The organism is Kribbella sp. NPDC104218, from assembly GCF_055584105.1.
In genome coordinates this window covers 56196-282982 of the sequence record NZ_JBVJMQ010000003.1, presented here as the reverse complement: position 1 = coordinate 282982, position 226787 = coordinate 56196, and the positions used below count along the sequence as shown (strand labels likewise).

Here is a 226787-nt window from a genome sequence, read left to right as displayed (position 1 = left end):
GCTCGTCGCGGGCTACGGCTCGAGCATGCTGGCTTACGCCTGGCCGGCGCCACTCAAGTCGTCGCCGACCGGGACCGTCCCAGCTGCGCCCGGCAGCACGCAGGCCACGCTACTGGCGGCCTGCGAAGCCATCCTGCGGTAGCTGGACGCCGACGGGCAGGGGTGCCCGGATCTCCTCCTGCAGCACCCTTGCCTGTTCGGCGGCCGCCGCGGCGGCAGCACGTCGTCCGGCACTCTGCTCCGCCGCTGCGAGCGCAGCCAGGGCCTGGGCTTCGCGCAACCGCAGCCCGGTGGCGCGGGCGAGCTCGGTCGCCGCGCGCGCCGCCGTACTCGCGCCCTTCGCTCGGCTGCGGGACAGGCCGATCAGCGCGGTGATCTCGCCCTGGGGGTAGCCGATACTCCGGGCCAGCGACAGTGCGGCGGTGTGTTCCTCGACTGCTTTCGAACGCTCGTCGACGCCGGAGTGCGCCGTCGCCAGCGTGTTGAGCGAGTCGACCTCGAACCGCCGGTTGCGGGTCTGCCGTGCCAGGTCGAGTGCGTCGGTCGCGTAGTCGACGGCGGCCGCGAGCTGACCGTTGTCGCGGTGCAGGGCCGCCAGGTTCTGCAACACCTCGGCCTCGTCGTGGCGAGATCCCAGGCGCTGGTAGCGGTCCAGCGCCTCCTGGTGCCGGCGCGCGGCCGCGTCGTACTCCCCCAGCCTGAGGTGCAGCGCGCCGAGCGTGTTCAGCGCGGTCGCCTCGGTGTGGAGCAGGCCCAACCGCCGGCTGGTCGCCAGAGCGGCTTCGAGCTGCAGCTTCGCGGGAGCGAGCCGACCGGCCTCCAGGAGCGCCATTCCGAGCCGAACGGACGCGACCGCCGCCGGAAGCTCCGGGCTGCCCTCTAGCGCTTCAGTGAAGCTCTGAATGGCGGACGCCGTTTGCCCACGTTCCAGGTGGACGACGCCGAGGTTGATCATCGCGACCGCGCGTCCGGCCGCATCCTCGAACAGCTCCAGGGCCTGCTCCAGCTGGACGACGGCGTCGTCGTACTCGGCGGCACTCCAGCGCAGGACGCCGAGCGCGTTGCGTAGCGTCGCCTCGGCCTGCCGTTCGCCGTACGCGCGTGCCGTCGCCAGAGCGATGGTTGCCGTTGTCAACAAATCGTGGTCGTGCCGGTTGGTGTGCAGGTATCCGGCCAGCGCGTCGGCCAGGTACCAGCTCATCGGCGCGAGCTCCGGGTCCGACGCCGCCGTCTCCACTGCGGCCACCAGACCGGCGCGTTCGCGGCCCAGCCACTCGACGGCGGCCTGGTGGTCGATCGGCGTTCTGGCCGACAGCCACTCCGGTCTGGGGAGTCTTGGCAGCGTTGCGTCCAGCCGATCCGCAGCGGCGTCCGCAGCGCTCAGGTAGAAGCTGTAGAGCCTGGTGAGCGCGGCCGTCCGTTCTGCTGCGCTGTCCTCGGTCTGGGCCCGGTCGCGGGCGTAGAGCCGCAGCAGGTCGTGGAACTGGTACCGACCGCGGTCGTGCTGCTGCACGAGGCTCGCGGCGGTCAGCCGGTCCAACAGCGCGAACGCCTGCACCTGGTCCAGATCGGCCAGTGCGGCGGCGGCCTCGACGGAGAAGTCCGGCCCGGGGACGAGCCCGAGCAGGCGGAAGAAGCGGGCCGCGTCAGCTTCGAGCGGTTCGTACGACAGGCTGAACGCCGTCCGGACGGCGGCCTGGTCGTCGTCCTCGATCGCCAGCGCAGACAGGCGATTCGCGTCCCGGAGCTCCTCGACGTACTCCGTCAGCCGTGTGCCCCGGCGGCTGAACAGATTGGCCGCAGCGATCCGGACGGCGAGCGGCAGCCGGCCGCAGAGGCGCAGCAACTCGGCACCGGCTTCGGGGTCGGTCGCGAGCAGCTCGTCACCGGCGATCTCGGTCAGCAGTGCGCGGGCGTCGGCGTCCGAGAGCGGCTCGAGTGCGACGCGTCGGGCGCCTTGCAGGGCGATCAGACCGCGCAGCTCGTTCCGGCTGGTGACGAGCACCGCGCAACCGGGCTCAGCGGGGAGGATCTGGCGGACCTGCTCAGCGCTGGCCGCGTTGTCCAGGACGACGAGGAGCCGACGGTTGGCGAGTAGGGACTGATAGAGGTCGACCTGCTCATCCGGATGCGCCGGTAGCTGGGCGGGCTGCGTCCCGAGCGCGCGGAGCAGTTGGGTGAGCGTCCGACCAGGGGCGGCTGGTGCGCCAGTCGCGTAGCCGCGGAGGTCGACGTACAGCTGGCCGTCGGGGAAGTCGTCGGCGAGCCGATGCGCGACGTGGACTGCCAGCGCGGTTTTGCCGACGCCGGGCGGTCCGGAGATGACGACGAGGCGGAGGCCACGGCTGCCGGAGCGCCGGGCAAGGAGCCTGGTCAGCTCGGTGGTCTCGTCGTCACGGCCGACGAAGTCCAGAATGCCGGCCGGCAACGACCGCGGCGTCCGGCCGACTGAGCTGAGCGGCCGCAGTACAGGGTCGTCGCTCTGGATGGCCAGCTGCAGACGGTGCAGGTCCCGGCTCGGCACCGATCCGAGCTCTGTGGAGAGGACGGCGGTCAATCGGTCGTAGGCATCGAGCGCGTCGAGCGGCCGGTTCGCTCGGTGCAGCGCGAGCATCAGCTGGCCCCAGAACGCCTCCCGGAACGGGTGCTCCGACGTGAGCGAGCGGAGCTCGGGGATGACCTGCTGGTGCCGGCCTAGATCGAGGTCCAGCTGCAGGCGACGCTCCAACGCCTGGAAGCGCAGCTCCTCCAGCCGCGGCAGCTCGTCACGATGCAGGAGGTCGGACGGGACGTCGGCCAGCGGACGGCCGCGCCACATGGCCAGAGCCTCCTGCAGTCGGGCCGCTTCGGTCGCCGGGTCCTGCCGGCGTCCGACTTCTTCCGCCTTGCTTAGCGCCTCGTGGAAGCGGAGGAGGTCGAGCTGCTCCGGAGCCACCGTCAGCCGGTAGCCGCCTGACTCGGTGCTGATGTGGCCGTCGTCGCCGAGGATGCGACGCAACCGCATCACGTACGCCTGCGCCGTCCCGCGCGCGTTCGGCGGCATGTCGGACTGCCAGAGCCGGTCGATCAGCTCCTCGACGGCGACCACCTGGTTGGCGCGCAGCAGCAACGTCGCCAGCACCACGCGCTGTTTGGCCGCGGGCACCACGACCGGCCGGCCCGCTCGCAGAATCTCGAGCGGGCCGAGGATCCGGAACTCCAGGCCGTCGATCATGATGGCCCGTATTCAACCTCCGGCGGAGGTCTCCGAGCGGTCAGCGAGCCGGCTCGGCCTCCGCGATGAGCTGCTGGTCCTCGTCGCGGTGCTTGCGGTACTGCTGCACGGAGTACCCGATCGCGGCTGCCCAGACCAGGTAGATCACGGCGTAGAAGGCGTAGCGGACGCCGTCCGGCGCGTCGATCCAGTCGCTGCGCAGCAGGGTGCGGGTGTTGGTCAGGATGATGACGCCGCCGACGGCCGAGCCGAGCACCCGCGGCGGGATGTGCCGGACCAGCCAGGCCGCGATCGGCGCCGCGATGATGCCGCCGAGCAGCAGCGCGAGCACCCAGGCGTAGTTCACGCCCTCGGAGCCGATACCGATGATGAAGCCGACACTCGCGGCGACCGCGACCAGGAACTCGCTGGTGTCGATCGAGCCGATCGTCTTCCGCGGTTCGAGCCGCCCGCTGGCCAGGATCGCCGGCGTCCCGACCGGCCCCCAGCCACCGCCGCCGGTGGAGTCGACGAAACCGGCGACCAGCCCGAGCGGACCGAGGAACCGCTTGCGCAGCGGCTTGCCGAGCCGGCCCTTCGGCAGGCCGAAGGTGGTGAACCGGATCAGCACGTACAGGCCGAGCGCGAGCAGGATGATCGACATCAGCGGCGCGGCCGTGTCGGTCGACAGATTCGACAGGAACGTCGCGCCCGCGAAGGCCCCGACCGCCCCCGGGATGCCGATCTTCGCGACCACCTTCCAGTCGACGTTCCCGAACCGCCAGTGCGAAGCGCCGGACACCAGCGTCGTGCCGATCTCCGCGAGGTGGACCGTAGCGGACGCCGCCGCCGGGTTCGTGCCGATCGCCAGCAGCAGCGTCGTCGACGTGACGCCGTAGGCCATGCCCAGGCTCCCGTCGACCAGCTGAGCGCCCAGACCGACCAGGGCGAGAAGGAGCAGTTTGCGCATGAGAGCCACCAGTTCACCGGGATGCGGGCCAAGACCTGTATTTCAATGCGATTGCTAGAGATTAAGCCCCCACCACCCCCTCCCAGCCCGCTGCTCACAATGCGGGACGACATTATGCTGAACGACTATGCAGGAAAATAACCCGGAAGTTCGCGTGGTCACCGCCATCTCCGCCCCCGCCGCGGCGGTGTGGCGGGTGCTGACCGAGATGGACCGGTTCACCGAGTGGCATCCGACCTTGTCCGTCGATCAGCCGGTGGAGTTGCGCGCTGGGGCCGTGCTGTCGTTGCGGCTCAGTGGCGGCGCGGCCGGCGAGCAGCAGTTCTCGGTCGAGGTCACGCAGCTGGAGCCCGAGCGGCTGCTGGCGTGGGAAGGGGGTACGCCGGAGGTGTTCTTCGGAGCGCACTCGTTCGAGCTGACCGAGCTGGCCGGTGGGGTGCAGCTCGTGGATACCGAGCGCTTCACGGGCTCGATGGCCGGGGCGGTGATCGAGGAGAATCGCGCCGCGCTGGAGCACGAGTACCGGCAGGTCGGATTGGCGCTGAAGGAGTTCGCCGAGCGGCAGCAGTTAGGCTGACCGCCATCGCTGGAGTCAAGGGGCAGGTGCAGCAACGCGGCGTCGATCGGCGCCGCGCGATCCTGGACGCCGCCGGCGAGCTGTTCGGCCGCCAGGGGTACCGCGGGACCGGGCTGGCCGCGATCGCCGCGGACGCTGGTATTACCGCGTCGGCCGTCGTCCACCACTTCGGCAGCAAGGAGGGCCTGCTGCAGGCCGTCCTCGACGATTACGACGAGCGCGCTGCGGCCCGCCTGGGTCAGTACGTCGGCCAGGGCGTGGGCGGCCTGCTCGACGCGATGCTCGACAACGCCGGGCACATGACGCACAACGTCCATCTCGCGACCTTGCACACCACGCTGCAGGCCGAGCATCTGGAGGCCGCCGCCGACCACCCGGTCCGGCAGCGGTTCCTGGACCGCAATCGCCTGCTGCGTAAGGCGATCGCGGACATCTTCCGGACGGCGGACGCGGCCGGTGAGCTCAGTTGCCCCGATCCCGAGGCCGTCGCCGCCGAGATCCTCGCCTTCCAGGAAGGCGCGCTCGTCCTGTGGCGGCTCGATCCGGACGTGGACCTGCAGGGCTTGTACGCCGGTTACTTCCGGCGGCTTCTGGCCTGACTTGCGAGTTTTAGTCGTTGCCGAACAGCGACAGCGTGCGCCAGGTACCGAAGGCGACTTCGGCGGCGCGGTCGGCGTCGCCTTCGGCGCACAGGCGGATCAGCTCGTCGTGGCGGGCGATGGAGGCGCGTCCGCCCTGGGAGGAGAAGCGCAGGCGCTCGGCCCGGCGGACTACGGGCGAGAACTGCTCGAGGACGGTCCGCAACGCCCGGTTGCCCGCCACTCGAACCGGCACGTCGTGCAGGTCTTCGTCGGCGCGCAGCGCGGCTTCGATGTCGCCTGCGTCGAGCGCCGCGCGAAAGCGGTCGTTGGCCTGACGCATGGCCGCCAGGTCGACCTCGGTGAGATTGCCGACCGCGGCCCGGACGGCCAGTTGGTGCATCGAGGCCACGACCTCGCAGGCCTCGCGCAGGTCCCGCGCGTTGAGCGCGCTGACCGTCGTCGACCGGCCCGGCTGGGCATGAACCAGCCCCGCCTCGCCGAGCCGCAGCAGCGCCTCCCGGACGGGCGTCCGGCTCACCCCGAGCCACTCGGCCAGCTCGACGTCGCGCAGTTGCTCCCCCGGCGTCAGGCTCCCGTCGACGATCGCGTCGCGGAGCCGCCGGTAGACGTCGTCCCGCAGCAAGCGCCGGTCGATCGAAGGAGACTCGCGTGGGATGGGCATGCAATATATTGACGCGCCGAACCTGCCGATGGCAAATCTCCGCCAGCTTTGACAGCGTCTGCAATATATTGCATTCTGCTGCTCCAAGAACCCGCCGAGAAGGAGCCCGTCATGAGCAACGCAGAGATCAAGAACGTCGTCCTGGTGCACGGCGCGTTCGCCGACGGGTCCGGCTGGCGCGGGGTCCACGAGCGGCTGACGGCGCGCGGCTACCGGGTGACGATCGTCCAGAACCCGCTCACCTCACTGGACGACGACGTCGCCGCGACGACGCGGATCCTGGACCAGCAGAACGGCCCGACCATCCTGGTCGGACACTCCTGGGGCGGCACCGTCATCACCGAAGCCGGCGTCCACCCGAACGTCGCCGGACTCGTCTACGTCTCGGCCCTCGCACCCGACGCCGGCGAGACCACGAGCCAGCAGTACGAGGGCTTCGCCGCCACCCCGGACTTCGTCATCGACGTCACCGAAGACGGCTACGGCTTCCTCAACCACGACAAGTTCAAGGCCGGCTTCGCCCACGACGCGACCGACGCGGACGCCGCCTTCCTGCGCGACAGCCAGGTGCCGATCAACATGTCGGTGTTCGCGACGCCGGTGAAGCACGCCGCGTGGCGCGAGAAGCCGTCCTGGGCCGTGATCGCGACCGAGGACCGGGCCTTCGACCAGGCGATGCTGCAGCACATGGCCGCCCGGGCCGGCGCCAAGATCACCAACGTCTCCGCCAGCCACGCCCTGTTCCTGACCCAGGCCGCCGTCGTCGCCGACACCATCGACGAAGCCGCCCTGACCGCCGCGCGCTGACCCCCGACGGTCGGCCCAGCCACGCTCCCCGAGGACGACATGCCGATCACGCCGTTCCAGGTCACACTCTGGATCGAACTCCTCGCCGCCGGCCTCGGCGGCCTGCAAGGCGCGCTCTTCGCCGCCGGGCTGCGCAGCCGCCGCATCGACATCCTCGGCGTCATCGCGATCGGCCTGGCCGTCGCACTCGGCGGCAGCCTGCTGCGCGACGTCGTCCTCAACCGGCCGCCGGTGGTGATCTGGAGCAACTGGTACCTGCTCGTCGCCGGGGGCTCGGCCGCCCTCGGCATGGCGCTCGCCCCGCTGGTGGCCCGCGGCACCTGGCTGATCACCGGGCTGGACGCCGTCGTCATGGGCCTGTTCGGCGCCATCGGCGCCTCGAAAGCGCTCTCACTGGGCGTCGGGGTGGCCGGCGCGCTGGTGGTCGGCGTGATCGGCGCCATCGGCGGCGGCATGCTGCGCGACGTCATGCTCGGGCTGCCGTTCTCGTTCCTGCACGTCGGCACCCTGTACGCCGTCGCCGCCGGAGCGGGCGCCGGGGCGTTCATCCTGCTCGCCGGGCTCGGGGTCGCCGTCCCGGTCGCGGGGCTGGTCTGCGTCGTGGTGACGACGGTCCTGCGGGTGGCCGCCGTCCGGTTCCGGTGGACGTTCCCGGAGCAGTTCGCACTGCGCCGTCGTCCTGACAAACCTTGACATCAGCATCGAAACTTGCCTACGTAACGCAGCGTGACAAACGCGGTCCGTCACGGTTGCGCTGAAACGGTTTCACGGAAGAATCACGATTCGGCTACTACCTTCTTTACCCATGGCGTCCCACAGTGCGAGATACATAAGGTTCCCCGAAACTCAGGTGGACGAATTCACGGCTGGGGGCTGCAATCTCCACGAGGATGGGTGAGGAATGACGCTGGGGGTATCCGAGGCACCGTCGCCGGACGACGGGCTGCCGGCCGAACATCTCGCGGAGACCGCGGAGGCCAAACAGATCGAAGGGCGGTCGCTCGGCAAGATCGCCTTCGCGCGACTGCGCCGGGACAAGATCGCGATCATCAGCGCGGTGGTGATCCTGCTGATCATCGCGGTGGCGCTACTGGCGCCCTTGATCGTCAAACTGAACGGTTTCCCGCCGGATCAGTTCAACAAACTCGACGCTGACGGGAACCCGCTGCTGAACACGCGGGACGGCGGTATCCCGATCGGCGGGCTCTTCGGCAGCGGCTCCAGCGCCGAGCACTGGCTCGGTGTCGAGCCGCAGAACGGCCGCGACGTGTTCTCCCGGCTGGTCTACGGCACCCGGGTCTCGCTGCTGGTCGCGCTCGGCGGCACCATCATCGCCGTCGTCCTGGGCACCGTCATCGGGATGGTCGCGGGCTACTTCGGCGGCTGGGTCGACACCCTGCTGAGCCGGCTGATGGACATCATGCTGAGCTTCCCGTCGCTGCTGTTCGTGATGGCGCTGACGCCGGTGATCGCATCCCGCGGTCAGGACCTGCTCGGCATCCCGGACGACAACAAACTCCGGATGGGCGTGCTGATGTTCGTCCTCGGGTTCTTCGGCTGGGCCTATCTGGCCCGGATCGTCCGCGGCCAGACCCTGTCGCTGCGCGAACGCGAGTTCGTCGAGGCGGCCCGGTCGCTCGGCGCGGGCCCGGGGTACGTGATCTTCAAACAACTGCTGCCCAACCTGCTGCCGACGCTGCTCGTCTACACGACGCTGCTGATCCCGGGCAACATCACCGCGGAGGCCGCGCTGTCCTTCCTGGGTGTCGGCATCAAGGAACCCACCGCGTCCTGGGGCCGGATGATCTCCGACGCGTCCGACTGGATCGAGAGCAACCCGTTGTACCTCTTCTTCCCCGGCATGGCGTTGTTCATCACCGTGCTGGCCTTCAACCTGCTCGGGGACTCCGTCCGCGACGCTCTCGACCCGCGCGCCGGAAGGGGCTGACCGATGGGACGCTATCTGATCCGCCGGTTGCTCCAGGCGGCGCTCGTACTCGCGGTCATCAGCGCGATCACGTTCTTCCTGTTCTGGGCGACGCCGGCCAACCCGGCGCTGCTGATCTGCGGCAAGAACTGCGACACCGAGACCGTGGCGCAGGTGAACGCGACCTACGGCTTCGACGACCCGCTGATCGTGCAGTACGGCAACTACATGGAAGGCCTCGTCAGCCCGGCCGGCCGGACGATCGGCTCCGAGGGCAACGAGCGCGAGTGCGCCTGGCCGTGCTTCGGTGAGTCGTACCAGAACGGCATCCCGGTCTGGGACTCGATCTCCGACGCGTTCCCGTCGACGCTCTGGCTGGCTGTCGGCGCCGCCGTCCTCTGGCTGGTGTCCGGCGTCATGCTCGGGCTGATCGCCGCCCTGCGCAAGGGCAAGTTCATCGACAAGTTCAGCGTCGGGCTGTCGCTGTTCGGCGTCTCGTTCCCGACCATCGTGTTCGGGTACCTGCTGCTGTTCCTGTTCATCGTGAAGCTGCAGTGGATCCCGTTCCCGGACACCGCGAACGCCGCGCTGTTCACCGTCGGTCCGGTGAAGTGGCTGCAGTTCTACATCCTGCCGTGGATCACGCTCGCGCTGGTCTTCGCGGCGCTGTACACCCGGCTCACCCGGGCGAACATGATCGACACGATGAACGAGGACTACATCCGCACGGCCCGGGCCAAGGGCCTGGACGAGCGGACGGTCGTCTTCAAGCACGGACTCCGCTCGGCGCTGACGCCGATCATCACGATCTTCGGTCTGGACGTCGGCGGCCTGCTCGGCGGCGCGGTGATCACCGAGCAGATCTACAGCATCACGGGTCTGGGTAAGTTCTCGATCGACTCCGTGCTGGCCAACGATCTGCCGGCCATCATGGGCGTCGTGCTGTTCGCGGCCATCTTCGTGGTCGTCGCGAACATCATCGTCGACGTGCTGTACGCCGTCATCGACCCGCGGGTGCGGTTGTCGTGAACAGTAAAGGTGACGCGGTGAGCGAATCGGCGAAGAGCCGGCCCTTCCTGGAGGTCAAGGACCTGCAGGTACATTTCCCGACCGACGACGGCCTGGTGAAGGCCGTGAACGGTCTGTCCTTCAGTCTGGAGCGCGGGCAGACGCTCGGCATCGTCGGCGAGTCCGGCTCCGGCAAGAGCGTGTCCAGCCTGGCGATCATGGGTCTGCACAAGGGCAGCCGGGCCAAGGTCACCGGTGAGATCTGGCTGGACGGCGCCGAGCTGGTGGGGATGTCCGTCCCGGAGATCCGCCGGATGCGCGGCCGCCAGATGGCGATGATCTTCCAGGACCCGCTGTCGGCGATGCACCCCTTCTACCGGATCGGCGACCAGCTGGTCGAGGCCTACCTGGTGCACAACGACGCCCCGAAGGCGGTCGCCCGCAAGCGCGCGGTGGAGCTGCTCGACCGGGTCGGCATCCCGTCGCCGGACAAGCGGTTCAGCGACTACCCGCACCAGTTCTCCGGCGGTATGCGGCAGCGCGCGATGATCGCGATGGCGTTGATGTGCGACCCGTCGCTGCTGATCGCGGACGAGCCGACGACGGCGCTCGACGTCACGGTGCAGGCCCAGATCCTGGACCTGATGCAGGATCTGCAGAAGGAGTTCAACTCCGCGATCATCATGATCACCCACGATCTCGGCGTGGTCGCGCAGATGACCGAGAACGTCGTCGTGATGTACGGCGGCCGCGTGGTCGAGACCGGCGCCGTCCGGGACATCTTCTACCGGCCCGAGATGCCGTACACCTGGGGTCTGCTCGGCTCGATCCCGCGGGTGAACAAGACCGGCTCCGCACGGCTCAAGTCGATCCGGGGCACTCCGCCGTCGCTGATCAACCTGCCCAAGGGCTGCCCGTTCCAGCCGCGCTGCGACCAGCAGGCCCATGTCGAGGGCCGGTCGTGTGTGAACGAGCTGCCGGAGCTGCTGCAGATCGGGCAGGACGGGCACAGCGTGCGCTGTCACATCGACACCGGACAGCGCAAACGCCTGTTCGCCGAAGAGATCAAGCCGAACCTGTGATGGCCGAGGAGCGCCGGTGAGTACGACGACATCCGCCGAACAGGCGACCCCGGTCAAGCCGCGAGGGGAACTGCTCCTCGAGGCGACCGGCCTGCAACGTCATTTCCCGATCACCCAGGGAATCGTCTTCCAGCACCAGACCGGAGCGGTGAAAGCCGTCGACGGCGTCGACCTGTCCATCCACGCCGGCGAGACGCTCGGCGTGGTGGGCGAGTCCGGGTGCGGTAAGACCACCACCGGGAGGCTCGTCACGCGACTCGACGAGCCGACCGGCGGCACGCTGAAGTTCCTGGGCAACGACATCACGCACCTGAACCGGACGAAGATGCGTCCGTACCGGCGTGACATCCAGATGATCTTCCAGGACCCGTTCTCGTCGCTGAACCCGCGGCAGACGGTCGGGGCGATCATCTCGGCGCCGTTCGACATCCAGAAGGTGAAGTCGGACGGCGGCACCAAGAAGGCCGTCCAGGCGCTGATGGAGCGGGTCGGGCTGAACCCCGAGCACTACAACCGGTACCCGCACGAGTTCTCCGGTGGGCAGCGGCAGCGGATCGGCGTGGCCCGCGCGCTCGCGCTGAACCCGCGGCTGATCGTCTGCGACGAGCCGGTCTCGGCGCTGGACGTGTCGATCCAGGCCCAGATCGTGAACCTGCTCGAGGACCTGCAGGCCGAGTTCGGTCTGGCGTACCTGTTCATCGCCCACGACCTGTCGGTCATCCGGCACATCTCCGACCGGGTCGCCGTGATGTACCTCGGCAAGGTGGTCGAGACGGCCGGCCGCGACGAGCTCTACAACCACGCCCGGCACCCGTACACCCACGCCCTGCTTTCGGCGGTCCCCGAGGCCGACCCGGACGCCGAGAGCCACCGGGACCGGATTCGCCTCACCGGCGACGTGCCGAGCCCCTTGAACCCGCCGTCGGGATGCCGGTTCCGCACCCGATGCTGGAAGGCGCAGGAGATCTGCGCCGATCAGGAGCCACCCCTGGTCCAGATCGGCGCTCCTGATCATCAGGTGGCCTGCCATTTCCCAGAGGAACGGGATGTCATCTGACCTTTACCTGCACGTTTCCACCCGCCGTGACCCGGCGGAGCACGTCATGACAAGAGAGGAACACTGACCATGGATCACGTCAAGCGCACCGGGATGGCGATCGCCACCGCGGTGACACTGACCCTGACCGCGGTCGCCTGCGGCGGGGACGACACCGGCGGGGCGAGCGGCGGGCAGAGCACGGGCGCCGGCGCCAAGGGCGGAACGGTGACCGTCTACGCGGTCAACGATCCCGAGCACCTGGACCCGGCCCGGAACTTCGTCACCGACTCCGGCATGATCGGCAAGCTGATCACCCGGACCCTGACGGACTACCGCTACGACGCCAAGTCGAAGAAGATCGTCCTGGAGAAGGACCTCGCCGAGAGCTACGAGTCCACCCCGGACTTCAAGACCTGGACCTTCAAGCTGAAGGACGGGCTGAAGTACGAGGACGGCACGCCGATCGTCGCGGCCGACATCAAGTACAACCTGGAGCGCTCGTTCGCGGCCGACATGGCCGAGGGCGCGCCGTACGCCAAGACGTACATGGACTGCGCGGGCTACAAGGGCCCCTACGTCGGCGACAACAACGGCGGCAAGGGCTGCACCGCGATCGAGGCGACGGACGAGAAGACGCTCGTCTTCAAGCTGAACCGCGCGGTCCCGTCCTTCGACGGCACCACGACGATGAAGATCTTCGCGCCGGTCCCGAAGGCCAAGGACACCAAGACGCAGTACGACAACAAGCCGGTGTCCTCGGGCCCGTACAAGATCGAGACCTACACCCGGAAGAAGCAGCTGGTGCTGGTTCGCAACACCGAGTGGGACGCGAAGACCGACCCGGTGCGCACCGCGCTGCCGGACAAGTTCATCTTCAAGTTCGGTGACGCCGAGGCCACGGTCGACCAGCGGCTGATCGCCGACGGCGCCGCGGACCAGAGCTCGCTGAGCTTCGCCGGCGTGCAGCCGGAGAACATCGCCAAGACCAACCAGGCGAACGTCAAGGACCGGCTCGTCGAGAGCACCGACATCTGCCGCCGCTACATCGCCTTCAACCAGCAGAAGCCGCTGCTGAAGAACCAGAAGCTGCGCGAGGCGCTGTACTACGGCCTCGACCGGACGAGCTACCGTGACGGTCGCGGTGGCGAGCGTCTGGCCGCCGTCGTCGACTCGATCATCCCGCAGGACATGCAGGGCTACCAGCCGGAGGAGACCTTCAAGGCTCCGCCGGAAGGCGACCCGGCGAAGGCCAAGGCGCTGCTGGCCGAGGCCGGCTACAAGGGTGAGAAGCTGACCCTGGCCACGGCCGACTCCGGTCTGGCCACCAAGGCCGCCGAGGCCGCGCAGGCGTCCTGGAAGAACGTCGGCATCAACGTCGAGATCCAGAAGGTTCCCGGCGACAACTACTACTCGACGCAGCAGCAGGACTCCGCTGCGGCCGACCTGATCACCGCCGGCTGGTGCTACGACTGGGCCAGCCTGACCACGATCGTTCCGTCGGTCTTCGGTCCGGACGCGACCGCTCCGGGCAAGGCCGCGCAGAACAACTACGGCCGTAGCCAGGCCGGCTGGGACAAGATGGCGGAGATCGCCAAGGAGTCCGACAAGGAGAAGGTGGAGCAGGGTCTGGCCGACCTGTACACCGAGATCATGAAGACGGCGCCGGTCGTGCCGACCCTTCAGGACCTCAACGTCTACGTCGTGGGCTCGAACCTCGACGGCGTGGTCGCCGACCCGAACAGCGGCGGTCTTCCGGACCTGACGCAGATCGGCGTCAAGAAGGTCAGCTGATCGTCAGCTAGCTGATGATCAGCCGGGAGAGCCACGGCACCCGCCGTGGCTCTCCCGCTCTGTTCCAGAGGTAAAGGAGGCGTCAGTTGCCGACGAGCACCGCATCCGGTCGTCGCTACGACTCGTCCGGACGTAAGGACCAAGCGCGGATCCGGCGCGCCGCCGCCCTCGATGCCTGCCTGGCCCTGTTCCTCGAACGCGGCTTCGCGGCAACCACCATGAACGCCGTCGCCGAGCGCGCCGGCGTCTCGCCCGAGCTGCTCTACAAGGCGATCGGCCCCAAGGCCGCCCTCGCGAAAGCGGTCTGGGACGCCACCCGCACCGGCGACGACGAGCCGCTCACCGAGCGCTTCGTCCCCCGCGAGATCTCCGCCGCGGCCGGTATCCAGGCCAAGCTGGCCGCCTACGCGGCCCTCGTCACCTCGGTCAACGAACGCCTCGCGCCGCTCGCCGCCGTCCTGCTGGAAGGCGGCGCCGACGCCGCCCAGGTCGTCGCCGAGACCGACGCCGACCGCCTCACCGGCCTGCGCACCTTCGCCTGCCACCTGGCCGCCGAAGGCCTCCTCTCCCCCGACGCCGATCCCCTCACGGTCGCCGACGCCTGGTGGGCTCTCACCGGCCCCCACCTCTTCGCCCGCCTCACCCACGACCGCGGCTGGCCGGTCCCCCAGTACCAGCAGTGGCTCGCCACCGTCCTCGAACTCTCCGCCAAATAGGGCGGCCCCAATAGTTTCAAGTTACAGATTTTGACATCTGTAACCCACCGGCCGTACCGTGGCCGTCATGAGCGTGCGGCGAGCCCTGGACCCCGAAGCGATCCTCGCGGCCACCGAGCAGATCCTGCGCCGGCACGGGCCGGACAAGGCGACGGTCGTCGACGTCGCCCGGGCGCTCGGGGTCAGCCATGCCGCGGTCTACAAGCACTTCGCCTCCAAGCAGGCGCTGCGTGAGGCCGTCACCCGGCGCTGGCTCGCAGCGAACCGGGACGCGCTGGCGGCCGTGGCCGCTGATGGCGAGACGGCTCCGGCGGATCGGCTGCGCGGCTGGCTGCATGCCGTCCTGGCGGTGAAACAGGCCAAGCTGCGCGAGGATCCGGAGCTGTTCGCCGCCTATGTGCTGCTCGCGACGACCCATGCCGAGGTGGCCGTCGAGCATGTCGTCGACCTTCTCGGCCAGCTGACCGCGATCGTCGCGGCCGGTATCGCGGACGGTTCGTTCCGGGACGCCGACGCGGCCGCCACCGCGCGCACCCTCTTCCACGCCACGACCCGGTTCACCCATGTCGCGCTCGCCGACGAGTGGCTGAACGCCGGGATCACGGCCGAGCTCGACGCCGTTTGCAGCGTGCTGCTCGACGGTCTCCGCACCCCCTGACAGGCAGGAGCGACCCACCATGGTCCAGTCCATCGGAGTGACCGAACCGGGCGGCGCGGACGCGCTCGCCGTCCTCGATCTCGAGCCCGAGCCGCTCGGGCCCGGGCAGGTCCGGATCCGGGTCACGCACGCCACGGTGAACCCGGTCGACGCGATGATGCGCTCGCGTCCCCGGCAGAGCGCGACGGACGCCGTCCGCGTCCCTGGGATGGAGGTCGCCGGCGTCGTCGCGGAGATCGGGCCGGACGCCGACCGGCAGCTCGCGGTAGGCGACGCCGTACTGGCGATCGTGGTGCCGTCCGGTGCGCACGGCGGCTATCGCGCGGACGTCGTCGTCCCGGCGGGCTCGGCGACGAAGATTCCGGCCGGCCTCTCCCCCGCCCAGGCGGCGACGCTCCCGATGAACGGGCTCACCGCGCAGCTCGCCCTCGACACACTCGCGCTTCCGGCCGGTTCGACGGTCGCGGTCACCGGCGCCGCGGGCACGGTCGGCGGGTACTTCGTCCAGCTGGCCAAGCGGGCCGGGCTGATCGTCATCGCGGACGCCGCCCCGGCGGACGAGGCGTTCGTCCAGGCCTGCGGCGCCGACACGATCGTGGCCCGCGGCAACGACTTCGCCGCCGCCGTCCGGGAGCAGCACCCCGGCGGCGCCGACGGCCTGCTCGACACGGCCGGGCTGGGCGCCGCTGTCCTCGGCGCGGTCCGGGACGGCGGCGCCTTCGTCACCCTCAACGGCTATCAGGGCGACGGCGGCGAGCGGGTCCAGGTCGTCCCGATCTTCGTCTTCCGGTACGCCGAACAACCCGCGGCCCTCGACCGGATCGCCCGCCTGGCCGCCGCCGGCGTCCTGACCACGCGGGTCGCCGGCGAACTGCCGGCCGCGAAGGCCGCCGAGGCGCACCACGCCCTGGACCAGCGCGGGCTCCGCGGCCGCTACGTCCTGCGCTTCGACTGATCGCGATGAGCTTCCGCCGGCTGACCGCCTACCTCGACGACTGCGTCACGACCGGCCGGGCGCCGGGCTCGATCGTGATCGTCACGCAGCGCGGCGAGATCGTCCACCAGTCCACCCACGGCGCTCGCGACGCGGACGGCGTCCACCCGGTCACCGAAGACACCGTCTGGCGGCTCTACTCGATGACCAAGCCGATCACGTCGGTCGCCGTCCTCATCGCCTGGGAAGCCGGGCTGCTCGACCTGGCGGATCCGGTCGAGCGCTTTCTGCCCGCCTTCGCCCGCCCCGGCGAACCGATCCGCATCCACCACCTGCTCACCCATACCGCCGGTCTGACCGTCACCGGCCTGGCGAGCAATCCGGTCGACGACGCCTACCGGGCCGCGGGGATCGCCCCGCTCGGCGCGCCCGACACCTACCCACTCGCGGAGCTCTGTGACCGGCTTGCCGAGCTGCCGTTGCTGTTCGAGCCGGGGACGGCGTGGAACTACTCCCGCGCGACCGATGTGCTGGCCCGCATCGTCGAGGTCGCGAGCGGTACGCCGTTCGACGTGTTCCTGGCCGACCGGATCTTCGCCCCGCTCGGTATGACCGCCACCGGCTACCGCAGACCACCGGCCGACCAGCTGGCCGCCCTGTACCGGCAGGACCCGCACAGCGGCCGGGCCGAGCTCCTGGACGATCAGCCAGGGCTGGTCGCGGGCGGCCACGGGCTCTACTCCACGGCCGCCGACTATCAGCGCTTCGTCCGGATGCTCGCCGACGCCGGGCAGGGATTGCTTGCCCCCGGCACCGTTCGGTTGATGACCGCGAACCACTTGCCCGGCGGCGCGACCCTGCGCGCGTTCAGCCACCCGCCCGGGAACACCAACGACAGCCACGCCGGGCGCGGCTTCGGGTACGGCGTCGCCCCGCTGCTCGACCCCACCGCCGCCGGTTCGCCGGCGGGCCGCGGTGAGTACGGCTGGGGCGGGGCCGCCGGCACCAACTTCTGGATCGACCCGGCGAACGACCTGACCGTGCTGTTCATGATGCAGGTCCTGCCGCCGCCGGCCGATCTCTGGCTCGCCGTCCGCCGGCTGGTGGGCTAGCTAGTCGTCGTCGGTGATGGTGGCGGTTCGGCTGGTGGGGAGGGGGAGGTCGGCGCGTTCGGCGTCGGTGAGGTTGAGGGTGAAGGTCTCGGTCGGTTCGGGGGTGGAGTCGTCGGTGAGCTCGAGGGTGAGGCCGGTGGTGGTTTGGCCGGGCTGGAAGAGGGCGAAGACGAAGCGGAGGGGCGGGCCGGTGCCGGGGTCGCCGGGGACGGTGTAGTCCTGGCGGATGGTGGCGGTGCCGTCGTCGACGGTGCCCGAGGCGTAGACGTAGACGTCGCTGGGGGCGGAGAGGGTGGCCGGGAAGGTGAGGACGCCGTCGCTCTCGGCGGCGGTGGCGGAGCCGATCGTCATCGTCGGGGTGGGGTCGTCGTCGGCGACTTTGACCTTGCCGAACGAGTCGGCGAGCTGGGCTTCCCGCGGGGCGGCGAGGACGAGGCTGACGAAGAAGTGGTCGTAGCTGTCGCGGGGATTGCCGGTCACGGTCAGCGGGAGCTGTTTGCGGGTCTCGCCGGGCGCGAAGGTGAGGTCGGCGACGGTCTTCGCGGTGTCGCCGGTGGACTCGGCGTGCACGGTCACCGGCCGGGCGCTCGGCCGCGACAGGGTGACCGCGACGTTGACGGTCTGTGTGCCCTCGTCGCCTTCCTGGATGGTGCCGCGGACACTGGACGCCGACAGCTCGGGCAGGCTGGTCGGGGCTGACCTGCCGAGACTCGGCGTCGAGAAGCTCAAGTCGGACAGGAAGACCGCGCCGGAGTCGAGCCGGTCGGTGCGCAACTCGATCGACCGGATGTCCCGCAGATCGACCGCCTTCAACGAGGCGGTCGGGATCCGGACCGTGCGGAGCAGGTTCTTCGGCAGACCCGTCCCCGGCGCGCCCGGCAGCCGCAGCAGCGCGTCACTGACCGCGGAGACCGCGACGGACGCCGAGCGCCCCCGGCCATCCACGACGCGCACGGTCAGATCGGACTTCGGCGCTCCGGCCGGGTCCGGAGCGGCGCGGAACGACAGCGCGGCGTACTTGCGGACGTCGCGCTGAGCCGCGGGTACGCCGACCTTGAGCGCCCCGCTGCGACCCGTCCAGCTCAGCTTCGTGACAGCCGTCGTCCGCGCCTCGGGCACGAACGCCGCGCCGACCCAATGCGGTGAGTTCCACGGCTCGTCGGTCGTCACACAACCACCCGGGCCGCTCGTCCCGGCGCAGACTCGCGCGGACGCCGCACCGGTCACGGCGCCGGCCGGCAGCTCCTGGTCGAAGCGCTCCACGTCGCGGCGAGTCGCCGCGGCGGCCTGCGCGACCACCCGGATGACGGCCTTACCGGCCGACTTCGGGTGGCTGTTGGTGCCGTCCAGCAACGGCAGCAGCGCGGTCTCGCGCCCGAGCTGCAACCGGAAGAACCCGGCGACGTACGCCGTCCCGACCGCCTGCTGCTCGACCGCGGTCAACCGGCTCGCGGACTTCGGCGAGCACGGGCCCGAGCCGGTGTCGAACCAGTCGTCGGACGACGGCGCCTCGGACTGCCCCGGCGTCCATTCGGTGTTGAAGAAGTTGTGGTTGGCGCCGAGCACGGTGACGGTCGACCGCGGCGCGGCGTCGCCGGTGACCGAGTATCGCGTGTCGTCGAAGAACTTCTGGCCCTGCAGGTCGGAGACGTCGCCGTCGCAGTACGGCAGGATCACGCTCATCGCGACGCCGGGAACGGTCGCGCGGGCGAAGTCGGTCGGCGCGAGCGGCAGGACCGCGCGAATCCCGTACTTGCCGCCGCGGTCCGCGTTCAGTGCGGCGGCGCGCGCGACGCCCTCGCCACCGCGCGAGTGCCCCATCAGGCCGATCGTGGTCAGGTCGACCTTCCCGACGTAGGCGCGGCCGAACGGGCCGCCGCCGGTCGTCGACCACCGCTGCCACAGGCCGAGGTGGTGCAGGATCAGCTCGGCGCGCGCCTGGGCGCCCGCGTCGTACGTCGCGGCGTCGGCCGCGTTCACCGCGTTGGCACTGATCGAGACGACCTGGTAGCCGTGGCTCGCGAGCGCCTTGGCCGGGGCGTCGTACCCGCGGTAGCTCGGGATCGGCTTCTCCCCCGCGGCGCACGGCCAGGGCCGGATCCCCAGCACCAGCCGGCCGCCGTAACAGACCTGATGCCGGCCGTGCAGGAAGAGCACCAGCGGCCGCTTACCGCGCGCGCCGACCGGCGTGTAGACCTTGCCGAGTACCTCGGCCTTGCGCTCCAGCCCGGACAGGTAGACGGCCTCCTCGCCCAGGTCGTACTCCGCCGTCCGGACGCCGTACGCACCCGGCGCACCGGGATCGACCGCCAGCGGCGGCCCCTGCGGCGCCTTCAGCCACTCCGCGTCGGTGTTGTCACCGACGGCCTGCCGCGCCGTCGTCCGGCCCGGCTGGACGAGCTCGATCTTCGTTGCCTTCAGCAACCCTTTGTCGGGGCTGATCAGCGAGAGCATCCGCTGGTCCGGCGACTGCCGGGCGACGCCGATCGGCACGCCGTCGGCCGCGAGGATCGGCAGCGCGTCGCGAACCGGTAGCGGCTCGTCCAGCACCAGCGTCACCCGGGCGCCCTCGGGCACCGCCTGAACTCGCCATCCCTTGCCTTGGGCAACTACTGGCTCGGGTGGCGCGGCCTGCGCGACCGGCGCCCCCAGCAGACCACCCAGCAACACGAGCACCGGTACTGAACGTCGCAACAGCCTCACAGCGCGTTCCCTTCAGCAAACAAGCAGACGCCGCAACTCTGCCGCAAACCACCGACAGAACCGAGCCGCTGGCAAGAACGTGCAATCCAGCCTGGTCAGTTGGCTGTCCGAGTGGCGTGTAACGAGGCGAGCAGGCGGAGACGGTCGGCGTCCGGGCTGTCGGGTTCGGCGGTGAAGACGAGCATGACGGGGCCGGGGTTGCCGGGCAGCGGGTAGGTGTCCCAGTCGAGGGTGATCTCGCCGACCTCGGCGGTCCGGAAGGTTCGGGTGCCACTGGTGGCGGTGGCGACGTCGTGCAGCGCCCAGAGGCGACGGAAGTCGGCGCTCTGGATCGAGAGCTCGCCGACGAGCGCGGTGGCGCGCGGATGGGTCGGGTCGGCGGCGACCGCGCTGCGCATCATGCCGATGTATTGCAGCGCTTGGTTCTCCCAGTCCGGGCAGCGCCACTCACTCGCCTGTTGCTCGTCGAACATCAGCAGCAGGAGGTTGAGCCGTTCGGGTGCGAAGGCGTCGAGATCGCCGAGCAGCGCCTCGGCCATCGGGTTCCAGTCCAGGACGTCGAGGTGCCGCCCGAGGACGACGACCGGGACGTCCATCGCCGGTAGCAGCCGCCGGGTGCTGTCCGGCACCCACTCCGGCGCCCGCTCGACCGGGGCGGACGCCGGGCGGCGCGCGGCGTACGCGAGCGTGAAGAGATGCCGGCGCTCCTCGGCGTCCAGACCGAGCGCTTCGGCGATCGCACCGAGGACCTCGTCGGACGGGCGGACGTCGCGGCCCTGCTCCATCCGCTGGTAGTAGTCGGTGCTCAGCCCGGCCAGCAGCGCCAGCTCCTCGCGGCGCAGCCCGGTCACCTTCCGCCGGCCGCCGGGCTCCAGACCGACGTCCTGCGGCCGCAGCCGGCTGCGGCGGGCGCGCAGGAAGTCACCGAGTTCGCGAGCGTACGGATGAGCCATGTCCCCAGTGTGCAGACTCCGCGGCTCAGCTCACTAGGTCTGTCAGTCCCACGGAATCTTGCCAATTCGGCAACAGAGTTTGTCAAACCCGGTGCGAACGCCGACGCTGGGAACATGACGACAGCAGAAGCACACTGGGACGAGCGGTACGCCGAGAGCACCCGGATCTGGAGCGGGAAGCCGAACGCGGCGCTGGTGGCCGAGCTGGCCGGGACGGCCCCCGGCCGGGCGCTCGATCTGGGCAGCGGCGAGGGCGGGGACGCGATCTGGCTGGCGCAGCAGGGCTGGCAGGTGACGGCGGCCGACGTGTCGCCGATCGCACTCGGGCGGGCCGCCGAGCACGCGCGCGAGGCCGGGGTTGCCGATCGGATCGAGTGGCAGCACCACGAGCTCGGCAAGACGTTCCCGGCGGGCACGTTCGACCTGGTCTCGGCGCAGTTCCTGCACTCGACGATCGAGCTGCCGCGGGTGGAGATCCTGCGCGCGGCGGCCGCCGCGGTGGCGGTCGGCGGCATCCTGCTGATCGAGGGCCATCTGGGGTTCCCGGACAAGTCGCGGCAGCACGACCACGCCGAGGTGCATTTCCCGACGCCGGCCGAGGTCGTCGCGGACGTCGGCCTCGACGACGGCCGGTGGGAGATCCTGACCCAGGCCGCGCACGACAGCGTCAAGGTGATCGACGGCAAGGAGCTGCATTACCAAGATGGCACCGTGAAGGCGCGCCGGCTGTCCTAGGGCGTCGGCGTCTCGGTCGGCGTCGGGGTGTCCGAGGGTGTCGGGGTCGGCGTCGGCGTGGGAGTCGGCGTCGGGCTCGCGGACGGCGTCCGGGACGGGGTCGGCGTCGGAGTCGGTGTGGGGGTCGGAGTCGGCGTGGGCGTCGGGGTAGGAGTCGGCGTGGGGGTGGGCGTCGGCGTCGGGGTGGGCGTCGGTCCCTCGGTCGGCTGCGTGGGCTGCGACGTCTCCGTCGGCTCCGGAACGATCGGCGTACTGACGTTGGAGCTCGGCCGCGGGCCGATGTCGACCGTCGGCGGGACGTCGTCGTTCTTCGGCAGCAGGACGGCGGCCGTCGCGGCGGCCGCGATCAGCAGCACGCTGGCGGCTGCGATCAACCACGTCGTACTCGCCCGCGGCTGCTTCTTCTTCGGCGCGACGACCGGCGCCGGGGTCAGCGGCTCGGTCGGCTGGCTGGCAACCGGCGTCGTCACCGCGGACGCCCAGCGGCCGGTGGCCAGCTGCTCGGCAGTCGGGCGCGCCTCCGGGTCCTTGGCGAGCATCTGCATCAGCACGCTCTCCAGCGGCGAGACCGGCTCGTTGCGCAGCTCGCTCGGCGGCACCGGCTCGGCGTCCACGTGCTGATAGAGGACGGCGGTGGGGTGCTCGCCGGTGAACGGCGGCCGCCCGGTGACCAGCTCGTAGAGAACGCAGCCCAGCGCGTAGACGTCGGCCGCCGGACCAGCCGGCCGGCCCTGCGCCCGCTCCGGCGACAGGTAGTACGGACTGCCCAGCACCTGGCCGGTGACTGTCAGCTCGTGCGTCTCCGCGCCCGGGACCTGCGCGATCCCGAAGTCCGCGACCTTGATCCGCCCGTCGGCGGCGGTCAGTAGGTTGCTCGGCTTGATGTCGCGATGGACGACGTCCTGCGCGTGCGCGGCCGCAAGCCCGAACGCGGCCTGCCGGACGATCCGGATCGCGCGCTCCCAGGGCATCGGGCCGCCGTCCGCCAGCTCGGCGGCGACCGAGCGGCCCTCCACCAGCTCCATCACCAGATACCAGGCGTCGTCGTGCTGGCCGAAGTCGTAGACCGCCACGATGTGCGGATCGCTCAGCCGCGCGGCCGCCTGCGCCTCCCGGCGGAACCGCTCGGCCGCCGAAGCGTCGGTCCCGGAGCGCAGCATCGTCTTCACCGCGACCACCCGGCCCAGGGCCTCGTCAGTGGCCCGGTGCACCTCTCCCATTCCGCCACGGCCGAGCGACTCGCCCAGCCGGTACCGCCCTGCGATCAACATCCGTTCCCCGTACCCACCCGTCCACGCGGCTACCCGCTCGTCCGGGCGCCAACGACGAAACTACTCGATCTGTGCAACTTCTACTGACAAAGATGCATCAGTGGACGGATAAGTTGTCTCAACCGGCAGCGGGCGGCTCGACCCCCAGCTCGCGCAGGGCCGCTGCGTACCGCTCGATGTTGCGCAGTTTGACGGTCTCGTAGCCGCGAACCAGGTCCGGCAGCTCCGCGAGCTGGACGGCGCGCTCGTACGACGCCGCGGTCAGCTCGGCAGCCAAGGTGCCGACCAGCGCGCGGTAGTGGTCGCGCAGCGCACGCTCCACCTTACGGAGGTGGGCGTAGCCGAAGAGGTCCGCGCGGGTGCCGCGTAGCGGCTTCAGGCGGGCCAGGATGCGGAGCGCGCCGTGCGACTTCGGCCCGAAGGAGATCTTCTTCTCCCGGCCCATCGCGCGGAGCACCGGCGGGTGCAGCTTGAACGAGATGACGCCGTCCGGGAAGGACTCCCCCGTCGAGGCGAGGAACTCCGGGTCGGTGAGCAGCCGGGCGACCTCGTACTCGTCCTTGTAGGCGGTGAGCTTGAAGAGGTTCCGGGCGACGGCCTCGCTGAAGCGGGTCTCCGTCGTGACGGCCCGCTCGGCGGCGGCGACCTTGGCGATCGCGTCGACGTACGCGTCGGCGAGTTTGACGCTCTGGAAGCCGACCAGATCCGTCGCGCGGCGGCTCACCAAGCGCAGCAGCTCGCCGTCGAGACCGGCGGCCGCGACCGAGGCCGGGACTTCGCGGACGACCGGCCGAGCGGACGTCGCACCGGCGGCGCGGAAGGCTGCGGGGTCGGTGACGGCGACGCGGCCCCAGCGGAAGGCGCCGATATTCGCGGCGACCGCCGTCCCGTTGATCGTGATCGCCTCCTCGATGGCCGCGGCGGGCAGCCGGAGCGCGCCGGTCTGGTAGGCGGCGCCGACCAGGAGGAAGTTCGCGGCGATCGTGTTGCCGAAGAGCCGGTCCGCGGCCTCGAGCGCGTCGAAGTCGAAGACGTCGGCGCCGGCGGTCCGGACGCGGGCCAGCAGGCCCGCCTCGTCCGGGTGCTGGACGGCCGGGTCGTAGACCATCGCACCGGTCGCCGTCCGGCTGGTCGAGACCACGACGCGGGTCGCGGCACTGTTGCCGTAGGCAAGGTTCCGGTCCTCGGCGAGCGTCAGCAGGTCGAAGCCGAGCAGGCAGTCGGCCGCACCGGGCGTGAGCCGGTTGGCCGGCTCCAGCGTGCCCTCGGCGAACCGCAGGTGCCCGGTGACCGGGCCGGCCTTCTGGCTCAAGCCGGTCTGGTCGAGCGACTCGGCGGCGTACCCGGCCCGCAGCGCGGCCGTCGCGAGCACCTGGTTGACCGTGACGATGCCGGTGCCGCCGATTCCGGCCATGAAGACGTTCTGGGTGCCAACGACGCGGTCCTCGGCACTGCTCGGCGCAACCGGCGGCGGGGTCGGGAAACCCTTCCGGGCCTTGGGTTTCGCCTTCCCGCCCGGCGCGGTCTCGACGGTGACGAACGACGGGCAATCGCCGTCCAGGCAGCTGTAGTCGGTGTTGCACGACGTCTGCTCGATGCGAGTCTTGCGCCCGTACTCGGTCTCGACCGGCTGCACGGACAGGCAGTTGCTCTTCACGCCGCAGTCGCCGCAGCCCTCGCAGACGGCCTCGTTGATCACGACGCGCTGTGTGCGGGCGGGCAGGGTGCCGCGCTTACGCTGCCGGCGCGCGTCCGCGGCGCAGTGCTGGTCGTAGATCAGGACCGTGACGCCGGGGACGTCGCGCAGCATCCGCTGGGCCTCGTCGAGGCGGTCGCGGTCCCACAGCAGGGTGCCGGGGGCGAGGTCGCGACGGCGGTGCCGGCCCGGCTCGTCCGCGCAGACGACGATCTTCCGGACGCCTTCGGTGTGCAGCTTGCGGGTCAGCTGCGGGACGGTCAGCGCGCCCTCGGCGTCCTGGGCGCCGGTCATCGCGACGACGTCGTTGTAGAGCACCTTGTAGGTGATGTTCACCCCGGCGGCGATACAGGCCTGGACGGCGAGCTGGCCGGAGTGGAAGAACGTGCCGTCGCCGACGTTCTGGAAGATGTGCCCGGCGTCGGTGAACCAGGCCTGACCGATCCACTGCGCGCCCTCGCCGCCCATCTGGGTGACGCCGGTGACAGCACTGTCGTCGCGGTCGGAGATGGTGACCATCGCGTGGCAGCCGATGCCGCCGCCGCCCATCGAACCCTCAGGCAACGCGGTCGACCGGTTGTGCGGGCAGCCACTGCAGAAGTACGCCGAGCGGCTCGTCGAGAGCATCGGCAGCGGGGTGCGCTTGGCGGCCGGCGGTGTGATCGCAACCAGGCCGGTCAGCAGGTGCCGCAGCGGGGCGAGCAGGCGGCCCGACGTCAGCTCGCCGTCGGCGGGGATCAGCGCGCGGCCGGCGGCGTCCCGTTTGCCGAGGATCTGCGGGGCGTTCGGCGTCCCGTAGAGGAGGTCGCGGATCTGGGTCTCGACGAACGACGTCTTGTCCTCGACGACGACGATCCGGTCCAGGCCGGCGGCGAACTTCTCGATACTGCCGGCGGCGACCGGGCTCATCAGGCCGAGCCGGAGTACCCGGATCCCGGCCTGAGAGAGCGCTTCCTCGGTGACGCCGAGATCCGTCATCGCCTGCCGCATCGAGTCGTAGCAGCTCCCCGAGGCGACGAAGCCGACGGTCGCGTGGGCCGGGTCGACATCGGTCACGTCGAGCCCGTTGGCAACGGCGTACGCGCGGACGAGCTCCGTGCGCGGGCCGACCAGATCGGCCTCGGCGCCGACGATCGCATCCGGGCGCAGGACCATCGGGCGCTGGGCGTAGGTGTACGGCTTGCCGTTCCACTCGATCGTGGGAACGACCGGGAGAACGCTCTCTGGGCCGACCGCCCAGGCGCCGTCGGCGACATCCGCGACGATCTTGAGCGCGACGACGCAACCCGTCGTCCGGGACATCTCGATCGCGTGCAGGCCGAGCGTGACGATCTCGGCCGCGTTCCGCGGGAACAGGACCGGGATTCCCAGCGCGGCCAGCGACCGCTCGCTCACCGCCGGCACGGTCGACGACTTGGACGCCGGGTCGTCGCCGACCAGCAGCACGGCGCCGCCGCGCGGATTGACGCCGTACATGTTGGCGTGCCGCAGCGCATCGGTCGCGCGGTCCACGCCGGGGCCCTTGCCGTACCAGAAGCCGGTGACGCCGTCGTGCGTGCCGCTACCGCGCGGCAGCTCGATCTGGCTGCCCCAGACTGAGGTCGCGGCCAGCTCCTCGTTGAGACCGGGGACGAACCGGACGTCGTTCTCGGTCATCACGGACTGCAGGTCGGCGAGCAGCTTGTCGAGGCCGCCGAGCGGGCTGCCCTGGTAACCGGACACGAAGGTCGCCGTCCGCAGGCCGCGGCGCCGGTCCAGCGCGCGATGCTCGACGAGCAGCCGCGCGATCGCCTGGACGCCGGTCAGCAGCGTCGAGGGCCCGGACGGACGGAAGCGGTCGTCGAGGTCGTACGGCGGCGGGGTCAGCCGCTCGACGGTGATCTCGGCGGGGGCGATGGCGGTCATCGGCTCTCCAGGGGTCCGCGCGGCAGTTCCGACGAGCCTGCGGTCTGGGTGGGCCGGATCACAAGAGTCGCCGCCGAGTTTGGCGACGATCCGCAACCCCTACGACGGCCTGACCGCTGTGAGCGCAACAAACCTCCTGCTCCGGGTAGAGTCTGTTGCGTGCCCGAACCTGCGACTCTTGACGCCACCGACCGCGAGATCCTCGGCCTGCTGCAGGAGAACGCGCGCCGGCCGCTGCGCGAGATCGCGACCGCGGTCGGCCTCACCGTCGCCCCCGTCCAGCGCCGGATCGCCCGGCTGGAGAAGCTCGGCGTGATCGAGCGCTACACGGTTCAGATCAACCACGGCCGGATCGCCACCGGTATCGAGGCGATGACCGAGCTGCACTTCGCCGACGATCTCGACCTCGCGCAGATCATGGAGTTCGTCGCCCAGATCCCCGAGGTCAAAGAGGTCCTGACCCTGGCCGGCGACCCCGACGCCCTGGTCCGCATCCAGGTCGAAGGCGTCGAAGACCTCCGCCGCGTCGTCAGCTCCCTCCGCTCCGCCGAAGCCATCGCGAGCACCAAGACCCTCGTCGTCCTAGAACAATGGACCCGCCGCGGCTGACCCTCAGCGCGTCGCCGCAGCGATCACCTTGGTCAGCCGGGCCTGGATATCCATCAGCTCACCGACGTCCATCCCCAACCGCTCGACGATCGCCGGCGGCACCTCAAGCGCCTGCTCGCGCAACCTGCGCCCCTCCGGAGTGAGCGCGACGGCCAGCGAGCGCTCATCGGCCGTGGAGCGATTGCGCTCCAGCAACCCCGCGGCCTCGAGGCGTTTCAGCAACGGCGACAACGTGGCCGGCTCGAGCTGCAGCAGGCCAGAGAGCTCCTTCACCGAAACCGGCTCCTGCTCCCAGAGCGCCAGCATCACCAGATACTGAGGATGCGTCAGCCCCATCGGCTCCAGCACCGGCCGATACAGCGCAATCACCGTCCGCGCGGCCACCGCGAGCGCAAAACAGACCTGATGCTCGAGCGCCAACGGGTTCGGGCCCGGAGTGATGTCCGCCATGTGGTGAGTGTACCAATCTTCTGTAGACTAACAATTAGTCCACTAAGTAACGAGGAGCCACGATGGAGCAGGTACGCCGCCGGCGACAGCCCCGCCCGATGAACGTCGAAACCGTCCAGCGCTGGGTCGCCTCCGCCATCCTCTTCCACGTCGGCAGCGTCCCCGCCGTCACCCTCGCCGTCTACAGCATCGGCATCGCCGCCGACGACTTCGGCCGCGGCGTAGGCCTCTGGCTCATGTCCGGCGTCATCGGCCTACTCACCGTCGCCGGCATCCTCGCCATCTTCCGCCGCACCCCCCTCTCCCCCTGGCTCCTGGCCGGCATCTCCCCCACCATCGCAACCGGCTTCTTCATCTTTTGACCTACGGCGTTCAGACCAGCGCGCTGGGAGGCAGCGCGCCGGTGTCGAGCATGGCGGCGACCCTGACGACGTGGCGGCTGAGCCGGGCGCAGTCCGCGGCTGACAGCTCGGTACGGCTGATCATCATCGCGCCGGCCGACGGAAGGCCGCGAAGGTCGAGGGCGACGTAGACGCCGACGGTGCGATCGAGCGGATCCAGGAACTGGTCGAACAGATACCAGGTCAGACGTTCGTGTGAGTCCGGATTCTTCAAGGTCACATAGCGGACCATTCCGGCGCGGTCGGACAGCTGGCCTTCGTAGTACAACCGGCTCATCGTATCCGAGCCTGGAGCCCGGACGGTTCGGACGTTCAGCCGCCCGGTGAACAGCGAGTACGTGACCTCGAGCTTACGCATCCGGATCTCACCGGAGCCCGTCGTACTCCGGTGGTAGGCGTACCAGGTGCCGAGGTACTTGTGGCGGCCGGGTTGGCGCCTGAAGCGGATGAACAGCCAGAGCGGACGGCCGAACAGCGGGGTGAGGCCGAGCAGGAAGCCCGCGAACACCTCGACCCAGTTCACGTTCTGCATGAGCCACCTCCGGAAGGAGCGTCGGCTGATGTCAACGATCTCAGAATGTGCCTGAACGCAGCCGGCCAGGATTCACCTGCCGGCCGCTGTCACTTCGGCATCTCGGCCCCACGGACGCGGTTCCTGTGGTATGTCAGCGACACCTGGCCGATGATTGAGTGATGGCCGATCGCAGCCGGAGCGGGAGCAGACCAGCTGCTCTGCGCGATCGAACGCCGCTCAATGCCCGCTCCGTCGATACGCGGGTGCGAGCAGCCTGGATGCTTCGGGCGCACCGGACGGCGGCCGGGCTGAGCCGCGCTCAGCTCGTCGATCGCCTCCGGCAACTCGACGCGGTGACGAGCTCTCGCCGATTGGCGGAAATCGAGGGCGGACGGCGTCGATCCGCCCGGCTCACCAGCTGGTACGAACTGGCTCTACAGCTCCCACCTGGCTTGATGGCAGCCCCCATCGACATCCTGTACCGCAGTTTCGCGGCCAGTCCACCCGAGCTCGATCCGCTACCCAGCCCGGCCGATCCGGCTCAACGCCTCGCGATCTTGGACGCGGTCGACACCGAGCCCGTCACCGGCAGCGATTGGTGGCAGTGGGCGCACCTCATCCATGACGTGCCCGTCGCCAGCCGCGAACTGCTCGGGCGCACGCAGCGATTGATCAGCGAGCTCGGTCGGAGCGTGGGAACCGGGTATCCCCTGCGCTACGAGGCACTGTCCCAGTTGCGGTCCGGACCGCAGGGCGCCGTCGTCCTCGAGGCAGCGAGCCGGGCGATCGCTCATCCGCACGTCCAGGCCATCTCCGACCTGGCCAGCGCAGTGGCCGAGAAGGCCGACGCGCAGGGGTGGGCCTGGGCCGTGGCACGACTCGGCGACCAGCGACGCAACGTCGTCCATGCCGGCGTTCTCGCGATCGAGAACATGTCCAGCCTGCGCGGTTTCGACCCCGATCTGTGGTTCGAGCTGACCGAGCCGTTCGTCGACGCCTACAACGCGGCGCCGCTGTCCTCACGGAGCTCGCTGTCGCAGCTGTTCCATCTTCTCCCGCCCGTGCACGCAGCGGGTATCCGGCGATATCTGGACCAACCGCCCCATCCCCGGACCGAGCTACCGCAACTCAGCGAGACCCGCGTCAACACCCACTGGTCGCAATGTCAGCTCCACGCACAGGCGTTGTCGGCGAGGCTCGGGCTTCCCGACGAGGATCTGCTGGCGCGGCTGATGTTCGATGCGCTGTTCGGATCGGCGGAGACCACGGCGGTCACCAGCGGGATGATGCTGACCAACGCGCCGTACGCCGACGAGATCAGCGCGGCTTTGGCCGACACCGCCGCGCGCACCGCGGAACCGCAGCTTCGCGAACGCGCCTGGTGGCGCCTGGTCGGCATGAACAGCGGGCACGCGCCGCCGACGGCACGGAACATCGTCGATCTGGTACTGCGCGCACAGGCCGGCCGCGAACCGGATCCGCTCGCGTTGCAACAAGCCCTGGCCGCGCAGCCCATCCACAGTGAGCGAATCTGCTATGCCGCCGGAATGGCCGCCAGCTCCGTTCTGGACCGCTGGCAGCGCGCCGCCGATCCAGTTCTTGCGGGCACCGCGAGCTGGTGGATCGCCGAGGGCCCCCGCATCTGCGACGACTAGTTGGCGCGATTTTTTAGTACGATCGTGAGATAACGACCCCCTGGGCGTGGCAGCATCGCGGGATGGCACAGATACATCCGACGGCGGTGGTGGGCGCGGCGGCCGAGTTGGCTGCGAATGTGGTGATCGGGGCGTACGCGGTGGTGCATGACGGGGTGCGGTTGGGGGCTGGGGTTTGGGTGGATGCGCATGCGGTGGTGGGGGGTGCGCCGCAGGATTTGGGGTTTCGGGGTGGGGGGACGTTTGTGGAGGTGGGGGCGGGGACGGCGATCCGGGAGGGGGCGATCGTGCATCGGTCGACGGATGTGGAGCGGCCGACGCGGATCGGGGCGGGGTGTTTGATCATGGGGCAGACGCATGTGGGGCACGACTGTCAGGTGGGTGATGGGGTGGTGATCACGCAGCAGGCGGCGCTCGGGGGGCATGTGAGTGTGGGTGATGGGGCTGTGGTGGGTGGGATGACCGCGGTGCATCAGCGGGTGCGGATCGGGGCTCGGGCAATGGTCGGGGCTCTGGCGAAGGTGACGCGGGATGTGTTGCCGTTCAGTTCGGTCGATGGGAATCCGGCTACGCATCGGGCGTTGAACGTGGTCGGGTTGCGGCGGTCGGGAGTGACGGACGAGGACGTCCAGGTGCTGCGGATGGCGTTCGGGCAGTTGCGAGCTGGGGGCGAGGTCAGTGGGGAGCATGTGCTGGTGCGGGAGTTGGCGGGGTTCCTGCAGGCCGACTCGGCGCGCGGGATCGCGCCGTTTGCCCGGCAACGGGCGGCGTGATGGAGTGGTCGCTGGGCGAGTTGGCCGAGTTGCTTCAGGTGTCGGTGGGTCGTTCGCCGGAGTACGTCGTCCGCCGACCGGTTCCAGCTGATTCGGACGACCCCGAGGGCATCACCTTCGCCGGGGACGCCAAGTACTTGCGCGTCGTCGCGGCGCACGGCGCGGGTGCGGTGATCGTTCCGGCCGGGACGACGATCGATCGGCCGCATCTGGTGGCCGCGGATCCGCGCGCCGCGTTCGAAGCGCTGCTCGCGATGTGCCGCCGCCCGCTGCCTACGCGGGCGGGCGTCCATCCGACCGCGGTCGTCGATCCGGGCGCCGACGTCCACGGCACGGCGTCGGTCGGGCCGTTCGTCGTGATCGAGCGTGGTGCGCGGATCGGCGCCGGGGTGCAGATTCTTGCCCATGGCTACATCGGCCCGGACTGCGTGATCGGCGCCGACACCGTCGTCCATCCGCAGGTTGTGCTCTACCAGGACGTCCAGGTGGGGGCGCGCTGTGTGGTGCACGCGCAGGCTGTGCTGGGCGCCGACGGCTTCGGGTTCCGGTGGGATGGTCAGGTGCAGCGCAAGGTCGAGCAGGTCGGTGGCGTGGTCATCGGGGACGACGTGGAGATCGGCGCGGGCAGCGCCGTGGACCGGGCTACCGCCGGGGCGACCGTGGTCGGGGACGGCGTAAAGCTCGACAACCAGGTGCAGATCGGGCACAACGCCCGGATCGGCGCGCACAGCGTCATCTGCGGGCAGTCCGCGGTCGGCGGCAGCGCCGTCCTGGGCGAGCGGGTGACGATGGGCGGTCAGAGCGGCGTCGGTGACCACGTCCGGATCGCCGACGGCGCGACCCTGGCCGCGAACACCGCAACGGTCCGCGACCTGCCCGAGGCCCAGGTGTACTACGGGACGCCGGCCCGTCCGCTCGCCGAGGGACTCCGGATCGCGGCCCGCCTCCCGCGGCTGGTGCGCGACGCATGAGACAGACGCTGTCGGACGCCGTCCGCATCGACGGCCACGGACTGCACACCGGACGGCCCGTGCGGGTCGTCATCCACCCCGGCGACGACGGCATCGCATTCCGGTACGACGGCACGCGTGTCCAGGCGACACCGGACGCCGTCACCAGCACCGACCGCAGCACCGCCCTCGGCGGGATCGCCACCGTCGAGCATCTGATGAGCGCGCTGGCCGGTCTGGAAATCACCGACGCGGAGATCGAGCTGTCCGCGCCGGAGCTTCCGGCACTCGACGGCAGCGCCGCCGATTTCGTTACCTGCTTGACGAATCGGCAGCCGCTGGAGCCGGCCGAGATCGCCGTCCCCCGCGAGCTGTTCCTCCAGGACGGCGATGCGTGGATCCAGGTGCGGCCGGGCAGCGGCCGGTGGTCGTACACCTTCGACACCCAGACCTTCGCCTGCACGCTCCCCACCGACTACGTCGCCGAGGTCGCCCGCGCCCGGACGATCGCGCTCACCCACGAGGTCGCCGCCCTGCGCGCCCGCGGGCTCGGTCAGGGCCTCGACCTCGGCTCCGTCGTCCTGATCGACTCCGAGACCGGTGCCTACGGCAACGAGCCGCGCTATCCGGACGAGCCGGCCCGGCACAAGCTCCTGGACCTGATCGGCGATCTGGCCCTGTCCGGCGTCTCGGCCCGGCGCCTCGACGTGACGGCGTACCGGACCGGGCACCGGGTCGCCACCCGGATGGCCGCGCTGCTCAGACCCTGGCCAGCGCGCGGCGCAGCGGATCGAGGCCGAGCGAGCCGAGGTTGAGCGCGTCGCGGTGGAAGCTGCGCAGATCGAAGTCCGCGCCCTTGCGCTGCTCGGCCTCGGCGCGTGCCTGCAGCCAGATCCGCTCGCCGATCTTGTACGACGGCGCCTGGCCCGGCCAGCCGAGGTAGCGGTTCAGCTCGGCCTTCAGGAACGCGGTCTCCAGCCGTGAGTGCGCGCGCAGGAACTCGAAGCCGAGGTCAGCGTTCCAGCGCTCCCCCGGCCGCCAGCCGAACGGGTTGTCCTTCGGGATCTCCAGCTCCAGGTGCATCCCGATGTCGACGACGACCCGCGCGGCGCGGAAGCCCTGCGCGTCCAGCATCCCGAAGCGGACGCCGGGCTCGTCCAGGTAACCCAGCTCCTCCATCAGGCGCTCGGCGTACAGGCCCCAGCCCTCGCCGTGCCCGGAGACCCAGCAGCCGACGCGCTGCCAGCGGTTCAGCAGATCGGCGCGCAGCATCGTCTGGCCGACCTGGAGGTGATGGCCGGGAACGCCTTCGTGGTAGACGGTCGTGACCTCGCGCCAGGTGGCGAAGTCCTCGATCCCGGCCGGCACGGCCCACCACATCTGGCCCGGCCGCGTCTTCAGGTCCTCGCTCGGCGGCGTGTAGTAGATGACGCCCTCGGACGTCGCCGCGATCTTGCACTCGATCCGCGCGATCTCGTCCGGGATGTCGAAGTGCTTCCCGCCCAGCTCGCGGACGGCGCCGTCCGCGAGCTCCTGCATCCAGTCGCGGAACGCCTCCTTGCCGTGGATCTTGCGGGCCGGGTCGGCGTCCAGGATGGCGGCCAGCGCCGGGATGCTCCGATCGCCGTCGTTCAGCGCGGCGGCGATGGTCTGCATCTCGCCCTCGATCCGGGCCAGCTCCTGCCAGCCCCAGGCGTACGCCTCGTCGAGATCGAGGGTGGCGCCGATGTGGTCGCGGGAGGCGAGCTGGTAGACCTCGCGGCCGACGGCGTCCCGGCTCGGCGCGTGCGGCAGCAGCTCGGTGGTCAGCCACTGGCCGAACTGCCCGAAGGCCTTGCTCGCCTCGATCGCGGCCGCGTCGACCCGCGCCTTGACCGGTGAGTCGGGCGCGTTCGCGGTCAGGCCGCGGAAGTAGTCGTTGCCCTCGGCACCGGTCCACTCGGCGATCCGGTCGGCCAGCACCTGGATCTGGCGGGCCGCCGACACCCGGCCGGCCGCGGCCTGCTGGCGCAGCGTCTCGCGGTAGCCGTCCAGGGTCGCGCCGACCTGACCGAGCCGGTTGCCGACGTTCTCCCAGTCCTCGTCGGTGGCGGTCGGCATCAGGTCGAACACCAGCCGCAGCTCGACCGGGACGCAGGAGATCCCGTTCAGCTCGTACTGCGGGACGCCGGCGTCCAGCCGCTCGGCGGTCAGCTCGATCCGCTCCAGCAGCGCGTCCTTGGCGGTCTCCTCCCGGAACGACGACACCTCGACGGCCTTCGCCGCCGCGATCGTCGTCCGGTGCAGGTCGATCAGGGCCGCGAACCCGTCCGGCGAGCGGTCCGGGAGGCGGTCGTCGTACCCCTGCATCCCCATGATCGTGGCCGCGGCCGGCGACAGCTCGGCATGGGCGGCGAGGAAGCGCTCGGAGAGCTCGTCGATCGGGCTGCTTGGTGTCATCGAGTGACCGTACAACCGCGACCGGACCGACCGGAATGCCTTGCTGCGCAGGTTTTCCCGCACCTTTCGGAGGGTTTTCGGGACGGTCGAATTCAAACCAGCGTTGGCATCAAACGACCGCCGGAAATGGGGTCCGGACTCCATGGTTCGCCGCCCCGCGGCTGACCAGACTTGACCGCACGTCAGCCGCTGCGGCGGAGGTGGTCAGGAGGTCGAGGTGTCTGGTGCCGGAGTTCTTCGAGTGGCTGGACGGAGTCGGTCGTTGCGCGCCGCGGACATAGCGGCCGGGCTGCCGACGGTGACGATGTTCGACCCGGTCGTCCGGGCCGTGCAGCTGATGGCCGTCGGACGGATGCCGGGGCTGGTCGTCGTCGATGACGGCGGCCGGCCGCTGGCCGTGCTGCCCGGCTCGCAGGTGCTGAAACTGAGCATCCCGGTCGCGTTCCAGGAGGACCCGATGCTGGTCCGCGCCGTCGACGAGCCGTCGGCGGACGTCTTCTGGCGCCAGCTCGGCGGGATGACGGTCGGCGACTGCCTGCCACGCCCGGTGGCCAGGCCGCTGGTGGTCACCGCGGACGCGACGCTGCTCGAGGTCGCCGCGCTGATGGCGCGCGCCCGCAGCCCGCTGGTCGCGGTCGTGGACGCCGACCTGGCGCTGACCGGCGTGATCACCCTCGACCGGCTGCTGACCAGCCTCGCGGTCGCGGGCCTCGGCGACCCGCCGGGTGACGTGTGAGGCAGTTCGTCGCGCTCGGCATCTTCATGGTGGCGTTCTTCTTCATCGCCACCGAGAAGGCGAACAAGGTCAAGGTCGTCCTGATCGGCGCCGCCGTGATGCTGGTCCTCGGCCTCGCGCCGGGGACCGAGGTGTTCTTCTCCGAACACGAGGGCATCGACTGGAACGTCATCTTCCTGCTGCTCGGGATGATGATCGTGATCGGCGTCGTCAAACAGACCGGGCTGTTCGACTACCTCGGCATCTGGGCGGCGAAGCGGTCGCAGGGCCGGCCGTACCGGCTGATGGTGCTGCTGATGGCGCTGACCGCCGTCGCGTCGCCGTTCCTGGACAACGTCACCACGATCATGCTCGTCGCGCCGGTGACGATCGTGGTCTGCGAACGGCTCCGGATCGCGCCGCAGCCGTACCTGATCGCCGAGGTGCTGGCGTCGAACATCGGCGGCGCGGCGACGCTGATCGGCGATCCGCCCAACATCATCATCGGCAGCCGGGCCGGCCTGACCTTCAACGACTTCCTGGTGCACATGGCGCCGATCGTGATCGTCGTCTTCGCGGTGTTCGTGCTGATGTCGCGGGTACTGTTCCGCAAGAGCCTGCGCTACAACCCCGAGAACGTGGCCGCCGTCCTCGCGCTGCAGGAGCGGCGCGCGATCCGCGATCCGCGGCTGCTGGCCCGCTGCCTGGCGGTGCTCGCGGTGATGATCGCCGGCTTCTCGCTGCACTCGGTCCTGCACATCGAGCCCGCGCTGGTCGCACTGATCGGCGCCGGGGTGATGGTGCTGGTCGCGCGGGTGGAGGTGTCCGACGTCCTGCGTGAGGTGGAGTGGCCGACGCTGGTCTTCTTCATGGGGCTGTTCGTGATGGTCTCCGGTCTGACCCACACCGGGCTGATCGCGACCATCGGCGACTGGGCCGTGGCGGCGATCGGCGACCGGTACCTGCTGGCGGCGACCGCGCTGCTGTTCGGCTCCGGCGTCCTGGGCGCGTTCTTCGACAACATCCCGTACGTCGCCACGATGACGCCGGTCGTCGAGGGCGTCGTCCAGGAGGCGCCGGACCCGAAGACCGGCCAGGCGCTGTGGTGGGCCTTCGCGCTCGGCGCGGACTTCGGCGGCAACGGGACGGCGGTCGCCGCGAGCGCCAATGTGGTTGCCCTGGGCATCGCCACCCGGAGCGGGCACCACATCACCTTCTGGCAGTTCACTCGGTACGGCATCGTCGTCACGGCGTTCAGCATCGCGATGGCTTGGGGGTACGTGTGGCTGCGCTACTTCACCTGATCGGCGACCGCCCGCAGGACCCAGGGCGTCAGCTCGACCTCGGCGGTGTCGATCCGCGGCGTCCCGATCAGGACGCCGGGCGCCGCGCAGCCGACGTCCAGCGCGGCGCCGGTGAAGTCCGCGACGCTGCTGGCGGCGATCAGCTCGCCGAGCGTCCGTTCGACCTGGTCGACGGCCAGCTGGATCGGATCCACGGAGTCGGCCGCGGCCTGCCACGGATCGACGACCTGGACGTCGACCTCACCGGCCAGCCGAAGGTCGACGCCGTCCGCCGTCCGGCCCGCCACGAAGAACTGCTGCCGGGTCGGTGCCGTCGGCAACCACAGGTAACGCTCGAGCAGCGGCAGCCGGAGAACCAGCCCCGAGCGCACCACCCGCCGCGGCTGTCCGGCCCGCAGGACGACGGCCAGGCGGCCCTTCCCGGCGACGCGCGGCTCAGCAGCCGCGACGACTCCGAGCAGCAGCAGGATCATCAGTACCGCCCACGGATGCGCACCGGGCGGGTCGAACACGGTCGTTGCGAGATTCATCATGGTCGCTCCTGTTCGCTCTACCTCCAGTCTTGCGGCGCGGCGGCGCGCGCAACATCCGTGCCGCCACCCACTTCCGGCCGGTCGGATGGACAGCCCGGGAGCCGCTGATGGAGTCTGGAGTGGTGCACACGGGAAGCGGAATGCCTTTGTACTGGCGGGTCTGCCTGATCAACGGACTGGTGTTCGTGGTCGGGACGGTCGCCCTCGCGCTGGCCCCGATCACGGTGTCGGCGACCGTGCTCGTCTCGGAGCTGGTCGTGCTGGTGTTCGGGCTGATCGGCATCGTCGTGCTCAACTCGATCCTGCTGCGGACCAGCCTGGCGCCGCTCGATCGGCTGATCCGGCTGATGGACACCGTCGATCTACAACGGCCCGGCCAGCGGCTGCCCGTCGCCGGCAGTGGCGCGGTCGGTCAGTTGCTGCGCGGGTTCAACGCGATGCTCGAACGGCTGGAGACCGAGCGCAGTACCAGCAACGCCAAGGCGCTGGCGGCTCAGGAGGCCGAGCGGCAACGGATCGCCCGCGAGTTGCACGACGAGATCGGGCAGGGGCTGACCGCCGTCCTGCTCGGGCTCAAGCAGCTCTCAGGCCGGGTGCCGGCCGAGGCGCAGACGGATCTGCACGACGTCCAGGAGACAGCTCGCGCGACGCTGGACGAGGTGCGCAGCGTGGCCCGCCGCCTGCGGCCCGGCGTCCTGGAGGATCTTGGCCTGCACAGCGCGCTCGCGGCGCTCGCGACCGAGTTCTCGGCGCATGGTCTGCGGGTTCGCCGCGCCACCTCCCCCGGCCTGCCCGACCTCGGCGCCGAGCGCGACCTCGTCGTCTACCGGGTCGCCCAGGAGGCCCTGACGAACGTCGCCCGGCATGCCGACGCTCGCACGGTTCGCCTGGCGCTGCACCGTCAGGGCCCGGCCGTCGTGCTCACCGTGGACGACGACGGCCGCGGGCTGCGGGGAGCCGCCGAGAACACCGGTATCCGCGGGATGCGGGAGCGCGCGCTACTGGTCGGCGCCGAGCTGACCGTCGGCGCGAGCGAGCTGGGCGGTACGGCGGTCCGCCTCGAAGTCCCGGGGGCGGACCGATGATCCGCATCCTGCTGGCCGACGACCACGCGCTGGTCCGCCGCGGCGTCCGCCTCATCCTCGACAACGAGCCCGACCTCCAGGTCGTCGCCGAAGCCGGCGACGGCGTCGAAGCGCTCGCCGCGGTCCGCGAGACCGAGATCGACCTCGCCGTCCTGGACGTCGCGATGCCGCGGATGACCGGCCTCCAGGTCGCGCGCGAGCTGTCCCGCCGGCGCGAGCCGCCGCCGATCCTGATGCTGTCCATGTACGACAACGAGCAGTACTTCTTCGCCGCGCTCAAGGCCGGCGCCTGCGGCTACGTCCTCAAGTCCGTCGCCGACCGCGACCTCGTCGACGCCTGCCGCGCCGCCGGCCGCGGCGAGTCCTTCCTCTACCCCGGCGTCATGAGCACCCTCGTCCGCGACTACCTGGACCGCGTCCGCCGCGGTGACCGCGTCCCCGGCCAGGTCCTCACCGACCGCGAGGACGAGGTCGTCAAACTCATTGCCGAGGGCCACGCCTCCAAGGAGATCGCCCAGCTCCTCACCATCAGCATCAAGACCGTCGAGCGCCACCGCGCCAACATCCTCCAGAAACTCGGCATGCGCGATCGCACCGAACTCACCCGCTACGCCATCCGAGCCGGCCTCATCGAGCCCTGATCGCGCGCGGATAGGGTTCGGGTATGGCGAACAGCGTGTATGTGGCGTCGGTGGAGGGGGCTACCGGGAAGTCGACGGTGGCTCTGGGGGTGCTGCAGCAGTTGTCGCGGCGGGCGGAGCGGGTGGCGGTCTTCCGGCCGGTGGTGCGGCCGGGAATGCGGCATGCGGGGCGGGATTATGTGCTCGAGCTGCTGACGGCGCATGACGCGGTGGAGCTGACGTACGAGGAGTGCGTGGGGGTTTCGTACGAGCAGGTGCACGCGGATCCGGATGCCGCGCTCGGGCTGATCGTGCAGCGGTACCACGAGGTCGCCGAGCGGGCGGACGCCGTGCTGGTGGTCGGGAGCGACTACACCGATGTGGGGACGCCGACCGAGTTCTCGTTCAACGCGAAGATCGCGGCGAACCTGGGGACGCCGGTGCTGCTCGTGCTGAACGGTTTTCGCCGGACGCCGTCCGATCTGCGGGCGATCGCGGAGATGGCGGCCGGTGAGTTGCGGGCGAACCACGGCACGCTCGCGGCGGTCGTCGCGAACCGGGTGACGGGTGAGTTGCCGGAGGCGGTGGGCGCGTTGTCCGGTATCGGCGTCCCGGCGTTCGCGCTGCCGGAGGAGCCGGTGCTGTCGCAGCCGATGGTGTCCGACCTGCTGCCCGCGGTGGAGGGCCGGCTGCTCAGTGGTGATCCGGCGTTGCTGAGCCGGGAGGTGACCGGGCTGGTCGTGGCCGGGATGACCATGCCGAACGTGCTCGACCGGCTCTCGGACGGCGCCGCGGTGGTGACTGCCGGCGACCGGCCGGAGGTGGTGCTCGGCGTCCTGATGGCGCATGCGTCGCTCAACTTTCCGCAGATCTCGGCGGTCTTCCTGAACGGCGGGTTCGAGCTGCCGCCCCAGGTGCAGCGGCTGATCGACGGGCTCGGCGTCACGCTGCCGATCGTCGACACCACGCTCGACACCCAGGCCACGTCGGCGGCGCTGACCGCCGTCCGCGGCCGGCTGGCGAAGGACTCGCCGCGCAAGATCGAGGCCGCGCTGACCCTGTTCGAGCGCAACGTCGACAGCAACGCGCTGCTCGACCAGCTCGAAGTGGTGCGCAGCAGCGCGGTCACGCCGCTGATGTTCGAGCACCAGCTGATCGACGAAGCGGTTGCCCACCGCAAGAACATCGTCCTGCCCGAGGGCGAGGAGGAGCGGATCCTGCGCGCGGCCGACACGCTGCTGCGCCGCGGAGTCGCCGACCTCACCCTGCTCGGCAATCCGGTCGCGATCAGCGCGAAGGCCGCGGCCCTCGGCGTCGACGTGACCGCGGCCCGGCTGATCGACCCCGAGCACGACCCGCTCGCCGAGGAGCTGGCCGTCGAGCTGCAGCGCCTGCGCGCACACCGCGGCGTCGATCTCGAGCGGGCCCGCGAGCTGGTCCGCGACGTGTCGTACTTCGGCACGATGATGGTCCAGCTCGGCCACGCCGACGGGATGGTCTCCGGCGCCGTCCACACCACCGCGCACACCATCCGGCCGGCGCTCGAACTGGTGAAGACCGTGCCCGGCGTCTCGGTGGTCTCCTCGGTGTTCTTCATGTGCCTGCAGAACCAGGTGCTCGTGTACGGCGACTGCGCGGTCAACCCGGATCCGTCGGCCGAACAGCTCGCCGACATCGCGCTCTCCTCGGCCGCGACCGCCGTTGCCTTCGGCATCGAGCCGCGGGTCGCGATGCTGTCCTACTCGACCGGCGCCTCCGGCTCCGGCGACGAGGTCGAGAAGGTGCTGAAGGCAACGAGCATTGTCCGGGACCGGGCGCCGGAGCTGCTGGTCGAGGGCCCGATCCAGTACGACGCCGCGATCGACGCCGCCGTCGCCAGGACCAAGCTGCCCGGCTCGCCGGTGGCCGGCCGGGCGACCGTGTTCGTCTTCCCCGATCTGAACACCGGCAACAACACCTACAAGGCGGTCCAGCGGTCCGCGAACGCCGTGGCGGTCGGCCCGGTCCTGCAGGGGCTGCGCAAACCCGTCAACGACCTGTCCCGCGGCGCGACCGTCCGCGACATCGTCAACACGGTCGCCATCACGGCCGTCCAGGCCGAGCAGGGAGCCCGCGGTGAGTGACCACGTCCTGGTGATCAACGCCGGCTCGTCGTCGGTGAAGTACAGCCTGATCGACGGGCGGACCGGCGAAGCCGCGGCGTCCGGTCTGGTCGAGCGGATCGGTGAGAGCCAGGGCCGGCACGTCCATCACGGACCGAGCGGCGACACGGAGACCGAGCGCGCGATCGCCGACCACGAGGACGCGCTCCAGGGCGCGCTGGACGCGTTCGAGGAGCACGGGCCGTCGCTCGACGGCCTCGACCTCGCGGCCGTCGGTCATCGCGTCGTCCACGGCGGCGCGCGGTTCGGCGCGCCGGCGCTGATCGACGACGAGCTGGTCGCCGCGGTCACCGAGCTCGTCCCGCTCGCGCCGCTGCACAACCCGGCGAACCTCGAAGGGATCGCGGTCGCCCGGCGGCTCTTCCCCGACCTCCCGCAGGTCGCGGTGTTCGACACCGCGTTCCATCAGACGCTGCCCGAGCCCGCCTACACGTACGCCGTCCCGCTCACCTGGCGCGACGACCACGGCGTCCGGCGCTACGGCTTCCACGGCACCTCCCACGCGTTCGTCTCCCACGAGGCCGCCCGCCTGCTCGGCCGGGACGTCGCCGACGTCAACCTGATCGTCCTGCACCTCGGCAACGGCTGCTCGGCCTCCGCCGTCCGCGGCGGCCGGTCGGTCGAGACCTCGATGGGCCTCACCCCACTGGAGGGTCTCGTGATGGGCACCCGGTCCGGCGACCTCGACCCCGCCGTCCCGGCGTACCTCACCCGCGAGCTCGGGCTGACCGTCGACGAGGTCGACCGGCAGCTCAACTCGGCCTCCGGGCTCAAGGGCCTGGCCGGCGCGAACGACTTCCGTGAGGTGCTCAGGCTGCGCGCGGACGGCGACGCCGGCGCCGCCCTCGCCTTCGACGTCTACTGCCACCGCCTGCGCAAGTACGTCGGCGCCTACTACGCCGTCCTCGGCACGGTCGACGCGATCGTCTTCACCGCCGGCGTCGGCGAACACTCCCCCGCCGTCCGCGCCGCCGCCCTGTCCGGCCTCGAACGCCTCGGCATCACCGTCGACGACGCCCGCAACGACTCCGGCGACACCCGCGTCTCCCCCGACGACAGCCCCGTCGCCGTTCTCGTCGTCCCGACCAACGAGGAGTGGCAGATCGCCCGCGAAGCCCTGGACGTCGTCCGTCAGGACAACGCGGCGAGGTAGCCGCGCAGCAGGTCGTCGAGGTTGTGGTGCGTGCGGTCGACCTCGACGATGTGCCAGCGGACGGCGGGGTTCGCGTGGACGACGGCGGACAGGTCCAGGACGCCGTCGCCGAACGGAACGAGGTAGTCGTCCATGCCTTGCGCCGGGCCGTCTTTGAGGTGGAGGTACTCCACGCGGCCGCCGAGGCGCGCGGCGAGCGCCGCGGGGTCAACGCCGGCGGTTCGGGCCCAGTAAGTGTCGAGTTCGAGGACGACGGACGGGTCGAGGTCGGCCAGGAGCAGGTCGTAAGCGTCGCGGCCGTCGAAGGTGTTGCGGAACTCGGCGAAGTGGTTGTGATAGCCGATGCGGATGCCGTACGCGGCGGCGTTGGCCACGGCCGCGTTGATCCGGGCCGCTCCCCGGCGGACGCCGTCCAGCGTCGTGAACTCGTCGGGTTCGAGGCTCCAGATCAGGGTGTCGGCGCCGAGTTCGGCGTACCGGTCGAGGATGGCGGTGGCGTCGGGTCCGTGTGGGAAGGGCGCGTGCGCACTGCAGAGTTCGAGGCCGAGGGCGTCCAGACGGGCGCGGACGGCGGCCGGCGGGTGGCCGTAGAGCTCGTAGGTCTCGACGGCGGTGAAGCCGAGGTCCGCGACCCGTTGGAGGGTGCCGAGCAGGTCCTGCTGGGCAGCTGAGTGCAACGACCACATCTGCAAGGCGATGGACACAAGCGCAGTTTAGGTGTGCTGGTCCTGTTCGAAGAGGTGGGCCAGGCGGCTGCGGAGGCGTTGGGTGGCCGAGATGCGGAAGCCCTGGGGCGGGAGCGCGGTGTGGGTCCGGGTGGGCGCGCCGAGACTCCAGCGGCGGTAAGGGTCGAGGGCACGGTGGTCCTCGACGTACTCGCCGCTCGGCAGCCGGACGACGCGGCCGGTCTCCATCCCGTGCGTCGCGAGCTCGACGTCCGCGGCTTGCAGGCCGAGGCAGATCCGCCGGGTGACGTAGAGCGCGAGCGGTGGGCCCACGATCAGCAGTACCTGGAAGAAGTGGATCAGCGCGTTGACCGAGAGGTGGAACGTCAGGGCCATCGTGTCGGCCGCCGCCGCTGCCCACAGGACGCCGTAGAAGACGATCCCGGCGACGCCGATCCCGGTCCGGAGCGGGTTGTTCCGCGGTCGCTCGAGCAGGTTGTGATCGGTCCGGTCGCCGACGATCCAGTCCTCGACGAACGGGTAGACCGAGACCAGACCGAGGAACACCGTGCAGACCAGCACCGGGGCCAGGATCGCCATGGTGAGGGTCCGGCCGAACCAGACGACCTCCCAGCCCGGCGCCAGCCGCAGAGCGCCGTCCAGGAACGCCAGGTACCAGGCGGGGCCGATCCCCGCCGAGGCGTTCGCCGCGTCGGCCGGACCGTACATCCAGATCGGATTGATCGTGGCGGTGGCGCCCATCAGGAACGCGAGGCCGACGACGAAGCAGAACAGGCCGACAGCCTTCACGACGGCGATCTTCAGCGGCCGCCCGACGATGTTGTCGTTCGTCCGCCCGGGCCCGGGGAACTGCGCGGGCCGGTGCTTCAGCGCGAGGTACCCGGCCACGACGAACAGCAGCACCAGGACGGCGGGCAGCACGTAGACGTGCAGCGGATAGAACAGCTTGAGGACGTCGCCCGGGAACTGCCCGGCGAACAGCAGGGCCGAGATGTCGGCGCCGACGAACGGGATGGACTTCACGACGCCGTCGATGACCGCCAGGCTCGTCCCCGACAGCATGTCGTCCGGCAGCGACGTACCGGTCAGCGCGGCGCCAAGCATGGCGGTGAACAGGCCGAACACGACCAGCCAGCTCAGCCGGCGCGGCCGGCGGAAGCCGCCGGTGAAGAACAGCCGGAGCAGATGCAGCATGATCGCCGCCACCATCAGCAGCGTTCCCCAGTGGTGCATCTGGCGGATCAGCAGCCCGCCGCGCAGCTCGAAGCTGATCTCCAGCGTCGAGTCCAGCGCCCGCGACATCGTCACTCCGCGCAGCGGCACGTACGGCCCGTCGTACACGACGTGCTCCAGTGACGGGTCGTACGGAATCATCAGGATCACACCAGTGATCATCACCACAACGAAGCTGTAGAACGCGATCTGACCGAACAGCAGCGACCAGTGGTCGGGGAAAACCCTCCCCCGCAGGCCCTTCAACGAGCGGTGCATCAGCGCGGTCCTCTCTCACGCGAGCCGACACCTTGATGACCCCGCGGCGGGCCGATTTGTGACGTCGTGCGGCCGATGTCACAAAGCGCACCCGCGCGCGGTCCATCCAGTGAGGGCCCATTACCTGGAGGGAGACGCGATGGGGTTGGCTGAGTTGCCGCGGCCGGTGGCGGTGGCGCTGGGCGGCGGCGGGGTGCTCGGAGCGGCCCATGTCGGGGTGGGGCACGCGCTGGAGCGCCTGGGCTTCGTGCCGGACCTGGTCGTCGGTACGTCGGTCGGCGCGCTGACCGGTGCGATCGCGGCCGCGCACCCGGAGTCCGCCGCGCCGTGGCTGGAGGAGGTCTGGACGAACCTGAGCCGCCGCGAGGTCTACCCGTTCGGCTTCCTGTCCTCGCGCGCGAGCCTGTTCTCCGATCGCGGACTGCGCCGCCTGATCGCGCACGCCGGTCTGCCGGAGCGGATCGAACAGCTGCCGATCCCGTTCACCGCGGTCGCGATGGACCTGGCCGACGGCGCGGAGGTTCGCCTCGACCACGGTGACCTGGAGACGGCGTTGCTGGCCAGCTCGGCCATCCCGGGCGCGCTGCCGCCGGTGATCCAGGACGGGCGGACGCTGGTGGACGGCGGCATGATCGCGTACGTCCCGGTCCGCGCGGCCGAGCTGGCCGGAGCGGCGAGCGTGCTGGTGCTGTCGACCGGTCCCGCGAGCGGGCCGTTGCCACCGGCAACACCGCGCCGGGCGGGCGCGATCGCGTCCCGGGCCGCCGTCCTCCAGGTCCACCACCAGATCGAGGGCGATCTGTCGGACGTCGCGCGGCGGCTGCCGGTCGTCGTCCTGCCAACCGGGATCGACACCTGGCCCGCGCCCTGGGACTTCGGGCATTCGCGGCGGCTGATCGACACCGCGGCCGGCACCGCCGGGCGCTTCCTGGACCGGCTGCACATCGAAGGCCCCGGCCTGTACCGGGGCGCGGCACAACAGACAGGGGTCCGGCCATGAGCACGATCGCGTTCCTCAACATCGCCATGCACGGCCGGGTGAACCCGACCCTGCCGATCGTCGCCGAGCTGGTCCGGCGCGGCCACACCGTCACGTACCACACGTCCGCGCAGTTCGCGCCGGAAGTCGAGGCGGCCGGGGCCAAGGTCTTCCTGTACGCGGGAGGCGAGCAACCGCTCCCGGACCCGCCGACCCCGGTCACGCTGGTCGACGGCCTGGCCCGGACGGCGGTCGTCGTCCTGCCCGAGGTGCTCGCCGACCTGCGCGCCGCGCGCCCGGACCTGATCGTGCACGACTCGGCCTGTCTGTGGGGAGCCGTGGCCGCGCAGGTACTCGGAATCCCGGCCGTCTCGTCGTTCACCACGTTCGCCTTCAACCGGGAGGCGCTCAGTCCGACCCGGCTCTCCCGCCCCTTGCTGCGCGAGGCGTTGTCGCGACCGGCCAACGTCATCGGCTACCTTCGCGCTCGCTCGCGGCTACGCCGCCAGTACGGCGTCCGCGGGCTGCCGTTGGTTGACCTGGGCAACCTTCGGCAGCGGCTCAACCTCGTCTACACGTCGAGTATGTTCCAGCCGGGGACGTTCAACGACTCCTACCGGTTCGTCGGCCCGAGTATCGGCTCGCGGCCGATGGATCCGACGTTCCCGTTCGACAAGCTGCGCAACCCGGTGCTGTACGTGTCGCTCGGCACGGTCTTCAAGGCCGACCCCGCCGTCCTGCGTACCTTCGCCACCGCGCTGTCGCCGCTGGGCGGCACGGTCGTGGTGGCGACCGGGCAGACCGACCCGGCGGAGCTGGGGCCGCTGCCCGCGAACGTCGTCGCCCGCAGCTCCGTCCCGCAGCCGGACATCCTCACCCGGGCGGCGCTGTTCGTCACCCATGGCGGCATGAACAGTGCCAACGAGGCCATGTACGCCGGCGTCCCGATGCTCGTCGTACCGCAGGGCGCCGACCAGCCGCTCGTCGCGAGCCGCGTCGTCCAGCTGGGCGCTGGGCTGTCGATCACCCCGGCCGAGGTCGGCGAGGGCATCGTCCGCGACCACGCTCGGCGGCTGCTGCACGACCCGGCGTTCCCCACCGCGGCGGCCGCACTGCAGCTGGCCGAGCGCGAGCCCGGCGGCTTCCGCCGCGCTGCCGACGAGCTGGAGCGCTACCTGGAACGGGCCAGCTGATGTCACTGGTCGCCATCCTGATCCTGATCGCCGGGCTGTCGGAGTCCGCCGGCCGGGTCCTGCCGCTCGTGGCACGCCGTCCCGGGATGTCCAAGCCAGTGGTCGCCGGGTTGCTGGTGACCGGCGGCCTGGTCGAGGCCACGGTCATCACGTTGTGGCCGCGGGCCGCGCGGGCACTTGCCGAGCTCTTGCCGGGCGGCAAGGCCGCGGACTTCGGGTGGACGCCGGGGCTGGTGCTACCGCTCGTCCTCGCCGGGATCGTCGCGTTCCCCTGGCTCGGTCCGCTATTGCACTTCATGTTGCTGGCGGCGGTCGCCGCGACCCTCGCCGGTCCGCTGGCGACCTCGGCGGAGCTGAGCTGGTGGGCTGCCCTGGGCGTTCTGGCGGTGACGGCGATCGTGCTGGCCGGCGCGGTCGACGTCGTCCGGCGGCTCGTCGCCAGAGGGCTCTCGATCGGCGTCGGAGAGCAGGCCGCATGAGCGGGCATCTGCTGTGGCTCGGCCTGATCGGGCTGCTGCTCATCGTGGAAGGTCTGCTCGCCCGCTACGAGTTGCTGGCCTACAGCGTCGGCTGGCGGCGAGCTACCACCGAGCTGCCCGAAGGACTGCCCTACGCCCGCGGTGCGGCGCCGGATCGGCCGCCTGCGGCGTACGTGGTGTATCTGGACGGCATCGGCAAGCGCCGGTTCCGCGACACCCGGGACGGCGGTCAGCTCGTCCAAGCGGTACTCGCGGGCGGGCCTGAGCTGCGTGTGCTCGGCCAGGTGCAGCCCTACTCGCCGCTGGCCGATCCGTTGGCGGACCGGCCGGTCTGGTCCTGGCTGCGGCGCCGGGCCGGGCTCCTGCTGTTCCTGCACAACGTCATGCAGACGTTCGTTGCCGCTGACCACCGGTACCGGCCGCTGTACAACCGAGCCGTAGGCAACCAGATCGTCGTCCAGCTCCGGCTCGCGGGCTACGAAGCAGGGAGCGCCATCCCCGTAGTCCTGCTCAGCTACAGCGGTGGCGCGCAGGTGGCGACCGGAGCGGTCGACGAGGTCCATCGGCAGCTCGGCGCGCCTGTGTTCGTGGTGATGCTCGGTGCTTTCCACAACGGCTCCAACAACTTGCGGTACGCCGATCAGGTCTATCAGCTCACCAGCGCGAACGACCGGATCGAGCGGCTCGGCAGCTGGCTGTTCCCGCAACGCTGGCGGCTGTTTCGGCGCAGCGGATGGAACCGCGCCGTCCGCGCCGCGAAGGTCACGGTCGTCGGGCTCGAACCGGCCACGCACGTCGGTCCGCGCAGCTACATCAGCCCGACCGCGATCTTGCCCGACGGCCGCACCCATCTGGACCGGACCGCTGCCGAGGTTCTTGCGATCGTCCGGGCACACAGCGCGACACCGCCGACCGACCACGTGACCCGCGTGGGCACGTAGTTGCCGTAACCACGCGTTTCACGCGGCGCGCTCGGCCCGCCCGGCATCGCAGTCTGAGACTGCGGGCCGATGCGGGAGGAGCAGATCATGGACGACGTCGCCGAGGCGGTCGAGGTCTTCGTGCAACTGCGGCCGCGGCTGGTCCGCATCGCGCATCGGATCCTGTCCGGCGCGAGCGACGCCGAGGACGTCGTCCAGGAGACCTGGCTGCGCTGGCAGCGCACCGACCGGACCGCCGTCCGCAACCCGCAGGCGTTGCTGGTCACCACTACAACCCGGATCGCGCTGAACGTCGCCCGGTCCGGCCGCCGGCGGCACGAGGTGCCGATGGACTTCGGCAGCTTCGACATCCTCGACACCAGCGCCGACCCGGCCGTACGCGCGGAGAACCAGCAGGCCGCCGAGGAGGTCCTGCTGGTGATGCTCGACCGGCTCAGCCGCGCCGAGCGGACCGCGTACCTGCTGCGCGAGGTCCTGGACTGCTCCTACGAGCAGATCGCCGCGACCCTGGACATCGAGATGGCCCACTCCCGGCAGCTCGTCTGCCGGGCGCGCCGCCGGCTCACGCTCGAGCTGGCCGGCTGACCGAAGTCAGCCGGCCAATCGGGATCAGCGGCCGGCCGCGGCCCGCCGGATGATGCGGACGACGTCGTCCGGGTGCGTGATCAGGCCGACGTGGCCGGCGGCGTACTCGGCCACCTCGGCGCCCGCGTGCTTGGCCATCGCCTGCTGCGCGTCCGGCGGGATGATCCGGTCCTCGGTGCCGACCAGGTACCAGGACGGGATCGTCCGCCAGGCCGGCTCCCCCGACGGCTCGTTGAGCGCGCCGAGCGTCGCGGCCCGCTGGGTCGCCGTGATCAGCGCCTTGCCGTCGTCGTCCAGGCCGGTCGCGAACGACGCGAAGACGGTCGCCGGCTTCAGGTAGAGCTCGGTCTCCCCCGTCGGCGGCAGCGTCGCCGGGACGAAGTCGAAGATCGTCGTCGGGTCCACCGACAGGGCGGAGTCCGGTCCGGCCAGCTCGGTCGCGGCCTGTCCGGCGTCCGGGGCGAACGCGTTCACGTACACGAGCGCCGCCACGTTCGGGAGCCCCGTGGCGGCGTTGGAGATCACGGCGCCGCCGTACGAGTGACCGACCAGCACGACCGGGCCCTCGAGCGTCGTGAGGAACGCGCGCACGGCGGCCGCATCACCCGACAACGAGCGCAGCGGGTTCGCGATCGCACGGACGGTGAACCCGTCGTCCCGGAGCGGCCGGACCACCCCGCCCCAACTCGAGGCGTCCGCCCACGCACCGTGTACCAGTACTACTTCTGTCATGGCCTTGTCCTTTCGTCGGCTCACTTGGCCGACCGGGCAGGGCCGCGTCCTGTGACAGCGCTACGGGCGCAGCTGCTTGCGCGACGAGATGCCGAGCTTGCTGAAGACCTTGCGAAGGTGCCAGTCGACGGTGTGCTGGCTGAGGAACATCTGCGCGCCGATCTCGGCGTTCGTCAGGCCCGCCCCGGCCAGCTCGGCGATATGGGCCTCCTGCGGGGTCAGCGCGTCACTCGCGCGACCGGCCCGGCGTCCGACGGTCTCGCCGGTGGCGACCAGCTCACGCCCGGCGCGGTCGGCGAAGGCGTCGGCGCCCGCCTCGGCGAAGAGTTTGTACGCCGTCCGCAGCTGGACCCGGGCATCCTGGCGACGGCCCTCGCGGCGCAGCCATTCGCCGTACAGCAGCTGGGCGCGGGCCAGATCCATCCGCATCCGCGTCCGGCCGAGGAGCTGAATCGCCTCCTGGTACGCCGACTCCGCCTCAGCGGCAGTCGAGGCGAGCAGCCCGGTGCAGCGGGCCAGCAGGCCGAGCGCCCAGTCCGTCCCGCAGGCACGGGCCATCCTGGCCAGGCGATCGAGGCCTTCGGCGGCGATACCGGTGTTGCCGCTCAGTGCGGCGGACTCGATCAGCTCGGGCAGCGCCCAGTTCGCCACGCCGAGCTCGACCGGGTAGGCCGTCGCCTCACGCGCGGACACCAGCGCCTCGTCGTACCGCGCGAGCCCGTTCAGCAGCAGGGCGTTCGCGAAGTACGCCGTGGTCGCGCCGCCGCCCTCGCCGCGCGCCATCGACTCGTCGCGTGCTTTGGCGATGAACGGACCGGCCTCGTCCGGATCCCCCCGCAGGGCCGTCAGGCAGACCTGCCCGTACGGCGACAGCCCGGCGCGGGTCGCGTCGTCGATCGTCCGGATCTCCGCGAGCAGCGCGGCCGCGCCGGCGAGGTCGCCGGCGAACAGGCTGACCATGACCCGGTGGTGCAGCACCAGGGGCAGCTCGTTCAGGTCGCCGAGGTCGCGGGCGATCCGGGTGTAGCGCTCGGTCAGTACGTCCCAGCTCTCGTCGTCCCAGAGGTCGACGGCGAGCAGGCACGCCATCCACAGCCAGCGGATCTCGTCCTGGTCGGGCGGGCCGGAGCGCTCGATGAACGCCTGCAGCGCCGTCCGCGCCGGGACGACGCCCGCCGGGTAGCCGTCGGTGAACAGCAGCGAGATCGCGTCCAGGACCAGGTCACGCTTGCGGGTGACGCCGGCCGGCGGCGCGGCCCGGGCCGCGCGGGACATCTCGGCGACGCCGACCCGGCCGCCCAACCGGCCCGCGAACTGGGCGGCCGCGATGACGTCCAGGTAGGTGTCGCGGGCGAGGTCGAGATCCAGCGACTCCAAGCGGCGCGCGACCTCCAACAGGAGCGCTGGGGCCTCGGTGCTGTGGCCGGACTGAAACGCGACCTGGCCGCGGAGCAGGTCGACCCGCGCCAGGTGCAGCTCATCCGTCGAGCCCTCCCGCGCGGTCGCCAGCAGGCGGATGGCGGTCTCGAAGTCACCGGCCTTGAGCGTGGCTCCGGCTGCGCCCAACGCACGGACGGCGCGATCGGCGGGCTCCGGGGTCAGCTCGGTCGCCCGGCGGAGGAAGGCTGCGGCGGCCGCCACTCCACCGCGGCGCTGGGCGCGGTCCGCGGAGGCGACCAGCTCGGCGGCGACGTCCTCGTCGGGGCCGACGGCTGCGTGGGCGCGGTGCCAGGCGCGGCGGTCCGGGTCCTGGTGGCGGTCGATGACCTTCGCGAGGATCTGGTGCGCCCGTCGCCGCTCGACCGGATCGGCGGCCCGGATCGCGGCCGACCGCACCATCGGGTGCCGGAACCGGACCAGCGCGTCCACGCTGATCAGCCCGGCCGACTCGGCCGGCTCCATCGCCTCGACCGGTAGCTCGAGCGCCTCCAGCGCCCGCAACAGCAGCGCGACGTCACCCACCGGCTCGGTGGCCGCGACGAGCAGCGCGAGCTGCGTCGGCGGCGGCAGCTCGCGAACCCGGCGGACGAAGTTCTGCTCCAGCTGGCTCGTCACCGGCCGCGCGTCCGGCCGCTCGAAGCCGCCCGCCAGCTCACCCGCCGTCCGGCCGCGCGGCAACTCGATCAGCGCCAGCGGATTGCCGCCGGTCTCGGACACGATCCGGTCCCGCACCCGCTCGTCGAGCCGCCCGGGAAAGGCGGCGTCCAGCAGGGCGCCCGCGTCCCGGTCGTTCAGGCCGCGCACCGCCAGCTGCGGGAACCCGCGCCACTCCGGCCCGACCACCGGCTCCCGGACGGCGAACACCAGGCCGATCCGGTCCGCGAGCAGGCGCCGTCCGACGAACGTCAGCGTCTGCGCCGACGCCTGGTCGAGCCACTGCGCGTCGTCGATCAGGCACAGCAACGGCGTGCTGTCCGCGACCGCCGACAACAGCGTCAGCACCGCGGCCCCGACCAGGAACCGGTCCGGCGGCCCGCCGAACTCAATGCCGAAGGCAACATTCAACGCGTCCCGCTGCGGCCGCGGCAACTGCTCGGCCACCGCCAGGAACGGCGCGCACAACTGGTGCAGACCGGCGAACGGCAGCTCCATCTCGGACTCGACCCCGGCCGCCCGCGCCACCCGGCACCCCTCCGCCGAGCCCACCACATGCTCCAGCAGCGCCGACTTCCCGATCCCCGCCTCCCCGTGCACGATCAGCACCTGCCCGGCTCCGGACCGTACCCCCGTCACCACCTGATCCAGCCGCGCCCGATCCCCCCGCCGCCCGACCAGCTGCACCATCCCCCGAGCCTACGGCCGCCCACCAGCAGAACCCACCCTTGAGCCCACCATTGAACACGTTCACTTCTATCATCACCGTCGGCGGTCTGTACTGCGAGCTGATGGCTCGAACAAGCGTTTCCTTGGAAAACAAGGGGTTCTGGCTAGTTGAAATTTCTAGACCATTGAGTTCCGTTGATCCGGTTTCGCCGGGTTGGGGGGCGGGTAGGTCGGAGGGATCGAAAGGCAGGTAGGCCTCGGGGAAGAGTTGGGGAGGGCCCCGCAACCTGATGGATGCACAAGCACTGCAACGCAGTTGGGACCGGGTCACCGAGCACGGTGAGCAGGTGCCGCTGTACTTCTACTCGCACCTGTTCGTCGCGCACCCCGAGGTGCGGCCGATGTTCCCGTTGTCGATGTCGCACCAGCGGGACAAGTTCGTCGGCGCGCTCGGCCGGATCGTGAGCCATGCCGACCAGTTGGACAAGGACGCGGCCTTTCTGCAGCATCTGGGCCGCGATCACCGCAAGTACGCCGTCCTCGCGGCGCACTACGACGCCGTCGGCGCCTCGCTGGGCGCGACGCTGATGCATTTCCTCGGGGCCGAGTGGGACGAGGAGCTGGCCGCGCACTGGACGGCTGCGTACCAGGTGGTCGCGCGGATCATGGTCGAGGCCGCGGAGATGTCGTCGGAGACCACACCGGATTGGTGGGAGGCCGAGGTCGTGTCGGCCGAACGGCGGACAATGGACCTGACGCTGCTGACGGTCCGGCCGCGGAGTCCGTTCTCGTTCCGGCCGGGGCAGTCGGTGTCGATGGAGATTCCGCAACGGCCCTTGCAATGGCGGTACTTCAGCCCGGCGAACGCGCCGCGGGCGGACAGCTCGATCGACCTGCACGTCCAGCAGATCGACGGCGGGCAGGTCAGTCCGGCGGTGGTGCGATCGCTCAAGGTCGGCGATGTCGTGAAGCTGGGCGCGCCGGTCGGCGAGCGGCTGACACGGCGCGCGGGCGATCCGACCGATCTGCTGCTGGTCGCGGGCGGGACAGGGCTCGCGCCGCTGCTCGCCGTCCTCGAACAGATCCATCTGGAATGGGAGCGGGCGGGCACGGGCCCGCTGGTGCACCTGCTGCACGGCGTCCGGATGCCGTGGCATCTGTACGAGCGGTCGCGGCTGCGCATGCTGGCCGAGCAGCGGGCCTGGTTCGAGTACACCGAGGTCGTGTCCGATGACCCGTCCTATCCGGGCACCCGCGGGAAGGTCGGCACGGTGGCCGGCCGGCAGCTGCTCTACGGGCGGACGGCGATGGTGTGCGGCGGCCCGCAGATGGTCGCGCACACGCTGGAGCAGCTGGCCGCGGCCGGTCTGGCGCCCGAGCACGTCAAGTACGAGCACTTCTACTACGCGGCCGCGGGCGAACACGCCGCCGGCCCGGCACTACCAGGTCAGGAGACCGCAGGTGACGACCCTTTCGCGCTATCACAATCCCCAGTCGATCCGGGCCGCGGCGTTCCGGCGGCGGATGCGTGGTCTGGACCCGACCGAGGTCTACGAGTACCTCGATCAGCTGGCTGATCAGGTCCAGACCACCGAGCGGCAGCTGAGCGACAGCCAGGCCCGCAGCGAGAGCCTGCTCGCCGAGCTGCAGCGCAGCCGGGCGCAGCTGCAGGCGGTCCAGACCGAGCAGGAGCAGGCCGGGAACCGCGTCAACGAGCAGATCGTGCAGATGTTCAGCCAGGCCCAGCTCGTGGTCGAGGAGATGGTCCAGGACGTCAGCCGGGACGCCCGCGAGCGGATCAGCCAGGCCCGCGCACACGAGCGCAAGATCGTCGCCGAGGCGATGGACACCGCCGGCCTGCAGGTCCGGTCCTACGCGCAGACGGCGCACGCGCAGATGCAGTCGATCGTCGACTCGTTCGCCAACGAGGTCGACCAGCTGGGCGGTACGCCGCCGACACGCCGTCCGAACGATCCGTTGCTCGACCGCCCGTATGAATGATTCGCCGGCGACCTGCCCCGTCCGCACCACCCCGGCCGCGAGGGCCGCGGTGGAGTTCGCCGAGGCCGAGGACTTCCTGCGGCTCTTTCACACCGAGCATCCCGAGGCCGGCCCGCCGGGCCCGCGCCTGGACGACGTCCGCCACGAGATCGATCGGACCGGGACGTACCGGCACACCCAGGCGGAGCTGGTGTTCGGCGCCCGCGCTGCCTGGCGCAACAACGCGCGCTGTATCGGGCGGCTGTACTGGCAGAGCTTGCAGGTGCGTGACCTGCGGACCGTCTCGGCCGCCGATGACGTCGCCGGGCATTGTTTCGACCATCTCCGGGTCGCCTACAACGGCGGCCGGATCCGCCCGATGATCAGCGTGTTCGCTGCCGAGACGCCAGGCCGGCCGGCGCCGCGGATCTGGAACGAGCAGCTGATCCGGTACGCCGGGTACGAGCAGTCCGACGGCCATGTCCTCGGCGATCCGCGCTACCGGGCCTTCACCAGCGAAGTCGTCCGGCGCGGGTGGCGACCACCCGAGCAGCCCGGGGCGTTCGACGTCCTCCCGCTGGTGGTGGAGACCGTCGAGGAGGGGCCGCGGCTGTTCGAGCTGCCCGCGGCCGCCGTCCAGGAGGTCGTGCTGGAGCATCCCGAGCTGGAGTGGTTCGCCGAGCTCGGGATGCGCTGGCATGCCGTCCCCGTGATCAGCAACAACCGGCTCGCGATCGGCGGCGTCTCGTACCCGGCCGCGCCGTTCAACGGCTGGTACATGGGCACCGAGATCGGCGCCCGCAACCTCGCGGACAACGACCGGTACGCCGTCGTCCCCGAGGTCGCGAAGCGGATGGGCCTCGACACCTCCGACGAGGCGACCTTGTGGCGCGACCGGGCGCTGGTCGAGCTCAACCGCGCCGTCCTGCACTCCTACCGGCGCAGCGGCGTCAGCATCACCGATCACCACACCGAGTCGCGCCGCTTCCTGATCCACCTCGAACGCGAGCAGCGGGCCGGACGGCGCTGCCCGGCCGACTGGTCGTGGATCGTGCCGCCCCTGTCCGGCGCCCAGACGCCGGTCTTCCACCGCTACTACGACGCCGCCGAGCAGCTGCCCAACTTCTTCACCGACGCCGACGCGGGCCGCCGCGCGCTGCTCGGCGGCCCGCCCACTTTCTAGGCCGCGCGCAGGATCCGGCCCCGGCGCGCGGGAATGTCCACCTGTGTGACCCGGCTGCCGGACTCGTCGAGGTAGGCCTTCGGCAGGGTCACACTCCGCGCGACCGACGGGTCGGCGTTCACCAGGACGAGGCCCTTGTCGAACGTGCGCTGATGCAGGTTCGGCTGCGGCTCTGTGCGGACGCCGGTCGGCGCGCCGAGCACCCAGTCGTACATCTCCCGGGTGGCGACCCAGTCGCCGACGACCGCATCGACGTTCGACTCCATGAAGGCCTGCGTCCCGTCGTCCGCGAGCAGGAAACTCGCGTAGCCGTAGCGGGCGCACTCGACGCAGCGGCCGCCGGAGGTCTGCGCGCTGAAGACGCCGAGTTTGCCGAGCCCGGCGTTCGCCTCGACCTCGGCGAGCTGGACCTGCCAGCCCGACGGCTCGTACGCCGGGAGGTTGTCGGGCGCGGACTCCGTCCCGCCGAAAGTGGTCCAGAACTCGTCGAACCCGGCGGACTGGTTACGCGAGTACCGGTCCCAGAGCCCGGGGAAGAGCCGGGCGTCGGCCATATTCGCCATCACGCCGTACCCGTCCGCGGCGAGCGCCTGGCCGGCGTGGTCGATGAACTCCTGGTACGCCGCCTGGCCGGCCCGGTCGTCGGCGTACTGGTCCGGGGGCACGCTGCCCGGGGTGTACGCGCCGATCTTGGTCAGCTGGTTGTCGACGAAGATGCCGTCGATGACGGTGCTCGCCCGCAGCTCGGCCAGGACGTTCGCCGTCCAGCGTTCCTTGTAGCCGGGCGCGCCGACGTCGGTGTGCCAGTGCGCGCGATAACCGGCGTACTCGAAGCGGTTGCCCTTGACGGTCAGGAACCACTCCGGATGATTGGCCGCGGTGTCGCAGTAGTCGACGCCCCAGTCGCGGCCGATCGTGCCGCCGTCCGCGTTGCACCATTCACTGGCTGGTCTACTGAGATCGCGCCGGGTGGAGCTGGCGTCCTTGTAGACGTAGACCAGCGCGTCGGGCCGCGTCTGTTTGACGGCGGCCGCGATTCGGCGCATGTACGGGCTGAGCAGGAAGACGCGGTAGCGGCCGACCTCGACCTGCGCGAGCCGCGCCGGGTCGTCCGCGCCGCCGAACAGCCGGAACGCGAAGCTGTCCGGCGGCGTCTCCTCCGCGGCGACCGGCCGCAGCCCGACGCCGACGAGCAGCGCGACCGCTGCCACGGCCGCGGCGATCCGGCGGCCCTTCATCGTTGCATTCCTTGGCAGAGCTGAAGAATCCTCACGGGCGGCACCCTTCTCGAACTGGCGGTCGAGCGGCTCAGTGTGCCGTCCGCCGGGTTCACGGACGCCGGAACAGCTCCACGATCCGCGTCCAGCTGTCGCCGCCGTGACCGGCCTCGATCGCCTGCCGGAAGTACGACTGGACCACTTGGGGCAGAACGGCGTCGACGCCGAGGGCCGTACTGGCGCCGTGGATGTGGTCGGCCGTTGCCTTGAGCATCAAAATGTTCGCGCCGTCGTCGCGATGGTCGCCGGTGTCGATCCGGGCGCCGACGCCGTCCGCGGCGATCATCGCCGGGAAGCCGGTGAGCAGCTGGGTGACCTCGGCCAGGAAGTCCTGCGCCGGGATACCCGCCGCGCCGACGAGCGCGGTCGCGTGCGCGAGGCCGGTCATCGTGGTCAGGAAGACGTCGAGATTGGCCTGGTACATCAGCTGTGCGCGTTGCGGGTCGGCGCCGAGGTATCGCGGCTCGCCGAGGTGGGCGAGCGTCGTCCGGTAGGTCTCGAAGGCCTCCGGGTCGCCGCTGTAGTACGCGTAGGCATGCTCGGTGCCGACCATCACGTCGGGCACCATCAGGCCGCCGGCCAGGAACCGAGCGCCGTACGACGCCGCCCAGTCGGCCGCCTTCGTGGTCTGGTCGGGGGTGTCCGAGCTGAGATTGACGATCGTTCGGCCGGCGAGGGCGCTGGTGCTGTCGCCGAGGATGTCCCACATGGCTTGGTAGTCGGTCAGGCTGAGCAGGATCAGCTCGCTCGCTTCGAGCGCCTCAGCCGGAGTCGCCGCCGGTACGGCTCCGGCGGCGACGACGTCGTCCGCGCGACTGCGGGTGCGATTCCAGACCGTCACGGGGAGGCCGGCGGCGAGCAGGGTTCGAGTCATGGCTTGGCCCATCGGGCCGAGCCCGATCACGGTCGTCGAAGTCATGACCCAATCGTCGGTAGCGCCGCCTAGGGTGGGAAGTACGCACTATTTACTGCGTTACGCACCCTGTTCGTCAGCCGAGAGGACCTCATGGCCAAGCGACCCCGCTCCGGACCGTACATCTGCGGTATCGACGCCGCGCTGGACGTTGTCAGCGGCAAGTGGAAGGGCCTGCTGCTCTGGGAGCTGCACAACTACGGCACCCGCCGCTTCGCCGAACTGCGCCGCGGCCTGCCCGGCGTCAGCGAGCGCATGCTCACCGAACACCTCCGCCAGATGGAGGCCGACGGCCTCGTCCACCGCGAGGTCTACGCCGAGGTCCCGCCCAAGGTCGAGTACTCGCTGACCGACACCGGCCGCGAGCTCAACGAAGCCCTCGCCCCGCTCGGCGACTGGGGCCAACGTCGCATCGAACGCGAGAACCTCGCCATCCGGTCAACTGGGTAGGCGACGGGCCAGGAAGTCGCGGATGAGGTCCGTGACCGGCGTGAGTTCGCTTTCGAGGAGGAAGTGGCCGCCGTCGAGGAGGTGGACTTCGGCGTCCGGGACGTCCTTGGTGAAGGCGCGGGCGCCGTCGGGGCCGAAGATCGGGTCGTTGGCGCCCCAGACGGCCAGGACCGGGGGCTGGTGGGTGCGGAGGTAGTCGTGCAGCTGGGGGTAGAGGGGCGGATTGGTGGCGTAGTCGCGGAAGAGCGCGAGCTGGATCTCGTCGTTGCCGGGGCGGGAGATCTTGGCGAAGTCGTGGTGCCAGGTGTCGGGGCTGACGACGGACTCGTCGGGGACGCCGGCCACGTACTGCCAGCGGATCGTCTCCAGGGTGAGGGCTTCGCGGATGGCCGACTCGTCGGCCGGGTCGCGGTGGTAGTCCCAGACGGTCTTCCAGAAGCCCTCGACGAAGCCGTCCTCGTAGCCGTTGCCGTTCTGGGTGATGATCGCGGTGATCGCCTCCGGGTCGCGTAGAGCGAGCCGCCAGCCGACCGGGGCGCCGTAGTCCTGGACGTAGATCGCGTACCGCTCGGCTCCGAGCGACGCCAGCAGGTCGCGGGTCAGCTCGGCGAGCGCGTCGAACGTGTAGCCGAACTCGGCAGCGGACGGCGCGTCCGACAGGCCGAAGCCGAGGAAGTCCGGCGCGATCACCCGGTACCGGTCGGCCAGCCGCGGGATCAGCTCCCGGAACATGAACGAGCTGGTCGGGAAACCGTGCAGCAACACGACGACCGGCGCGGTCACCGCACCCGCCTCGCGGTAGAACAGCCGCCGTCCGGCGATCTCGGCGAACCGGTGATGAACTGTCATTTCTAACCCTCTCAACGCGTTTATGATGGTTAGAATGAAAACCCATGACGGTGTACCCTGTCAACTGACCCAAGGGGGTTAGAAATGACGACGACCGACGAGGAGCTGCTCCTCGGCCTACTGAACAGCACGCCACTCGTCTCCGGCCGCGAGCGCGACGACCTGACGTCGACCACGGCCTGGCAGGAGTGGCTCGCCACCCGCGGCGATCTGGCCGAGCCCGAGGGTCGGGCCGCGCTCGTCGCAGTCCGCTCCGCGCTCCAGGACGTCGTCCGCGGCGATCAGCCGAGCAGCGCGCTCAAGCCCTTCCTCCGCGGTATCCGCTCCACTCCCGCCCTCACCACCGACGGCGTCGAGTGGACGCTGACCGGCCCGCCGCGCGCCCTGGTCCCGGCCCGCGCCGTCCTCGCCTGGGACGCCGTCCGCCAAACCCGCCCCGGCCGCCTGCGCCCCTGCGGCAACGACGAATGCCAGCTCTTCCTCCTCGACCGCTCCAAAGCCAACACCGCTCGCTGGTGCTCGATGCAAAGCTGCGGCAACCGCCTCAAAGCCCGCCGCCACTACGAGTCCCGCACCCGCCAGGACTAGGAATGGACGACGTCACCCGAGCCTTCAACCTGGGCGCGCCAACGAGTGAGCCCGTCCACATCCGTCGCGGCGACAACGACGCCTACCGGCTCGACACGAGCACCGGCGCGTACTTCGTCAAGCGGTACATCCACCCGCCGGACGCCGAGCTCACCCGCCAACTCGGCTACGCGACCGCCTTCGAACGCCGGGCGCTCGATGCGGGCGTCGACATGCCCGAGCCGATCGATTCCGCCACCGGCTGGATCGCCCTGATCCACAACCAGTTCCACCGCGTGCACCGCTGGATCGAGCCGCACCCGGCACAAGACGTCGAGCGGTGGCTCGGCCGCACGATGGCCGAAGTCCACCAGCTACAGCCGCACGGGCGCGCCGCCGTCCCCGAGCTGTGGCTGGGCGCGCGGCAGTCCCCGGCGACCTGGGAGCGTTGGCTCGCCCCGTGGAGCGACGCACTGCCGGTCGTCCTGGCCGCCGCCGAGCGACTGGCGAGCCTCGACGAGATCCCCGATCTCGTCACCACCCACGGCGACTTCAAACCGCACAACCTCGTGCACTCCGCAACCGGTCCCCTGCTCGTCGACTGGGACAACGTGCGGACCGACAGCGCCGCGCTGGAGGCCGCCCGCGTCGCCCACATCTTCGCCGCCGGCGACCCCGCCACGATCGACACGATCCTCAGCGCGTACGCCGACGCCGGCGGCCGGCTCGACTGGCCGGGCCCGGATCTCTTCCTGAGCGTGACCAGAAACCACCTGCAAGTCATCGCCGACTTCGTCCAGGTCATCCACGGCGAGAAACCTCCGGCGCGCTGGATGCCAACCGATCTCGAAGCTGCGCTGACCGAACGCCTTGCCCAGTTGACGTCCCTAGCCCAGTAGTTGCTTCAAGCGCGCATCAGGGGGTGGTGGTGAGGGCGGGGGTGGTGAAGTCGCGGAAGAGGGCTACTACGTCGGCTCGGGGGGTGGCGGGGTTGGCCAGCCACCAGCGGCCGAGTTGTTCGCCGACGCCGCTGACGGCGTAGGCGAAGGCGAGGGTGCGGTCGTCGTCGCGCGGGCCGAGCTGGGAAAGCATGGCGGCGATGCGGAGGATGGTGTGCCGCCGTAGTTCGGTGAGCTGGTCGGCGAGCTCGCGGGAGAGCGCGATGCTGGGGTTGAAGAGGACCATCCAGCGTTGCGGGTCGCGTTCGAGCAGGGCGAAGAAGACCTCGCCGGCGCGTTCCATCACGGCCGCGACATCCGCGCCGGAGCCGATCAGCTGCTCGGGCTCGCGGATCTTGTCCTCGAGCTCGGCGCGGGCCCGGCGGACGCAGGCCAGGTAGACGGCGTCCTTGGTCTGGTAGTGGTGGTAGACCGTCGGGCGGGAGACGCCGGCGAGGCGCGCAATGTCGTCCATCGACGTGCCTTCGAAGCCCTGAGTGGCGAACAGCCCCTCGGCGACGTCCAGCAGTTGCGCGCCCCGCGTCTCCCGCGTCATCCGGACCCTGCGCTCGACCTGACTACCCATGCGGGCATTGTCGCGCTAGCGCAGGCTCAGACCCTGCATCAGGGCAGGCTCCGGGTGGCGTTGAAGTCCCAGATGATGCGGGCCAGGTCAGGTCCTTCGTTGTCGACCAGGCCGCCGCGGCCCGGGCCGGGCCACTTGTGCTCGAGCCCCTGGACGAGCACGTACTCGATCAGCGGCGCTCCACCGGCGCGCGGGACGTACTTGCGATGCGTGTACGTCTTCAGGCCGGGTGTGGTGACGGTGACGTTGGAGTCGGCGACGTCGTCCACGTCCCCGTCGAGGGCGTCGTCGATGGCCAGGTCGTCGATCGCCGCCCAGTGCGTCACGAGCCGGTCGGCGAGGAACGGCCGCACGGTCGTGTCCTGATCACCCTGGACGACGAGCGTCGGCACCGGCCGGGCCCGCCGGCCCATGTGCCCCCAGGCCCGCTTGGCGGTATCGATCGGACGGACGTCGTCCAGGTCGTTCAGATTGATCTCGTTGGCGCCGTACTCCGCGCCGGCCACCGAGGTGACCGAGGCGTAGATGTCCGGGTAGGCGACGCCCATGATGACGGCCGACCCCGCGCCGGACGAGGCGCCGTTGATGTGCACCCGCTTGGCGTCGGCGTTGTAGTCGGCAACCACCTTCTTGGTGACCGCGGCGAACAGCGCCGGCTCGCCCTGCCCCCGGCGCTGGTGCTCCGGCTTGAGGCCACCCCAGCAGCCGGTGACGTCGCGGAACACGTCCTGCGTCGGGTAGACGACGATGAAACCCTTCTCGTCGGCCACCTGGTTGAAGTTCGTCAGGTCCCGCATGTTGTTCAGCCCGTAGCCGCTCATCGTGCAGCCGTGCACCGACACCACGACCGGCAGCGGCTTACCCGCGGCCTGCTGCGGCGGCACGTGCACCTGGTACCACATCGTGCCTTCCGGACCGTTGTACAGCTTGGTGTGATCCGTACCTCCGGCCGCCGGCTCGGCGACCGGAGCGGCCGCGGCCACCGTCGGCGCCGCGAGAGTGAGCGCCACGCTCACCAGCGCGGCAGTCAGCATCCGTCGATTCATCAAGGTCCCCCCAGGAAGTCGTGATTGATCGACTTACACTGTAAGTATACAGAGTGTCAGTAGTCAAGACCTAGGCGATTGACAACGATGTATTGACGATCCGTAGCCGAATGCTCACAGTGGGCGCAAACCGCCCCCAGTGTGAGGACTCGCTCATGCGCAGAACACCTGTCATCGTCACGGCTGTCGCCCTGATCGCCACCTGCACCGCCATCCCGTCCGTGGCCTCCGAACCCGCGCCGCGGACCCCCGCCGTCCAGCTCACCGCCGCCGACCAGCAGATGCTGGCCCAGCGGCCGTTGGTCGAGGCCGCTGATCGCCTCGCCAAAGTGGCCCAATCGCCAAGCCTGCAAGGCTATGCGGGCATCACACTCACCGACGACGCCGTCGTCCTGTGGTGGAAGGGCACTCCCCCGGCCCAGGTCGTGCGAGCCGTCACCGGCCCGGTCCGGATCGCGAACGCCGTCCACTCCAAGGCCGAGCTGGACGCCGCCGCCCGGGCCATCGAGGCCTACCAGCGCCAGAACCCCGGGCACGGGATCGACGCGATCAAGAACCCCGGCGACGGCAGCGGCCTCGTCCTCGGCGTCCGGCCGAACCATCGGGCCGCCGCGGCCCTCGATCAAACGCTGGAACGACGTACCGGCGTACCGATCCGGGTCGTCGCCGAGGAGCCGCTCGAGCCGACGTCGCGTGGTGACGACTGGTCGCCCTGGATCGGCGGCGCCCGGTTGTGGAACCAGTCGGCCGGCGCCATCTGCACCACCGGCTTCGGCGTCAAGGACGGCCAGGGCCGCCCGTACATCCTGACCGCCGCCCACTGCGGCCAGTCCGGTCAGCAGTTCGCCGACGGAACCGGCGAATACATCGGCCACATGGGCGCCCGGCACCAGGATCACGACATCGCGCTGATCCCGACCAACGCCGTCGACTTCCAGCTGTACGTCGGCGACGGCAACAGCGGCCTGGTCGAGAACGTCCCGTACTGGGGTCATGTCTACGTCGGCCAGTACCTGTGCCAGAGCGGGATCACCAGCGCGGCCGCCGTCGGCGGCCCGGTCTGCAACATCAAGGTGCTCTTCTTCTACAACGACCGCGAGGATCTCGTCGAAGGTGAGCAGATGAACGGCCAGCAGTCCGCCCGCGGCGGCGACTCCGGCGGCCCGGTCTACTCCCGCGGCTCGGCCGGCCTGATCGCCAACGGCACCGTCACCCGCAGCGCCGGTCCCCGGATCGGCTTCCAGGACTTCGCCACCGCGAACCGCGATTTCGGCGTCGCGATCCCGTAAATCTCTTCCCCTGGTTGCCTGAAGCGAACGTATGCCTCAGGCAACCAGGGCGGCGAGGTCTGGCCGGGATCAGAATTCGGTACTAGCCTCAGGCCCAGATCGGCGCCGTGGGGGTGCCGGTCGGTACGCCGTATCCGAGGGGGGCTCGGTCTCGGGAAACAGGAGTCCGCGGCGGCGGCCTGGGGGGCGACGCTGAGGGTGAGGCCCGGTTTTCCCTGTGGTGACGGCGTCTTCTGCCTTCACGGGAGGCCACCGCATGAGGTCACCGCTCCATCGACGAACGAAGATACGCACCGCCACGGCCGTGACAGCCGCCGCTGTTCTCGTCGCGACCACGTTGTCGCCGACCGGCGCGATCGCCGCCGACCCAGTACCAGGGGGCCGGAACTGGACGGCGACGCCGTTGCAGATCGCCAGCACGGTCAACGGCGCGAAGTCGCCGACCGGGCAGCTCGCCAAGAGCGATCCGGCGCTGCTCGCCAACACGTCGGCCAAGCAGGTCCGGGTCGTCGTCAAACTCGACTACGACTCGCTCGCGGCCTACCGCGGCGGCCTGAAGGGCCTGCCCGGCACCAGCCCGGCGGTCACCGGCAAGCGTCTGGACCCGAAGGGCGCCAACGCCGCCAAGTACCTGAACCACGTGGCCGGCGTCGAGAACGACTTCCTCGCGGCGCTGCAGTCCAAGCTGCCCAGCGCGCGAGCCGGTCAGAAGCTGCGCACGGTGTACGGCGGTATCGCGCTCAGCGTGCCCGGTAACCAGGCGCGCGAGCTGCTCAAGCTCCCCGGCGTCGCGGCCGTCCAGCAGGACGACCCGCAGAAGCTGCTGACCGATTCCAGCGGCGACTTCATCGGCGCCCCGACGATCTACAACAAGCTGGGCGGCTCGTCGTCGGCCGGTAAGGGCGTCATCGTCGGCATCCTGGACAGCGGCTCGTGGCCCGAGCACCCGTCGTACGCCGACCCCGGCACACTGCCCGCACCGCCGCCGACCGCGGACGGCACGCCCCGGGTCTGCAACTTCGGCGACAACCCGCTGACCCCGGCCAGCGACCCGTACGTCTGCAACCGCAAGCTGATCGGCGGCCGGCCGTTCCTGGACACCTACAACGCGGTCATCGGCGGCGACGTCTACCCCGACTCGGCCCGCGACTCCAACGGCCACGGCACGCACACGTCGACCACCTCGGCCGGCGGCCCGGTCGCGAACGCGAACCCGCTCGGCATCAACCGCGGCCCGATCCGCGGTATCGCCCCGGCCGCGGCCGTCTCGGTCTACAAGGTCTGCGGCGCCCAGGGCTGCTTCCCGTCCGACTCCGCGCAGGCCGTCGCCCGCGCGATCCTGGACGGCGTCCGGGTGATCAACTTCTCGATCTCCGGCGGCAGCGACCCGTACAGCGACCCGGTCGAGCTCGCGTTCCTGGACGCGTACGCCGCGGGCGTGTTCGTGGCCGCCTCGGCCGGTAACTCCGGGCCGGGCGCGAACACCACCGACCACCGCAGCCCGTGGGTCACCACGGTCGCGGCGTCCACCCAGAGCCGCACCTTCCGCTCGACCATCACGCTGGCCGGCAGCGGCGGCGCGACCGCCACCGTCTCCGGCGCTTCGGTCACCGGCGGGATCAGTACGCCGACGCCCGTCGTGAAGGCCGGCACCACCGCCGGGTACACCGACGCGACCTGTAACACCCCGGCGCCCGCGGGCGTCTTCACCGGCAAGATCGTCGCCTGTCAGTTCACCCCGGGCCGCGTGATGAAGGGGTTCAACGTCAAGCAGGGCGGCGCGGTCGGCATGCTGATGTACAACACGACCTTCCCGTCCGACGTCTTCACCGACAACCACTGGCTGCCGGCCGCGCAGCTGGAGAAGCCGGACGCCGACGCGCTGCTCGCGTTCCTCGCCGCGCACCCGAACGCCACGGCCAAGATGACCCAGGGCACCAAGGCCACCTGGCAAGGCGACGTGATCACCAACTTCTCGTCGCGCGGCCCCGGCGGCGACTTCCTGAAGCCGGACGTCACGGCGCCCGGCCTGCACATCCTCGCCGGTCAGACCCCGACGCTGGAGGGCCCGGCGGGCGGCCCGCCCGGAAACCTCTACCAGGTGATCGCCGGGACGTCGATGTCGTCGCCGCACGTCGCCGGCGCCGCCGCGCTGCTCTTCGCCCTGCACCCGTCGTGGACGCCGGGCCAGGTCAAGTCGGCGCTGGAGACGACCGCCAAGACGAACGTGCGCAAGTCCGACAAGGTCACCCCGGCCGACCCGTTCGACACCGGCGGCGGGCGGATCGACCTGACCAAGGCCGGCGACCCCGGCCTGACGCTGGACGAGACCGCCGCGAACTACGCGGCCTCGGCCACCGACGCGCTGAACCGGATCGACCTGAACCTGCCGTCGGTCAACGCGCCGACCATGCCCGGCGTGATCACCGCCGAGCGGGTCGTCAAGAACGTCACCAGCTCGAAGCTCCGCTTCACCGCGACCGGGACGACGGTGAACGGCGCGAACATCACCGTCCTGCCGCCGATCTTCGAGGTGGCGCCGGGCAAGTCGCAGAAGCTGACGGTCGTGATCACCGCGGCCGAGCTGCCGGACGGGCAGTACTTCGGCCAGGTCAACCTCAAGCAGGTCGGCGGTAACCGGGCACTGCATCTGCCGGTCGCGTTCTACCGGCAGGAAGGCGTCGTCCCGATCGACCAGAACTGCGTCCCGAGCACGATCGCCCGCAACACCGGCCAGTCGACCTGCACGGTGACCGTGCAGAACAACAGCCTGCAGGCGGCCGAGGTCACCGCGCTCAGCACGCTGAGCTCGCAGCTGCGCCTGAACAGCGTGACGGGCGCGACCAAGGTCGGCACCCAGATCGCGACCAAGACCGCGACCCTGGCGGCCCGCCAGCCGGACAAGCCGGTGATCGCACCGGGATCGCTGTCCGGCTACATCCCGCTCGACGCCTTCGGCATCGCACCGGCGCCGATCGGCGACGAGCAGGCGATCAACTTCAACGTGCCGCCGTTCGTGTTCGCCGGCCAGACCTACTCGCAGATCGGCGTGGTCTCCAACGGCTACTCGATCGCGGGCGGCAGCACCGGCTCGGACGACGTCAACTTCACCCCGCAGACCCTGCCCGATCCGACCCGGCCGAACAACGTGCTCGCGCCGTACTGGACCGACCTCGACGGGACGGGCGCGCCGGGTGTCTACGCGGCGACTCTGACCGACGGGGTGGACACCTGGCTCGTCCTCGAATGGCGGGTCAACCTGTTCGGCACGACCAGCCAGAAGGTGTTCCAGCAGTGGATCGGCGTCAACGGCACCGAGGACATCACCTACGCCTACGACCCGGGCAACCTGCCGGGTGATCCCGGTCCGGCGTACGGGCTGACCGTCGGCGCGGAGAACTTCGAGGGCACGGCCGGCAGCCAGATCAGCGGCCCCCCGACGCAGGACTACCGCGTCGCGAGTACGCCGGGCGCGCCCGGTGGCTCGATGACGTACTCGATGAACGTCAAGGGCGTGCAGAAGGGAACCGGCTCGGTCACGACCGGAACCTCGACGCCGCTCGTGAAGGGCCTCACGATCGAGGTCGACAAGATCACTGTCAACTAGTGCAATGACAGCTCCGGGCCGGGTCCATCGGATCCGGCCCGGACTACTGTTCGGGCATGACCGAAATGCTGGATGCCCCGATCGTGGCCGTCGTCGTCTATCCCGACCGGGCCCGCGTGACGCGCCGCGGCCGAATCACCCTGCCCGCCGGGGATCAAACCGTCTACGTCGACGCACTCCCCCTCGCTCTGGAGGAGGAATCGGTCCGGGTCGCCGGTCGCGGCCCGGCGACCGTCCTCGGCGTGGACGTCGTCATGCGGCACAACCCGCAGGCGCCCGACGAGACCGTCATGGAGCTGGAGCGGCAGCGCCATGCCGCGCAGGAGGAGGTCGGCGAGCTCGCCGACGCGGCCGGCGTCCAGGATCAGCTCAGCGCCTTCCTGGCCCAGCTCGGACGCCGGGCCGGTGGCAGCTTCGCGCGCACGCTCGCGACCGGTGAGACCGGCGCCGACCTCAGTGAGTTCACCGAGTCGCTCGCCGTCCGGCTGACCGCCGTCCGGTCGAAGCGCCGGGAGCTGGCGCGACAGCAGCAGGAGGCCGAGGAGCGGCTCGCGGCCGCGGAGCGCCGGCTGGCCGCGATCTCCGAGCAGCGGACGCCGGATCGCCGTTCGGTCGCGGTCGCGCTGGCGCTCGAATCCGAGGCCGAGGTGGAGATCGAGCTGTCGTACGTCGTCGAGTCGGCGGGGTGGTCGAGCTCGTACGACATCCGGCTGTCGGGTGATCGGCTGACGCTGAGCTGGTTCGGGCTGATCACGCAGACCACCGGCGAGGACTGGCCGGAGTGCGAGCTGAGCCTGTCGACCGCGCGGCCGACGATCAGCGCGAAGGTGCCGGAGCTCGAGCCGTGGTACCTGGACCGGGTCCGTCCGCCGATGCCGATCGCGGCGCATCTGCCGGTGTCGGCCACCGGGGCGATGTACTCGATGGGAGAGATGGACTACGGCGCCGTGCCGCAGCCCTCCGCCCGGCTCGCCTTCGCCGAGTCCGAAGCGATCGTCGAGCAGGGCGCCACTGCCGCCACGTACACCCCGCCGCGACCGGTCGCCGTCCCGGCCGACGGCGCCGCCCACCGCGCGACGATCGCCTCCGTCGAGCTGGAGTCCGAGCTGGACTACGTCACCGCGCCGGTCGAATCGGCCGACGTCCACCTCCGGGCGACCGTGGTGAACTCGAGCGCCCACGCCCTGCCCCCTGGGAAGGCAGCCGTCTTCCACGAGGCCGAGTTCGTCGGTTCGACGGAGCTGCCGCAGTGGGCGTCAGGTGAGGAGATCGAGCTGGCCCTCGGTCTCGACGACCGGATCCGCGTCGAGCGCAAGCTGGTCCGGCGGACGGCGTCCAAGGCGACGCTCGGATCGACGCGCCGCCGCGAGGTCGAGTACACCACCACGGTCGAGAACCACAGCCCGCGGGCGGCCCGGATCACCGTCCTCGACCAGCTGCCGCTGTCCATCGACCACGACATCACCGTCAAGCCGATCACCACGTCCCCGGAGCCGGCCGAGACCACCGAGCTCGGCGTCGTCACCTGGAAACTCGACCTGCCCGCGGGCGAGCGGACCACCCTCACCCTCGGGTTCCGGGTCGACAGCAGCAAGTCCGTCCAGCTGACCGGCTGGCGCGAGTAGGGCGCCGGCCGGTCCATACTCGGACCATGACCGATCTCGCCACGAAAGCCAGCGAACTGCTCCGACTCCACCACACGGGTGAAACGCTCGTCCTGCCGACCGTCTGGGACGCCTGGTCGGCACAGACGGTCGCTGCGGCCGGGTTCCCGGCGCTGAGCATCGGCAGCCACCCGCTCGCCACCTCCCGCGGCCAGGAGGACAACGAGGGGATGACGCTGGACGACGCTCTGGACGGGGTCCGCCGGATCGCTGCGGCAGTCGACGTACCGGTCACCGCGGACGTCGAGTCCGGCTACGGGACGGCTCCGGCCGAGCTGGTCGAGCGGGTCCTGGAGGCGGGCGCCGTGGGGATCAACGTCGAGGACACCGTGCACAGCGAGGGCCGGCTGCGGGAGGTGCAGGAGCACGCGGACTACATCGGCGCGCTGCGGGCCGCGGCCGACCAGGCCGGCGTCGAGCTGGTGATCAACGCCCGGACGGACGTGCTGTTCGGCAAGCTGCAGAAGTTCGACGACCCGCTGGCCGAGGTCATCCGGCGCCTCCAGGCCTGCGAGGCCGTCGGCGCCCGCTGCGTCTACCCGGTCCTGCTCCCGGACGCCGATGCGCTGCGGACCGTCCTGGCCGAGCTGAACGGCCCGGTCAACGTCACCGCGCACCCGGTCAAGGGCGCGGCGTCCGGTTCGTTCGACGAGCTGAAGGCGGCCGGCGTCCAGCGGATCACCTTCGGGCCGCTGCTCCAGATGGCCTTGACCGACAGCCTCACCGGGCTGGTCGAATCCTGGCGCTGAAAGTGCCGTGAACCGATCGTGTCCTCCCGTCATCAGAGCCCTCCAGTACGACACACTGAGGACGATTTTCGGAGGGCATCATGAATCGGAGCATCAAGCTGGCCGGCCTGGTGACGGGGGTTTCCCTGGCCGCCGTGGCGGCGGGCGCGCTCGTCGCCGCCCAGCAGACGCCGACGCTCGCCGCCGCGTCCGACGGCGGCGGCGCGCGGCCGATCGACACCGTCACCAGTGCCAAACCGACGACCACGCCGTCGACGACGCCGTCCGGCACGCCGTCCGCGCCGATCAAGCGCACCCTCGATCTCACTCAGCTCAAGCAGGGTGCGGTGCCGAACACGGCGTACGTCGACGGCCGCACGGTCCACGTCGGCCAGACCGAGTTCAGCCTCCCAGCCAGTGACGGGCTGGTCTGGAACGTCGTCCGCGCGGGTGCCGGCGACGCGCTCGTGCACCACAGCCCCAAGGACGGCAACGGCGTCCTGACCGTCTGGACCGCCGGCGCCCGCGGCGAAACCATCAAGGACGTCAACACCGTCCTGTCCTCGGCCGACCGGTCAGCGAGCGCGTACGCCGTCCAGCCGACCACCGCCTCCGGCGCCGAGCTCTCGCGCTTCACGCTGAACTGGCGCGACAACGGCACCGGCGAGGTCTACTCCGTCGACCGCACCGGGGAGCACGGGCCCATCGTGCATGCGGTCCAGGGCAGCGAGGTCTACTTCAGCGCGCTGTCGAAGACCTCCAAGCAGACCCTCTACCGCTGGACCGCGGGTGACGACAAGGCCATCCCGGTCCCGGCCGCGCCCGCGCCGTCCGCGGTCTCGTCGGATCTGCAGCTCGCCGCATCGGTCGTCTCGGTGGCGGACGACGGCAGCTGCACCGCCCTGGTCGAGCTGGCCGCGGCCAAGAAGCGCTGGCAGACCTGCACGTACGCCGTCGACGAGCTGCCCGCCAAGAGCACTTTCGCCCTCGGCGGCCCCGCCTACCGCGACGGGTACGGCGACGGTCTTTTCGCCGCCCTGGATCTGAAGACCGGTAAGGCCGTTCGCGAGTGGTCCGGTGGCTCCAAGGTCGCGATCATCTCGACCACGGTCGAGGACGCCGACCACATCCTCGTTCTGGCCGAGCAGAACGGTCAGACCGCGATCGCCCGCTGCACCCCGGCGACGGGCGACTGCGAGCTGGCCGTCCCCTTGAAGAAGGGCACTGGTAACGACGACAACCGGCCGTACCAGCTCGGCCGATGATCGCCTTATTTCTTTGGCGTGTAGGTGATCGAGTCGAGGACCTGCTCAGCTTGGGCGGCGTCCTCGGCCCGGACCTGGATGCGAACCAGGGCGCCGTTCAGCTGCTTGACGTGCTCGACCGTCGTCATGCCGGCTGGACAGTTGATGTAGGTCGCAGTCGCGATGCCGGGCTTGTCGGCGCGTTCCGGCACCGCTGTGCAACCAGCAGGCGTTGGGAGCGTGGCTGACGACGGCAGCTCACCTGGCGGCAGTACGCCCGCGAAGACACCGGAGACCTTCGCGGCGGGCTGGCTCCAGGTGTTGTTGTCGCTACTGACCAGCAGGCCTGGGAGCGATGCGGTAGCGCCGACCGGCCTCCAGCCGGTGCCGGATCGACTGCCGGCCCAGTCGCGAGGTAGCTCGACCGAGAGGACCTGTTGCTGGTCAACGACGCGGACCCACTGGCGCTGGACGCCGTACTGCCAGCCCAGGTAGCCGCCTGCGGTACCAAGCACAGCGGCCGCGACGCTGGCTGCGACCCAGGGGTTGATCCGGCGCCGCCGGGTGGGCGCCTCCGCAGCAGCACGCAGGGCTTCGGCGTACGCGCGGACGTCGGGCCACCGCTGGTCGCGGTCCTTGCTCAGGCCGCGGCGGACGACGGCGTCCACCGCGGGCGAGACGTTGCGCAGCGCAGGCGGCGGTCCGTCGACAGCCAGGACGGCGGCCAGGGTCGTCGCGCCGTACGGCGGCTTCCCGGCCAGGGCGGCATAGGTGACCGCGGCCAGCGCGTACAGGTCGGCGCGCGGGTCGAGGACGTCGCCGCGGACCTGCTCGGGAGCGACGTACGCCGGGGTGCCGCCCGGCATCGTCACCCGGGACACCGCGTCGAGCGACTTGCCCAGGCCGAGGTCGCCGAGCATGGCGCGCTCGCCGGTCGGCGTACTGCGGAAGAGCACGTTCTCCGGTTTCACATCGCGATGCAGGACGCCGCGATCGTGCAGCTCCTGGAGACCGGCACTGACGTGGTCGATCACGTCGAGGGTGTCGGCCAGCGGGAGCGGACCGGCCTTGATCCGGTCGGCGAGCGTCCCGCGGTCGGCGTAGGTGAGCACCAGGAACGGACGGTCGTCGTCGGTCGCGCCGATGTCGTGGACGCCGACGACGTGCGGCGACTCGACCTTGCGCAGGAAGCGGCCCTCCTCGACGAACCGCCGCCGGACGTCCAGGTCGTCGACCCAGTGCTCGGCCAGGACCTTCACCGCGACCTCGGCGTCCAGCTCCTCGTCCCGAACCAGCCAGACCGCAGCGAAACCACCACTGCCCAAGCGCCGGATCACGGCGTAGCGGCCGAAATGAGAGGGCTGAACCATGGAGGTCATTATCCTCAACGCCATGCCGAACGACGCCGACGTGCTCGACGACCTGGCTCGCCGCGCAGCGCGGGACCCGGCGCTGCTCGACGAGCTGATCCGGCAGATCCAGCCGCAGGTCCTGCGGATCTGCCAGCGGGTGCTGCCGCATCGCGCCGACGCCGAGGACGCCTGCCAGGAGGCGCTGCTGGCCATCGCCACCAAACTCGGGACCTTCGCCGGTCGCAGCCGCTTCAGCACCTGGGTCCACGCCGTCGCCTCGAACGCCGCCCGCGAGACCTACCGCCGCCTCAAACGCCGCGCCGCCGAGCGCCCCGACACCTGGGCCGACGCCGACCAGCCGGCCCGCCACGACCGGCCCGATCCGCGCACCACCAGCGTCGTCGCCGGCACCCGCCTGGACCTCCTCGACGCCCTGGAACACCTGGAAGCCGAACTACCCGAAACCGTCACCGCAGTAGTACTCCGCGACATCTACGAGCTCAGTTACGACGAGATCGCCGACCAGGTCGGCATCCCCGTCGGCACCGTCAAGTCCCGCATCAACCGAGCCCGCGCCGTCCTCAAGGACCAGCTGATTCCGCGATAACTGCACCTGCTCCCGGTAGGGTTCGGGGATGCGCTTCGGGGAGCTGCTGCGGACGCTCCGAGGGCGGGCCGGCCTGACGCAGCGCGAGCTCGCGCTGCGGACCGGGCTGAGCGCGGCGGCGATTCGGGACCTGGAGCAGGGCCGGACCAGGAGCCCTAAGGCGGAGTCTGTTGAGCTGCTGGCGACGGCGCTCGGGGTGGATGCTGCGGTTCTGCGCGTTGCTGGACGGTCGGTGAGTGCGCAGGAAGCGACGGATGGTCCGGTGCGGGTCGGGATCCTGGGGCCGCTGGAGGTCTGGCGTGGGACGGCGCGGGTGCGGGTGGAGTCGGATCAGCAGCGTGCGCTGCTGGCGAGGCTGGCGCTGAGTGCGGGGAGTCCGGTCGGCTCCGACGAGCTGATCGAGCTGCTGTGGACGGACGCCGTCCCGGCGAATGCGGCCGAGTTGCTGCAGACGCGGGTCGCGCGGCTTCGGCGTACGCTCGAGCCGCCGGGGCCGGTGATCGTCGGGGACCGCGCCGGCTATCGGCTGGAGGCGACGCCGGAGTCCCTTGATTTGCTGCGGTTTCGGGAGCTGATCGCCGGCGGCGAGCCGGGGGCGGCGGCCGGGTTGTGGCGTGGCGAGACCGATGTCGAGGCCTTGACCAACGACCCGCGCTATCGAGGTCTCGCGCAGGAGTACGCCGATGCGGTCCGGGCCGGCGCGGTGGTGTCGCGGGCGGCGGGCGATCCCGAAGCGGCGCTGCACCAGCTGCGCGAGCTCGCCGCGCGGCACGAGCTGGACGAGCCGCTGCACGTCGAGCTGATCCGTACGCTCGCGGCCGCCGACCGGCAGGCCGAGGCGCTGACGGCCTACGACCGGATCCGGACCGCGCTCGTCCGTGAGCTCGGCGTCGATCCCGGCGAGCAGCTCCGCGCCGCGCACCTCGCCGTGCTGCGGCCGGAGCCCCCGGCCGTCCAGCAGACGCCGTCCGCTCCACCGGACTTCGTCGGCCGCGCGAGCGAGCTGACCCAGATCCAGGCGGCCCTCGGCGACCAGGCCGCCATCTCGTCGCGGGTCGTGCTGATCAACGGCATCGCCGGCGTCGGCAAGACCGCGCTCGCCCTGACGGCGGCGCACCGGTTGCGCGCCGCGTACCCGGACGGCCAGTTGTACGCCGACCTGCGCGGCAACGACTCGGCGACCGCGCCGCTCCAGGTGCTCGGCCGGTTCCTGCGCGCGCTCGGCGTACCGAGCCGCCGCATCGGCAGCGACGAGGGTGAGCTGGCCGCCGTCCTGCGCAGCGAGCTGGCGAACCGGCGCATGCTGATGGTCCTCGACAATGCCCGCGACGCGCGGCAGGTCCGGTCGTTGCTGCCCGGTGCCGGCCCCAGCGACGTGATCGTCACCAGCCGCCGGCGCCTCCCCGAGCTGGACGCCGTCGCGGTCATCGATCTCGAACCGCTCCCCCGCGACGACGCGATCCGGCTGATCAGCTCCACCGCCCGGATCGGCCCCGACCAGGACGGCGTCGGCGCGCTCGCCGAGGCCTGTGCCCGGCTGCCGCTGGCGCTGCGGATCGCCGGTTCCCGGCTCGCCACCCGCCGCGAGTGGTCCGTCGCGGACCTGACCCGGCGGCTGGCCGACCACAACCGCCGGTTGAGCGAGCTGAGCGTCGGCGACTCCGGCGTCCTGACCAGTTTGGAACTCGGCTACAGCGACCTCGGCGCGGCAGCGCAGCGAGCCTTCCGGCTCTGCAGCCTGCACCCCGGCGACGACTTCAGCGCCGACAGCACAGCGATCCTGCTCGGGACGCCGACCGCCGATGCGGAGCACATCCTGGAGGACCTCCTCGAGGCGAACATGCTCATGCAGCTCACCAAGGACCGCTACCGCTTCCACGACCTGCTCGGCCTCTACGCCGGCCGCCTGTGCGCCGCGGACGCCGAGGCCCCGGACGCGCGGGCCAAGCTGCACACCTGGTACGCCGAAGCGGTCACGGCCGCGATCAGTCAGGCGTACCCACGCGTCGTCCGGCTCAGCAGCCACCCCGAGCCCGAGCGATTCTTCAGCACCGACACTGCGGCGCTGGCCTGGCTCGACGCCGAGTTGCCCGCGCTCCTGGCCGTCGTCCACGAGACTCCGGAGCTGTCCTGGCGGATCGTCGATCAGCTCCGCGGCTACTTCCTACTGAATCGGCATGCCGACGGCTGGCTCGCGGCAGCGCAGGCCGGGGCCGCCGCGACGGACGATCACACCGTCCAGGTCGCGATGCTGATCAACCGCGGGCAGGCCCTCGCGGAGGCGGGCCGGGACAGCGAGGCCCTCGCCGACTGCCTCGCCGCCCACGCGCTCGCCGTCGCAGTCGGTTGGATGGCGGCCGCGTCGTACGTCGCCCATCAGCTCGGCTGGTTCCAGCTCGAACGCGGCGTCCTGCCGGATGCGGAGCTGTGGATGCGCCGCGCGCTGGAGCTGGTCGAGGACCAGGACCACGTGCGGGCCATCATCCTGAACGGCCTGGGGATGTCGCGGCTCTACCAGGGTGAGCTCCAGGAGGCCGCGGACATGTTCACCGCGGCACTGGACATCGAGCCGCTGCTGCCCATCCGCGGCAATCTGGCCAGCGCCCTGCGGCAGCTGGGCGCCGTCGACGAAGCGGCCGAGCTGCTGGACGACGTACTGCGTGGCTACCAGGAGCGCGCCGACCGCCGCGGCGAGCTGTCCACCCTGGACGAGCAGGCGCGGCTGCGCAGCCAGCTCGGGGACGGCGACGCCGCGCTGGCCCTCGCGCTTCGCGCCCATGAACTCGCGAACGGATTGCGCGATCGCAAGGCGCAGGCGCAGACCGCGGGCGCCGTCGCGCAGGCCCATCTGACCCGCCAGGACTTCGCCGCGGCCGTCGAGTGGAGCAACGCCGGTCTCGCGATCGCGACCGGCGTCCATCCGTATCTCGAAGCGCAGGCGCTGCTCGTCCTGGCGGCCGCGCGGCACCGCGCCGACGAGCTGGGGCTCGCACTTGACGCGGCCGAACAGGCGGCGCGGATCGCCGCGCGCTGCGGCTTCGGGCTGCTCGCGCGGGCGGCCGCGGAGAGCCTCCGCGACAATCGGGAACGACGCGGTTTCGCTGATCGGGTCTCGCCCTATTAGGGTCTGCCGGGTGTCTATTCTCGATGTCGCCACATCAGACCACGAAGTACAGAACGTCGAAGACCGCCCCTGGCGCGAGGTGTCGGATGTCGGCGTCGCCGCCGCCCGGCTGGAGTGGGCCGGCGCGGCCCGCGAGATGCTGCTCGGAGCGGCCCGCAAGTACCAGGCGCTGGTGCAGCTGAAGGATCTCGCCGCCGGCGTCCAGGAGCTGACCCGCCTGCAGACCAGGCAGGCCACCCGGCTGTGGATCGGCGGTGTCCTCGCCGAGGTCTACGCCGAGAACCTGCGCCGCGGCGAGCCGATGCTGCCGGCCCTGTGCGTGAACCCCGACGAAAGCGTCTTCGACGGCTACGCCGTGATCGTCGGCGCCGCGACCGGTGACACCCCGGCCGACGCCGATGCCCACGCCTCCCACGAGCGCCTCGCCGCGCACCGCTACTTCGAGGCGGCCGGCCTGCCCGCCGACGGCGGCAGCGCGATGATCCCGCTGAAGCTCGGCGCCGCCCGCGCCCGGGCCCGCAAGGCCGCCATCGCCGAGCGCCCGATCAAGAAATGCCCGCTCTGCAACCTGCAGACCCCCGCCAACGGGATCTGCGACACCTGCGACTGACCCCGGAATCTCGGTAGCGGCCCGGCCGCGGAAGAGCGATGCTCTTCCCAGCCGGGTCGACGGGGGTGGGTTGTGGACGTGCCGCTACGGCGGAACCGGCCGTTCGCGTTCTTCTGGACGGCCCAGCTGCTGTCGAACGCCGGGACGCAGGTCAGCGAGCTCGCGATCCCGCTGATCGCGGTGCTCGCGCTGTCGGCCGGGCCGGCCGAGATGGGCGTGCTGACCGCCCTGGAGTCGCTGCCGAGTCTGGTGCTCGCGCTGTTCCTCGGCGTGTACGTCGACCGGATCCGCCGCGGGCGGCTGTTGATCTGGGCCAACATCGGGCAGGGCGCGCTGATCGCGACGGTCCCGATCGCGGCCGCCTTCGGCTGGCTGACGATGGGTCAGCTGTACGTCGTCACGTTCGCAGTGGGCTCGCTGGCGCTGGCGTACGGGCTCGCGCAGACGGCGTACGTACCGGTCCTCGTCACTGATCAGCGGCGGCTGACGGCGGCGAACAGCAGTATGGCTCTGACCGACTCGATCACCGCAGTCGCCGGGCCAGGGCTCGGCGGCGTGCTCGTTCAGTTGCTGACGGCACCTATCGCGATCGCCGTGGACGCCGCGTCGTTCTTCGTCGCCGCCGTCCTGCAAGCGCTCGGCCGCGGTCCCGACCCGCGACCGGTCCGGGAGCAGCACCACTTCGGCGTCGCGCTCCGGGCCGGCTTCACGGCCTTCCGCGCGCAGCCCGGCATCGTCGCGATCACCGCCGGCAAAGGCTGCGCGGACTTCTTCCACTGGGGCGCGCTCGCCCTCTTCGTCCTGTACGCCGTCCGCGAGCTCGGCCTGTCCCCCGCCGCGATCGGCGCCATCGCCGTGCTCGGCTCGCTCGGGCCGCTGCTGGCCGGCGTCCTGACCACGCCGGTCAGCCGCCGGTTCGGGACCGCCGGGCCCGCCGTTGTCGCCGCCGTCCTGTTCGGCGGCGGGCTGCTGACGCCGTTCGCCGCCGGGCCGGACCTGCTGTTGATCGCGATCATCGGGCTCGGCCAGTTCCTGCTGGGCCTCGGCGTCGTCTACCTGATCATCATTCGCGCGACACTGCTACAACGCACCGTCGAGCCGGCCCTGCTGGGCCGGGTCGGTGCGGTCATCCGGCTGGTCGAGTGGGGCACCGGGCCGGTCGGCGGGCTGTTCGGCGGCTTCCTCGGCGCGACCCTCGGGCTACGCCCCGCGCTGATCGTGCTCGGGATCGGCACGCTGGCCGCCGTCCCGTGGCTGATCGTCGCGGCGGCCCGGGGGCACCTCGACTAGCGCAGTGCGGTGGCGAACAGTGGGACGACTTTGTCGAGGGCGTAGCCGATCGAGAGGATCGAGTCGGTCGCGAAGGCGCTGCTGAGGGTCTTGTCGGTGAAGACGACGACGCGGCCGTCCTTGACCGAGGGGACCTTCTGGAAGAGCGGGTCGCCGGTGATCTTGGCCGCGTCGACGCCGATCGGGGCCATCACGGTCAGGTCGGCGTCCAGCAGGTCGAGTTTCTCCTGGGAGATCTTGATCGAGAAGCCGGAGGTGGCCAGCGCCTGGACCTTCGGGTTGTTCTTGAAGCCGAGCCGCTCGACGAAGTCGACCCGGCCGGTGCCGTTGACGTAGGCGCCGTACCCCTCGCTGGTCCGGGAGCCGAGCGTGATCGTCTTACCGGCGAAACCGGGGTTCTCGGCGACGGTCTTGGCGAACCGCTCCTTGGTCTCGGCGATCAGCTTGCGGCCCTGCTCGACCCGGCCGAGCGCGGCGGCGACTATCTCGGTCTGCTTCTCCCACGACAGCTTGTACGAGTCGCCGCCTTCCGGGACGCCGACCGTGGTCGCGATCGCCTTGAGCGTGTCGTACCGGGTCTGGTCACCGCTCGACTTGGTGTCGAGGATCAGGTCGGGTTTCAGCGCGGCGATCTGCTCGTACTCCGGCTCCAGCGTGCCGATCTTCTTCGGCGCCTGCTGATAGCGGCCGGTGGCCCACGGGCCGAGGCCGTCGCCGCCGAAGGCCAGCCAGTCACTCGCGCCGACCGGCTCGACGCCGAGCGCCAGCGCGGTCTCGGCGTCCCCCCAGCCGAGCGCGACGACCCGCTTGGGCTCAGCGGGGATGGTGATCTCGCCGAACTTGGTCTGCACCTTGGAGAAGGCGCCGCCGGCGGCGTCGTCCGAACCGCCGCCGGAACAGCCGGCAACCGCCAGCAGGACCACCGCTACCGCCGTACCGATCAGGCCGTGAGGCCGCAGAATGCGCATGCCTTGAGGTTAGCCTGCCCTAATTTCGGACCGGATCCGGCCCGGTGGCTGAGACGCGCTCCGGCCGCCGCGCGGAACGCGGATGATCGGGGAGGTAGCGATTCGTCACGACCAGGGAGCCCGCTGTGAGCACGCTGAACGAGTTCGAGGATGTCGCCCGGCTGGAGCAGGGGCTGGCGGTGGCGTCGACCCTCCGGGCCGATCACAGCATCCAGTCCTCGGTGGTGAACGTCGGCATCCTCGAGCACCCGATCGACGGCGACCCGGTGATCGCCTTCGTCACCTACGGGAAGGTGAAGCTGGCCAACCTGCGGGCGCGGCACCGGCTCAGCCTGACCGTGCGCTCCGGCTGGCGCTGGGTCACCGCCGAGGGCGACGCCGAGCTGATCGGCCCCGACGACCCGTACGCCGGGATCGGCGCCGAGCGCCTGCGCGTACTGCTGCGGGAGATCTTCACCGCCGCGGGCGGCAACCATGACGACTGGTCGGAGTACGACCGCGTCATGGCTGCCGACCGCCGGGCCGCCGTCCTCTTGCGGCCCCTTCGGACGTACGGCTCCTAGTAGCGCCCGAAAACCCACTGCGACGGCGCGGCGGGATCGTCCCCGCGCCAGAACCCGGCCCACAGGTCGCGGAACTCCGCCCGCGACAACTGCCCGTCGCCGTTCAGGTCGAGCTGCGGGAACACGTCCTCGATCCCGTCGCTGGACCCCTTCCACGCGTAGACGACCTGTTTGTGCTCCTCGAGCGCGATCCGGTCGTCGCCGTTCTGGTCGATCGCGTCGAACATCGCGTCCGCGGTCGCGTAGACGGCGTCGTCCATCCCCGGCAGCTGGTCGACCACGTTCATCAGCTCGTCCAGCGAGACCCGATCGGCACGCTCGGCCCCCGACAACGCCGCCACCGCCGACCACCAGCCCATCATCACCGCGCGCATCCGCTCGTACTCAGGACTCCCCGCCGCCCACCCGCGCAACCCGACCCAGCGCGCGGTCAGCGCCTCGAAGTCCCCCTCCTCCAAATAACCGTTGCCATCGGCATCCATCGCCGCGAACACCCCGGCAACCTTCCGGCGCTGAAAATCAGTAGCCACCAGCACTCCCTCCGCAGCCCGTCACCGCCTCGGACGATACGCCGCGAAACCCCCAACACGCCCGGTCATCAGCCCCCCAACTCCCCCACCACCCCGAAGAATTTCCGCCCCGGCCTACTTCTCCGGGAGGTTGAAGGTGAGGCCGGTGGCTTGTTCGGCGTGGGCCCAGAGGAGGGCGGACTGGGTGGGGTCGGTGGTTGGGGGTTTCAGGAGGGTGGGCGGGCCGAAGGTGAGGTATTTCGGGCCGTAGTACTGGCCGCCGGCAACGGAGGGGGCGGTGGCAGCGTGGAGGGCGGAGCGGGCGGCTCGGTGTTTGCCCTGGATGGGAAGGGCGGGCGCTCGGCGGGGCGGCGTGAACGCGTCGACGCTGAGGCCGGGGTGGGCTGCGACCGCGAGTATGTCGGCGCCGGCGGCGCGGAGGCGGCGGTCGAGTTCGGCGGTGAAGTGCAGGACGGCGTGCCGGGACTGGGCGTACGCCTTGGACTGGGAGTAGGAGCGTTCGGACTCGAGGTCGTCGGCGTCGAAGCGGATGAACTTCGTCATCAGGCTGCCAACGGCGACGACGCGGCTGCCAGGGGTGGCACGCAGGATCGGCAGCGCTTGCGCAGTCAGGGCGAAGTGGCCGAGATGATTGGTGCCGAAGGCAAGCTCGAAGCCTTGCCGGGTGGTCTCGCGCCGCTTGCCGGCGTTGACCCCCGCGTTGAGGATCAGGCCGTCGAGCCGCTCCAGCGCGGTGAGCCGGTTGGCCGCGGCGGCGGTCGAGTCGAGGTCGGCGAGGTCGAGCGGTACGACGTCGGCTACGGGACGACCGGTCGCCGTGTGGATCGCGGCCGCGGCTCGCCGTCCGCGATCGGCGTTGCGAGCGAGGAGGACGACGTCCGCGCCGGTCGCGGCGAGCTGCTCGGCGATGAAGTAGCCGATACCGGCATTGCCGCCGGTGACGGCGTAGACGCGGCTCACGCGAGGGCTCCGAGCAGGAGGGTCTGGAAGGTGTCGCGGACGGCGTCGGCGAACGGCACGTTGAGGACAGTGAGGTCGGCAGGCAGATCGACGTCGGCCAGGAGGATCTCCGTAGCGCGGGTCTGCGCCCAGAGCGCACCGGCGAGCAGAGTTCCGCGGCTGGCGAGGTTGGCGACGACCAGCTCGTCTTTCGCGGCCAACTCCGGGACAGCGCGAGCCAGGAGCACGGTCAACCGATTCAGGTCGGCCAGCGAGGTCTGCTTGAAGGCGATGGCGGTCTCGACGCTGATCTTGCGCTCCAGGACGAGCGCCTGAGCGCTGATCAGCTCACAGAACAGCGGCTGCCCCGTCAGACTCTGCGCGAATGCGTCCGCCGCCGCGGCCGCCCGCTTGCGCACCCCCGACCGCGGGTGCGGCGGCTTCAGCAGGACGTCGAGCTCGTCGAGCCAGCGAACGGTCTCGACGTGGACGAGCTCGAGCAGGATCGCCTCACGGGACTCGAAGTACCGCAGCACGTTGGACGTCGCCAGCCCGGCCCGGCGGCCGAGCGCGTTCAGCGAGATCTCCGCCAGCGGCAGCTCGCGCAGCATCTCGCGGGCCGCGTCGACGATCTCCGCCTGCCGGGCGGAGCGCTGCTCTTCGGTCCGGGCGCGCTGGAAAGTGCTCATGATCACTACTGTACCCGATAAGAGAACGCTACTCTGTTATTAACAGAACACCGTTCTCTTATTGGAGTCACCGATGAACGACCCGCACACCGAACAGATCACCTTCGACTCGGCCGGCAGCACCCTGACCGGCACCTTGTTCCACCCGGCCGGCGTCGACAGGCCCCGGCCGGCCGTCGTCGTGGCCGGAGCCTGGGCGACCGTGCGCGAGCAGATGGCCTCCGGCTACGCCCGGGAGCTGGCAGCCCGCGGCTTCATCGCGCTCGCCTTCGACTTCCACAGCTGGGGCGCGAGCAGCGGGCGGCCGCGCTCACTGGAGGATCCGTTCCGCAAGGCGGACGACATCGTTGCTGCAGCCACCTATCTGTCCACCCGGGACGACGTCGCCGCCGTCACCGGGCTCGGCGTCTGCGCAGGCGCCGCCTACTTGGCGACCGCCGCCACAAAGACCGATCTGATCGAATTCGTCGCACTCATCGCCCCGGCGCTACCGAGCCGCGCCACGACGATCAGCACCCTCGGCGGCCAGGCCGGTGCCGACGCGCTGCTCGCGGCGGCTCACCAGGCCGCGGACGAGTACCGGCGGACCGGGGTCGAGCAGTTGGTTCCCGCGGTCGACCAGACCACCGCCACCGGCTACTACGCCGACCCGACCCGCGGCCGGATCCCCGAATGGGACAACACCTTCAACCCGGCGTCCTGGACGAGCTGGCTGGACTACGACGCCCAAGCGGCCGCCGACGTCCTGAAGCAGCCGCTCCTCATCATGCACAGCGAGGCCGCCGCCAGCCCGGAAAGTGTGCACGAGTTCGCCGCCCGGGTCGCCCAGGTCGAGGAGATCTGGCTGGACGACGTAACCCAGTTCGACTTCTACGACCGGCCGGACGCCGTGCGGGCCGCCGTCGACGCAGCGGTGCGGCACTTCCGGCGTCCGGTCAGCTAACGGTCTTCGACGTGCAGTAGAGGGCGTCCAGGGCTTGCATGTACTTGTCGCGGACGATGGCTCGTTTGAGTTTGAGGGTTGGGGTCAGCTCGCCTGAGACGCTGTCCCAGAGCGTCGGGAGGAGGGCCCAGCGTTTGACCTGTTCGACGCGGGAGAGGCGCTCGTTGCCGGCCTGGACGGCTCGGTCGATCTCGGCGCGGACGGCGGCGTCCGTTACGGCCTCCGACGGACTGGCGGCCGTGATGCCGCGGGCGGCGCACCAGCGTTGCCAGTCGGAGTCCAGGGTGATCAGGGCAACGAGGTAGGGCCGGTTGTCGCCGTGCACGTAGACCGCGCCGATCAGCTCGGACGCCGACGACAGCGCTTGCTCGACATTCGCGGCGGAGATGTTCTTGCCGGCGGCATTGATGATCAGCTCCTTCTTCCGGCCGACGATCGACACGTTGCCGTCGGCATCGAAACGAGCGAGATCGCCGGTGTGCAGCCAGCCGTTGGCGAAGGTGCCGGCGGTCGCCTCCGGGCGGTTCAGGTAGCCGGGTGAGATGATCCGGCCGCGGGCCAGCAGCTCACCGTCGTCCGCCAGCCGCAACTCGACGCCCGGCAGGGCCGGGCCGACCGTTCCGAGCCGGGGCGATCGGAGCGAGTTCAGGGTCAGGACGGCGGAGGTCTCGGTCATCCCGTACGCCTCGACGATCGTGATGCCGAGGCCCCGGAAGAAGACCAGCACGTCGGGCGCGATCGGCGCCGCGCCGCTGACCGCGACGACGAGCTCGTCCAGCCCCATCGCCGTCCGCACCCGCCGGTACACGAGCCGCTCGAAGAGCGCATGCTGGATCCGCGTCCCCGGCCCGGCCTTCGCGATGCCGAACCGGTCGCTGCCGACTCGCCGGGCCACCGCGAGCGCCTGACCGATCAGCGCACGGCGCCAGCGCACCGGCTCGCCGGTCGCGCGCTCGGTCACGGCGCCGAGCAGCTTCTCCCACACCCGAGGCACCGCGAGGAAGACGTGCGGGCGGATCAGTGGCAGCTCGGTGGCCAGCGTCCGCAGATCGCGGACATAGGTGACGGTCGAGATCAGCGCGCAGCCGAGGTAGTGGGTGATGATTCGCTCTGCCATGTGGGCCAGCGGTAGGTAGGAGATCTGCCGCCGCCCCGGCGCGGGCAGCTCGCCCAGGTCCGCGGCGACCCGGGCCAGGACGCCGTCCAGGACGGTCCGGATCCCGGCGTGGGTGACGATCGTGCCTTTCGGCGGTCCCGTCGTCCCTGAGGTGTAGACGATCGTGGCCGCGTCGTCCGGCGTCACCTGCTCGGCCGCTTGGTACACCTCGCCGATCCGCTCCGGCAGCGAGCCCAGCGCGGCCGCCGTCAGCACTTCGAAGGACAGGACGCCGGACGGCGCGGGGCCCGACCCGACGACGATGATCGCCCGCAACTCCGGCAGCCGGTCCCGGATCGCCAGCCACGCCGGCAGGAACTCGGCGTCCACGATGCACACCCGGCAGGCCGAATCCCCTGCCACATAAGCGAGTTGATCGGGGGCGAGGGTGTTGTAGTACGACGTCGGCGTCGCTCCGGCGAGCATCGCGCCGACGTCCGCGAGGACGTGCTCGGCCCGGTTCACCAGCTGCAGGCCGACCACGTCACCGGCCGCGACTCCGAGGTCGAGGAGGACCAGCGCGATCGCCGCCGCGTGCTGCTCGTACTCGGCCCAGGTGAGCCGCCGCTCACCGTCGACGATCGCCAGGACGTCGCCGTACTCGGCCGCGTTCCGGCGGATCAGACTCAGGACGGTGCCCCCGGCGACAGCGCTGCGCGGCATCCGTACCTCCACTGGGAACGGGAACGGTAATCTGGATTACCGAATATAAGGACGGCGGTAGGCTGTGGCAATGGCTCGTGCGGCAGGAGATCCGGAGCGCAGCTACGCGGGTGTACCGCTGGCCCGGCGCCGCGCCGAGCGGCGCGACCGGCTGCTGGCCGCCGGGGTCGAGCTCTTCACCTCGGTCGGCTACCAGCAGACCAAGATCACCGAGCTGTGCGCGGCGGCCGGGATGTCGAACCGCGGCTTCTACCAGGAGTTCGACAGCAAGGAAGAGCTGCTACTGGCGCTGCACGCGCGGACGAACCAGCTCGCGTACGACCACGTCAGCCAGGCGCTGACCGCGCTGGACGTCGTCGACGTCCGCGCGCGGATCGGCCGACTGGTCGACGTGTTCATGGCCGCGGTGATGTCCGACCCGCGGCTCCCCCGACTGAACTACGTCGAGGCCGTCGGGGTCAGCCCGGCGCTGGAGCGCCAGCACGAGGAGTGGGTCGGCCGCTGGAGCGCGCTGATCGAGCAGGAGGCCGACCGGGCCGCCGCGATCGGCACGGCGCCGCGGCGCGACTTCCACCTGACCGCGATCGCGCTGGTCGGTGCGCTCACCGGCCTGCTCCGCGAATGGCAGGCGCACGCCGCGCACTACCCGCCCACGGAGATCGCCGCCGAGGCCAAGGCGGTCATCCTGGCGGCGATCACCCGCTAGCTCTGGTCGCGCTCGGCCGAATGGCCGCGCAGCGAGCCGGCGTGCGCCTTCGCATCCGGGTCCCGGCTGGTCTTGACCAGGCTCGCGACGATCACGACGGCCAGGATGCCGATGATCACGCCGAGGCTGACCGGGGTGGAGACCTCGGGCACGCTCGGGTGGATGTCGACGTGCGCCCAGTGCAGGATCAGCTTGACGCCGATGAAGGCGAGGATGATCGCCAGCCCGGCCGACAGGTAGACGAGCCGGTCCAGCAGGCCCTTGACCAGGAAGAACAGCGCCCGCAGGCCGAGCAGCGCGAACGCGTTCGCGGTGAACACGATGTACGGCTCCTCGGTGACGCCGAAGACGGCCGGGATCGAGTCCAGCGCGAACAGCAGGTCGACCCCGCCGATCGCGACCAGCACGACGAACAGCGGCGTGACGAACCGGCGCCCGTCGATCCGGGTGATCAGCTTGCCCCCGGCGTACTCCTCGGTCACCGGCAGCACCCGCCGCGCGGTCTTGACGATCACGTTGTTCTCGACGTCCGGATCCTCGTTGCGATGCCGGAACAGCTGGACGGCGGTGTAGAGCAGCAGCAACCCGAAGAGCAGGAACATGAACGAGAACAGCGACAGCAGCGTCGCCCCGACCGCGATGAAGATCGCCCGCATCACCAGCGCCAGCACGATCCCGAACGTCAGCACCTTGTGCTGATGCTCCTCCGGCACTGCGAACGTCGTCATGATGATCACGAACACGAACAGGTTGTCGACCGACAGGCTCTTCTCCACCACGTACCCGGCGAAGTACTCCGCCCCGTACGACCCGCCGTACGCACTCATGAACCAGATGCCGAAGGCAACCGCCACCAGCACGTAGAACACCGACCAGGCCGCCGCCTCCCGGAACCCCACCCGATGCGGCCGCACCGCCGCACTCACCAGATCCACCGCCAGCAGCACCACAATCAGCCCGATGGTCAGAACCCACGTCAGCCCACTGATCTCGAACATGCCGCCAGCCTAGCGGGCCGTCCACGACAGCAGCCGGTCATCGCGCCGGTTTCTGTCGGCGGCGTCGCCTACGGTCGCGGGTATGCGCAGACTCACACTGATGATCGCCTTCGTCCTGGCCGTGGCGGCGGTTCCGTCGACGGCGTGGGGCGGCGGCCGCCCGACGGCTTTCTACAATCACGCGTACGGCGTGCTGGACAAGGCGACCGCGGACGCGATCGAGCACTCGACGTACCTGCGGCGGTTCGCGAACTTCGAGGTCCGGACGACGACGGGCGGCGGCCAGACCTGGAAAGGCCGCTATCTGAACGGCCGGGAGACCTACGTCGAGCTGTTCGCGGCCGGCGACCTTCCCGGTCAGGACGCCGAAGAAGGGTCCGCCGGGCTGGCCATCGGCCCCGATCGCCAGGGCGGTAACGCGGAGATCCTGCAGCGGTTGCGGCAGGCCGCGTACGAGCCGATCGTGTTCGAGCAGACACGCGACTTCGGTGACGGCGTACCGGTGCCGTGGTACGGGGCGATCTTCATGACATCGGCCTACGACGCGTTCGGCACCTGGACGATGGAGTACGAGCCCTCGTACTTCGAGGACCCGCGCAGCGCGAAGGAGCCGGCGACGTACCCGGGTGAGATCAGCCGTGAGCGGTACCTGGCCGACAAGTACCGCGAGCATCTGATGCGGGACGTGACCGGCATCCGGATCGGGGTGACCGCTCGCGATCTGGCCGCGACGCTGCCGCTGCTGCGGGCCGGCGGGTTCGCCGTCCGGGAGGTGGCCGGCGGAGTCGTTGCCCACAGCGACTTCACCACCGTCCGGCTGGACCGGGTCGAGCGCGCCCAGGCCGGGCTGAAACAGCTGCGGTTCCGGCTGAACCGGGCGACACCGCAGCACGCCGAGCAGATCGGGAACTCGACGCTGACTGTGGGGCCGGGAGCGCACGCGGAATGGAATTTCCGGTAGCGGAACGAGCGTTTGCATCAGGCAACTAAATCAAACGCTCCGTACACGGGCAATTACGGTGAGCTATTGCCAATGCCGGATCGCACATGTTTGCATTCCCCCAGTAATCGTTCCTGAGGGATATTTCCTTAAAGGGGGGAATCCGATGCTACGACTGTCTTTGCCTGCCCGCCTCCTCGCTTGCCTGTTGATGCTGGCGACCTTCCTCACCGTTGCGCAGACCGCCGCGGACGCCGCTGTTCCGGACCGTAAGGGCTGGGTGTTGTGGAACCAGACCGCCGGTGCGGTGGTGCCGACCGGTACGTGGCCGGCGCCGAGTACCGTGACGCCGGTCGCGTTCGGCCGGTACCAGGTCAAGCTGGTCGGTCAGGGCGCGCCCGGCGGCGTCGTCCACGTGACCGCGATCAACAACTCGCCGCACTGGTGCCAGGCGGAGAACTGGTTCCAGTCCGGGGCCGACGAGATCGTGAACATCCGCTGTTACCGGGCCGGTGGCGCGCTGGATGTGTCGAGTTTCGCGGCGTTCTTCGTCCGCGCGTCCGGCGGACCGGCGCCCGGCCCGTACGGGTACGTCGACTCCCAGCCGAACGGCGCGCTGGTCAGCCAGTACAACTCGACCGGCGCCGCGAACACGTCGACCCCGCTCGGCGTCGGCCAGTACCAGGTCAAGTTCCCCGGGCTCGTGGCCGGCGGCACCCTGGACGGCAGCCTGCAGGCCACCGCGGTGAACCCGCAGCAGGGCGCGCGGTGCAAGATCCGTAACTGGGTCTCCAGCGGCGCCGGCCAGACCGTCAACGTGCTCTGCTGGGACGCCGCCGGCGCCTTGCTGAACACGCGCTTCACGCTGACCTACCAGTACAAGGTCTCGCTGTACGGCGCCGCGTTCGCACCGAACAACTACGGCTACTTCCTCAACCAGCCGCCGGCCGGACCGCCGTCGACCAACCTGAACTCGCAGCTGGGCCTCGGCGCGAACACGATCATGGCGTCCGGTCCCGGCCTGTCGCTGGTCACCTTCCCGCAGATCGCCGTCACGCCGAACACCGTTCAGGTGACGGCCTACGGATCGAACTCGCACTTCTGCGGGCTGAGCACGTTCTGGACCAACGCCAGCCCGGATCTCTACGTGCGCAACGTCAACTGCTTCACCAACGCCGGAGCCGCGGTCAACACCGGCTTCACCGTCAGCGCGAACTCGATCGCCTGAGTCCACCGGTAGGGTTCGCGCTCCCCAGTGCGCGGGCCCTACCGGTCAATCCCGGTGTCCCGGACGGCGGACGCCGCGGATTGCGGCCGAACGGTCGGAACGGCGGTCGCCCGCTGCGCCTGCGGGGACGTCGGGTTCAGCCCGGCCCGGAAGGCATGTGACAGCTCCTGGCCATCGGCCGACCGGTCCGCCGATTCGGTTGCCTTGAGCACCATCGCCAGATTCGCGACCAGCCGCGGATCCGGCTGCGGGCTCTCGAGTACCTTCAGCAAGGCGGTCTGCGTCTCGGCCCGCATCTCGTTCCTGGTCTCCGGACCGACCAGCTGCAGCCAGGTCGGCAGCGACATCGTCTCCTTCGTCAGGTTGAGCTCGGTGCTCTGCCAGGGCTGGGACGCCGACGCGGCCAGCGTCACCGGCGCCATACATTCCGGCAGGCTGTGCTCACCGCTGACGACCATGTCGGCGACCGTGAACGCCATCAGCTCCGACGCCTCGTCCTGCGAGAGCTTGTCCTCGTGCATCAGCATCGTCGCCGCGGTCATGTACAGCGTCGCGCTGCTCGACCGGCCGCCGACGAAGCGCTCCGGCAGCGCGTTCGACACGTCATGGAACCAATTGGGGTTCTCGACGTCGACCGTGCCCGGCACCGGCAACTCGGGCCGGTACTTCGCAGGTCTGGGGTGATCCGCCTCGAAGAACAACGCATCCCCGCCGAGTCGCCGATAAGCCGGGACGGCGATCTCCCAGCCGGTCGCCTCGACGTTCAGCGGAGTCCGCGTCGGGCCGAGCGTGCGGGCGTAGCCGTGTTCGGGATCCTCGACGTTGCGGAAGCGCGACCGGATCTGCTCGAACATCGCATCGTCGGTCGGGTAGCGGCCGCCCCGGTTGCGCGCCTCCGGCGTACCGGCGCCGGGCACGTGCAGGCCGACGCCCTCGTTCAGCCTGGTCCGCCCTTGGTGGTAGCCGGCCGTCTCGAAGGAGCCGGTCCACGCGGTCAGCTGCTCCCGCCGGGAGCCGCTGTCGACCGTCAGGACGCCGTCCGCCTCGCGCCGCAACTCGACCGTCGACCCGACCGCGAGCCCACGGTTGCCGACCGGCCCGCCCACGACCGAACCGCGGATCGAGCCGTTCCCGGCGACCGCGTCGATCCGTAGCCGCAGCTCCTCGCCGTCCGCCTGCACCCGGACAACGCCGCCGGTCCATCGCTCGGCCGGCGCCGTCGCATCGAAGGTCCCGACGTGCCGGGAGATCGCGCCGTCCGGGCGGATCGCGTACATCGTGTCGCGCTGATAGGTGAACCCGAGCAACTGCTGCGGATCATCGGCCGGCACCTGCTCCCGAGCCGCGCCGAGCGCGGTCAGCTCCTCGCGGTTCCGGCCGGTCACCTGGTACCCCTGGCTCTCCTGCAGGAACCACACCTCTTCGGTCCGCGGATCCTCCGGGGCGAACGCGTCCATCTCCTGCTGGAAAGCCTCCCAGCCGGGCCGCTTCGGCGCGTTCCCCGCCGCACGGCTGGCCAGCTCGGCGCGCCAGCCGCGTTTCGCCGCCTGCAAGTACGCCGCGGCGGTGGTGATCTCGACCTCTTCGTCGGTCCGCGGATCGACGCCGTACTTCAGCTCCGCGCTGCGGGTCAGCGCCGCCAGCCGCTCCTCCGGGGTGCGGAACCGGTCGAGGATCGCAGCGACGGACGCGTCGGCGGACTCCGGCATCGGCTACGCCTCGGCGATCGCCCGGCGGACCTCGGCCTCGACGAAGTCCCAGGCGTAGTTGGCCGCGATCTGGTCGTCGTAGTACTCGGTCAGCGCCTCTTCGGTCAGCCTGCGCACCAGCTCCGCGCCGGTGAGCGGGCCGAGGTCGGCCCGGCCCAGCTTGGCGGCCGTGCTTGCGCGGATGGCGTCGTACCGCTCCCGGTCGTTGGCGTACTGCGGCATGGCGCGAGTGTAGAGACTCAGAGGTTCCAAACGCATATGAAAAGCCGGATACGCGCCTGCAACGCGCACCCTTCTTGACTTGTGCCATGGAACTGACCATCTACGGCTGCGGGCCCGACGAGGCCGAGCTGTTCCGCGACCTCGCGCCCCGGTACGGCGTCCGGCCGGCGATCACCGCCGCATCGGTCGACGAGGCAACGGCCGAGCTGGCCGCCGGCAATCGCTGCGTCAGCGTCGGCCACCAGACGCCGATCTCGAACCGGGCGCTGCGCGCGCTCGGCCAGGCGGGCGTCGCCTACATCTCGACCCGGAGTATCGGCTACGACCACATCGATCTGCGGTACGCCGAGAGCGTCGGACTCACGGTCGAGAACGTCGCCTACTCACCGGACAGCGTCGCCGACTACACGGTGATGCTGATGCTGATGGCGATCCGGGACGGCAAGTCCGTCATCCGCCGGACCGATGTCCACGACTACCGGCTGCCCGGCGTCCGCGGCCGGGAGCTGCGCGATCTGGTCGTCGGCGTGATCGGCACCGGCCGGATCGGCGCCGCCGTCCTGGATCGGTTGCGCGGTTTCGGCTGCCGAACGCTCGCCTACGACCGGGAGGCCAGGACGTCGGCGGACTACGTGTCACTCGACGAGCTGCTCCGGCTGAGCGACGTCGTCACGCTGCACACGCCGCTCACCGCGGAGACCCACCACCTGCTGGACGGCGGCCGGATCGCGCGGATGCGCCCCGGCGCGGTGGTGGTGAACACCGGCCGCGGCGCGCTGATCGACACCGAAGCCCTGCTCGCCGCACTCGACAGCGGCGCGCTCGGCGGCGCGGCGCTGGACGTCGTCGAGGGCGAGGAAGGCGTCTTCTACGCCGATCGGCGCGACCGGCCGATCGAGAACGCCGCGCTGCTACGGCTGCAGGAGCTGCCGAACGTGATCGTCAGCCCGCACATCGCCTATTACACCGGCCGGGCCCTGATCGACACCGTCGAGAACTCGGTCGTGAACTGCCTGAAATTCGAACGCAGGAAACTGGAGTGGATATGAAGATCGGCATTCTGTTCGGCGGTTGCTCCGAGGAGCATCCCATCTCGGTGAAATCCGCGCAGGAGATCGCGAAACACCTGGATCCGGCCAAGTACGAGCCCTACTACATCGGTATCACCAAGGACGGCGAGTGGAGGCTCTGTGGTTATCCGAGTACCAACTGGGAGCAGGAGAACCATCAGCCGGCCGTCCTGTCGCCGAGCCGAGGCCTACCAGGGCTGATCATCCTTGCCGACGGCAAGTACGAGACCGTCGAGCTGGACGTCGTCCTGCCGGTACTGCACGGCAAACTAGGTGAGGACGGCGCGATCCAGGGTCTGCTCGAGCTCGCCGGCCTGCCCTACGTGGGCTGCGGCGTCGCGAGCTCCGCGCTCTGCATGGACAAGACGCTCGCCTATCTGGTGGTCCGGAACGCGGGCATCGCGACGCCGCTGTTCTGGATCGACACCGTCCGCGAGCCGGTCGATCCCGCCGTCCTCCCCTACCCGGTGTTCGTGAAGCCGGCCGGGTCAGGCTCGTCGTTCGGGGTCAGCAAGGTCGAGTCCCGCGCCGAGCTGGCCGCGGCGATCACGGCGGCCCGTGCGTACGACGCGAAGGTCCTGATCGAGGAGGCCGTTGCCGGGCGTGAGATCGGCTGCGCGATCCTCGGGGACGACGAGTTGTTCGCCGGCGAGCCGGATCACATCGCGCTGACGCACGGGTTCTTCAAGATCCATCAGGAGAGTTCGCCGGAGAGCGGGTCCGACAACTCGACGCCGATCGTGCCCGCGGACATCCCGGCCGCGGCTCGCACGCTCGTCCAGGAGACCGCGAAAACCATCTACCGCGCACTCGGCTGCCGCGGTCTGGCGCGGGTCGACCTGTTCCTCACCGAGGACGGCAGCGTCGTGCTGAACGAGGTGAACACCTTCCCGGGGATGACGTCGTACAGCCGCTACCCGCGGATGATGGACGCCGCCGGCGTCACTCGCGCCGAGCTGATCGACCGCCTGGTCGCCACCGCCCGGCCCGGGGAGCGCCGATGAACGACGACTTCGTCTTCGTCGACCAACTCGTCCCCGGGATCCGGTGGGACGCGAAGTACGCGACCTGGGACAACTTCACCGGGCGGCCGGTCGACGGCTACCTGGCGAACCGCATCGTCGGTACGACGGCGCTGTGCTCGGCTCTGGAACAAGCCCGCCGCAAGGCCGCCGCGCTCGGCTTCGGCCTGCTGCTGTGGGACGGGTACCGCCCGCAGCGGGCGGTCGACAACTTCCTGCGCTGGTCCGAGCAGCCCGAGGACGGCCGGACGAAACCGCGGCACTACCCGAACATCCGCCGGACGGAGATGTTCGAGAAGGGCTATGTGTCGGCGAAGTCCGGTCACAGCCGCGGCAGTACGGTCGATCTGACTCTCTACCACCTGGACACCGGCGAGCGGGCCGCGATGGGCGGCGACCACGACCTGATGGACTCGATCTCGCACCACGGCGCTCCGGGCATCAGCCCGCTCGCGACCCGGAACCGGCAGCACCTCTGCTCGATCATGGTGGCTGCCGGGTTCCGCCGGTACGACGCCGAGTGGTGGCACTACACGCTCGCCGATGAGCCCTATCCGAACCGCTACTTCGACTTCCCGATCACCTGACAGGAGTGAGTGTGCAGATCCGGCCCGTAGTTCCCGGCGATGCCGAAGCGGTCAACGAACTGCTCGGTCAGCTGGGCTACTTGCAGCACGATGTGGACAGTACCGCGGCCCGGATTCGCTTCTGGGCCGACGATCCGGCCAGTGCGGCGTACGTGGCCGATGCCGGCGGCAACCTTATCGGGGTCGTCGCAGTCCACATCTGCCCGTACTTCGAGCGACCAGGTTTCTGGGGCCGACTGGTCGCCCTGGTCGTGGCCACGGAGGCGCGCGGCCAGGGCGTCGGTAGCGCGCTGGTCGCGGCGGCGGAGTCATTCGCGGCCGGGCGCGGTTGCGATCGGATGGAGGTGAGCAGCTCGGATCACCGCCGCGCGGCGCACGCGTTCTATGTCGCCCATGGGTACGTCGATCAGGCCGGCAGCTCGTCGCGATTCCGGCGGGACCTCAGCGGGCTCGGGGCAGGCGGACAGTGACGTGCAAGCCGCCGTCGAAGTCGGGGGTGATCGTGAGGGTGCCGCGGTGCGCCGCGGTGATGCTCTTGACGATCGCCAGGCCCAGCCCGACGCCGGCATGATCGGTGCGGACCCGCTGAGTACCTCGCTGGAACGGCTCGGTCAGCGTCGCGGCCAGCTCGGGCGGCAGCTGCTCGCCGGTGTTCTGCACGACCAGAGTCACCGACTCGGCATCGACGGCGGTGAACACCTGCACGCTGCCGCCGGTCGGCAGGTTGTGCACGATCGCGTTGTGGACGAGGTTCATGGTGAGCTGCAGCAGCAGCGCCCGCGAGCCCGTCGTCCAGGCTGCCTCGCCAAGCGCCTCGAGCGTCACACCGCGCTTCTCGGCGAGCGGCAGCAGCGTCTCGGTCGCGTCCTCGGCGAGCAGCGACAGGTCGACGTCCTCGAGGCTGAGGCGATGCTGGTCGGTGCGGCCGAGGAGGAGCAGCGCCTCGGTCAGGTCGATCGCCCGGGCGTTCACCGCGTGCAGCCGGTCGACGAGGTCGTCGGCCGACCGGCTCGGGTCCTTGCGGGCGACGTCCAGCATGGCCTGGGTGATGGCCAGCGGCGTCCGTAGCTCGTGGGAGGCGTTGGCCGCGAACCGACGCTGCTCGGCGACATGCGCCTCGATCCGCTCCAGCATGCTGTCGAAGGAATCGGCGAGCTCGCGGAACTCGTCGTGCCGATCGCGCAGCTCGATGCGGTGCGAGAGCGAGCCGGTAGCGGCCAGCCGGGTCGCCTTCGTGATCAGCGCGAGCGGGGCGAGCATCCAGCCGGCCAGGAACCAGCCGACCACGAGCCCGAAGATCAGCAGGCCGAACAAGGTCAGCGCCGCGGCCGGGGCGAATCTGCGCAGCAGACCTTCGTAGTACGGGTACTTGACGGTGATCACGACGCCGTCCTGCGGGGTGACCTTCAGCGCCAGCGCGATCGCCGCGAGGACCAGCGTGCCCGCCACCATCACCAGGCCCGCATAACTGAAGGTCAGTCGGAGCCTCGCGCTCAACCCCGATGAGTTATCCATCCGCGTCGCCGGAATCGATCCGGTAGCCGAAACCCGGCACGGTCGTGATCAGCCACGGCTCGCCGAGCCGCTTGCGCAGCGACGACACCGTGATCCGGACGGCGTTCGTGAACGGGTCGGCATTCTCGTCCCAGGCGCGAGCCAGCAGCTCCTCGGCGCTGATCACGCCGCCTTCGGCCGCGACCAGCACCTCCAGGACGGCGAACTGTTTACGCGTCAGCCCGACGTACCGGCCGTCGCGGTAGACCTCACGGCGGAACGGATCCAGCCGCAGGCCGGCGATCTCCCGGACCGGCGGCCGGTTGTGCGCGCGCCGCCGGTCCAGCGCGCGCAGCCGCAGGACGAGCTCCTGCATCGCGAACGGCTTGGTCAGGTAGTCGTCGGCGCCCAGCTCGAACCCGGACGCCTTGTCGTCCAGCCGGTCCGCCGCGGTCAGCATCAGGATCGGCATCCCGCTGCCCGAGGCAACGATCCGCTCGGCGATCTCGTCCCCCGACGGCCCCGGGATGTCCCGATCCAGGACGGCGATGTCGTACGAGTTGATACTCAGCAGCTCCAGTGCGGTGTCGCCGTCCCCCGCCACATCCGCCGCGATCGCCTCCAGCCGCAACCCGTCCCGAATCGCCGTCGCCAGCTCCGGCTCGTCCTCCACGATCAGCACCCGCATACCCCGATGCTACGAGCCGCCACATATCACCGGCGTATGCGCGGACGGGCTGGGCGGGGATCAGGAGCCGTAGATCTCGTACTCGGAGAGTTGGGCGGCGGGCCAGCCGGTGTTGGCAGTGAAGGTGAGGCGAAGCCACCGCGTGTTGGCGGTGGTGGGCAGGGTGATGGTGGTGTCGGGAGCGAAGGTTCGGGCGGCGGGGGCGGCCAGGCGGGTGTAGGTGGAGTTGTTGGTGCTGCCGAGCACCTCGATGGTTTGGGCGCGGCTGCCCCAGTTGGCGGGGAGTTTCAGCACCAGGCGCTTGACGTTCTGGTTGCTGCCCAGGTCGACGGTCAGGGACTGCGGCCAGGCGTTGTTGGCGCTTTCCCAGTAGCTGGCCGCATTCGCGTCGACGGTGTTGCCGGGGACGTAGTTCTGGTTGGTGCTGGTCGCCGTGACCGGGCGGCCGGCCGCGAGGTTACCGCCGGGCGTCGGCGTACCGTTCCCCGGCTCGACCCAGCCGCAGCCGCTCCAGGTCGAGTCCCAGCCGCTCGTGCCCGGACCGCGGGTGAGGTTCAGCGTGCCGCTCGGGTAGCCGCAGTTGTAGACGCCGGCCCGGCCGATGCCGGTGGCAACGACATTGCTGACGGACGCTGACCCGGTCGTCTCGGCCTGGAACGCGAACGTCCCCGCGCCCTCGATCGTCCCGCCGTCCACGGTCACGTTCTGCACCGCGCGGCCGGCGCCGCCGCCGTCCACGAACTGGTACGCCGACCACGGGCTGGCCACCAGCCGGTTGTTCAGCAACCGGACCTGGGCGTTGATCGGGCTGTCGTAGGCGTCGACGCGAATCGCGCCGTGCGGGTGGTTCTGGCCCCAGTTCGGGTTCATCGCGCCGGTCCGGATCAGCGTGTTTCCGGAGACGGTGATGGTGCCCGCGAGCGGGAAGAACGGCGAGCCGAACGACTGGTTGGAGATCGCGATCCCGCCGCCGAGCGCGTTCGTGTCGGAGATCAGGTTGTCCCGCACGGTCATGTCGGTGCCGCCGTAGATCGCGATGCCGTTGGCCAGGTTCGGCTGGACGATCGTGTTGTTCGCGAACGTGCTGCTCCGGTTCGCCGCGTGCAGCGACCAGGCCGCGAGCGCGTCGTCGCCCTGGTTACGCAGGAAGTTGTTCCGGACCTGCACGTTGGACGCCGTCCCGTTCAGGTTCAGCCCGTCGGCGGTCATGTCGTAGAACCGGTTGTTCTCGACGATCAGGTTGTCGTTGTTCCCGGTCAGCCACAGACCGACCTTGAGGTGCTGCAGCCACAGACCGGAGACGACCGAGTTCGGGCCGAGGCTGCCGTTGACGAAGTTGTCCGGCGACTGGTCGTTGCGCTCGGTCACCTCGCCGATCACGGCGAAGTCGTGCAGCCGGACGTTGCCGCCGCCGTTCGGGCGGTCGATCAGGTGATGACTGAGCAGCGTCGAGTGCCAGCGCCCGGCGCCGCGGATCGTGACGCCGTCCGGGTTGATCGTGCCGCCGACGCGGAAGCGGCCGGCCGGGATCCACACGGTTCCACCAGAACCGCGGGCGCTGTCGATGGCGCTCTGGATCGCGCCGGTGGCGTCGTTGTTGCCGTTCGGGTCGGCGCCGCGGTCGGTGATCGAGATCGAGCCGCCCGGCTGACCGGCGGGACCGGCCACGTTCTCGAACTCGACGTCGTCGACGGTGTACGGGCCGGCGGTGTTCTCGCCGTCCACCTGCAGTTTGATCTTGGCGCCGGCGGAGACGGTCTGGCCGAGCAGCAGCCGCGCGTGGTCGTAGAGCTTGTGCGTTCGGGAGCCGGCGATCCAGCCGGTGTCGACGTAGCTGTACTTCGCCGTCACGGCCAGGGGCTGCGCGAGTTTCTGGCCGTTCACGTAGACCGCGAGGGTGCCGGTCCGGCCGTCCGGGATCGAGTAGGCGACATTGATCGCGTTGGTCGGGCCTGGCGCGGTGAACTCGACGTACTGACCGCTGGAGAGGGTGACGGCCTGGCGGTTCGAGGCCTCGGCAGCGAGCGTGCCCTGGGCGTAGCTGGGGCCGATCTTGCTGCCGTTGGTGGCGGCGTTCTCGGCTTCCAGGATCGTGAACGGCAGGGCGGCGCCGGCGGCTTGGATCGCGGCCGGAGCGGCGTGGACCGGTGCGGCTGGGAGTCCGGCGGCGGCGATCGCGATGGCCGCGACTACGGCCCAGCGGACGGGATAGGGGCGTGCGTGCATGAGCGGAACCTTCCTGGGGGCGGAGGAGGTGGGCACACCTTAAGGAAGGAGCTAAGTCGACGCAATAGTTCAACTCATTGATGCAATTTTTCTACATTCGATGAGTGGGGCGTGCTGACCAGGGACTTCCCCGGGTGCGAGGGCCGGGTGCGACGACCAGGCTCGAGGGGACAACGGACAGCTTCGGAGAGGAAATTCGGTGCGCTCATCGACTGGGGAGTTCGGGCCAACGCGACGTCGGGTGTTGCAGGGAGGGGTCGCGGCGGGGCTCGCCGGGGCCGGGTTGACGGCGGTGGAGCGGAGTACGGCGTCCGCCGTACCGGCCGGGGGCGGATCGAGCATCCGGCCGTTCCGGGTCGAGATCCCGCACCAGCGGTTGGCTGACCTGCGCCGGCGGGTGCGGGCGGTGAGCTGGCCGACGGGTGAGCTGGTCGCCGATCGGTCGCAGGGGGTTCAGCTCGCGACGACGAAGGCGTTGGCGAGGTACTGGACGACGAAGTACGACTGGCGGCGGTTCGAGGCGAAGCTGCGCAAGTTCCCGCAGTACCTGACCGAGATCGACGGGGTCGACGTCCACTTCGTGCATGTCCGGTCGCCGCATCGGGACGCGCTGCCGCTGATCATGACGCACGGCTGGCCGGGCTCGTTCGTGGAGCTGCTCGAGACCGTCGGGCCGCTGACCAACCCGACGGCGTACGGCGGTCGCGCGGCGGATGCGTTCCACCTGGTGCTGCCGTCGATCCCCGGGTACGGCTTCTCCGCGCAGCCGACCGAGCTCGGTTGGGATCCGGGCCGGACCGCACGGGCCTGGCACCAGCTGATGCGCCGCCTCGGGTACGACCGGTACGTCGCCCAGGGCGGTGACGTCGGCTCCGCGGTCACCGACAACCTCGCGCGGCAGGCTCCGGACGGGTTGCTCGGCGTCCACCTGAACCTGCTCGGCGCGGCGCTCGCGCCCGGCGGTCAGCCGACCGACACCGCGGAGGAACGCGCCGCGGCCGCGGCCGTGGCCGAATTCAATGCCACCGGCAACGGCTACCGGATCGAGCAGACCACGCGCCCGCAGACCATCGGCTACGCACTCCTCGACTCCCCCGTCGCCCTCGCCGCCTGGATGCTCGACCACGACACCGACAGCTACTACAAGATCTCCCGGGCCTTCGTCGGCAACCACCCGGCCGGCAACCTGACCCGCGACCACATCCTCGACAACATCACCCTCTACTGGCTCACCGGCACCGGCGCCTCCTCGGCCCGCATCTACTGGGAAAGCGCCCGAGCCCGCGCCACCAACCCACCTCCTCCCCCGGCCGGCGTCCCCGTCGCCTTCAGCGCCTTCCCCGGCGAGATCTTCCAGGCCCCCCGCAGCTGGGTCCGCAACGTCTACCCGACCCTCACCTACTACAACCAACCCACCCGCGGCGGCCACTTCGCCGCCTGGGAAGAACCAGCCCTCTTCACCAACGAACTAAGAGCCGCCTTCCACCCCCTCCGCTGATTTCCTGCACTTCTACGACCGCAACTCGGTCTTCGACTTCGACTGATCGCGCCCGCGCGATACCCGCGGCGGGCCCGCACATGCGCTTTTGCGCAAGATCTCAGCCGCGTTTCAGGGGTATCTAGCAATTGTTATTCAAGTCCTCAGGTATTGCTGCGTGAGAACGCTCTCGCTAGCGTCCCGAATTGTCATCGAGCGATTCGAACCGATACTTCGGGAGATGAGGGAAATGACCGTGAGGGTATTAGGTGCGGCCGCCGTGCTGGGGCTGGCCGGGGTGGTGTCGCCGGCCCAGGCGGCGCCGCCGGGCGGCGAGCATTGCGTGCAGGACCTCAAGAGTGGGACGACGACGTGTTTCGCGACGTTCACCGCGGCGATCGGCGCGGCGTCCCACGGAAAGGTCACCGGAGCGCCGGCGGCGGTACCGGACCAGGCCGGGCGAGCGGCGCTCGCGAAGGATATCCGGGCCGCCGGCGAGGTAATTCAGGGCACATTCTTCGACAATCGCGATTTCGGCGGCGCCAGCTGGACGGTGGTCGGCGCCGGGCTGTGTGACGGCTCGGACGGCGTGATCAATTATCAGACGAACACGATCGAGGGCTGGGAGAACCGGATCAGCTCGGTCCAGCCGTGGGCGAACTGCAAGATCTGGCTCTACCCCGAGCCGGAGCTGAACGGCGACCGGGACGGCCCGTTCACGCAGAACACCGCGTGGGTGGGATCGATGATGGACGACCGGACCAAGTCGGTCGGGTTCAGCTGACCAGTGAGGAGCACCGCCATGCCGAAACGTCTCGCAATCCTCGCCGGCGCCGCGGTCCTCGCGGCCGGCACCCTGACCGCCGCGCCGGCCTTCGCCGACGGCCCGACCGGGCGCGAACTGCTCGACAAGTGCAACAACGGCACCGATACGTGCGTCTTCCATCCGTCGGGCGCGCCGGAGCGCTTCCGCGGCGACGTCCACCAGGTCGGCGACACCTACTACAACTGCACCGGGACGCCGCAGCGCAGCACGATCAAATGGTCGGAGACGACCGGGGAGTCGAACAGCTTCGGCGTCTCACTCTCGGCCGAGTACGGGTTCTCCGAGGTGTTCAAGGTGTCGATCGAGACGTCGTACTCGCACACCTGGGAGACCTCGAGCACCTTCGGCCAGGACAGCAACGTCGACGTCCCGGCCGGTGAGAAGGGCTGGATCGAGCGCAGCACCGAGATGGAGAAGGTACACGGGAAGTACGAGATGCACTTCCCGGACAAGTACTACGACCACTACATCTGGTACCAGGAGTTCGACGCGACGGGGCCCGTGAAGGACGCCGCCGGTCAGATCACCGCGAAGACAGCGGCGATGTCCGCCGATGAGAAGGCGCAACACTGCGGCTGACGCCGAGGCCGAAGGGCAGTTCGAACAGCGCCTTCGGCAGGTAGCGGTAGAGCACCAGGCACAGCCAGGTCAGGAACGCCGTCAGCACGACGGGCTCGGCGACCGACACGATCCACTGGGTCGCCGGGCCCGCTGCCGACAGCGGCTTGATCAGCGCGAGGTGGATCAGGGCGAGCAGCGGCATGTGCAGCACGTAGATGGGTAGCGTGCGGCGTCCGATACTCGCCAGCCCGTTGCTCAGCCACTCGGCGCGGGTCAGCAGACCGGCCGCGGTGACCCCGAGGACGATCGCGACGCCGCTCACGACCGGCCACAACCCGAACCAGGTCTTGGCGTCGAAGAGCTCGACCACGGCGAGCAGCCCGGCGTACGGAATGCCCAGCAGGACGAGCCCGCGCCAGCTGGCACGCGCCGCCAGCTCCTCGATCAGCGTCTTGCCGTAGAGGCCGACCAGGAAGAAGACCAGGTTCTGGTAGACGCCGCCACGGTTACCCGGGACGTCGAGCAGCCCGGCCGAAGCCGTTGCGGACAAGGCGAAGGCGGCCCCCAGCACCGCCCACACCGGCACCCGGCGGACAGCCTTGGCGATGACGAAGTAGATCGCGAGCGCGTAGAGGTACCAGAGGTTGGACGGCGTGATCGTCAACTGAGCCAGGAACTTCAGCAGTCCGTCGGCCCGCTCGGTCCCGAAGTCCGGCACGAAAGCCAGGACGACGGTGTGAACAGTCAGCCACAACGCATACAGATAAAAGAACTTCGCCACCTTAGTCCGGGCCAGCACCGGCCACGGCCGCTGCACCGCCCGAACCGCGAAGAACCCGGACACCGCGAAGAACAACGGCATCCGCAGCGGCAGCAGCTGCTCCCCCAGCGCTCCCCACAACCCCTGCACCGGGCTCTTGATCTGCCAGTCGATCTGCAGATAGTGCTTCATCAGCACATGCCACAGCACCACCAGCAAAATACACACGCCCTTGGCAACATCCGCCCACGCGATCCGGCTCCGCTCCCCAGCAGCTGTGGTCCCGTGCACCTCATGCGCCTTTCCTCGTCCGGCCGGCATCCGCCACCCACGAACTTAGAAAAACCAAGCGCCACTTCCATCAACCCCAAGCCGGAGCCGATGTCATACCAAGGTCTTAGACCACCCGCCGACCGTAGCCGCTGGGGATGACGGGCGAACGGGAACCGGATCAGGGATCCCCGGTCAGCAGGGTTTGAGCGAGCTGATCGTGTCGTTCATCGTCGCGGTCAGATTACCCTTCCCCCCGATCCCGAACCCGCCGCGGTCCCCGGTGTACTTGTAGCCGTCCCACACGCAGTAGGTCGACTCACTGCGGTTCCAGATCGTCGTGATCCGGTTGTCGAAGACGTACCCGTTGATCGCCCGCCGCAGGTCGTTCGAACCGGTGTTGAAGTAGGCGAACTTGCCGGTCGCGTTCCAGTCCGTCCACACGCAGAACGAGCCGTCCGGACACTGCTCGTACGCCGCCTGCGCCGGCGCAGCCACCACCGTCGTACCGGCCAGCACCACCGCCGCAACCGCCGCCTGCGCCACCCGCCGCCTCAACACGTCGACCCGTTCCTGAGCTCGTACGAGCTCGCCCGGTCGTTCCAGTATCCGGTGAGGTTGCCTCGCGTACGCGGTGGGATCCGGAACGCTCCCCCGCCCTGACCATTGTTCTCGTACAGGCAGTACCAGACATTGGTGGTGTTCCAGTACGCCGACGCCCGGTTGTTGATCCAGCCCAGATCGCCCTTGCCATCGCTGGAGTACCACAGCTGTCCGTTGCCGTTGATGTCCACGAACAGACACAGGCCCATCGGCTTGTTCGCGCAGTCCTCCCACGTACTGGCCGAGGCCGCCTGAGTACTCGTCACTCCGGCGGTCAGCAAGGTGCCCGCGGCAACTACGGCCGCGAGCCTGCTCCTTTGTCGCATCATCGTTCTCCATGGTCAATGGCCGCCCCCGAGACAGGACAACCGATCGACGATCAGGACACTCGACTCCACTTTCAATCTGGTTACAAACGGGGTGGCCGGGGTGCTGGGGCCACCCCGCCCACGTTTGGGGGGTGGTTAGGGGCAGGTGCCGTTGACGGGGGTGGAGAGGCCGGTCCACATGAAGGCGTCGGAGACCCAGGTGCCGTCGCTGAGGCGGTTCCAGAGGTTGGTGGCGCCCCAGCGGCCGGTGTGGGAGGTGCCGGTCTTGGAGCAGGAGATGTTGACGGTGGTGGCGTCGGCGATGGAGCCGGCCAGGGCGTAGTTGGTGCCGGGGCCGGTGCGCTTATTGACGGTGCCGCCGCCGAAGGAGTCGATGATGCCCTGGGTGAATCCGAGGACGCCGTAGTTGTGGAGCTGCTGGCCCGGGCTGCGGACGGTGCTGCCGTGCAAGGCGGTGCCGTTGTACGCCGAAGCCGCGTTCTGGAAGACCCAGCCGCCGACGTTGTGGCCGGCGATGCCGACGTACGCGCTGTTCTGGCGGAGTGCGAAGTGCACGTGCGCACCAAGCGCCGAACCGCCGCAGGACACGTCGGTGCCGATGTTGCCGAGGAACGCGCCCTCGCCGACCGAGAGCCCGTTGGCCGCGATGTTGCCGGACAGGTGGTAGTAGTCGGTCGCGTAGCCGCGGTCGTGGATCACGCGGATCCAGCCCTTGCCGTTACCGCACATCGTGTACGCCGTACCGCCGCGGGCCGCGAGCACCTGACCGTTGCCGCCGGCCAGGTCGAGCGAGCTGTACGGCGTATCGGAGCCCGCCCAGCCGTGTGAGCCGCCCGGCATGCTCCAGGACGCACCGACCGCGTACGGGAGCCGCATGCCGGTTCGGTAGTCGCCGCCGGCCGCCTGCGGCGCGAACGCCGACTGACCGAACAGCTGCTTCTCCTTGGCCGAGACCACCGGCGAAGCCGCAGTCAGGTCTCTGAAGGCTTGCTCACCCTCCAGCCCGACCTGCCACTTGCCGTTGACCAGCCGAGCCGCAAAGAGCCAGCCCTCGGGGTGTGTGTCGTCGCCCTTGGCGACCGTGGCCACCGTCGTACCGAACACGGTGCCGGTTCCGGCGCCGCGGGTCACGTTGACCTGGACTCCGGTCGTGGCGGCCGTCTTGGACTGCACGGCGCCGACCTTCGCGGTGACGGCCTGCGTCAGGTCCGGCTGCGGAGCCTTGGCGGCAGTCGCTGGGACGGCGATCGCGGCGGCGAGAGCGCCGGAGAACAGCACCGCTCCCCAGCGCAGCTGCGAGTTGAACGTCATAACGGGTCCTCCTGATGGGACGGAACAGGATCGGTGGCGAAAAGCTATCCGCCGACTACGCAGAGTCGGTTATCTTGTGGGCGGATAGCCGTCCAGAGACTGTCCACTGGGGGCGAGGTGAGGCGATGGACAGCTCAGCTCTGGCAGCGCTCGGCGCTGCGATGCTGCGCTACCGCATGGCCCGCGGGCTCTCGCTCCGGCAGCTCGCCGCCCGCCTCGGCATGCAGGGGCACGGCGGCCTGTCCGACTACGAGAAGGGACGCCGGCTCGCCCCCGCCGACCTGATCGAACGCTACGAACAACAGCTGAACATCACGGACGGCGAGCTGCGCGCACTCCACGCCGCAGCGCTTGCCGAGCGCGCGACGAACCACTCCGAGCCTCCAACCGACGCTGCGCCCACGGCCACCATTGCTGAGCTGCCTGCCGTACCGGCCGACTTCCAAGGCCGCAGCGCAGAGCTGGCAGCCGTAATGGGCGCAGCTGCGGACTGCCTGGCCGGGCAGGGTCCGGTGACGGTCGTGGTGACCGGACAGCCTGGTGCCGGCAAGACGACGCTGGCAGTGCACGCTGCACAGCAGGCGTTTCGGCTCGGGCTGCGTGATGCGCAGTTCTTCGTCGAGTTGGGCGCAGCCGAGCCAGATGCAGTGCTCAGGCGACTGCTGCGGGCGCTCGGCGTACCGGATGCGCAGCTGCCACCAGAGGTCGACGAGGCGGCCGCGATGTTCCGGTCCCGGATGGCCGGACGACGCTGCGTCCTGGTGCTCGACAACGCGCGGGACGAGGCGCAGGTCCGGGCGTTGCTGCCTGGCCCAGGGCCAGTACTGGTCGTGGTGACCAGTCGGCAGCGGCTGACCGGCCTGGCTGGTGCCAGACGAGTCGGCCTCGCCGAGCTGACGATGGACGACGCCCAGGCCTTGCTGACCGACATCGTCGGTCCCGAGCGCGCAGCGGCGGAGCCGGAGTCGGTTGCCGAGGTGGTGGCCGCCTGCGCGCGGCTGCCGCTCGCAGTCCGGATCGCCGGCAACCGGCTCGCCGCCTGGCCGGAGTGGTCGATCGCGCATCTCGCGGAGCTGCTGCGGGACGAGCAGAACCGGTTGGGCCGGCTGACCGCTGGCGACCTCGCCGTCCGCAGCGCATTCGCCCTCTCGTACCGCGAGGTGCCACCGATCGCGGGCCGCCTGTTCCGGCGGTTGGCGCTCGCGCCCGGTGCGGACTTCGACGTACAGGTAGCCAGTGCGCTGCTCGGTGAGCCGGCCGAGGCTGCGCTGGAGGTCCTGGCTGGTGCGAGTCTGATCGGTCTGGCCGCGACGCCGGGCCGGTACCGGATGCATGACCTGCTGCAGCTGTACGCGTGCGAGCTATTGCAGGACGACGCCCAGCGCGACAAAGCCGAGAGGGCCTTGTTCACTTGGCTTTTCGAGCAGTCCCGCCGGGCGGCGGCCGTGCTGGCGCCGGAGTCCGCGGCGTTCCCCGGTGGCCGCGCTGCGGCGGTCGCGTGGCTCGATGCGGAAGCCAGCTCGCTGCTAGGCGCCGTACGCCGGACGCGGGAGCGGACCGACGGCGAGTACGACGACCTGCTTGGCGACCTCACGCAGCTGATCCCCTGGTACTACGACCTGCGCTGCCGCTGGTCCGACATGGTTGAAGTGGCTGACCACGCGCGGGTCGTCGCAGACCGGCTGGGCGACCTTGCTGCACGCGCCTTCGCCTACAGCATGCTCGGCCTCGGCCAGCTCGGCCAGCATCGCTACCGCGCCGCCCTGGCCTCCTGCCAGCTGGGCCTGGCCGACGCGCGCGCTGCCCACCTCGCGGCGGAGGAGGCCGAGCTGTTCGGCCGGATGGGCCTGGCGTACGAAGGGCTCGGCCAGTACGCCGAAGCCGAAGCCCGGCACGCAGACCACGCCGAGCAGTGCCGCGTGCTCGGCGACCGGCTCGGCGAGGCAGCCGCGATCGGACGCCGTTCGCACGCCCTGCAGCTGCTCGGGCGGCACACCGAGGCCGCAGCGTGTCTGAAGCTCGCACTGAAGATGCGGGCCGGCCTCGGCGACGAACGCGGCGTGGCCATGGCCGAATACCGCTTCAGTGCCCTACGCAACAACCAGGGCCAGCACGAAGAGGCCGTTCTGCGCAGCAACCGCGCGCTGGCCGTCTTCCAGGCCCACGACGACCAATGGGGTACGGCGGTCGCCCACTACGAGCTGGGCCGGGCCCTGGCCGGACTCGGGCGCCTCCGCGAGGCGGCATCGGCGTACCGCACCGCAGTCCGCGGCCTGGAGCAGGTCGGCGAGTGGCAGCGCCTCGCCGAAGCCACCGCCGCCCTCACCGACGTCAACTCACGGTAGGCGGTACGTGCGCAACGTCCAGTCCGCCAGCGACGCGAAGGTCCGGATGCGAGCGTTGTAAGCCATCGGACGGAAGCCAGGCACGAACCCGACCCGCGCCCCCTCCTCCACATCCCACAGCTCCAGCCCCTCGTCCCCCGCGACCGCGAGCTTCCCGTCGACACCCCACATCCGCCCCTTCGGCCCGAACACCGTCCCGATCCGCCCGCGGGTGCGGGCGTCGTACAGCTGGACGCCGTCCACGATCGCCTCGTCGGTGTTGCCGACGCCCTGGAGAACGAACGTGGTGCCGTCGAGCCAGGCGATCGGCAGGCCGTGGACGTCGGGCCGGGTGACGAGCCACGGGGTGTGCTCGGTGGTGTAGACATCGCCGCCGCGCCAGGCCGCCACGTCGTGGAGTCTCGGTTCGCCCTGCCAGCCGAAGTTCATGGCGTCGTCCGCGATCCATTCGCCGGTCGGGCTCACGGACAGGCGGCCGTGGTGGTCGTACCGGTAATGCTCAGACGGCTTGGCGACGACGCGTGGGGTCAGCAGTGTGCCCGTCGCGGCGTCCAGCAGATCGAGCCGGTTCCAAGCGGTTCCGGCGACCAGCGTGCCGTCCGGTAGGAACGCGCACGGAAAGGCCGATGCGAAGGTGCGCTCATCGCCGCGGTCGAGGTGGACCGTGATGCGGCCGGTGGTGAGATCGACGACCCGGCCGTAGCGGCCGTGGTCCCAGACGACCGCCGCGAAGCGGCCGTCCGCGGAGGTGTACAGCGCGGGACCTTCGGTCTGAGGACGCGTGGAGCCTTCCTCTTTGGGCAGCTTCAGCTTGCAGGCCTTGCCATCGAGCGGCAGGAGGTATTTGCCGGTGTAGGCAATCCAGCTGTCGCCGAGCGGTGCCAGACAGCGGTCGTTCGCCAGGCCGAAGTGCGCCGGCTGCTCCTGCAGCGTCCCGCCGAGCGGCCGATCCCGGTGCAGGTGCTCCGGCTGCCCGACATTCACCCACACCAGCTCGTCGTCGACCCGCTCGGCACACCCCTCGCAGATGGTCGCGAGCTGCGACCACGGATCCGCCAGCTCGAAGCACTCGTTGCAGACCACCTCGTACTCGCCACCGCGGCCGGTGTACCTGCGGGCGGCGTCCAACTCGTTCTCGACGGTCAGGTGCAAACAGGATCGGAAGCGGCCTTCGAGGGCGGCGTGACCACAGGCGAGGAGCTCCATCCGGTGACGATAGGCGGCGCGGCGACGGCCACTGGACCGGAATTGTGGCCGGGTGATCCGCTAGGTTGCGGGGGTGTTCGGGCTGACGGTCGCTGAGGTGTTCAAGGCGTTCATGGGGATCCAGGGCGGCCTCGCGGTGATGATCGGCTGGCTGTGGTTCCTCGGCTGGGTGCTGATCAAGCTCGTCGGCCCGCTGGTCGACAAGGACAAGGCGCAGCTGAAACGCGACCAGGCCGGCGCCGAGCGGTACGGCTGGCAGCGGGGCGTCGACTCCGACGCGATGCTCGGCTCGGCCGCGGCCGCCTCGTTCCGGCACAACGGCCGCCTGCGCCGGATGCTCGTCGGGCAGTACGCGGGCCGGCCGGTCCGGATGGCGGAGTACACCTACTCCAGCGGCGGGAAGATCCCGACCAAGGTCGTCAATCACGTGGTCGCGGTCGAGCTTCCGGTCGCGCTGCCCGATCTGGTCGTCGGCGATCGGGGGCAGTTCGAGCTGCCGCTCGCGCGGTTCGAGAGCGAGAGCGAGGCGTTCAACCGCGCGTTCGACGTGTACAGCGCGGACCACCGCTACTCGTCGGCCGTACTGCATCCGCTGATGATGGAGTTCCTGCTCGCCAACCCCGGACTGCGGTTCCGGATCTTCGGGCCGCTGATCGTCGTCGCGGCGCCGACTCCCTGGACCGTCCCGGGCACGCTCGCCGTACTGCCCGTGCTCCAAGGGATCGCCGAGCGGATTCCGCCGTTCGTCCTGCAGGACTTCGGGCGGCCTAGGGTTTCGGGCTGAGGATCTCGGCCAGCCGGGCCGTGTCCGCGAGATAGCGCTCGTACGGGAACCCGGCCTCGGCGAGCGCGACCCGCAGCCGCTCGTACAGCGGCCGGCCGGTGTCGTGGAAGGCGCTCCGCCCGGCCTCGGTCAGCGCGACCAGCCGGCGGCGCGCGTGGTCGGGATCGGTGCGGACCTGGACCAGCCCGGCCGCCTCCAGCGGTTTCAGCGCCCGGCTGATCGCCGGATCGGAGACCGACAGCGCCTGCGCGAGCCGGTGCTGCGTCGCGGGCTGGATCTCCTCCAGCGTGCCCAGCAACCGCATCTGGCTGTAGGTCAGGCCGCCCGGATCGTCGGCCGCCCGGCGCGAGGCCTCCCCCAGCAAGAACACCACGCGGTGCAGCAAATCCGGCAACCCGTCATCCATGGGGTGAGCCTACCTCATTCTTGACTAGTTAATATTAACCATGCAAGATTAAAGTCATGAGCACAACGACATACCTCCTGCAGACCTCGGTCCCGATGATCTGGCTGCTGCTGGCAGTCGCCGGCGCGCTGATCCGGACCCGGCACGTGACCGATCCGGCCGAGCGGCTGGAGATCTGGCAGCGCTGGTGGGCCGGCGCGGCCCTCGGCGGCGGCAGCCTGTGGATGACGATCTCGTTCTTCACGATTCCCGGCGTGATGGCCGAAGCGATCGGCTTCCGCCAGACGCCGTTCGAGTTCGAGATCGGCTGCGCCAACCTCTGCCTGACGATCCTCGCCTTCCGCGCCGCGTCGGCGAAGTCCTCGGCCCGGGAGCGGATGACCGTCGGCCTCGGCGCCGGGATGTTCCTGTGGGGCGCCGACCTCGGCCACCTGTTCCAGTTCTTCTTCCGCAGCGACCACGCGCCCGGTAACACCGGCGGCGTGCTGCTCTACGACCTGTTGATCCCAGCCGTGATGATCGCGCTCGCGGCCGCCGCGCAGCGGCAGACCACGGACGCCGGCACGTCGTACTTTCGGCCGGTGGCGGACCAGCCGCGCGGGTGATGTGCGCGGACGAGCCGATCGGAAGAGTGGGTGCCGACCACATCGACCTCGTCCGAAGGAAAGTCAGATGCGGAAAACCTTGTCCTTGGGGATCGCCCTCGCCACGTTGGCCACGGCAACGATTCCCGGTACATCGCAGGCCGAACCGCCGCCCCGCAAGGACAATCTCGACTGGGGTGCGTGCCCGGCGGACGCCGTCTCGCCGGGCGTGCCCGTCCCACCCGGACTGCAGTGCACGACACTCGACGTCCCCCTCGACTACCGTCAGCCCGGCGGGCGGACGATCGAGATCGCGATCTCCCGGCTGCCGAGCAAGAAACCCGAGCAGCGCCGCGGCATCCTGCTCACCAACCCCGGCGGGCCCAGCTCCGGGCTCGGCTACCCGGCGACCCTGGTGGCGGCCAAGCTGCCGCAGAACGTCCGGGACGCGTACGACGTGATCGGGTTCGATCCGCGCGGGATCGGGCACAGTACGCCGGTGAGCTGCGACCTGACCGCGGAACAACAGCGCTACGGCAACATTCCGCCGTACGCGCGCTCGGCCACCGACGTCACCAAGCGCGCCGGTGAGGTCAAGCAGATCGCCGCGCAGTGCGCGTCGTCCAAGACCGCGGACATCATGCGGCACATCTCGACCGCCAACACCGCGCGGGACATGGATCGGATCCGGGCCGCGCTGGGCGAGCCGAAGGCGTCGTACCTCGGCGCCTCGTGGGGCACCCATCTCGGCGCGCTGTTCGCCACGCTCTTCCCCGAACGCAGCGACCGCGTCGTCCTGGACAGCAACCTGGGCGCCGGCGGCTGGGACTACCCGAGCGAACGCCTGTGGGGCCAAGGCGTCGAGGACCGCTTCCCGGACTTCGCGGCGTACGCAGCCGCCAACCACCGCGAGTACGGTCTGGGCCGGACGCCGGCGCAGATCAAGGCGAAGTACTTCGAGCTCGCCGCGAAGCTGGACAAGAAGCCGGTCGACGAGCTCGACGGCACGATCTTCCGGCTGCTGCTGTTCGCCTACTCCTACGGGCCCACCCAGCTGGCGCCGCTGGCCCAGCTGTGGAAAGCGGTCGACACGGATCAGCCGCTGCCGCCGATCGAGGCGACCGACGCCGTCGCGAAGGCCGACGGCGCGGACAACCTGATCTCCGGTCGCTATGCCATGATCTGCAACGACTCCCGGTGGCCTACGAGTGTCAAGACCTATCAGCAGAAGGTGGCAGTGGACAGGATCCGGTACCCGTTGTTCGGCGCGGCCGCGGCCAACATCCAGCCGTGCGCGTTCTGGGCCGACCCGACCGAGCCCGCCGTCCGCATCACCGACCGCGGACCGTCGAATGTGCTGATGGTGCAGAACGAGCGCGACCCGGCCACCCCGCTGGCCGGCGCCAAGGCGCTGCGGAAGGCGTTCGGCGACCGGGCCGTCATGGTCACCGCCGATCAGGGCGGCCACGGCACCTACCTGTTCGGCCGCAACCAGTGCGCGAACTACCCGGTCACGACGTTCCTGCTGACCGGTGAGCGCCCGGCGCACGACTACGCCTGCTCGGCAGCGGCGGCGCCGCAGTGACCCGTGTCACCTATCGCGGCCTACTGATCCTCGAGATCGTGCTCCTCGCCGGTTTGTCCGGCGAGGAGCTGGTCCGGCGGATCATCCTGGACGCACCGCAGCCCGGCGAGGTGTTCTACTTCGCGTCGGGCTGCGTCATCGCGGTCCTCGCCCTGCTGCGCCGCCGCTACCCCGAGCGGCTCACCCAACTGGCGGCGGCCGCGGTCTCGGTCTCTCTGGCCTCCAGTGCGCTCGGCTTCCTGCTTCAGCTGGAGGCTCCGTTCGGCGGTGACACCGAGGCGCTCGCGCTGTTCCTGCTCGTCGGAGCCTGTTGCCATCGGCTCCTCCCCCGTTCCGCGGCCGCGCTCGCCGTCCTCGGCGGGCTGGCCGTGACGGCGGCGCCCAAGCTCCGGTACGGCGATCAGGAGCCCGCGCTCACGATCGCGATCATCTGGGCCCTGCTGTGGGGCTGCGCCGTCGCGGTCGGGCTGATCCTGCGGGACAGCGTCGCTCGCCGCGAGGCAGCGCTGGCAGCGGCCCGTAACCGCGAGCGGCTCGCCCTCGCCCGTGAGCTGCACGATCTGGTCGCCCACCACATCACCGGCGTCGTCGTCCGTGCGCAGGCGGCTCAGGTCGTCGGCAGTGACCAGGAGATGCTCGGCGAGATCGAGAAGGCCGGGGCCGAGGCGCTGGCCGCCGTCCGGAGTCTCGTCACCGTACTGCGCAGTCCGGACCAGGCGCCGCCGACCGCCGGCGGGCTTACCGAAGCGGTCGAGACTGTTGTCGACGGCAATGACTTGGTGACCGTGCGGATGGCGCCCGAGCTCGCCGGGCTCCCCATCGCAGCCGTCACGGTGTCGACCGTGCACCGCGTGCTGCTGGAGTCGCTGACCAATGTCCGGCGGCACGCCCCTGACGCCCGGCGCATCACGGTCGACCTCCAGGCGGACGGCGGATACCTGCGAGTCGTGATCCGCAACGACGGCGTACGCCCGGCACGCGGGCGGCGGATGGCCGGCGGCTACGGCCTGATCGGGATGCGGGAGCGGATCGACGCGTTGGGCGGCCGGCTGGTCGCAGGCGAGGACGGCGACCGCGGCTGGCGAGTGCTTGCCGAGCTGCCGCTACCGGAGGAGGGGTCGTGACACTGCGGGTGCTGCTGGCCGACGACCAGGCGCTGGTCCGGACGGGGTTCCGGCTGATCCTGGAGCGCGAGCCCGATATCGAGGTGGCCGGCGAGGCCGCGGACGGGCGCGCCGCGATCGACCTCGCCCGCCGGCTGCGGCCCGACGTGACGTTGATGGACATCCGGATGCCGCTCGTCGACGGCCTCGAGGCGACCCGGGCGCTGGCCGGGCCGGAGGTTCGCGATCCGCTGCGGGTGCTGGTCGTGACGACGTTCGACCTGGACGAGCTCGTGCACGAGGCGCTCCGGTCGGGCGCCTGCGGGTTCCTGCTCAAGGACGCCGGGCCGCGGCTGCTCGTCGAGGCCGTCCAGGCCGCGGCGAACGGCGAGTCGCTCGTGTCGCCGTCCATCACGACCCGGCTGCTCGCGCAGTTCGCGCAACCGGACGCTAAGGTCCGGCGCGCGCAGCCCGCGCTGACCGACCGGGAGCTCGAAGTGGTCCGGGCCGTCGCCCGCGGCCGGACGAACGCGGAGATCACCCAGGAGCTGATGATCTCGCTGTCGACCGTGAAATCGCACCTGACCTCGATCCAGCGCAAGATCGTCGCCCGGAACCGGACCGAGATCGCCGTCTGGGCCTGGGAGTCCGGCCTGGTCCGCCGCTAACTCAGCTTCGCGAGCAGTTCGTCCAGGTCGGCCACCCGCGGGTTGCCGGTCGACAGCAGGAGCTGGCGGGCCTCGCGCCAGGCCTCCGCGGCCGGCTCGCGGTCACCGGCGGCCAGGTGCGCGCGGCCGAGGACGGTCAGCGCGTTCGCGCGGCCTTGTTTACCGTCGAGGAACGCGAACAGCTCCAGCGCCTGCCGGCAGTAGTCGCGGGCCTGTTCGTGATCGCCGAGACACAGGTACGCCTCGGCGATATTGGACAGCGCCAGCGGCTCCATCGGCGCGTTGCGGTGGTTGCGGAAGTGCGCGACCGCCAGCTCGCCGTACCGGATCGCCTCGTGAAAGTTGCCCAGGGCACCTTGTGCCGCGCTGAGGTTGAGCGCGGTGGTGAAGATCGCGGAGTCCTCTTCGGGCGCCGCGGCCTCGGCCGCCAGCGCCTTCTCGTGCAACTCGACCGCCAGCCGGAAATCGCCTTGCCCGGCGGCGACCAGGCCGAGGTTGGTCAGGATGGTCGCCTGCCGGGAGCTGTCGCCGATCCGCAGCGCGATGTCCAGCGCGGCCTCGTAGCAGCGCCGCCCCTCGTCGAGCCGGGACGAGTCCAGATACATGAACCCTTCGACGTTGGTGGCGAACATCAGCGCCCGCTCGGAGCCCGTGCGCTCCGCGGCCCGGCGGCCGAGCACCGCCGCCGTCCGCCAGTCGTCGAGGTTCAGCCGGGTGGCGAAGTACGAGTTGAGCGCCCAGGCCAGCTGCCACGCGTGCTCGTAGAACTCCTGGTCGAAGGCGCGCTGCAGCAGGTCGATCAGCGCTGCACACTCGGCCTCACACCAGTCCAGCGCCTGGGGCGCGTCAGCGAACCGCAGCGGGACGACGTCCGCCGCGGGCGCGGTCACGACCGGGCTGGCCGTTCCGCGCGGGCGGATCGCCTGGTGCGCGCAGGCCGCGGTCGCGAGATACCAGTCCAGCAGGGCGAGCGTTGTCGCACGGACGTCGGCCGCGCTGCCCTCCTCGGCGGCCAGCTCCGCGGCATACAGGCGGAGCAGGTCGTGCAGTTTGAAGCGACCCGGCTGCGGTTCTTCGAGCAGGTGATGGGCGACCAGCCGATCGAGCGACCGGCGGACCGCGCGCGGCGTCCCGGCGGTCAGGACGGCGGCAGCCGGCAACCCGATCGTGCCGGACGGATGGAGGCCGAGCAGCCGGAACGTGCGGGCGTCCTCGGCCGAGAGCGTGTGGTACGACCAGGAGAACGCCGCGCGCAGATCGGCCGCGGGGTCGTCGGCGTCGCCGAGGTGATCGAGCCGTTGGTGTTCGTCCGACAGCTCGGCCGCGAGCGTCGCGAGATCGCCGGGGAACCGGGACGCGCGCTCCCCCGCGATCCGCAGCGCGAGCGGGATCCGGCCGCACAACTCGGCCAGCCGGGCGACGGCGTCCGGATCGTCCGCGGCCCGGCTGCGACCGACCGCGCCGGTGAGGACGCCGCCGGCCGCGTCGGGCGGCAGCGGTCGCAGGGTGATCCGGTGCGCGCCGTCGTGCACAGCCAGGCCGCGCAGCTGGTTCCGGCTTGTCACCAGCAGCAGGCAGTCGGCCGCGGGCAGCAGCGGCCGGATCTGCTCCGCGTTCCGGGCGTTGTCGAGCACGATCAGCAGCCGCTGACCGGCCAGCCTCGACCGCAGCATCGCCGACCGTTCGCCGGCGTCCGCCGGAATCTGCTTCGGCGGGACGCCGAGGGCCCGCAACACGAACTGCAAGGCGGTGGCCGAGTCGATCGGCTCACCCGAGGAGTACCCGCGCAGGTCGAGGAAGATCTGGCCGTCCTGGTAGTGCTCGCTGACCCGATGCGCGACGTGCAGCGCGAAAGTCGTCTTCCCGATGCCGGCCGAACCGTCGATCGCGATCACCAGCGGCGCCGCGGCCGAGCTGTGCGCCGCGACCAGCCCGGCCACCTGATCGAGCTCGGCCGCACGACCGGCGACGTCCACCGGATCCGGTGGCAGCTGCCGCGGCCGCACCGGCTCGCCACTCACGGGCTCCGGCTCGGCGTCCTCAGCGAGGACGAGCGCCTGCGCGGCCCGCAACTCCTGCCCGGGTTCGAGCCCGAGCTCCTCGATCAGCTGCGCCCGCGCCCGCTGATAGAGCGTGAGCGCCTCGGCTCGCCGTCCGCATTGGTGCAGGCCCCGCAGCAACAGCGCGGTCAGGGTCTCGCGGAGCGGGTACGCGGCCGCCAGCTCCGACAACTCGTCGATGGCGTCGGCGGCCGTCCCGCGCCGGATCTCCGCCTCGTACAGCGCCTCCGCGGCCGCGAGCCGCTCGCCCTGCAACCGGATCACCTCGGCCGCGACCAGCGCCGACTCGTCGAGCCCGGTGAACGCGTCGCCCCGCCACACCGCGAGCCCTGCCCGGAGCTGCCGGACGGCGTCGTCCAGCTCACCGCGGCCGAGCGCCGCGGCGCCGGCCCGGCGATGGTCCAGGAACCGGTCGGCGTCCAGCTCAGCGGGGCCGATGACGATCCGGTAGTTGCCGTCGTGATGCTCGATCCGCTCCGGCTCGCCGAGTGACTTGCGCAACCGGAACACCAGCACCTGCAGGCGTGCGGGGTTGCCGTCGGCGTCGCCCCACAGCAGATCGGTCAGCAGATCCGCGCGCTGCCACTGGTTCGGCCGGCACAACAGGACGGCCAGCAGCCGCGCCTGCGCCTTGGTCACCGCGCGGGCCGTCCCGCCCGCCCGCACCTCGAGGGGCCCGAGTACTCCGAACTCCATCGCCGCCCCCAGTCGTCGATTCGTAGGAAGCAGTCAACACGACCGGCGGACCATCCGCACCCGCTCGGGCGGCTGGTGATTGCGCTCACACAGCGTCACGAAAACTACCGTACGTCGCAGGTTCTCCCTTAGGCTGATCCCTCGTGCCTACCGCCCCTCTTGTCCTGGCCGCTGTGGTTCCCGCCTTGCCGGGTGACCGACTGACTCTGACCGACTTCGCCGGTCTCGCGACGACCGTCGCGGGCTACCCGTACGTCAAGCTGGTGCTCGATCTGGAGACCGCGACGGTCCACCTGATCGACGGCGCCGATCGCCTGCTGCACGTCCAGTACGTCGCCGAGCGGGTGCTCGGGATGACGCGCGCCGAGCTGGCCCGCAACCTGGACGCGTTCAACGACTCCGTCTACCGGGCCGCCGATCGGCGCTTCCTGCTCGGGACGCTGGCGCTGCACGACCGCTCGGAGTACGGCGGCCGGTTCCTCTCGCTCGAGACCGTCGAGGTCGACACGATGAGCGCGGACCTGCTGCACACCTTCTACCGCACGGTCCGCACGCTCGTCGACGACGGCGTCCCGGTGCTGCTGAAGCCGGCGAACCATTTCCAGGAAGGGTTCCCGGCCGCCGGCATCCCGCGGATCCTCGCGCACGAGCTGTACTCGACGGCGTCGTACGTACCGCTGAACCCCGGGACGACGACCGGCCGGTTGCGGCTGTTCGCGTCGGAGGCGGAGTACCGCGCGACGACCGATCCGGTGCGCTGGCACGACATCCTGGTGATGGAACGGATGCCCGATGACATCCCGCGGTTGTCCGGGCTGATCAACGCCCGGCACACCACTCCCCTGTCGCACACCAACGTCCTGGCCGCCGGCTGGGGTATCCCGAACGCGATCCAGCAGGACGCGCTCGCGACGTACGCCGGCTTGGACGGCACCTGGATCGAGCTGACCGTCGACCCGGCCGGGCTGAGCCTGGCCCCGATCGACCGGCCGGAGTCGGTGGACGACGGGCCGCCGTGGGCGGTCACGCAGGTCGACATCGGCAAGCCCGACCTGGCCGCGGCGCAGATCCTGCCGCTCGACCAGCTCCGCGCGACCGATGCGCACCGGTTCGGCACGAAGGCGGCCAATCTGGGCGAGCTGACCGCCGTCCTGCGCGACGGATCGCCGTACTGGCTGGGCTTCTACGAGGCCCCGCGCCCGCCGCGGCCGCATCTGCTCGAATACCTGGCCCGGCATCTGGATGTCGACGGCACGGACGTCGGCGAGCTGTCCCAGGCCGCGTTGCGGATGGTGCGCGAGCAGACCGTCGTCCCGCGTGGGGTCGCGCTGCCGTTCGCGTTGCAGCAGCAGTTCCTCGAATCGTCACCGGCGATCCAGCAGACGATCGGCAAACTGAAGATGGCGCTGGCCCTCGGCGGCGAGGTCGACGCGCTGTGCGCCGAGCTCGGCGGCCTGATCCGCGACACCCCGCTGCCCGCCGATCTGCGCACGCTCATCGAGGACGCCGTCCTACGGCACCTCACCGGCGCCGGTCGCGTCGTCGTCCGCTCCTCGTCGAACGCCGAGGACCTGATCGGCTTCTCGGCCGCCGGCATCTACGAGTCGGTCCCCGAGGCGGAGTCGATCGAGGACGTCATCAACGCCATCCAGCGGGTCTGGGCCTCGCTCGTCACCACGCGCGGCGTGCTGCTCCGCGACGAGGCCGGGATCGGCTTGTCGGACTGCTTCATGGGCGTCGTCGTCCAGCAGCAGCTGGACGGCGAGCTCGGCGGCGTCATGGTCACCACGAACCCGCTCGACCGCGGCGACTTCCGGTCCGTCCTGCTGAACCTGGCCCGGAACTCGGTGGACGACGTCGTGTCGGGTAACCGCGATCCGCTGCAGCACCTCTACAACACGATGGAGGGCGGCAGCCGCACGGTCGCGATGGGCGCCGAACCGTCCGACGTCGACGACCGGGCGAAGGCGACCCTGGGCCGGCTCGCCCTGGTCGGCCGGTTGCTGCAGGCCCACTTCGCCGGCGCCGACGGTTTCGTCGACTCGCCGGTGGACGTCGAGTGGCTCGTGGACGGCGACCGGATCGTGCTGCTGCAGTGCCGTCCGTACCAGCTCGCCGCGTGAGCGCGCGCAGTCCCGAAGCGGCGCGGGTGATTCGCCGCTACAACGCGTTCCAGCTCTTCGCCGGGTTGCTGTGGTGGCTGCCGGTCTTCTACGTCATCCAGCGCTCGGCCGGGCTGTCGGATCGCGAGATCTTCACCATCCAGAGCATCTTCTACCTGGCGTTCTGCCTGGTCGACATCCCGACCGGGATGATCGCCGACCGGTTCGACTACCGGCGGTGTCTGCAGGGCGGCGCGCTGATCCTCGTGGTCGCAAACGTCATCCCGGTCTGGCAGCCGACCTTCACCGGGTTCCTCGTACAGTTCCTGCTGATCGCGGTGGCACATTCGCTGTTCTCCGGCGCGGGCAGCGCCTACCTGTACGAGTACCTGCGGCGGACCGGGAACGAGGCGTCGTACCAGGGCGCCGAGGGCTCGGCCCGGGCCTGGACGCTGATCGGCCGGATCGCTTGTCTGCCCGCGGCCGGGTTCCTGGCCGCCTGGTGGGAGCCGTCACCGTATGTCTTGTCGGCGCTGACCTGCGGGATCGCGGCCGTGATCGCCTTCGGTTTCCCGGCGCTGCCGCCGTCGGAGTCGGACGGCGCGGTCGAACCGGTGTTGCCCGCGCTCATGGGCGCGCTGCGATCACTGGGCAAGTCGAATCGGCTGATGCTGCTGATGGCGCAGGGCATTGCGGTGTTCACATTGGTCCGGATCGGGCAGGCCAACCTGTTCCAGCCGATTTTGGAGTCCAAGGATCTGCCGCTGCACTGGTTCGGGGTGCTGATGGCCGCGACGACCGTGTTCGAGGTGGCCGGGGCCGCGCGGTCCGCCGTACTGGCGCGGTTCGGGCAGGTCCGCGTCGTGCTGGTGCTCACCGTGCTGATGGCGATCGCGCTGGCCTCCGTCGTCCCGCTGGGACTGGTCGGCACGATGGCTTGTCTCGCGGTCTTCTCGCTGGCCTCCGGGCTCGCGTTCCCGGTGCAGCGCAAACTCGTCAACCAGGCCATCACCGAACCGGCCCGCCGTGCGACGTTGCTGTCGATCGAGTCGCTGGCCGATCGCGCCGTCTGCGCGCTGGTCGTGTTCCTGCTGGGCGGTTTCCTCGCCCGCGGCGCGATGCCGGACTTCCTGATCCTGCTGGCCGCCGCCGTCACCGTGTCGATGGCCGCCCTCGCCGTACTCGTCAGCCGAAGCCGCGACCGCGCGGCCACCAAGGAGAGCGTCGCGTGAAGAAGATCCTGTACGTCTACGTGAAGGGCGGCGCCCCGCTCGAGACCGCGTTCCCGCGGCTCGCGGAGCACGGCGAGCTGCATGTCCTCGCGCTGTCGCCGCTACCCGCAGCCGGCAAAGAGATCTGGGAGCCGTGCTGTACGACGATCACCGTGCGCCCCGGCGGGCTGACGCCGGGCGAGCCGGTGGTCGAGGCGATCGTCGAGCACGCCCGCGCGATTGGCGCGGACGCGCTGTTCACGCTTTCGGAGTTCGCCGTACTGGCCGTGGCGAATGCCGCGGATCGGCTCGGCCTGGCCGGCGCCGGACCGGGGATCCGGGCGGCTCGGGACAAGCGGCTGATGCGGCAGGCGTGGCAGGCCGCGGGCGTGCCGATCCCCCGCTTCCGCCGGGTGGACTCCGCTGCCGACCTGCACGGCGCGCTGGCCGCGATGACGCCGCCGCTGCTGCTCAAGCCCGCGTGGGGCGCAGGTTCGGTGGCCCAGCTCGTGCTGACGTCGGCCGATCAAGTGGCCGGGGCGTGGGCGGAGATCGAGCAGGCGCTGGAGCGTGGCGGCCAGGTCGGAATGAACGAGCTCTACGAGCCGAACACCGACGGCGACCGCCTGGTCGAAGAGATCGCCGACGGCACCACCGAGGGCTGGTATCCCGACGGCGGTTACGGCGACTACCTGAGCGTCGAGGGCATCGTTGCCAAGGGCAAGTACCACCCACTGGCGATCACGGCCAAGCTGCCGACCGTGCCGCCGTACATCGAGGTCGCCAGCACCTCGCCGTGTGTGCTGCCCGAAGAGCTGCAGCGCCGGATCGAGGAGGTCTCCCGGCGGGCGGTCGACGCGCTCGGCCTGGACACTTGCGGCACCCACACCGAGCTCAAACTGCGCGCGGACGGCGAACTCGTGGTGATCGAGGTCGGTGCCCGCTTCGGCGGCCTGCTGACCACGCGCCAGGTCGAGATCGCCTTCGGCCTGGACCCGATCGGCATGCTGATCCGCGAACAGCTCGGCGAGCAGGTCGACTACCCGCCCGCGATGCTGATCGACGGGCAGCGCGCCGCGGCGTCGGTCGCCGTCGTCCCGGCCAACACCGCGGGTGAGCCGTGGCAGACGCGGCCGGTCTGGGATCCGGAGCAGGTCGACTGGTCGGCGCTGCTCTCGCCCGGCAGCACGGTCGAGCCGGTGCCCGTGTTCATGATGCCCACGGGCACCCGAGTGCCGGCCTTCGATCCGTCCGGTGGCTCGCGCAACTGGCTCGGCGTCTTCCTGCTCACCGCGGCGGACGCGCCGACGTTGCAGCGCGACTGCCGGGCGATCCTCGACGGGATGGAAGCCGCGCTACCGCAGTAGCACGCGCCAGATCGGTAGATAGGTGGGGCGATCCGGCTGTCCGATCAGATAGCCGGTCAGCCCGGCCTGGTCGGCGGCCGTGATCTCCGCGGGCGTCTCGCCCTCGTAGAACGACCGGCACGGCGCCGCTGCGTCGCGGCCGCGCTCGAACAGCGCGAGCGCGGGCTTGGACTCGGCCTTGGTCCGCGGCGTCAGGAACCGGTCGCCGAACCATTCCCAGGGGAACGGCCGCTCCTCGGCCCAGGTCGAGTCCACGAATGCCTTGGTCGCCGCGGCCCGCTCGGCGTCCGTCGTCCCCCACTCCGGCGGGACGTTCGTGATCACGCCGATCGGGACCCCGACGGCGCGCAGCTGGCGCAGATGCCGCAGAGCGCCGTCCATGTACGTCGTCTGCCCCGGAACCGTCGTGTTCACCAACGTGTTCCCGAGGTCGAACCAGACCACCGAGCAGTGCGGCCGCTGCCCGGCCGCCTCCGCGCGACCGGCCGGACCGAACAGAAGAGCGGCCGCGAGCAAACCCACGACCACCCGAGCGATGCGCCTCACAGTGCCTCCGAACGCCGGGACCACACGTCCCGCAACCTCCTGATCCCACCGCACATCCGCTCGCCCCGCCACTCGAACCCCGAGTTGCCGAACCGGCAACATCCGCACCGCTCCGCGCGGCCGGCGGCAAAACTGGCGTTCCACGACCTGAGGAGACGACCATGCCCCGACGCCGCCGCGACACCCCGCCGCCGCGCACCGCCGGCAGCGAAACCGAGACCCTGCGCGGCTTCCTCGACTATCTGCGCGAGTCCGTCGCCGCGAAGGTGGACGGCGCCCCGGAGGCGGCGGCCCGCGCGGCTGCCGTCCCGTCCGGGACGAATCTGCTCGGGCTGCTCAACCATCTGACCTACGTCGAGCGGGCGATTCTGCTGGGCGCCAAGGTGCGCAGCTGGCCCAAGACCTTCCACGCCGCGCCTGAGGACTCGGTGGACGTCGTGGTCGCGCGCTACCGGCAGACGGTCGCGGAGGCGAACACCATCCTGGACGGCTGCCCGGACCCCGGCGCGCCGCTGCCGTACCCGGGGGCGCCGACCGTGCGCTGGGCGCTGACGCACATGATCGAGGAGACCGGCCGCCACGCGGGGCACGCGGATATCCTCCGCGAGCTGATCGACGGCAGCACCGGCCGCTGAGCTGACGAGCCGGTCGGCGCGGCAGTTTCCGCCCCGCCGCACCGGCCGGCTCCGGCGATCTCGCCTGGTGAACGAGACCGACCCTCAAAGTCTACAAAAACAGTTGACTTATGGGTGTCTGTCCCAGCCTGTGGGATCAGAGCACGTGCAGTTTGGTGAAAGGCGCCATGACGCGGAGCAGCCGGCCGTTCCCGAAGTCCACGACGACCGCGTGAGTGCCTTCGACGGTGCTGATCCGGCCGATGCCTTCCTTGTCGTGCGAGACCCGGTCTCCGGCCTCGAACGTCTTGACCGGCGCTTCGACCCGCGGCTTGAACGGGCTGGTGGACAGGTGGCGGCGTGTAGAACGTGAAGGCTCCATTTGCTTCCAGTATGCGCCCGCTCACCCCGCATCACCTAGCCGAAGGCCTCCCCGACCGAGACCAGGGCGATCCCGCGGTCCTCGATCTCGCGCCGGATCCGCGGATCCGTCACCAGCGCCTGGTCCGACAAGCGGTACTCCTCGGCCCAGCGGTAGGTCTCCGTCCCCGGCGACGTGAGCGCACCCAGCTCAGGTTCCGCAACTGCACAGTGCGTGATCAGCAGATGCACTCCCGGCGTCAACGCGTCGAGGTACGCGAGCAGCCAGTCCCGCTTGCCCTCGGCGTCGCGGTCACTCAGCGTCGCGATCGACCCGAACCGCCGCGACTCGGCCGGCCCGAACACGAACGGCTTCCCGGCCGCCCGCGCGACCTCCTCGTACACCGCGGGCGTCGCCGACTGCCCCATGTGGACGTCGAGGTAGTCGAAGGTCAGCCCTTCGGCCGCGAATCGGGCCACCTGCGCGGTCAGTTCGGCCAGCGCGTCGTCGGCCGAGATCGCGGCCGCCGCTTCGGCGACCGTCCGGTAGAACGTGCCATCGGCGTCCACCAGCGAAGCCCCGCCGGTCAGCGGCCGCCAGCGCAAGTGGTCCCACTCGCACGTCAGCGTCTGATGGACGCCGAGCGGGATGCCGGTCGCGCGGGCCAGCGCCGCCGCCTCGGTGAACCACGGACAGGCGGCCATCGTCGACGTCTGAGTCAGGATCCCCTCGCGGAACGCCTGGATCGTGCCCACGTTCACCGCGTGGCACATGCCGAAGTCGTCACCCTGCACGATCAGTCGGACGCCGGTCTGCGTGGGGTCGGGTGTTACCACCACTTGCCGTTCGGGTGCATCGCTTCCGCGCTCCCGCCGGAGGTGTCCAGGGCGTCGAGGGCCTCGAGGGCGGCGCCGTCCAGCTCGAAGTCGAGCGCGAAGTTCTCGGCGATCCGCGCCGGGTTCGCGGACTTCGGGATCACCGAGACGCCGCGGTCGTAGGCCCACCGGATCAGCACCTGCGCCGGTGTCCGGCCCACCTCGGCCGCGATCCGCCCGACCACCGGGTCGCTCAGGTGGTCGCCGGTGCCGAGTGGGCTGTAGGCCTGCAGGACGACACCGGCGGTCTCGCAGAACTCGAGCAGGCCCCGGCGGTAGACGAACGGGCTGAAGTACACCTGGTTCAGCACCGCCGGGATCTCGGCGACCTTGGCCAGCTCGGCCATCTCGTCCGCGCTGAAGTTGGAGACGCCGAGGCTGCGCGTCAGCCCGGCCTTGGCCGCCTGCTCCATCTCTGGCCAGGCCCAGGTCGGGCCGCCCTCCGGCCAGTGCACGAGATACAGATCGAGGTAGTCGACGCCGAGCCGCTCGACGCTCTCCTGCGCCGCGGTGAACGGCTGGCGCCCGTCCGGCCGGAACTTCGTCGTCAGGAAGATCTCCTCGCGCGGGATCCCGCTCGCCCGGATCGCCCGCCCGACGCTGACCTCGTTCCCGTAGTCCTGCGCGGTGTCGATCAGCCGGTACCCGGCCTCGAGCGCCGCCGCCACCGCCCGCTCGCAGTCCGGCCCGTCCGGCGTCTGCCAGACGCCCAGCCCGACCCGCGGGATCTCCCGGCCGTCCAGCAGATCCAGATTTCCCAACGCGGTCATCCGACTCCTCCTCCGTGTCCTGCTCACACCCTACGGGTCACGCGTGGCGGAACTCGGCGGGCCGCTTCGCCGCGAACGCGGCCATCCCCTCCTTCTGGTCGTGGGTGGCGAAGGTGGAGTGGAAGACGCGCCGCTCGAACAGCAGCCCCTCGGCCAGACCGGTCTCGAAGGCCCGGTTGACCGCCTCCTTGACCATCATCGTCGCGGGCGCGGACATGGTCGCGATCTTCGCCGCCACCGCCACCGCCTCCTCGACCAGGACGTCGGGCTCGACCACTCGCGACACCAGACCCGACCGCTCGGCCTCGACCGCGTCGATCATCCGGCCGGTCAGGCACAGGTCCATCGCCTTCGCCTTACCGATCGCGCGGGTCAGCCGCTGCGAGCCGCCCATCCCCGGGATCACGCCGAGCGTGATCTCCGGCTGCCCGAACTTCGCCGTCCCGGCCGCGATCAGGACGTCGCACATCATCGCCAGCTCACACCCGCCGCCGAGCGCGTACCCGGCCACGGCCGCGACCAGCGGTTTGCGCACACGCGTCAGCGCGTCCCACCCGGCGAACCAGTCCGCGGCGTACACGTCGCTGAAGCTCTGCGTCGACATCTCCTTGATATCGGCGCCGGCCGCGAAGGCCTTGGCCGAGCCGGTGATCACGATCGCGCCGACCTCGGCGTCCCGATCGAGGGTCGCGGCGGCTTCGGTCAGCTCCTGCATGGTCTGCAGGTTCAGCGCGTTCAGCGCCTTCGGCCGGTCGAGCGTGATCAGCGCGACCCGGTCAGCCGGTCGCGTGACAGTGATCGTCTCGTAGTCAGTCATTGCGGTCCCCTCGGAGACTGGTCACGATCGCGGAGAAGTCCCGCCCTGGTCCGTCGTCCTGGACGAACACGCCGTACAACTCGGCGGCCTTGCGGCCCAGCGCAGCCGGTACGCCGGCGGCTTCGGCCGCGGACTGCGCCAGCCGCAGGTCCTTGAGCATCAACCCGCTGGCGAATCCACCGGCGTAGTCGCGGTTGGCCGGACTGGTCGGCACCGGCCCCGGGACCGGGCAGTTCGTCGTCAGCGCCCAGCACTGCCCGGACGCCGTCGACGCGACGTCGAACAGCGCCTGATCGGACAGCCCCAGGCTCTGGCCGAGCGCGAACGCCTCGCTGACCGCGATCATCGAGATGCCCAGAATCATGTTGTTACAGATCTTCGCGGCCTGCCCGGCCCCGGAATCGCCACACGGCACCAGCCGCGCGCCCATCGCCTGCAGGATCGGCTCGGCCCGCTGCACCGCCGGCTCGGGACCGCCGATCATGAACGTCAGCGTGGCCGCCTCGGCGCCGACGACCCCGCCGGAGACCGGCGCGTCGACCGCTTCGTGTCCCGCCTTGGCCGCAAGCGCCGCGGCCTCCCGGGCATCGGCGACGTCGATGGTCGAGCAGTCCAGGAACAAGGTGCCCTGGGCAACCGCCGGGACGACCTCGCGGTAACAGTCCAGCACGTGTGCACCGCTGGGGAGCATGGTGATCACGACGTCCGCGCCGGCGACCGCCGCGAGAACCGACTCCGCGACGACGATTCCGTTGCTAACGGCAACCTCACGGGCCGCGTCCACCGGGTCGTAGCCGACCACGTGCGCACCGGTCCGGACCAGGTTCGCGGCCATCGGGCCGCCCATGTTGCCGAGCCCGAGGAAGGCGATCGTCATCGGGTCACCCCACTCAGGTCGGACGCCGGATCGCCCGCGAAGTAGGCGGCGACGGTGGCGTCGTCCACCTCGGCCAGGCTCGGCGGCGACCAGCGCGGCGAGCGGTCTTTGTCGATGATCTGGGCCCGGACGCCTTCGACCAGATCCGGGGCGGACAGCGCGTGCCGCGCGATCCGAAACTCCTGGACCAGCGCCGACTCCAGATCAGGCAGCCGCGCGGCGGACCGCAGAGCTCGCAACGTGACCTTGAGCGCGGTCGGCGACTTGGTCTCGATCTCCTTGGCCGCGGCGATGGCCGCCGGGCCGCCGTCGCGCAGCCGCTCCAGGATCTCCTCGACCGTGTCGGCCGCGTAGCACTCGTCGATCCAGGTCTGCCCGGCCAGCGCACTGGCCGGCGCCGGTTCGTCGACGACCGCGAGCGCGGCGTGCGGCGTCCGCGAACTCAAGGCGTCGAACAGGTCCGGGAGCCGATCGGCCGGGACGTAGTGATCCGCGAGCCCGCAATGGATCGCATCCGCACCCGACAGCTGCGCGGTCGTCAGCGCGACATGGACGCCGACGTACCCCGGCGTCCGGGACAGCAGGTAGGTGCCACCGACGTCGGGGACGAAGCCGATCCCTACCTCCGGCATCGCGATCCGGGACCGCTCGGTGACGATCCGCAGACTGCCGTGCGCGGAGACGCCGACGCCGCCGCCCATCACGAGTCCGTCCATGATCGCCAGGTACGGCTTGGGGTAGCGCGCGATCATCGCGTTCAGCCGGTACTCGTCGGCCCAGAAGTCCAGGGACGCCGTACCGCCGGCCTTCGCGTCCTCGTAGATGGACCGGATGTCGCCGCCCGCGCAGAGCCCGCGCTCCCCCGCGCCGTCGATCGCGACCGCGCGGACGGCCGGGTCGTCGCGCCACGCGGCGAGCCGCTCGGTGATCGCCTGGACCATGCCGTGGGTCAGCGCGTTCAGCGCCCGCGGCCGGTTCAGGGTGATCCGCCCGATCCCGCTGTGGACTACGAACAGCACGTCGCTCATGATGCCTCCCGCAACATCTCGCGGGCGATGATCACCCGCATGATCTCGTTACTGCCTTCAAGAATCTGGTGGACCCGCAGATCGCGGACGATCTTCTCCAGCCCGTACTCGGCCAGGTAGCCGTAGCCGCCGTGCAGCTGCAGCGCCTGGTTCGCGACGTCGAATCCGACGTCGGTGCAGAACCGTTTCGCCATCGCGGACAGCTGCGTCGCCCCGGCGTCCCGCTGGTCGAGCGCGTCCGCCGCTCGCCACAGCAAGGTGCGCCCGGCCTCCAGGTCGGTGCGCATGTCGGCCAGCCGGAACCGCAGCGCCTGCGCCTGGGACAACCGGGCCCCGAACGCCGCGCGCTCGCTGAGGTACCGGATCGCCTTGCCCAGGGCAACTTCCGCGCCGCCGAGCGAGCAGGCGGCGATGTTCAGCCGACCGCCGTCCAGCGCGGACATGGCGACCTTGAACCCCTCGCCCTCAGCGCCGAGCAGCGCCGTGGCCGGAACCCGGGCGCCGTCGAACGTGACCTGCCGGGTGGGCTGCGCATTCCAGCCCATCTTGACCTCGTTCGGCCCGAACTCGAGCCCAGGGGTGTCGCGCTCGGCCACGAACGCCGAGATCCCGCGCGCCCCCGCTCCCCCGGTCCGCGCGAGGACGACGTACACCTCGGCCGTCCCGGCGCCGGAGATGAACTGCTTGACGCCGTCCAGCACGTACTCGTCGCCGTCGCGGCGGGCCCGGGTCGTCAGCGCGGCGGCGTCCGATCCGGCGTCCGGCTCGGTCAGGCAATAGCTGCCCAGGGCATCCATCGCCGCCATCCGCGGCAGATAACGGTTGCGCTGGGCAACGGTGCCGAACCGGTCGATCATCGAGGCCACCATATTGTGGATCGAGATGTACGCCGCGATCGACGGGCACCCGGTGGCCAGCGCCTCGAACACCAGGACGCCGTCCAGCCGGCCGAGGCCGGAACCGCCGACGTCGTCCGGCAGGTAGAGCCCGCCCATGCCCAGCTCCGCGGCCTTGCGGAGGACGTCGACGGGAAAGTGTTTGGCCCGATCCCATTCCACCGCGTGCGGCGCGAGATACTCGGCGGCGAAACCCGCCGCCGTCTCCCGGACCGCCCGCTGCTCCTCGGTCAGTCGCATCGCCGCCTCAGCTCATCGTCGGGATGACGAAGCTGGCGCCTTCCTTGATCCCCGACGGCCAGCGCGAGGTGACCGTCTTGGTCTTGGTGTAGAAGCGCACCGCGTCGGGTCCGTGCTGGTTCAGGTCGCCGAAACCGGACCGCTTCCAGCCGCCGAACGTGTGGTACGCGATCGGTACCGGGATCGGGACGTTGACCCCGACCATGCCGGTGTTCACGCGGGCGGTGAAGTCGCGAGCGGTGTCGCCGTCGCGGGTGAAGATCGCGACGCCGTTGCCGTACTCGTGCTCACTCGGCAGCCGCAGCGCCTCGGCGTAGTCCCGCGCGCGGACGATCGACAGCACCGGGCCGAAGATCTCCTCGCGGTAGATCCGCATCTCGGGCCGCACGTGGTCGAACAGGCAGCCGCCGAGGAAGAACCCGTTCTCGTAGCCGGGCACGGTGAGCTCCCGGCCGTCGACGACCAGCTCCGCGCCTTCGGCGACACCGGCCTCGACATACGCGCGGACCCGGTCGACGGCCTCGGCCGTGACCAGCGGGCCGAAGTCCGCGGTCTCGTCGTGCGCGGCGCCGACCTTGAGCGACCGGACCCGTTCGGCCAGCTTGGCGACCAGCGCGTCGGCCGTCGCCTCGCCGACCGGGACGGCGACCGAGATCGCCATACAGCGCTCTCCCGCCGAGCCGTACCCCGCTCCGATCAGCGCGTCGGCGACCTGATCGAGGTCGGCGTCCGGCATCACGATCAGGTGGTTCTTCGCGCCGCCGAAGCACTGCGCGCGTTTTCCGTGCGCGGCCGCGGTCGAGTAGACGTACTGCGCGATGTCGGACGAGCCCACGAACCCGACGGCCTCGACGAGCGGATCGGTCAGCAACGCGTCGACCGCGACCTTGTCGCCGTTCACGACCGAGAAGACGCCCGGCGGCAGACCGGCCTCGGCGAACAGCTCGGCCAGCCGCAGCGGCACCGACGGGTCGCGTTCGGAGGGCTTGAGCACGAAGGCGTTACCGCAGGCGATGGCCGGCGCGGCCTTCCAGAGCGGGATCATCGCTGGGAAGTTGAACGGCGTGATGCCGGCCACCACGCCGAGCGGCTGCCGCATCGAGTAGACGTCGATCCCGGTCCCGGCGCTGTCGCTGAACTCGCCCTTGAGCAGGTGCGGGATCCCGATCGCGAACTCCACGACCTCCAGGCCGCGCTGGATGTCGCCGCGCGCGTCCGAGATCGTCTTGCCGTGTTCGGACGACAGCGTCCGGGCGAGCTCGTCCTCCTCGGCGCGGACCAGGTCGAGGAAGCGCATCAGCACCCGGGCCCGGCGCTGCGGGTTCCAGGCGGCCCACTCCTGCTGCGCGGCGGCGGCCGAGCGGACGACGTCCGCGACCTCGTCCGCCGAGGCGAGGGGGACCCGGGCCTGGACGGCGCCGGTGCTGGGGTCGAAGACGTCGGCGAAGCGTCCGGAGGTGCCCGGAACCGGTTTGCCGTCGAGGAAATGGTGGAGCTCAATGGTCATGGCTGACACCTTTCGCATGCGGGCAGGACGGACCGCCCGGGTACGCGGTGGCGTGCCGGTCGATCGCCTGGGGATGCCGCAAAAATATAGTAGGACGTCCAACTATGTCGAGGATGGACAGACATGGCGCACGTCACTGCGCGGCCGCATAGGCTGGTGGGGCATGTGGTTCGGCCCGTCCGCCAGGCGGGTCGTCGTAAGAGGGAACCCGGTGCGAATCCGGGACTGCCCCGCAGCGGTGAGTGGGAACGAACGCCGTCATCGAGCACTGGGTCAACGGCCTGGGAAGCGACGGCCAGTAGGGGTCCGCGTCTGGACACGCCCACGAGTCCGAAGACCTGCCACTGCCCACGGACGCGCGGCGTCCGTGGTCCTCCGGTGACCGCGTGGGACGGTCAGTCGAAAGGCAGCACCCTTGACACTCAGCACTGTCCACGGCTGGCCCCGCCAAGGGCCGAACCGCGAGCTGAAGAAGGCCGTCGAAGGCCACTGGCAGGGCGCCGTCAGCGCCGCGGAGCTGCACGCCACCGGCGCCGCCCTGCGCGCCGCGAGCCGGCGGCAGCTGATCGCGGACGGCGTCGGCGAGGTCCCGACCGGCGACTTCTCGTACTACGACCACGTCCTCGACACGACCGTCATGGTCGGCGCGATCCCCGACCGGTACCGCGGCGGTGACCCGTACTTCGCGATGGCCCGCGGCACGCAGGACGTCGCGCCGCTCCAGCTGACCAAATGGTTCGATACCAACTACCACTACCTCGTCCCGGAGCTCGGCCCGGACACCGTGTTCGCCGCCGACGCGAGCAAACAGGTCGGTGAGCTGAAGGAGGCGCTGGCCAGCGGGCTGACCGCGCGGCCGGTGCTGCTCGGTCCTCTCACCTACTTGCTGCTGGCCCGGCCTGGGGCGCTCGACCTCCTCGACCGGCTGCTGCCCGTCTATGCCGAGGTTCTCGCCGAGCTGCGCGCCGCGGGCGCCGAGTGGGTCCAGCTGGACGAACCGGCGCTCGTCCAGGACCGGTCCGCCGCGGAGCTCGCCGCGGTCGAGCACGCGTACCGCTTCCTCGGCGGCCTGACCGACCGGCCGCAGTTGCTGGTCGCGTCGTACTTCGGCCGACTCGGCGAATCGCTTCCGGTACTCGCCAACTCGCCGATCGACGGCCTGGCCCTCGACTTCACCGCAGCCGGTGCCCTCGCCGAGCTGGGCCCGCTGCCCGGCAAGCGCCTGGTCGCGGGTGTGGTCGACGGGCGCAACATCTGGGCCAACGACCTGGCGAAGTCGCTGAGCACGCTGCAGCGCCTGTCCCGGCTGACCGATCGGCTCGACGTGTCGACGTCCTGCTCACTGCTGCACGTGCCGCTCGATCTGGACGCCGAGCCCGAGCTCGACCCCGAAGTCCGGCCATGGCTCGCCTTCGCCCGGCAGAAGGTCCGCGAGCTCGCGATCCTCCGGCGCGGCCTGCTCGACGGCGCCGACGCGATCGCGGGTGAGCTCGCCGCCAATCAGGCGGCCTACCGCGCCCGGCGGCGCTCCCCGCTCACCAACAAGGCGCACGTGAGCTCGCGGACGGCGTCCATCCGGCCGGCGGACCTGCGCCGCGCGACGCCGTACGCCGAACGCCGCGCGGCCCAGCAGACCGCGCTCGCGCTCCCCTTGCTCCCGACCACCACGGTCGGCTCGTTCCCGCAGACCGACGAGTTGCGCGGCGCCCGGGCCGCGCTCGGCCAACCGGCGTACGACGAACGGATCGCGCGCGAGATCGGCGACATCCTCGCGTTCCAGGAGGAGATCGGCCTCGACGTGCTCGTGCACGGCGAGCCGGAGCGCGATGATCTCGTCCGCTATCTCGCCGAGCCGTTGTCGGGTTTCGTGACCACGCAGAACGGCTGGGTGCAGTCGTACGGGACGCGGTACGTGCGGCCGCCGATCCTGGCCGGCGACGTGTACCGGAGTACGCAGATCAACTACCGCTGGACGACGTACGCGAAGGCCCATTCGGGCAAGCCGGTGAAGGGGCTGCTGACCGGTCCGGTGACGATGCTGAACCGGTCGTTCGTCCGCGACGACCAGCCCCGCGCCGAGACCGCGCGCCAGGTCGCGCTGGCGCTGCGCGACGAGGTGGTCGACCTCGAGATCACCGGCATCCCGATCATCCAGGTCGACGAGCCGGGGTTGCGCGAGGGGCTGCCGCTGCGCCGGGCCGACCGTCCCGCCTACCTGCAGTGGGCGGCCGAGGCGTTCCGGCTGACAACCAGCCGGGTGCGCGCGACGACGCAGATCCACACCCACATGTGTTACGCCGATTTCAGCGACATCCTGCCGGCGATCCGCGACCTCGACGCCGATGTGATCAGCCTGGAGGCGGCCCGATCCCACCTCGCGATCGCCGACGTCCTGGACGGTTCCCGAGCCGTCGGGCTCGGCGTGTACGACGTCCATTCGCCGCGCGTCCCGAGTACCGAGGAGATCGTCGCGCTGCTCCGGACCGCTCTGACCGTCGTCCCCGCGGACCGGCTCTGGGTCACGCCGGACTGCGGGCTGAAGACCCGCGCCTGGCCCGAGGTCACCCAGGCCCTGACCAACCTCGTTGCCGCCGCGCGCCTCCTGCGCGCGGAGCTGTAACCGCCCAACCGAAAGGCTCATCCGTCCATGAGATTCCGCCCGCTCATCAGTTCGCTGCTCGTTCTCACCGCCGGGGTCGCGATCCCGGCGGCCACCGCCGCCGCCCATTCGGCCAAGCCGGCCGCCGCCTCCGGCTGGCTGGCTCGCCAGCTCGTCGACGGCGAGCGGTTCGAGGCCGACTTCGGCGGCGAGAAGTTCCCCGACCAGGGGCTCACGATCGACGCCGTCCTCGCCTTCGCCGCGACCAAGTCGTCCGGGACGAACGCCGCCAAGGCGACCACCTGGCTCGCCCGGCCGGAGATCCTGTCCGGCTACGTCGGCGACGGCGTCGACGAGTCGTACGCCGGCGGCACCGCGAAGCTCACGCTCGCCGCGCAGGTCCGCGGGCTCAACCCCGCGACCTTCGGCGGCGTCGACCTGCCGGCCCGGCTGCGCGCGCTCGTCACGCCGTCCGGCCGGATCTCGGACAAGTCGGCGTTCGGCGACTACAGCAACGCCTTCTCGCAGTCGCTCGGCATCATCGCCCTCAAGCGGACGCCGGGCGGCGTACCGGCGGCCGCGGTGAACTTCGCCGTCAGCACCCAATGCGCGGACGGCGGCTTCCCGATCGTCTTCGGGACGACGCCCTGCGTCAGCGACACCGACGCCACCGCGATGGTGGTCCAGGCGCTGCTCGCCACCCGCCGGTACGCCGATGCAGGTGAGGGCCTGGACTTCCTGGCCGCCAAGCAACAGGCCAACGGCGGCCTGGCAGCCGGGGCGGGGGCTGCCACGCCGAACACCAACACGACCGGCCTGGCCGGCCAGGCCTTCCGGGCCGGTGGCCGGACCACCGACGCGAACCAGGCCAAGTCGTACCTCCTCGGCCTCCAACAGGGTTGCTCCGCACCGGCCGCCGTCCGTGGCGCGATCGCCTACGACGCCACCGGTTTCGACCCGGCCACCGCTCCCCGAGCGACCGCGCAGGCAGTCCTCGGTCTCGGCGCTCCGGCCCTGCACCAGCTGACGGCGGCCGGCTCGGCACCGGCCGCCGCCACGCTCAGCTGCTCCTGACCAGGTAGCGACGGTAGGCGTACTCCGTGATGAAGGGCGGTAACGTCTCACGGAGTACGCCGAACCGGACGAGATCGCGGATCGCGTCGATACGCTCCCCCGGGAAGCCGGGGCGGGCCTGGACGAGAGTTGCCAGCTCGAAGTCGAGGTACTGGGCGACGAGTGGGAGCGAGACCGGCGTACCGTCGTCCAGCTTGGTGTTGTGCTGGATCCATTGCCACAGTTGGCATCTGGAGATCTCGGCGGTCGCGGCGTCCTCCATCAGGCCGTCGAGGGCGACGGCGCCGTGGCCGTCCAGCCAGGCGTCGAGGTAGCGAACCAGGACCGAAACGTTGGTTCGGACGCCGGCCGCGGTGACGCTGCCCGGAGTGCTGGCGACGGCCAACAGCTCCTCGGCGGACACCGTCACCTCTTCGCGCAGCCGGTCGAGCTGGTTCGGCCGATCGCCGAGGACCGCGTCGAACGCCGTCCGGCAGGTCTCGACCAGACCGGGATGGGCGACCCAGGAGCCGTCGTACCCGGCCGCGGCCTCGCGTTCCTTGTCGGTTTGCACCTTGGCGAGCGCTTCCGCGGCGGCGTCCCGGCTCGGGATGACGGCCGCCATACCGCCGATCGCGTAGGCGCCGCGCCGGTGGCAGGTCTGCACCAGCAACTCGGTGTAGGCCCTCATGAACGGCACCGTCATCGTGACGCCGGCGCGGTCCGGCAGCACGTAGGCCGGCTCCTGGCCGAAGTTCTTGACGATGCTGAAGATGTAGTCCCAGCGGCCGGCGTTCAGCCCGGCGGCGTGCTCGCGCAGCTCGTAGAGGATCTCCTCCATCTCGAATGCCGCGGTGATCGTCTCGATCAGCACGGTCGCCCGGATCGTGCCCCGCGGGATGCCGAGCCGGTCCTGGGCGAAGACGAAGACGTCGTTCCACAGCCGGGCCTCGAGATGGCTCTCCAGCTTGGGCAGGTAGAAGTACGGGCCCGCGCCCTGCTCGATCAGCGCCCGCGCGTTGTGGAAGAAGAACAGCCCGAAGTCGACCAGCGAGCCCGGCACCGGGTTGCCGTCGACAACGATGTGCCGTTCCAGCAGGTGCCATCCGCGCGGCCGGACGACGATCGTCGCCAGGTCGTTGCCCAGGGCATATTCCTTGCCCGCCGCGCTGGTGTGCCGCAGGGTGCCGGCGATCGCGTCGCGAAGGTTGAGCTGGCCCTCGATCACGTTGGCCCAGGTCGGGCTGGTCGCGTCCTCGAAGTCCGCCATCCAGACGCCGGCGCCGGAGTTCAGCGCGTTGATCGCCATCTTGGCGTCGACCGGGCCGGTGATCTCGACCCGCCGGTCGAGCAGGCCCGGGGCGACCGGCGCGACCCGCCAGGACGGATCGTCGCGTACGGCCTGGGTCTCCGGGAGGAACCGCAGTCCCTCGCGGGCGACGTCGCGGCGGAAGCGCCGGTCGAGGACGAAGCTGCGCCGGTCGATGAAGGCCCGGTGCAGATCGCGCAGGAAGTCGAGCGCCTCCGGCGTGACGATCTCGTCGTAGCGCGGGCCGTGCGCGCCGCGGACGTCGACGTGGTAGCGCGCCGAACAGGTTGCCGCCTGGACGTTCATCAGAACTGCGCCTCCTCGGTCGAGCCGGCCAGCGCGGTGGTCGAGGCCTGCGGGTTGATCGTCGTGCTGAGCGCGTCGAAATAGCCGGTGCCGACCTCGCGCTGGTGCCTCGTCGCGGTGTAGCCGCGGCCCTCTGCGCCGAACTCGCGCTCCTGCAGGTCGACGTACGCCGTCATTCCGTCCCGGGCGTAGCCGTGGGCGAGATCGAACATCGAGTAGTTCAGCGCGTGGAACCCGGCCAGCGTGATGAACTGGAACTTGTAGCCCATGGCCCCCAGTTCGCGCTGGTACTTGGCGATGGTGGCGTCGTCCAGGTGCTTCTTCCAGTTGAACGACGGCGAGCAGTTGTAGGCGAGCAGCTGCTCCGGGTGCTCCTTCTTGATCGCCTCGGCGAACTGGCGCGCGACCTCCAGGTCGGGCTCGGAGGTCTCCATCCAGAGCAGATCGGCGTATGCCGCGTACGCGAGCCCGCGGTCGATACACGGCTCGAGCCCGTTGCGGACCCGGTAGAACCCTTCGGCGGTCCGCTCACCGGTGACGAACTTCCGGTCCCGCTCGTCGACATCGCTGGTGATCAGCGTCGCCGCCTGCGCATCAGTACGCGCGATCACGACGGACGGGACGCCGGCCACGTCCGCGGCCAGCCGGGCTGCGTTCAGCGTGCGCTCGTGCTGCTTGGTCGGGATCAGCACCTTGCCGCCGAGGTGGCCGCACTTCTTCTCCGACGCGAGCTGGTCCTCCCAGTGCACGCCGGCCGCACCGGCGGTGATCATCGACTTCATCAGCTCGTAGGCGTTCAGCGGACCGCCGAAGCCGGCCTCCGCGTCGGCCACGATCGGCGCCAGCCAGTCCCGGGTGACGTTGCCCTCGGCATGTTCCAGCTCGTCGGCCCGGAGCAGCGCATTGTTGATCCGGCGGACGACGGACGGCACCGAGTTGGCCGGGTAAAGGCTCTGGTCGGGGTAGGTATGGCCGGACAGGTTCGCATCGGCCGCGACCTGCCAGCCGGACAGATAGATCGCCTTCAGCCCGGCGCGGACCTGCTGGACGGCCTGATTCCCGGTCAGCGCGCCGAGCGAGTGCACGTAGTCCTCGCTCGCCAGCAACTCCCAGAGGCGGCGGGCGCCGCGGTCGGCCAGCGTGTGCGCTTCCTGGACAGTCCCCCGGAGGCGGACGACGTCCGCGCCGGTGTAGTCGCGCTTGACCGCCGACCACCGGGGGTCGGTCGCCCACTGCTGGTCCAGTTCCTCGGCGCTGCTCGTCATCTTCGCTCCTCGTTCTCGGGTGTCTCCGAGGCTCACATCGCGGCCGCCCGGCTGTCAGGGGGCGGAATCTGCGAAGTTCCGGAAACCACATCGAGCGGATTTGCGAAGATTGCGAATGCAAGGATTCGCAGAAGCGCGCTACCGTGGCCGGGTGGACAAGGTGTTCGCCGGCGGCCGGCTGAAGCGGCTGCGGCAGGATCGCGGGATGAGCCAGGTCGACCTGGCCCGGGTGCTCGCGATCTCGCCCAGCTACCTGAACCAGATCGAGCACGACGCCCGGCCGCTCACCGTCACGGTGCTCGTCCGGCTGACCGAGGTCTTCGGGATCGACGCCACGTTTTTCGCCCCGCAGGACTCCGCCCGCCAGCTCGCCGAGCTGCGCGAGGCGCTGCCCACCCGCACCGGTGGCGGCGCCGTACCGCTGGCCGACCTGCAGGAGCTCGCCGGCTCGATGCCGGAGGTCGCCGACGCGGTGATCGACCTGTTCCGCCGGCACCGCCAGGTCGCCGAACATCTGGAAACGCTGACCGACTCCCGGACGGCCTCCCCCACGGCCAGCCCGCACGAGCTCGTCCGCGACTTCTTCTATCGGCACCAGAACTACTTCGACACTCTCGACCGGGCCGCCGAGGCGACCGCGAAGGAGATCGGCACGCGGCGCGGCGAAGTCCGGCGGCGGTTGCGCGACCATCTGAACGAGCGGCACGGGATCCGCGTCGTCCAACGCGGTCTGGACGATCCGGTCGGCGCCGACGAGTTGCACCGCTACCAACCCGCCGAGCGGACGCTGTACTTCTCGTCACATCTGCAGGCAGGTCAGCAGGCCTTCCGGATGGCGACCCAGCTCGCGTTCCTCGAAACGCAGCCGCTGATCGACGACGTCCTGGCGACCGAGCCCTGGCCCGACGAGTCCACGCGGCAGCTGGCGAGTATCGGTCTGGCCAACCACTACGCGGGCGCGTTCGTCCTGCCGTACACGCCGTTCTTCGCGGCCGCCGAACGCTTCCGGTACGACGTCGAGTTGCTGGCCGACCACTTCGGGGTGAGCTACGAGACCATCGCGCACCGGCTCAGTACGCTGCAACGGCCGAGCCTGCGCGGGGTGCCCTTCATCTTCGTCCGGGTCGACCGGGCCGGGAACATCTCCAAACGCCAGTCCGCGACGAGTTTCCACTTCTCCCGCAGCGGCGGCACCTGCCCGCTGTGGAACGTCTACGAGTCGTTCGCGGCGCCGGGCCGGGTGATCACCCAGATCGCCGAGATGCCCGACGGGCAGCGCTATCTGTGGGTCGCGCGGGCGATGACGCGTAGCCGCGGCGGCTTCGGCCGGCCTGCGAAAACCTTCGCCATCGGGCTCGGGTGCGAAATCCGCCAGGCCGGCCGGCTGGTGTACGCCGACGGCCTGAACCTCGACGACCGGACGCAGGTGATGCCGATCGGGCCGGGCTGCCGGACCTGTGACCGGCCGCGCTGCCCGCAGCGGGCGGCGCCGCCGATCGGGCGGACGCTGAACATCGACGAGGACCGGAGCACGTTCGTCCCGTACCCGTTGAGCGTCCGGAGCTGATCCTGCGCGGTTGCGAATCTTGGCTGGCAACTCTTCGCAACTTGGCTCTCTTTCGCAAGGTGTGACAGCGATGCGAATCTCGCTGCACACCCACCGGCGAAAGGGATCCACCTGTGATCGAGCACGGCGTCCGCGTCCACCCCAGCAGCGACCGGCTCCCCCGCGCGGAGCAACTCGCCTGGAAACTCGCGGAGGTCGCGGCCGATCCGGTCGCGGTCCGCGCCGACGTCACCGACATGGTGATCAATCGCATCATCGACAATGCGGCCGTAGCCGTTGCCTCGGTCAACCGCCGGCCGGTGGTCGCGGCCCGCGGCCAGGCGCTCGCGCACCCGAGTGCCCGCGGCGCGGCGGTGATCGGGACGGCGTCCGACGTCCGGGTGTCGCCGGAGTGGGCGGCCTGGGCCAACGGCGTCGCCGTCCGGGAGCTCGACTACCACGACACGTTCCTGGCCGCGGACTACTCGCACCCGGGTGACAACATCCCGCCGCTGCTCGCGGTGGCCCAGCATGTCGGTGCCGATGGCAACCAACTGGCGCGCGCGATCGCGACGGCGTACGAGGTGCAGGTCGACCTCGTCACCGGGATCTGCCTGCACGAGCACAAGATCGACCACGTCGCCCATCTCGGCCCGGCGGCCGCGGCCGGTCTGGGCACGCTGCTCGGCGCGCGGCCGGAGGTGATCTTCCAGGCGATCGGGCAGGCGCTGCACACGACGACCGCGACGCGGCAGTCGCGCAAGGGCGAGATCTCCAGCTGGAAGGCGTACGCGCCGGCGTTCGCGGGGAAGGCGGCGATCGAGGCGATGGACCGCGCGCTGCGCGGCGAGGGCGCGCCGACGCCGATCTACGAGGGCGAGGACGGGTTCATCGCGTGGCTGCTGAGTGGGCCGGCGGCGTCGTACACCGTGCCGTTGCCGGGACCAGGCGAGGCGAAGGCGGCGATCCTGCGGACGTACACCAAGGAGCATTCGGCGGAGTACCAGAGCCAGGCGCTGATCGATCTCGCGCGCCGGATGCGGGAGCAGGTCGGCGATCTGAGCCGGATCGAGTCGGTGCTGATCCGGACCAGCCACCACACGCACCACGTGATCGGGACCGGCGCCAACGACCCGCAGAAGCTCGACCCGACGGCCAGCCGGGAGACGCTCGACCACTCGATCATGTACATCTTCGCCGTCGCGCTGCAGGACGGGCGCTGGCATCACGTCGACTCCTACGCGCCGGAGCGGGCCGCGCGGCCGGACACGGTCGACCTCTGGCACCGGATCAGCACCGTCGAGGACCCGGCCTGGACGCAGCGGTACCACGCGGCCGAGCCGGAGTTCGGCGGCCGGGTCGAGATCACGCTCACCGACGGGACGGTCGTCGCCGATGAGCTCGGGCTCGCCGACGCGCATCCGCGCGGCGCCCGGCCGTTTGCCCGGAGCAACTATCTCGACAAGTTCGGGGCGCTGGCGGACGGCGTGGTCTCCGCGGGCGAGCAGGCCCGCTTCACCGAGCTGGTGCAGCGGCTGCCGGAGCTGACGGCGGCCGAAGTCCGGGAGCTGACGGTGACCGTCGACGAGGTCAAGCTCGCGGATGCTCCGGAAGGGCTGTTCTGATGACCGCCGCCGCACGATTCCGGGAGGGGCTGGCGAGCGGCCGGCTGCTCCGGTTCCCGGGTGCGTTCACGCCGTTGACCGCCCGGCTGATCGAGGACCGCGGGTTCGACGGCGTCTACATCTCCGGCGCGGTGCTGGCCGCCGAGCGCGGGCTGCCGGATATCGGGCTGACCACGCTGACCGAGGTCACCGACCGCGGCCGCGACATCAGTTCGGCGACCGGGCTGCCGACGTTCATCGACGCCGACACCGGCTTCGGGGAGCCGATGAACGTGGCGCGCACGATCCGGTCCCTGGAGGCCGCCGGGGTGGCCGGGTGTCATCTGGAGGACCAGGTGAACCCGAAGCGTTGCGGGCATCTCGACGGGAAGTCGGTCGTCGAGCCCGCCGAGATGATCCGCCGGATCCGCGCCGCCGTCGGCGGCCGGACCGACCCGGACTTCGTCATCTGCGCCCGTACCGACGCGCGTTCGGTCGACGGGCTGGACGCCGCGATCGACCGGGCCAAGGCGTATGCCGATGCCGGGGCCGACGCGATCTTTCCCGAAGCGCTGGCCGATCTCGGCGAGTTCGAGGCCGTGCGGAAGGCGGTCGACGTACCGATCGTCGCCAACATGACCGAGTTCGGGAAGAGCGAGCTGTTCACCGCGCGACAACTCGAGGACGCCGGGGCGAACGTCGTCATCTACCCGGTCACGCTGCTGCGGATCGCGCTCGGCGCGATCGAACGCGGTCTCGACGTGATCGCCGCCGACGGGACGCAGGCGGCGCTGGTCCCCCGGATGCAGACCCGCGCCCGGCTGTACGAGCTGCTGCGCTACGCCGACTACAACACCTTCGACAACGGCATCTTCACCTACCAGGAGAACTCATGACCCAGATCCACCGCGGCCTGGCCGGCGTCGTCGTCGACACCACGACCATCTCGATGGTCGACGAGCAGACCAACTCACTGACGTACCGCGGCTACCCGGTCCAGGAGCTGTGCGCGAACTGCACGTTCGAGGAGGTCGCCTGGCTGCTCTGGCACGGCGAGCTGCCGACCGCGCGGGAGCTGGCCGAGTTCCGGTCGCTGGAGCGGAATCGGCGGACGCTCGGCCGGACCGTCAGCGGCGCGCTGTCGCGGCTGCCCGCCGACTGCCACCCGATGGACGTCCTGCGGACGGCGATCAGCTACCTCGGCGCCGACGACCCGACCGAGGGTCTCGACGATCGCGACCACAACCTGGCCAAGTCGATCGACATGTTCGCCAAGCTGCCCACCATCGTCGCGGCCGAGCAGCGCCGCCGCCGCGGCCTGGAGCCGATCCTGCCGGACCCGGCCCTCGGCTACGCCGAGAACTTCCTGCAGATGTGCTTCGGCGCGGTGCCGCCGGCCGAGCAGGTCCGCGCGTTCGAGGTCTCGATGATCCTGTACGCCGAACACAGCTTCAACGCCTCCACCTTCACGGCCCGCGTCGTCACCTCGACGCTGTCCGACATCTACAGCGCCGTCACCGCGGCGATCGGCGCGCTCAAGGGCCCCTTGCATGGCGGCGCGAACGAGGCCGTGATGCACGTCCTGGCCGAGATCGAGAGCGCCGGCGAGGTGGAGGCCTGGCTGAAACAGGCGCTCGCCGACAAGCGCAAGATCATGGGCTTCGGCCACCGCGTCTACAAGAACGGCGACTCCCGCGTGCCCACCATGACCGCCGAGCTGCGCAACCTGACCGCCGACGGCACGGCCGACGAACTGATGGCCAAGTACGACGCGCTCGCCGCCGCCATGCTCCGCGACAAGAACATCCACCCGAACCTCGACTACCCCACCGGCCCGGCCTACCACCTCATGGGCTTCGACATCCCGCTCTTCACGCCGCTCTTCGTCATGAGCCGCATCACCGGCTGGACCGCCCACATCATGGAACAGCTCGAATCCAACTCATTGATCCGCCCCCTCAGCAGCTACGTCGGCGTCTCCCAGCGCCCAGTCCCTGCCGGGGCGGACCGTCTTGTCGGCTGACCGAATCGAGCTGACGGTGGCCGACCACATCGCCACCGTCACGCTCGATCACGCGGCCAAGCGCAACGCGCTGACGATGGCGATGTGGGTCGCACTGAACGACGTCCTCCGCAGCCTCGCCGATGACGCGGCCGTCCGCGTCGTCATCCTCCGCGGCGCGGGCGCCCACTTCAGCGCCGGCGCCGATATCGACGACCTGCCCGACGATCCCGACGAGTTCCACCGCGTCCACCTGGCCACCGAACACACGATCGCCACCCTCCCCCAGCCGGTGATCGCCGCGATCCGCGGCTGCTGCGTCGGCGGCGGCTGCGAACTCGCCGTCGCGGCCGATCTCCGGATCGCCGACCACACCGCCCGCTTCGGCATCACCGCCAGCCGCCTGGGCATCGTCTACCCGTTCGCACCGACCCAGCGTCTGGTCGCCCTCATCGGCCTCGCCCAGTCCCGCCACCTCCTCTACACCGGCGACCTCGTCGACGCGAGGTGGGCCGAACGCGTCGGCCTGGTCACCGAACTCACCACCGAAGACGTCGACAAACGCGCACAGGAGCTCGCCCGCCTCCTCACCGCCCGCTCCCAGACCACCATCCGAGCCGCCAAACAACTCACCGCCGGCCAACCCGCCGACCTCGCCTGGCCCACCACCGACTACCACGAAGGCGTCCGCGCCTACCGCGAACGCCGCACCCCAACCTTCCCTCCAACCTGAAAGCGGACCCCAGCCACTCACCAACCCCTCCCCGCAGCCCCTCAGATACCGCGCCCAGGCGTGAACCGCCGCTACTCCGCATTGTTGGTGAGTGCGGGCGGTTCGCCCCTTGTGTCCGCTAGTTTCGGGCGGATGCGGATGCATTTGTGTGGTGGGTGGTATGCGGTGCCGGCGGTGGGTGTGGAGGCCTTGTTCGAGGGGTTCGGGTTCTCGGAGCCGGAATGGGTGGATGCCGAAGTGGGTGGGCCGGCCTGGAACGAGATCGTGCACAGCTCGCCGCGGGAGGATCATCGGTACTGCTCGCGGGCGTTCGTCGTCCCGGAGGTGCAGGGGTGGGCGCTGGTGTTCGGGCGGACCGGGCACGACCTGGTGGTGGCCGAGCGGACTGCCGAGCTGAGCCGGCGGTTCGGGGTTGCGCATTGGTACGGCGTCAACTGCTCGGATGGTTGGGCCGCCTGGTGTATCGCCGAGGCGGGCGAGGTTGTTCGGCACTACGACTACGACGATCCTGCGGCCGCCGTCGGTGCGCCGCATCCGGCCGAGGCTGGGCTGCGGTTGCCGCACGAGCCGTCGGGGCTGCCGGACGACGCCATCGACACGCTGGATCTCAGCGATCCGGTCGCGCTTGCGGAGGGGTACCAGCGACTGCTGGCCGAGTACGGCGTTCCGGAGGTGTGCGACACGCTCGCGGTGGCCGGGCGGATCTCGGTCGACCCGGAGGAGACCGACATCACCGGGCCGACCGCGATCGTGCGGACGAGTTGCCGCGTCAGCCCGCGAGCGTCTTGAGGGCTTGGGTCAGGCGGTCGGTGAGGTAGTCGAGGTCGTCGGGGGTGACTACCAGGGGTGGGGAGAGGCGGATGGTGGAGCCGTGGGTGTCTTTGGCGAGGACGCCGTTGTCGGCGAGGCGCTCGCAGAGGGCGCGGCCGGTGCCGAGGGCGGGGTCCAGGTCGAGGCCGGCCCAGAGGCCGTGGACGCGGAGGCCGGCCAGGCCGTGGGCGCGGAGGGGCTCGAGGCGGTCGCGCAGGTCTTGTTCGAGGGTGCGGGCGTGGGCCTGGAGGTCGCCGGGCTGCAGGAGCTTCACGACGGCTCGGCCGACGGCGGCGGCGAGCGGGTTGCCGCCGAAGGTGCTGCCGTGGGTGCCGGGGGTGATGACGTCCATGATGGCGCGGTCGGTGACGACGGCCGACAGCGGCATGATGCCGCCGCCGAGGGCCTTGCCAAGGATGTAGGCGTCGGGGACGACGCCCGCGCGGGCGCTGGCGAAGGTGGCGCCCGCGCGGCCGAGGCCGGACTGGATCTCGTCGGCGATCATCAGCACGTTGTTGGCCGTACAGGTCGCGCGGACGGCGGCCAGGTAGCCCTCCGGCGGGACGATCACGCCGGCTTCACCCTGGACGGGCTCGATCAGGACGGCGACCGTGGTGTCGTCGATCGCGGCGGCCAGCGCGTCGGCGTCGCCGTACGGGACGGAGCGGAAGCCGGGCGTGTACGGACCGTAGTTGTCGTGGGCCTCGGCGTCCCCGGAGAAGCTGATGATGCTGATCGTGCGGCCGTGGAAGTTGCCGTCGGCCACGATGATGGTGGCCTGCCCGTCCGGGACGCCCTTGACCAGATAACCCCAGCGGCGCGCGAGCTTCAGCGCGGTCTCGACGGCCTCGGCGCCGGAGTTCATCGGCAGGACGGCGTCCTTGCCGGACAGCGCGGCCAGCTCCGCGACGAACGGCCCGAGCTGGTCGTGGTGGAAGGCCCTCGAGGTCAGCGTGACCCGGCCGAGCTGCTCGGTCGCGGCGGCGATCAGCGCCGGATGCCGGTGCCCGAAGTTCAGCGCGGAGTAGCCGGCCAGACAATCCAGGTACCGGCGGCCGGTGGTGTCCTCGACCCAGGCGCCCTCGGCGGTGGCGATCGTCACCGGGAGCGGGTGGTAGTTGTGCGCGCCGTACTGGTCCTCGAGTGCGATCGGGTCGGTCATGAGCCGCACACTATGCGATCGAATCGCAGGTGGGCCAGACCGCCGCGCGGACTGGTCTTGCGACAGCGAAACACCTTGTGTCGCAGGCGATCCAGCCCGTTCAGTGGATCCGGACACATGGCTTCCATCTGCGACCCCGTCGCAGGTATGGTCAGTCCCGATGAGCGCTGAGCCTGCCGCCCGGGAGGAGCTCCCCGCGGCCCGTCCGCCGGCGTTGCCGCGTTGGCTGGGGTCCCGATCCACCGCACTGGTCCGGATGTTCGTCCAGCGCGGCCTGCTGCGCCCGCTGGTCCGTTCGCTGGTGCGACTCGAAACCACTGGCACTGTACGCGATCCCGGCCCGTACGTCGTGGTCGCCAACCACTCCAGTCATCTGGACACCGCCCTCCTGGTCACCCAGCTGCCGCGCCGCCTCACCCGGCGGCTGGCGGTCGGCGCGGCGGCCGACTACTTCTTCGAGAGCCGGTGGCGAGCGGTCGTGACCGCGCTCGTGTTCAACACGTTCCCGATCGACCGGGGCAAGGACCGCCCGAAACGCGGGACGTCGGGGCGGGTCCTCGACGCCGGTTTCAGCCTGCTCGTCTTCCCCGAGGGGACGCGTTCGCGCGACGGGCTGATGGGCGAATTCCGCCCGGGCGCCGCGGCGCTGTGCGTCGCGAAGGGGGTGCCGTGTCTGCCGGTCGGGATCACGGGTGCGTACGATGCGATGCCGCGGGGGCGCAGTTGGCCCCGGCCCGGGCGCCCGAAGGTGCGGGTGGCGTTCGGGACGCCGCTCCGGCCGCGTCCCGGCGAACCGGTCGAGGCGTTCGCGGCCCGGATGTCCGCCGCGGTGGCCGCTCTTCATCAGCAAGGAGTTCGTGATGCCGGCTGACAAGCCGTTCCGTTTCACCGTCCAGTGCTCGTCGCCGTCCGAGATCAGCCCGCAGTCGTGGGCCGGGCTGGCCCGCAAGGTCGAGGACCTGGGCTACTACAGCCTCACCGTCTCCGACCATCTCGACGAGCAGATCGCGCCGATCGCCGCCCTGATGGCCGCGGCGAACGCGACCACCACGCTGCGGATCGGCTCGATGCTGTTCTGCAACGACTACCGGCACCCGGTCGTCCTCGCCAAGGAGGCCGCGACCCTCGACGTGCTGTCCGGCGGCCGCTTCGACCTCGGCCTCGGCGCCGGCTGGCTGGCCACGGACTACGAGCGCGCGGGCATCCCGCTCGACCCGCCGGGCGTCCGGATCGACCGGCTCGAGGAGGCGCTCGCCGTCCTCAAGGGCCTGTTCGCCGCCGAGCCTTGCCACTTCGACGGCAAGCACTACCAGGTCAACGGCCTGGACGGGACGCCGAAGCCCACGCAGCGGCCGTATCCGCCGATCGTGATCGGCGGCGGCGGGAAGCGCGTGCTCTCGCTCGCGGCCCGCGAGGCCGACGTGGTCGCGGTGAACATGAACATGCACAAGGGCGTGATCGACGCCTCGGTCGGTCCGAACGCGACGATCGCCGCGACCGACCAGAAGATCGCCTGGATCCGCGAGGCCGCCGGGGAGCGCTTCCCCGGCCTCGTTCTGCAGTCCCGTATCCATCTCGCGCTGGTCGGCTTCGACCGGGCCGAGACCGCGAACAACCTGGCCGCCGGTTTCGGGCTCACCCCCGAAGAGGCCGTCGGGACGCCGCACGCACTGTTCGGCTCGGTCGAGGAGATCGTCGAGGACCTGCTGATCCGCCGCGAGCGGTTCGGCTTCTCGTCGATCGGGATCGCCGTCGACGCCCTGGACGCGATGGCCCCGGTCGTCGCCAAACTCGCCGGCTCCTGACCGCCCCACCCCGAGAGGACTCAACATGACCGTGCAGCACATGAAGTGGTGGGGCTGGGGCGTCGAGGGCGTCGCGTTCTCGCACGACGACAAGCCGTCGCTGGCGCCGTTCGTCCAGAAGGTCGTCGAGGTGGACCTGAACGCCCCGGCGCGGCCGCCGATCGCGTTCGAGGAGCTCGACATCCCGGCGTCCCGGCTTCCCGAGAACCTGCAGAGAGCGCTCTCCGACGTTCTCGGCGCGGAGTACGTCGTCAGCACCGATCTCGACCGCGTCGTCCACGCCTTCGGCAAGAGCCTGCGCGACCTGCTCCGGATCCGGGCCAGCGACCTGCGCCGGATCCCGGACGTCGTGGTCTACCCGGCCGACGAGGAGCAGGTGGCCGCCGTCCTGGACGCGGTCGTCGCGGCGGACGCCGTCCTGATCCCGTTCGGCGGCGGCAGCAACATCTCCGGCAGCCTGGAGGCGCCGGCCGGCGAGGAGCGCCCGGTCGTGTCGCTCGACCTCGGCCGGCTGAACCAGGTGCTGTCGATCGACGAGGAGTCCGGCCTGGCCCGGATCCAGGCCGGCGCCCTCGGGCCCGACCTGGAAAAGCAGCTCGGCGACCGCGGCTGGACGCTCGGCCACTTCCCGGACAGCTTCACCCACAGCTCGCTCGGCGGCTGGATCGCGACCCGCTCGTCCGGCATGCAGTCCGACAAGTACGGCGACATCGCGGACATCACCCGCGCGGTGCGCGTCGTCCAGCCCGGCCGGACACTCGCGACCCGCGCCGTCCCGGTCACGTCGACCGGGCCGAGCGTGCGCGAGATGATCCTCGGCAGCGAGGGCCGGCTCGGTGTGATCACCGAGGCGACCGTCCAGGTGCACCGCAAACCGGCCGAGCGCGTCGTCCTCGGCTACTTCTTCCCGGACTGGAAGCGCGGCGTGGCCGCGATGCGGGCGATCGCGGCCAGCGACGCGGCGCCGTTGATCACCCGCGTCTCGGACGCGCGCGAGACGTCGTTCTCGTTCGCCACCCGGAAGAACAGCAAGGGCCTGTCGAAGGTGATGAGCTCCGCGCTGATCGCCGTCCTGCGCAAGCGCGGCTGGGACCTGGAGCAGATGTGCCTGTCGTTCATCGGCTACGAAGGCAGCCCGGAGCACGTCGCCCGGCAGCGCAAGCTGGTCAAGAAGATCGTCGCCTCGCACGGCGGCCTGTGCGTCGGCGCCGGGCCGGGTGAGCTCTACGACCAGAAGAAGTTCGACACGCCCTACATCCGGGACTTCCTGCTCGATCGCGGCGCGCTGGCCGACGTGTCGGAGACCTCGACGTCCTGGGCGCAGCTGCTGCCCTTGTACGACACGGTCGTCGACCGGGCCAACAAGGCGTTCGCGCAGCTCGGGGTCAAGGGCTGGATCATGTGCCACCTGTCGCACTCGTACCACAGCGGCGCGTGCCTCTACTTCACCTTCGCCTTCAAGCAGTCCGAGGGTGACCCGATCGCGCAGTACGACGTCGTCAAGTCCGCCGTCCAGCAGGCCTTCATCGATGCCAATGGCACCTTGTCGCACCACCACGCGGTCGGGACCGAACACGCCCGCTGGCTGGCCGACGACATCTCCGAGCCCGGCGTCCAGATGATCCAGGGTCTGGTCGCGGCCGTGGACCCCGGCCGCAACCTGAACCCCGGAAAGATCGTCAGCTAGCCGACGGCCAGGTGAACTCCGGATCGCGCTGGTAGTCGTCGCGACGCCACTCCAGCGCCATCCGGACCATGTCGTGCGCACCCGCGCCGACCACCTTGCGCAACGGAGCATCGGGGTCGTCGATCAAGGCCAGCAAGGCTTGGGCGGCGACCGCCGGAGACTCGTCGGTGGACTCCCCCGGCTCGACGATCAGCTCCGGGTACGCCGACGCCCCGAGGATCGCCTCGCGGGTGCCGTCGTACGCCGGATCAGCGGTCGCGAAGCTCATACTCGCGCCGGCCCAGTCGGTCGCGAACCCGCCCAGCTGCAGCAGGTGGACGCCGATGCCGAGCGGCGCCACCTCGGCCGCCAGGGCCGAGCTGAGCCCCTCGAGCGCCCACTTACTAGCGTTGTAAGCGCCGAACAGCGGCAGATGCCCGACCGCGCCGACGGTCGAGACCTGGACGATCCGGCCGGACCCGCGCTCCCGGAGATGCGGCAGGACGGCCTGCGTCACCCAGATCGCGCCGAAGAAGTTCACCTCGAACTGCGCGCGCAACTCGGCCTCGGACAGCTCCTCGACCGCGCCGACCAGCCCGTACCCGGCGTTGTTGACCACGACATCCGGCGTCCCGACGGTCGCGACGACGTCCGCGACGACGGCGCGCACCGCCTCGGCCGACGTGACGTCCAGCCGGCGGGTGACCAGGCGATCGCCGTGCTGCTTGGCGAGATCGTCGAGGACGCCGTCCTGCCGGATCGTCGCGACCACCCGGTCGCCGCGCTCCAGCGCCGCCGCGGCGAACGCCCGGCCCAGCCCGCGCCCGGCGCCGGTAATCATCCACAGGGTCATCGGTTCCGCCTCCCACTTGAAAACCTAACGAGACGGACCGTATCGTCTCGTCTATGAAAAGTCCAGACGACCGCCGCCGCAGCGACCGGGCCCGGACGGCGATCCTGACCGCCGCCGCCGAGTCGGTCGCCGAGCTCGGCTACGCCAAGACCTCGATCGAGGGCATCGCCGCCCGGGCCGGCGTCGGCAAGCAGACGATCTATCGCTGGTGGTCCTCGAAAGGCGCGGTCGTGCTGGACGCGCTGGTCGTCGAGCAGGCCACGCCCGAGGCCGACTGGCCCGACACCGGCGACCTGGCCGCCGACCTGCGGCTGGTGCTGCGCGCGATCGCGGCCGAGCTCGCCGACGCGGCCAACTCGGCGACGCTGCGCGCGCTGCTGATCGACATGCAGCATGACGACGCCCTGGGCCAAGAGGTGATGAGCCGCGTCCTGGGTCCGCAGCTCGCGGCCACCAAGCGGCGCCTCGGCGCGGCGCAGGCCGCCGGGCAAGTTGCCGAGGGCATCGATCTGGACGTCGCCGCCGAGCTGATCTTCGGCCCGCTCTACCACCGCTGGATCCTGCGTACGCATCCGTTCAGCGACGCGTACGCCGATGCGCTGGCCGACCTCGCGCTACGGGCCGTCGCGCCGAAGGGTTGATCGCCGTTCGGGGTTGTGCCACGCTGCGAAAAGGGGAATGTGTTCCGAGGGGGGTCTCGGCATGGACGACTTTTCCGGGCCGGTCCGGCAAGGGCCGGACGCACCAGGCGAAGCGCCGTCCGGCGGCGTGGGGTTGTGCCTGTCCGGCGGCGGTTTTCGCGCGATGCTCTTTCACGTCGGCGTCCTGCGGCGACTGAATCTCGCAGGCCGATTACCCAGCCTGGACAGGGTTTCCAGCGTCTCCGGCGGCTCGATCACGGCCGCACTGCTGGGCCTGCGCTGGAACGAACTGAAGTTCACCGGCGATGTCGCCACGAATTTCGACGACCTGATCACCGAGCCCATTCGAGCATTCGCTCAATTGAAAGTCGACCTGCCCGCGGTGGCGGCCGGCGCATTACTCCCGTTCGTCACGATCTCCGATCGCGTGGTCGCCAAATTCAAACGGCATCTGTACGGCGACGCGACCCTGCAGGACCTCCCCGAGACACCGCGTTTCATCCTGAACGCGACCAATCTCGAGTCCGGCGTCCTGCTGCGCTTCAGCCGCCCTTACGTCGCCGACTACAAGGTCGGCCGCGTCGACCACGCCGACGTCCCGCTCGCCGACGCCGTGGCGGCGTCCTCGGCCTTCCCGCCGTTCCTGTCGCCGTACGAGCTTGACCTGTCCGGCGCGAAGTGGCGGACCGAGAGCGGCAATGTGCACACCGGCGCCGGGTTCCGCAACGAGATCCTGCTGAGCGACGGCGGCGTCTACGACAACCTCGGGATCGAGACCGTGTGGAAGCGCTGCCGCACCGTCCTGATCAGCGATGCCAGCGGCTACATCGACGCCGATCCGGACCCCGCGCGGGACTGGGCCCGCGGCATCATCCGGGTGCTGTTCCTGCTCGACTCACAGGTCCGCGCGCTGCGGCGAAGCGCCGTCGTCGACGCGTTCGCGAACGCGCACGATCCGCACGACGGCTTCTTCATCAGCACGGTCAGCGATCTGCGTGACTGGCCGGTCCCCGCCAACCGGCCGTACATCGAGGTCGATCCGGCCGTCACCGAGCGGCTGGCCGCCATCAGCACCCGGCTCACCACCGTGTCCGACGAACAGCAGGAGCTGTTGATCAACTGGGGTTTCGCGGCCGCGGACGCCGGTCTCCTCGCCTATCTCGACGCCGACCTGCCGGCCGTCGCCCTGCCCTACCCGGACCGTCCGTTGAAGGACGGTCAGGATGTCCGCGCCTGACCAGAACCTGCTGCACCACGACACCGTCGCGATGACGGTCTTCGCCCAGGACCCGATCGTCCTGGCCGGCGGGAAGCTGCCGCTGCTCACCCAGCTCGCCGTCCCGGCCGAGCGCCTGCAGCGCGGGCCGCGCGGCCATCGTTTCCATGTGGTGGACGTCGGCATCGGCACCAACACCGCCGCGGCGCCCGTCGTCCTGAACGACGGCGACCCCTGGACGTACCGCGACCGCTGGGACGCCGACCACCGCCCGGCCGATCCGGCACTACTCGTCGAGGACGCCGGCTTCCGCGCACAGAACCTGTTCGCCGTCGCCGCGCACACCCTCGCGCTCTTCGAGCGGCACCTCGGCCGCCCGATCCCGTGGTACTCGCACTACCCGCAGCTCTACCTGGTCCCGCGGGCCCGGATCGAGGCCAACGCCTTCTACTCCCGCGAACACAACGCCGTCCTGTTCGGCTGGCTGCCGGCCACCGGCGACCAGCCGAGTCTCTACACCGCGCTGTCGTACGACGTCATCGCGCACGAGGTCAGCCACGCGATCCTGGACGGCCTGCGGCCGCGCTACACCGAGCCCGGCCTGCCGGATCAGCTCGCGTTCCACGAGGCGCTGGCCGATATCGTCGCGCTGCTGTCGGTCTTCAGCCTCAAGGACGTCGCGAAACGCCTTCTCGACAACGGCAACGGGAAGATCGCGTTCCCCGGTGACGAGGCCGCGATGCGGAACCCGGACCAGGAGATCGGCCGCCGGCTGATGGCCGAATGGCGTGCAGCCGAGCTGAAGGCGACGCCACTGACCCTGCTCGCCGAGCAGATCGGCGGCCGCCGGACGCCGGCCGCGCCGGGCCGCTACCCGGCGCTACGCAGATCGGTCGATCTCCCCGCTACCCCTGCCTGGACGACGGATCCGGCGTTCCTCGAGCCGCATCGGCGGGCCGAGGTGCTGGTCGCCGCGTTCCTGCAGACGCTGGTGGCGATGTGGGCCGCGCGGCTCGACCCGCTGCGCGTCGACACCGACGGCGTCGACGTGAACCGGGTTGCCGAGGAGGGCGTGAAGTCAGCCCAGCACCTGCTCGGCATGTTGCTCCGGGCGCTGGACTACCTGCCGCCCGCGGAGCTGGAGTTCGCCGACGTGATCGATGCGGTGCTGACCGCGGACCGGCGGCTGGCCGCCGACGACGAGCACGGCTACCGCGCCAAGTTGACGGCCGCCTTCGCGAGTTTCGGTATCACGCCGCCCGAGCATCAGATGGTCGACGAGGACGGCGACGCCGCTCCCCCGCCCTCGGCCCGGCGGACGCCGACGCCGTACCGGGCCGATCCGGACGCGAAGACGCGCGGCGGCATCCGGTACGAGCATCTGAATCTGGCCGCGCTGCGGACCTCGCCCGAGGAGGTCTACCAGTTCATCTGGAACAACGCCGGCGCCCTCGGCATCGACGTCCGGCTGACCACTCGCGTCGAGCGCGTGCTCGGCAGCACCCGGGTCGGCCCGGACGGTTTGGTGCTGAACGAGACCATCGCGGACTACATCCAGATCCTGCGCGCCCTACCTGCGGAGCTGCCGCCCGGGATCGACGCTCCGGACGGATTGCCCGCCGACGAGCCGGTCGAGCTGCTGGGCGGCGGCGTCCTGGTCTTCGACCAGTTCGGCCGGTTTCGGCTGCATCAGCGCAAACCCGTCCTCGACGTCGACCGGCAGAACCGGCGGCTGCAGTACCTCGCCAAGCGCGGGTTCCGCGACGGCGGCGACAAGCGGCGGTTCGCGCTGCTGCACGACGCCGAGGACGAGCTGTGAGTACGCCGAGTCGTGTGCGACTCCGCGCGTACAAGGTCGGCTTCGGGGACTGTCTGCTCCTGACCATGACGTACCGGAGCAAGCTGCCCGACGGCCGGCGCGAGCGGCACATGCTGATCGACTGCGGCAGCGTCGCGCGCGCGGACGACGGACCGCGGATGGCGGAGGTCGCGGAGCTGATCGCCGAACACAGCGGCGGTCAGCTGGACGCCGTCGTGGCGACGCATCGGCATCGCGATCATGTCGGCGGCTTCGGGGACGCGCGGGCCGGCGCGGCTCTCGATCGGCTGAAACCGCGGCTCGTGATCCGCCCGTGGACCGACGTACCGGAGACCGAGCGCGACCAGCTCGACGACGACCAGCGGCACTTCCTCGGCATCCTCGATCAGCTGCCCGCGCAGGCCGAGCGCCTCGGCGTCCTCGCCTTCGACAGCGTCGCGCAGGCCAAGCGCGCGGCCCGCCTGGCCGAGCTCGGCTTCAAGAACGCGGCCGCGATCGCGCGGCTGGAAGGCTGGGCCGCGGACAGCAAGGCCCACTATGTGACAGCCGGTACGACGCTGGACGTCGCAGCCGAGCTGCCGGGGGTGAAGATCCAGGTTCTCGGACCGCCGACGCTGAAGGACGTGCCGTCGCTGACCCGCTACGCCAAGGAGTCCGAGGAGTACTGGCTCGGGCTGGCCGGTGACAGCGCTCTGGCCGAGCTGCTCCAGCCCGGCGGCACGGCGACCTTGGCCCGCGCACGACGGACACTCGCGCAGCCCGGTGGCGTCGGCGCGGCCGAGTGGCTGCTCCGCAACCTCGACGAACGCCGGATCTCCCAAGGGCTGGAGATCGTCGAGGCGCTGGACGACGTCCTCAACAACACCAGCGTCATCCTGCTCGTCACCATCGGGAGCCGCCGCATCCTGCTACCCGGCGACGCCCAGGCCGAGAACTGGTCCCGCACACTCGATCTACTGAAGACCGATCGCCGGCTCGCGACCGCGCTGAGCAAGGTCGACCTCTACAAAGTCGGCCACCACGGCAGCCGCAACGCGACTCCCAAACGCCTCACGGCGCACTGGGCGAAGTCCGCGCACCCCGTCGTCTCACTGCTCTCGACCAAACGCGGCGTCTTCGAGAAGAGCCGCGAAGGCGCCGTCCCCAAACCGGAACTCGTCGACGGCCTCGCCGCCCTCGGCGCCGTCCACAACACCGACGACCTGCCGCCCGACGTCTGGTGGCTCGACCTCGAAGCGCCCACCCGCGGCGCCGCCCAGTTCGCCGCCACCCTCGGGCCGCCCGTGCGATAGCCGGGCCGGCCCAGTCCCTTCAGCCGTCGGTCTCAGGCCGGTGCAGCTCGACGCCGGCTTCGGCCAGCCGGGCCTGGTACTGCTCGACCAGCTCCGGATCGGTCGCGACCTGCTGCGTGCGCAGCCCGTGGTCGAGACAGAACGCGGCGAGCTCCCCGGTGGCCTCGCCGACGTTCCACTCCACCGGGTGCAGCCGGTAGACGTCGTTGGTGATGTGCGTGGTCCCGAGGTTCTTTGCCGCCGGCAGCAGGTTCTGCGTGGTCACCGGGATCAGCGCGCCGAGCGGGATCTCGAACGGCGCGCACTCCCCGTCGCGGGAGTTGTCGCCGGCGGTCCCACGGGCCTTGATCGAGATGTCCTGCTCGCGGACGGTCGTCAGGGCTTTGATCCGGCGCGACTCCCGGATGTACGGCGCCTGCGCGAACCCGTCGTCCGTCCCGACCAGATCACCGCGCAACCGCAGCCCGGGCCAGCCGTGGCCGCCGTCCGGCCGCGGAGCCTCGGTCTGCAACCAGTAGAAGTACGCGCGGGACTGCGCCTTCGCCGCGGCGAAATGCGCCTGCCGGGACTCGAAGTCGATCGCCGGGCCGCCGACGTAGTCGAGCTGCGGCCAGTTGGCCAGGACGACGTCGCCGGCGTCGAAGCCGTCCTCGATCGGCAGCTCGAACGAACGCCACAGGTCGTAGTCGCGCGGCCGCTCGATGATGTGCTCACCGTCCACGTGGTCGAAGACGAAACACCAGGCGATCGACCGCACATCGGCCGGATCGGCGACCTCGGGCGCACTCGGCTCACCATGCTCGCTGCGAGCCTCGGCGCCGACCGCGAACGCCGTCCCGGTCAGCGGCAGCAGATCGCCGGCCTCCGTCGCGTCGACGAAGAAGTCGGCGGTGATCTCGGTCTCGGCCTCGGTCAGCGGATTGCGGACGGTGACCGTGCGGACGGCGGGACCGCTCATCTCGGCCGCCACCGGCTCCGCGGGCTGCAGCACGGTCAGCCGGCCCGACGAGCGGTACGACGCGAGCAACTCGGTGATGACCGCAGCGGCGACGCGCGGCTCGTCGCACAGTTTGTTGACCCGAGCGCGGCCCGGGTTGTACTGGCTGATGTTCTCGCGCAGTTCGCGGTAGCGCGCGGTGCTGCCGAACTGTTCGACCCAGTTGCGCTCGTCCGGCGGCACCGCCTGCGAGGTCAGCTGCCCGCCGAGCCACGCGTACTCCTCGGTGAGCACCACCCGGCGACCACGCTGCAGGACCGCGAGCGCGGCGGCCACCCCGCCGAGACCGCCGCCCACGATGGCCACTTCGGCCCCGATCCGGTCGGTCATCTTGCATCCATCCATGCCACGATCGTCTCCCCAGATTCGTCGTCGGCAACCAGCAAAGCTTCACCGTACCCGCGCCGGCGGCCGGGCCGACCCCGCCGCGAAAGTCTCGGAGCTGTCCCGGCACTTCGGCTGAGGTGGCCCGCCTGCGACCATGTCCGCATGGCCGACACTTCCGACCGCGTCACGATGAGCGAGGTCGCTCTGGCGGCCGGGGTGTCGGTGAGCACGGTCTCGCATGTGGTGAACGGGACGCGGGCGGTCGCGGCGGAGACGCGGGAGCGCGTGCAGCGGGTGATGAGCGCGCTGGGCTACGAGCACCAGCCGACGGCGCGCTCGCTGGCGGCCGGGGCGAACCGGACGATCGGCCTGGCGATCACGGTGGCCAACAATCCGTACTGGGTGGATCTCATCCAAGGCATCGACGGGGAGGCGACGCGGGCCGGGCTGAACCTGGTCATCGTCGACACCCGGGACGACGCCCGGTACGAGACGTCGTCGGTGGCGAACCTGCTCGCGCACCGGCTCGAAGGCCTCATCATCTCGCCCGCGGCCGACTGGCGCGGGACGACGCTGCCGCTGCTCCGCGATCAGGGGCTGCCGTTCGTGATGGTGGACCGGATCGACCCGGCGCTGCACGTCGACCAGGTCGGCGTCGAGAACGAGGCCGCGACGATCGCCGTCATCGACCACCTGATCCGGCACGGGCATCGCCGGATCGGGATGCTGACCGGCATCCCTGGGCTGTCCACGAGCGCCGAGCGGCTGCGCGGGTACCACCTGGCGCACGAGCGCGCGGGGCTGCGCGTCGATCCGGATCTGGTCCGGGTCGGCGACTCGTCCAGTCCGGGCGGACGGCGGGCGACCGGTGAGTTGCTGCAGCTCGACCGGCCGCCGACGGCGATGTTCACCGGCAACAGCGGGATGACGATCGGTGCGCTGGCCGCGTTACATGCCGCGGGCGTCGGCGTACCGGACGACATGGCGCTCGTTGCCTTCGACGACTTTCCGTGGGCGGACCTGTTCAGCCCGGCGCTGACCACGATCGCCCAGCCGTCGGCGGCCATCGGGGCCCGCGCCGTCCAGCTGCTGGTCCGCCGGATGCAGGACCCCGACGCGCCGGCGCAGACGATGCGCCTGCCCGTCGAGATCATGCACCGCGAGTCCTGCGGCTGCGTCCGTTAGGTCAACGCGGGGTTCCCCAGCTGGTCGGGGCATCGGTCATGCGGGCGACGATCCGGCCGCCGCGGTTGACGAACGACTCCGGCAGCCAGGGCTCGGCTTGCGACCGGCCGTTGAGTGACAGAGCTTCGACGTACTGGTTGGCATCCGAGGTCGCAGGCGCCTCGATGATCAGCCGGACACCGTTGCTGCGCCGCAGCTCGACCTTGGGGAACAGCGGGCTGCCGACGAGGAGCTCGGCGCGGCCGGGGGTCTGCGGGAAGAGGCCGATCGCGGCGAAGACGTACCAGGCCGACAGCGTGCCGAGGTCGTCGTTACCGGGCAGACCGGCCGGGCCGGTGCCGTAGACGGTGTCGACGATCTCGCGGGTGGTCGCCTGGGTCTTCGATGGGACGCCGAGGCCGTTGTAGAGCCAGGGCGCGTGCAACCCGGGCTCGTTGGTCGGGTCGTACCGCACCGCGCTGCCGCCCTTGACGGCCCAGTTGCCGTTCTCGTCGTGGAAGAACGCGTCGAGCCGGCTGACGGCCTGGCCGTTCATCGCCTGCGCGAGACCGTCGACGTCCTGCGGGACCATCCAGGTGTACGTCGCGCTGGAGCCCTGCGCGAAACCGGTCTGTGTGGACGGCGTGAAACCGGGCTCCCAGGTGCCGTCGGCTTTGCGGGCCCGCTGGTAGCCGACGGCCGGGTCGAAGGTGTTCTTCCACCAGCTGCCGCGGTCCTTCAGATCGCGGACGTCGGCGCCGAGGCGCTGCCCCCACTGCGCCAGCGAGTAGTCGGCCAGCGCGTTCTCCAGGGTCTCGGCCGCGCCGCCCCAACAGTGACAGGCGTCCTGTGGCGCGTACTGCTTGGCGAGGTAGGTGTTCAGCGCCGGTCGTTGCCCGGTGCATTGCCCTGGGCAACCACCGTCGTTCTCGGCGTCCGGGTTCTGGACGCGGGCCTGCCGGACGAGTGACGCGAACGCGCCGCGGGTGTCGAAGTTCCGCACGCCCAGCGCGGCGAACGTCGCCAGCGTCGGCGCGGCCGGGTCGCCGGTCATCACGTGCGTCGGGCCGTTGTTGTGCAGCCAGCGGTCCCAGATGCCCTTGTTCTGCTGGGCGAAGTGGTACATGGATTGGGCGAAGTCGCCCGCGACGTCCGGTCGCAGCACGGCGAGCAGCTGGATGTGCGCGCGGTACTGGTCCCAGCCGGAAAACGTGCCGTACTGCGCCTTCTGGCCTCGTGCCAGCCGGTGGATCTTCAGGTCCGAGCCGAGGTAGCGGCCGTCGATGTCGTTGAAGACGTTCGGCTGCAGCAGCACGTGGTAGAGCGCGGTGTAGAACGTCGTCCGCTGCGCCTCGGTGCCGCCGGTGATCGCGACCGAGCGCAACTCACGACGCCAAGCGGCGTACCCCTCGGCAGCGACCTGGTCGACGGTCGCCCGCGGAGGCAGCTCGGCGCGCAGGTTCAGCTCGGCGCCGGCCAGGCTGACGTAGGAGATGCCGAGCCGCATCCGCACCTTGGCGCCGGGCGCGAACGTCACGTACCCACCCGACCCGCGCCCCGCCCGGTCCGCCCCGGTCGCGTAGCCCTCTCCCCCGGTCGCCCGGGTGCTCCCGGCCGCCAGCTCGCCGTCCTTCCAGGTGCCGTTGGCAACGATCGGCTGATCGAACGACGCGGTGAAGTGCAGCCGGTAATACGTCTTCCGGTTGTTCACGCCGCCGTTGGCCCGCCGTCCGCAGAACGCCCCCGTCAGCACCGATCCGGTCACCTTCCGGCGCCGCGGGTCGATCGTCACCTCGGCGTCCTCGCTGCCGTTGAGCGAGTTCGACGTCCGGAACAACAGGTTCGCCGCCTGCCCGGCCGGGAACGTGAACTCCCCCAGCCCCGCCCGCGTCGTCACGGAGAGATCCGACTTCACTCCCGAGTCCAGCGTCACCGTGTACCGGCCCGGAACGGCCTTCTCGTTCGCATGACTGAAGTTCGACGCGTACTTCGCATCCTTCGTGTCAGCCGTCGGCGACGAATCGACCGCCCCGACGTACGGCAGGATCGGGATGTCCCCGGCCGCACCCGGATTACACCCGGCCCCACTCAAGTGCGTCAGGCTGAACCCCCGCACCCGAGTCAGGTCGTACTGATACCCGTTGGCAGCCCCCGTACTGGTCTGGTCCCCACGCGTACTCGTCGGACTCCACGAGATCATCCCGAACGGCCGCACCGCCCCCGGCCACGTCGTCCCGTCCCGCAACGACCCGATCAACGGATCAACATGAGCCGCCGGATCCCGCACCACCCCCGGCGCCGCCGTCGCCGGCCCCACCGGCACCACCAAAGCCAGCACCAGACCAGCAGCAACAAAACGCATCGGAGCGACCCCTTCAGCCCGAACACCAAGTCGCAGCCAACCTAAACGCCCACCCCCAACCCCCGATGACCTTTGCGCAAATCTTCGCCACCTACTCACTGCAAGAGTTGTTCACGATGGGAGATCCGTGTGGTCGCGGGGAGGCGCCACATGGTGTAGGCAGCGGCCATCAGGTGCGCGGCTCGGCGCGGGGCGACTCGGCCGTACCCGGTGCCGAATCCCGGCGCCGCGAAACTGCCGACTGCGTCACCGAGGCGGCCGACTGCCAGGAGAGCAGCCCAGAACGCGTCATGGACGGCAATCTCCAGACCGCCCGCGAGTGGCATCGGCACCCGCATTGTCGGTGCGTAGACGAGCCAGCGGCAGCGCTCATCGCCGGTTGGGACGACAATGGCATTACCCACCGGCTGGTAGCCGTGATGCTCGTCGCCGAGCGTAGCCCACACCGTGCGCTGGAGACTCGGCCAATGACTCGAGAGCGCACGATCGACACCGCCGTCCATCTGGCCGTAGCTGTTACCTGCCGTCAGCACCGCGTCCACCTCAGGTAGGACGTCGAGCAACGAGCCGTGCCGCACCTCGACGGCGCCGTCCTCGATCTGTTCGGCGAAGACGTCGGCCCAGGCAGCGACGAGGTCTGCGTCCAGGTCGACGAGGACGAGCTTTTGGTCACCGGTCATGGGGCGACGGTACGACACCTGCGGCGCCCCGGGTGGGGCGCCGCAGGATCAGGTGGTTAGGGGAAGTTGACCCATTGGGCTTTGTTGGTGGTGGAGTTGGAGGGGCCGCCGGTGTTGTTGATGACGTGGGCGATGGTGCCGCGGCCGCCGAGGGAGATGGTGACCATGTTGTGGAACTTGACGTTGGGTTTGACGGGGGTCTCGATGGCTCGTTCGCCGACTATGGAGGCGTCGGAGGTGAAGACGCAGTAGGAGCCGAGGCCCCAGGCTTCGTGGGTGTTGACGTGGTCGGCGACCTTGTAGGCGGCGTAGCCGCGGGTGGAGCCGTTCATCCAGGCGGCCTGGTTGGGCGGGTCGTAGGGCATTTCGTTCTGGTAGAAGTAGGTGCGGCCGCGTTCGCCGTTCCAGATGGTCTGGTACTTCTGGTAGTGCTCGACGAACAGGCCGTACGCCGTGATGTCGTCGCCGTTGACCACGAGGCCGGTGTCGGCGGTGTTGGTGTTCCAGCCGACGCCGAACGAGTGGTCGCCGCGCCACAGCCAGGTGTGGTCGAGGATGACGTCGTCGCTGTTGATGCGCAGGGTCTCGGTCGCCTTGCCGACGGCGGAGCCGCCGATGCGGTAGTAGATGTCGTGCAGCGAGGTGGGGTTGGCGCTGTGGTCGGCCGAGGAGTTGGCCGGGCCGAGCTCCATCAGCAGCGGCGAGTTGGTCGGGGCCGCGTCGATGAGCAGACCGGCCAGTTTGACGCCGTCCACATCGGCGACCGAGATCGCGGTGGTGCCGTTGGTCGGCATGATCGTGGCCAGGCCGAGCCCGAGGACGACGGTGTTGGCGCGGTTGATCCGGAGCGAGTCGCTGAGCTTGTAGACGCCCGGCGTGAACAGCAGGTCCTTACCGGCGGCCAGCTCGGCGTTCAGCGTCGCGGCGGTGACGCCGGGTTTGGCGATGTAGAACTGCTCGATCGGCAGCGACTGACCGGCGGGGTTGCCGTTGGCCCAGCCGGGGCCGGCCGAGTTCGACTTCAGCGCCGGGACGAAGACCTTGTAGGCGCCCGCGGCGTCGATGTACAGGTACGGCTTCTCGCGGATGATCGGCGTCTGCGCGACCTTCGTGTACGGCGGCTCGGGGAAGTTACCGGCCGGCGCGTTCTCGGCGCCGACGAAGACCATGTTCCAGTTCTGGCCGGTCCAGCTGCCCCAGCGGGTGTTCCGCGACAGCCACTGCTGCTGGCTGCCCGACCGGACCTGGCCGTCGACGATCGTGTCGGCCATGAAGCCGCCGCTCGACCAGCCGCCGTCGTCCAGCGCGAGGTTGCCCTTCAGGTGCATCCGCCGGTACGCCGACGCCTGGCTGACGGCCCACCGGTCCAGCCCACCAGGCGGCGTCACGGTGAGACCCTCGGCGCCGCGCCAGAAGTTGTGCGTCGCGTTCTGCGGCGGGAACCAGTCGGCCTCGACGTGGACGGCGCCGTTGATGTTCACGCTGCCCGGCGTCAGGCCCAGACCGGCGACCTGGGTGAAGAAGCCGACGTTCGCGCTGACGTTGTAGGTGCCGGGCTTGAACAGCAGGGCGTACCGCTGCTCGCCGTACTGGTTCTCCTCCTGCTGGTTGAAGACCTGGTCCAGGCGCGACTGGATCTGGCTGGCCGGCATCGACGGGTCGAAGACGGAGACGTTCGGGCCGAGGTCCGGCGTACCGGGCGGGTTCGGCGGTCCATCCACGGAGGTCACCTTGAAGGATTGGGCGGCGCTGCCGTTGCACGCGTACTGCACGAGCTGGACGTTGTCCGCGGTGTTGGCGGCCGGGACGTCGAGGCACTTGCCGCTGTGCCGGCTGACGAAATGGTAGTTGCCGTCGGCCTCCTCGACCGGCAGCCACTGCTGGTTGTTACCGCCGCCGTAGGCCCACAGGTGCAGCAGCGCGTTGTCGGCGTTCGACACGTTCGAGACGTCGACGACCTGCGCCGGGTTCGTCCGCACGTTGATGCGCACGTAGCCGCCGCTGGTCGGCTGGAACTGCCACTGCTGGGCGGTCGACGTGTTGCAGGCGAACTGCTGGACGGCGGTGCCGTTCGCCGTCCCCGCGTTGCGGGTGTCGAGGCACTTGCCGCTGTGCTTGGCGGTGACGGTGTTCCACGCGGTCGGCGAGATCGCGGCGACCGCCGGGGACGTCGTGACGACGGTCAGGCCACCGGCGACGACACCGGCCAGCGCGGTCGCGATCACGGCGATCCGGCGCCGGCGCACACGCGGCGGCGGACGGAGTGGGGCGACTCCGGACATGGGGTTCTCCTCGTTCCTGGGCGGCGAATGTGCTCAGGAAAGCGGATTCCCACACTTAATTCAAGATCTGACCGAAGTCTCGCGCAGTTCCGTAACCAGCTAGGGTCGGCTCATGCGGATCGCGGTGTCGTCGGATATGGACCAGCCCGTCGCCCGGGCCCTGGTGGCCGAGCTGGGCAAACGCGGTCACGAGGTGACGGCGTACGGCGCGCTCCGCGACGGCGACGACCCGCAGTGGGCCGTCTGCTCGGAGACGGCCGCGCGCGAGCTCGCCGAGGGCCGCGCCGACCAGGCCGTCGTCTGCTGCTGGACCGGCACCGGCGCGTCGATCGCCGCCAACAAGGTGCCCGGCGTCCGCGCCGCGCTCTGCACCGACGCCTACACCGCCGAGGGCGCCCGGCGCTGGAACGACGCGAACGTCCTCGCCCTCAGCCTCCGCCTCACCTCCGAACCCCTCCTCGAAGAGATCCTCGACGCCTGGTTCGCCACCGCCCCCAGCCAGGACGCCGAAGACCGCGCCAACATCGACCGCGTCACCCGCTGACGGCAGGGCGTAGTCTGCGGGCGTCCTGGGGTTCAGCTCGGCTGGGCGGGGGATGATCGGGCAGTCGAGGAGAGGGCGTTATGGGTTCGAAGCGGGTGGCCGTGGTCGTCAATCCGGTCAAGGTGGGGGACGTCGAGCAGTTGCGGTCGGCGGTGACGGCGGCGGTCGAGGAGCGGGGGTACGCCGAGCCGATCTGGATGGAGACCACCGTCGACGACCCCGGGCAAGGGATGGCCCGGCGGGCGGTCGACGAGGAGGTCGACCTGGTGATCGTCGCGGGTGGCGACGGGACGGTGCGGGTGGTCTGCGTCGAGCTGGCGAATACCGGCATCCCGCTCGTGATCTTGCCGGCCGGCACCGGCAACCTGCTCGCCCGCAACCTCGGCATCCCGCTGACGGTCGACCTCGCGCTGACCCAGCTGCTGGACGGCGCCGACCGGACGATCGATCTCGCGGACGTCGAAGGCGACGACCTGCCCGCCGACCGGTTCACCGTGATGGCCGGTCTCGGCCTGGACGCCGCGATCATCGAGGATGCCCCGGACCCGGTGAAGAAGCGGATCGGGTGGGCGGCGTACGCGGTCGCCCTGGCCCGCAACCTGAACCAGTCCGCGGTCAAGGTGACCGTCACCGTCGACGACCGCAAACCCTTCGTCCGGCACGCCCGGACCGTCGTGATCGGCAACGTCGGCACCCTGACCGCCGATATCGCCCTGATCCCGGACGCGCGCCCCGACGACGGCCTGATCGACGTCGTCGTCCTCAGTCCCAACCGGCTGTCGCACTGGCCGCGCGTCGTCTGGCGGATCCTGAGCCGCAGCGACGTCCGCGACCCGCACATCCACCGCCGCGCCGGCCGCCGGATCGTCGTCACCGCCGCCGAGCCCATGCGCCGCCAGCTCGACGGCGACCCCACCACCCCCGGCCGCACCCTCACCGCCACCGTCGCCCCCGACGCCCTCATCGTCCGCTCCCCCGCGGCCGCCGAATGATCGACGACTTCGCCAAGGACTACCTGCACAACGCCCTCCGCTCGGTCCGCGAGTCCCTCCTGTTCAAACTCGACGGCCTGCCCGAGTACGACGTCCGCCGCCCAATGACCCGTACCGGCACCAACCTGCTCGGCCTGGTCAAACACCTCGGCCACAGCGAGGCCCGCTACCTCGGCGAGGTCTTCGACCGTCCGTACGCCGGATCGATCCCGGACTTCTTCGCGCCTGACTACGTCAGCTACGACCATCTGTGGGTGCCGGCCACGGAGACGCGTGCCGAGGTGCTGGCGGAGTACCAACGAGCGTGCACCCACGCAGACGCGACGATCGCGGCGCTGCCGATCGACGCACCCGGCCACGTGCCGTGGTGGCCGCGACCGGACATCAAGCTGTTCAACGCGCTCGTCCACGTGCTCACCGAAACCAACCGGCACGCCGGGCATGCGGACATCCTGCGCGAGGAGCTCGACGGCACCCTCGGCGCCTGGCCGAACGCGGCATCCGGACCGAGCGAAGCGGAATGGGCTGCGCATCGATCCCGGGTGGAACAGGCGGCGCGCGACGCCGTCAAGCCTGGTCAGTAGCGGGCGAGCTCCTCCAACGGCTGCAACTCGTTCCGGCCGCGTTCGGTCGTCACCACTCCGTCGGCGATCGCCGCCACGTCGTGCCATGGCAGGTACCAGACTTCGCCGAGGCGGGCGTGGACGAGGCGGCGCAACAGCGCCGGGCCGACGTGGCGTTCGTAGCCGAAGAGGCGGGTGTGGCGGTGTTCGACGACGATGAGCCCGTCGACGCGCAAAGCGCGGTGGCTCGCCGCGAGCAGCGGGCCGTCTTGAACCAAGCGGACGTCGGCGACGCCACCGATCGCGACACGCGACGAGTCCACCACCCGGTGCCCCAACAGCTCATTCAGCCGCATGACCGGCTCCCGGGATCTTGTCGATGACGGCGCGTTCGACGCGGTCGTCGTACCGGTCCAGGTCGAGGCCGTCGGCAACGATGGTGACGGCGGTGCCGAGGTCGGCGATCCGGCGGGCGGAGATCTCCCGGCGGGCCGAGATCAGCGCGGTGACGACCGGCGGATCGGCGTCCAGGTCGAGGACGACGTCGTCCACCTTGCCGGCCAGGTGGCCGTCGGACTGGTCGATCAGCTGGCGGTCGAGCAGGTGCAGCTGGGCGTGCAGGACGCGTCCGGTCATGGGTCATTGCCCCGCTTTCGTGAGGATCATCAACGGGATGGCGGCCAGCGATGCGACCACCAGCAGGCCGAGGTAGAACAGGCCGAACGCGTTCCGCAGCGGGCCGTTGGTGTTCGCGCCGACGTAGTCCGGATCGTTGGCGATGATCAGGATCGGCAAGTAGGTCAGCGGGAGCGCCATCGCGGCGAACACGACCGAGTACTCCGTCACCTTGACCGGATCGACCGCTGTCACCAGCGTGAGCATCGCCAGTACCAGACAGATGATGATGACGACGTGGAACCGCGACGCCTCCCGCGGCCGGACGAACTTCCCCCACTGCCAGCCCCGGTACTGCGCGATCGTGTACCCGCACGACAACGCCGTCTCCAGCGCCGCGCCGAAGGTCGCCGCGAACACCCCGATCAGCACGACGGCCAACCCAAGCTTGCCTAAGGCAACGGCCACCGGCAGCGTCACCTGCCCCAGCGTGCCGACCTGGATCCCGGCCGGCAGGAACAGCACCGCCGCGCACCCCATGATCGACAGCGACAGCAATCCGCCCAACGGGAAGCCGACGAACACGTTCGTCCGCGCGGTGACCAGATCCCGCCGCGTCCACTTCTCCTCCACTCCCCCGGACGTGAAGAAGAAGACCTCGTACGGCGTCATCGCCGCGCCGAACAGCGCGATCCCGTAGTACGCGTACGTCGCCCAGTTCTCGGAGCCGATCGGATGCGGGGACGTCGCCTGGCTCAGCAAGTCGCCCCAGTCCGGCCCGAGCTTGAACAGCGCGACCGCGAAGATGACCAGCAGCAACCCCATCAACCCGAAGACCTGCTCCAGCCGGGAGAACTTGACCCGCCAGATCACCAGCCAGACCGCGAACGCCGCGAGCGGCATCCAGAGCAGGTAATGCACGCCACTCGCCAGCTCGAAGGCGAGCGCGACGCCGCCGATCTCCGCGATCAGCGTCAGCAGCGTGACCAGGAACGACGCCACCAGCGTGACCAGCCCGGTCCGCCGTCCGAGCCGCTCACGGATCAGGTCGAACACCGGCCGCCCGGAGATCGCGACGACCCGGCCGGACATCTCGGCGTACAGGCAGATCCCGATCACCCCGACCACCACGACCCACGCCATGTGCATCCCGAACCGGGCGCCGACCAGCGCGTTCGTGACCAGGTCCCCGATATCGACGAACCCGCCGATCGCGGTCAGGATCCCCAGAGTGACGGCGAGGAGCTTCTTCACAACTCCCCGATCCGCCGCAACTGCTCGGCCGAGTCCCGCAGGACGGCGAGCTGACGCCCGGCGCCGGCCAGATCGTCGTTACCGAGCGCGATCCGCACCGAGGTGACAGCCCGCGTCGCGTCGTCCAAGACCTTGGTGACCTGGTCGTACAGCCGCTGCGCCGCGTCGGACGCCGGCTGCTGCGCCGCGAACGAACTGGCCGCCTGCTCGACCCCCTTCTCGGCCTCCCCGACCAGCTGCCCCGCGGGCTGCGCCCACAAGCGCCCCGCCTGGAACTGCTCTACGGCGACCCGCGCCGTCCCGACCTCGGACGCCGCCTCCCGCCCGGCCTGCGCGGCAGCGTCCCGGAGCTTCTGCTCGGGAGTCGCACATCCGGTCGCCAGGAGCGCCGCCACCAGCAGCAAGCCCGTCCATCGCAGCACCGGCCCCCAGTACCCACCCCCAGCAACCCCCACCCCTAGGAGATGAGGGATCGACCCTCATGCCTGGGGGGTGCCTCCCACGGGAGATTGGTGGCAGAGGGAAACACACCGAACACCGAGAACCTGGGGGTAACCGAAATGAAGCGTCAAGGGATCGCCGTACTGGCCGGGGTGGCAACTGTCGTCGCCGGGACCGTCCTGCCGGCTGTGAGCGCCACCGCGGCGGAGCTGCCGCTGCAGGTGCCGTGCAGCGAGCAGAAGGACGTGACCGGGCCGCAGTTCGCGGTCAAGCTGTGCGACGTGACCGACGCGGACCAGTTCCGCACGCATCTGGCCAAGGAAGGCAGCGTGCACTGCGGTCCGACTTCGCTGTTCAACGCGATGTACTACCTCGGCGAGCACAAGGGCCTGCCGATGCGGGTGACGCCGAACGGTCAGCTGATGACCGAGTACGACCCGCACGACCCGGCGGACTACGACGAGACCACGGCGTGGCTCGGCTGGCTCGGCCACAAGGCCGGGATGGGCGCGAACCCGAGCGGCTCCAGCGCGAGCGGCAACCGCGCCGCCTTCGACGCGGCGACCGAGGGCGCCAAGGCCAGCGGCTGGACGGTCAACCGCGGCGGGACGAGCTCCGACAGCGTCCCGGAGTTCGGGCTCGAGATCGCGAAGCGGCTGCGGCAGGCGCCGGTCCAGCTCTGGTACGGCCGGTACGTCCTGAACGCCGACAACACCCACACCCGCACCGGCGGGCACGCGGTCACCGTCGTCGCGGCCAAGGGTGATGTGGCCTCGGGCAAGGTCGAGCTGACCCTGCACGACCCGGCCCGCTCGGACGACCACAAGAGCCCCGGCTACAAGGACACGCAGTCCCAGATCCGCGACGAGAAGGTGACGCTGTACCGGGTCGCGATCCGGACCAAGTCGGTCGACGAGGAGACCGGCGTCGAGACGATCAAGCAGCACACCTACTGGCGCCTGTTCGGCGAGAACTACACCGGCACGACCCTGCAGTACGTCGAGGCCTTCAACTGGTTCGAGACCGCGCCGCCGGTCGGCTGATCGACGCGCAGCACCTGAGTACGAGCGGCCCTTGGAGGGAGGGGGCCGCTCGTACTGCGTTATGCGAGGGCTTTACCGAGCTCGCGACGGCCGGTGATACCGAGCTTGACGTAGATCCGGCCGAGGTGGTTCTCCACCGTCTTCGGCGAGACGAACAGCTCCTGCGCGATGTCGCGGTTGCTGCGCCCGGTGACGGCCAGCCCGGCCACCCGGCGCTCGCTGGCCGTCAGCGAATCCTGGCCCGGGGCAACCAGCGCCCGCGGCCGATCCCCCAGCGCCTGCAGGACTTCGACGACCCGCGACCGCAGGACGACGGCCCCGCACGCGGCCGCCAGCTCGCCGCCGCGCAACAGCGTCTCCCGGGCATCCGACCGCCGACCGACCACCCGATACGCCTCGCCGAGGTCGACCAGCGCGCGGGCCAGCTCCAGCCGGGCCGGCGACCGTTCGAGGACGGCGACCGCTTCGGACAACGTCTCCACCCGCCGAGCCCCTTGGCCGACGTCGACCTTCGCACTCAGCCGCAGCGCCGCCCCGAGATCGGTCGGTGCACCCCAGCGGCGCGCGAGATCCAGCTGGTCCGAGGCCAGCGCCCGCGCCGCGGCCTCGTCCCCCAGCCGCAGCTGCGCGAGGGCGGCCGGCGTCCGCCACGGGACGGCGGGCGGATCCAGATCGGCGGCGACCATCTCGTCGCGCAGCCGGTTCGCGTGCTCGAGGGCCGCGGCCGGGTCGTCCTGCTCCAGCGCGATCCGCGCCCGGGTCGCCTGCAGCCACATCGCGGCGATCACCCGCGGCGCGTTCCGCGCGTACTCGTCGAAGTCCGCAATCATCGTCTGCGCTCCGGCCAGATCGCCGCGCTCGACCGCCGCGTACGCCGCGAACGTCACCGCCGTCGCCCGGATCGCCACCACCTGCGGCGTCAGGTCCTCCGGGGCCAGAGCCGCCAGGACGCCGTCCGCGTCGGCCTCGACCGCCGGCAGGTCACCGCAGCGCCAGGCCAGGAAGTCCGACACGTTGGCCACCATCGCGAACTCGATCGGCGAGCCGTTGCGGCGAACCCAGTCCTGCGCGCCGGCGATCTCCTCCCGCGCCGGATCGACGCCGTCGGCCGCGATCAGCGACATCATCGCCAGCAGCCAGCCGACCAACGGGTCCGCCTGGCCGACCGAGTCCCGCAGCAGCGCGCCGTGCCGCAGCCCACGCTCCGCGGTCCGCCGGACGTCGGCCGCCGGGGTCACCTCGTAGCGACCGCATTGGGCGAGCAACGCGAGCAGGATCCGCTCGTCGGGCGTCTCCCCCGGCAGGCTCGCGAACCCGCGCAGATGCTGGGACGCCTTGCGGCGCTCGGTGGGGAGATAGGAGCGGACGATGCCGAGGCGCGCATCGAGTGCCAGCCGGGCCGGCTCGGCGCCCTGCCAGGTGTCGAGGGCATCCATCAGCTCGCCGACCGCAGCGACCGGCCCGTCGAGCGCGGCCGTCGCGGTCGCCGCCGTACCGAGCAGCTCGGCCCGGTCCCGCCCGGTGCTGCCATCGGCAGCTGCCAGCAGATACCGCCGCGCGGATGCCGGATCGCCGTCCCGCAGCAGCAACTTACCCAGGAGCCCTTGTAGCGCAGCGTTTCCGGGCTCGGCTTCGAGCGCACGGGTCAGGTAGTCGACAGCTTTTCGGACGTCGCCCGCGGTCGCGCACATGGTCGCGGCCGCGCCGAAGATCGTGACGGCCTCGTCGAGTGTCCCGGCCGGCGCTTGGATCAGATGCGCGGCGATCCGGTCGGCGGGTGCGCGCGACGTCCACAGTGCCTGCGCGGCGCGCCCGTGCAGCGCGGCCTGCTCCAGCGGCCCGAGCGTCGCGCTGACCGAGTCGCGAATGACCGGATGCAGGAAGGTCAGCTGCGCCGACTCGACCGTCAGCACATGGGCGGCCACGAGCTCGTCCACGGCCGGGGCCAGCGCCGACTCGTCGAGCTGCGCAACGGAACCGGCGGCCCAGATATCGGCTCGCGCGCCCAGGACGGCGACGGTCTGCGCGAGGGCCAGCGCGATCGGCGACAACCGGGACAGCAACGTCCGGCTGACCGCGCTCGCACCCAGCCCGCGCACGGTCTCGGCCGTTGCCGGATCGCTCGGCTTCCGATCGAGCACAGTCAGCTCATCAAGTAACGACTCCGCCAGGAACGGGTTGCCGCCGCTCGCGGCCAGCACCGCATCAACCACCTGATCCGACGGGGCCGCGCTGCGCTCCGCGATCAGTACGGCGATGCCGTCGCGGCTCAGCGGCCGGGGCAGCAACCGTTCGACGTGCCGGGCCACGGTCAGCTCGGCCAGTGGACCGATCCGATCCGGTGGCGGGCGGGTCGCGATGACGAGCGCGATCGGCAGATCCGCGACCCGCTTGGACAGGTACGACAGGAACCGCAGCGACGGCGGATCGGACCACTGCGCGTCGTCGATGCTGATCAGCAGCGGCCGCGGTGCGGCGAGGTCGACCGCGACCCACCACAGCGCGTGCATGGTCCGCGCGACCTCGGCGTCCCCGGCGTCCGGCGCGGCCTTGTCGAGGGCCTCCAGCGCGCGACCGGCCGGCCCGGCGAGGATGGCGGCGCGTGTGTCCCCGGCGTACCGGGAGATCGACCGCTCGATCAGCTGCCGGACGACGCCCCACGCGAGCGCGCTCTCCAGCTCGTCGCCGATCGCCTGCATCCGGACGAAGCCGCGGTCCTTGGCCATCGCGCGGGCCTCGGCGACCAGCCGGGACTTGCCGATCCCGGCCTCGCCCTCGATCACCACGACCCGGCCGTCACCGCCGCGGGCCGCGTCCAGGGCAGCGGCGAGCCGGCCGAGTTCGTCCGGCCGCTCGAGCGTGCCGCTCATTCAGCCCCGGCCGCGGTGGGCAGCGCGGCGGCGACCCGGGCCAGGTGGTCCGGATCGCGCAGCGGCTTGCCGTGCCCGAACAGCACCAGCGCCGGACGCAGCGCGGCCAGCCGGCGCATCGCCTGATGGTTGCGCGCGACATCGAAGGTCAGGAAGTTCCAGGGCGCCGACACCTTCGGCAGCCGGAAGAAGACGTCACCGCAGAGCAGCGTCCGGTCGGACTCGCGCCACAGCGCGATATGCCCGGGCGAGTGCCCCGGGACGTCCAGGACGACGAAGCTGCCGACCTGATCGCCTTCGACGAGCCGCCGCGACACCGGGTGCGGCGGCGGCATCTTGCCCTTGGCGAGCAGCCCGGGCAGCCAGCCCGCCGCGGGCACCGGCGTCGCGGTCTCGATCGCTGCGGCATCGTCCGCGCCCGCCCACAGCGGGATGCCGAACTCCTCGCAGACGACATGGCTGGACCCGAAGTGATCCGGATGCGCATGGGTCACCACATGCGCGGCCACCTCCCGGCCGCGCAACTGGGCCACGATCCGCCGTCCAGCCGCAGGCGTCCCCGCATCCACCAGAACGTCGTCAACGAGATACGCGTTCATGAAATGCGGCGGCCGGCCCAGTAGCTGGAACACCCCCTCCGCAAGCTGCCGCACGAACGGATCTTATCCACAACCGCGGCCGGATGCCGTTTGTCAGGATTTGGCCCGCGGCTGCTGCTGGGTCGCGCAGTGGATCGTGCCGCCGCCGGTGCACAGCCCGTCGGTGGTGATCTGGACGACGATCTTGTCCGGGAACAGGTCGGCGACGATGTCGAACGCCTCCGCATCGGTGTCCAGATCGCCGTACTGGCCGAGGACGATGCAGTCGTTGGCCTCGTAGTAGCCGATGTAGCCGGGTGCGGCCGTCTGGGCGAACTCGTCGGCACCGCGTTCGGTGAACGGCAGCGCGGTGTTGCGGGCGCGGTAGGTCTTGTAGACGGCGGCCGGGTCGGGCTCGGGCAGTGTCGAGGTGGTCAGCTTCTTACCGCCGCCCAGGAGCTTCGTGCGCTGCTCGGCCGGCAGCTGGTTGAGCTCGTCGATCGCCGTGAGCAGCGCCTTGCGATCGCGCTTGTCCTCGGCCTCGCCGAACTCCGCGGAGGCGTAGAGCAGGTGGTCGGGCGCGGTGAAGCGGGCCAGGAAGTCGATGTGCCAGTCCGTCACCTCGAGCCCGGGGCGGCCGGGCATCCACAGCATCCGCTCGGCGCCGAACAACCGGCGCAACTCGACCTCGATCTCTTCCTTCTGCTTCCCCGGGTTCCGGTTCGGGTTCAGGATGCAGCTCTCGGTCGCGACGCCCAGGCCGTACCCGTTCACCTCCAGCCCGCCGCCCTCCATCGTCAGCCAGGTCTTCAGCACCGGGACGCCGGAGTCGGCGGCGATCGCGGCCGCGATCGCCCGGTCCGCGTCGATCGGCTGGTCGGCGACGCCGTTCGCCGCCTTCCGCGGGTCCTTGCGCCAGCCCTCCAGACCGGTACTGATCGACTCCTGGCCCCAGCCGTTGAAGTTCAGGTTCACGGCGTGCAGTGCGCCGGCCGCGTCGCGGACGAAGACCGGCGCGGTGTCGCGCACCCAGAGATCGTTGAGCGGCAGCTGCACGAAGTCGAGCGGATGCGTCCGGATCGGCGGCAACTCCTTGGCCGCCACGTCGCCGAGGTAGATCCGCCCGGACCCGTCGAGCTCGGGCCCGACCTGGTCCTTGGGCGAGGCCGCCGCGACGATCTCGGCCAGGAAACGCTTCGCCTCGGCCTCGTCGGCCGCGTTGTTCACCAGCAGCGCCACCGGCTCGAACCGGGAGATCGTCGCCGCCAGCCGGATCAGGTCCTGCCGCGCGACCAGCCGCGCGTTGGTCAGATCCCGCCCGTACGCCGTGTCCGGCTCCTCGCCCCAGACGCCGGGCGTGGCGCCGTACGCCATCCAGGTCACCTCGTGCGGCGCGCCCTCGGCCGGCATCAGGTACCCGCCGCTCGCAGCCTTCGGCGGTGCAGCAGCCTCGTCCGGCCCGCAGCCGGTCAGCCCGGCGATCACCATCCCGGCTCCCGCCGTCCTGAGAAAAGTCCGCCGACCCATCATCGCGAAATCTCGCTCCCGTTCGTGGTTGTGAATCTACTCCTGGCGCGGGCGGCGGTTAAGCTCCGAGCGTGACAGATCCGGACGCCGCCGCGCCGAAACGGCAGCCGCGTGGCGCGGCCCGTGAACAACTGATCGTCACCGCGGCCGCCGAGCTGATCACCGAGCGCGGCCTGGCCGGCATCCGGGTCGCGGATGTCGCCGAGCGCGCCGGTGTCGGCACCGGGCACGTGTCGTACTACTTCCGGTCCAAGACCGTGTTGCTGATGCGCGCGATCCAGCAGTCCGAGGACGCGTTCATCGACCGTGCCGAGGCGACGCTGGCCCGGATCCGCGACCCGTGGAAACAGCTGGCGAAGTACGTCGAGCTGTCGGCGGCCGACCGTCCGCACGACCCGGGCTGGGTGCTGTGGTTCGAGGTCTGGAGCAGCGCCGCGCTCGATCCCGAGGTCGCCGCGTTGCACGAAGAGCTGGACGCGCGGTCGCGCCGGATCCTGACCGGCATCATCCGCTCCGGCCGCGAGCAGGGCGTTTTCCGTACCGAGGATCCCGATGCGGCGGCCGCCGTCCTGGCCGCCACAGTCGACGGGCTCTCGATCCGGCTCACCCTGGGCACCGCCGGGCTGACGGTCGCCAAGGTCCGGAAACTCTGCCTGGGCACGGCGCAGGCGTTGCTCGGCCATTAGGTCCGCGCGTACGCCGCGATCGCGACGCCGAAGTCGTCGAGCAGCTCGGGCGTGACGCTGCGCCGTAACTTGCCCAGGGCAACCAGATAGTCCGCGGTGACCGGACCGATCCCGGTCGGCCGGTCGAGGTCGCGTTCGAACGACGCCTGCGCGGCGGCCCGGGCGACGTACTCGATCTCGGCCGGCGTCATCCGCTCACTCGACGCCACGAGCTCGTCGACGTCCACACCGTCGGCGGCATACCGGGCCCAGATCGCCCGCCGGGCGCCGTGGTCCGGCGTACCGATCGGCAGGACATAGTCGAACCGGCCGGGCCGTAGGAAGGCTGGATCGAGATCGCCGACGGTGTTGGTCGCGCAGACCAACAGCCGGGTGTCGTGCTGCCGGAACGCTGGGATCAGCTTGAGCAGCTCATTGGTGACGCCGTGCCGCGCGGTGGCGCCGTCACGGGTCGCCGCGATCTCCTCCACCTCGTCGATGAAGATCAGCACCCGTTCGAGCTGAGCCACCTCCGCGAACGCATCCCGCAGCGCCGCCGGATCACCGGCCAGCTGCGATGGCAGCAGCTCCACGAACGGCCAGCCCAGCCGGGAGGCGATCGCCCGCGCGAACGTCGTCTTCCCGGTGCCCGGCGGCCCGAACAGAATGATCGCCCGCGGCGGCTCGACGCCATGCTGTTGTGCCAGCTCAGGCTCGGCCAGCGGGAGCAGCACCCGCTTCTCGATCAGGTCTTTCTCCTGATCCATCCCCGCGAGCCGCTCCCACAGATCACGCGGCAACAACTGCCCACCAAGCCGATCCAGGACGAGGGCCTGATCCGCGTCGACCGAGATCGTCTTGTCGTAGTACGCGACGGCGGGCCGGCGGCTGTAACCGGCGTTCTCCAGGCCGCGCGCGAGCAACTCCTCCTCGCGCAACACGTAGGCGATACTGCGCACGCGCCGCTCAACGAGCTGAGTCTCCAGCGCAAGCAGCAATGCACTCGCGAGGCCCTGGCCGCGCAGCTCGTCCGGGATCGCGATCCGCGTCACCCACGCGCGATCGCCGGAAACCATCGACAGCGCGACCCCGACCACCCGACCGTGGCGGATGGCAACGACCGCGGGCTGCCGCGTCCGCAGGACGCCGATGCAGTCGGCCAGCGAGAACACCGAGTGCTGACTGTCGGACGTCGTATCGCACAGCCGGACGACGGCCTCCAGGTCGTCGTCGTGGTACTCGCGGATCAACCAGCGCTTCATCGCGTCCTTCTCCTCAGAAGTGGTAGAGCTGCTGGAGCGGCGCCCGGTCGACGGGCGGCATCGTCAGCAACTGGTCCTCGAAGCGGGTCTGCCCGTTGTGCGGGTCGACGACGACCGGGCCGGTCCGGCCGTGATGAGCCATATCGGCGAGCCGGACCGTGCGGCAGCCCCGGACCGGCGCCAGCCGGCGGCGCGTCGGGACGGCAGAGACTCCGGCTGCCGCAGCGGCTTCGTTGACGAACAGCACCGACAACTCGGCCGCGGTCGCGCCGTGCCCGCCGAACTGCGCGCCGAACACCAAGGGCTGCGCGCTGTCGATCGACCCGTTCGGGTCACCCGTCACGCCCCAGGCCGGGAAGCCGGCCTTCAGGACCAGCTCGGGTTTGGCGCCGAACGTTGCCGGCCGCCACAAAACGATATCCGCGAGTTTGCCCGGCTCCAGGCTGCCGACATGCTCGTCGAGCCCGTGTACACGCGCCGGGTTGATCGTGAGCTTGGCCAAATAACGCAGGACGCGGGTGTTGTCGTCGCCGCGCGGCTCGCCGCGCAGGACGGACGCCAGGCCGAAGGTGCTCCGCCAGGTCTCCCCCGCACGGCCCATCCCCTGCGCGTCGGACGACGTGATCGGGATGACGCCCAGATCGTGCAGCAGGTTCTCGGCGCCCATCGTCGCGGCCCGGACCCGGTCGTCGGCGAGCGCGCGGTCGCCGGGCAGGTCGTCCCGCAGGCCGTGTACGTGGGCGATCATCGAGCGGTGCTCGGCGACGGCGTCCCGGCCGAACGGCAAGGTCGGACTGGTCGACGAGGCCAGCACATGCGGGATTCCGGCCAGGCTGAGGACGTCGGGCGTGTGACCGCCGCCGCACCCCTCCACGTGATAGGCGTGGATCGCCCGCCCGTCGAGGACGGCGAGTGTGTCGGCGACCGTGAGTCCCTCGTTCAGTCCATCGGTATGGACGGCGACCTGGACGTCGTAGTCCTCGGCAACGACCAGCGCGGTGTCGAGCGTACGCAGGTGCGCGCCGGTGTCCTCGTGCACCTTGAACCCGCAGACGCCGGCTTCGAGTGCCTCGAGCAACGGATCGCGGCGGCTGGACGACCCGCGACCGAGGATGCCGATGTTCAGCGGATAGTCGTCGAACGCGCCGTACCCGGTGCGCAGGATCCAGGCCGAGCCGACGCCGACACCCCAGAACGGGCCGATCTCCTGCCCGATCACCGTCGTCACGCCGGAGGCCAGCTCGGCCTCGCAGACCCGCGGCGACAGCAGATGGACGTGGGTGTCGATACCACCCGGCGTCGCGATCAGGCCTTCACCCGACACGACCGCCGTCCCGCTGCCGATCACGAGGTCGACGTCGTCCATCGTGTCCGGGTTGCCGGCTTTGCCGATACCGACGATGTAGCCGTTGCGGATGCCGAGGTTCGTCGCGCGGATGCCGAGCACGGGGTCGAGCAGCAGCACGTTGCTGACCACCAGATCGCAGGACTCGCTGGTCCGGACGGCCTGCAGGCCGATCCCGTCCCGGCCGGTCTTCCCGAAGCCGAGCAGGACTTCGTCGCGATCAGTGCCCCGGTCGTCGTGGTCGACGCGGACGACGAGGCCGGTGTCGCCGAGGACGACCCGGTCGCCCAGGCCCGGGCCGTAGGCGCCGGCGCGGGCGCGCTGGTCGAGTGTCATCGGGCGACCGCCTTGGCCGCGGCCGTCTCCGGATCGCCGTTGTCCGGATGGTCGCTGTCCAGGAAGCCCCACTCGTGGGCGCGGGCCAGCGCGGTCGCGAAGATCCCGGGCTCGTCGAGCGGCCCGTCGACCAGCCCGGCGAAGCCGACCACGACCCGGCCGCCCCGGATCGGCGCGAGCCGCACACTCGTCGTCGTCCCGGGCTCGAACCGCACGTGCGTGCCGGCCGGGACGTCGAGATGCCGCCCGTACGCCGTCGCCCGGGAGAACCGCAGCCGCGCGTTGGCCTCGAAGAAATGGAAGTGACTCGTCACCGAGATCACCACGGACGCCGTGTTGACCACCTCGACCGTGACCAGGTCGGCCACCGGCTCGACCGGCGGCTGATCCGCCACCAGGACGGCGCCCGGCATGTCGGCCCGCTCGGCCACCGGCCCGAACGGATCGCGGACGACGACCAGCCGGGACCCGTCGGTGAAGACGGCCTCGACGGCGACGCTCCGAACGACGTACGGCACCTCGGGCAGCACCTCGGCGGCGGTCAGCACCGACTGCCCGGTACGGACGGCGTCCGCGTGCCGGCCACCGCGCCGGGCCACCTCGCACACCTCGTCGGCGATCAGCGCGGTCGCCTCGGGCACGTTCAGCAGCACCCCGGCGGCGCGCCGCCGACGAGCCAGCTCGGCCGCCGAGAACAGCAGCAGCCGGTCACGTTCGGTGGGTGTCAGTTGCATTCCGCAGTCCCGTCCGAGGTCTTGACTGAAAATTTGGTCAACGCCAAACTAACGCACCATGACCCCGTCCACAACGTCCGGCTCCGAGCCGGGAATGGCCGCGACCTACCCCGCCGAACTGGGACCGCACGGCCTGGCCGCCGCGCCCGCCAGGGCGCTCCCCCACGTCGACGCCCGCCTGGAGCGCTTCCGGATGCCGGCCGAGTGGGACCGCCACGAACGCACTCTGCTGACCTGGCCGACCCGGCGCGAGCTGTGGGCCGGCGTCTTCGCCGACGCGAAACGCGAGTACGCCGCCGTCGCCCGCGCGATCGCGGACTTCGAGCCGGTCACCGTCGTCGCGCTCCCGGGCGCGAAACAGGAGGTGATCGACCACTGCGGCACCGCGAACCTCGACGTCCTGGAAGCACCGGTCGACGACTCCTGGATCCGCGACAACGGGCCGCTGGTCGTCCGCGACGCCGAGGGCAACCGGCTCGGCGTCGACTTCGCCTTCAACTCGTGGGGGCGCAAGTTCCTGCCCTACGACCGGGACGCCGGCCTGGCGGAGATCGTCCTGGACCACCTCGGGATCGAACGCGTCCCGATCGACCTGGTCCTCGAAGGCGGCAGCATCACGGTCGACGGCCAGGGCACGCTGATCTCGACCGCGCAGTGCCTGCTGCACAGCAACCGCAACGCCAACCTGTCCCAGGCCGCGATCGAGGACGTCGTCCGCCGGGCGCTCGGCGTGGAGACGATCCTGATGCTGCCGTTCGGCCATCTCGACGACCGGCACACCGACGGGCACGTCGACGGGGTCTGCACCTACGTCGCGCCCGGCCGGGTGGTCGCGCAGACCTGCAGCGACACCGGGAACGTCAACCACGAGGCGATGGCCCGCAACCTGCGCTACCTGCGCGACAACCTCGACCAGCAGGGGCGGATCGTCGACGTCCGCGGGCTCGACCTGTTCTCGTCGTTCGCGCTCGAAGGCGTCACCGAGTACGTCGCCTACCCGAACTTCTACGTCGCGAACGGCGTGGTCGTCGTCCCGGTCAGCGGCGCCGCGGCGGACGACGAGCACGCACTCGAGGTCATCGGCAACCAGTTCCCCGATCGTCAGGTGATCGGGGTCGCGGGTCAGGTGATCGCGTTCGGGGGCGGCGGCCCGCACTGCATCACGATGCAGATCCCTGCTGCGATCGGAGGTTCGGTATGACGCTGCTGACCGATCGGCCACCCACGGCCGGCCGTACGAGCGCGGAGGTCGAGCTGTCCGGGCTCGTCAAACGGTACGGCGGCACGGTCGCGGTCGACGAGTTGTCGCTGACCGTCCCGGCCGGGGAGTTCGTTGCGCTGCTCGGGCCGTCGGGCTGCGGGAAGTCCACGACGCTGCGGATGCTGGCCGGTCTGGAGCAGCCCGACAGCGGCCAGGTCCGGCTGTCCGGGATCGACGTGACCGGCGTACCTGCGCATCGGCGGGACATCCACACTGTCTTCCAGTCCTACGCACTGTTCCCGCATCTCAGCGTCGCGGACAACGTGGCTTTCCCGTTGCGGCAGCGCGGGGTGCCGCGGGCGGAGATCCGGAGCCGGGTCGCGGACGCGCTCGCGCTCGTCCAGTTGCCCGCGATCGGCGGTCAGGCCGTGACGAGCCTTTCGGGCGGCCAGCAGCAGCGGGTCGCGCTCGCCCGGGCCGTCGTAGATCGGCCGGGCGTCTTGCTGCTCGACGAGCCGCTGTCCGCACTCGACCGGAGTCTGCGGCAGGCCATGCAGGTCGAGCTGCGGCTGCTGCAACAGAACCTCGGCGTCACGACCGTACTCGTCACGCACGATCAGGAAGAGGCGCTCAGCCTGGCCGATCGGATCGTCATCATGTCCGAGGGCCGCGCCGAACAGGTCGGGACGGCCGAGGAGGTCTACGACTTCCCGGACAGCCTGTTCGTCGCCCGCTTCGTCGGCGAGCAGAACGAGCTCGCCGGGACGGTCGACGAAAGGGGCCGGTTCCAGCACCCGGAGGTGACGATCGTCGGCGACCGGCCCGAGGCCGGCGCTTCGATCGCGCTCATCCGCCCCGAACATGTGCGGGTCGGCCCGGTCAGCGGGCCGGCCGACGTCAACACGATCGACGGCGTCGTCCGCGGCGTGAGTATCGCCGGGATCTCCAGCGTCGTCCTCGTCCACTGCCGCGGCCTCACGCTGCTGGCCCGGGTTCCGCGCGACGGGCGGCCGTTGCCGCGGGTCGGCGATCAGGTCCGGTGCTCGTGGGACACGGCGCACGTCCGGATCTTCCGAGGAGAGTCATGAGCATCAGACGTCTCGCGGCCCTGCTCGCGGCCGCGCTCGCCATCAGCGGCTGCAGCGACGGCGGCAGCGACCAATCGGCCGTGGTGGAACAGGGCTCGACGCTCACGATCTATTCGTGGGCCGACTACATCGCGCCCGCGAACCTGAAGGCGTTCGAGCAGGCGACCGGCGTCCGGGTGCAGGTCGACGCCTACGCATCGGCCGAGGAGGCGGTCGCGAAGCTGCGGCTCACGCAGGGGACGAGCGGTTACGACCTGGTCGTGATGGACGGGTCCTATGTGCCGCAACTCGTGCAGAACAAGGCGTTGCTGCCCTGGGACAAGAGCCGGCTGCCGAGTCTGCCCGGGCTGTCCCCGACCTTCACGGGTAAGTCGTGGGATCCGGAGAACACCTACGCGATCCCGAAGACCGGCGGCTCGACCGGATTCGTCTGGGACAGCGCGGTGGTCAAGACTCCCCCGGCCGATTGGAACGGCTTCTACGACCACTTCGCCGACCCCGCGGTCAAGGGCCGGACGTCGGTCATCGACGGAGCGCCGTCGTTCGTCGGCTCCTATTTCTGGGGGAACGGCATCTCCGATCAGACGACGAACGCCGCCGACTACAGCGCCGCGCAGCAGTACTACGAATCGAAGGTGCTGGGGCACCTGAAGGAGTTCAACTCCTATCCGCGGGCGAACCTCGCCTCGGGCGACCTCGTGCTGGCGCAGGCCTTCACCGGTGACGCGCGCGGCGCGTTGCTGGACGGGCCGAAGACGCTGCGGTTCGCGCTCGGCGCGCCGAAGACCGACCTGTACGTCGACCACTGGGTGCTGCCGAAGGGGTCGAAGAACACCGCGGCCGCGCACTCGTTCGTGGAGTTCCTGCTCAAGCCGGAGAACGCGGCGAAGGAGACCGAGTCACACGGGTACTACACCGGGGTCGAGGCGTCCCGGAAGTTCCTGCCGAAGGATCTGCCGCATCAAGAGCTCGTCTTCTTCGACGCCGGCGTCCCGGCCGACCGATTCGTTCCGGCCGAGGTGACGCCGGCCCGCAAGCTCGCGGTGTCGACGTTCCAGCGGTTGAAGGCGGTGGGATCGCGGTGAGGGTCCGCGGGCTCGTGCCCTCGCTGCCGGCCTTCACCTGGTTGTGTCTGTTCTTCCTGCTGCCCGGCGCGCTGGTCGCGGTCTTCAGCCTCGGTGAGTCGACGCTGTTCGGCACGGTCGACCTGGGTGCGCCGTCCCTGGACCGGTACGGCGAGGCGACCAGCGAGACCTTCCGGATCGTCTTCGAGAACACGCTGCAGCTCTCGGTGGTCGGGACGGCGTTGTGCGTCGTGCTCGCCGTACCGATGGCGTACCTGATCGCGACCCGGCTGACCGGCGCCTGGAAGTACGCCGCGATCGCGGCGGTCGTGATCCCGTACTGGATGCCGTTCCTGCTCCGGACGTACTCGTGGCGGATCCTGCTCGGCGATCACGGGCCCCTAGGGGTGCCCGGCGTCCTGGACACCTTGGCCGGCGCCCAGCTCGGCGTCGTCTACAACTACCTGCCGCTCGCGGTGCTGCCGATCGCGGTCGCCCTCGATCGGCTCGACCCGGCGCTACGGCGGGCCGGGCGGGACCAGGGCGCGAGTCCGTGGCGGGTGTTCTGGCAGGTGACGCTGCCGGCCGCGCGGCCGGGCATCATCAGCGCCGCACTGCTGGTCTTCATCCCGCTGATGGGTGACTACGTGACGCCGTCCGTGCTGGGCGGGGTCAAGGCGGCGGTGGCCGGGTCGCTGGTCAGCAGCTCGTTCTTGCAGAGCCAGGACTGGGCTCTCGGCGCGGCAACCGCCGTACTGCTCATTCTGTTGGTGCTGGTCGTGCTGGGCTGTGCCGCGGTGCTACTGCGGTTGGCTGGACTGGCGGTCCGGGCCGTGCGGCCGTTGGACCTGACAGCACGGCTGTGGTCACCCGGGCGGACGTTCGACGTCTGGGGGCCGTTGTTGCGGGTGTTCGGCGTACTGCTCTGTCTCTTCCTGTGGCTGCCGATTCTGACCATCGTCGGGTACTCGTTCAACGGCGGACGGACGCTGCAGGTCTGGACGGGGTTCAGCACCCGCTGGTACGCCGGAATCGGCGACAACCCGACTCTGGTCGATGCGATCGGGATCTCGCTGCGGGTCGCGGTGCTCTCGACCGTGGTGGCCGTGATCATCGGGACGCTCGCGGGCACCGCGCTCGCCCGGGCCGCGCGTCCGATCCGGCGGACGCTGCTCGCACTCCTGCTCGTCGTGTTCATCACGCCGGAGATCGTCTCGGCGATCGGGCTGCTGCTGTTCTACGTCGCTGCCGGGCCGGGGCTGTCGAACGGCGTCCTGCGCTTGGTCATCGCGCACTCGGTGCTTGCGGTCGCGATCGTCGCGTTCGTCGTCCAGGCGCGGCTGGCCGGGCTCGACCCGCGACTGTCGGACGCGGCGGCGGATCTGGGGGCGCGGCCGTGGGCGGCGTTCCGGCAGGTGACGGTCCCATTGGCGGCGCCTGCCGTGCTCGCCGCGGCCATCCTGGCCTCGACTGCCTCCCTGGACGACGTCGTCGCGTCCAGCATGCTGGGGAACGTCGGGACGACGACGCTACCGGTGTACGTGTACTCGACGATGCGGAACGGGTTGCGCGGTGACGCGGCGGCCGCCTCGGTCGTGGTGATGCTGCTGATCGCGGTCGCCGTCCTCGCGATCGGATGGGTGTTGCGGCGGCGCGGGCAGGGCCGGTCGTTCGCCGAAGGGCTGGTGGGCCGATGAGTCCGCCTAGAATCGGGCAGATGACCGACCGTCGTACGCAGCTCCTGCAGGCCACCATCGCCGTCATCGCCCGGCGCGGCGTCCGCGGGATGCGGGTCCAGGAGGTCGCCGCCGACGCCGGGGTCTCGGTCACGCTGCTCTACCACTACTTCGGCAGCCGCGAGGGTCTGCTCGAAGCGGCGCTGGAGGCGGTCAGCGACCAGGCCGGCCGGTACGGCGAACGCGCGGCCGCGGGTGCGACGTCCGCCCGCGCCGAGCTCGTGGCGCGCTTGGTCGGCGAGCTCAGCGGGACGGACGAAGTCCAGGTGAACTCCGCGGCGTGGGGTGAGCTGCGCTGGGCGTCGGTCTTCGACGAGCGGCTGCGGCCCGCCGTCCACAAGCTCACCGCGGAGTGGGTCGACGAGATCGCCGAGCTGGTCCAGCGCGTACACGCCGAGGAAGGGACGGACGGCGCCGATCACGCGAGCGCGGTCGCTGAGCGGCTGGTGGCACTCGTCGAGGGCCTGTCCGGTCGCTGGCTGACCGGCGCGGTCGAGCCGGATCACCTGCGGGAACTGCTCGCCGGAGCGATCGCAATCGAGCTGCCACAGCGCTGAATCGGCGTCTTCACAGGGGTGCCGGGGGTGCTTCGGCCTGCCTGGAATCTGGTTGCCCAAAGCACCTTTCCGGCCTCTTGACAGCCCTGACGGGCGGGAGGACAGTTGCGGCAATTCTTGGATGCCATCCAAGAATTGCGACCGAGAGGAACCGATATGAACGACCTCAGCAGCGATCTCCCGGCCCGCCCCGGGTGGTCGCGCCGCCAGTTCGTCACCCGGACCGGCCTCGCGGCCGCCGGACTCGCCGTGACCGGCGCCGGCGTCCGCGCCGTCACGACGCGGGGCGCCGCGATGGCCGCGCCGCCGTTCGCCGTCCCGGGGGAAGAAGCCGCCGTCCAGCGGACGTGGATGGCCTGGCCGTCCAGTACGTCGATCTGGGGCAACCTGCTCGGCGGCGTCCAGGGGGACGTCGCGAAGATCGCGAACGAGATCGTCAAGTACAACCCGGTGGTGCTCTGCGCCGACGGGACGTCGAACGCGGCGACGGCCCGCGGCCGGGTCAGCTCCGCGGTGACGGTGATCGGGTCGATCCCGGTCAACGACTGCTGGATGCGCGACACCGGCCCGCTGTTCCGGCTGAACCCGGCCGGGCAGATGGACGCGTTCGGGCTGAACTTCAACGGCTGGGGCAACGAGCAGACGCACGCCAAGGACAACCTGGTCGCGCAGAACATCGCGGCCTACACCGGCGTCCCGTTCAACCGGTCGAGTGTGGTCGGCGAGGGCGGCGGCGTCCTGTGCGACGGCGACGGGACGCTGATCGCGAACAAGAGCTCCTGGCTGGACTCCGCCCGCAACCCCGGGAAGTCGCTAGCGCAGATCGAGGCCGAGCTGCTCGCGCAGTACGGCGCGACCAAGATGATCTGGTGCCAGGGCGTCGCGAACCAGGACATCACCGACGACCACATCGACAGCAAGGTGCTGTTCGTCCGGCCCGGTGTGGTGATCGTGCAGCTCTCGAGCCCGTCGCGGCCGTCGAGTGTCTGGTCGCGGGACGCGATCGCGACCCGCGATCTGTTGCTAGCAGCAACCGATGCCAAGGGCCGGCGGTTCCAGGTGACCACGATCTACGGGCCGGCGACGCTGCCGCGGATCCCCAGCTCGCAGTGGTCGACGTTCTTCGACGGGTACCTCAATTGCGCGATGACGAACTCGGCGATCATCACGGCCCAGTTCGGCGACGCGCAGGCCGACGCGGCGGCGAAGTCCGCGCTGGCGACCGCCTTCGGGCGTCCCGTCGTCCAGCTCAACCTGGACCGGCTGATGGGTGACGGCGGTGGCGGCGCGCACTGCGTGACGATGAACGAGCCGGTGTCGACGCCCGGCGGGCCGACGCCCACCCCGACCCCGACCGGGCCGAAGGTCGTCGCGGACAAGACGACGGTCCGCCGCGGCGGACAGATCACCGCGACCGTGACGAACGGCCCGGGGAACACCCGCGACTGGGTCGGCCTCTACCGCGCGAGCGCCGCCAACTCGGCCGGCGGCGTCGACGAGAAGTACCTGAACGGCCGGAACACCCCGCCGTCCAGCGGCCTGACCGGCGCGTCGATCACCTTCACCGCCCCGAACAGCACCGGCGCCTACAACTTCCGCTTCTTCGCCGACGACGGCTACACGCTGCTCGCGAAGTCCGCCGACTTCACTGTCACCTGACAGCCGCGAGCGACCTTCACCATGCCCGCGCGGTGAAGGTCGCTCGACGACCTGCCGGAGTTACTTCTTCAGTTCGCGGAAGAAGACCCGGATGTCGGCGACGAGCAGGTCGGGCGCATCCAGGGCGGACCAGTGGCCGCCGCGCTCGTACTCGTTCCAGGACACGATGTTCTTGTGGTCGCGATCGGCGAAGCGGCGCAGCGGGGTGAAGTCGTTGGCGAAGCTGGCCAGGCCGGTCGGGGCAGTGGTGGGCTCGGTCGGGTGCTCGGCGTGGTGGTCCTCGTAGTAGAAGCGGGCCGCCGAGGCACCGGTGTTGGTGAGCCAGTAGATGGTCGCGTTGGTCAGCACGTGCTCGTCGTCGAGCGCGTTCAGCAACTGCGCGCTCCAGGCCAGCTGCCCGGCGGGCGAGTCGGCCAGGGCGTGGGCGAGGTTCTGCGGCGCGGTCTCCTGCAGTTTCGCGTACGCCGACATCTCCTCGTTGAACTTCTGCAGGAAGCCGAGGTACTCCATGTCCTTCTGGCTCATCCCCTCGAACTCGGCCGGGTCGCCGGACGGGAACGAGAACAGCTGGGTGACGTGGACGCCGAGCACGTGGTCCGGCGCGAGCCGGCCCAGCTCCGGCGACACGAACGAGCCGACGTCGTTGCCGTGGGCGCCGTACTTGTCGTACCCGAGCCGGCGCATCAGCTCGGCCCACGCGGCCGCCGTCCGGTACCGGTTCCAGCCCTTCTCGAACGTCGGCCCGGAGAAGCCGAAGCCGGGCAGCGAGGGCAGGACGACGTGGAACGCGTCGGCCGGGTCGCCGCCGTGCGAGCGCGGGTCGGTCAGCGGGCCGATCAGGTCCAGGTACTCGACGACCGAGTTCGGCCAGCCGTGCGTCAGGATCAGCGGGGTGGCGTCCGGCTCGGGCGAGCGGACGTGCAGGAAGTGGATGTTCTGCCCGTCGATCTCGGTGGTGAAGTGCGGGTACTCGTTCAGCCGCGCCTCCCACTTGCGCCAGTCGTACCCGTCGCGCCAGTGCTCGACGAGTCGCTGCACGTAGTCGACCGGGACGCCGTACTCCCAGCCCGGCGTGACCGGACCGCGCTGGACGCCGTCGGTGACCTGGTCGCGGGGCAGCTCGTTGGCCCAGCGGACCCGGCGCAGCCGGTCGTTCAGATCATCGAGCTGTGACTGGGGAACTTCGATCCGCAACGGCCGGACGGCCTCGTCGGCGGTGTCGCGCGGGTGGCTGTTCGGAGTGCTCACTTTGTTCTCCTCAGGGGATAAATCCGGCCTCGGTCTCGCCCCCGGCCGGTCTAGGATCACATCGTGCTGGCAGACCGGTCCCGGCGAATCCGCAGAACCCGGTATATCCATGTCCGGTGACGATGCGTCCGCTACCGGCCGACAGCCCGTGGTCAGCCCCTTGTACGTCGGGCGACAGGCCGAACTCACCGCGTTACGCGCGGCCGCGCAACAGGTCCGGGACGGCGGATCGGCGCGCGTCCTGATCACCGGCGAGGCCGGGATCGGGAAGTCCCGGCTGGTCGCCGAGTTCACCGCGCTGCTCAAGGACGACTGGCTGACCATCACCGGCGCCTGCCCCGAGTTGGGCGCCGAGCACCTCCCGTACGTCGCGTTCCTCCCGGTCGTCCAGCAGCTCGTCGACGCCGAAGGCGGCTCCCAACCCGACTCCGCGCTGAACGCGCTCCTCCCGCACCCGTCGTCCACGGCGAGCAGCCGGCTCACGCTCCTCCAAGAGCTGGTCGCGCTGGTCGAGCGCGCCGCCGCCCGGCGTCCACTGTTGCTCGTCGTCGAAGACCTGCACTGGGCGGACGGCGCCAGCCGCGAGCTCTTCGGCTACCTCGCCCGCAATCTCGCCGACCGCCAGGTCCTCCTGGTCGGCACCGTCCGCACCGGCGAGGTCCCCGCCGGGCACCCGATCCGGCAGCTCGTCGCCGAGCTCGGCCGCCGCCCCGACATCACCACGCTCCGCCTCGGCCCACTCGAACAGCAGTACGTCAGCGAGCTGCTCACCGCGCTCGACGGCCGGTACGACCCCGCCCGAGCAGCCGCCGTGCACCAACGCTCCGGCGGCAATCCGCTGTTCATCGAGGCTCTGGCCGGCAGCGACCCCGGGAGTTCGAGCGCGCTTGCGCTCCGGAGCCTCCTCCAGGAGCGCGTCGCCCGGCTGTCGGAGACCGCCCGGCCGGTCCTCGCCGTCGCGTCCGTCGCGGGGTCGGCGATAGCGCACGAGTTACTCGCTCTGCTCGCCAACCGCTCCGACGACGAGCTCGACCACGCCCTCCACGAGCTGGTCGAGCGCGACCAGCTTCTGGCCACGACGCAGGGCTATCAGTTCCGGCACGCGCTGATCCGCGAGGCCGTCTACACAGGCCTGCTCCCCGGCGAACGCCGCCGCCTGCACGCGCGTGCCGCCACCGCGCTCGCCGAACACCCCGGCCTGGCCACGCAGACGCTACCCGCGGCCGAGCTGGCCGAGCACTGGTTCCTCGCCGGCCGCACCGAGGAGGCTTACCGCGCCACCCTGGTCGCTGCTGACGAGGCCAAGGTGAGTTTCGCGTACACCGAGGAGCTCCGGCATCTCGAACGCGCCATCGCGCTGTGTCCCGGCGACCATCCGGATCGGCTGATGCTGCTCGAACGCGCCATCGCCGCGGCCGGTCCGGCCGGCCAGGCCGCGCAAGGTCTGCAGCACTGCACGGCCGCGCTCGAGCTGGTCGACCGCGATCAGGAGCCGGAGCGCGCGGCCCAGATCCTGCTCGACCGGGCACAGTTCCGCGGCCGCCTCGACCTCACCGGCCGCGTCGATCTGGACGAGGCCGAGCGGCTCCTGCCCTCCGACCGGCCGACGTTCGCACTCGGCGTGCTGCACTACCACCTCACGGTCGACGAGACGGTCGCCCGGCGCCCGCAGTCCGGCCGGGTGCATGCCGAGCGCGTCCTCGAGATCGCCGAGGCGCTGGACGACGATAGGCTCCGGTGCCGGGCGTACGCCGTCCTCGGGCATGTCGCGATCTTCCTCGAACCGCTCGCCGTCACCCAGGCCCTGCAGGCGAAGGCCCGGGAGCTCGCCGTCCGCACCGGTGACGACTACATGCTGGTGGCCAACGGCCTGTGGGAGTGCGCGGCGCTGACGCTGAACGCACAGTACGACCAGATCGTCGTCAAGGCGCCGCAGGCGTTACGCGAGGCCGAGCTGCTCGGTATGCAGCGATGGCGCGGCCCGCTGCTGGCGGTCAATCTCTGCGAGGGCTACCTCAGCCTGGGCCGCTGGGACGAAGCCGTCGAGACCATCGAGCAGACTCTCGCCGCGGAGCCCGAGGAGCTCTACGTCAGCGTCCTGCAGGCGATGCTGTCCTGGATCAACGTCTTCCGCGGCAACTTCGAGCTGGCCGAGAGCTTGGTGCAGTCCCCCGAAGCGCTGAGCTCCGGCACCCGGACGCTTCGCGGTTACATGCTCGGTCACACCGCGATGATCTGGGCCGATCTCGCCGTCGCCCGCCACGAGCCGGAGCTGGCCGGCCGCGCCGTGGATCTCTTCCTGCGAAACAGCCGCGACACAGCGGCCCAGGTGCAACCTGACCAGGACGGGCTGCTGGCGATCACGCTGCTGCAGCGGGCCCGCCTCGCGGCCGCGCCGCGAAACCGGGAGATCGCCGCGGACGTCGCCGAGATCCGCGCCAACATCACGGGCCTCCTGCACCGCCTGGCCACCCGGTCCCCGCTCGACCGGGCGTATCGGCTGAGCATCGAGGCCGGGCTCGGCTCCGGCCGGATGACGGACTGGGACGAGTGCGTCGCCGCCTGGCGAGAGGTCAAGCACCTGCCCGCGCTCGTGTTGTGCCTGATTCACAGCGCCGAAGCAGCGCTTGCAGCCAGCAACCGGGCCGGCGCCCGGAAGCGGCTCGAAGAGGCGCGCGAGCTGGCGCTGAAGGTTCGCGCGACCGTCTGGCTGGACCGGATCGAGGCCCTCGGCCAGCGTGCCCGGCTCGAGGCCCCGGCGGCCGCCGCGACCGCGGACACGAGTGGCCTGACGCCGCGTGAGTACGACGTCCTCCGGCTGCTCGCGCGCGGCCTGCCGAACCGCCAGATCGCTGCCGAGCTGTACATCTCCCCCGCAACGGTCGGCGTCCACGTCGGCCGCATCCTGACCAAACTCGGCGCGGCCAGCCGCACGGAGGCGACGGCGACCGCACACGCGCAGGGCCTGCTCACCCCCGGTCCGGGCGACCGGGGGTGAGCTGACCGGTCAGCCGGCGTAACCCTTGCCGGCGATCCAGTTCGCCAGGTTGTCGGTGCTCATCCAGTAGTGATACTTGCCGAAGGCATCGGCCGGGTCGTAGATGTGGGCGAGGTAGCCGCCCTCGTCGTAGCCGACCACGGTGACGTAGTGCCCCGGATACTGGTGCGGGTTGCCCGCGGTGTCGTACGCGGTGCCCTGGACGACGTTGGCCACGATCAGGCGGTTGCGGTTGATGTCGTAGACGATGTCGGCCTTCAGCTGCTGCTTGAACTCGTCGGGCGCGTTCCCTTCGGCGTCCTGCGGGATGTCCTTGGACTCGTAGAAGCTCGTCTCCAGCAGCTCGTTCATCACCGGCACGACGTTGCCCGCGATCGAGTCGGTGCCGCCGGTGTCCGTCTGCAGCGGACCCCACAGCTCCTCCTCGTCCACGACCGTGTAGCCCTGGGCCGACAGCGCGACCCGGACGGCGGCCGGACCGCAGGAGAACTCGAGCTCCTTCTGCTGGCCGTAGTTCTCCCAGTTGTCGCGGTCGCAGCGCTTGCCGCCGTCCTCACAGTCCAGCCCGGATTTGTCGGTCTGGTTGATCGGGTCGTTGGCGGCGTACGCGTACCGGTTCAGGCCGACCGTGTCGTCGCCGTCGATCACCGGGTTCGGCGAGATGAACCGGCCCAGCTCCGGGTCGTAGTACCGCGAGTGCAGATAGAGCAGCCCGGCCGCGTCGTCACGCTGCCCGGTGAACCCGCGCGACTCCCGGGCCAGCGAACCGCTCGTCGCGACCACCTCACCGAAGGCCGCGTACTTCTTCCGGTGCACTTCGTTGCCCGCGGCATCGGTGACGGCCTGGATCGAGCCCTGCTGGTCGGTGTGCACCCAGTACGGCGTCGTCCCCTCGGCCCGGGCGACCAGCTGACCCGCGATCGAGACATACTTCGTCGCCGTCCCGGCCCTGACGTCGACCTCGTAGTCGTCGCCGAGGTAGCGGCGGGTCGCCGTCCCCTCGACGGCCTGGATGCGGGCGCCGTCGGCGTCGTAGGTGAAGGCGGTGGTGACGCCGGCCTTCGTGACGGAGGCGAGCCGGTTCTCGCCGTCCCAGGTGAAGGTCCGCCCGGCGCCCGACGTCATCAGCCCGGCCGCGTCGTACGCGTAGGTGTTCGGCCCGGCCTTGGTGACGGCGTGCGGCCGCGCCGAACCGTAGGTGTACGCGCCGAGCTCGGAGTTGGACGCGATGTTGCCGGTGCCGTCGTAGGCGATGGTGTGCGTCGAGGCCTTGGTGAGCTGTTCGGCCTCGTCGTACGCGTACGTCCAACTCTCCCCCGCGAACGGGCTCGCCGCCTGGACGACGTTGCCCTTGGCATCGCGGGTGTAGGTGACGTCCTGGATCGCGGTCGCGCCCTTCTTGGTCAGGATCGAGTTCAGCCAGCCGCGCTCGGCGTCGAAGCCACGGGTCGTGACGGTTCCGTTGACGTTCTCCAGCCGGCTCAGCTCACCGGCGGCCGTGTACTGCGCGGCCGTCACGAACCCGGGGATGGCGCGCGGCCGCCCGGCCCCGTCGTACCGCAGCGGCTCGGCCTGGGTGCCGACGGTGAAACCGTCCGGATACGTCGTCCACAACGGGCGTCCACCGGGGTCGAACCCATAGGTGAAGGTGTAGGCCGTGTTGTCGATCGTCCGCACCATCCGGACCGTGCGGCCCGCGGCGTCGTAGTCGGACTTCTTCGTCCCGGCTGCGTCAGTCGTCGTCGTCACCTGGCCGGTGTTGAAGTAGCCGGAGCGTTGCTCGTCGTACTTCCAGGTGGCGGTCCCGGTCGTGCTGGTCTGGCTCGTCTTCCGGCCGAGGGCGTCGTACGCGAACGTCGTCCGCTGGCCCTTCGCGTCGGTCTGGGCGGTCAGCCGGTCGGCCGCGTCCCAGGTGTACGTCGTCGTCCCGTTGTCCGGGTCGACGATCTTGGTCGCGTTCCCGGCCGCATCGCGGATGTAGACGATCGCGTTGCCGTCCGGGTCGGTGGAGCGGGTCAGGTGATCGTTGCCGTCGTACGCGTACGACGCCGTCCGCGCGACCCCGCCGACCTCCTGCGTGCTCGCGATGCGCTTGTCGTAGGCGTTCACCCGGTCGGTGGTCGTGTTCCCGCGCTCATCGGTCTCGGTCGTCGTCCAGAGCCCGTAGCTCTTCGTCCGGCTCGCTCCCCCGGGCATTGCCTCCTTGACCACCCGGTCGAGCGCGTCGTACGTCGTCACGGTCGGGTAGGTCGTCGGCTGCGGCTGACCCGACACCCAGTAGTACTTCGGCGTCTTGGCGGCAGCCAGCCCACGGGCGTTGTACGTCGTGTCGACGTAGATGTCACCGGTCGCGGCGTCCGGACCTTGGTCGGCCGTCCGCCAGGTGCGCTGCAGGCCGTCGAAGTACCGGCGGCTCCATTGCGCGTTCGCGCTGCCGTCGGCCGCCGGGCGCTCGGTCTGCTCGTACTGCGCGCCGCCGTCGCCGAGGTTGGCCCAGGTGTACCGCTCGAAGCGGCCTCCCGGCTCGGTCATCTCGGCCCGCCGGCACAACGCGTCGTACGTCACCTTGGTCAGTTGGCCGTCCGGACTGCGCACCTGCGTAGGCGTGCCGCAGACGACGTCCCAGCTGGCCGTGACCTCGTGCGAGAGCGCGTTCTCTTCGGTGGTCTGGAACAGGTGGTACGCCGGATCCCAGCCGAGCGTCGTCCGCCCGCCGAGCGCGTCGACCTCAGCGGTGATGTTGCCGAACTCGTCGTACTCCGTCCGGGTATCGGCGTAGGTATCGGTCGTCGAGCGCCAATCCCCGGTGCGGGTCGGAAGCCCTTTCGCCGGGGCTTGATTCCAGGCGGTCGCGTTGTCGTAGTACGCCAGCGTCTCGGCGAGTTTGGCGCCGGAGGTCCCAGCGCCCTGGTACTTGCGAACCGCGGCCGGTTTGCCGACGACGTACGCCGTGGTGTTCGGGACGTACGTGTTCGTCACCGTCCGCTCGTCGCCGGCGGCCTCGTGGTCGCCGTGCTCGACCTGTTGCGCGATCTCGCCGTACGCGTTGTACTGCCGGGTCGTGTACTTGCGTTTGACGTCGTCCCCGGCGTGGACGTTCTCCCAGGTGCCAGTCGGCAGCGCCGTCCGCGGCAGGACGCCGTTGTCGACGGTGAACTCCTGAATGGTTGCCCCGAGCAACTCGCCGGCGCCGGTCCGGCGCTCGCGGCGTTCGGCCTCGCCAACCGCCGCGAGGTCCTGCCGGAAAGTGGTCACCGTCGTCGGGCACTCGGTCTCGCCGCTGACACAGGGCGCGGTCTCGCGCTGCGTGCGGAAGCCGAGCCCGGTCCGCTCACCGCGGTGGTAGGCGCCACCGGCGAAGCTGTACTTCGTGGTCGCGGTCGCTCCGCGCCCGTCGCCGACCGAGACCGCGGAGGCGGTCTGCACGAGCGGCGGGTTGTTCGCGTTCGGCCAGGCGGACGACGGCGTGTAGGCGACCGACGTCCTGGCGCCGTACGGATCGGTCTTCGCGCTGAGCAGATCGGGGACGTCGCCGCCGATGTTCCAGACGTGGCGGCCCTTGTTGAAGCCGAGGTTGGCCGAGTACAGCTCGGTCATCTCGCCGAGCCCGTCGCCGTTGACGTCCATCTCGAGGAACTCGCTGCTGCACTCCCCCTTGCTGCAGCTGAACGAGCCGATACTCGTGTCGGTCGCGCCCTGGGCGAAGCCCGCGCCGGTCGACAGCCAGATCCGGCGCAGGGTCGAGAATCCCCATGGCGCGAGCTCGACCAGGTCGGCCCGGTGGTCACCGTTCAGATCGGCGACGAGCTGGCGGGAGTTGGTGGACGACGACATCAGCGCGTCGGTGGAGCCGAGCACGTAGCTGGATCCGGTGGAGATCCAGGTCCGGCGGGTGTAGGTCGAGAAGAACGGGTAGAGCTCGACCATGTCGGTCTTGTCGTCGCCGTTCACGTCCATCGCGTGGAATCGGCTGCCGCTGCCATCGGCGTCCGGCGTACTCCAGGCCATGCCGGTGTCGGTCGCTCCGGAGACGAAGCCGGTCCCGTTGGACAGCCAGATGTGCCGGCCGCCAGCGCCGAAGCCGGCCGAGTAGAGCTCGACCAGGTCGGTCCGGCCGTCGCCGTTCACGTCGGCGGTGAGGAACTGCTTGTCCTTCCCGAAGCCGATCCCGGTGTCGTTCGAGGCCAGCGTGTACGCCGTCCCGTTCGACAGCCAGGTCGCGCGGCAGTAGTGGACCGGGAACAGGCCGCACTGGTAGAGCTCGACGACATCGGACTTGCCGTCGCCGTTCACGTCCATCGAGAGGAAGCGGTTGTCCTTGCCGTTGTTGCCCTGGGAGTGGCCGGTCGACGCGAGCGCGAAACCGGTGCCGTCGGACAGATAGAGCCGGCGGCCCCAGTTGAACCCGTTCGGGTAGATCTCGACCAGGTCGGACTTGCCGTCGCCGTTGGCGTCTCCGGTCAGGAAGCGGGTGTCGGCGTGGATCGGCATCCCGGTGCCGTTCGAGGCGAGCGTGAAGTCGGTGCCGTCGGAGATCCAGGCGTGCCGCTCGAAGGTCCAGCCCGGGTACATCTCCAGCAGGTCGGACTTACCGTCGCCATTGATGTCCATCGGCAGGTACCGGGTGTTGTTCTTGTTCGCCATCGAGGTCGAGCCGCTGCCGGACACGAAGGCCGGCGTCCCGGTCTGATAGGTCGCGCTCACCGGCGGCAGACTCGTGCCGCCGGTAACGTTGCCTTGGGCATCGATCGCTGCGTCCCGGCCGAACTGCTGCACCTGGGTCAGCAGCGAACGCGCCGTGGCCGTACTGGTCGCGTATGTCAATTTGTAGGCCCGTAGCCGATCGCCGCCGACCGTTATGTCGACAGTCTTGAGCCGGCCGCTCAGCGTGCTCAGCACTCCGTTGCCCGCGGCCCGTTGTTCGGCGTCCGGTCGGGTCTCGTAGTGGAACTTCACCTCGACGCCGTTGTAGGCCACGGTGTCCAGCGCCTGCCCGTCGGTCCAGGTGTAGCGCACGGTGTTGCCGAGGGTGTCGACGATCTGGCTGAGACCCCAGCGGAAGACCTGGTCGGTCGCGACGCTGTGGATCGGGGCGAAGATCTGCCGGGCGCCGTCCTTCGCCGTCACCGTCCAGCGGCTCGCGGCGCCGGTCCCGGTCAGCGCGATCCGCAGGTAGCTCTCGTTCTTGGTCGAGTGCGTGCCGCCCGTCGTACAGCTCGGGCTCGCGCTACCCGCCGCACAGGCGACCAGCTCTTGGCCGTCGAGCAGGAAGATGTCGGAGGCGTCGTACTTCGGCGCGCCCTTGCCTGCGCCGGCGCGTTCGACCTCGGTGACGCCGGTCAGCGTCCAGCCCTGACCGACCACGCCGTTCCCGGCGCCGGACTCGTACTTGAGCGCGAGCTGCGGCTCCAGCCCCCGGTACGTCGGGACCTGCAACGGGATCGCGTCGGAGAACGCGCCCCGGGCGTCGACCTGCCAGCTCTTGGCCGGGACCTCCGGGTCGAGCGGCTTGGCGACGTCCGCGAGTTTGGTGCGTTCCTCGTCGGGCGGCTTCGGATCGGTACTCGGCGGGCTGATCGCTCCGGCCGGGACGGCGACGGTGCTCAGCAGGACCGTCGCGAGAGCAAGTCGAACAGACCTCATGGGACAACTCCTCGGGGCGGGCGGGTGGAGTCGGGCACCGATCGTAGGACTCGATCACGCTGCGTGGTAGAGCCTTTAGACGAGCGTCAAATCTGTTACCCGGGCGTTCCCTATGTCAGTCGTTTGCGCACCGTCCTCTAGACTCCGGCGGATGGAGCTGCGGCGGGTCTTCGCAAAGGTCGGGACGACGAAAGCCTTCGCCTCGGTGGGCCGGGCCCTGGTCCGCGTCGACGAGAAGCTCCTCCGGGTCACCCGGGGCCGGTTCGGCGTCGGCAGCCCGATCGGCCTCCGAACGTTGCTGCTGACAACCACCGGCCGGCGCAGCGGTCAGCCCCGCCAGGTCCCCTTGCTGTACGTCGAGCACGACGGCGGGTACGTCGTCATCGGATCCAACTGGGGCGGCGAGCAGCACCCCGCCTGGTCCGCCAACCTCCTCGCCACCCCCGCGGCGACCGCCGCCATCCGCGGCCGCACGATCCCCGTGACCGCCCGCCTCCTCACCGGCGCCGAACGCCAAACCACCTGGGACGCCGTCGCCGCCTACTGGCCCGCCTACAACACCTACGCCACCCGCGCCGCCCACCGCGAGATCCGCGTCTTCCGCCTCGACCCCGCCTAACCGACCTTGAGCTGCACCTCGGTCGAAGTCCCGTCGCGATACGTCACCCGGACCGGGGCGGGCTCGAAGTCCTCGAGGTCCTTGCCGGGCACCCAGAAGGCGAAGTAGCCGTTCTCGACCGTCGCCTTGACGAGGCCATGGGCCTTGCTCCGGTAGGTGATGCCGACGATCTCCGCACCGACCCGCCCCCTGCCCGAGGTCACGTAGCCGAAGTCGCCGCCGCCGGCGGCGCCCAGGGAGCTGATGGAGATCTCGCGAGGGCCGGGGGCCGGGCGGCCCGGGCCGCCGATGCTGCCGTAGCCGCCGCCTTTCATCCGCGGGCTGCTGCTCGTCATACAGCTTGCCTCCGAGCCGCCGGGGCCGAGCAACACGACGACCGACCAGTAACCACGACGCTCGACGATCGCCGGGTCGGTGTTCTTGACGACGTCGTCCATCGGAGTGTCCCAGAGCATCTTGCGACATTGCTTGACCGCCTTCGCCCGGTCCTTGGCGGACAGGCTGCCCGGCTCCGCCGTCCAGCCGGCGTAGGCCTCGCCGGTCGGGAGTGGGCCGCTGTCGCGGGGGACGAAGACGATGGCGGCGCCGACGGCCACCGCCAGGGCGGCGACAGCGAGGCGGATGGCGCGGCGGCGGGGGCGGGCGGCTGGGGCCGGCTCGGCGGCGAGGGCACGGTCGAGGGCGGCGCGGGCTCGGGGGGTGTTGGGGTCGGCGCCGGTGGCGGGGTCGAGGGTCTTCAGGTCGGCGAACTCGTCGAGGTGCTTCATGAGGTCGGCCTTTCGGTGAGGCCTGCGGGGGCGGTGGCAGGGGTTGCGCGGTGGCCGAGCTGGGCGCGCAGGGAGCGCCGGGCGCGGGAGAGGCGGAGCCGGAAGGCGACCGCCGTGATCCCGAGCACCGACGCCGCCTGACGGGCCGACAGGTCGTCGATCACCGCGAGGGCCAGAGCTTCCTGATGGAGTACCGACAGCCGATCCCACGCTCGGGTGAGGTCGACCTGCCGCGCGATCAGCTCGGCATCGTCGGGTGACCAGGTCGTGGTCACCTCGGCCAGCCGGACGGCGAGGGCCTCCTGCCGCCGGGCGCCGCGGCGGGTGTTCAGGATCGTGTTGCGCACGATCCCGAACAGCCACGCCCGGGCGTCCGAGTGGTGCGGCGGTACGTCGTCCAGCCGGCGCCAAGCGACCAGCAGCGCCTCGCCCACGACGTCCTCCGCCTGTGGTTCGGGCACCCGGCGCTGTGCGAACCGGACGAGATCGTCGTACGTCGCCTCGTACAGCGCGACGAACCGCGACTCGCGCGTCCTGCCGTCGGTTGGGTTGCTCATACCCGGTACCTGTCCGCCACGACACCAGATGTATCGCGGCGGAGGGCTACCAGCCCGCGGCTACCACGCCACCACCGAATCCAGGTCGGTCGAGCCGTCGTCGGCGTCGAAGCGGACGAGGATCGTGTTCCGCCCGGCGACCAGGTCGACGGTCGCGTGGGCGCTGTCCCAGGTCGTGTTCCAGTCGCCGGTCGACGGGAACCAGACCTTGCGCGGCGCCGCGCCGTTCACCAGCAGAGTCAGCGAGCTGATCGTCGGCGTCCCGTTGCTGTAGCGCAGCTCGAGCTGGTGCGGCCCGGACCGCGTCGCCTGGACGTCGACCGTCACCGAGCTCCCGACTGCCTGGTCGAACCAGCCGACGTACCCGCTGCCGGTGTAGCCGGAGCCGACCGTGTCGACGCGTGCGGCTCCAGTCAGCCGGCCGCTCTCCGCCTCGACCCGCGGCGGCAGCGGTGCACCGGCCGCCCGGAGCAGCAGCTCCTTCCGGGTGCGCGCCATCAGGTCGGTGTCGTCGGTGAACCAGTCGTACGCCGTCACCAACGTGCTGGCCAGTCGGTTCGCCGCGGCCGCGTCCCGGCGCTGGAGGATCGCCAGTAGCTCGTACTCCTCGTTCCCGTCCCGGGTCGCCAGCGAGCGCACGCTCGTCCGCACGGTCCCGTTCGGCACATCGGGATAGACGATGTAGCCGTCACCCGGGTAGGTCTCGCCCTCGCCGTACTGGCCGGACGTCCAGGCGTTGTAACCCCAGTGGAAGAAGCCGGTCGCGCCGTACTTGAAGTTGCCCCAGCCGATCTGCCGCGCGGTGTACGCCGGGTACGTCGAGAAGCGGTTCAGCCAGCCGTCGTGTGGGTCGGGCTGCAGGCAGACATACGTCCACACCTCGTCGCCGGCCGCCTGCCGGTCCCGGTAGAACTGCGGATCACGCTGCAGGCCGTCGATGAGCGGGATCCAGACATCGACATTGCCGGACAGGCCCGACTTCAGCTCGGTCAGCGCGTCCTGCGTCCGCGCCTCCGCCCCGAAGTACTGGCGGAACTTCTCTGCAGTCCGGTTGTAGTTCGCGACGTTGCTCGGCTCGTCGGAGATGGTCTGGTACCACATCCGCGTCCAGCCCTTGGCGTCCAGATGCGCCTTCAGAGCCGGCAGGTACTGGTTGAGCCAGTTCTCCGCCTTCGCGCTGCCCACCGGGGCCAGTGTCACCTTGGTCGCGCCGTCGACGTTGTCGATGATCCAGACCCGGTCGGTGTGCAAGGCGTTCAGCAGCGGATTGCCGCGCAGCCGCTGCACCGATCCCTCGCGCAGGAAGAGCTCGACGACCTGGTCGAACTTCGTCCAGTTGAACTGGTACCTGCCGTTGACGAGCGTCGTGGGACCGTCGAGCAGCGGGTCGATCGAGATGTGCACCTGGTTCTGCCGGGTCGCCTTCTGTTCCCTGGCGAAGTCGGTCAGCAGGTTCCACCACTGCGGCGAGTAGCGCGCGAAGCCGTAGCGGTCCTTGATCTCGTCGGCGACGACCGCGCCGTTGTGGTCGGCGTACTCGTTGAAGAACACGTTCCAGGTGCTGTAGACGTACTTGCTGTCGGCGGCGTCCGGGATGTCGACGGCGTACACGGCCAGCGACACCGGGACGGCGATCGCGCCGGCCGTGGTCGCGACGTCCACGGTCCCGGTGTAGCTCCCGGCGGCCTGACCGGCCGGGACGTTGACGGTCACCCAGATGCCCTGGGTGACGTTGCGCGCGACGTCGATCGAGCGCTCGTTGCCGAGTGGATCCGGGACGAGACCGCCGCCGTCCGGGTCGTGGTGGTTCTGGAACTTGTACTCCAGCCGCGTCGCCGGGATGCTCCCGGCCGGGCCGTTCAGCGCGCTGAACGTGACGCCGGTGATCCGGAAGGCGGCGGTGTGCCGAAGCAGGATCTGGTAGGACTCCGCTTCGTTGCGCGCCGAGTCCCAGTTGATCGCGGCGCTGGCGCCAACTGGTCGCTGGTCGGTCCGGAAGACCCGTTTCCAGGAGTCGGCGGTCCACGCCGTGGGCGCGGCCGAGGTCGCGGCGAGCGCCGCCGGCGTCCCGGCGAGCAGCAGCGCCAGGACGGCGAACAGAGTGAGCAGGCGATGCGGTTTCATGTGCGAGGTCCTTGCCGTGGGCGACCGCGTGGATGAAAATCACTCTCAGACATCAACAAGTAGATGACAAGGATTATCACCCAGATGGAAGCTCCCGGCGTACTCGACCTGGTTCTGACCTTCCGCGCCCAGATGCCGGCGACGATGGCCCGGGTCGCCGCCGTACTCGAGGCCGACCCGAGCGCTCCGCTGCGGCTGTCGATCACCGGCCTGGCCGAGCGGGCCGGTACGTCGCCTGCGACGGTCACCCGCCTGTGCCGGCTGCTCGGCTTCAGCGGCTACCCGGCGCTACGCGTCGCCGTGGCTCAGGACGTCGGCCGCGGCGACCGCGACCGGGCTTGGCTGACCGACTTCGGCGACTCGGTGGCTCCCGGCGACCCGCCGTCCAGTGTGTTGTCCACGTTGCTGAACGCGCAGCTCGTCGCCGTCCGCGAGACGGCGCGGCAGTTCGATCTGGCCGCACTCAGCGACCTCGCGCAGCGGATCAGCCGCAGCCGGCAGTTCGATGTGTACGCCGTGGCGGGCAGCGGGCTCGTCGGTCGCGAGCTGGCCGCGCGGGTCCAGCGGCTCGGCGTGAACGCGCATGCGCACACCGATCATCACAGCGGCCTGGCGACCGCTGCCTTACTGGACGAACAGTGCGTCGCGCTGGCGATCTCGAACAGCGGCAGCACTCCGGACACGCTCCGAATGTTGTCGCAGGCAACGAGTCGCGGCGCGTGGACGGTCGCCGTCACCAGCTCCCCGGACACGCCGATCGCGCGGGCCGCGCGGCAGCACGTCACGGTCGCTTCACCGCACTCCGACGTCCAGCCCGACGAGGTCGCCGCCCGGCATGCGCAACTACTGACTGCAGACCTGCTCTATCTGCTGGTCGCCCAGGCCGATCCGGCGCGCACCGCCCGGACTCTCGCGGCCACCGCGGACGCGTTCGGATCCCCGTAGCGGCGAGGGTCAGGTACGTCACACCCGCCTGGGCCCCCTCTTCTCCCGTCAGGTTCTTTAGGTTAGCCTCGCCTAAGTTCAACGGAGAGGGCAGGTATGGCGTCGCACGTCCAGGACGGAACCTTCGATCTGATCGGGGTCGGTTTCGGTCCATCCAATCTCGCGGTGGCCATCGCCGCCGGCGAACTCGGCGACACCGCGCCGCGGCACCTGTTCCTGGAGCGGCAACCCCGCTTCGGCTGGCACCGCGGGATGCTGATCGACGACGCGACGATGCAGGTCTCGTTCCTCAAGGACCTGGTCACCCTGCGCAATCCGGCCAGCGGCTTCACGTTCCTGAACTTCCTGCACCAGACCGGCCGGCTGGTCGACTTCGTCAACCACAAGACGCTGTTCCCGTTACGGGTCGAGTTCCACAACTACCTGGAGTGGGCGGCCGCGCAGGTCTCGGACGCCGTCCGCTACGACCGGACCGTCGTCGAGGTCCGGCCGGTGACGGTGGACGACGTCGTCGTGGAGTTCGACGTGACGTCGACCGCCGCGGACGGCTCCGCCCGCGAGGTGCACCGCACCCGGAACGTGGTGCTGGGCACGGGTCTGACGCCGCGGCTGCCCGAGGGCGTCACGGCGTCCGCGCGGGTCTGGCACAACCGGGACCTGCTCGACCGGGTCCGGCAGCTCGGCGCTGACGCGGCGCCGCGCCGGGTGGTCGTCGTCGGCGCCGGGCAGAGCGCGGCCGAGGTGACTTCCTTCCTGCACGAGCGTTTCCCGGCCGCCGAGGTCTGCTCAGTGTTCTCCCGGTACGGCTACAGCCCGGCCGACGACAGCCCGTTCGCCAACCGGGTCTTCGATCCGGCCGCTGTGGACGAGTTCTACTCGGCTCCGGAGGACGTCAAGCAGCAGGTGCTCGACTATCACAGCAACACCAACTACTCCGTCGTCGACACCGAGCTGATCGAGGACCTGTACCGCAGGAGCTACCGCGAGCGGGTGTCCGGGCGCGAGCGGCTGCGGTTCTTCAACGTGGCCCGGGTGACCAACCTGCACGAGCACAGCGACGGCCTCAGCCTGACGGTCGAGTCGCTCAGCACCGGCCAGAAGACGCCGCTCGACGCGGACCTGATCGTGTACTGCACCGGCTACCGCGCGGGCGACGCCGCGGAGATGCTCGGTGACCTCGGCCGGGAGTGCCGCCGCGACCCGTACGGCCGGCTGCGGATCGGCCGCGACTACCGGGTCCAGACCACGGACGCCGTCCAGGCAGGGATCTACCTGCAGGGCGGCGGCACCGAGCACACGCACGGACTCGCTTCGTCATTGCTCTCGAACACAGCGATCCGCGCGGGCGAGATCCTCACCGCCATCCGGCAGCAGCCCGTGCAGGAACTGCGGCCGCGTTCACTGGTCGACGGCTCGGCCGCCTGAGCGGTCAGACAGCCGGGCCGGTCAGCTCGCGCACCAGAGCGCGAATGACCAGCTCGACTGTCGACCGCATGTCGACGGCGTCGTTGTCGAGCAGCCACTGCGTCTGCAGGCCGTCCATCGCGGCGATGATCGCGGAGGCGGCCCGGTCGACGTCCGGATCGGTCATCGCGCGGCCGGTCGCGTCCGCGACGGCGCTGGTGACCATGTCGCGCAGGCCGGTGAAGCGCTCGGTGAAGAAGGCGCGGCCGGGATGGTTCTCGGTCACCGACTCGCCGAGCAGGACCGTGTAGGCCTGCACGATGCCGGGGCGTTTGCGGTTGACCTCGGCGGTCTCGACCAAGTGGTCGAGCAGCGGCGCGCCGCGGGGCGCGATATGCCCGTCGAGCTCGGCGACGTCGGAGTCGTCGCGGTACTCGAGCAGCGCGATCAGCAGCTGCTCCTTCGATCCGAAGTGATGCAGGACGCCGGCGTGCGTCATCCCGACCCGCTCCGCGATCTCCTGCAGCGAACCACCGGCGTAGCCGCGCTCGCCGAAGACGGCCATCGCGGCCTGGAGGATCTCCGCCCGGCGCAGGCCGGACCGCTTCTGCGGCCGCTGCGCCTTCGCGGCGCCCGACGACGGTGGTGCCGGCCAGCTCTGTTGCGCGCCCATGACGCTCCTCCGATTGGTCGACCGAGGACGAGCTTAAGCGAGCAACTGATCCACGCGCCGCAGGACGATCGCCTCAGCGTCGGCCGGGATGATGACGTCGGTCAGCGTCAGGGTCGCCAGACCGACTGCGGTCGCCAATAGCTCCTGCCCGTCGGCCGTCCGGTCGGGACCGCCGAGGAGCAGCGCGAACAGCGCGGCCAGCTCGGCGTAGCCCTGGGTCACCCGAGCACCGAGCGCCGGTGTGGTCAGGGCGTAGGTCTCGAACGCCTGCTGGACGCGGAACAACCGGCGGTCCTCCTCGTCCCGCGGGATCAGCACCCGGACGATCGCCCGCAACGTGTCGGCGGGCGCATCGGCCGCCTGTTCCGCGACCCGCTCGGCGCCGCGCTCGTTGATCGCCTTGGACGCCGCCTCCAGCAGCTCGTCCTTGGTCGTGAAGTAGTGCTGGACGCGACCGACCGAGACCCCGGCCCGGTCCGCGACCCGCCGGATCGTCACCTGGGCGACCCCCTCGGTGTCGACCAGCGCGAACACCGCCTCCAGGATCGCCGTCCGCCGCGCGTCGTACGCGGCGCCCTGACCTCTCACGTGAGCTACCATCCCAAGCAGAACAATACGTTGGTATTGATTAGATGAGGACAACATGGTCAAGGTACTCGCCCTGGCACTGGCCGTACTGCTCCCCGCACCGGCCGCCCCGCCGTCCGAGCCGCCAATCGCCCGGACCGATCGCGGTGCCGTCCGTGGTATCGATCATGGCGACTACCGCGAGTTCAACGGCATCCCGTACGCCGCACCGCCGCGCCGCTGGCGGGCCCCGCAACCGGCCGCGCGCTGGACCGGCGTCCGCGACGCGACCCGGTTCGGGCCGCGCTGCGCGCAGCTCGAGTCCCCGACCGGGACCAGCGAGACCACAGCCGAGGACTGCCTGTATCTGAACGTGACAGCGCCGAAGCGGCCCGGGCGGAAGCCGGTGATGGTCTGGCTGCACGGCGGCGGCTTCGTCGAAGGCGCCGGTAGCGAGTACGACCCGCGGCGGCTCGCCGTTCGCGGCGGCGTCGTCGTGGTGACGGTCAACTACCGGCTCGGCATCTTCGGCAACTTCGGCTATCCAGGTCTCGACGGCTCCGGCACGTTCGGCCTGGCCGATCAGCAGGCGGCGCTGCGCTGGGTGCAACGCAACGCGGGCGCGTTCGGCGGCGACCCCGGCAACGTGACGCTGTTCGGGCAGTCCGCCGGTGGCCAGAGCATCTGCGCGCACCTCACCTCCCCTGCCGCGGCCGGGCTGTTCCAGCGCGCGATCATCCAGAGCGCGCTTTGTACGACGCCGATCCCGGCCAACGTGCTCGCACCGGGGCTGCCGACCGTCTCCCCCTGGGAAGCGCCGGAAAGTCTGGCTACGCGCGGCCGCGCGGCCGCCGACCGGGTCGGCTGCAGCAACCTCGCTTGTCTGGCCGAGAAGGATCCGGAGCAGCTGATGCCGATCTTCCGGGATTTCGCGGGCCTGTCCTACGGCAGCCGGATTCTCCCGGAGAACCCGGCCGTCGTCCTGCAAGCGGGACGGACGCAGGACGTCCCACTGCTGTCCGGCACGACCCGCGACGAGGGAACCTACCTGCAAGGCATCTACGACGCACTGCTCGGGGAGTTGACCCCGGCGAAGTACGGCGAGTACCTGGACCAGGCGTTCGGCCCGCACGCCGATCGGGTCCGGGCGCGGTACCCGCTCGGGAATCCGAGCCGGACCTGGGCAGCCGTCAGTACCGACAGCGCCTTCGCCTGCCCGACGCTGCGCCGCAATCAGACCTACGCGCGCCACGCGCCGACGTACGCGTACGAGTTCGCCGATCGGACGGCGCCACCGACGCTGCCAGCCGTCGGCTACCCGTACGACGCGTACCACTCGGCCGACGCGCTGTACCTGTTCGACCTCCGGGTGGGCGGAGCGCCCCTCGACGGCGATCAGCGCCGGCTCGCGAACGCGATGCTGGACTACTGGTCTGCCTTCGCGCATACCGGTGACCCGAACACGCCGGCACTCCCCCATTGGCCGCGGTTCCGCCCAGCGGACGACGTCGTCCAGTCGCTCGATCTGCACCTCGGACGGACCGACGTCGCACGCAGTCACCACTGCGGGCTATGGGCAACGATCCCGCTGGATTAGGTCTGCGGGTAAGGAGAATCCGGCAGCCCGAGATTGCGCCAGACGAACCGCGGGATCCCGGCCAGGAACGTCCGCAGGAAGCGGGAGTTGTGCGCGACCAGCGGGTGGCTGTGCTCGCCGGGGCTGAACCAGGCCCAGTCGTCGACGATCTGGAACCCCGACGGCGGGTTGGCCATCAGGAACTCCATCTGGCGCGGGTGGATCACGTCGTAGGCGAACTTCTTGTCCTGCGCGAAGATCCCGAACTGCCGGTTGAAGTCCTCGCTCTCGAAGCTGATCCCACCGCCGAAGCCCCGGCGGCCGACCTGCAGCCACGGCATCCGCGCCGGGAGCTGGAAGCCGAGCATCGCCTCGCTGTGATGCTCGGTCACGGTCCGGGTGGTGGTGCGGCCCTCGGAGTCCGTGCTGGACTCGGTCCGCGTCGTCTTCCAGTGGTGGGTGAAGGCGACGAAGGGCGGGCCGTCGCCGTCCCGGCCGCGGATCACCTCGCTCGTGCGGTGCCCATGGCCCGATCGGGTGATCGGGGTGGTCTGCAGCAGCTGGTCGTCCTCGCCGATCCAGTACCAGTCCGGGTGCTGGTAGAAGGTCAGCCGGGCCTCACGCTCGGGCTGGATCCAGCGGTCCAGCGGAGCCGCATCGATCGCGGCCGCGATCGCGGCGAGCTGCTCCAGCCAGGGGGCGAGGAGCTCGGCGTCCTTGCGCGGCGGGTCGAGGACGACGAGCTGGTCGCCGTCGATGCTCAGGTTCAGCCCGGGCTGCCCGGCGGCCATCGCGTACAGCTGCTCACACAGCTGGGCGGTCAGCACGTCGGTCGCGAACTCGGGCTCCTGGACACCGACCGTCCAACCGGCCCCGAGCTGCGCCGGAACCGGGACCATCGTCGCCATCACGCCGTACCGGGGCTGCGTCTGCCCGCCGGTGATCCACAACTCGGGCAGCCGCCGCGACAGCGTCACCATGCCGACCCAGCCGCCCCAGTGATCGTTGCTGTACTCGATCACCTGGAACGGGCGGCCCTGGCTCGTCGCCCCGGTGATCTGATCGTCCGGCGACCGGGTGAACCCGATGCCGAACGGCGGGTTGCCCAGCCGCGCGACCGCGGCGAACGCCGGCGAGCCGACGAACGTCCAGCCCCGATCCCGCAACGACTTGCGGTAGCGCTCGCGGCGGACCAGCCAGATCACGAACCAGGCCAGTCCGCCCAGGCCGAGCAGCATCAGCGTCCACGCGAAAACCGACATCTGGCGGAACATCGCGACCGTCCTCTCAGTTCGCCGGCGCCGCGGCCGCGGCGATCCGGCGATTCAGGATCTCGGCCAGTACGACGGCTTCGTCGTGCGGCAGGATCCATTCGGTCGCGAGAGTCTGGACGACGAGCGCCGGGCCGGGCGTGCTGACCGGCGTCCGGTCGAGGCGGATCGGGTACTCCAGCTCCTCACCGCCGGCCAGCGTGGTCTCCGACACCTTCAGCACCGAGAGCGGCACGTCCTGGATGTTCTCCCGGGTGTTGTCGCCGTCCGCGCTCTTGGCCCGGACGGTCGCCCGCAGCGTCACTGAGGTGTCGCCGACGGTCAGCCGGAGCCGGTTGATCCCCCGGATCCGGAACGTCAGCTCGTACGGCGTGTCCCCCAGCCCGGCCACCGCGGGCCGGAGCAGCTGACGCTCGCCCCACCGGCCGATCAGGAACCCGATCACGCCGCCGATCGCGGCCGCCGGGACGCAGAACAGCGCCGGGCCGCCGATCACGATCGTCGCGAAGACGCCGAACAGCGCGGCGGTGCTCCCGGTGATCGCGCCGACCGAGGCCCAGCGGTCCGGCTTCCAGCGGCTGCGGTCGCGGAACAGCCAGCCGCCGGCGATCGCCGCGACCGGGATCAGCACCGATTTCCAGTCCACCAGCGCCTGGTCGGCGGACAGGTTGATCGTCACCGTCGCGATCAGGAACAGCACCGGGATCCCGACGTACACGCCCCAGACCACGAGCTGGGCGCGCCGGCTCCGGGCCTCGGCGTCGTTGGCAGTCACCCGCCGACCCAATCACATCAGCGGGTCCGGACGCCGATTGACCCGGCCGCCGGGCACACCCTAGAGTCGGCGGCTCAACCGCATATCGCGCCGTTCGAATCGGGGCGGGAGAGTCCTCATCCATCACGATGAGGCGCCGAAGGAGCAAATCTCCCCAGAATCTCTCAGGCCCAAGCGACCGTTCCGATGAGGCGAACTCTGGAAAGCCGGGTGCCCGCGCAACTGCGGGCGACCCGCACCCACGGTGCAAACCGCCACACCCGGCGGCGAAGCTCTCAGGTACCGATGACAGAGCGGGGAGGTCACCCAGCAGAGGCGTCACGTGTCCGTGACGCCGGACCGAGGGAGCCTCCCAGCCATGACGTCGTCACGTCCAACGCCGCTGCATGCGGAACATCAACGACTCGGTGCGTCGTTCACCGATTTCGCCGGCTGGTCGATGCCGGTGCGCTACACCTCCGACATCGCCGAGCACACCGCCGTCCGGACGGCGGCCGGCCTGTTCGACCTGTCCCACATGGGCGAGCTGGAGCTGACCGGGCCGCAGGTCGCGCAGGCGCTCGACCACAGCCTGGTCGGGCAGCCGTCGAAGATCGGCGCCGGTCGCGCCCGGTACACGATGCTGTGCGCCGCGGACGGCGGCATCCTCGACGATCTGGTCGTCTACCGGCTCGCCGAGGAACACTTCCTGATCGTCGCGAACGCGAGCAACGCGGCCGCCGTCCGGGACGAGCTGGTCGAGCGGATCGCCGGCTTCGACGCCGAGCTGCGCGACACCACGGCTGATTGGACGCTGATCGCCGTCCAGGGCCCCGCGTCCGCCGAGATCGTCGCCACGCTCACCGAGCTGCCGCTGGCCGACCTGAAGTACTACGCGATCTGCGCCGGGACGCTTGCCGAGCGCAACATCCTGCTCGCGCGCACCGGCTACACCGGCGAGGACGGCTTCGAGATCTACTGCCGGCCGGACGACGCCGCCGGGATCTGGACCGCACTCCTGGCGGCCGGCGCTCCGCACGGGCTGTTGCCGGCCGGGCTGGCCTGCCGGGACACGCTTCGGCTCGAGGCCGGAATGCCCCTGTACGGCAACGAGCTGACTGCCGCGACCACGCCGTTCGAGGCCGGGCTCGGCCGGGTCGTTGCCTTCGGCAAAGAGGGTGACTTCGTCGGCCGGGACGCGCTCGCCCGCCGGCGCGACGAGGGCGCGCGGCAGGTGCTCGTCGGCCTCACCTCGGCCGGACGCCGGTCGCCGCGGAGCGGGTACGCCGTCCACGACCCGGAGTCCGGGCGGCAGATCGGCGCGATCACCAGCGGTGCGCCGTCCCCCACCCTCGGTCACCCGATCGCGATGGCCTACGTCGGGGCCGGCTACGACGAGCCCGGCACCCAGCTGCACGTCGACATCCGCGGGACCCACGACGTCGTCGAGGTCGTCGCCCTGCCCTTCTACCGCCGCGCCTAGGAGCTCTCATGTCCGTTCCCACCAACCTGCAGTACACCGCGGAGCACGAGTGGATCGCCGTCGACGGCGACATCGCGACGGTCGGCATCACAGCGTTCGCAGGGGAAGCGCTGGGCGATGTCGTGTACGTCGAGCTGCCCGCGGCCGGCGACGCCGTCCGCGCCGGTGACACCTGCGGCGAGATCGAGTCGACCAAGTCGGTGAGCGATCTGTTCGCGCCGCTCGACGGCGAGATCGCCGAGATCAACGAGGCCGTCGTCGCCGACCCGGGCCTGGTGAACACCGACCCGTACGGCGCGGGCTGGCTGCTGCGGCTGCGGATCACGGGCGAGGTCAGCCTGCTGGACGCCGCCGCCTACACGACCCTGATCGGCGGTGAGTGAGATGCTCGACCAGTCCCTGGCCGCGTTCGATCCGGAGATCCACGCCGCCATCACCGCCGAGCTCGGCCGTCAGCGCGACACCCTCGAGCTGATCGCCAGCGAGAACTTCGCACCGCTCGCGGTGATGGAGGCCCAGGGCTCGGTCCTGACCAACAAGTACGCCGAGGGTTACCCCGGCCGCCGGTACTACGGCGGCTGCGAGCATGTCGACGTCGTCGAGCAGCTGGCCATCGACCGGGCCAAGGCCCTGTTCGGCGCGGGTTTCGCGAACGTCCAGCCGCACTCGGGCGCCCAGGCGAACGCCGCCGCGATGTTCGCGCTGCTCGACCCCGGTGACACGATCCTCGGCCTCGACCTCGCGCACGGCGGGCACCTCACGCACGGTATGCGGCTCAACTTCAGCGGCAAGCTGTACGACGTCGTCGCGTACCACGTCAGTCCGGACGACTTCGCGGTCGACATGGCCGAGGTCGAGCGGCTCGCGCTCGAGCACCGGCCGAAGCTGATCGTGGCCGGCTGGTCGGCGTACCCGCTGCACCTGGACTTCGCCGAGTTCCGGCGGATCGCGGACCTGGTCGGCGCGTACCTGATGGTCGACATGGCGCACTTCGCCGGGCTGGTCGCGGCCGGGCTGCACCCGAGCCCGGTCCCGCACGCCGACGTGGTCACCACGACCACCCACAAGACGCTCGGCGGGCCGCGCGGCGGCGTCATCCTGACCAACCGGGCCGACCTGGCGAAGAAGTTCAACTCCGCGGTCTTCCCCGGGCAGCAGGGCGGTCCTCTGGAACATGTGATCGCCGCCAAGGCGGTCGGGTTCAAGCTGGCGGCGTCGGAGGAGTTCCGCGACCGGCAGCGGCGGACGCTCGAGGGCGCGCAGGCGATCGCGGACCGGCTGCTGGCCGACGACGTCCGCGCGGCCGGGATTACGGTCCTGACCGGAGGGACGCAGGTGCACCTGGTGCTGGTCGACCTGCGCGACTCGGCGCTGGACGGCCAGCAGGCCGAGGATCGGCTGCACTCGGTCGGGCTGACCGTGAACCGCAACGCCGTCCCGTTCGACCCGCGGCCGCCGATGGTCTCGTCTGGGCTGCGGATCGGGACGCCCGCATTGGCGGCCCGCGGGTTCGGGGCGGCCGAATTCGCGGAGGTGGCCGACATCGTCGCAGCGGCTCTGATTCAGGAGCCGAGCGAGTCGTTCACAGCTGAATTGCGTGCGCGCGTCGGCGTCCTGACGGCGAAGTTCCCGCTCTATCCTGCGATCGGCTAGTTCCGAAAAGTCCACTCCGTTTTGGTGCTTCTTGCAACAATTTCACCACTTCGGCACGTCTTGGTCTTTACCGGGGCGGGACGAAGGAGGCTGGGGTGCAAGGACGGCGACGGGCCAAGAGCGCAGTTGGGCTGCTGCTCGGATGTCTGCTGGTGTGCGGGGTGGCGCTGGCGGGCGCGGCGTACTTCCTGCTGCCCAAGGAGCAGTTGCAGACTGCCCCTTTGGGCACGATGGAACCGGAGCGGACGGCGACCGCGGCGCCGGTGAGCACGCCGGCACCGGCCGGCCGGGCGCCGCGCCGGGGGCCGGCCGCCGCCGGGTACGCCTGCCCGGGGTTCAGCGGGATCCAGACCAAGGTCTCGCTGCCCCTGGTCCTCGAGGAGAAGTTTGCCTGGGGCAACCACCCGGCGACCAAGGTCGGTGACGGCAAGGGCAACATCCGCTGGGACGCGGACCCGTTCAAGGATCCGAGCTGGCACCTGTGGCTGCACTCGCTGCGCTGGCTCGGCAACGGCGTCTACGGCGCCGACCGGGGGAACCGGCAGGCCCTGGACAAGACCCTCGCGATCGCGAAGGACTGGGTGCGCGACAACCCGTATCCCTGGCAGGGCGCGAGCGCGACCGAGTCGACGATGCACCGCACGAACGTGCTGATCTGCATCCGGCAGACCACGCTCAAGAGCCTGCAGGCCCGGACGCTGCCGGCGCAGTACAAGTGGCTGGACACCGCGCTGAACGACCACGCGAAGTTCATGACCGAGCACTGGAGCGGGATCCGCAACCACGGCACCGACGAGAGCATCGCGCTGTTCGGGATCGGGTGCACCTACGACCGGGCCGATCTGAAGGAGCTGGCCGTCAAGCGGCTGAACGAGGCCGTCGTGCACGCGATCGACGACGAGGGCACGACGAACGAGCAGTCCGTCGGGTACGCGTCGTTCAACTACCGGCTCTGGGGGCGGGCGGCCGAGGTGCTGCGGGCCTGTAAGACCGAGCCGGGCCCGGAGATCGACAAGCGCCGGGAGAAGCTCGCGCTCTGGCTGGCGCTCGCGACCAAGGCGAACGGCGAGCTGCACCAGATCGGCAACACCAACAAGCAGAAGCTCGAGACCGCCCCCGGGACGCCGCTGGAGTTCGTCGCGTCCCAGGGCAAGAAGGGGACGAAACCGGCCAAGCGGACCGGGATCTTCCGGGCCGGGTACATCTTCGGGCGGACGGGCTGGGGTGACAACCGGCCGTTCGGGCAGGAGTCGTCGTACAGCATCCGGTTCGGGTTCCCGCGGGCGTACCACGGGCACGAGGACCACACGGCGATCACGTACAACTGGCACGGGCAGGACGTGCTGATCGACCCGGGCTACCTGGGTTACCGGAAGAACGAGAAGCAGGAGTGGGCGCGGACGCAGTACGCCCACAACGTGATGACGATCCCGACCGCGAAGAGCCGGAACGCCAAGACGAAACTGGTCGGCGCGGTCAGCACGCCGAACTCGGACTACTACGAGCTCAACGACCAGCCCGCCGAAGGCGTCGAACGCAACCGTGACGTCCTCGTCCTCAAGGACCCGGACCTGGTCATCGCGCTCGACCGCGGCCAGTCCGGCACGACCCAGCGCTACGAGACTCTCTGGCACCTGCCGCCCGGCCACAAGGTCACCATCGATGCGAACGGCGTCGCGGTCGCCCAGCAGCCGCGCTCGGGGATGAAGACTCACCTGATCCAGATCCCGCTGGACGGCGCCATCCCGGCCGGCAGCACGACCGTCGAAGAGGGGCGCTCCAACCCGGCGCAGGGCTGGTTCGCGCCGACCATCTTCAACCCGGTCCCGGCTCCGGTCGTGAAGTTCACCCGGACCGGTCAGAGCGTCCGCATCCTGTCGCTGATCATTCCGTCCAAACAAGCCGAGCAGGTCACCTACGCCACCCGGAACACCGGCACCGCCGTCCTCCTCGACCTCACCGTCGGCACCCGCAAGGTCACGGTCAAGGTGGCCCCGTTCGGCCGCCTCACCCGCCTGAACTGACGCGGGCCCACGTACCCCGTACATCTGCGGATGTACGGGGTACGTCTTCTCCAGCCGGACGCATCCCGCGGCCGGCTTTTCTACGGTCGACTCATGACTGTCTTTCGCGTGGTGGCCGGCGTGCTCGCACCTGTTGCCGGGGTGGGGGTGATGCTCGCGGTCGCCGTCGTAGTCCCGGTGCCGGTGGTATTTCTTGGGGCCGGGCTGTTGGTGCTGCTCGGGGTGAGCCTGGCGGCTGGGCGGTGGCTGGTGGGTGGCGTGTGGGCGCTGGTGGTCGCATCGGCGTTCGGGGTGCTGTTCTTACGACCGTTCCCGGAGCAGCCTCAGGTGGCGACTCCGGACGGCGTCCGGTTCTGGACGCTGGCTGACGGGAGCCGGCTCGCTTACGTGACCAGTCCGGCGTCCAGGGCTCGTCAGCGCACTCCGGTGATCTTTCTGCACGGCGGGCCCGGAACGCCCTCCGAGGGGCTGCCTACTGGGACGAAGGAGCTCAACGCGGCCGGGTACGACGTCTACAGCTACGACCAGCTCGGCGCTGGCCGCTCCACCCGGCTGACCGACCCGACCGGCTACACCGTCGCCCGCCACGTCGCCGATCTGGACGCCGTCCGGACGGCGGTCAGCGCCGACCGGGTGATCCTGATCGGCCAGTCCTGGGGCGGCTCACTCGCGGCGCAGTACCTCGCCGCCCATCCCGATCGCGTCGCCAAGGTCGCTTTCACCTCTCCTGGCGAGGTTTGGCCGAACGCCCACCCCGGCTTGGAGATCTCGCCCTGGTCCGCCCTCAGCGGGCCGGACCGGCGCCGCTATGACGAGCTCACCTCCGCGCCCAGACTGCTGCTCCAGGGCGTCCTGCTCGGCCTCAATCCGCGCGCCGCCCACGCTTTCGCCGGGGACGCCGAGTCCGACTCCCGGTTCCACGAGATCGCGCTCTCCGGCCGATCTCTCGGCGGCTGCCCCGGCGGGACCCACGCCTCCGGCGTCCACCAGAACCCGCAGGGCTTCTACTCCAACCAGCAAACCAACGCCGACTTCGCCACCATCCCCGACCCCCGCCCCGCGCTCAGCCGCCTGGCGACCCCAGCTTTGGTGCTGCGGGCCCAGTGCGACTACGTCCCGTGGGCCGTTACCCGCGACTACCGCGACACTCTGCCCAACGCCACCCTCACCTTTCTCCCCCGGACCGGGCACAGCCCCGAGGACTCCACGGCCTATGTGCCGACCCTCCTGAAGTTTCTCGCCGGCCAACCGCTCTCCGCTTACACCGGAGCGGCCGACCCGGCTGGCTGATCAGTCGGGAGTTACCAGGCCCGCGCGGTGGGCGATGATGACCAGCTGGACCCGGTCGCGGGCGTCGAGTTTGGTGAGGATGCGGCTGAGATGGGTCTTGGCGGTGGCGTGGGTGATGTGGAGTTCGGCGGCGAGCTCGGCGTTGGTCCGGCCGCGGGCGACGAGCGCAAGGATTTCGCGTTCGCGGGCGGTGAGCGGAGCGAGTTCGGCGGCGCGGGCGGCAGTGGTTGCTGGGGGCAACCAGGTGGCGGCGATCCGGCGGGCGATCCCGGGTGCGAGGAGGGACTCGCCGGCGTGAACGGTGCGGATCGCGTGCAGGAGCGCGGGGGCGGCGAAGTCCTTCAGCAGGTAGCCGCTCGCGCCGAAGCGGAGCGCGCTGAGGACGGCGTCATCCGCGTCGTACTCGGTGAGGACGACGATCCGGGTCGCGGTCAGCTCCGGATCGGAGGTGATCGCCTTCGTCGCGGTCAATCCGTCCCCGCCGGGCATCTTCACGTCCATCAGCACCACATCCGGCCGCAGCTCGCGCGCGAGCCGTACCGCGCTCACGCCGTCCCCCGCCTCTCCGACCACCCGCAGATCCGGCTCGCCGTCGATGAGCACGCGCAGCCCAATGCGAGCCATGACCTGGTCGTCGACTACGAGAACTCCGATCATGCGCCGTCCCCGGTCGGTACGGTGGCGGACAGCCGGAAGCCGTCGCGGCCATCTGTCGTCAGCACGCCGTCCACCAGGGTCAGTCGCTCCCTCATGCCGCGCAGCCCGTGCCCTTCGGTCAGCTGACCGGCCGGCAGCCCGATCCCGTCGTCCGCGATGGTGAGGACTATTGCCGATGGCTGCCAGTGCAGCTGGACGGAGATGGAGGTGGCGCTGGAGTGGCGGCGGGCGTTGGTGAGGGCTTCTTGGGTGATGCGGTAGAGGGTGAGGCCGGCAAGGGGGTCGTGGGCTCGGGGTGCGCCCAGCACGCGGTACGTCGCGGTCGGGCCGTCGAGCTGGCTCGCTGCCACCAGCGTGGGCAGGTCGTCCACCCCGGGTGTCGGGCCGTCGTCCGCGCCGCGGAGCAGCCCGAGCAGCTCGCGGATCTCCCGGGTCGCGCCCACCCCGGTCACCCGGATCCGCTCCAGCGCCGCGCGCGCCTCATCCGGCTGGCGGTCGAACACGTACAGACCGACGGTCGCCTGCAGGGACACCGCGGAGACGGACTGCGCGACGACATCGTGCAGATCGCGGGCGATGGCGAGCCGCTCGGCGGTGACCCGACGCTCGATCGCCTGCTCGCGCACCGCGGCGACGTACGACCGCCGGAAGCCGATCGCGCGACCGACCGCGAAGGCCAACGCGAGCCAGCCCAGGGTTGCGATCAACCCATTGGTGCCTTGGGCAACGGCTACGACGAATGCCGGGGCTGCCGCGAGCACCGCCCATCCGGCGGCGACCCAGCGCAGGTCGAGCGCACCCACTGTCGCGACCGCGACCGCGAATGCCACCAGGAACGGCCCGTCCAGCAGCGCGGTGATCGGCAGGAGCTGACCGACCATTCCCAGGACGCCGATCACCGCGGCAACCAGTAGCGGCGTCCGCCGGCGCCACAGCAAGGGCGCGCTGACCGCGACGGCGTACCCGACAGCGGCCAACCGGGCCGCCGGACCAGCGCCGTGCCCGAAGACAGTCGCGACGCCCAGCGCGGCCACGGCCCCGGCCGTTACGCCGTCGCCCAGCCAACGGCCCCCCGGTGCGCTCATAGACATCCGAGTCTAATCCGCAAGCCCCTTTCGCTCACGGTCGAACCGATTGCCCACATCACGTGCAGAGGATCGGATGGACCTACCCCTCGACGAAAGGACACCCCGATGAGCAACCGCGACTTCTGAGCGACCCCTGAAGGATGCCGCGTGCGCAACCGCGGCAGGTCACCGCCTCTCGAAAGGACGCCTCATGCGGAACCGCGACTTCTGATCCCGTCCGTAAGAACAGGAGGTAGTCGCCCGGGCGGGGGCGCGGCACGCTCACGGGCGCCGCGCGAGCCGCCGGCCCAGCGACTACCTCCTGTCGTTCGGGTCGCGCTACCCCCGACCCACTGCCCGCTCCAGCTCCGCCTTCGTCATCTTCGAGCGGCCCTTGATGTTCTTGTGCTTGGCCTCGTTGTAGAGCTGCTCCTTCGTGCGGCCACCCGGTCCGGAGTGCGAGCGCAGCCCGCCGCGGCGTCCGGAGGAGATGTCGTCGGTCGAGCTGCGGCTCGACTCCTTCGCCTCACCGGCTCGCGCGCGCTCCTTGTTGACGGTCCGCGCCGCGATCTCCTCGGCCGTGTCCTCGCTGCGGCCGCTCTGCTTCAGCCCGGCCTTGATGTGCTCGTACTGCCGTTCCCGCTTCTTGCTCGACCCAGCCGGCATGACGCGTTCCTCTCAATCAGCCTTGCGTAGTTCCGGAGCCAGTTCCTTGGTGAAGAAGTCGAAGAAGCCGTCCATGTCCGGCCCGGCGTTGATCAGCGCGAGCCGGTCGTACCCGGCGTCTGTGAACTGCCGCGCGACCTCGACGTGCCGCTCCACGTCCGGCCCACAGCCGAACTGCTCGCGCATGTGGTCGGCGGTCACCAGGGCCGTCGCGGCGTCGAAGTTCACCGGGTTCGGCAGCTCGGCCTGCACCTTCCAGCCGGTCACGCCGAAGCGGAACAACCGGCGCGCCGACTCGGCCGCCTCGTCCTCCGACTGCGCCCACGCCAACGGCACCTCGGCGTACGCCGGACCGAGCCCGCCCGACTCCCGGTACGTGGCGATCAGCTCGTCCTTCGGCTCGGTCACGAACAAAGCGTCGCCCAGCTCGCCCGCGAGCCGCGCCGCCGCTGGTCCGCCCGCCGCGACCGCGATGTCCGGCAGGACGTCGGGCAGGTCGAAGACGCGGGCGTCCTCGAGCTTCAGATGTTTCCCGTCGTACGAGTGGTAACCGCCGCTCCAGAGCAGGCGGATGATCTCGATCGCCTCGCGCAACATCTCGTGCCGCGTCGCCACCGCCGGCCACCCGGCGCCGACCACATGCTCGTTGAGCCGCTCCCCCGACCCAAGACCCAGCGTGAACCGCTCGCCGGACAGGATCGCCGTCGTCGCCGCAGCCTGCGCCACCACCGCCGGGTGGTACCTGATGAACGGACACGTCACCCCGGTCGCAAGCCCGATCCCTGACGTCCTCGTCGCGATCGCCGCCAGCATCGAGAACGCGAACCCCGAGTGTTCATGCTCGCCGATCCACGGATGAAAGTGATCACTCACCTCCACGAAGTCGAACCCGGCCGCCTCCGCCCGAACCGCCTGCTCGACGATCTCCAGCGGCCCGTACGCCTCCGCGATCAGTTTGAATCCCAGCTTCATGCGGTCCCGGTTACCGCCCCGCATCCGCCGCAAACCAGCCGTTTCACCGCCTCCACCCCGGGCACCGGCCGACCATGCCCCAGCCGATGCCCACCGCCTCCGTCCTCGATACGACTCGTGCGATCGGCGACGTACTCTTGCCGGTGGTCGCCCGCGGCGCCATCCTGCGCCGGCCGCGGCTGATGCGGCTCGCTGAGCTGCTGCAGGTCGACGCGCGGGCGTTGCGCGAGGTCCGGCGGCTGCGGACCCGGTACGCCGAGGGCCCGGTGCCGATCCGGATCGCGGGCCGAACCATCGCCTTGGTGACCGCACCCGAGGACGTCCGGCGAGTGCTGGACATGACGCCCGAGCCGTTCTCGGCGGCGACGACCGAGAAGGTCGGAGCGCTTCGGCATTTCCAGCCGCATGCCGTGCTGGTCACCGATCCGCCGCTCCGGCAACCGCGTCGCGAGCTCAATGAGCAGGCACTCGAGACGCATCAGCCCGTCCACCAGCACGCAGCCCGGATGCGGGCCGTGATCCGCGAAGAGCTCGCCCAGCTGATCGGAACCGTCGGGTGGACCGAGTTCCGCGCGGTCTGGTCCCGGATCGTTCGCCGGATCGTGCTCGGCGACTCGGCCCGGGACGATCTCGGGCTGACCACCGAGCTGGACTCACTCCGATCGGCCGCCAACTGGGTTGAGTTCGCGCCGCGGCGGCCCGCCGTCCGCCGCGGCTTCGAGGCGCGCCTGGACCGGTACGCCGAAGCCGCGGAGCCGGGCAGCCTGATCGCGATGCTGCCACCCGCCGACGACGCGACCGGCCAGGTCCCGCACTGGTTGTTCGCGTTCGACGCGGCCGGGATCGCCGTCTGGCGCGCACTCGCCGTCCTCGCTACCCGGCCGGCCCTGCTCGACCGGATCACGGCCGAGGCCCGGCACCCGGAGTCCTCACCGCTGATCGCGGTCGCCGGCGGCGCCGTCCAGGAGTCGCTCCGGCTCTGGCCGACGACGCTCGTCGTCCTGCGCGAGTCCCGCAGTACGACCGAATGGCGCGGACGGACGCTGCCCGCGGGCACCGAGTTCGCCGTCGTCAGCTCGGTCTTCCACCGCGACGACGAAGCTCTCGACTTCGCCGACGCCTTCGACCCGGATGTCTGGCTCGACGGCCGCACGGAGGGCGACTGGCCGATCATCCCTTTCAGCGCCGGCCCGGCCCGCTGCCCCGGCGAGAACGTCGTCCTCCTCACCACCAGCAGCGCCCTCAGCCACCTCGCCGACCACAACACCCTCGACCTGGATCCCCGAACCCGCACCCTCCTGGCCGGCCCGATGCCGAAGACCTTCGACCACACCACCCCGCGCCTAGCCTTCTGGAGAAAGCCATGACCGCTCGCGGGATCAGGAGTGCTCTCGAAGGGCCGGCTGGGCGGCCGGCTTTCGGTTAGCTGGTTTGTCGGCGGGTTGGTGTTCGCGGGGTGGGTGGGTCAGGCGCTGGGTGTGGACGGGGCCGCCGCCGAGGCGGCGGTACATCCAGCGGTGCTGGTCGTAGTCGTAGTAGGTGTCGACGCCGCCGACTGTGCTCATGGGTGTCCTTCGTGGTGCAGCTCCAGGGAGCGCGCCCGCTGTTGGACGACGCGGGAGGCCGGTACCCGGCCGGTTGGCCGTTATTCATCAGATTTCGGTCAAGTGTGGGCGCGGGGCGTCAACTTCGGGGCGCGTTGTCACGTCATGAACCAGTACGGGGTGCGTCTCACACACAGGAACGGTCGAGCGAGCGATGGGATGTGCACTGATGAGCCACGACGGTGGTGCGCCGGTGGAGGCCGGCGGTGAAGTGTGTCGGTTTGCGTGGGCAGTGGGCGGGCGGTCGCACGTGTGCCGCCAGGGCCACGGGCACGCGTTGCCCCACCAGTGCGGGTACTGCGGCGAGCAGCACGCGCCGCCGGAGGAGCTGAGCTGATTTGTCGGCGCCGTCGTCTACAGTCGGCGCCCATGAGTGACTCGACGCCGACCGACGGTGCCCGCCTGTCCGGCCTGGTCTGGAACGACGGCCGGCCGCAGTTCGAGTGGTCCGCGCCCGAGGGCTCGCAGCGGAGTCCGATCCGGCTCGGCGACCAGCTGGCCGTGACGGCCGGCCCCGATCGGCGCTGCCTGGGCATCTTCCGGCACGGACGCCGCCTCGGCTGCCCGACCGCCGTCGCACTACCGGCGACCGCGCACGGCCCGCTCTGCCCGGACTGCCAGACCCTCGACCGGTCCAACTCGATCGCCGCCGACACCCGGATGGACGACCCGCGCGAGTTCGCCGTGTACCTCGCTCACCACGGCAGCCGTCTCAAGGTCGGGATCACCGCCGTCGACCGCGGCCCGGCCCGCCTGCTCGAGCAGGGCGCGCTCAGCTCGACCATCCTGTCCACCGGCTCGCTGGCCGCGGCCCGCCGGGTCGAGCGCCTGTTCAGCTCCGCATTCGGGACGACGGACCGCGTCAACTCGCCGGTCAAGCGCGTCGCCCGCCTCGCTCCCCCGACCGCTGCCGAGCGCGCCGCAGAGCTGCATGCCCTCGCCGCCCAAGCCGGCGACCTCGACTGGCCGGACGGGCAAGAGCGCCGTCCGGCCGAGGTGACTGACCACCTGCCGACGTACGGTCTCGCGCCGACCGGCGTCCAGCCGACGCAAGCCCTGGCGCCGCTCGACTCGTACGGCGTCATCTCGGGCCGGCTCAGCTGCCACATCGGCCGCGACCTCTACCTCGACACCCCGCAGGGCCTCACGCTCGTCGACACCCAGCTGCTGGCCGGCTGGGAGCTGACGATGCTCGACCCCGCGGCTGTCTTCACCGCCGCGACGACGCCGATCGCCGTCCCGGTGCCTGAAGTCCAGCAGGACGCACTCTTCTAGGAAGTCGCTAGCGCGGCGGGCAGCGGCTCGGCGTGCACGAGGTGCAGCCGGCTGACGGCCCGGGTCAGGACGACGTACAGCCGGTGCAGCCCGCGCGGCTCGGCGGCCACGATCCGGGCCGGATCGGCGACGACGACCGTGTCGAACTCCAGACCCTTCGCGAGCGTGGCCGGTACGGCGATGAGCCGCCCGTTCTCCATCGCATCCTCGACCTCCCCCAACAGCGCAGTTGTCAGCCCCGCTGCGACCAGCTCGTCGCGCAGCCCGGCGATCTGCGCATCGGCCGCGATCACCGCCACCGATCCCTCACCGGCCAAGGCTGCCCGGCAGGCGTCGACGACTGCTGCGCCCACGGTGTCGGTCTGGACGACGGACAGCGCGTCGGCGACCGTGCGGACGCCGGTCGGGACGGACAGCGTCGGCGCGATCTCGGGCAGCAGCTTCGCCGCGAAGCTGATGATCTGCTCCGGCACCCGGAACCCGCGATCCAGCTCGGCCACCACGCCGTCCGACTTGTCGAGATGCCGCAGAACCCGGTCCCACGAGCCGGCGGCCCACGGCGTCGTCGCCTGCGCGATATCGCCGAGCACGGTCGCGGAGCCGATCCGGCAGCGGCGGCCGAGCGCGCGCAGCTGCATCGCCGACAGGTCCTGCGCCTCATCGAGCACCAGGTGGCCCAGCGAGCCGGGCTTCCGCTCGATCAGATCGTCCAGCTCGTCGAGCAGCGGCGTGTCCGCGGCCGACCACTTCGCGGTCTTCCACGACCGCGGCGGCTTGGCCCACAGCAGCGCGGTCTGCTCCTCCTTCGTCAGGTCGTCCCCGGCGACCTCGGCCAGGAAGTCCGCATCGGAGAGCAGGCGATGCAGCACCTGCTCCGGCGTCACCTTCGGCCAGACCGAGTTCACCAGCGACATCACCGGCTTCGACCGGGCGACGGCGTTCTGCACGCGGTCGTCCGGCGAGTCACCGCGGCGCTCCATCAACACCAGGACGGCGTGCGCCAGCCGCTGAGCGAGCGCGTTCCGGCCGGCGGCGTACCCGCTGCTGCCCTTGAGCGCCGCGACGATCTCCTGCGCCTCGTAGTCGTGCACCCGGAACCGCTGCGCGCCCTTGCTGTAGAGGACGCCTTCGGTCGGCGTCCCGATGAAGGACCAGAGCGCGCGCCCAAGCAGGGCCGGCATCCGCTCGTCGCCCTTCACCCGCGCGGTCTCCAGGTTGTCGGTGACCTGGATCGGGTGCGTGATCAGCTCGTCGATCGTGATCTGCCGGACGTCGACCTCACCGAGGGCCGGCAGCACCTTACGGATGTAGGCCAGGAACGAGCTGTTCGGCCCGACGATCACGACGCCGCCGCGGCTGAGCCGCTCGCGCTCGGTGTAGAGCAGATAGGCGACGCGGTGCAACCCGACGGCTGTCTTCCCGGTGCCGGGCGCGCCCTGGACGCAGACCGAGGGGCTGAGCGGCGCGCGGACCAGGTCGTCCTGCTCGGGCTGGATGGTCGCGACGATGTCCCGCATCGGGCCGGTCCGCGGCCGCTCGATCTCGGCGCGCAGGAACGCATCGCCCTGATCGCCGCCGGTCGGCCCGGTCAGCGGCTCGTCCTCGAAGCCGGTCAGCTCGGCGCTGTCGGAGAACCCGTACCGGCGGCGCAGCAGCACCCGCTGCCGATCGGACGGCGTCGCCCGGTAGAAGGGCACCGAGACCGGCGCCCGCCAGTCGATGACGATCGGCTCGCCGCCGCCGTCGTGGACGTGCCGGCGGCCGATGTAGATCCGGTCGATGCCCTCGATCGTGCCGGGCTCGTAGTCCAGCCGCCCGAAGAACAGCGGGACGTCGGGCAGGTCGACGAGCGCTTTGGTGCGCTGCTCGTAGGCGCGCTGGCTGGCCTCGTTGGTGAAGCGCTCGTCGTTGTCCTCACCGCCGATCACCGGGATCTCGCGGTGCAGGACGTCGACGTACATCCGGCGCAGGGCCGCGCGGGCCTCGGTGAGGAAGGCGCGCTCGCCGGTGAGCTCGGCGGTGGCGGTGGGGGCTTCGGCCATGACGGGGATGCCTCGTTTCGCGAAGGAGGGAACGAACGGACCGGCGGGCGACGACCAAAGGTCCCGCCCCGGGCCGGCGCCCGGTTCGATTCGATCCTTCACGTACAACTGCGAGCCACCCGGAAAGACAGGCGCCCGACGCTACCAGCGCCCCCGGGTGGCTGCCACCGATTAAATCCGCCGGCCGGGCTCAGTCGGTGACCTCCCGCAGGCTGCCCTTGGCGACGTCGTAGACGAACCCGCGCACGGACGTCTTGTTCGGGATGAACGGGTCGGCGGCGATCCGGCCGATCGACTGCCGGACGTCGGCGTCCAGGTCGGGGAACGCCTCGGCCGACCAGTCCGGCTTGAGGCCGGTATCGGCCTGGATGGAGGCCTTGAACTCGTCGTCGGTGAAGGTCAGCATGCCGCAGTCGGTGTGGTGGATCAGGATGATCTCCTGGGTGCCGAGCAGGCGCTGGCTGATCGCCAGGCTGCGGCGCTCGTCGGCGGTGATCACGCCGCCGGCGTTGCGGATGACATGCGCGTCGCCCTCGGACAGGCCGAGCAGACCGTACGGGTTCAGCCGGGCGTCCATACAGGCGACCACGGCCACGCGCTTGGCCGGCGGCAGCGGCAGCTCGCCCTTGTCGAAACTCTCCGCGTAGCGCTCGGCATTGGCCAGCAGCTCGTCGGTGACACTCATCGGACCCTCCAGATAAGTAGAGTAAGTTGATCCGAACAGTAGCTTTTCCGCGTCATTCCGGGACCGGGTCCCACCTGGTGGACGTTCGGGCCGGTCAGCGGTAGGCGCGGGCCTGCAGCTCGAACAGCTCCGCGTACCGGCCGCCGGCCGCGAGCAGCTCCTCGTGGCTGCCGACCTCTTCGATCCGGCCGTGGTGCATGACCACGATCAGATCGGCCATCCGCACGGTCGAGAAGCGATGCGAGACCAGCACGGTGATCCCACCGGTCTCGGCCGCCGCCGCGCGCGCCGCGGTCGCGTACTGCTCGTAGAGCCGATGCTCCGCCTCCGGATCGAGCGCCGCCGTCGGCTCGTCGAGCAGGAGCAGCATCGGTTTCTCCCGCATGAAGGCGCGCGCCAGCGCGAACCGCTGCCACTGCCCGCCGGACAGCTCGACGCCGCCGGCGAACTTCTTGCCCAGCTGCGTGTCGAGCCCGTGCGGCAGCCCGGCCAGCACGGACTCCGCGTCCCCGCGCCGGACCGCGGCCTGGACGGCGGCGGCGTCGTCCATCCGGCCGACGTCGCCGATCCCGATCACCTCACGCGCGATGAGCTCGAACTTCACGAAGTCCTGGAACCCGGCCGCCAGCCCGGATCGCCAGCTGTCCGGCGCGATCGTCGCGAGATCCACGCCGTCGACCAGGATCTGCCCGCTGGTCGGGTCGTACATCCGGGCCAGCAACTTCACCAGCGTCGTCTTCCCCGCGCCGTTCTCCCCCACCAACGCGACCGCCGACCCGGCCGGCACGGTCAGGCTCACGCCGCTCAGGACGGCCGACTCCGCGCCCGGGTAGGCGAAACCGACGTCCCGGAGCTCGATCCCGGTGGTCAGCCGGCGCGGCGCCGGTGTCGTGCTCTGCCGCCAGGAGTTCGCCTTGGCGTATTCGCGCAGCCAGTCGTAGCGGCTGAAACTGCGCACGACTTCGCCGATCCAGTAGACGTTCTGCGCGATCCCGCCGGTCATCTGATCGACCTGCGGCGCGAGAAGCAGCACGAGCACCACGTCACCGGCGGTCTGCTGCCCGTTCCGCGCGCGGATCACGATCCACACGACGGCTGCGGCGTACAGCAGACCGAACAGCAACCGGACCGCGCCGTCCACCTTGCCGCTCCAGCGCGCCGCGGCCACCAGTAGCCGGAAGCGCTGCGCCTGGAGCGCGGTGATCCGCTCCAGCAACACGCGCCGCAAGCCGAACACCCGGACTTCGAGGCCTGTCCGCGGGTCCTTCGCGATCTCGATCAGCCGATCGGCCAACCGCTCCTGCGGCATCGTGTCCTCGTGGGCCTGCTGCTCGCGCATGTTGCCCTGGTACGCCGACCAGACCCGCGACGTCCCGAGCAGCGGCAGCAGCAAGAGCACCGGATGTACGGACCCGAGCAGGCTGAGCACGGTCACGGTGTTGGTGACCGTGCCGAACAGCCAGAGCAGCACCTCGGACCCGACGCCCATCTTCCAGGCGCGCTCCCGCACGAACTCCAGCCGGTCGGAGACATCGGCCCGCTCATGCTGTGTCAGCCCCGGAATCCCGGTCGTCACGTCCAGCAGGTCCGCGTGCACGCGACCCGCCATCCGCTCCTCCGCAGTCACCTGCACCGGCCAGGCCACCACGTCGCCGAGGAACGACACCGCGAGCCCGCCGACGATGATCGCGATGCCGGCCGTGATCGTGGCCGACCGATCCGCAGTGAGCCCTTCGACGAGCAGGCTGATCCCGAAGGTCTGCGCCGGCGCGGCCACCGCGCGCAGCGCGACCAGCACGGTCGCGACCACCATCAGCAGCGGCGCCGCCCGGAACGACGTCGACACCCACAGGGCGCCGATCCGCAGGCTACGCATCGGCCGCTCCGCTCACGTACCGCTCAGCTTGCAGGCGGAACATCCTGGCGTAGGCGCCATCGGCGGCGAGCAACTGCTCGTGGGTACCGTCCTCGACGATCCGCCCATCGGCGAGCACACAGATCCGGTTGGCGTTGCGGACGACGGAGAACCGGTGCGAGATGATCAGCGACGCGACCCCGGACGTCAGCTCGAGGTAACGCTCGACCAGCTCGATCTCGGCCCGGACGTCGAGCGCCGCGGCCGGCTCGTCCAGCACCAGGACGCCGGCGCCGCCGCGGACGGCGTACAGCGCGCGGGCCAGCGCGAAGCGCTGCCACTCACCGCCGGACAGGTCCACACCGCCCTCGAAAGTCTTGTCCAGCACGGTCTCCCAGCCGGCGGGCAGCTCGCGGACCAGCTCCGCGATCCCGGCCTCGCGCGCCACCTGCGCCCGGACGCCTGGATCGCCGGCCCGCTCGACCGCGCCGAACAGCACGTTGTCGTCGGCCGACAGCGGGAAGCGCAGGAAGTCCTGCACGATGGCCGCGATCCGCCGCTGCCAGACCGCCAGATCCAGCTCCGCGAGATCGACGCCGTCGACGGTGATCCGGCCCGAGGTCGGCCGGTACACGCCGCCGAGCAGCTTCACCAACGTCGATTTCCCCGCGCCGTTCACGCCGACCAGCGCCAGCGCCTCACGCGCCCGGATCGTCAGGTCGAGCCCACGCAGCACATCGGTCTGCGCGCCCGGGTAGCGGAACGTCACCTGCTCGAAGCGGATCTCCCGCACCGGCATCGTCTCGACCCGATGCGGCCCGCTGACGACCGGCTCCGGATGGCGGGCGGCGATCGTGGCCGGCAGCGCCACCATCGCCCGGTACGCCGACAGCCCGCGCCGGATCTGGACGATGCCGTAGCCGCTGCCGGCGACGCCGATCGCGAGAATCGCCGGGACCGTCGTCGCGACCTGGGTGATCGGCAGCTCACCGGCCAGCGCGGCCCGGCCGACCAGCAGGATCGCGAACCCGTCGACGGCCAGCCGCACCAACCCCATCAGGACCGACCAGCCGACATTGCGGCCACGCCGCGCCCAGACCGCGCGGAAACCGGCCGCCCACTCCCGCGTGTAGCGGCGGACCAGCCAGTCGTGCAGACCGAAGACGCGGAGCTCCTTCGGAGCGTCACGCATCCCGAGATCGAAGACGTAGTTCGCGCGCCGCTGCTCCTCCGTGTTCCCCCACCAGACGTCGATCTCGCGCTCGATCATCCGGCCCTGATGCCACTCCAGCAGTAACGTCACGCCGACCAGCAACGCGGCGACCGCCCAGGAGAACATGACGCCGACGATCACGCCCGAGCCGGCCATCGTGACCCGCGCGGCGAGCACCCAGGGCAACTGCCCCATCCCCTGGGCCAGATGGAAACCGCCCTTGCCCTTGGCCCGCTCCTGGACGTCGAGGACCTCGCCGTCCTCGAGATGCTCGATCCGCAGCGGCCGCAGCAACGGCTCGGTGATCCCGATCCCGATCTCGCGCACGACCGCCGCCTCCAGGACCATCTCGGCGACCCGATGCAACGCGGGCTGCAAGCTGTCGAGGACGAAGACCGTCAACAGGGCCGCGAGCAACCATCCGAAGGCCCACAACGACATCGCCCCCGGCGCGTCGTCGACGACCGCGGGCACCGCGCCGACCACCTGCCCGGTGAGCAGCGTGACCGCCATCCCCAGCAGCGACCCGAGCACGGCGATGCCGACGGTCGACGCCGCCGCGAACGGCGCGATCCGCATCCCGTATCTCAGCAGAGTCAGCACCCGACAGACCGTAACCGGGCCCGCCGACAAAATGCATCCGAGTTACCGCAAGAGCTCGTTCCGCCGCATTTCCAGCAGATCCGCGAGCTTGATCGACTCGCCGTCACGGCCGCCTTGACCGACCACGAGCGGCGGATCCGACGCCAGGACCCGGACGCCGGTCAGCCGGGCCGCGAGGCTGTTCGACGTCCCGAGGATGTAGAAGTTGGCCTCGGCATCGACCGCCACCGAACGATTCCGGCGCAGGTACCAGCCGGTCAGGCCGGTGCGGTAGCTGGTACCGGTCCCGATCACCTGCGCCCGCAGCGGTTCCGGCGCGACTCCGCGCTCCCGCAGCTCCTGGACGAACGCGACCAACAGCTCACGCGCCTGCGCCGATTCGGCGACCTTACGCCGCTCCAGCGCCGCCGCCTGTTCCACGGACGCCGCCCGCCGTCGCTCCCGCCAACTCTCCTCGTCCGCCACGCCTTCACGCTAGCGCAGCGGTCATCGGAGATGATCAGCCCATGCAATCGGACAGAGCTGACGGTGGACGGTCCGGGGACTCCTCCCTGCTGCGCAGGCTGAATCGCGCTGCGGCACTGCAGGCGTTCCTGGACGCCGAGGCGCTGACACCCCGTGAGCTGCGGGACGCGGTCGGTGTCTCTCGGCCGACCGCCGAGGAGCTACTGACCGACCTGCTGGCCGAGGGCTGGGTGGAAGAGACCACTGCACGACGGCAAGCCGGAGCAGGACGCACAGCGGGCCGACCGGCTCGTCAGTTCCGGTTTCGCGCGTCGGCCGGCTATGCGACCGGGATCGACATCGGCGCGCACAAAACGATGACAGTGGTCACCGACCTGCGCGGCAACACCTTGGCGACCCGCCGCGTCGAGCTGGACCCGGAGTCGCCCGCCCACGAGCGGCTGCGCATCGTGACCGACGCCGTCCAGTACATCTGGCGCAAGGCCCATCTGGTCCCGGAGGACATCATCGGGATCGCCTGCGGGGTCACCGGCGCGCTGCGAGCAGGCAAAGACGTCCAGGACGTACGCCGAGGTCCGGTCGGCTCAGACCTGACCGTGTACTCGCTGCCGGGCTTCACCGAGGTCGACGTCCCCGCAGTGCTCGCGGAGCGCCTCGGCCGGCCGGTGACCGTCGCGAACGACGTCAAACTCGCGGCGCTCGCCGAGCACTGGAAGGGCGCGGCGCAGCAGTACCGCGACATCGTCTACATGTTCGCCGGGCATCGCGCCGGCGCCGGCGTCCTGATCAACGGCGAAGTACACCAGGGCCGGCACGGCGTCGCCGGTGAGATCGGCACCCTGCCGATGCTCGGCTGGGACCAGGCCGTCGACGACCTGCACCGCCGCGGCAGCCAGCTCGCCGCCGAGCAGAACGTCGCACCAGGCTCCGAAGGCGAGCTCGTCATCGCCTCCGCCGCCCTGCAGGACCCGAACAGTCAGCGCGTACTGACCGCCTTCGCCGAGGTCCTGGCCCGCGGCGCCGCCGTCCTCGCCCTCGCGGTCGACCCAGAGGTCGTCATCCTCGGCGGCGGCATGTCACGCGGCGGCGCCATCATCGCCGAACCCTTCCGCCGCGAACTCGCCAAACACACCCTCGTCCCCCTCGACATCGCCACCTCCACCATGGGCGCCGACTCCGTAGCCCTAGGCGCCGCCCGCCTCGCCCTCGACGCCTTCACCACCGACCTCCTCACCGTCCCCGGCGCGTGACACCTGGCCGGCAGGCCGCGAGCCGACGTGGTTTGCCGGGGGCCGTCACAGGTTGGGGGGCTGGGCTGTCTTGTGGGGTATTGGGCGGCGTGGTGAGAGGTGGGATGTATGCACGGGAGTCGGGTGGCGGCTCGGGATCATTGTTTGAGCCTGGTGCGCGGGGTTGATCGGCCGACGGGGGCTGCGCGGTACGGGCGGATGTTTCCTGGGCTGGAGCCGTTGGGGGCGGATCCGCAGGCGCTGCTGCGGGCGGGTAGTGGCGGCGGGATCTGTGATGCGACTGCGGCGCTGGCCGAGTTGCCTGGTGGGGACGACGCGCTTGAGGCGGCCGGGTGGCCGTTCTTCGGGCAGTTGCTCGCGCATGACACGACTGCGGATCGGTCGCCGTTGGGGAGCGGGACCGATCCGGATGCGCTGCGGAACGCGCGGGCGCCGAAGCTCGACCTGGAGATGTTGTACGCCGATGGGCCGATCGGCGCGCCGTACTTGTTCGACGTCGCGGACCCGGCGAAGTTCTTGCTGACGCCGGATGGCGCCGACGTACCGCGGAATCCGCAGGGCGTCGCGCTGATCGGCGACCCGCGCAACGACGTCCATCTGTTCTCGCTGAGTTTGCATGTGGCGCTGCTGCGCGCGCACAACCGGATCGTGGATCTGCTGCGAGAGAGCGCTGTCCCGGAATCCGAGGTGTTCGATCGGGCCCGGATCACGCTGACCTGGCACTACCAGTGGATCGTCGTCCACGACTTCTTGCCGCGGCTCGTCGGGCGGCCGCTGGTCGACAACGTGCTGACGTACGGCGGCCGGTGGTTCGCTCCGGCGCCGGGCGCGGCGTTCATCCCGCTGGAGTACGCCGATGCGGCGTACCGCTACGGCCACGGGCAGATCCGGCACACGTACCGGCTGGTCGAGAACGGTCCCGAGGTACCGCTCTTTCCCGATCTCGTCGGGTTCGGGCCGTTGCCGGCCGATCGGCGGCTCGACTTCGCGCAGATCTTCGACCTGCCGGGACGGCCACCGGCGCAGCGGGCGAAGCGGCTCGACGGGCGCCTCCCGGCCAGCCTGATCGGGCTGCCGGCCCAGGTGACCGGGGAGGTGGACGCCGAGGCCTACCGATCACTCGCCGTCCGCGATCTGCTGCGGGGCGAGACGACCGGGCTGCCCAGCGGTGAGGCGATCGCCGAGATCATGGGTGAGAGAGCGCTCCCCGGCAAAGCTCTCGGCGCGGTCTGGCCGCACGGGACGCCGTTGTGGTTCTACATCCTCAAGGAGTCCGAGTACCTGACCGCCGGCGATCGGCTCGGCCCGGTCGGCGGCCGGATCGTCGCGGAGGTCCTGATCGGGCTGCTCCGCGCCGACCCGGCGAGCTACCTCAGTCTCAAGCCCGGCTGGACGCCGACCCTGGCGCCCACGTTCCGGCTGGCAGACCTGCTCACACTGTCCCCGACTGCACCGGGAGCTCAGTAGTGGCAGCGGGCGCCGTGACCGAGGCCGGTGCTGCGGCCTCGGTCACGAACGCGTCCCGAGGATGTTGCACCGACGCGAGCGACACGATGTCGCGGCCGTACACCGCGGCGGCGAGCCACACGAACAGCACCCGGACCTTCCGGTCCCAGGTCGGGACGGCGAGCACGTGGTACCCGCGATGCATCAGCCAGGCGAGCACGCCCTTGATCACCAGGCGCCGGAACTGGAAGATGCCCGTCCCCAACCCGAGCGTCGCGACCGCGCCGAGCGTGTGGTGCAGATACTTCTTCGGCGCCCGCCCGCGCAGGTCGGCGCGCAAGTTCTTGGCGAGCAAACGCCCTTGCCGGACGGCGTTCTGCGCGTTCGGCACCGTCAGCGACCCGGGCACCGCGAGGTCGGGGATCGCCGCGTCGTCACCCGCGGCCCACGCGTCCGGCACGATCTCGTCGTCCGTCCCGACCCGCAGGTCGGGCCGCGTCCGGATCAGGCCGCGCTCGGTCACCGGCAGGTCGGTGTGCCCGCGGACGAGCCGCGTCGCCGCGTTCCCCGCCGTCCACACGATCAGGTCGGAGTCGTACTCCGTGCCGTCGGACAAGATGACGTGGCCGTCGACGGCCGAGACCATCGTCGTCTCCAGGTGCAGGTGCGCGCCCCGCGATTCGAGCAGCTTGGCGACCCACCGCCGCGGCCCGTCGGTCACCTCCGGCAGCATCCGTTTCGTCGCCTCGACCAGGTGGAACGACAGGTCGTCGCGGGTCAGCGTCGGGTACTTCTTCAGCAGACTGTTGGCCAGCGACAGCAGCTCGGCGAAGCCCTCCACGCCGGCGAACCCGGCGCCGACGAAGGTGACCGTCAGCAGCCGCTTCCGCTCCGGCCCGGCCGGCAGCCCGGACGCCTCGTCGAAGGCGGTCAGCAGCCGGTCGCGGACCCAGACGGCCTCTTCGACATGTTTGAGCCCGATCGCGTGCTCGGCGACCCCGGGCAGGTCGAACGTGCGGGTGATCGCGCCGGCCGTCACCACGATGACGTCGTACGGCAGCTCGAACTCAGGCCCCTGCATCGGCTTGACCGTGACCGCGCGGCGCGCGTGCTCGACCTTCGTCACCGCGCCGGAGATCACTCGCGTCCGCCGCAGGTTGCGGCGCAGCGAGATCGCGGCGTGCCGCGCCTCGACGGATCCGGACAGGACTTCGGGCAGGAACGGCTGGTACGTCATGTACGGCCGCGGATCGATCAGCACCACCTCGGCCTCGCCGCGCCGAAGCTTCTTCTCCAGGCCCCACGCCGTGTAGAAGCCGGCGTACCCGCCTCCGACCACCACGATTCTGCGCACTGCTGCCTCCATCTCGCTGAGACTCTCACCACTAAGACAGCACAGACGGCCCCGATGTGACAGCGCCCACCCCGCGTGAGCGTCACACTTCGCCCGCGCGCGTGGTCCATTGGAGTGAGACGACGAAGCGAAGGGGAGCCGTAGATGACCGCCGAACAGCAGATCGCAACCTCCGTACTGGTGATCGGGACAGGTGGCGGCGGGTTGCGGGCCGCGATCGAACTCGCCGAGCAGGGCGTCGACGTCCTTGCCCTCGGCAAACGGCCGCGCTCCGACGCGCACACCGCGCTGGCCGCCGGCGGCATCAACGCGGCGCTGGCCACGATGGACGCCGAGGACAGCTGGCAGCAGCACGCCGCCGACACCCTGCAGGAGAGCTACTTCCTGGCCAACCCGGACACCGTCCGGATCGTCACCGAAGGCGCGGCCCGCGGGATCGAGGACCTGGAGCGCTACGGGATGCCGTTCGCCCGCGAGGCCGACGGCCGGATCTCGCAGCGGTTCTTCGGCGCGCACACCTATCGGCGGACGGCGTTCGCCGGTGACTACACCGGCCTGGAGATCCAGCGCACGCTGGTGAATCGGGCCGTGCAGCTCGGGGTGCCGATCCTCGACAACGTGTACGTGACGCGGATCCTGGTCCGCGACAACACGGTGTTCGGGGCCTACGGGTTCGATCTGTCGACCGGTCGGCGGTACGTGATCCACGCGGACGCGGTGATCCTCGCGGCCGGCGGTCACACCCGGATCTGGCGGCGGACGTCGTCCCGGCGCGACGAGAACACCGGCGACTCGTTCCGCCTGGCCGTGCAGGCCGGTGGCCGGATCCGCGACCCCGAGCTGGTCCAGTTCCACCCGTCCGGGCTGCTCGAGCCGGAGAACGCGGCCGGAACGCTGGTCTCCGAAGCCGCGCGCGGCGAGGGCGGCCAGCTCCGGAACGCGCTCGGAGAGCGCTTCATGACCCGGTACGACGCCGAGCGGATGGAGCTCTCGACCCGGGACCGGGTCGCGCTCGCGGCGTACACGGAGATCATGGAAGGACGCGGGACGCCGAACGGCGGCGTCTGGCTGGACGTCTCGCACCTGCCGCGCGAGACGATCATGCGCCGGCTGCCGCGCGTCTACCAGACGCTGCTGGAGCTGCAGATGCTCGACATCACCAAGCAACCGATCGAGATCGCGCCGACCGCGCACTACTCGATGGGCGGCGTGTGGGTCCGGGCCGAGGACCACAGTACCGGCGTCGACGGGCTGTACGCGCTCGGCGAGGCCGCGAGCGGTCTGCACGGCGCGAACCGGCTCGGCGGGAACTCGCTGATCGAGCTGCTGGTGTTCGGGCGGATCGTGGCCGAGGAGGCCGCGAAGTACTCGATCGGCCGGGAGTCGCAGCAGCGCTCGGCGTCCGTCGTCGCGGAGGCGCGGGCCGAGGTCGACGGGTTGCTCGCCGGGGACGGGCCGGAGAACGTCCGAGCGTTGCAGAGGGCGCTC

The 226787-nt window shown here is 70.5% G+C and carries 197 protein-coding genes and 3 riboswitches (2 of these 200 cut by a window edge); of the genes, 111 read left to right on the top strand and 86 right to left on the bottom strand.

The window, feature by feature from the left end:
* Positions 1–142, top strand: partial view of a hypothetical protein gene (locus ACZ6ZD_RS26310; RefSeq protein ID WP_465676569.1) — the end only. It extends 1244 nt beyond the left edge of the window; only the last 142 of its 1386 coding nucleotides appear in the window; the start codon falls outside the window, past its left edge; its stop codon occupies positions 140–142.
* Here the strand turns inward: ACZ6ZD_RS26310 and ACZ6ZD_RS26305 are convergent.
* Positions 110–3214 carry an AfsR/SARP family transcriptional regulator gene (locus ACZ6ZD_RS26305; protein ID WP_465676568.1) on the bottom strand — a complete coding sequence of 1035 codons (3105 nt, stop codon included), beginning with the start codon at positions 3212–3214 and terminating at the stop codon, positions 110–112. The genes ACZ6ZD_RS26310 and ACZ6ZD_RS26305 overlap by 33 nt on opposite strands.
* 40 nt (positions 3215–3254) lie before the next feature.
* The gene (locus tag ACZ6ZD_RS26300) at positions 3255–4163 is read right to left on the bottom strand and encodes a sulfite exporter TauE/SafE family protein (protein WP_465676567.1); all 909 of its coding nucleotides are present in this window, start codon (positions 4161–4163) and stop codon (positions 3255–3257) included.
* Positions 4164–4317: 154 nt separating this feature from the next.
* Between ACZ6ZD_RS26300 and ACZ6ZD_RS26295 the strand changes: the two genes are divergently transcribed.
* Together ACZ6ZD_RS26295 and ACZ6ZD_RS26290 are read left to right on the top strand one after the other, a co-directional pair.
* Positions 4318–4740, top strand: a complete 423-nt coding sequence (locus ACZ6ZD_RS26295; RefSeq protein ID WP_465676566.1) for an SRPBCC family protein — start codon at positions 4318–4320, stop codon at positions 4738–4740.
* Positions 4741–4766: 26 nt separating this feature from the next.
* The gene (locus ACZ6ZD_RS26290) at positions 4767–5339 is read left to right on the top strand and encodes a TetR/AcrR family transcriptional regulator (protein WP_465676565.1); all 573 of its coding nucleotides are present in this window, start codon (positions 4767–4769) and stop codon (positions 5337–5339) included.
* 10 nt (positions 5340–5349) lie between these two features.
* On the opposite strand, the gene ACZ6ZD_RS26285 is transcribed toward ACZ6ZD_RS26290, so the two are convergent.
* Positions 5350–6003 carry a GntR family transcriptional regulator gene (locus tag ACZ6ZD_RS26285; RefSeq protein WP_465676564.1) on the bottom strand — a complete coding sequence of 218 codons (654 nt, stop codon included), beginning with the start codon at positions 6001–6003 and terminating at the stop codon, positions 5350–5352.
* Between the two features lie 111 nt (positions 6004–6114).
* On the opposite strand from ACZ6ZD_RS26285, the gene ACZ6ZD_RS26280 reads away from it, so the two are divergent.
* The 11 genes from ACZ6ZD_RS26280 to ACZ6ZD_RS26230 all read left to right on the top strand — a co-directional run bounded on the left by ACZ6ZD_RS26280 (position 6115) and on the right by ACZ6ZD_RS26230 (position 17077).
* Positions 6115–6810: an alpha/beta fold hydrolase gene (locus tag ACZ6ZD_RS26280; RefSeq protein ID WP_465676563.1), complete on the top strand. Its 696-nt coding sequence runs from the start codon at positions 6115–6117 to the stop codon at positions 6808–6810.
* Between the two features lie 39 nt (positions 6811–6849).
* Positions 6850–7503 carry a trimeric intracellular cation channel family protein gene (locus tag ACZ6ZD_RS26275; protein ID WP_465676562.1) on the top strand — a complete coding sequence of 218 codons (654 nt, stop codon included), beginning with the start codon at positions 6850–6852 and terminating at the stop codon, positions 7501–7503.
* A 208-nt stretch (positions 7504–7711) separates the two neighbouring features.
* Entirely contained in the window at positions 7712–8758 is a 1047-nt protein-coding gene (locus ACZ6ZD_RS26270; protein WP_465676561.1) for an ABC transporter permease, read from the top strand.
* Between the two features lie 3 nt (positions 8759–8761).
* Positions 8762–9766 (top strand): ABC transporter permease, encoded by a 1005-nt coding sequence (locus tag ACZ6ZD_RS26265; protein ID WP_171672940.1) that lies wholly within the window; start codon positions 8762–8764, stop codon positions 9764–9766.
* 17 nt (positions 9767–9783) lie between these two features.
* Complete coding sequence (locus ACZ6ZD_RS26260; protein WP_337796565.1) at positions 9784–10827, top strand: ABC transporter ATP-binding protein; 1044 nt, start codon at positions 9784–9786, stop codon at positions 10825–10827.
* A gap of 16 nt (positions 10828–10843) precedes the next feature.
* On the top strand, positions 10844–11884 hold the full coding sequence (locus tag ACZ6ZD_RS26255; protein ID WP_465676560.1) for an ABC transporter ATP-binding protein: 1041 nt from the start codon (positions 10844–10846) through the stop codon (positions 11882–11884).
* A 69-nt stretch (positions 11885–11953) separates the two neighbouring features.
* Positions 11954–13657, top strand: coding sequence for an ABC transporter substrate-binding protein (locus ACZ6ZD_RS26250; RefSeq protein WP_465676559.1), 1704 nt, complete (start codon positions 11954–11956; stop codon positions 13655–13657).
* 86 nt (positions 13658–13743) lie between these two features.
* Positions 13744–14373, top strand: a complete 630-nt coding sequence (locus tag ACZ6ZD_RS26245; protein ID WP_465676558.1) for a TetR/AcrR family transcriptional regulator — start codon at positions 13744–13746, stop codon at positions 14371–14373.
* Between the two features lie 67 nt (positions 14374–14440).
* Positions 14441–15031 carry a TetR/AcrR family transcriptional regulator gene (locus ACZ6ZD_RS26240; protein WP_465676557.1) on the top strand — a complete coding sequence of 197 codons (591 nt, stop codon included), beginning with the start codon at positions 14441–14443 and terminating at the stop codon, positions 15029–15031.
* Between the two features lie 19 nt (positions 15032–15050).
* On the top strand, positions 15051–15986 hold the full coding sequence (locus ACZ6ZD_RS26235) for a quinone oxidoreductase family protein (protein WP_465676556.1): 936 nt from the start codon (positions 15051–15053) through the stop codon (positions 15984–15986).
* 5 nt (positions 15987–15991) lie between these two features.
* Positions 15992–17077 (top strand): serine hydrolase domain-containing protein, encoded by a 1086-nt coding sequence (locus ACZ6ZD_RS26230; RefSeq protein ID WP_465676555.1) that lies wholly within the window; start codon positions 15992–15994, stop codon positions 17075–17077.
* Here the strand turns inward: ACZ6ZD_RS26230 and ACZ6ZD_RS26225 are convergent, their stop codons facing one another.
* Together ACZ6ZD_RS26225 and ACZ6ZD_RS26220 are read right to left on the bottom strand one after the other, a co-directional pair.
* On the bottom strand, positions 17078–19780 hold the full coding sequence (locus ACZ6ZD_RS26225; RefSeq protein WP_465676554.1) for a Calx-beta domain-containing protein: 2703 nt from the start codon (positions 19778–19780) through the stop codon (positions 17078–17080).
* Positions 19781–19875: 95 nt separating this feature from the next.
* Positions 19876–20733, bottom strand: a complete 858-nt coding sequence (locus tag ACZ6ZD_RS26220; RefSeq protein ID WP_465676553.1) for a helix-turn-helix transcriptional regulator — start codon at positions 20731–20733, stop codon at positions 19876–19878.
* A 114-nt stretch (positions 20734–20847) separates the two neighbouring features.
* Here ACZ6ZD_RS26220 and ACZ6ZD_RS26215 point away from each other — a divergent pair, with 114 nt between their 5' ends.
* Entirely contained in the window at positions 20848–21468 is a 621-nt protein-coding gene (locus ACZ6ZD_RS26215; protein ID WP_465676552.1) for a methyltransferase domain-containing protein, read from the top strand.
* Here the strand turns inward: ACZ6ZD_RS26215 and ACZ6ZD_RS26210 are convergent.
* Both ACZ6ZD_RS26210 and ACZ6ZD_RS26205 read right to left on the bottom strand, forming a co-directional pair.
* A complete protein-coding gene (locus tag ACZ6ZD_RS26210; RefSeq protein WP_465676551.1) occupies positions 21465–22739 on the bottom strand; it encodes a serine/threonine-protein kinase in 1275 nt (424 codons plus the stop codon). The two genes, ACZ6ZD_RS26215 and ACZ6ZD_RS26210, sit on opposite strands and share 4 nt — an antisense overlap.
* Positions 22740–22857: 118 nt before the next feature.
* Complete coding sequence (locus ACZ6ZD_RS26205) at positions 22858–26340, bottom strand: indolepyruvate ferredoxin oxidoreductase family protein (RefSeq protein ID WP_465676550.1); 3483 nt, start codon at positions 26338–26340, stop codon at positions 22858–22860.
* A gap of 159 nt (positions 26341–26499) precedes the next feature.
* Between ACZ6ZD_RS26205 and ACZ6ZD_RS26200 the strand changes: the two genes are divergently transcribed.
* Positions 26500–26949 carry an Lrp/AsnC family transcriptional regulator gene (locus tag ACZ6ZD_RS26200; protein ID WP_465676549.1) on the top strand — a complete coding sequence of 150 codons (450 nt, stop codon included), beginning with the start codon at positions 26500–26502 and terminating at the stop codon, positions 26947–26949.
* 3 nt (positions 26950–26952) lie between these two features.
* On the opposite strand, the gene ACZ6ZD_RS26195 is transcribed toward ACZ6ZD_RS26200, so the two are convergent.
* A complete protein-coding gene (locus ACZ6ZD_RS26195) occupies positions 26953–27399 on the bottom strand; it encodes a MarR family winged helix-turn-helix transcriptional regulator (RefSeq protein WP_465676548.1) in 447 nt (148 codons plus the stop codon).
* Between the two features lie 62 nt (positions 27400–27461).
* Between ACZ6ZD_RS26195 and ACZ6ZD_RS26190 the strand changes: the two genes are divergently transcribed.
* Positions 27462–27761: a hypothetical protein gene (locus tag ACZ6ZD_RS26190; RefSeq protein WP_465676547.1), complete on the top strand. Its 300-nt coding sequence runs from the start codon at positions 27462–27464 to the stop codon at positions 27759–27761.
* Positions 27762–27771: 10 nt separating this feature from the next.
* Here ACZ6ZD_RS26190 and ACZ6ZD_RS26185 read toward each other — a convergent pair whose 3' ends face one another.
* Positions 27772–28332 carry a hypothetical protein gene (locus ACZ6ZD_RS26185; RefSeq protein ID WP_465676546.1) on the bottom strand — a complete coding sequence of 187 codons (561 nt, stop codon included), beginning with the start codon at positions 28330–28332 and terminating at the stop codon, positions 27772–27774.
* Between the two features lie 260 nt (positions 28333–28592).
* Here ACZ6ZD_RS26185 and ACZ6ZD_RS26180 point away from each other — a divergent pair, with 260 nt between their 5' ends.
* The 4 genes from ACZ6ZD_RS26180 (at position 28593) to ACZ6ZD_RS26165 (ending at position 32507) form a co-directional block, all read left to right on the top strand.
* Positions 28593–29969 carry a hypothetical protein gene (locus ACZ6ZD_RS26180; protein ID WP_465676545.1) on the top strand — a complete coding sequence of 459 codons (1377 nt, stop codon included), beginning with the start codon at positions 28593–28595 and terminating at the stop codon, positions 29967–29969.
* A gap of 62 nt (positions 29970–30031) precedes the next feature.
* The gene (locus tag ACZ6ZD_RS26175; RefSeq protein ID WP_465676544.1) at positions 30032–30742 is read left to right on the top strand and encodes an acyl-ACP--UDP-N-acetylglucosamine O-acyltransferase; all 711 of its coding nucleotides are present in this window, start codon (positions 30032–30034) and stop codon (positions 30740–30742) included.
* Positions 30742–31713, top strand: a complete 972-nt coding sequence (lpxD, locus tag ACZ6ZD_RS26170; protein ID WP_465676543.1) for a UDP-3-O-(3-hydroxymyristoyl)glucosamine N-acyltransferase — start codon at positions 30742–30744, stop codon at positions 31711–31713. The genes ACZ6ZD_RS26175 and lpxD overlap by 1 nt, the downstream gene beginning before the upstream one ends.
* Positions 31710–32507, top strand: coding sequence for a UDP-3-O-acyl-N-acetylglucosamine deacetylase (locus ACZ6ZD_RS26165; protein WP_465676542.1), 798 nt, complete (start codon positions 31710–31712; stop codon positions 32505–32507). The genes lpxD and ACZ6ZD_RS26165 overlap by 4 nt, the downstream gene beginning before the upstream one ends.
* On the opposite strand, the gene ACZ6ZD_RS26160 is transcribed toward ACZ6ZD_RS26165, so the two are convergent.
* Entirely contained in the window at positions 32452–34131 is a 1680-nt protein-coding gene (locus tag ACZ6ZD_RS26160; RefSeq protein WP_465676541.1) for a DUF885 domain-containing protein, read from the bottom strand. The two genes, ACZ6ZD_RS26165 and ACZ6ZD_RS26160, sit on opposite strands and share 56 nt — an antisense overlap.
* Before the next feature lie 241 nt (positions 34132–34372).
* Between ACZ6ZD_RS26160 and ACZ6ZD_RS26155 the strand changes: the two genes are divergently transcribed.
* Both ACZ6ZD_RS26155 and ACZ6ZD_RS26150 read left to right on the top strand, forming a co-directional pair.
* Positions 34373–34867, top strand: coding sequence for a CBS domain-containing protein (locus ACZ6ZD_RS26155; protein WP_465676540.1), 495 nt, complete (start codon positions 34373–34375; stop codon positions 34865–34867).
* A complete protein-coding gene (locus ACZ6ZD_RS26150; RefSeq protein WP_465676539.1) occupies positions 34864–36150 on the top strand; it encodes an ArsB/NhaD family transporter in 1287 nt (428 codons plus the stop codon). Before ACZ6ZD_RS26155 ends, ACZ6ZD_RS26150 begins: the two co-directional genes overlap by 4 nt.
* Here ACZ6ZD_RS26150 and ACZ6ZD_RS26145 read toward each other — a convergent pair.
* Positions 36138–36683, bottom strand: a complete 546-nt coding sequence (locus ACZ6ZD_RS26145; RefSeq protein ID WP_465676537.1) for an SPFH domain-containing protein — start codon at positions 36681–36683, stop codon at positions 36138–36140. The two genes, ACZ6ZD_RS26150 and ACZ6ZD_RS26145, sit on opposite strands and share 13 nt — an antisense overlap.
* A 140-nt stretch (positions 36684–36823) precedes the next feature.
* Here ACZ6ZD_RS26145 and ACZ6ZD_RS26140 point away from each other — a divergent pair, with 140 nt between their 5' ends.
* From ACZ6ZD_RS26140 to ACZ6ZD_RS26125, 4 genes are read left to right on the top strand one after another with little or no spacing between them, the layout of a single operon-like run.
* Positions 36824–37768: a HAMP domain-containing sensor histidine kinase gene (locus tag ACZ6ZD_RS26140; protein ID WP_465676535.1), complete on the top strand. Its 945-nt coding sequence runs from the start codon at positions 36824–36826 to the stop codon at positions 37766–37768.
* Positions 37765–38409, top strand: a complete 645-nt coding sequence (locus ACZ6ZD_RS26135; RefSeq protein ID WP_465676533.1) for a response regulator — start codon at positions 37765–37767, stop codon at positions 38407–38409. The genes ACZ6ZD_RS26140 and ACZ6ZD_RS26135 overlap by 4 nt, the downstream gene beginning before the upstream one ends.
* Before the next feature lie 23 nt (positions 38410–38432).
* Positions 38433–40511, top strand: a complete 2079-nt coding sequence (pta, locus tag ACZ6ZD_RS26130; RefSeq protein WP_465676531.1) for a phosphate acetyltransferase — start codon at positions 38433–38435, stop codon at positions 40509–40511.
* Positions 40504–41703 carry an acetate/propionate family kinase gene (locus ACZ6ZD_RS26125; RefSeq protein ID WP_465676529.1) on the top strand — a complete coding sequence of 400 codons (1200 nt, stop codon included), beginning with the start codon at positions 40504–40506 and terminating at the stop codon, positions 41701–41703. The genes pta and ACZ6ZD_RS26125 overlap by 8 nt, the downstream gene beginning before the upstream one ends.
* Here the strand turns inward: ACZ6ZD_RS26125 and ACZ6ZD_RS26120 are convergent.
* A complete protein-coding gene (locus tag ACZ6ZD_RS26120; protein ID WP_465676527.1) occupies positions 41682–42407 on the bottom strand; it encodes a sugar phosphate isomerase/epimerase family protein in 726 nt (241 codons plus the stop codon). The two genes, ACZ6ZD_RS26125 and ACZ6ZD_RS26120, sit on opposite strands and share 22 nt — an antisense overlap.
* A gap of 9 nt (positions 42408–42416) precedes the next feature.
* Positions 42417–43880, bottom strand: coding sequence for a cytochrome bc1 complex cytochrome b subunit (gene qcrB, locus ACZ6ZD_RS26115; protein ID WP_465676525.1), 1464 nt, complete (start codon positions 43878–43880; stop codon positions 42417–42419).
* Positions 43881–44019: 139 nt separating this feature from the next.
* Here qcrB and ACZ6ZD_RS26110 point away from each other — a divergent pair, with 139 nt between their 5' ends.
* The 5 genes from ACZ6ZD_RS26110 to ACZ6ZD_RS26090 all read left to right on the top strand — a co-directional run bounded on the left by ACZ6ZD_RS26110 (position 44020) and on the right by ACZ6ZD_RS26090 (position 48057).
* On the top strand, positions 44020–44880 hold the full coding sequence (locus tag ACZ6ZD_RS26110) for a patatin-like phospholipase family protein (protein WP_465676523.1): 861 nt from the start codon (positions 44020–44022) through the stop codon (positions 44878–44880).
* A complete protein-coding gene (locus ACZ6ZD_RS26105; RefSeq protein WP_465676521.1) occupies positions 44877–46052 on the top strand; it encodes a macrolide family glycosyltransferase in 1176 nt (391 codons plus the stop codon). The genes ACZ6ZD_RS26110 and ACZ6ZD_RS26105 overlap by 4 nt, the downstream gene beginning before the upstream one ends.
* Positions 46052–46531, top strand: coding sequence for a hypothetical protein (locus ACZ6ZD_RS26100; RefSeq protein WP_465676519.1), 480 nt, complete (start codon positions 46052–46054; stop codon positions 46529–46531). The genes ACZ6ZD_RS26105 and ACZ6ZD_RS26100 overlap by 1 nt, the downstream gene beginning before the upstream one ends.
* Complete coding sequence (locus tag ACZ6ZD_RS26095; protein ID WP_465676517.1) at positions 46528–47472, top strand: hypothetical protein; 945 nt, start codon at positions 46528–46530, stop codon at positions 47470–47472. Before ACZ6ZD_RS26100 ends, ACZ6ZD_RS26095 begins: the two co-directional genes overlap by 4 nt.
* 69 nt (positions 47473–47541) lie before the next feature.
* Positions 47542–48057, top strand: a complete 516-nt coding sequence (locus tag ACZ6ZD_RS26090; protein ID WP_465676515.1) for a sigma-70 family RNA polymerase sigma factor — start codon at positions 47542–47544, stop codon at positions 48055–48057.
* Between the two features lie 24 nt (positions 48058–48081).
* On the opposite strand, the gene ACZ6ZD_RS26085 is transcribed toward ACZ6ZD_RS26090, so the two are convergent.
* Both ACZ6ZD_RS26085 and ACZ6ZD_RS26080 read right to left on the bottom strand, forming a co-directional pair.
* Entirely contained in the window at positions 48082–48789 is a 708-nt protein-coding gene (locus tag ACZ6ZD_RS26085; RefSeq protein WP_465676513.1) for an alpha/beta fold hydrolase, read from the bottom strand.
* A 60-nt stretch (positions 48790–48849) separates the two neighbouring features.
* Positions 48850–51573 (bottom strand): helix-turn-helix transcriptional regulator, encoded by a 2724-nt coding sequence (locus tag ACZ6ZD_RS26080; protein WP_465676511.1) that lies wholly within the window; start codon positions 51571–51573, stop codon positions 48850–48852.
* Positions 51574–51842: 269 nt separating this feature from the next.
* Between ACZ6ZD_RS26080 and ACZ6ZD_RS26075 the strand changes: the two genes are divergently transcribed.
* Genes ACZ6ZD_RS26075 through ACZ6ZD_RS26065 form a run of 3 tightly spaced genes read left to right on the top strand, consistent with a single transcriptional unit; the run spans position 51843 to position 54715 of the window.
* Entirely contained in the window at positions 51843–53129 is a 1287-nt protein-coding gene (locus ACZ6ZD_RS26075; protein ID WP_465676509.1) for a globin domain-containing protein, read from the top strand.
* Complete coding sequence (locus ACZ6ZD_RS26070) at positions 53077–53553, top strand: hypothetical protein (protein WP_465676507.1); 477 nt, start codon at positions 53077–53079, stop codon at positions 53551–53553. Before ACZ6ZD_RS26075 ends, ACZ6ZD_RS26070 begins: the two co-directional genes overlap by 53 nt.
* Complete coding sequence (locus tag ACZ6ZD_RS26065) at positions 53546–54715, top strand: nitric oxide synthase oxygenase (RefSeq protein WP_465676505.1); 1170 nt, start codon at positions 53546–53548, stop codon at positions 54713–54715. The genes ACZ6ZD_RS26070 and ACZ6ZD_RS26065 overlap by 8 nt, the downstream gene beginning before the upstream one ends.
* Here ACZ6ZD_RS26065 and ACZ6ZD_RS26060 read toward each other — a convergent pair.
* The gene (locus ACZ6ZD_RS26060) at positions 54712–55953 is read right to left on the bottom strand and encodes a putative glycoside hydrolase (RefSeq protein WP_465676503.1); all 1242 of its coding nucleotides are present in this window, start codon (positions 55951–55953) and stop codon (positions 54712–54714) included. The two genes, ACZ6ZD_RS26065 and ACZ6ZD_RS26060, sit on opposite strands and share 4 nt — an antisense overlap.
* A 91-nt stretch (positions 55954–56044) precedes the next feature.
* Positions 56045–56911 carry an NAD(P)-dependent oxidoreductase gene (locus ACZ6ZD_RS26055; RefSeq protein WP_465676501.1) on the bottom strand — a complete coding sequence of 289 codons (867 nt, stop codon included), beginning with the start codon at positions 56909–56911 and terminating at the stop codon, positions 56045–56047.
* 87 nt (positions 56912–56998) lie between these two features.
* Here ACZ6ZD_RS26055 and ACZ6ZD_RS26050 point away from each other — a divergent pair, with 87 nt between their 5' ends.
* A complete protein-coding gene (locus ACZ6ZD_RS26050; protein ID WP_465676499.1) occupies positions 56999–57355 on the top strand; it encodes a winged helix-turn-helix transcriptional regulator in 357 nt (118 codons plus the stop codon).
* Here ACZ6ZD_RS26050 and ACZ6ZD_RS26045 read toward each other — a convergent pair.
* A complete protein-coding gene (locus tag ACZ6ZD_RS26045) occupies positions 57344–58204 on the bottom strand; it encodes an alpha/beta fold hydrolase (protein WP_465676497.1) in 861 nt (286 codons plus the stop codon). The two genes, ACZ6ZD_RS26050 and ACZ6ZD_RS26045, sit on opposite strands and share 12 nt — an antisense overlap.
* An 84-nt stretch (positions 58205–58288) precedes the next feature.
* Here ACZ6ZD_RS26045 and ACZ6ZD_RS26040 point away from each other — a divergent pair, with 84 nt between their 5' ends.
* Both ACZ6ZD_RS26040 and ACZ6ZD_RS26035 read left to right on the top strand, forming a co-directional pair.
* On the top strand, positions 58289–58792 hold the full coding sequence (locus ACZ6ZD_RS26040; protein ID WP_465676495.1) for a CGNR zinc finger domain-containing protein: 504 nt from the start codon (positions 58289–58291) through the stop codon (positions 58790–58792).
* Positions 58793–58794: 2 nt separating this feature from the next.
* On the top strand, positions 58795–59670 hold the full coding sequence (locus tag ACZ6ZD_RS26035; RefSeq protein ID WP_465676493.1) for a phosphotransferase: 876 nt from the start codon (positions 58795–58797) through the stop codon (positions 59668–59670).
* 16 nt (positions 59671–59686) lie between these two features.
* On the opposite strand, the gene ACZ6ZD_RS26030 is transcribed toward ACZ6ZD_RS26035, so the two are convergent.
* Both ACZ6ZD_RS26030 and ACZ6ZD_RS26025 read right to left on the bottom strand, forming a co-directional pair.
* Positions 59687–60295 carry a TetR/AcrR family transcriptional regulator gene (locus ACZ6ZD_RS26030; protein WP_465676491.1) on the bottom strand — a complete coding sequence of 203 codons (609 nt, stop codon included), beginning with the start codon at positions 60293–60295 and terminating at the stop codon, positions 59687–59689.
* 38 nt (positions 60296–60333) lie between these two features.
* Positions 60334–61341, bottom strand: a complete 1008-nt coding sequence (locus tag ACZ6ZD_RS26025) for an extracellular catalytic domain type 1 short-chain-length polyhydroxyalkanoate depolymerase (RefSeq protein ID WP_465676489.1) — start codon at positions 61339–61341, stop codon at positions 60334–60336.
* 155 nt (positions 61342–61496) lie between these two features.
* On the opposite strand from ACZ6ZD_RS26025, the gene ACZ6ZD_RS26020 reads away from it, so the two are divergent.
* From ACZ6ZD_RS26020 to ACZ6ZD_RS26000, 5 genes are all read left to right on the top strand, one after another.
* Positions 61497–62630 (top strand): chymotrypsin family serine protease, encoded by a 1134-nt coding sequence (locus tag ACZ6ZD_RS26020; protein WP_465676487.1) that lies wholly within the window; start codon positions 61497–61499, stop codon positions 62628–62630.
* 304 nt (positions 62631–62934) lie between these two features.
* Positions 62935–66237 carry a S8 family serine peptidase gene (locus ACZ6ZD_RS26015; RefSeq protein ID WP_465676485.1) on the top strand — a complete coding sequence of 1101 codons (3303 nt, stop codon included), beginning with the start codon at positions 62935–62937 and terminating at the stop codon, positions 66235–66237.
* 56 nt (positions 66238–66293) lie between these two features.
* Positions 66294–67862 carry a DUF4139 domain-containing protein gene (locus ACZ6ZD_RS26010; protein ID WP_465676483.1) on the top strand — a complete coding sequence of 523 codons (1569 nt, stop codon included), beginning with the start codon at positions 66294–66296 and terminating at the stop codon, positions 67860–67862.
* A 26-nt stretch (positions 67863–67888) separates the two neighbouring features.
* Positions 67889–68650 carry an isocitrate lyase/PEP mutase family protein gene (locus ACZ6ZD_RS26005; protein ID WP_465676481.1) on the top strand — a complete coding sequence of 254 codons (762 nt, stop codon included), beginning with the start codon at positions 67889–67891 and terminating at the stop codon, positions 68648–68650.
* A gap of 80 nt (positions 68651–68730) precedes the next feature.
* Positions 68731–69894 carry a hypothetical protein gene (locus tag ACZ6ZD_RS26000; protein WP_465676479.1) on the top strand — a complete coding sequence of 388 codons (1164 nt, stop codon included), beginning with the start codon at positions 68731–68733 and terminating at the stop codon, positions 69892–69894.
* 5 nt (positions 69895–69899) lie between these two features.
* Here ACZ6ZD_RS26000 and ACZ6ZD_RS25995 read toward each other — a convergent pair whose 3' ends face one another.
* On the bottom strand, positions 69900–71243 hold the full coding sequence (locus ACZ6ZD_RS25995; RefSeq protein WP_465676477.1) for a serine/threonine-protein kinase: 1344 nt from the start codon (positions 71241–71243) through the stop codon (positions 69900–69902).
* A 22-nt stretch (positions 71244–71265) separates the two neighbouring features.
* Here ACZ6ZD_RS25995 and ACZ6ZD_RS25990 point away from each other — a divergent pair, with 22 nt between their 5' ends.
* The 4 genes from ACZ6ZD_RS25990 to ACZ6ZD_RS25975 all read left to right on the top strand — a co-directional run bounded on the left by ACZ6ZD_RS25990 (position 71266) and on the right by ACZ6ZD_RS25975 (position 76856).
* Positions 71266–71832: an RNA polymerase sigma factor gene (locus ACZ6ZD_RS25990; RefSeq protein WP_465676475.1), complete on the top strand. Its 567-nt coding sequence runs from the start codon at positions 71266–71268 to the stop codon at positions 71830–71832.
* 28 nt (positions 71833–71860) lie between these two features.
* The gene (locus ACZ6ZD_RS25985; protein WP_465676473.1) at positions 71861–74956 is read left to right on the top strand and encodes a BTAD domain-containing putative transcriptional regulator; all 3096 of its coding nucleotides are present in this window, start codon (positions 71861–71863) and stop codon (positions 74954–74956) included.
* A gap of 10 nt (positions 74957–74966) precedes the next feature.
* Positions 74967–75566 (top strand): hypothetical protein, encoded by a 600-nt coding sequence (locus ACZ6ZD_RS25980; protein ID WP_465676471.1) that lies wholly within the window; start codon positions 74967–74969, stop codon positions 75564–75566.
* A gap of 78 nt (positions 75567–75644) precedes the next feature.
* Positions 75645–76856 carry an MFS transporter gene (locus tag ACZ6ZD_RS25975; protein ID WP_465676469.1) on the top strand — a complete coding sequence of 404 codons (1212 nt, stop codon included), beginning with the start codon at positions 75645–75647 and terminating at the stop codon, positions 76854–76856.
* Here the strand turns inward: ACZ6ZD_RS25975 and ACZ6ZD_RS25970 are convergent.
* Positions 76853–77824 (bottom strand): iron-siderophore ABC transporter substrate-binding protein, encoded by a 972-nt coding sequence (locus ACZ6ZD_RS25970; RefSeq protein WP_465676467.1) that lies wholly within the window; start codon positions 77822–77824, stop codon positions 76853–76855. The genes ACZ6ZD_RS25975 and ACZ6ZD_RS25970 overlap by 4 nt on opposite strands.
* Positions 77825–77949: 125 nt before the next feature.
* Here ACZ6ZD_RS25970 and ACZ6ZD_RS25965 point away from each other — a divergent pair, with 125 nt between their 5' ends.
* Positions 77950–78387: a TIGR03618 family F420-dependent PPOX class oxidoreductase gene (locus ACZ6ZD_RS25965; RefSeq protein WP_465676465.1), complete on the top strand. Its 438-nt coding sequence runs from the start codon at positions 77950–77952 to the stop codon at positions 78385–78387.
* On the opposite strand, the gene ACZ6ZD_RS25960 is transcribed toward ACZ6ZD_RS25965, so the two are convergent.
* The 3 genes from ACZ6ZD_RS25960 to ACZ6ZD_RS25950 all read right to left on the bottom strand — a co-directional run bounded on the left by ACZ6ZD_RS25960 (position 78384) and on the right by ACZ6ZD_RS25950 (position 80545).
* A complete protein-coding gene (locus ACZ6ZD_RS25960) occupies positions 78384–78917 on the bottom strand; it encodes an EF-hand domain-containing protein (RefSeq protein ID WP_465676463.1) in 534 nt (177 codons plus the stop codon). The genes ACZ6ZD_RS25965 and ACZ6ZD_RS25960 overlap by 4 nt on opposite strands.
* Before the next feature lie 114 nt (positions 78918–79031).
* Positions 79032–79877 (bottom strand): SDR family NAD(P)-dependent oxidoreductase, encoded by an 846-nt coding sequence (locus ACZ6ZD_RS25955; RefSeq protein WP_465676461.1) that lies wholly within the window; start codon positions 79875–79877, stop codon positions 79032–79034.
* Entirely contained in the window at positions 79874–80545 is a 672-nt protein-coding gene (locus ACZ6ZD_RS25950; RefSeq protein WP_465676459.1) for a TetR/AcrR family transcriptional regulator, read from the bottom strand. Before ACZ6ZD_RS25950 ends, ACZ6ZD_RS25955 begins: the two co-directional genes overlap by 4 nt.
* A 73-nt stretch (positions 80546–80618) precedes the next feature.
* Between ACZ6ZD_RS25950 and ACZ6ZD_RS25945 the strand changes: the two genes are divergently transcribed.
* On the top strand, positions 80619–81488 hold the full coding sequence (locus ACZ6ZD_RS25945) for an alpha/beta hydrolase (RefSeq protein WP_465676457.1): 870 nt from the start codon (positions 80619–80621) through the stop codon (positions 81486–81488).
* Here ACZ6ZD_RS25945 and ACZ6ZD_RS25940 read toward each other — a convergent pair.
* Entirely contained in the window at positions 81481–83307 is a 1827-nt protein-coding gene (locus ACZ6ZD_RS25940) for an AMP-dependent synthetase/ligase (RefSeq protein ID WP_465676455.1), read from the bottom strand. The two genes, ACZ6ZD_RS25945 and ACZ6ZD_RS25940, sit on opposite strands and share 8 nt — an antisense overlap.
* A gap of 70 nt (positions 83308–83377) precedes the next feature.
* Here ACZ6ZD_RS25940 and ACZ6ZD_RS25935 point away from each other — a divergent pair, with 70 nt between their 5' ends.
* A complete protein-coding gene (locus ACZ6ZD_RS25935) occupies positions 83378–84013 on the top strand; it encodes a TetR/AcrR family transcriptional regulator (protein WP_465676453.1) in 636 nt (211 codons plus the stop codon).
* On the opposite strand, the gene ACZ6ZD_RS25930 is transcribed toward ACZ6ZD_RS25935, so the two are convergent.
* A complete protein-coding gene (locus tag ACZ6ZD_RS25930) occupies positions 84010–85011 on the bottom strand; it encodes a TerC family protein (protein ID WP_465676451.1) in 1002 nt (333 codons plus the stop codon). The two genes, ACZ6ZD_RS25935 and ACZ6ZD_RS25930, sit on opposite strands and share 4 nt — an antisense overlap.
* An 82-nt stretch (positions 85012–85093) precedes the next feature.
* On the opposite strand from ACZ6ZD_RS25930, the gene ACZ6ZD_RS25925 reads away from it, so the two are divergent.
* Both ACZ6ZD_RS25925 and ACZ6ZD_RS25920 read left to right on the top strand, forming a co-directional pair.
* Positions 85094–85972, top strand: coding sequence for a DUF5829 family protein (locus ACZ6ZD_RS25925; protein WP_465676449.1), 879 nt, complete (start codon positions 85094–85096; stop codon positions 85970–85972).
* Positions 85973–86117: 145 nt separating this feature from the next.
* The gene (locus ACZ6ZD_RS25920) at positions 86118–87179 is read left to right on the top strand and encodes a hypothetical protein (protein ID WP_465676447.1); all 1062 of its coding nucleotides are present in this window, start codon (positions 86118–86120) and stop codon (positions 87177–87179) included.
* 38 nt (positions 87180–87217) lie between these two features.
* Here ACZ6ZD_RS25920 and ACZ6ZD_RS25915 read toward each other — a convergent pair whose 3' ends face one another.
* The gene (locus ACZ6ZD_RS25915; protein ID WP_465676445.1) at positions 87218–88888 is read right to left on the bottom strand and encodes a hypothetical protein; all 1671 of its coding nucleotides are present in this window, start codon (positions 88886–88888) and stop codon (positions 87218–87220) included.
* A gap of 3 nt (positions 88889–88891) precedes the next feature.
* On the bottom strand, positions 88892–89110 hold the full coding sequence (locus tag ACZ6ZD_RS25910; RefSeq protein ID WP_465676443.1) for a hypothetical protein: 219 nt from the start codon (positions 89108–89110) through the stop codon (positions 88892–88894).
* An 86-nt stretch (positions 89111–89196) separates the two neighbouring features.
* Between ACZ6ZD_RS25910 and ACZ6ZD_RS25905 the strand changes: the two genes are divergently transcribed.
* The 4 genes from ACZ6ZD_RS25905 to ACZ6ZD_RS25890 are packed head-to-tail and all read left to right on the top strand — an operon-like array spanning position 89197 to position 92259.
* Entirely contained in the window at positions 89197–90159 is a 963-nt protein-coding gene (locus tag ACZ6ZD_RS25905; protein WP_465676441.1) for a D-isomer specific 2-hydroxyacid dehydrogenase family protein, read from the top strand.
* Complete coding sequence (gene vanA, locus ACZ6ZD_RS25900) at positions 90156–91184, top strand: D-alanine--(R)-lactate ligase (RefSeq protein WP_465676439.1); 1029 nt, start codon at positions 90156–90158, stop codon at positions 91182–91184. Before ACZ6ZD_RS25905 ends, vanA begins: the two co-directional genes overlap by 4 nt.
* On the top strand, positions 91181–91789 hold the full coding sequence (gene vanX / locus ACZ6ZD_RS25895) for a D-Ala-D-Ala dipeptidase VanX (RefSeq protein WP_465676437.1): 609 nt from the start codon (positions 91181–91183) through the stop codon (positions 91787–91789). Before vanA ends, vanX begins: the two co-directional genes overlap by 4 nt.
* 11 nt (positions 91790–91800) lie before the next feature.
* The gene (locus tag ACZ6ZD_RS25890; protein WP_465676435.1) at positions 91801–92259 is read left to right on the top strand and encodes a GNAT family N-acetyltransferase; all 459 of its coding nucleotides are present in this window, start codon (positions 91801–91803) and stop codon (positions 92257–92259) included.
* On the opposite strand, the gene ACZ6ZD_RS25885 is transcribed toward ACZ6ZD_RS25890, so the two are convergent.
* From ACZ6ZD_RS25885 to ACZ6ZD_RS25875, 3 genes are read right to left on the bottom strand one after another with little or no spacing between them, the layout of a single operon-like run.
* Positions 92231–93286 (bottom strand): sensor histidine kinase, encoded by a 1056-nt coding sequence (locus tag ACZ6ZD_RS25885; protein ID WP_465676433.1) that lies wholly within the window; start codon positions 93284–93286, stop codon positions 92231–92233. The two genes, ACZ6ZD_RS25890 and ACZ6ZD_RS25885, sit on opposite strands and share 29 nt — an antisense overlap.
* A 10-nt stretch (positions 93287–93296) precedes the next feature.
* On the bottom strand, positions 93297–93971 hold the full coding sequence (locus ACZ6ZD_RS25880) for a response regulator transcription factor (RefSeq protein WP_465676431.1): 675 nt from the start codon (positions 93969–93971) through the stop codon (positions 93297–93299).
* A gap of 60 nt (positions 93972–94031) precedes the next feature.
* The gene (locus ACZ6ZD_RS25875; protein ID WP_465676429.1) at positions 94032–96197 is read right to left on the bottom strand and encodes a discoidin domain-containing protein; all 2166 of its coding nucleotides are present in this window, start codon (positions 96195–96197) and stop codon (positions 94032–94034) included.
* Between the two features lie 241 nt (positions 96198–96438).
* Between ACZ6ZD_RS25875 and ACZ6ZD_RS25870 the strand changes: the two genes are divergently transcribed.
* From ACZ6ZD_RS25870 to ACZ6ZD_RS25860, 3 genes are all read left to right on the top strand, one after another.
* Complete coding sequence (locus ACZ6ZD_RS25870; RefSeq protein WP_465676427.1) at positions 96439–97695, top strand: epoxide hydrolase family protein; 1257 nt, start codon at positions 96439–96441, stop codon at positions 97693–97695.
* 229 nt (positions 97696–97924) lie between these two features.
* Positions 97925–98458, top strand: a complete 534-nt coding sequence (locus ACZ6ZD_RS25865; RefSeq protein WP_465676425.1) for a hypothetical protein — start codon at positions 97925–97927, stop codon at positions 98456–98458.
* Between the two features lie 18 nt (positions 98459–98476).
* Positions 98477–99079 carry a hypothetical protein gene (locus ACZ6ZD_RS25860; protein ID WP_465676423.1) on the top strand — a complete coding sequence of 201 codons (603 nt, stop codon included), beginning with the start codon at positions 98477–98479 and terminating at the stop codon, positions 99077–99079.
* Here the strand turns inward: ACZ6ZD_RS25860 and ACZ6ZD_RS25855 are convergent.
* The 4 genes from ACZ6ZD_RS25855 to ACZ6ZD_RS25840 all read right to left on the bottom strand — a co-directional run bounded on the left by ACZ6ZD_RS25855 (position 99024) and on the right by ACZ6ZD_RS25840 (position 102334).
* Complete coding sequence (locus tag ACZ6ZD_RS25855) at positions 99024–100112, bottom strand: acyltransferase family protein (RefSeq protein ID WP_465676421.1); 1089 nt, start codon at positions 100110–100112, stop codon at positions 99024–99026. The two genes, ACZ6ZD_RS25860 and ACZ6ZD_RS25855, sit on opposite strands and share 56 nt — an antisense overlap.
* Before the next feature lie 174 nt (positions 100113–100286).
* Positions 100287–100652, bottom strand: coding sequence for a peptidase inhibitor family I36 protein (locus ACZ6ZD_RS25850; RefSeq protein ID WP_465676419.1), 366 nt, complete (start codon positions 100650–100652; stop codon positions 100287–100289).
* A complete protein-coding gene (locus ACZ6ZD_RS25845; RefSeq protein WP_465676417.1) occupies positions 100646–101020 on the bottom strand; it encodes a peptidase inhibitor family I36 protein in 375 nt (124 codons plus the stop codon). Before ACZ6ZD_RS25845 ends, ACZ6ZD_RS25850 begins: the two co-directional genes overlap by 7 nt.
* A 138-nt stretch (positions 101021–101158) precedes the next feature.
* Positions 101159–102334 carry a M23 family metallopeptidase gene (locus ACZ6ZD_RS25840; RefSeq protein ID WP_465676415.1) on the bottom strand — a complete coding sequence of 392 codons (1176 nt, stop codon included), beginning with the start codon at positions 102332–102334 and terminating at the stop codon, positions 101159–101161.
* A 125-nt stretch (positions 102335–102459) separates the two neighbouring features.
* Here ACZ6ZD_RS25840 and ACZ6ZD_RS25835 point away from each other — a divergent pair, with 125 nt between their 5' ends.
* Positions 102460–104679 carry an ATP-binding protein gene (locus ACZ6ZD_RS25835; protein WP_465676413.1) on the top strand — a complete coding sequence of 740 codons (2220 nt, stop codon included), beginning with the start codon at positions 102460–102462 and terminating at the stop codon, positions 104677–104679.
* On the opposite strand, the gene ACZ6ZD_RS25830 is transcribed toward ACZ6ZD_RS25835, so the two are convergent.
* Positions 104671–105885: a WD40 repeat domain-containing protein gene (locus ACZ6ZD_RS25830; RefSeq protein ID WP_465676412.1), complete on the bottom strand. Its 1215-nt coding sequence runs from the start codon at positions 105883–105885 to the stop codon at positions 104671–104673. The genes ACZ6ZD_RS25835 and ACZ6ZD_RS25830 overlap by 9 nt on opposite strands.
* Before the next feature lie 73 nt (positions 105886–105958).
* Between ACZ6ZD_RS25830 and ACZ6ZD_RS25825 the strand changes: the two genes are divergently transcribed.
* Positions 105959–106669, top strand: coding sequence for a hypothetical protein (locus tag ACZ6ZD_RS25825; protein ID WP_465676410.1), 711 nt, complete (start codon positions 105959–105961; stop codon positions 106667–106669).
* Here the strand turns inward: ACZ6ZD_RS25825 and ACZ6ZD_RS25820 are convergent.
* Positions 106653–107075, bottom strand: coding sequence for a MarR family winged helix-turn-helix transcriptional regulator (locus ACZ6ZD_RS25820; protein ID WP_465676408.1), 423 nt, complete (start codon positions 107073–107075; stop codon positions 106653–106655). The genes ACZ6ZD_RS25825 and ACZ6ZD_RS25820 overlap by 17 nt on opposite strands.
* Before the next feature lie 56 nt (positions 107076–107131).
* Here ACZ6ZD_RS25820 and ACZ6ZD_RS25815 point away from each other — a divergent pair, with 56 nt between their 5' ends.
* From ACZ6ZD_RS25815 to ACZ6ZD_RS25800, 4 genes are all read left to right on the top strand, one after another.
* Positions 107132–107680 carry a DUF6790 family protein gene (locus ACZ6ZD_RS25815; protein ID WP_465676406.1) on the top strand — a complete coding sequence of 183 codons (549 nt, stop codon included), beginning with the start codon at positions 107132–107134 and terminating at the stop codon, positions 107678–107680.
* Between the two features lie 67 nt (positions 107681–107747).
* A complete protein-coding gene (locus ACZ6ZD_RS25810; protein WP_465676404.1) occupies positions 107748–109244 on the top strand; it encodes an alpha/beta hydrolase in 1497 nt (498 codons plus the stop codon).
* Complete coding sequence (locus tag ACZ6ZD_RS25805) at positions 109241–110368, top strand: sensor histidine kinase (protein WP_465676402.1); 1128 nt, start codon at positions 109241–109243, stop codon at positions 110366–110368. The genes ACZ6ZD_RS25810 and ACZ6ZD_RS25805 overlap by 4 nt, the downstream gene beginning before the upstream one ends.
* Positions 110365–111015: a response regulator gene (locus tag ACZ6ZD_RS25800; RefSeq protein WP_465676401.1), complete on the top strand. Its 651-nt coding sequence runs from the start codon at positions 110365–110367 to the stop codon at positions 111013–111015. The genes ACZ6ZD_RS25805 and ACZ6ZD_RS25800 overlap by 4 nt, the downstream gene beginning before the upstream one ends.
* Here the strand turns inward: ACZ6ZD_RS25800 and ACZ6ZD_RS25795 are convergent.
* The gene (locus ACZ6ZD_RS25795) at positions 111012–113771 is read right to left on the bottom strand and encodes an AfsR/SARP family transcriptional regulator (RefSeq protein ID WP_465676399.1); all 2760 of its coding nucleotides are present in this window, start codon (positions 113769–113771) and stop codon (positions 111012–111014) included. The genes ACZ6ZD_RS25800 and ACZ6ZD_RS25795 overlap by 4 nt on opposite strands.
* 143 nt (positions 113772–113914) lie before the next feature.
* On the opposite strand from ACZ6ZD_RS25795, the gene ACZ6ZD_RS25790 reads away from it, so the two are divergent.
* Genes ACZ6ZD_RS25790 through ACZ6ZD_RS25780 form a run of 3 tightly spaced genes read left to right on the top strand, consistent with a single transcriptional unit; the run spans position 113915 to position 118451 of the window.
* Positions 113915–115894, top strand: a complete 1980-nt coding sequence (locus tag ACZ6ZD_RS25790; protein ID WP_465676397.1) for a PEP/pyruvate-binding domain-containing protein — start codon at positions 113915–113917, stop codon at positions 115892–115894.
* Complete coding sequence (locus tag ACZ6ZD_RS25785; protein ID WP_465676395.1) at positions 115891–117105, top strand: MFS transporter; 1215 nt, start codon at positions 115891–115893, stop codon at positions 117103–117105. The genes ACZ6ZD_RS25790 and ACZ6ZD_RS25785 overlap by 4 nt, the downstream gene beginning before the upstream one ends.
* Positions 117102–118451, top strand: a complete 1350-nt coding sequence (locus tag ACZ6ZD_RS25780) for an ATP-grasp domain-containing protein (protein WP_465676393.1) — start codon at positions 117102–117104, stop codon at positions 118449–118451. Before ACZ6ZD_RS25785 ends, ACZ6ZD_RS25780 begins: the two co-directional genes overlap by 4 nt.
* Here ACZ6ZD_RS25780 and ACZ6ZD_RS25775 read toward each other — a convergent pair.
* Positions 118440–118997: an HAD family hydrolase gene (locus ACZ6ZD_RS25775; RefSeq protein WP_465676391.1), complete on the bottom strand. Its 558-nt coding sequence runs from the start codon at positions 118995–118997 to the stop codon at positions 118440–118442. The two genes, ACZ6ZD_RS25780 and ACZ6ZD_RS25775, sit on opposite strands and share 12 nt — an antisense overlap.
* Positions 118998–119158: 161 nt before the next feature.
* Here ACZ6ZD_RS25775 and ACZ6ZD_RS25770 point away from each other — a divergent pair, with 161 nt between their 5' ends.
* The gene (locus ACZ6ZD_RS25770) at positions 119159–119632 is read left to right on the top strand and encodes a DinB family protein (protein ID WP_465676389.1); all 474 of its coding nucleotides are present in this window, start codon (positions 119159–119161) and stop codon (positions 119630–119632) included.
* A gap of 136 nt (positions 119633–119768) precedes the next feature.
* Here the strand turns inward: ACZ6ZD_RS25770 and ACZ6ZD_RS25765 are convergent, their stop codons facing one another.
* The 8 genes from ACZ6ZD_RS25765 to ACZ6ZD_RS25730 are packed head-to-tail and all read right to left on the bottom strand — an operon-like array spanning position 119769 to position 126982.
* Positions 119769–119993 carry a hypothetical protein gene (locus tag ACZ6ZD_RS25765; protein ID WP_465676388.1) on the bottom strand — a complete coding sequence of 75 codons (225 nt, stop codon included), beginning with the start codon at positions 119991–119993 and terminating at the stop codon, positions 119769–119771.
* A gap of 35 nt (positions 119994–120028) precedes the next feature.
* The gene (locus ACZ6ZD_RS25760) at positions 120029–120811 is read right to left on the bottom strand and encodes a carbohydrate deacetylase (protein WP_465676386.1); all 783 of its coding nucleotides are present in this window, start codon (positions 120809–120811) and stop codon (positions 120029–120031) included.
* Positions 120802–121617, bottom strand: coding sequence for an aldo/keto reductase (locus tag ACZ6ZD_RS25755; RefSeq protein WP_465676384.1), 816 nt, complete (start codon positions 121615–121617; stop codon positions 120802–120804). Before ACZ6ZD_RS25755 ends, ACZ6ZD_RS25760 begins: the two co-directional genes overlap by 10 nt.
* Before the next feature lie 37 nt (positions 121618–121654).
* The gene (locus ACZ6ZD_RS25750) at positions 121655–122434 is read right to left on the bottom strand and encodes an enoyl-CoA hydratase (RefSeq protein WP_465676382.1); all 780 of its coding nucleotides are present in this window, start codon (positions 122432–122434) and stop codon (positions 121655–121657) included.
* Positions 122427–123311: a 3-hydroxyisobutyrate dehydrogenase gene (gene mmsB / locus ACZ6ZD_RS25745; protein ID WP_465676380.1), complete on the bottom strand. Its 885-nt coding sequence runs from the start codon at positions 123309–123311 to the stop codon at positions 122427–122429. Before mmsB ends, ACZ6ZD_RS25750 begins: the two co-directional genes overlap by 8 nt.
* Positions 123308–124339: an enoyl-CoA hydratase/isomerase family protein gene (locus ACZ6ZD_RS25740; RefSeq protein ID WP_465676378.1), complete on the bottom strand. Its 1032-nt coding sequence runs from the start codon at positions 124337–124339 to the stop codon at positions 123308–123310. The genes mmsB and ACZ6ZD_RS25740 overlap by 4 nt, the downstream gene beginning before the upstream one ends.
* On the bottom strand, positions 124336–125475 hold the full coding sequence (locus tag ACZ6ZD_RS25735; protein ID WP_465676376.1) for an acyl-CoA dehydrogenase family protein: 1140 nt from the start codon (positions 125473–125475) through the stop codon (positions 124336–124338). Before ACZ6ZD_RS25735 ends, ACZ6ZD_RS25740 begins: the two co-directional genes overlap by 4 nt.
* Before the next feature lie 7 nt (positions 125476–125482).
* Positions 125483–126982: a CoA-acylating methylmalonate-semialdehyde dehydrogenase gene (locus ACZ6ZD_RS25730; protein WP_465676374.1), complete on the bottom strand. Its 1500-nt coding sequence runs from the start codon at positions 126980–126982 to the stop codon at positions 125483–125485.
* A 149-nt stretch (positions 126983–127131) separates the two neighbouring features.
* A riboswitch (cobalamin riboswitch) is annotated at positions 127132–127342 on the top strand.
* A 55-nt stretch (positions 127343–127397) separates the two neighbouring features.
* On the opposite strand from ACZ6ZD_RS25730, the gene metE reads away from it, so the two are divergent.
* Together metE and ACZ6ZD_RS25720 are read left to right on the top strand one after the other, a co-directional pair.
* Positions 127398–129602, top strand: a complete 2205-nt coding sequence (gene metE / locus ACZ6ZD_RS25725) for a 5-methyltetrahydropteroyltriglutamate--homocysteine S-methyltransferase (RefSeq protein ID WP_465676372.1) — start codon at positions 127398–127400, stop codon at positions 129600–129602.
* Positions 129603–129629: 27 nt separating this feature from the next.
* Positions 129630–130655 carry a hypothetical protein gene (locus tag ACZ6ZD_RS25720; protein ID WP_465676370.1) on the top strand — a complete coding sequence of 342 codons (1026 nt, stop codon included), beginning with the start codon at positions 129630–129632 and terminating at the stop codon, positions 130653–130655.
* Here ACZ6ZD_RS25720 and aceB read toward each other — a convergent pair.
* Both aceB and aceA read right to left on the bottom strand, forming a co-directional pair.
* Entirely contained in the window at positions 130642–132249 is a 1608-nt protein-coding gene (gene aceB / locus ACZ6ZD_RS25715) for a malate synthase A (protein WP_465676368.1), read from the bottom strand. The two genes, ACZ6ZD_RS25720 and aceB, sit on opposite strands and share 14 nt — an antisense overlap.
* Positions 132249–133514, bottom strand: coding sequence for an isocitrate lyase (aceA, locus tag ACZ6ZD_RS25710; protein ID WP_465676366.1), 1266 nt, complete (start codon positions 133512–133514; stop codon positions 132249–132251). The genes aceB and aceA overlap by 1 nt, the downstream gene beginning before the upstream one ends.
* 151 nt (positions 133515–133665) lie before the next feature.
* Here aceA and ACZ6ZD_RS25705 point away from each other — a divergent pair, with 151 nt between their 5' ends.
* The 6 genes from ACZ6ZD_RS25705 to ACZ6ZD_RS25680 all read left to right on the top strand — a co-directional run bounded on the left by ACZ6ZD_RS25705 (position 133666) and on the right by ACZ6ZD_RS25680 (position 140188).
* Entirely contained in the window at positions 133666–135081 is a 1416-nt protein-coding gene (locus ACZ6ZD_RS25705; protein WP_465676364.1) for a short-chain fatty acyl-CoA regulator family protein, read from the top strand.
* A gap of 113 nt (positions 135082–135194) precedes the next feature.
* A complete protein-coding gene (locus tag ACZ6ZD_RS25700; protein ID WP_465676362.1) occupies positions 135195–136685 on the top strand; it encodes an MmgE/PrpD family protein in 1491 nt (496 codons plus the stop codon).
* On the top strand, positions 136685–137560 hold the full coding sequence (prpB, locus tag ACZ6ZD_RS25695; RefSeq protein ID WP_465676360.1) for a methylisocitrate lyase: 876 nt from the start codon (positions 136685–136687) through the stop codon (positions 137558–137560). Before ACZ6ZD_RS25700 ends, prpB begins: the two co-directional genes overlap by 1 nt.
* Complete coding sequence (locus ACZ6ZD_RS25690) at positions 137557–138687, top strand: bifunctional 2-methylcitrate synthase/citrate synthase (RefSeq protein ID WP_465676358.1); 1131 nt, start codon at positions 137557–137559, stop codon at positions 138685–138687. The genes prpB and ACZ6ZD_RS25690 overlap by 4 nt, the downstream gene beginning before the upstream one ends.
* Positions 138677–139399 carry an enoyl-CoA hydratase/isomerase family protein gene (locus ACZ6ZD_RS25685; protein WP_465676356.1) on the top strand — a complete coding sequence of 241 codons (723 nt, stop codon included), beginning with the start codon at positions 138677–138679 and terminating at the stop codon, positions 139397–139399. Before ACZ6ZD_RS25690 ends, ACZ6ZD_RS25685 begins: the two co-directional genes overlap by 11 nt.
* A gap of 132 nt (positions 139400–139531) precedes the next feature.
* Complete coding sequence (locus ACZ6ZD_RS25680) at positions 139532–140188, top strand: hypothetical protein (RefSeq protein WP_465676354.1); 657 nt, start codon at positions 139532–139534, stop codon at positions 140186–140188.
* On the opposite strand, the gene rocD is transcribed toward ACZ6ZD_RS25680, so the two are convergent.
* Positions 140169–141371: an ornithine--oxo-acid transaminase gene (gene rocD, locus ACZ6ZD_RS25675; RefSeq protein WP_465676352.1), complete on the bottom strand. Its 1203-nt coding sequence runs from the start codon at positions 141369–141371 to the stop codon at positions 140169–140171. The genes ACZ6ZD_RS25680 and rocD overlap by 20 nt on opposite strands.
* A 160-nt stretch (positions 141372–141531) precedes the next feature.
* Between rocD and ACZ6ZD_RS25670 the strand changes: the two genes are divergently transcribed.
* The 3 genes from ACZ6ZD_RS25670 to ACZ6ZD_RS25660 are packed head-to-tail and all read left to right on the top strand — an operon-like array spanning position 141532 to position 144863.
* Complete coding sequence (locus ACZ6ZD_RS25670) at positions 141532–142242, top strand: lysophospholipid acyltransferase family protein (RefSeq protein WP_465676350.1); 711 nt, start codon at positions 141532–141534, stop codon at positions 142240–142242.
* Positions 142232–143176 (top strand): TIGR03621 family F420-dependent LLM class oxidoreductase, encoded by a 945-nt coding sequence (locus ACZ6ZD_RS25665; protein WP_465676348.1) that lies wholly within the window; start codon positions 142232–142234, stop codon positions 143174–143176. Before ACZ6ZD_RS25670 ends, ACZ6ZD_RS25665 begins: the two co-directional genes overlap by 11 nt.
* A 25-nt stretch (positions 143177–143201) precedes the next feature.
* Positions 143202–144863, top strand: a complete 1662-nt coding sequence (locus tag ACZ6ZD_RS25660) for an FAD-binding oxidoreductase (protein ID WP_465676346.1) — start codon at positions 143202–143204, stop codon at positions 144861–144863.
* Here the strand turns inward: ACZ6ZD_RS25660 and ACZ6ZD_RS25655 are convergent.
* Positions 144856–145695: an SDR family NAD(P)-dependent oxidoreductase gene (locus ACZ6ZD_RS25655; RefSeq protein ID WP_465676344.1), complete on the bottom strand. Its 840-nt coding sequence runs from the start codon at positions 145693–145695 to the stop codon at positions 144856–144858. The genes ACZ6ZD_RS25660 and ACZ6ZD_RS25655 overlap by 8 nt on opposite strands.
* 53 nt (positions 145696–145748) lie before the next feature.
* Between ACZ6ZD_RS25655 and ACZ6ZD_RS25650 the strand changes: the two genes are divergently transcribed.
* The 4 genes from ACZ6ZD_RS25650 to ACZ6ZD_RS25635 all read left to right on the top strand — a co-directional run bounded on the left by ACZ6ZD_RS25650 (position 145749) and on the right by ACZ6ZD_RS25635 (position 150663).
* The gene (locus ACZ6ZD_RS25650; RefSeq protein WP_465676342.1) at positions 145749–146336 is read left to right on the top strand and encodes a TetR/AcrR family transcriptional regulator; all 588 of its coding nucleotides are present in this window, start codon (positions 145749–145751) and stop codon (positions 146334–146336) included.
* A 61-nt stretch (positions 146337–146397) separates the two neighbouring features.
* Positions 146398–147573 (top strand): patatin-like phospholipase family protein, encoded by a 1176-nt coding sequence (locus ACZ6ZD_RS25645; protein ID WP_465676340.1) that lies wholly within the window; start codon positions 146398–146400, stop codon positions 147571–147573.
* A complete protein-coding gene (locus ACZ6ZD_RS25640) occupies positions 147560–149371 on the top strand; it encodes a gluzincin family metallopeptidase (RefSeq protein WP_465676338.1) in 1812 nt (603 codons plus the stop codon). The genes ACZ6ZD_RS25645 and ACZ6ZD_RS25640 overlap by 14 nt, the downstream gene beginning before the upstream one ends.
* Positions 149368–150663 carry an MBL fold metallo-hydrolase gene (locus tag ACZ6ZD_RS25635; RefSeq protein WP_465676336.1) on the top strand — a complete coding sequence of 432 codons (1296 nt, stop codon included), beginning with the start codon at positions 149368–149370 and terminating at the stop codon, positions 150661–150663. The genes ACZ6ZD_RS25640 and ACZ6ZD_RS25635 overlap by 4 nt, the downstream gene beginning before the upstream one ends.
* A gap of 19 nt (positions 150664–150682) precedes the next feature.
* Here the strand turns inward: ACZ6ZD_RS25635 and ACZ6ZD_RS25630 are convergent, their stop codons facing one another.
* On the bottom strand, positions 150683–151990 hold the full coding sequence (locus tag ACZ6ZD_RS25630) for an FAD-dependent oxidoreductase (protein ID WP_465676334.1): 1308 nt from the start codon (positions 151988–151990) through the stop codon (positions 150683–150685).
* 159 nt (positions 151991–152149) lie between these two features.
* On the opposite strand from ACZ6ZD_RS25630, the gene ACZ6ZD_RS25625 reads away from it, so the two are divergent.
* Complete coding sequence (locus ACZ6ZD_RS25625) at positions 152150–153172, top strand: LacI family DNA-binding transcriptional regulator (RefSeq protein WP_465676332.1); 1023 nt, start codon at positions 152150–152152, stop codon at positions 153170–153172.
* A gap of 1 nt (position 153173) precedes the next feature.
* Here the strand turns inward: ACZ6ZD_RS25625 and ACZ6ZD_RS25620 are convergent, their stop codons facing one another.
* From ACZ6ZD_RS25620 to ACZ6ZD_RS25610, 3 genes are all read right to left on the bottom strand, one after another.
* Positions 153174–155513, bottom strand: a complete 2340-nt coding sequence (locus ACZ6ZD_RS25620) for a GH92 family glycosyl hydrolase (protein WP_465676330.1) — start codon at positions 155511–155513, stop codon at positions 153174–153176.
* A 95-nt stretch (positions 155514–155608) separates the two neighbouring features.
* Complete coding sequence (locus ACZ6ZD_RS25615) at positions 155609–156193, bottom strand: macro domain-containing protein (protein WP_465676328.1); 585 nt, start codon at positions 156191–156193, stop codon at positions 155609–155611.
* 56 nt (positions 156194–156249) lie between these two features.
* Positions 156250–158475 carry an RICIN domain-containing protein gene (locus ACZ6ZD_RS25610; protein WP_465676326.1) on the bottom strand — a complete coding sequence of 742 codons (2226 nt, stop codon included), beginning with the start codon at positions 158473–158475 and terminating at the stop codon, positions 156250–156252.
* 112 nt (positions 158476–158587) lie between these two features.
* On the opposite strand from ACZ6ZD_RS25610, the gene ACZ6ZD_RS25605 reads away from it, so the two are divergent.
* The 3 genes from ACZ6ZD_RS25605 to ACZ6ZD_RS25595 all read left to right on the top strand — a co-directional run bounded on the left by ACZ6ZD_RS25605 (position 158588) and on the right by ACZ6ZD_RS25595 (position 160595).
* The gene (locus ACZ6ZD_RS25605) at positions 158588–159019 is read left to right on the top strand and encodes an RpiB/LacA/LacB family sugar-phosphate isomerase (RefSeq protein WP_465676324.1); all 432 of its coding nucleotides are present in this window, start codon (positions 158588–158590) and stop codon (positions 159017–159019) included.
* A gap of 80 nt (positions 159020–159099) precedes the next feature.
* Positions 159100–160011, top strand: coding sequence for a diacylglycerol/lipid kinase family protein (locus tag ACZ6ZD_RS25600; RefSeq protein ID WP_465676322.1), 912 nt, complete (start codon positions 159100–159102; stop codon positions 160009–160011).
* Positions 160008–160595 (top strand): DinB family protein, encoded by a 588-nt coding sequence (locus ACZ6ZD_RS25595; protein WP_465676320.1) that lies wholly within the window; start codon positions 160008–160010, stop codon positions 160593–160595. Before ACZ6ZD_RS25600 ends, ACZ6ZD_RS25595 begins: the two co-directional genes overlap by 4 nt.
* On the opposite strand, the gene ACZ6ZD_RS25590 is transcribed toward ACZ6ZD_RS25595, so the two are convergent.
* The 4 genes from ACZ6ZD_RS25590 to ACZ6ZD_RS25575 are packed head-to-tail and all read right to left on the bottom strand — an operon-like array spanning position 160589 to position 162865.
* Complete coding sequence (locus ACZ6ZD_RS25590; RefSeq protein WP_465676318.1) at positions 160589–160930, bottom strand: hypothetical protein; 342 nt, start codon at positions 160928–160930, stop codon at positions 160589–160591. The two genes, ACZ6ZD_RS25595 and ACZ6ZD_RS25590, sit on opposite strands and share 7 nt — an antisense overlap.
* On the bottom strand, positions 160917–161210 hold the full coding sequence (locus ACZ6ZD_RS25585; RefSeq protein WP_465676316.1) for a hypothetical protein: 294 nt from the start codon (positions 161208–161210) through the stop codon (positions 160917–160919). Before ACZ6ZD_RS25585 ends, ACZ6ZD_RS25590 begins: the two co-directional genes overlap by 14 nt.
* A 3-nt stretch (positions 161211–161213) precedes the next feature.
* On the bottom strand, positions 161214–162443 hold the full coding sequence (locus tag ACZ6ZD_RS25580; RefSeq protein WP_465676314.1) for an NRAMP family divalent metal transporter: 1230 nt from the start codon (positions 162441–162443) through the stop codon (positions 161214–161216).
* Complete coding sequence (locus tag ACZ6ZD_RS25575; protein ID WP_465676312.1) at positions 162440–162865, bottom strand: hypothetical protein; 426 nt, start codon at positions 162863–162865, stop codon at positions 162440–162442. The genes ACZ6ZD_RS25580 and ACZ6ZD_RS25575 overlap by 4 nt, the downstream gene beginning before the upstream one ends.
* A gap of 138 nt (positions 162866–163003) precedes the next feature.
* Here ACZ6ZD_RS25575 and ACZ6ZD_RS25570 point away from each other — a divergent pair, with 138 nt between their 5' ends.
* Complete coding sequence (locus ACZ6ZD_RS25570) at positions 163004–163927, top strand: hypothetical protein (protein ID WP_465676310.1); 924 nt, start codon at positions 163004–163006, stop codon at positions 163925–163927.
* A gap of 59 nt (positions 163928–163986) precedes the next feature.
* Here the strand turns inward: ACZ6ZD_RS25570 and ACZ6ZD_RS25565 are convergent, their stop codons facing one another.
* Genes ACZ6ZD_RS25565 through ACZ6ZD_RS25555 form a run of 3 tightly spaced genes read right to left on the bottom strand, consistent with a single transcriptional unit; the run spans position 163987 to position 168863 of the window.
* A complete protein-coding gene (locus ACZ6ZD_RS25565; RefSeq protein ID WP_465676308.1) occupies positions 163987–166797 on the bottom strand; it encodes a helix-turn-helix transcriptional regulator in 2811 nt (936 codons plus the stop codon).
* Positions 166794–167450, bottom strand: a complete 657-nt coding sequence (locus ACZ6ZD_RS25560) for an MBL fold metallo-hydrolase (protein WP_465676306.1) — start codon at positions 167448–167450, stop codon at positions 166794–166796. Before ACZ6ZD_RS25560 ends, ACZ6ZD_RS25565 begins: the two co-directional genes overlap by 4 nt.
* Before the next feature lie 39 nt (positions 167451–167489).
* Positions 167490–168863 (bottom strand): agmatine deiminase family protein, encoded by a 1374-nt coding sequence (locus tag ACZ6ZD_RS25555; protein WP_465676304.1) that lies wholly within the window; start codon positions 168861–168863, stop codon positions 167490–167492.
* 110 nt (positions 168864–168973) lie between these two features.
* Here ACZ6ZD_RS25555 and ACZ6ZD_RS25550 point away from each other — a divergent pair, with 110 nt between their 5' ends.
* A complete protein-coding gene (locus tag ACZ6ZD_RS25550) occupies positions 168974–169588 on the top strand; it encodes a TetR/AcrR family transcriptional regulator (protein ID WP_465676302.1) in 615 nt (204 codons plus the stop codon).
* On the opposite strand, the gene ACZ6ZD_RS25545 is transcribed toward ACZ6ZD_RS25550, so the two are convergent.
* The 3 genes from ACZ6ZD_RS25545 to ureA are packed head-to-tail and all read right to left on the bottom strand — an operon-like array spanning position 169585 to position 173244.
* Entirely contained in the window at positions 169585–170829 is a 1245-nt protein-coding gene (locus ACZ6ZD_RS25545; RefSeq protein ID WP_465676301.1) for an ATP-binding protein, read from the bottom strand. The genes ACZ6ZD_RS25550 and ACZ6ZD_RS25545 overlap by 4 nt on opposite strands.
* Positions 170830–170842: 13 nt before the next feature.
* The gene (locus ACZ6ZD_RS25540; protein WP_465676299.1) at positions 170843–172510 is read right to left on the bottom strand and encodes an urease subunit alpha; all 1668 of its coding nucleotides are present in this window, start codon (positions 172508–172510) and stop codon (positions 170843–170845) included.
* Complete coding sequence (ureA, locus tag ACZ6ZD_RS25535; RefSeq protein ID WP_465676297.1) at positions 172507–173244, bottom strand: urease subunit gamma; 738 nt, start codon at positions 173242–173244, stop codon at positions 172507–172509. Before ureA ends, ACZ6ZD_RS25540 begins: the two co-directional genes overlap by 4 nt.
* 58 nt (positions 173245–173302) lie before the next feature.
* Between ureA and ACZ6ZD_RS25530 the strand changes: the two genes are divergently transcribed.
* From ACZ6ZD_RS25530 to ACZ6ZD_RS25505, 6 genes are all read left to right on the top strand, one after another.
* A complete protein-coding gene (locus tag ACZ6ZD_RS25530; RefSeq protein ID WP_465676295.1) occupies positions 173303–174445 on the top strand; it encodes an agmatine deiminase family protein in 1143 nt (380 codons plus the stop codon).
* Entirely contained in the window at positions 174442–175533 is a 1092-nt protein-coding gene (locus ACZ6ZD_RS25525; protein ID WP_465676293.1) for an ABC transporter ATP-binding protein, read from the top strand. The genes ACZ6ZD_RS25530 and ACZ6ZD_RS25525 overlap by 4 nt, the downstream gene beginning before the upstream one ends.
* Positions 175530–176618 carry a polyamine ABC transporter substrate-binding protein gene (locus ACZ6ZD_RS25520; protein ID WP_465676291.1) on the top strand — a complete coding sequence of 363 codons (1089 nt, stop codon included), beginning with the start codon at positions 175530–175532 and terminating at the stop codon, positions 176616–176618. The genes ACZ6ZD_RS25525 and ACZ6ZD_RS25520 overlap by 4 nt, the downstream gene beginning before the upstream one ends.
* Positions 176619–176632: 14 nt before the next feature.
* Positions 176633–178294, top strand: coding sequence for an ABC transporter permease subunit (locus tag ACZ6ZD_RS25515; protein WP_465676289.1), 1662 nt, complete (start codon positions 176633–176635; stop codon positions 178292–178294).
* A gap of 20 nt (positions 178295–178314) precedes the next feature.
* Positions 178315–178890 carry a TetR/AcrR family transcriptional regulator gene (locus ACZ6ZD_RS25510; protein WP_465676287.1) on the top strand — a complete coding sequence of 192 codons (576 nt, stop codon included), beginning with the start codon at positions 178315–178317 and terminating at the stop codon, positions 178888–178890.
* A gap of 156 nt (positions 178891–179046) precedes the next feature.
* Positions 179047–180549 carry an agmatine deiminase family protein gene (locus ACZ6ZD_RS25505; protein ID WP_465676285.1) on the top strand — a complete coding sequence of 501 codons (1503 nt, stop codon included), beginning with the start codon at positions 179047–179049 and terminating at the stop codon, positions 180547–180549.
* A gap of 60 nt (positions 180550–180609) precedes the next feature.
* On the opposite strand, the gene ACZ6ZD_RS25500 is transcribed toward ACZ6ZD_RS25505, so the two are convergent.
* A complete protein-coding gene (locus tag ACZ6ZD_RS25500; RefSeq protein ID WP_465676283.1) occupies positions 180610–181797 on the bottom strand; it encodes an epoxide hydrolase family protein in 1188 nt (395 codons plus the stop codon).
* A 109-nt stretch (positions 181798–181906) separates the two neighbouring features.
* Here ACZ6ZD_RS25500 and ACZ6ZD_RS25495 point away from each other — a divergent pair, with 109 nt between their 5' ends.
* A complete protein-coding gene (locus ACZ6ZD_RS25495) occupies positions 181907–184795 on the top strand; it encodes a helix-turn-helix transcriptional regulator (protein ID WP_465676280.1) in 2889 nt (962 codons plus the stop codon).
* Positions 184796–184804: 9 nt separating this feature from the next.
* Here the strand turns inward: ACZ6ZD_RS25495 and ACZ6ZD_RS25490 are convergent, their stop codons facing one another.
* Positions 184805–190438 carry an RHS repeat-associated core domain-containing protein gene (locus ACZ6ZD_RS25490; RefSeq protein ID WP_465676278.1) on the bottom strand — a complete coding sequence of 1878 codons (5634 nt, stop codon included), beginning with the start codon at positions 190436–190438 and terminating at the stop codon, positions 184805–184807.
* 151 nt (positions 190439–190589) lie between these two features.
* Here ACZ6ZD_RS25490 and ACZ6ZD_RS25485 point away from each other — a divergent pair, with 151 nt between their 5' ends.
* On the top strand, positions 190590–191057 hold the full coding sequence (locus ACZ6ZD_RS25485; RefSeq protein ID WP_465676276.1) for a nitroreductase family deazaflavin-dependent oxidoreductase: 468 nt from the start codon (positions 190590–190592) through the stop codon (positions 191055–191057).
* Here the strand turns inward: ACZ6ZD_RS25485 and ACZ6ZD_RS25480 are convergent.
* From ACZ6ZD_RS25480 to ACZ6ZD_RS25470, 3 genes are read right to left on the bottom strand one after another with little or no spacing between them, the layout of a single operon-like run.
* A complete protein-coding gene (locus ACZ6ZD_RS25480) occupies positions 191054–191824 on the bottom strand; it encodes a hypothetical protein (RefSeq protein WP_465676274.1) in 771 nt (256 codons plus the stop codon). The two genes, ACZ6ZD_RS25485 and ACZ6ZD_RS25480, sit on opposite strands and share 4 nt — an antisense overlap.
* Positions 191821–192381, bottom strand: coding sequence for an RNA polymerase sigma factor (locus ACZ6ZD_RS25475; protein ID WP_465676272.1), 561 nt, complete (start codon positions 192379–192381; stop codon positions 191821–191823). Before ACZ6ZD_RS25475 ends, ACZ6ZD_RS25480 begins: the two co-directional genes overlap by 4 nt.
* Before the next feature lie 60 nt (positions 192382–192441).
* Entirely contained in the window at positions 192442–194505 is a 2064-nt protein-coding gene (locus ACZ6ZD_RS25470; protein WP_465676270.1) for a glycoside hydrolase domain-containing protein, read from the bottom strand.
* A 63-nt stretch (positions 194506–194568) separates the two neighbouring features.
* Between ACZ6ZD_RS25470 and ACZ6ZD_RS25465 the strand changes: the two genes are divergently transcribed.
* Together ACZ6ZD_RS25465 and ACZ6ZD_RS25460 are read left to right on the top strand one after the other, a co-directional pair.
* The gene (locus tag ACZ6ZD_RS25465; RefSeq protein WP_465676268.1) at positions 194569–195450 is read left to right on the top strand and encodes a MurR/RpiR family transcriptional regulator; all 882 of its coding nucleotides are present in this window, start codon (positions 194569–194571) and stop codon (positions 195448–195450) included.
* A 96-nt stretch (positions 195451–195546) separates the two neighbouring features.
* Positions 195547–196875, top strand: coding sequence for a lysine N(6)-hydroxylase/L-ornithine N(5)-oxygenase family protein (locus ACZ6ZD_RS25460; protein WP_465676266.1), 1329 nt, complete (start codon positions 195547–195549; stop codon positions 196873–196875).
* A 4-nt stretch (positions 196876–196879) separates the two neighbouring features.
* Here ACZ6ZD_RS25460 and ACZ6ZD_RS25455 read toward each other — a convergent pair whose 3' ends face one another.
* Together ACZ6ZD_RS25455 and ACZ6ZD_RS25450 are read right to left on the bottom strand one after the other, a co-directional pair.
* On the bottom strand, positions 196880–197527 hold the full coding sequence (locus ACZ6ZD_RS25455; RefSeq protein ID WP_465676264.1) for a TetR/AcrR family transcriptional regulator: 648 nt from the start codon (positions 197525–197527) through the stop codon (positions 196880–196882).
* A gap of 33 nt (positions 197528–197560) precedes the next feature.
* A complete protein-coding gene (locus ACZ6ZD_RS25450; RefSeq protein WP_465676263.1) occupies positions 197561–198115 on the bottom strand; it encodes a TetR/AcrR family transcriptional regulator in 555 nt (184 codons plus the stop codon).
* A gap of 55 nt (positions 198116–198170) precedes the next feature.
* Here ACZ6ZD_RS25450 and ACZ6ZD_RS25445 point away from each other — a divergent pair, with 55 nt between their 5' ends.
* A complete protein-coding gene (locus ACZ6ZD_RS25445) occupies positions 198171–199691 on the top strand; it encodes a carboxylesterase/lipase family protein (protein ID WP_465676261.1) in 1521 nt (506 codons plus the stop codon).
* Here the strand turns inward: ACZ6ZD_RS25445 and ACZ6ZD_RS25440 are convergent.
* Positions 199688–200932: a hypothetical protein gene (locus ACZ6ZD_RS25440; protein WP_465676259.1), complete on the bottom strand. Its 1245-nt coding sequence runs from the start codon at positions 200930–200932 to the stop codon at positions 199688–199690. The genes ACZ6ZD_RS25445 and ACZ6ZD_RS25440 overlap by 4 nt on opposite strands.
* A gap of 25 nt (positions 200933–200957) precedes the next feature.
* On the bottom strand, positions 200958–201716 hold the full coding sequence (locus ACZ6ZD_RS25435; protein ID WP_465676257.1) for a hypothetical protein: 759 nt from the start codon (positions 201714–201716) through the stop codon (positions 200958–200960).
* A 95-nt stretch (positions 201717–201811) separates the two neighbouring features.
* A riboswitch (glycine riboswitch) is annotated at positions 201812–201907 on the top strand.
* A gap of 5 nt (positions 201908–201912) precedes the next feature.
* A riboswitch (glycine riboswitch) is annotated at positions 201913–202010 on the top strand.
* Positions 202011–202074: 64 nt separating this feature from the next.
* Between ACZ6ZD_RS25435 and gcvT the strand changes: the two genes are divergently transcribed.
* From gcvT to ACZ6ZD_RS25410, 5 genes are all read left to right on the top strand, one after another.
* Entirely contained in the window at positions 202075–203178 is a 1104-nt protein-coding gene (gene gcvT, locus ACZ6ZD_RS25430) for a glycine cleavage system aminomethyltransferase GcvT (protein ID WP_465676255.1), read from the top strand.
* Positions 203179–203186: 8 nt separating this feature from the next.
* Positions 203187–203561 (top strand): glycine cleavage system protein GcvH, encoded by a 375-nt coding sequence (gene gcvH / locus ACZ6ZD_RS25425; protein ID WP_465676253.1) that lies wholly within the window; start codon positions 203187–203189, stop codon positions 203559–203561.
* A 1-nt stretch (position 203562) separates the two neighbouring features.
* Positions 203563–204831, top strand: coding sequence for a serine hydroxymethyltransferase (glyA, locus tag ACZ6ZD_RS25420; RefSeq protein ID WP_465677474.1), 1269 nt, complete (start codon positions 203563–203565; stop codon positions 204829–204831).
* Between the two features lie 95 nt (positions 204832–204926).
* Positions 204927–206855 carry a heparinase II/III domain-containing protein gene (locus tag ACZ6ZD_RS25415; RefSeq protein WP_465676251.1) on the top strand — a complete coding sequence of 643 codons (1929 nt, stop codon included), beginning with the start codon at positions 204927–204929 and terminating at the stop codon, positions 206853–206855.
* A 93-nt stretch (positions 206856–206948) separates the two neighbouring features.
* Positions 206949–208145: an alpha/beta fold hydrolase gene (locus ACZ6ZD_RS25410; RefSeq protein WP_465676249.1), complete on the top strand. Its 1197-nt coding sequence runs from the start codon at positions 206949–206951 to the stop codon at positions 208143–208145.
* On the opposite strand, the gene ACZ6ZD_RS25405 is transcribed toward ACZ6ZD_RS25410, so the two are convergent.
* From ACZ6ZD_RS25405 to ACZ6ZD_RS25390, 4 genes are all read right to left on the bottom strand, one after another.
* Positions 208146–208802: a response regulator gene (locus tag ACZ6ZD_RS25405; RefSeq protein WP_465676247.1), complete on the bottom strand. Its 657-nt coding sequence runs from the start codon at positions 208800–208802 to the stop codon at positions 208146–208148.
* On the bottom strand, positions 208799–209887 hold the full coding sequence (locus ACZ6ZD_RS25400; protein ID WP_465676245.1) for a sensor histidine kinase: 1089 nt from the start codon (positions 209885–209887) through the stop codon (positions 208799–208801). Before ACZ6ZD_RS25400 ends, ACZ6ZD_RS25405 begins: the two co-directional genes overlap by 4 nt.
* 321 nt (positions 209888–210208) lie before the next feature.
* Complete coding sequence (locus ACZ6ZD_RS25395) at positions 210209–210535, bottom strand: plasmid stabilization protein (protein ID WP_465676243.1); 327 nt, start codon at positions 210533–210535, stop codon at positions 210209–210211.
* A 12-nt stretch (positions 210536–210547) separates the two neighbouring features.
* Entirely contained in the window at positions 210548–211507 is a 960-nt protein-coding gene (locus tag ACZ6ZD_RS25390) for a TIGR03557 family F420-dependent LLM class oxidoreductase (protein ID WP_465676241.1), read from the bottom strand.
* Between the two features lie 74 nt (positions 211508–211581).
* Here ACZ6ZD_RS25390 and ACZ6ZD_RS25385 point away from each other — a divergent pair, with 74 nt between their 5' ends.
* Positions 211582–212874: a cytochrome P450 gene (locus ACZ6ZD_RS25385; RefSeq protein ID WP_465676239.1), complete on the top strand. Its 1293-nt coding sequence runs from the start codon at positions 211582–211584 to the stop codon at positions 212872–212874.
* Between the two features lie 12 nt (positions 212875–212886).
* Here the strand turns inward: ACZ6ZD_RS25385 and ACZ6ZD_RS25380 are convergent, their stop codons facing one another.
* Positions 212887–213072, bottom strand: a complete 186-nt coding sequence (locus ACZ6ZD_RS25380; RefSeq protein WP_465676237.1) for a hypothetical protein — start codon at positions 213070–213072, stop codon at positions 212887–212889.
* Between the two features lie 408 nt (positions 213073–213480).
* Between ACZ6ZD_RS25380 and ACZ6ZD_RS25375 the strand changes: the two genes are divergently transcribed.
* Positions 213481–214386 (top strand): DUF2797 domain-containing protein, encoded by a 906-nt coding sequence (locus tag ACZ6ZD_RS25375; RefSeq protein ID WP_465676235.1) that lies wholly within the window; start codon positions 213481–213483, stop codon positions 214384–214386.
* On the opposite strand, the gene ACZ6ZD_RS25370 is transcribed toward ACZ6ZD_RS25375, so the two are convergent.
* From ACZ6ZD_RS25370 to ACZ6ZD_RS25350, 5 genes are all read right to left on the bottom strand, one after another.
* Positions 214383–216428 (bottom strand): HelD family protein, encoded by a 2046-nt coding sequence (locus ACZ6ZD_RS25370; protein WP_465676233.1) that lies wholly within the window; start codon positions 216426–216428, stop codon positions 214383–214385. The two genes, ACZ6ZD_RS25375 and ACZ6ZD_RS25370, sit on opposite strands and share 4 nt — an antisense overlap.
* Positions 216429–216618: 190 nt before the next feature.
* A complete protein-coding gene (locus ACZ6ZD_RS25365) occupies positions 216619–217113 on the bottom strand; it encodes a beta-class carbonic anhydrase (protein WP_171672662.1) in 495 nt (164 codons plus the stop codon).
* Positions 217114–217207: 94 nt separating this feature from the next.
* Positions 217208–218989 (bottom strand): ABC transporter ATP-binding protein, encoded by a 1782-nt coding sequence (locus tag ACZ6ZD_RS25360; protein WP_465676230.1) that lies wholly within the window; start codon positions 218987–218989, stop codon positions 217208–217210.
* On the bottom strand, positions 218982–220784 hold the full coding sequence (locus ACZ6ZD_RS25355; protein WP_465676228.1) for an ABC transporter ATP-binding protein: 1803 nt from the start codon (positions 220782–220784) through the stop codon (positions 218982–218984). Before ACZ6ZD_RS25355 ends, ACZ6ZD_RS25360 begins: the two co-directional genes overlap by 8 nt.
* A 42-nt stretch (positions 220785–220826) precedes the next feature.
* A complete protein-coding gene (locus ACZ6ZD_RS25350) occupies positions 220827–221249 on the bottom strand; it encodes a hypothetical protein (protein ID WP_465676226.1) in 423 nt (140 codons plus the stop codon).
* Positions 221250–221290: 41 nt separating this feature from the next.
* On the opposite strand from ACZ6ZD_RS25350, the gene ACZ6ZD_RS25345 reads away from it, so the two are divergent.
* Together ACZ6ZD_RS25345 and ACZ6ZD_RS25340 are read left to right on the top strand one after the other, a co-directional pair.
* Positions 221291–222499, top strand: a complete 1209-nt coding sequence (locus ACZ6ZD_RS25345) for an ROK family protein (protein ID WP_465676224.1) — start codon at positions 221291–221293, stop codon at positions 222497–222499.
* A 198-nt stretch (positions 222500–222697) separates the two neighbouring features.
* Entirely contained in the window at positions 222698–223966 is a 1269-nt protein-coding gene (locus tag ACZ6ZD_RS25340) for a peroxidase family protein (RefSeq protein ID WP_465676222.1), read from the top strand.
* Here the strand turns inward: ACZ6ZD_RS25340 and ACZ6ZD_RS25335 are convergent.
* Positions 223932–225299, bottom strand: coding sequence for an NAD(P)/FAD-dependent oxidoreductase (locus ACZ6ZD_RS25335; RefSeq protein WP_465676220.1), 1368 nt, complete (start codon positions 225297–225299; stop codon positions 223932–223934). The genes ACZ6ZD_RS25340 and ACZ6ZD_RS25335 overlap by 35 nt on opposite strands.
* 144 nt (positions 225300–225443) lie before the next feature.
* Between ACZ6ZD_RS25335 and ACZ6ZD_RS25330 the strand changes: the two genes are divergently transcribed.
* On the top strand, positions 225444–226787 hold the 5' portion of the coding sequence (locus ACZ6ZD_RS25330; protein ID WP_465676218.1) for an L-aspartate oxidase. 387 nt of this gene lie beyond the right edge of the window; the window shows 1344 of its 1731 coding nt (coding positions 1–1344); it begins with the start codon at positions 225444–225446; its stop codon lies off the right edge, out of view.

Excerpts from the sequence above, each read along its gene's own strand:
- ACZ6ZD_RS26305 (WP_465676568.1), bottom strand. The coding sequence starts at position 3,214 with ATGATCGACGGCCTGGAGTTCCGGATCCTCGGCCCGCTCGAGATTCTG.
- ACZ6ZD_RS26300 (WP_465676567.1), bottom strand. The coding sequence starts at position 4,163 with ATGCGCAAACTGCTCCTTCTCGCCCTGGTCGGTCTGGGCGCTCAGCTG.
- ACZ6ZD_RS26285 (WP_465676564.1), bottom strand. The coding sequence starts at position 6,003 with ATGCCCATCCCACGCGAGTCTCCTTCGATCGACCGGCGCTTGCTGCGG.
- ACZ6ZD_RS26280 (WP_465676563.1), top strand. The coding sequence starts at position 6,115 with ATGAGCAACGCAGAGATCAAGAACGTCGTCCTGGTGCACGGCGCGTTC.
- ACZ6ZD_RS26275 (WP_465676562.1), top strand. The coding sequence starts at position 6,850 with ATGCCGATCACGCCGTTCCAGGTCACACTCTGGATCGAACTCCTCGCC.
- ACZ6ZD_RS26270 (WP_465676561.1), top strand. The coding sequence starts at position 7,712 with ATGACGCTGGGGGTATCCGAGGCACCGTCGCCGGACGACGGGCTGCCG.
- ACZ6ZD_RS26265 (WP_171672940.1), top strand. The coding sequence starts at position 8,762 with ATGGGACGCTATCTGATCCGCCGGTTGCTCCAGGCGGCGCTCGTACTC.
- ACZ6ZD_RS26250 (WP_465676559.1), top strand. The coding sequence starts at position 11,954 with ATGGATCACGTCAAGCGCACCGGGATGGCGATCGCCACCGCGGTGACA.
- ACZ6ZD_RS26240 (WP_465676557.1), top strand. The coding sequence starts at position 14,441 with ATGAGCGTGCGGCGAGCCCTGGACCCCGAAGCGATCCTCGCGGCCACC.
- ACZ6ZD_RS26235 (WP_465676556.1), top strand. The coding sequence starts at position 15,051 with ATGGTCCAGTCCATCGGAGTGACCGAACCGGGCGGCGCGGACGCGCTC.
- ACZ6ZD_RS26230 (WP_465676555.1), top strand. The coding sequence starts at position 15,992 with ATGAGCTTCCGCCGGCTGACCGCCTACCTCGACGACTGCGTCACGACC.
- ACZ6ZD_RS26220 (WP_465676553.1), bottom strand. The coding sequence starts at position 20,733 with ATGGCTCATCCGTACGCTCGCGAACTCGGTGACTTCCTGCGCGCCCGC.
- ACZ6ZD_RS26215 (WP_465676552.1), top strand. The coding sequence starts at position 20,848 with ATGACGACAGCAGAAGCACACTGGGACGAGCGGTACGCCGAGAGCACC.
- ACZ6ZD_RS26210 (WP_465676551.1), bottom strand. The coding sequence starts at position 22,739 with ATGTTGATCGCAGGGCGGTACCGGCTGGGCGAGTCGCTCGGCCGTGGC.
- ACZ6ZD_RS26205 (WP_465676550.1), bottom strand. The coding sequence starts at position 26,340 with ATGACCGCCATCGCCCCCGCCGAGATCACCGTCGAGCGGCTGACCCCG.
- ACZ6ZD_RS26195 (WP_465676548.1), bottom strand. The coding sequence starts at position 27,399 with ATGGCGGACATCACTCCGGGCCCGAACCCGTTGGCGCTCGAGCATCAG.
- ACZ6ZD_RS26190 (WP_465676547.1), top strand. The coding sequence starts at position 27,462 with ATGGAGCAGGTACGCCGCCGGCGACAGCCCCGCCCGATGAACGTCGAA.
- ACZ6ZD_RS26185 (WP_465676546.1), bottom strand. The coding sequence starts at position 28,332 with ATGCAGAACGTGAACTGGGTCGAGGTGTTCGCGGGCTTCCTGCTCGGC.
- ACZ6ZD_RS26180 (WP_465676545.1), top strand. The coding sequence starts at position 28,593 with ATGCTTCGGGCGCACCGGACGGCGGCCGGGCTGAGCCGCGCTCAGCTC.
- ACZ6ZD_RS26175 (WP_465676544.1), top strand. The coding sequence starts at position 30,032 with ATGGCACAGATACATCCGACGGCGGTGGTGGGCGCGGCGGCCGAGTTG.
- lpxD (WP_465676543.1), top strand. The coding sequence starts at position 30,742 with ATGGAGTGGTCGCTGGGCGAGTTGGCCGAGTTGCTTCAGGTGTCGGTG.
- ACZ6ZD_RS26165 (WP_465676542.1), top strand. The coding sequence starts at position 31,710 with ATGAGACAGACGCTGTCGGACGCCGTCCGCATCGACGGCCACGGACTG.
- ACZ6ZD_RS26160 (WP_465676541.1), bottom strand. The coding sequence starts at position 34,131 with ATGACACCAAGCAGCCCGATCGACGAGCTCTCCGAGCGCTTCCTCGCC.
- ACZ6ZD_RS26145 (WP_465676537.1), bottom strand. The coding sequence starts at position 36,683 with ATGATGAATCTCGCAACGACCGTGTTCGACCCGCCCGGTGCGCATCCG.
- ACZ6ZD_RS26140 (WP_465676535.1), top strand. The coding sequence starts at position 36,824 with ATGCCTTTGTACTGGCGGGTCTGCCTGATCAACGGACTGGTGTTCGTG.
- ACZ6ZD_RS26135 (WP_465676533.1), top strand. The coding sequence starts at position 37,765 with ATGATCCGCATCCTGCTGGCCGACGACCACGCGCTGGTCCGCCGCGGC.
- pta (WP_465676531.1), top strand. The coding sequence starts at position 38,433 with ATGGCGAACAGCGTGTATGTGGCGTCGGTGGAGGGGGCTACCGGGAAG.
- qcrB (WP_465676525.1), bottom strand. The coding sequence starts at position 43,880 with ATGCACCGCTCGTTGAAGGGCCTGCGGGGGAGGGTTTTCCCCGACCAC.
- ACZ6ZD_RS26110 (WP_465676523.1), top strand. The coding sequence starts at position 44,020 with ATGGGGTTGGCTGAGTTGCCGCGGCCGGTGGCGGTGGCGCTGGGCGGC.
- ACZ6ZD_RS26105 (WP_465676521.1), top strand. The coding sequence starts at position 44,877 with ATGAGCACGATCGCGTTCCTCAACATCGCCATGCACGGCCGGGTGAAC.
- ACZ6ZD_RS26100 (WP_465676519.1), top strand. The coding sequence starts at position 46,052 with ATGTCACTGGTCGCCATCCTGATCCTGATCGCCGGGCTGTCGGAGTCC.
- ACZ6ZD_RS26095 (WP_465676517.1), top strand. The coding sequence starts at position 46,528 with ATGAGCGGGCATCTGCTGTGGCTCGGCCTGATCGGGCTGCTGCTCATC.
- ACZ6ZD_RS26090 (WP_465676515.1), top strand. The coding sequence starts at position 47,542 with ATGCGGGAGGAGCAGATCATGGACGACGTCGCCGAGGCGGTCGAGGTC.
- ACZ6ZD_RS26085 (WP_465676513.1), bottom strand. The coding sequence starts at position 48,789 with ATGACAGAAGTAGTACTGGTACACGGTGCGTGGGCGGACGCCTCGAGT.
- ACZ6ZD_RS26080 (WP_465676511.1), bottom strand. The coding sequence starts at position 51,573 with ATGGTGCAGCTGGTCGGGCGGCGGGGGGATCGGGCGCGGCTGGATCAG.
- ACZ6ZD_RS26075 (WP_465676509.1), top strand. The coding sequence starts at position 51,843 with ATGGATGCACAAGCACTGCAACGCAGTTGGGACCGGGTCACCGAGCAC.
- ACZ6ZD_RS26070 (WP_465676507.1), top strand. The coding sequence starts at position 53,077 with ATGCGTGGTCTGGACCCGACCGAGGTCTACGAGTACCTCGATCAGCTG.
- ACZ6ZD_RS26065 (WP_465676505.1), top strand. The coding sequence starts at position 53,546 with ATGAATGATTCGCCGGCGACCTGCCCCGTCCGCACCACCCCGGCCGCG.
- ACZ6ZD_RS26060 (WP_465676503.1), bottom strand. The coding sequence starts at position 55,953 with ATGAAGGGCCGCCGGATCGCCGCGGCCGTGGCAGCGGTCGCGCTGCTC.
- ACZ6ZD_RS26055 (WP_465676501.1), bottom strand. The coding sequence starts at position 56,911 with ATGACTTCGACGACCGTGATCGGGCTCGGCCCGATGGGCCAAGCCATG.
- ACZ6ZD_RS26050 (WP_465676499.1), top strand. The coding sequence starts at position 56,999 with ATGGCCAAGCGACCCCGCTCCGGACCGTACATCTGCGGTATCGACGCC.
- ACZ6ZD_RS26045 (WP_465676497.1), bottom strand. The coding sequence starts at position 58,204 with ATGACAGTTCATCACCGGTTCGCCGAGATCGCCGGACGGCGGCTGTTC.
- ACZ6ZD_RS26040 (WP_465676495.1), top strand. The coding sequence starts at position 58,289 with ATGACGACGACCGACGAGGAGCTGCTCCTCGGCCTACTGAACAGCACG.
- ACZ6ZD_RS26035 (WP_465676493.1), top strand. The coding sequence starts at position 58,795 with ATGGACGACGTCACCCGAGCCTTCAACCTGGGCGCGCCAACGAGTGAG.
- ACZ6ZD_RS26030 (WP_465676491.1), bottom strand. The coding sequence starts at position 60,295 with ATGGGTAGTCAGGTCGAGCGCAGGGTCCGGATGACGCGGGAGACGCGG.
- ACZ6ZD_RS26025 (WP_465676489.1), bottom strand. The coding sequence starts at position 61,341 with ATGAATCGACGGATGCTGACTGCCGCGCTGGTGAGCGTGGCGCTCACT.
- ACZ6ZD_RS26020 (WP_465676487.1), top strand. The coding sequence starts at position 61,497 with ATGCGCAGAACACCTGTCATCGTCACGGCTGTCGCCCTGATCGCCACC.
- ACZ6ZD_RS26010 (WP_465676483.1), top strand. The coding sequence starts at position 66,294 with ATGACCGAAATGCTGGATGCCCCGATCGTGGCCGTCGTCGTCTATCCC.
- ACZ6ZD_RS26005 (WP_465676481.1), top strand. The coding sequence starts at position 67,889 with ATGACCGATCTCGCCACGAAAGCCAGCGAACTGCTCCGACTCCACCAC.
- ACZ6ZD_RS26000 (WP_465676479.1), top strand. The coding sequence starts at position 68,731 with ATGAATCGGAGCATCAAGCTGGCCGGCCTGGTGACGGGGGTTTCCCTG.
- ACZ6ZD_RS25995 (WP_465676477.1), bottom strand. The coding sequence starts at position 71,243 with ATGGTTCAGCCCTCTCATTTCGGCCGCTACGCCGTGATCCGGCGCTTG.
- ACZ6ZD_RS25990 (WP_465676475.1), top strand. The coding sequence starts at position 71,266 with ATGCCGAACGACGCCGACGTGCTCGACGACCTGGCTCGCCGCGCAGCG.
- ACZ6ZD_RS25985 (WP_465676473.1), top strand. The coding sequence starts at position 71,861 with ATGCGCTTCGGGGAGCTGCTGCGGACGCTCCGAGGGCGGGCCGGCCTG.
- ACZ6ZD_RS25970 (WP_465676467.1), bottom strand. The coding sequence starts at position 77,824 with ATGCGCATTCTGCGGCCTCACGGCCTGATCGGTACGGCGGTAGCGGTG.
- ACZ6ZD_RS25950 (WP_465676459.1), bottom strand. The coding sequence starts at position 80,545 with ATGAGCACTTTCCAGCGCGCCCGGACCGAAGAGCAGCGCTCCGCCCGG.
- ACZ6ZD_RS25945 (WP_465676457.1), top strand. The coding sequence starts at position 80,619 with ATGAACGACCCGCACACCGAACAGATCACCTTCGACTCGGCCGGCAGC.
- ACZ6ZD_RS25940 (WP_465676455.1), bottom strand. The coding sequence starts at position 83,307 with ATGCCGCGCAGCGCTGTCGCCGGGGGCACCGTCCTGAGTCTGATCCGC.
- ACZ6ZD_RS25935 (WP_465676453.1), top strand. The coding sequence starts at position 83,378 with ATGGCTCGTGCGGCAGGAGATCCGGAGCGCAGCTACGCGGGTGTACCG.
- ACZ6ZD_RS25930 (WP_465676451.1), bottom strand. The coding sequence starts at position 85,011 with ATGTTCGAGATCAGTGGGCTGACGTGGGTTCTGACCATCGGGCTGATT.
- ACZ6ZD_RS25925 (WP_465676449.1), top strand. The coding sequence starts at position 85,094 with ATGCGCAGACTCACACTGATGATCGCCTTCGTCCTGGCCGTGGCGGCG.
- ACZ6ZD_RS25920 (WP_465676447.1), top strand. The coding sequence starts at position 86,118 with ATGCTACGACTGTCTTTGCCTGCCCGCCTCCTCGCTTGCCTGTTGATG.
- ACZ6ZD_RS25915 (WP_465676445.1), bottom strand. The coding sequence starts at position 88,888 with ATGCCGGAGTCCGCCGACGCGTCCGTCGCTGCGATCCTCGACCGGTTC.
- ACZ6ZD_RS25910 (WP_465676443.1), bottom strand. The coding sequence starts at position 89,110 with ATGCCGCAGTACGCCAACGACCGGGAGCGGTACGACGCCATCCGCGCA.
- ACZ6ZD_RS25905 (WP_465676441.1), top strand. The coding sequence starts at position 89,197 with ATGGAACTGACCATCTACGGCTGCGGGCCCGACGAGGCCGAGCTGTTC.
- vanA (WP_465676439.1), top strand. The coding sequence starts at position 90,156 with ATGAAGATCGGCATTCTGTTCGGCGGTTGCTCCGAGGAGCATCCCATC.
- vanX (WP_465676437.1), top strand. The coding sequence starts at position 91,181 with ATGAACGACGACTTCGTCTTCGTCGACCAACTCGTCCCCGGGATCCGG.
- ACZ6ZD_RS25880 (WP_465676431.1), bottom strand. The coding sequence starts at position 93,971 with ATGCGGGTGCTGATCGTGGAGGACGAGCCGGAGCTGGCGACGGCGATT.
- ACZ6ZD_RS25875 (WP_465676429.1), bottom strand. The coding sequence starts at position 96,197 with ATGCACGCACGCCCCTATCCCGTCCGCTGGGCCGTAGTCGCGGCCATC.
- ACZ6ZD_RS25865 (WP_465676425.1), top strand. The coding sequence starts at position 97,925 with ATGACCGTGAGGGTATTAGGTGCGGCCGCCGTGCTGGGGCTGGCCGGG.
- ACZ6ZD_RS25860 (WP_465676423.1), top strand. The coding sequence starts at position 98,477 with ATGCCGAAACGTCTCGCAATCCTCGCCGGCGCCGCGGTCCTCGCGGCC.
- ACZ6ZD_RS25845 (WP_465676417.1), bottom strand. The coding sequence starts at position 101,020 with ATGCGACAAAGGAGCAGGCTCGCGGCCGTAGTTGCCGCGGGCACCTTG.
- ACZ6ZD_RS25840 (WP_465676415.1), bottom strand. The coding sequence starts at position 102,334 with ATGACGTTCAACTCGCAGCTGCGCTGGGGAGCGGTGCTGTTCTCCGGC.
- ACZ6ZD_RS25835 (WP_465676413.1), top strand. The coding sequence starts at position 102,460 with ATGGACAGCTCAGCTCTGGCAGCGCTCGGCGCTGCGATGCTGCGCTAC.
- ACZ6ZD_RS25830 (WP_465676412.1), bottom strand. The coding sequence starts at position 105,885 with ATGGAGCTCCTCGCCTGTGGTCACGCCGCCCTCGAAGGCCGCTTCCGA.
- ACZ6ZD_RS25820 (WP_465676408.1), bottom strand. The coding sequence starts at position 107,075 with ATGGATGACGGGTTGCCGGATTTGCTGCACCGCGTGGTGTTCTTGCTG.
- ACZ6ZD_RS25815 (WP_465676406.1), top strand. The coding sequence starts at position 107,132 with ATGAGCACAACGACATACCTCCTGCAGACCTCGGTCCCGATGATCTGG.
- ACZ6ZD_RS25810 (WP_465676404.1), top strand. The coding sequence starts at position 107,748 with ATGCGGAAAACCTTGTCCTTGGGGATCGCCCTCGCCACGTTGGCCACG.
- ACZ6ZD_RS25795 (WP_465676399.1), bottom strand. The coding sequence starts at position 113,771 with ATGGAGTTCGGAGTACTCGGGCCCCTCGAGGTGCGGGCGGGCGGGACG.
- ACZ6ZD_RS25770 (WP_465676389.1), top strand. The coding sequence starts at position 119,159 with ATGCCCCGACGCCGCCGCGACACCCCGCCGCCGCGCACCGCCGGCAGC.
- ACZ6ZD_RS25765 (WP_465676388.1), bottom strand. The coding sequence starts at position 119,993 with ATGGAGCCTTCACGTTCTACACGCCGCCACCTGTCCACCAGCCCGTTC.
- ACZ6ZD_RS25755 (WP_465676384.1), bottom strand. The coding sequence starts at position 121,617 with ATGACCGCGTTGGGAAATCTGGATCTGCTGGACGGCCGGGAGATCCCG.
- ACZ6ZD_RS25750 (WP_465676382.1), bottom strand. The coding sequence starts at position 122,434 with ATGACTGACTACGAGACGATCACTGTCACGCGACCGGCTGACCGGGTC.
- mmsB (WP_465676380.1), bottom strand. The coding sequence starts at position 123,311 with ATGACGATCGCCTTCCTCGGGCTCGGCAACATGGGCGGCCCGATGGCC.
- ACZ6ZD_RS25740 (WP_465676378.1), bottom strand. The coding sequence starts at position 124,339 with ATGAGCGACGTGCTGTTCGTAGTCCACAGCGGGATCGGGCGGATCACC.
- ACZ6ZD_RS25735 (WP_465676376.1), bottom strand. The coding sequence starts at position 125,475 with ATGCGACTGACCGAGGAGCAGCGGGCGGTCCGGGAGACGGCGGCGGGT.
- ACZ6ZD_RS25730 (WP_465676374.1), bottom strand. The coding sequence starts at position 126,982 with ATGACCATTGAGCTCCACCATTTCCTCGACGGCAAACCGGTTCCGGGC.
- ACZ6ZD_RS25720 (WP_465676370.1), top strand. The coding sequence starts at position 129,630 with ATGAGATTCCGCCCGCTCATCAGTTCGCTGCTCGTTCTCACCGCCGGG.
- aceB (WP_465676368.1), bottom strand. The coding sequence starts at position 132,249 with ATGAACGTCCAGGCGGCAACCTGTTCGGCGCGCTACCACGTCGACGTC.
- aceA (WP_465676366.1), bottom strand. The coding sequence starts at position 133,514 with ATGACGAGCAGCGCCGAGGAACTGGACCAGCAGTGGGCGACCGACCCC.
- prpB (WP_465676360.1), top strand. The coding sequence starts at position 136,685 with ATGACCGCCGCCGCACGATTCCGGGAGGGGCTGGCGAGCGGCCGGCTG.
- ACZ6ZD_RS25690 (WP_465676358.1), top strand. The coding sequence starts at position 137,557 with ATGACCCAGATCCACCGCGGCCTGGCCGGCGTCGTCGTCGACACCACG.
- ACZ6ZD_RS25680 (WP_465676354.1), top strand. The coding sequence starts at position 139,532 with ATGCGGATGCATTTGTGTGGTGGGTGGTATGCGGTGCCGGCGGTGGGT.
- rocD (WP_465676352.1), bottom strand. The coding sequence starts at position 141,371 with ATGACCGACCCGATCGCACTCGAGGACCAGTACGGCGCGCACAACTAC.
- ACZ6ZD_RS25670 (WP_465676350.1), top strand. The coding sequence starts at position 141,532 with ATGAGCGCTGAGCCTGCCGCCCGGGAGGAGCTCCCCGCGGCCCGTCCG.
- ACZ6ZD_RS25665 (WP_465676348.1), top strand. The coding sequence starts at position 142,232 with ATGCCGGCTGACAAGCCGTTCCGTTTCACCGTCCAGTGCTCGTCGCCG.
- ACZ6ZD_RS25660 (WP_465676346.1), top strand. The coding sequence starts at position 143,202 with ATGACCGTGCAGCACATGAAGTGGTGGGGCTGGGGCGTCGAGGGCGTC.
- ACZ6ZD_RS25655 (WP_465676344.1), bottom strand. The coding sequence starts at position 145,695 with ATGACCCTGTGGATGATTACCGGCGCCGGGCGCGGGCTGGGCCGGGCG.
- ACZ6ZD_RS25650 (WP_465676342.1), top strand. The coding sequence starts at position 145,749 with ATGAAAAGTCCAGACGACCGCCGCCGCAGCGACCGGGCCCGGACGGCG.
- ACZ6ZD_RS25645 (WP_465676340.1), top strand. The coding sequence starts at position 146,398 with ATGGACGACTTTTCCGGGCCGGTCCGGCAAGGGCCGGACGCACCAGGC.
- ACZ6ZD_RS25640 (WP_465676338.1), top strand. The coding sequence starts at position 147,560 with ATGTCCGCGCCTGACCAGAACCTGCTGCACCACGACACCGTCGCGATG.
- ACZ6ZD_RS25630 (WP_465676334.1), bottom strand. The coding sequence starts at position 151,990 with ATGACCGACCGGATCGGGGCCGAAGTGGCCATCGTGGGCGGCGGTCTC.
- ACZ6ZD_RS25625 (WP_465676332.1), top strand. The coding sequence starts at position 152,150 with ATGGCCGACACTTCCGACCGCGTCACGATGAGCGAGGTCGCTCTGGCG.
- ACZ6ZD_RS25620 (WP_465676330.1), bottom strand. The coding sequence starts at position 155,513 with ATGCGTTTTGTTGCTGCTGGTCTGGTGCTGGCTTTGGTGGTGCCGGTG.
- ACZ6ZD_RS25615 (WP_465676328.1), bottom strand. The coding sequence starts at position 156,193 with ATGACCGGTGACCAAAAGCTCGTCCTCGTCGACCTGGACGCAGACCTC.
- ACZ6ZD_RS25610 (WP_465676326.1), bottom strand. The coding sequence starts at position 158,475 with ATGTCCGGAGTCGCCCCACTCCGTCCGCCGCCGCGTGTGCGCCGGCGC.
- ACZ6ZD_RS25605 (WP_465676324.1), top strand. The coding sequence starts at position 158,588 with ATGCGGATCGCGGTGTCGTCGGATATGGACCAGCCCGTCGCCCGGGCC.
- ACZ6ZD_RS25600 (WP_465676322.1), top strand. The coding sequence starts at position 159,100 with ATGGGTTCGAAGCGGGTGGCCGTGGTCGTCAATCCGGTCAAGGTGGGG.
- ACZ6ZD_RS25595 (WP_465676320.1), top strand. The coding sequence starts at position 160,008 with ATGATCGACGACTTCGCCAAGGACTACCTGCACAACGCCCTCCGCTCG.
- ACZ6ZD_RS25590 (WP_465676318.1), bottom strand. The coding sequence starts at position 160,930 with ATGCGGCTGAATGAGCTGTTGGGGCACCGGGTGGTGGACTCGTCGCGT.
- ACZ6ZD_RS25585 (WP_465676316.1), bottom strand. The coding sequence starts at position 161,210 with ATGACCGGACGCGTCCTGCACGCCCAGCTGCACCTGCTCGACCGCCAG.
- ACZ6ZD_RS25570 (WP_465676310.1), top strand. The coding sequence starts at position 163,004 with ATGAAGCGTCAAGGGATCGCCGTACTGGCCGGGGTGGCAACTGTCGTC.
- ACZ6ZD_RS25565 (WP_465676308.1), bottom strand. The coding sequence starts at position 166,797 with ATGAGCGGCACGCTCGAGCGGCCGGACGAACTCGGCCGGCTCGCCGCT.
- ACZ6ZD_RS25555 (WP_465676304.1), bottom strand. The coding sequence starts at position 168,863 with ATGGTGATCGCCGGGCTGACCGGCTGCGGGCCGGACGAGGCTGCTGCA.
- ACZ6ZD_RS25545 (WP_465676301.1), bottom strand. The coding sequence starts at position 170,829 with ATGAAGCGCTGGTTGATCCGCGAGTACCACGACGACGACCTGGAGGCC.
- ACZ6ZD_RS25540 (WP_465676299.1), bottom strand. The coding sequence starts at position 172,510 with ATGACACTCGACCAGCGCGCCCGCGCCGGCGCCTACGGCCCGGGCCTG.
- ureA (WP_465676297.1), bottom strand. The coding sequence starts at position 173,244 with ATGCAACTGACACCCACCGAACGTGACCGGCTGCTGCTGTTCTCGGCG.
- ACZ6ZD_RS25530 (WP_465676295.1), top strand. The coding sequence starts at position 173,303 with ATGACCCCGTCCACAACGTCCGGCTCCGAGCCGGGAATGGCCGCGACC.
- ACZ6ZD_RS25525 (WP_465676293.1), top strand. The coding sequence starts at position 174,442 with ATGACGCTGCTGACCGATCGGCCACCCACGGCCGGCCGTACGAGCGCG.
- ACZ6ZD_RS25520 (WP_465676291.1), top strand. The coding sequence starts at position 175,530 with ATGAGCATCAGACGTCTCGCGGCCCTGCTCGCGGCCGCGCTCGCCATC.
- ACZ6ZD_RS25510 (WP_465676287.1), top strand. The coding sequence starts at position 178,315 with ATGACCGACCGTCGTACGCAGCTCCTGCAGGCCACCATCGCCGTCATC.
- ACZ6ZD_RS25505 (WP_465676285.1), top strand. The coding sequence starts at position 179,047 with ATGAACGACCTCAGCAGCGATCTCCCGGCCCGCCCCGGGTGGTCGCGC.
- ACZ6ZD_RS25495 (WP_465676280.1), top strand. The coding sequence starts at position 181,907 with ATGTCCGGTGACGATGCGTCCGCTACCGGCCGACAGCCCGTGGTCAGC.
- ACZ6ZD_RS25490 (WP_465676278.1), bottom strand. The coding sequence starts at position 190,438 with ATGAGGTCTGTTCGACTTGCTCTCGCGACGGTCCTGCTGAGCACCGTC.
- ACZ6ZD_RS25485 (WP_465676276.1), top strand. The coding sequence starts at position 190,590 with ATGGAGCTGCGGCGGGTCTTCGCAAAGGTCGGGACGACGAAAGCCTTC.
- ACZ6ZD_RS25480 (WP_465676274.1), bottom strand. The coding sequence starts at position 191,824 with ATGAAGCACCTCGACGAGTTCGCCGACCTGAAGACCCTCGACCCCGCC.
- ACZ6ZD_RS25475 (WP_465676272.1), bottom strand. The coding sequence starts at position 192,381 with ATGAGCAACCCAACCGACGGCAGGACGCGCGAGTCGCGGTTCGTCGCG.
- ACZ6ZD_RS25470 (WP_465676270.1), bottom strand. The coding sequence starts at position 194,505 with ATGAAACCGCATCGCCTGCTCACTCTGTTCGCCGTCCTGGCGCTGCTG.
- ACZ6ZD_RS25465 (WP_465676268.1), top strand. The coding sequence starts at position 194,569 with ATGACAAGGATTATCACCCAGATGGAAGCTCCCGGCGTACTCGACCTG.
- ACZ6ZD_RS25460 (WP_465676266.1), top strand. The coding sequence starts at position 195,547 with ATGGCGTCGCACGTCCAGGACGGAACCTTCGATCTGATCGGGGTCGGT.
- ACZ6ZD_RS25455 (WP_465676264.1), bottom strand. The coding sequence starts at position 197,527 with ATGGGCGCGCAACAGAGCTGGCCGGCACCACCGTCGTCGGGCGCCGCG.
- ACZ6ZD_RS25445 (WP_465676261.1), top strand. The coding sequence starts at position 198,171 with ATGGTCAAGGTACTCGCCCTGGCACTGGCCGTACTGCTCCCCGCACCG.
- ACZ6ZD_RS25440 (WP_465676259.1), bottom strand. The coding sequence starts at position 200,932 with ATGTCGGTTTTCGCGTGGACGCTGATGCTGCTCGGCCTGGGCGGACTG.
- gcvT (WP_465676255.1), top strand. The coding sequence starts at position 202,075 with ATGACGTCGTCACGTCCAACGCCGCTGCATGCGGAACATCAACGACTC.
- gcvH (WP_465676253.1), top strand. The coding sequence starts at position 203,187 with ATGTCCGTTCCCACCAACCTGCAGTACACCGCGGAGCACGAGTGGATC.
- glyA (WP_465677474.1), top strand. The coding sequence starts at position 203,563 with ATGCTCGACCAGTCCCTGGCCGCGTTCGATCCGGAGATCCACGCCGCC.
- ACZ6ZD_RS25410 (WP_465676249.1), top strand. The coding sequence starts at position 206,949 with ATGACTGTCTTTCGCGTGGTGGCCGGCGTGCTCGCACCTGTTGCCGGG.
- ACZ6ZD_RS25405 (WP_465676247.1), bottom strand. The coding sequence starts at position 208,802 with ATGATCGGAGTTCTCGTAGTCGACGACCAGGTCATGGCTCGCATTGGG.
- ACZ6ZD_RS25400 (WP_465676245.1), bottom strand. The coding sequence starts at position 209,887 with ATGAGCGCACCGGGGGGCCGTTGGCTGGGCGACGGCGTAACGGCCGGG.
- ACZ6ZD_RS25395 (WP_465676243.1), bottom strand. The coding sequence starts at position 210,535 with ATGCCGGCTGGGTCGAGCAAGAAGCGGGAACGGCAGTACGAGCACATC.
- ACZ6ZD_RS25390 (WP_465676241.1), bottom strand. The coding sequence starts at position 211,507 with ATGAAGCTGGGATTCAAACTGATCGCGGAGGCGTACGGGCCGCTGGAG.
- ACZ6ZD_RS25385 (WP_465676239.1), top strand. The coding sequence starts at position 211,582 with ATGCCCCAGCCGATGCCCACCGCCTCCGTCCTCGATACGACTCGTGCG.
- ACZ6ZD_RS25380 (WP_465676237.1), bottom strand. The coding sequence starts at position 213,072 with ATGAGCACAGTCGGCGGCGTCGACACCTACTACGACTACGACCAGCAC.
- ACZ6ZD_RS25375 (WP_465676235.1), top strand. The coding sequence starts at position 213,481 with ATGAGTGACTCGACGCCGACCGACGGTGCCCGCCTGTCCGGCCTGGTC.
- ACZ6ZD_RS25370 (WP_465676233.1), bottom strand. The coding sequence starts at position 216,428 with ATGGCCGAAGCCCCCACCGCCACCGCCGAGCTCACCGGCGAGCGCGCC.
- ACZ6ZD_RS25365 (WP_171672662.1), bottom strand. The coding sequence starts at position 217,113 with ATGAGTGTCACCGACGAGCTGCTGGCCAATGCCGAGCGCTACGCGGAG.
- ACZ6ZD_RS25360 (WP_465676230.1), bottom strand. The coding sequence starts at position 218,989 with ATGCGTAGCCTGCGGATCGGCGCCCTGTGGGTGTCGACGTCGTTCCGG.
- ACZ6ZD_RS25345 (WP_465676224.1), top strand. The coding sequence starts at position 221,291 with ATGCAATCGGACAGAGCTGACGGTGGACGGTCCGGGGACTCCTCCCTG.
- ACZ6ZD_RS25340 (WP_465676222.1), top strand. The coding sequence starts at position 222,698 with ATGTTTCCTGGGCTGGAGCCGTTGGGGGCGGATCCGCAGGCGCTGCTG.